Genomic DNA, 230,686 nt, shown 5'->3' on the forward strand with positions numbered 1-230,686 from the left:
ACAAATATTGTTGGTGTAAATGCAGTTGTATATCATGCAGGCGTCACTGGCGGAAGTGATATATATTGTTACCCCGAATAATGGCAAGCAGGCAGATGACTTGCAATCACGCGTTACTAGAGCGAAACAAAATATTGTGAGAATGAATGCAGTTGTATTTCATATAATGCATCTGTCTCATTTTGATTTAAGCCAAGTTGGACTATGGTGACTTAATGTTTTAATTAAAGTAGATAATTATTTACGCATTTTTTTAGTCATATAATGACTGAGAAATAATTCCAAAAAGCCGATGAGGCTCTTTGTTTTTTCCGGTTTTTTTAACTTAAGACGCATCATAAGCTGTGTGAAAATAAATTGGACTAGTTTAAGACGAAAGTAATTTAAAAGTAATCGATAAAACATTAAAATTCCTAGTGTAGAACAACTATTGTAATTATAGTCTATTTAAAGTGGAGCGGATGTCGAAAACGCTCCCTTTCTTTAAGATGAGCAATATCAGCAACGAGTATCGTAGCTTGAGTTGCTTGTGAGTAGGATTTTCTAGAATACGCATCTCAATAAGTTCTGGCTGCAAGCACATTTTTAAGGGGCCCAAAAACCCTCAGACCAGCTATTCAAAATAGTTTGAGTTCAACTAAGTATATGACCAGAGAATAAAGTACACAAATGACCAAAAATACGATGAATAAAGTCATTAAGATAGATTTAATATTAATGCAAATTTTTGGTCTTAGGAAAAAGGAATATGCACCAAAGAAACCGCAAGTGGCACCGAGCAGGGCACCTCCTATTACATCAGTTAGCCAATGCACTTCCAGGATTAAACGGGCAATTGCTTCGAGTATAATTAGAAGACATGCACAGATTATCACAAGCCAACGATAAGATATTTGTGGAATAATAAGTGCAGACAGAAAAGTAACATAGGCTGAGCATAAAGTTACATGCCTACTAGGGAATGCATAGCTTGGTAACGTACTCGTTGATATTTCGGGTCTGGGATAATCTATAGCATTTTTTAGAACGTGTGCTAGCAGGGCTGCAATTAAAACGACACCAATTAAATGTAAAGCAAGCCACTGCTCCTTTTTTCCAAAAAGCATAACACTTGTAATGACAAAAGTAGGTATAACAATATGTTTATCGCCAAATAATGAGAAAAAAATACTTATCCAATATAAATAATCATTTTGTAATTTTTTGATTAATAAATATAAGTCAATGTTAATAGATAAATAGGGGCTTTGAAGAAAAAGTGCCCTCACGAGTAAAAAAAATAAAAAAATGCATATGAAGGCGCTGATTAATAAATAGAATTTATTATTTTTTATTTTATCTAATTCCATTTTTTTTCCTAAAAAAGGTGCGTATTTTGTAATTTCCTTTTACTTTAATATTCAGAGACGTTTTTACCAGCAGGAAGTATTTAATTTTTTATCTGGTTTTTCCCGCTTTTAAAAAGTATAGCTAAAGAAATTCCCTAAAAAATCTGATAGATATAAAATTGATAATTAATTTAATTGCTGAGCCAAGCGTTTTGAATCATACAGGTTGATTGTTGTTTGGAAATGGGGATTATTCTAAAGAAGCCACATGCAGGATTTTAAGGTTAGGTAATCAAATGGTGAAATCAGACAGGCAGCCCGTCTGCAAGCAAACAGGCTGCGTTTTCCATTGAGGTGAAAGCTTAAGGCTTTTGCCAAATTGGAGCGCCGGTATGTCTGTTAAGACAGGTAATATAAGTTTTTGTCCCTTTACGGTCTTTAGAAAAAATAAAAACAAAATCACCTGCAATTTGCCATGATAATATTTTCGCATGGAAGGGGGCATTCCATAAACGAACTCCAGCATAGGTGTAGGCAGTGACGTGATCCTCACTATCAAAAGTTGAAATAGCCATTACCGAATCAGGAGTGAGCTTCATTCGTTCTTGTTGGAAATCATAATCCTCTATCGGAGCAGCCGCTGCGTGAGTGATTAGCGTGGTGGAAAATAACAAGCCAAGGAACATCATTCGAAACAATTTCATATTAAAAACCTCTTGGGTGTGAATGAAAATAAGCCCTCTACGGTCAACTTTCCCACAGGGCGTATAGGACAATTCGATTCAATTCGAGTATCGTAAGAATCCCAGCGGACAATACAATTATTCTGCATTTTTGTAAACAGCTTGAGATTGCTGATAATTCAGTTGCTTGCAAAAAGAATGGATCTGATAAATTTTGAAATGTTTTGCTTCTAGGTATAGGGTTGCTTTGAACTACGGTTTGAGCTAATTGACGTTTGTATCAATTTATAATAGCGTATTCAAGTTGTATGACCTAAGGGATCAGATAGTTACGAATAATTACGCGCTCACCTAAAATATTCTTTATTAGTTTTGCATTCCCAGGTGTTTATTCTGCAGGAGCCAGGCAGGGGTAATGTAGGTCCTTCTTTAGCTATTCAATACCTTAATCATTTAACTACAATTAATGCAGGGGTTTGGGTTCGCGGTACCAATCAAGTTTATTCCCAATGGGAATCACTAGCAGGACCAAACTGGTCAGTGGCAAATATTCAGAATACCTATGTTGAATTAGAACGTTATATGGGGCTAACGCCGAATCCTGCTGCCCGAGGATTTAGCGGGCCACTCCCGATTCGCCAAGAAACTGCTCCTACACAAGTATCACTTAAATTGTCACAAGCAATCATGAATGCTACCCATGTGGGATTTGTTCCGGATTATAATGATCCCAATGCCCCTATAGGGGTTTCTCCTCAATTGCAATACACACAAATGGATCCCGATGGTGTTTTTCGAGCAAGTAGCGCGATTGTTTTTTTAAACAATAATGTCATGGATCATAATGGCAATGGAGCTAATGGGCGTAAATTGCGCGTCCTATTTAATGCTACTGCAGATAAGGTGATTTGGAGCGGTAATAAGGCAGTAGGCGTGAATTATTTCCAAAACGGTACTGCCAAAAAACTTTATGCAGCCAAAGGAATTATTGTAAGCGCCGGGATTAAAAGCAGTGCATTTTTAATGCGTTCTGGAGTAGGAGCAGCGCCTTTATTACAGGCACTCAACATCCCTGTAGTCTATAATAACCCTAATGTAGGTCAGGGATTGGCTGATCAACCGCATGTCATACTGATTTATACTTCTAATCCCAATGATACGCCTTCATCGCTCGTGCTGCAGATTGCAGGCAATATTATCTCTGCTTTAGCAAATACTCCTATTGGTCAACAATTTATTAAATATATTGGTACTCATGTGAATGCGCCAAATGGCTTATTTTCGCAAATTGCAATGTTGCCGGATCCGAGTGGAGCGAATCCTGGGGTACGTGCTGTGCGATTTGCCTCAATTAATCCGATTTCAGGCATCACTGTTGTCTTATTAGATTTGGTACAACCTGCGAGTGCTGGTTTTATTATGATTAAAAGCAGTGATCCTTTTGTAGAACCCAATATGGATTTGGGCGAGTTTAAACAGCAATCTGATCTAACGCTTTATATCAATACACTGCAAATTTACATTAAGAATATCAATACCCAATTACAAGCTATTGATCCGAGCTATCAGATGATTTTTCCTGACCCATCAGTACTTGATGATGTGTCACAACTTACTGATTTTATAAAGCAAGAAGTGGGTAGTAACATGGTTTTTCAAAGCCATTGCCGTATGGCGCCCTTAAATCAAGGGGGTGTTGTGGATGGTACAGGGCATGTATATGGAGTACAGCATCTCATTGTAGCGGATGCATCTATTGCTCCTGTGCCAATGGATGGTACTCCTATGGCCACGGCTTATTTGATTGGAGCAAAGATAGCGGATATTTTGCAGGAACAATAAGATTGGAGACGAAAAATACAGGTCGGGCCTTGGCCCGACAATTCGGTGGTTAAATAAAAAATTTGTTTTCGATAATTATACGCATTCAATTAAAATTCGCTTTTGGGACCTTTAAAATCTTCTTCCGCCCTATGTTCTTCCATAATCATACCTAATGCTTTTTTATGTTCAACAAAGTTCTCTTTAAATGTTTTTAGCTCAGTATTAGTTGCTGCTAAGGTATTATCGGTTTTTTTTATCATCTCCGCTTTGTAATTTTTAAAGAAATTTTTCACCCAAGCGATAAAGCCTAACTCGAGTAAACCGGGGCGGTTATTTTCAATGGCTTTAATATTATTTTCTAAATAGGCTAGTGTCTCGTCTGGTGTCCTTAAATTAGAAGTTGTAACCGCGATAAGCATATTTTCAGCAGCAATTTTACGAGCCTCATAAGCTTTTAACAATATTGAATGTTTATGAGGACGGTTGTTTTCTAAAAAGTCTAAATAGGATGTAATTTGTTGATGTATACTTTGAAAAGATTCTTCAACAGGTACTCCTTCTAAAGCAGTTTTTACTGATTGTGCTGAAATTTGCCCATGCGTTTCCGGGCGGCTTAAAAGCGAAAGTTGATCTTCTACCTCAAGTTTACGATTCCAGATCTCCCTTCTTGATTTTTCTAATTCCTTTATGCGGGCTTGCCTTTCACCTCCTGGCTCCAGTTGCTCAGCTTCTAATCGTTTTGTCTCCTGATCAATAGCTTTTATATCAGCCTCTATACTATCGAGGTAATCACTAAGTAGTTTGCCCATGTCACGTATTTGTTCAACATTTCTTTTTATTAAATGATCCACAGCATAAGCAAATACCTTCTGGCAAGACTTTTCTTTTTCAATCAAAATTTCCATTTCTGGGCTCTTATCTATTATAGTTGTTCTGGCAACCTCTTTGGCTGCTTCTTTTTTTGGATTTACAGGCCTTGCAATTGCTTGAGCAATCTCATCCCTTACCATTTGGCGAATTTCTTGTGGTGATTTACCTTGATTACCTTCTTGCTGCATTAACCATGCTTCATGGCTTAATAGCGTTGAGACGGCAGACATAATTTGAGTCAAATAATATTGCTGTTCCGCAGTTTCATGTGCATTTAAGGAAAAGATTCCATGCTGAATCTTTACGATGTCATTAAAAGTAAGGTCCGTTTCTGCAAGTAAACTTGCCATTAAAGGAGTAACGTCGTCACCTCCCAAGATCTCGTCATTATTTAAAGGCATATACCTGTCATAGACTAACTGCCCTAAACCTAAGGCCAATAAGTATTTGCCCTTTCTTATGGCATCAATATAATCTTGTGGTTTTGGCATATCTGATCTCCAAAAAGACACATGATCTAATTATAGAGCACTCCAATAGATTGGTGTGTTGTGATGCTGGAATTGCTAAAGTTTAAAGGACACGAATGGTAAGGCAGGTAGGTTGGGGCATTTTGCCCAACCATTTAAACACAATCACCATATTAAATCAGAGGTATCGATGAATTGGATGTGTAAATGAGATTTTAAAATTATCGACTCATAATTACTCAATCCTATGCTTGCTATATTGAACTTAATTTCATTGATTCTAAAGTGGGTTCTTTCAATTTCACTTCTTCTTTCTTTAAATTTGAGAGTTGCTTTCTTAATTCATCTTGTTCCACTTTATTTTTCCAAATTAGGAGATGAGTTTTTTTAGATATTTCTGTTGTAATAGTATTAATTTGTTTCGGAGTAAGTTCTTGCGTATGATTATAGTAAGCATAAAGTTGAGCACATATCTCCTCAATTTTTTTCTCTTCACTTAGGTCCTCACTCTCAGGCTTTAAGTGAAAATCAATCACACAACATAATGTGGTGCGTACATTATTCATATGGAACCAGGACAAAAATGCACGATAATAAGCACTATTGCGAACAAATACAGGAATGATTGGATTTTGTAAACTCCAGAAACCATCAAGCCTAAGAACATGAATGGGTGTTTTATTCATCAATGCAAGCTTGGCTACCCCGGTGTAGACTCTAGGAGGTTCTTGATCTAATCGTGCAAAATTACCTTGAGGGAATAGTGCGACACAGCCATGTTCACTCAGTGCTTTACTCGCTTGTTCTAACGCGCCAGCATTAGCAGAGCGCCCATTACCACTTTTAGTTGCAGTTGCTTCGACCGGTATCGTTTTAAACATCTTCAGAAAAGAGGAAACACCAGGTATAGAATTAAAAGCAGTTGTGGCGAAAAATTGAGGGGGCGTGCCCTTCATTTTTGAGGCAACGACAATTGCTTCCCAGCCCGTTCGATGCGGGCCTACTGCAATGAGTTTATTTTCTGTTGGTGCGTTAGTAATCTCTAAATCACCACTTTTTGTGTGCATTATTCGGGTCATAAGCAACAAAAGACCGGCTATTATACGGGCAAAACGATTTTCATAGTTAAGTTGATTGTTAGACTCAGCGAATCGTGCAATGGCATACGTCGCTACAGCAAGACCGGCTAGTAGGAACAATATATTATAAGCACTCGCTATAGACTCATCGTAATTATTATGTGGCTCTATATGGGAATACATGTGAATTACTCCTTGTAAAGACTAGAGATATTAAGAGCTAGCCATCCAAAATCTGTTATAGTACCTTTAAAATTGATGTTGTCAATTAAATGCCCAAAAAATAAAGCTGGGTTTTAGGTTGAGTCATCTTGACCCAACACTATTTATATCCCTATCCTGTTGTCAACATACCACAAGAAATGCCTGTGACAGTTTTCCTTAAAAGAGGTAAATCCTTCCTTTTCATGGCCTCAATCTGTATGAGATTCAAAGGATGAATTAGGGTTGATCTTAATTGAATACTTTCCCCAAGCCAGGGTTGATGAAAACAAAAATTTTTCTCACCTGTTATTTGATAGAAGAATAGGATGGTTGACTCGAGTTCTGCTTGAAAAGGCTCGAGAGACTCCTTGGAGCCAGTCAACTGGTACAAGTACTGTTCCCAGATGGGGAGGTATACTTTAGAAAGGGTTACGCCTAATTGTTTTACGAAGGACGCAAAAAGAGCATTTTCCTTGTAGAGACCTTGAAGCCTATTTTTTCCAAGATCATCCAGCTCTAACCAAGTGGAACCAACCCCCCACCAAGTGGGGAAAAGAAGTCGTGTTTGCGTCCAGCATAGGATCCATGGGATGGCCCGCAGCTTTCTTTGATCTGACCCTGATTTTCGTTTGGTCGGACGAGAGCCAATCTTCAGCTCTGTTAAAAAATGATAGGGCGAAGCTTGTTCAATTGTGGACCAAAACCATTCGCTTTGAATAAGCGTCTTATATTTCTGGCTGACCTTTGTAGAAAATAATAGCAGTTCCTCAGGATAATCATCGTCTGTGTTTTTATCTTTTTGTGAGTAGATATCAAGGAGTTTGTCAATCTGGCTTTTGAGTATGGAGCTTGAACCAAAGAGTCTTGCGACCATTTCTCCCTGGACAGTCACTTTATAATTAGCCATCATTTCCTTGGACCAGGAAGCGATTTGTTCTTTGATATCCCCACCCCCTCGCTCAATACTGCCGCCTGATCCATGAAAAAAGATGGGCCTAAGGTTCTTATTTTCGAGCGTAGATTGAATACTTCTTAAGCTTTTCGCAATCATGAGTCGAGAAGGTAATACGCCATTTTCTTTAGACGAGTCGGAATAGCCTAACATGACTTCATAGTTCCCATCCCATTGGTGAAGATGCTTTTGTCTAATGTCTTCTGTGATTGAATTATTTAAAATAGTATCAGCACTGGTAAGAGCACGTTGATTTTCAAACAAGGGCACAACAGGTAGGGCATAGCTTCTAAAAACTTGTTTCACAAGGTTAATTCCATTTTTTATATCCTCAGCAGATTCAACCATGCTGAGGATAAAACCTCGTATATAGTTTTTGGGATCAGTCCCATGGGTTATAGAATAGACGCGCTCAAGCATTCTGATGATGGTTGTTTTTTTGATGCTGGTTAGACTCTCTTTTACAACAGCTGAATCTTCCCGGAGCTCTAGAGGTATGACTAGAGCGGGATAGAGCTGAAAAATGGTGGCAATTATGGCAAATTGTTCGGGTCTGAATTTTAAAAACTTTAGGACATTTGTTTGTAGCCCGGTTAATTCTTTTTGGAATGCAGAGATTCTTTCATGATCCCTTGGTTGTATTTTCTTAAGATCGTGCCCTTTTTTAATAAGCTGTTTGATCTGATTTGCCAATGCTTTGTTTTTATTTAATGCGGTTGAGAGTTTGATAATTTCTAGTACTTCTTTTAGGTATTCCTGGATATAGGCAATAAAAAAGGATCGAGAAAGCTCAAGACTTTTAATCATAATTTTTTCATTAACACCAGAGTGCCCGTCTTTATCGCCTCCTACCCAAGTACGTAATTGAATGGGAATGCCTTTGCTTAAAAGGGAATGATAAAGTTTGATGTTGAGTGGATCGAGTGCATATTGATAGATGTAGTGAGCTTCATCTTCTACACTTGGTTTTTTTTGATAGGAAATATTAATCTGCAGCGAGATTTTAAGCATTTGATCAAGATGAGATTCATTCAGCAGATAGGGGGATTTTAGAGTCTCGACAAGATAGTCACGAATTGTTTTAAACAGCGTTAAAAATTCATTGGTACGAGCTTCTGTTGGATGCGCTGTTAAGACATAATGAATTCCCTGAGGCCTGTCAGAGTAGACTTTTTCTTCTCTTTGGTTGATACGAAAAATACGGTAGGCACTTTCACAGGCATTAATGAGTTCCATGATGAGAGAAAACCCATGGGCAATTTGATAAAGTTGATTTCTATCAAGCTTGGAAAGCTCAACGTGCAGACTAAGAAGCGCATTTTTCAGTACAGACGGTTCACTCCCAATTGTGTCTTGCATGGATAGCCGAATTTGCTCAATTCGTTCATATGTTTCTTTTCCATAGACTTCTGCAATGGCTTTCCCTAAACGAGTAAGGGACCAGGAAACCATACGGCTGAGTTCTCTTGGCAGATGGGAGACATTTTGTTTCATCAAAACTCCGATTTCTAAAGGGGTGTCCGTAAGGCCCGTTCCTGCGGCGCGCCTTACGCTTGTGATCTAAACCCCGATTGAATAGACTTTTCTATACGAACTTCTCAACTTATTCTCAAACGATTTTGGTGCAATGAAACCAATTGCAGAATGCCTTTGCACCTGTTTTTAATAATACTTATACTGGAAAATACGGAGTTTTGCTAATTCTCTTGTTTTAATTATTTTCCTTAATAAAGGATGTCGCAATATTCATGTTAAAATGTTTTTAATTTAGCCCTTTTAAAATTGTATAGACCTGTATGATTGCTTTGTAAATCATGGACATGGCAGTTTAAAAACGGATAGTGTGCCCCTTCATAAAAGACTCCGAAAATATCCGATTTGATTTTAGTTATTCTTTTTAGCGAGGCCATGCCTAGGGAATTACGCGTCATTATGGCTGGTTTTACTGGGGATTCTGATTTAGGTAACGAAACAGAAGCGAATCAAATCATACAAGAAAATTTTAGTTGTTCAACTTAAAATTGCAGATGGTTTTACCCTTTTTCTTGGGATTCTTCTGACGTAAAATAAGCCTGCATAGCAACTGTCTTGAAATAAAATTCAAGACGGTTGAATCGGTTCAAACGTCCAGCATTGTTTTTTCTTAATCATGGCATTCATTATGATGAGTAATTTGCGCATACAAGCAATTAAAGCGGCCATTTTAGCTTTTCCTGCCTCACATAATCGTTGATAGAACGCTCGTAATTGAGGATTGTGCTTAATAGCAACAAGAGTAGGCATATAAAGAGCAATTCGCACGGAAGCTCTACCTCCCCAAATAGTTCGCTTTCCTTTTAATGTGCCACTATCACGATTAAAAGGAGCTAATTCTGCTAAAGACGCGACTTGCTTCGTGTTTAATGCACCTAACTCTGGAAGTTCGCATAGCATAGCCATTGCGGTTACTTCACCTATTCCTTTAATACTGGTTAATATTTTTTTCTTTTCCTTCAAGGTTTCATCGTGACAAACAAATTGTTTTTGAATCGCCTCAATGCGTTCTAATTCTTTTTCTAAAACTTCCACGATACGTTGAATAGACTCTGCTTGTTCAGAAGTGGCTTTATCTAACCGGTTTTTCTCAGCAATAATCATATCGATCAATTGTCTTCTACGCGCATTATTTGCAGCCATAGCCTGTTGTTTTTCGTTATAAATAACATTGGGTTCAGGCTCCATCTTACTGGCAAATAGTGCAATTATTTCTGCATCAACTTTATCTGTCTTGGCTAATCGTCCAGATGCTTTCGCAAAATCCCTTATTTGTCGTGGATTAATAACGCACACATTAAGATTCACTTTGCTAAGTGCATTGCTCACTGAAACTTCATATCCTCCTGTAGACTCCAAAACAATCAGTGTATTGGGGAATAACTTTACTTTAGCAAGTAGCTTTTGAATACCTGCCATTGCTAAATTGCATGTATTTTCTTTTTGGAAGTATAAATACATCCAGATGTGCTTTTGATACATCAATCCCAATATAGATTTTTTCTTCTTGAAACATGATAATAAAGATCCTTTAATCACTCTGCCTTGTAGGTACGGGATCCGTGATCCCTGGCAACTGTTCGAGTTTGTTTAAGGGAATGAAGCGGCGATCAAGCTACGCTTCGGGTTCGTAACCCATGGCTGGGACGACCTGCCGCTTCTCTTTTTTATTACCGTACGACGATAATAAGACTTTATTAAATCATATTTTCAAGACACAAGGCTGGGCTAAATCGCGCGACTTATGCTAGCTATACTGCACTGCCCTTAATCAAATCCTGTGCTTAAACTGGATAGTGGGGGAGGCATTTGATTTTCCTTATCATCATGAGTCTTAAAAAAAGATGTTTTAGTTCTTTTTAGATTTCTTATCTCTTTATCTTTTATCCCTTCAGGGAGCATAAATGAATTATTCTTTTTAAGAACAGGTCTATTCTGCTCCACTAATTTTTTCCCAAAGAATCGTTCGAATAGACTGGATGTTTTTTCTTTGCTTGGTGTTTGCTCCATTGTATGTCGAGGAGTTAGACGCGGGGAATGAGTTGGGCTGTATGTTGGTTCTGAAATAGTCTCAGTTCGATCACGCCCTATATTATAAGAAAGAGGGCGTTCGTCCTCTTCAGATTTATCATATAATTTTACTTTGTCCTTTTGGGTAGCGCATACAGTTAATAAGTCTTTACACATTTTCTTGATATTTTTATCTTCTATAGTATTTAACAAGTGTATGGTACTTAAATATTCTGGGAAATTAACCACATCAAGGGGGCGCATAAGATTATTTTTGATATCCTCTAATATTCCTCTTGCTGCACTTTCAATTACCGACTTACCTTTCTTCGAAGTATCAGCCATTAGTTTAATAACAAAAACCCGCAGTGCATTTTGAAGTTTTCCTTCATTCACTTCTTCACCAAGATTACGGTATCCTTTTCCTTGTCTTGCACTATGAATAGCGGCAGCTAATTTACTTATTGCCTCTTCTTTTTCTTTGGATCCTTTTTTCATTTGTCCTATTTGGGAACTTCGTATTTCTAAGCTAGTTGCCAAGGTTCTCATTTCATCATTAAAATCAAAATAGATAGTTCCCTTTTCGGGGTTACTCTCCGAACCTAAAAAATGTTCTAGAGTATTCCAGGCATTATTAATTACCGTAGCAAACACCGCTACTTTAGTAGTCAAGAGGTTCCTTCTTACTAATAGTTCAGCACGTACAGATTCAGTGTCTGTCTGGGTGAATTCATTGGTAATTCTATTGTTTTGTATGTTAAGCCAACTTTGTTGTATTCTATAAATAATGGCACTGGCGATTTGATCGTGTACTTTTTGGATTTCTTTGCTTACATCTTCTTCTGTGGCCGCACCATTTTCAGACATAACCCGCTTTACTATTAATTGAACTTGTTTTTCCCAAAAGCTATTCCATGCTTCACTCTGTTTCATAGGCTCGAAAAAAAATTTATAAAATGTTGCTTTGGTATAACTTAGATTCGCTTCATTCACTCGAGGTTTCCATTGATCGAAGAGTTTACCAAATGATTCGAGTACTTTGTCCTCACATAATATTTCTAATAATTCCGTGGGTTCTTTTATCTGAACATTTCCCAGAGACGGTGTAAAAAATAATCTTCCATTTAATTTATTTAACAGTTCACCTACATCTTTATCGTCTACTGGTGTATTTTTCAGAGCATCGGATACATACTCTAAATATTCGACTAGCATCTCAGCAGCATTTTTCATTGCAAGATCCCCACTTTTAGTTCATGTTGTTTTATAGTTGGCGCCATAGTAGCATTTTATTTCAGCAAAAGGCAGCCATCGCCCATACAATCAGATAAAGCGCTTCCAATATGAATAAAATGCATTGAGGAGTGAGTAGGTTGAGTCATTCGATCCAACAATTTAAAGTACTTCTACTATATTTAAATTAGAGGCGTGTAAAAATCATCAATGTAATAAGTGATCGTGAATGTCCGGACTTTTGTAGGGGGAGCGGGGAAAAGGATGGGGGAACTACAGCGAGGGCAGTGTAATATTCGTCCCATAATTCAGAATTAAAAGGGCCTATCCAAGCACAGGCATTCATAGTAGAAGCCAAACAGGAAGATCCGATGGAAATTCAGCACATAAAAAAAGAAGTAAAACAATTTTTACTTAATTCTTTTAGAATTAAGGATATTGGCTATTCGGATAATATTTTTGATACAGGTGCCATGCATTCTTTATTTTTCATTCAATTATTAGTTTTTATCGAGAAGAAATATAAAATTGATCTTGAGGTCGGTGAGTTTGAGCCAAATCAGTTAACGAGTATTGATGCCATTGCTGGTTTTATTTCGAGTAAACTATAATTCAATATGGATAACCGAGATAAAGTTTTGGCTGTATAATGCATGCGGAATGGACACGACATGAAACAAAAAAAACTGACTCTTCTTGGCGCAGGAACAATGGGTTCAGGTATTGCACAACTTTTTGCGCAATGCGGATTTTATGTCACCTTAATTGATAATCGCCAATCGCAATTAGATAAAGCAAGAAACACAATAGCTAAAAATTTGCACTATCTGGCATTAACCCAGAATTTACCATCAAACCATTCTATTGAAACAATATTGGCATCCATTTCTTTTACAACAAAACTAGATGAACTCCAGCACTCTGAATACATTATTGAAAATATCCCTGAAAATTGGGAACAGAAGAAAGCGTTATACCAAGTATTCAATGAACAATGCAGTTCAACCTGTATTTTCGGGGTAAATACTTCTTCCATATCCATTACGAAAATAGCATCGCTTGTTGAGTATCCTCAACGTGTTATAGGGGTACACTTTATGAACCCGGCACCAATGATGCCTATGGTAGAAGTGATAAAGGGATATCACACGGATGAATTGACAATAGAAAGCACCAGGGTGCTACTTGAGCAAGTGCATAAAAAAATGATTGTTGTAAAGGACTCTGCTGGCTTTGTAAGTAATCGGGCAATGATGATTTTTATTAATGAAGCCATTTTTATGGTACAGGAAAACATTGCATCAATTGAAGACATTGATATTCTATTTAAACAATGTTTTGGGCATAAAATGGGGCCGCTGCATACAGCAGATTTAATTGGATTGGATACGGTTCTCTATTCTTTAGAATCCATATATTCAGCGCTAAACGATCCAAAGTACCGGCCATGCTGGTTATTAAAAAATATGGTTGATGCAGGGCTTCTTGGACAGAAAACGAAAAAAGGATTTTATCAATATGAATAGGGTTTGTTTGCACGCCATTCCTACTTCCCGCGGCTTGTCCGCGGGATCCACAGATTCAGGCACAGAGCGAAATTTCTGGCTCCCGCGGATAAGCCGCGGGAAGTAGGGGAGCGAGTTGGCCAAGATAGTAAAATGGTACAAACTCTAAGGAGAGGAATTTTGCCAAATTATCAACCTCGATATGTGAAGCAACAGCGATTTTTTAATCAATTCATCGAAAATTGTCTTCACACGCAAGCGCCAACTTTTGATAAAGAACAAAATATCCCGCGCGATTTTTTTTATACGTTAGCCCAAAATGGTTTTTTAGGCGCTTGCATTCCTAAACAATTTGGCGGGCAGCAATGGGATGAATTGACCATTGGGATCATGCATGAATCGTTTGCTAAAGAGCTTTGTTCCTTGGCAAATATTTTAACTGTATTGGGCATGGTGAATAAGTCACTCATACAGTTTGGTTCAAAAGTGCAGAAGCAAACCTGGTTACCCCAGATTGCATCAGGGAAAATTTTAGCTGCATTCGCATTCACTGAATCTAATATTGGTAGTGATTTGGAACACGTTGAAACTCAGTTGTTGGATAAAGGTGATGAATTGATTCTAAAAGGGAGTAAAAAATACATCACTTTAGGACAAATAGCGGATTTGTTTCTAGTTTTAGCAAACTGTCAAGGACAGCCTACTGTGATTTTAGTTGAAAAGGACACGCCAGGCGTAACTATTTCACCAATGTCTAATTTTTTAGGTTTACGTTCTAATATGTTGGCAGAAATTTTTTTTGATAATTGCCGCATCCCTAAAACAAATCTATTGGGGAGTATTGGTATGGGTTTAGCCTATGTGGCCCAAACTGCTTTAGATGAAGGACGCTATACAACAGCGTGTGGATGTGTTGGTTTAGGACAAGCATGCCTGGATGCGGCTCGTGGCTATGCCCAAGAAAGAAGACAATTCGATCGTCCATTAGATGAGCATCAGTTAATTCAAAAAATGATAGCTGAAATGGTGGTGCAAGTTAAAGCTGCCCGAGAATTGTGTTTTTATGCAGGAGAACTGAGACAACAAAAAAATCCGGCATACATTGCTGAAACCTTAGTAGCAAAATATGTTGCCTCTAAAATGGTTGTTTTTGTATCGAATCATGCAGTGCAAATATTTGGTGCAGCGGGTTTTGATGACGCTTATCCTGTTGAACGATATTATAGAGATGCCAAGGTAATGGAGATTATCGAGGGGACCTCACAAATGCACGAGATTCTCATTTCGAAGCTTTGCATCAATTAAAAAGGGTATTTTTATACAATGAGATCCTCTGAACAGTACCCAACAATTTGCTCCTTATTCGAAGAGCAAGTAAAGAAAAAACCGGAAAATACGGCAATTTATCTGGAAGATCGGCACATTTCGTATGATGCATTTAATAAACAAGTCAATCAATATGCACGATATCTGCAAAGAAAAGGGCTGCCATTAAATGGAATTGTTGGCATTCAACTCATGCGTTCTTTTGAAATGCTCGTGGCAATTTTTGCAGTATTAAAGGCAGGAGGAGCCTATTTACCAATAGATCCCCTGGCTCCTGTAATGAGAAATCAAACCATACTTGAAGACAGTCAAATCAAATTTCTCATCGTTGATGAGAGTTTATTATTGGCAGAAAAATCCGGATTATTAGATGATAAGGATAATCTGCACGTATTAAGTATTCGTGACAATGTGAGCCATGAAGAATGCCATAATTTAAACTTGCGCCGAGGAAAACACGATTTAGCTTATGTGATGTATACTTCAGGTACTACAGGCAAACCCAAAGGGGTCATGATTTCACATCAAGCCCTCGTTAATCGAATTCTATGGATGCAAAATACCTTTCCCTTACAACGCCATGACGTAGTATTTCATAAAACACATATTTGTTTTGACGTCTCTGTGTGGGAGACCTGTTGGTGGGCTATTGCGGGTGCTGGAGTAGCTCTCTTGCCGCCCCAAAAAGAACATGATATTAAGTTATTTATTCATATGATTGAGCAATATCAGCTCAGCGTCATTCATTTTGTACCCTCCATATTACGTATCTTTTTAAGTTATATTAAAGAAGATTTTTCGATAACTCGCTTAAGCTCGTTAAAGTATGTCTTTTCAAGTGGAGAGGTGCTTGATGCGCGAAGTGTTAATCTATTTAATAAGCTGTTTCAAGATCAAAAAACATTATTAGTCAATTTATATGGACCTACAGAGGCCACAATAGATGTTTCTTATTTTATTTGTGAAAAGCACAAATGTTATCGGACTATTCCAATTGGAAAGCCCATCCAGAATATTCAATTTTTTGTGTTAGATGAGCGACTTGATTCAACCGGTTTCGAACCCGGAGAACTGTTCATTTCCGGAATTGGATTAGCTCAAGGTTATTTAAATAATCCAGCGCTTACTCAGGCATCGTTCATAGACAATCCTTACTTGCCTGGAGAAAAAATGTATTGTACTGGAGATATAGTACGTTGGAATAAAGAGCATGAATTATTATTTTTGGGCCGTAAGGATGATCAAGTAAAATTACATGGTATCCGTATTGAATTAGGAGAAATACACTATCATTTATTAGCGCATCCCAACATTCAGGATGCAGTTGTAGTCTGCGAGAAAGTGGATTTTCTTGATCATCGAATGGTTGTGTTCTTAATTGCTAATAACCAACAAATAAAACCTAGTAATGCTGAGCTTAAATTGTTTTTAAAAAACAGGCTCCCAGAGTACATGGTGCCGGAGCATTATATATGGTTAAGCGCATTGCCAATAAAAGAAAATGGAAAAATAGATAAAGAGAAACTATTGAGTTTCATTTAGCCTAAATAACATCATGAAATAAAAATACTCAATTGGGTTGTTATTTAATTCAAATAAAAAAAATAACCTATATTTAAAATATACCAAAGAGTAAAGCAGGGTCCTTTTAATTATGAATGTAAATAACCACTCAAACAAAGTTGCTATTGTGGGTATGGCTGTAAAATTGCCTGGAGCCAATGATCTTGAGGAATATTGGGATCTCTTAAGGTTTGGTAACGAAGCGGTTAGTAAATTTTCTGCAGAGCAATTACAGCGGTCGGGCATTTCAGAGCAGTTAATCGATGCCCCTTATTATAAACCATATAGGGGAATATTAGATGACTTAGAATCGTTTGATACTCCTCCGTTTGCAAGTACCACCAAAAATTTTGAATTATTAGGCGTTCAAGGCAAAGTGATGTCCCATCTAACTTATCGTGCTTTGAGTACCATGAGAAGTCAGGCAAACAACTCAAATAACTTCATCAAAAATACGTCTGTTTATATTGGGGCAAATAATCAACCCGCCTCTCATTTCTTGGGCGCAGCCTATTACCAAGCGATTGATACCCAAAAAGCGATAGAAAGGTATTATTCAAAAGTAATCGCCCCCTATATTTCTTATCAATTTGGATTTCAAGGAAGCTCCATTGATTTATATACCGCGTGCTCGTCTTCTTTAACTGCTGTGATTCAAAGTTGTCGCGAGTTAAATGGTCATTTATGTGATATGGCAATTGCAGGTGCGTGCTTAATCGATTTACCTCAAGAAATTGGATATATTTATGAAGAGAATGGCTTATTTTCCTCTGACGGTCATTGTCATTCTTTTGATGCTTCAGCATGCGGCACTTTATACTCCAGTGGTGCTGGGTTGGTTGTTTTAAAACGGCTTGAAGATGCAATTGCAGATAATGATCAAATCCATGCGGTTATTATCGGAGCCGCTATGAATAATGATGGTAATTCTTCAAAAGAAGGATTTATGGCACCAGGGATTCATGGCCAATATACTTGCTTGCAGTCGGCTTGGAAAAATGCTGGGATTGAGCCAGGTGATCTTGATTATATTGCAGCCCATGGCGCTTCAACCAAATTAGGCGATGCAACAGAAATATATGCCCTAAAAAAAGCGTTCAAAGATGTTACAAAAACTCATCGTTGTCCACTAAGCTCGGTAATAAGTAATCTGGGCCATACGGGTATAGTATCCGGTATGGCTTCAATCATTAAAACGGTACTTATGCTCCAAAATAAAGCTATTGTTCCTTCAATTAATTTCGAAACTCCGAATCCAGATTTTATGTTGGACGATTCGCCCCTATATATTGCCACTGAATTTCAAGATTTTCCCACAATTAAAAAACACTATTTAGCTGGAGTTTCTAGCTATGGCGCGGGAGGAAGTAATACACACCTGGTTATGCATAGCTATGATGAATAAGTGGTCACTCCGTATCAAGCGGCAGGGTGTAGGTGAGGGAGTTTTTTTCTTAACTTAGCCTGATGATTCAATACCCGAATTCGACTTCAAGGGGATAAAACGATTCAGCTTACCTGAATACAAATAGATAATTTCAGGCACCTCAAGAATCGTTACTTTGGCATCAGGAAAACCTACGTTGCTTAACCGTAAGCGTATCTTCTCTTGCAATTGGCGTTTGTTTACAAAACCATTGGTTACAATCTTAATGTTAGCTCCATCTATTGTTTGTTCGACCTGATATTCCTGAATATTTTTTTCTGGCAAAAGCGCTCCTAAAAAAAGCGAATGATGCACAAAAATATTGCCAGGATAAGTAAAGTCACATCCAGGTCGGCCTTTAGGTGCTTTTATAAGCTGATAATGGATGCCGCAATCACAGGTTTTATTTAAAAATAAAATTTCGTCCGAGTTTTCATAGCGGATTAGCGGCAAAGTATAATTATATAAATTAGTGATATACACTTTGGTTGCCATAATTCCTTTATCAACAGGGCGATTTTGTTCGTCCAGAGGCTCAATAATACATTGATCATCATTCAAGTGCATCTCATCCGTATTCGCCCGGCAATTTAAGCCGGCCATCCCCTCGGTACAGCCAAATATATTAAAAATATCCACTTTAGGCCAAGTTTCTTTGATTAAGGCTAAGGTTTGTTCAAAAAGGGGTTCTCCGCCAAGAAAAAGAATCTTAGGTTCGATTTTTATTTGTCCTTTTTGAACTAATTGACATACTTTGTGAATGTATGAAGGAGCGGCGGTTATGACTTCAGGAAGAATTTGATTGAGACGAGTAATAACTACGTTTAAAGGGGTTACAGCCATAGGCAGAAAATACGTATTTTCATTATGCAGCCAAAAAGTTTTTGCTAAAGAGTAGGCGGCAATAGCCGTATTTGTTACAAACAGGCTTACCGTTTTTGAATTTGCATTTAGTTTTGTCGTTACAATGTGTGTGCGTTCATTATTGTAGAGTGGGAAGCGGATGAATGCAGTGTGAAAGGTAATCCATTCATCCCAATCATAAATAAATATACCCCGTTTCCCACTGCTTCCTCCAGTTGCCACGACATGATAATTGGAGAATAGATACAATGTGTCAAGTCGATCATTTTTTTGTCTCATATGCTTTTCAACTAAGGCTAATGAAAGCTTAGGATTGGTGACAATTGCATCCCAATTTTCCATTAGGATGGTTTTATTTATAGTAGGAAGCTCATCTAATCGCTCTTTGGTGAAGTTCTCTACATTGATTTTTGCGAGTGTTTTTTTATACCAAGGAGATTTTGATTTGGCATGAAGTAATAATGCTCTCAGCCTTTTATTGATCAGGTCTTGCAGTATTTCTTTGGAATAGCGGATTGCTTCTCGATTTTTTTGAAATTGCTCTTCGAAATCTCGAATATGATGTAATGTTAATTCACGTGGAGTTATTGACCTATAATTCTTCTCAGAGGTTCGATTAACCAAATGATTGAGCCTGTTTAAGAAGCGAAAAAACGACATATAATTACCTTTCTTATACCCATTCGCATGTTTTTAATCCTTTGATTGTAGTATAGATTGTTTTTTACCTTTGTTTGATGTATCAGTGGGATTTGGCTAAATCTTGAATAGGTGATTTGCCAAAATAACGACTATATTCGCGACTGAATTGAGATACACTCGAATACCCTACATGAAAGCTGGTATTGGTTACATCCATGATTCTAGCAACTAAAAGGTTGCGCGCTTCCTCTAATCGTAAAGTTTTCTGATATTGAAGAGGACTCATTAGTGTTAGTTTCTTAAAATAGGTATGAAAGGGAGACAGGCTCATACCGGCGATTTTTGCCAGATCTTCTATTTTTGCAGCTTGATTGTAATGGCTCTTAAGCCAAGAAATTGCTTTTGAAACTTTATAGGTATTAGAGTCTAATATACCAATTTGCGCAATTGATGCTCCAATTGGACTGCGTAATAATCGGATCAGAATTTCATCGATTACCAATGGAACGAGTAGATCTACATCCTCTTGATTAAGAATGATTTCCATTAAACGAATGGCTGATTTCACAATATTTGGGTTACTCTTCCCAACATAAATTGGACGAACATCCGATTTTTTGGGGACACCATGAGGGAAAATTTTTAAAATCAGTTCAGCCATTTTATGCGGGTCAATTGGAATGACTAAGCAAAGATAGGGTTTTTCTTTGCTGGCCTCAACAACTTTTACGTTGAGAGGAACCTCAGCAGCATACACTACCATGTTGGAATGGTCATAATTAAAATAATTATTAGTCAGCGAAACGGATTTTGTTCCTTGAGCAACAATGCACATTCCCGGTTGAGCCAGGCTATAGGTTTTTTCATGTGTTGTTTTTGAGGCCCTAAAAACATGCAGTCCTTCAACGTTTAAATCAAATCGATCATCATGAGGGGCATATTTTTCTAAAAGTTTTGCAAGTTTATATAAATCCTCTTCGTCGGGAAAATCATCCTGATTTCCCGCAGTGGGGAACTTTGTAACATTGTTTACTTTTGACATACTATTTACCTCAAATATCATGATAAACGATTCAGATCGTTTGTCCACCATCAACTACTATAGCAGCTCCAACAGTAAATGCCCCGGCATCCGAGCATAACCAGATAACCGTTTCAGCTATCTCCTCGGGTTTTCCCATTCGTCCAACAGGTTCCTGAGCGATAACTCGTTGTCTTCCCTCATTTGTACCTTCGGTAAAGCGATCCATCATAGGCGTTTCAATAATGCCAGGGCAGACGGCATTAATGCGAATATTTGCATCGGCGTAATCGAGTGCTGCTGATTTAGTTAGGCCAATCAAACCGTGTTTGGTTGCTGCATAGGCAGCTTGTCCCCGAAATCCTTTGACTCCGGCACCTGATGATGTATTGACAATAACGCCGCCACCTTGTTTTAACAGCAGCGGAATTTGATGTTTCATACAGAGAAATACACCTTTTAGATTGACAGCTAGTAGTTGGTCCCACTCTTTAAGTGTAATATCAATCACTGGTTTTAGGGGCTGTTCAATGCCTGCATTATTAAAGGCAAAGTCCAATCGCCCAAATGTTTTAATTGTTTGATCAAGGGCACTTATGATCTCCTCCTCATTGGTAACATCGCAATTGATTGGAAGTGCTGTGCCTCCCGATTTTTTAACAAGATTTGCTGTTTCCTGCACGTTTTTATCAGATAGTCCAGTTGCGATAACTTTAGCGCCTTCGCGGGCGAATGCAAGGGCTGCTGCTCGGCCTATGCCTGTACCTGCTCCGGTAATAAAAGCCACTTTTTCACTAAATTTAGTCATAATCATCACCTTTTCTTCCTATCCCATGCATCCTCGTGTCTTTTTAACCGTTAAGTGCGCGGGGATTATTCGAGTTGAAGTGTTGCCATATCGATGACAATTCGATGGGGCACTTCGCCTTTTTCCAAACGTTCAAAAGCATCATTAATCTCATTCATTCGAATAATTTCGCACTCGGGGTGAATATTGTGTTCAGCACAGAAATTTAGAACCTCCTGTGTTTGCCTAATCCCGCCAATTAAAGACCCCGCTACGCTACGATTACCAAAAATCATTGGCATGGTATTTGGTTCTTCTAGAGGGCCAACCTGTCCTACGATGACAAGAGTACCTTTGACATCGAGAAGTGGTATATAAGGGGTAATATCATGCTTGACGGGGATGGTGTTGATGATGACATCGAGCGAATTCTCTGCTTGAGTCATTGCCTCATCATTGCTTGAAATCAAGACATGATCAGCCCCTAATGAAAGCGCTGATGTCTGTTTTGCTGCCGAATGGGTAAGTACGGTTACCGATGCACCCATGGCTTTTGCAAGTTTTACCGCCATATGCCCCAAACCACCCAGGCCGATAACACCAACGCGACTATTGGGGCCGACGTTATAATTGCGTAAAGGAGAAAAGGTAGTAATTCCTGCACAAAGAATCGGTGCGGCACGGCTGATATCCAGCATATCAGGCACAGAAAGTACGAAATTTTCATGAGCAACAATATGTTTTGAGTAACCACCATACGTTATATTGCCTGAAATTCTATCCGGGACGTTGTAGGTTTGAACGCTTCCTTCCCGGCAAAATTGTTCTTCACCTTTTTGACATTGGTTGCATTTATGGCAACTATCGACCATACAACCGATTGCAACATTATCCCCAACTTTGTATTTAGTAACATTTGGACCAATCTCAATAACTTTGCCAACAATTTCATGACCAGGTACCATTGGGTACTGGCTGAATCCCCAATCATTCTTAACCTGATGAAGATCCGAGTGGCAAATTCCACAGTAAAGAATTTCAATTGCCACATCATTAGGGCGAAGATCACGTCTTTCAAAATGGAAAGGTACTAGCTTAGATTCTGATGAGTGTGCGGCATAACCAATCGTTTTCATTAAGAACTCCTGTTTTTTCAAGTCCTAATATTCGTCTATTAGAATAGTCAATTTCTAAGTTAATTGTAGGAGGAAGGAAGTTAAAATTATTGACTGATTATTTTTAATGTTTGCCTATTCCTTCTAATTAAAAGAACAAGAATTAAAAAAATAGGAGCACAACGGTTTAGCAAGGTCGGGCCATGTCGAAGCCCTATTTGGGACATGCCACTTTATGGAACCAAATAGCTCTTCGCGAATAGGTTGGTTCGCTTGCCCCACCAACTTGCTTCGTCATTTTCAGGTATTTTTTTAGGGGCGTTGAAAATGCTGTTTCTCGATTTACTCACGGTAAGTGTTGTAGCTAATTCTGCTTGGGAGCTGTTTAGTGTAGTTAAAATTTTAACGGCCTGAGTTTCTGTGAATTTTTTAAACAATTGAGTATTAATAAAGATAAGAGCCCTTTTCTCAATGGTGGGATATTCTTTCTTAAATTCGACAGCCCCCCGGAGCATTAGGGTTAGAGTTTCTCTTTTATAAATATTAAAATAAATATTTTTTATTGTATTGTGGTGCTCATGGATCTGGGCACATGCATTATTAAAATCAACAATAGCTTTTGGAATTTTATTATTTCTTCTAAGCCTTTTATATTGTCTTTTTGTGGGCACAATACCTTGTTCTGCTAGTATTTTCAAAGAATAGGCATAATTGCTTTTTGCATTACTTGAGTATTTTGCAGGGGATGGGTTTTGCTGATTTCTTGGGCGAAGTAATAATTTTCGAAGTTGTTTTTCCAGTGTATGCAAAGTGGGCCTATGTTCTGGCTTGGGGGCTAGACATAGTTGAATCAGACGATTGATATCCGAAGATGGCTTTAATACAGATTGCATCATAGAGCCTAGAGCGTAAACATCCATGCTTTTTTGGGCAGATATCGGCGTTTTCGACCAGCATTCGGGTGCAATTTGCGTATATTTCTTTTTTTTTGACATCCGATCTTCATTAGAGTCTACAGCAAAGATATCAGGATCGAGTAGCTCATCTTTCTTTACGGAAATACCACCATCAAGTAAATAACTTTTACCAGAGTTTATGTCATAATGGATATTATCTGCTTTTAAATCCAGAACAATATATCCCTTATTATGACAATCTTTTAATGCTTCAATTGCAGAAATAAAAAGTTTTATCTGTTGCATTTGATTAGTAAAATGCAACTTCTCATAGGGTATGCCAACAATATAAGGAAGCACCAGGCGATAAGTATTCTCTTGTTCTATTAATTCAATATTTTGTGTAGGGTAAAGAGTCTTGAAAAATTGATATTTATTATAAACTTCTTTAAAACCAATATCATCTTGATCCCTAGGCTTAAGTACTGCACATGATCTTTGACCATCAGCGGATTGAAATTTTCTTGCTTTGGCGTATGTTCCTGAACCAATGTTTTTTTCTGGATAATATTCTGTTTCTCCTTCACTTTCGTAACACGATTCCTCAGAATTATCATCATCATGGAATTTATAGTTTTTTGGCATATCCTTTGCCCTTCTCATACTGAATTCCCTAAATCAATTCTGCTTATTTTATAAGGAAAAGTCCATTGAGTGATAAAAAAATACTCTGATTTTTTTCAACGAATGAATTTGTTGGGTCGAACGACCCAACTTGCTCTAAGTATAAAATAGAAAAGAGCAATTAAAATTCAAAGCCAGGAGTTTGATTTTGTTGTTCAGCAAACATATTGGTGTATGCTGCATAAAATGCAGTCATGGCAGCCACTCCAAAAGCCACAGTAACTGCAGCCTTTATTGCTTTTCTTTTAAAAAATGCATATTGCTCCATTTTATTCTCCAAAAAATCGATGATAGTATAAATGATTGAGCTTTTAGTCAAATATTCGACCTATTTTTGCAGTAAAGAGCAAGTAGGAGGTAATCTTGACCAACAACCAATCTATCGAAAACTCCTATAATATTGAGTCGAACGATCCAATCTATCTTGCAGAAGTTCTTCCGTAGAACTCTTTTTTAATATCTTGGAGCGATCGCGAGCAGTACAAGGACTCAAACATAAAGAAATTCAACTATCGTAAAAATAATCACAAAAGCCTTAAATTTTTATATTATGAGTAAACTCCGGATGCTCCTGTTTAAATTCGTCAATAGCACTAGCAAGAGTTCTATTAGGGATAATTACATCCTCAGGTCGCTGATTAGGTTTCAATTCTTTGCGATTCATTGGTGCATTTCTTTCTTTCTGTAACCATTTTAAAACCGCAGATTTTTCATAAGTTTGTTCATCCAGCAATAAGATTACAGGTTCATTCATCAATTCCCCAGTGATTGGGCATTCAAAACTTCTAGGGATACTTACTTCTTTAGTTTGAGGTAAAGAATTTCCAAATATCCCTATTTTTGCTGGTAATGAACTATTATTTATACCCTCACTCTTTTCTAATTGCGACAATTTTTCTTTTGTTGATTTTATCTTTTTAAATTTTTCGATGGCTCCATCAACTTTACTACTAAATTCAGATGTTAAATTAATCATATCCAATATATTGCTAACAGTTGCAGCAGGATCCTGAGCTGCATCATCCAGTTCTTTTATTTTAAGTTGAGCATCGTTAGCCCACATCTTTAAGTTGGTATCATTTTGACGAGAACTGTCTGATTGGCATCGGTCGAGTTGTGAAGATATATTTCGTTTAAGTGATTCGATTATTTCTAGTTTGTGGCTTAAAATAGCCTTTTTTAGCGCATCATTTATTAAGTCCTCATTGCCCAAAATAGAAGCTTTATTCAGATAAACAATGTCATTACGCATAGCGAATGTCATAAATTCCTCACACCAATATATATAGGGCTTTAATGCACTATTTATCGCTTTATTTAAACAGGGTGGAAAAAATAACTCAAAGTAAGGTTCATCATCTTTAGGTAAGAGGCTTTTCACACCTAAGGAAAAATTTCCCTTACCATTTAAGTCTTTTAACAAGACATCATATGCTACCGTCCTATTTTCTTGATTTTTAAATAAGATGGAACGAACATCTACTAAAATCTCTTTAAATCTATTGCTTTGTTTTTCATCAAGATTTTTGTTAGTTAAAATACTCTCGATGCTTAATACCAAATTGTTCAACGAGGATGGATTTTGTTTTTCTAATTCATTTTTTCTGGCAATGCTAGTTAATTTCCAAAGCTCTGCGCGGAACCTCATTCTATCTTCGGAAGAAGTTAATGTTTCATACTGATTATCTATCAATCGCATAATGGACTCTATTATTTATATATTTATAATTTGTAAGAATTCGATTTTCATCCTAAAAAAATCCAATTAATTATTTTGTAAAGACTTATTTTAAGAAGTTTTATAAAAAAAAACACTGTCATTCCTAACAGTGAAAAAAAGCTGCTTGATTCCCCACAGCCAAAAACAATGGGACTAAGGCTTCCATCGCAAGAAAGGGCATAAGCTAGTAGGTTAAAAGTAATTGCAAGGACAATCCAAAAGCTCAACGAACACAGCCAAGTTATGAATGTGCAATGTGCCACTGACCATTAAGGAAAAAGGGTTGCGTCCACTGTATTTGTAACTGTTCGTTTTTATCCTTAAGTGATTTCGTTAATTGATTTGCCCGCACGGTAACTGAATGATTCGAATTATCAATCTTTTTAATGGAAATTAAATTGCTTTGTTGATAGTTAATAAATTGCGGCAATAAGATGTCAACGTTTGCGTCTTTTGCATCAACATCGATAACACAATCATCAAGATTAGCGACATACTGGCTGTTTTCACTACTGTGAATCGTCCTGTGCTTGCAATGATTTGCTGATGATACCAGCAGCTCATTTGCATTATATTTTTTAGCTTGGGCGAGGCGATTCAAAAACTCCGCAAGATCGCCACTATAGCCACATAAGTTAATGCGAATGAAGGCATCTGTAGCACCCATCGCGTTACCATTATCCACTGCAACATTAAGATCTTTCAGCAGAACCTCCTCGCCAGTCATTTTTGCAATGTCTGGGCTATTGAGCTTTGCAAAAAAAGTAGGACTGCCTGGAATGCTTATGACTTCTGTTCCAGGATAACGCTTAAGTATCTCTGTTTTGACCATGTTATGCCGCTTTACAATAGTATGAAAGGCATCGGTGCGAAGGGCTTGTCCTGCATCAGGAAGTGCGACCAGAGCAGACATAAGATTCAACGCGTCAGCAACACCGGGTGTGCTTTCTCCTGTTGTTAACTTCCAGGTATAGGAAAAGAAATTATGAAAAATACTGGCAGCATATGAATCACTCATAGGAAACCACATATAACCAAGGCGATATCCCGGTTTTCCAAGTGCTTTGGAAACAGAATTAAACGCCAGAACATGTTTGCCCTCATTCCTTGCTTTAGTAAGCCAAGCAATATTGTCTTTAATATATCCCGTACCATCACTACCATAGGATGGTGAAGAAAAGACTAAATCAGCAATGATGATGTCTGCTTGCGTATAGGGCTTGCGAAATGTGCCGTCAGGATTATTGGGTGAGGTTACAAATTCAACCACGGTTTCATCAGGTTTTGGCTTCACTTCACTCGGATCGTTAAAGCCTTGAAATCGTGCATTTGGATAGGGTCGAAAAGTCACTGCGTGCTCATGGAATGAATAAAAAGGGATCTTTTCAACAAAAAGGAAGCGTTTTTGTGGTTCTGTTGCAGCGATAGCATAAACTAGGGCAAAAATAATTTGCAGTGATCCATTCGATGGACAAAAGGCATAGTTTGTTTCACGCGGATCAAAAAACAATTCCTTATTACCAATGCGTGCATGATAAGCGCGAAGCGTTTGATCTATTTCATTAAAAAAAGCTACGCTTGAAGGGATGAGTAGGCTTTTTTCACCAGGTTGCCCCAGATAAACAGCACTGTCAAAAACATGTACCGCTGGAGGGTTGAGTAGGCCATAACGTTGGTACAATTCAGTGAACATCGGCGTTTCGTTTGGTCGCATGTAAATTAGAGGCTCAGAGGCATTGGCAGAGGCAGTAACAAATACAAACAGTAAAAAAATCCTAGACTGAAATACTGCCTTCAAAGAATTCATTCTAAGCATCAACCAATCTCCTATAAATCAGCTCCTTTTTACACATAGTTACAATAAGATTACAAAGGGTCAAGCTTTTTATTTATTAGCTCCAATGAAGCAACACGCTATTTTGGGATATTGAGTTTAATAAGCTTATCAGCTTAAGATAACTATTTAGTAGTTGATCAACATCTGGATTTACAATGCAATCAGAAGAAATATCAAATGAAGAGAAGCCAGTCCTTTCTGATGAAGAACTACATGTTCAAGCGAATCAGTATATAAGTGAATTTAATCAACTGATTTTTCAGAATCTTCCCTCTGTAATATCACAGATCATTGAGCGGGAAGTTTGGAAAAAAAGAAATAACCCCTATAAAAATTTTGGGGAATATGCCCTTGATAAATCATCAGACGGCTTGGGTATTACTAACAATGAAATGCTGTGGTTATTGCGGTCTGCTATGGATATAAATACGCAGCATGTAGCTCATTGGGGTGATGTGCTTAGTATGGTGGATAACTGTGTCAGAGTGTATGCAAAGGAAAATAAAATTTCTATTAAAAATTTGAATAATGATCTTAGGGAGCAAGATAATACGAATCCTAATTTGTATCAGGAAAACACTATTACATATTTACCCTCTCGTTCGAGATCTGTTGATGGCCAACTTTTGAAGCTAAAAAAGAAAGATCCCCTCGCCTATGAAAACGTGATACAAGGAAAAATAAATATAAACGACGCTTGGGTCAAAGTTCCTAGAAAACAACAACAGCCTATTGAAACAATTAAAAATAAATTTTTTAACTTGTCTAAATCAGATCGTGAAGCTTTTTTGGAGTGGCTTGAACAAGAAAAAGATAAGCTTCAAAATTAAAATTCGCACAAGGCTAGTACTGCAATTTTGGGAATGATGCATTTACGAATATACCTATGATGTATTTGTACTATGATTCTCATGTTAATGATCTTTATACAGCACTGTTGGCATTGCATCTGCTGATATTTCGAAACCAATAGCGAATATCAGCGTAATTTTATCAAAGACTTTTCTGTGGTACTATTTTTCTTACATAAGGAGAGCTCATAAAAAGGAGAGGGCATGCCAAAAACACTTATTAAAGTAGATCTCAATAAAAAACCTCATGAGCAACCATATCCACTTCATAATCGATGGCATCCTGATATTCCTGCCGTAGCAACTGTAAAACCTGGAGATGTTTTTCGTGTAGAATGTCTTGATTGGACAGGAGGACAAATAAAAAATAATGATGATGCAGATGATATTAAATATGTTGATTTAGCCCAAGTGCATTATTTAAGTGGTCCTATAGCAGTTCAAGGAGCACAACCTGGTGATATTTTAGTAGTGGAAATTCTCGACATAGGTGCACTTGAAGGAGCGGAATGGGGGTTTACTGGAATTTTTGCTCATGAAAATGGAGGGGGTTTTTTAACTGACCACTTTCCTCATGCCGCAAAAGCTATTTGGGATTTTGAAGGTGCATTTACCTCCTCTCGGCACATTCCAGGTGTTCGCTTCCCAGGGATACTTCACCCCGGCCTAATTGGCTGTGCTCCTTCTCATGAACTTTTAGCTCAATGGAACCAACGCGAAGAGGAGCTTAACGCGAAAGATCCTAAACGGATTCCTCCTTATGCTGAATTACCGCAGAAAAAAGGAGCATTATTAGGAAGATGTTCACATAATGATTATGAAAAAATTGCTCATCAAGCGGCTCGTACTATTCCTCCGCGAGAAAATGGTGGAAATTGTGATATTAAAAATCTAACAAAAGGGTCGCGTATTTTCTTTCCTGTATTTATAGAAGGCGCTCATCTTTCAGTAGGCGATATTCATTTTTCTCAAGGAGATGGTGAAATTAGTTTTTGCGGTGGAATTGAAATGGCAGGATGGATCATCTTAAAAGTAGATCTTATCCCTCAAGGATGCAAAAAATATTCACTTAAAAATCCACTTTTTTATACCCCTGCTTTAGAACCACATTATTCTCGCTATTTTATATTTGAGGGAATATCGGTTGATGAAAAAGGAAAACAACATTATTTAGATGCTACTATTGCGTATAAACAAGCGTGCTTGAATGCAATTGAATATTTAAAAACCAAAATGGGCTTCAGTGGAGAACAAGCATATCTTTTATTAAGTGCAGCTCCTATCGAAGGACGCATCAGTGGAATTGTAGACATACCCAATGCGTGTTGTACTCTTGCTTTACCGCTTGATATTTTTACGAGCGATATTATGCTTCGTTAATTTAAATAAATTGAGCGCTTTACTGCACGCGGTAATTCAGGTGTACGTTGAATTTCGTCTATGATTGCTTTATTGATTCGATTAACAAAACCAACAGGATCTTGTTTTGCAACGTTGGATTTTCTATTTTCGAAATAACCTTAAGCAAAGCCCCGCCAATGTTCTATAATTTAACATATCATGATTTAACCTTATACTATGACTACTCAAGAAAGCATTGTTCCAAGAATTAATGAATATCTGAAAGCACAAAATATTCCGTTGAAATTTGATGAACAGGGAGTATGTAATGGCTTGGCCTCGTTATATGCAAAATATGTACTTGAAGGACGTGCTGATGAATTCCAAGACTTATTGAAACGAGCGTCAAATGTAACCGCATATGATGAGGAAGTAAATACCTTTATAAACCAAGTGTTACTTACCATGGAACCAGAGTTGTTCAACAAAAATTTAAACCAAAATAACAGTTATCAGGCATTAAGCGTCAATCAAAAAGAAGGTGATAAGGTTACCTCAAAGAGTATGAAAGCATGTTTTGATATATCCTTGGTAGGTAGAAAAAAAACTATGGCTAATCTTATCAAAAATATAAAGCTTCAGGAAAATGAAGTAATGCTTATTTCCACACCAGACCATGCTATGGGGATCAGAAAAAAAGGCGATAAATATTATTTGTATGATCCTAGCTCGATAAGAAAAGAAATTAAATGTGATGATGAAGCTGCTATAGTTAATTACTTGTCATTTTGGTACGGTAGTAGTGATGGACTCGCACTGAACATTCGGGTGATAAATAATCCTCATATCAGCCCAAGAAATGATTTTCCTTCTCTGGACATATTCGCTGAGGATCCTAAGTGTACTATTAAAGTAGCTGGGCAACATTATAATAATTTATCTTTTTTTGCAGAAAATAGTAATAGTGCAGAGGTGATGGGACAAATTATCGAAGTCGGGAATTGGTCCATTTCAGAATACTCCGATGCCGCGTCCAAGGCTGTTATAAATAATAATCATGAGTCGCTAAAGGCGCTTTTGCCTGCTTTAAATGAAAGTGATTTGCCAAACCTCATTTTTCAAGCATTAGTATATGGTAGACGCCAAAGTTATCAAACCTTACGTAACTGGCTGCCTTTTTCAGAGAAATTTAAGGATGTTTTTAAAGATGAAACCATGACTAATTCTTTACTGGCAGCTGCAGCTAATGGAGGAAACCCTGAACTGTTGAGTGATTTTTTCAATGAGTTAACCGAATTCGAACCTCAGAATATAATCACCAAGAAATTATATTTTGATGGCACGGAAGATATGATACAGCATGCTATTAAAAGTGATAATCCGGATTGTGTGCGAATAATGTTGAGCAAAATTTCATCCATTGAAGTTCCACTCGATACGAAATTGAGCTATTTAATCGATGCCATCAAGAGAAACAATCCATCCATAGCCAACGTATTAATTAAAGAGTTGAATATACCTAGAGAGTCTTTAAGTAGACTTAATATTCCCATGGCAAATTTTGAAAAAACAGATACCTACCTTTTGCAAATACTGAAAGATAATGGTATGCAATTTTCAGAATATCAAGAAAGAATATTTGAATATAAAACCCAGCATAAACCAATGGGAGTGACACTTGCTATTGGCATAGTGCTGCAAAAATTTACCGATTATTTTCAAGGTAAAACACTGTCCGTTGAACAAGAGGAGATGCGAATTGATCTTTCCTCAGAAAATCGGACACTATCCTAAGCTTGTTTTGTGCGTGGTGATTTTTCAAAGCCGAAATGTTTATAAAAAGATTCTGCTATATCGTCAATGGGGTGAGTAATATAGCTCTTACACCGACCTCATTTGCGACCTATGTTCTTACCCTGATAATCTTTTCTAACTGCAATTCTTGCTCATCGTCAAAAACGACATAGGTCTTCGCTGAACCACTTTCATTAGCTTGCTTTATAAACCATGAATCTAAGTTTTGATTACAACTATCAAAATCACTAAGATCAAATATTATTATTAATAGGGACTGGCTTTTTTAGCATTATTCATCCCATGGTGGAGATTTGGAAAATAATTTTTTTAATCTTTCATTATCCATGGGAGGTCTGTCCAGAAGCTTTGAAAACTTTTCAAAATAAATTTTCTCTTAGAAATCCACTACAAATGCTTGACGATGTATAACTGTGTCGTACTCAAATACACAAATTCTCCCCAAATCTTCGCTATATACTCTCACAGCAAATGGCTAGCATTTAATGCACTCATTTGAATTGAGTATTCGAAGTATGTTAAATCACTCATACTTTAATGACCATGTACTCCAATGCCAGAGTATTGCCTTGGCCGCCTTCAATACAACATTTATAGCATGGAGGATGTCAAAACTGTTTTTCTCTCTAAAGTAGGGCTACCACTGGACTCTTCATTCAAGCATGCATCAAAAAATCTTAGCCCAGCTCGGCTACTTTTAGGATTATTAGGTTTGATAGATTTTTCTGCTGTTGGTAATGGCGTATTATTTTGCAGTGCATCTGGAGTATGACTTTGACTTATTTTTTCTCTCAATGGCTTCTCCATCTGTGAAGGATCTTGAGTCGATTTTTTGTTATGAAAAACGGTAGGCCAAGTAAAAGCTATCGATACGAATACCAAAATGACTGGAGACAGTATTGCCATGGTAACGGTTAATGCAAGTTTTGCTCCTATTGCTTCTCCCAATGTTTCACCAACATGAATTCCACTGCGGATTCCACCGGCAACAGAATAAGCAAGAGAATCACCTATCAAAGCAAATAATTTGAGCATATTGATGGCTCCATGCTTTATCTTTTGTACTTTTGTCTGGTTTTCTTCTGGTGGTTGATATATTGATTCAAATTTTTCTTTTAGATCGACATAGGTTTTCGGGTTAAAGACTTTATATACTTGTGAAAAAGTGTTAACCACCATGGTTGTTGAAGTACATATCATAGCAATAACATGTGCTAAAAGGGTATCGGGAGTCGCACCTAAGGAATTGAAAAGCTTATTAACCCCTGAGACAGTAGTAAACCAAGTTAGCGTCGCATAAACAGCTAAAAAGACCGTACTTACGGCTCCTAATAAGACACATCGCAAAAGACCATAGGGTTTTTTATAATCTTCAATAAAAAGATTTTTAAATTTTGTATAATTTTCACGTATGCCTGCAGCTTGAAACGAATAAAAAGAGATAGCTGCAATCACAGATAACCCAATCGTAACTGCCAAAACTAGAGGGTTAGAGGCGAGCATACCCGCCCCCAAAAAAGTGAGAAGTCCTACGAGACCAGCATATCCAGAAATGCCCGCAGAAATACATGCCAACAATGTCACCACACCAAAAAATAATTTCTGACCTCTATCGAGTATCGTTTTTTCTTTTATATTTTCTTCAAAGGTCTTAAACGTTTTTTGTTTTTGAGGCTGAAAGCCAGCACTATCAAGCATGGCTTGTCCACGACTTAATAAACACACTATTCCATTACAACAGGAAAGTACTATTGCTAAGCCGAGGCTAACGCCAAAGGGTGCCCCTAAAGTACTTAATAATCCCAGGCAAAATACCATACAAAGCGCCATGGAGGTAACGACTTTGCCAATGACTAATGGCACTCCTTTTAGCAGCCTATTTCTATTTTGAATGGGGGTTCTTGCAAATTCTTGGCTATTGCTAGAGTAGGTAGCAATTTGTAAGACCTCTTGTTTGGATAATTTTTTTCCACCCGAAAGTATCTCTCCCCACTTAAAGGTAAGGAAACTCCAAAAATAGTGGGTAAACGGACGTTTTAGAAGATCTGTTATTCGAAGATCCCCATTTAGGATCGCCTGTTGGACTTTTTGTGATTCTTTTTCAGTAAATTGATATTGGTTGAAAGAAGCTATAATCCAATCTTTTTGAGTACGAAATTTTCTTCTTAAAACCATTATGACTTCAGGACGTTTATAATTAGCAAAATCGATTTGCTCTTGTTCTAATAAACTAACTATTTCTTTCATTACGACAAATCCCTTTTAATGCAAATCATGTAGCTTATTTATAATTTCACAAGAATTCCATTTAAATTTTTAATTAATTATTAAGAGGTATGATCCGGCTATTATTTTTATTAGAAAGAATTGACATACTTTACGAGTTACATTCTAATCTTATTTTTTTCATGATGATGGACAATCGTGGCATTTTTGACTTTTCTAAAACCTGCTCCTTATCTTAATGAAATTCAGGATAAAACTGTTGTTAAACAGCAATATCGTTATTGGCGTATTCGCACTTTTTATGCAATGTATATAGGCTATGCTTTATTTTATTTCACGCGAAAAAGTTTTACCTTCGCGATGCCTGCATTACAAAGCGCCTTAGGGATGAGCAAAACCGAACTGGGAATGATTGCGAGCATTTTGAGCTTAAGTTATGGCATCAGCAAATTTTTGAGTGGAATTCTTGGCGATAAGTCAAATCCTCGTTATTTAATGGCGATTGGGCTAATTTTGACAGGTATTGCTAATATTTTGTTTGGATTGTCTTCCACCTGGTGGTTGTTTGCTATTTTTTGGGGATTGAATGGTTGGTTTCAAGGGTGGGGATGGCCAGGATGTACTAAATTATTAACACATTGGTATTCTCAATCCGAACGTGGTCGTTGGTGGAGTGTTTGGAATACATCACATAACGTTGGTGGTGCATTAATTCCATTGATTGTTGCTATGTGCGCGCAGTATTTCGGCTGGCGTTCAGCCATGTTTGTGCCGGGGGTTATCTGCATTTTAGGAGGTATTTTTTTAATCAATCGTTTAAGAGATACTCCGCAGTCGCTGGGTTTACCTGCGATAGAGCAATATCGAGGAGATTTTTCTGGTTTATCCAATCACCACCATGAAAAAACAGAACTCTCAATCAAAGAAATTCTTTGGAATTATGTGTTAAGCAACCCATATATTTGGATACTGTCCATTTCTTATTTGTTTATTTACATTGTCCGAACGGCCCTTAATGATTGGAGCATGCTGTACTTAACTGAGGTGAAGGATTATTCCTTAATCACAGCAGGTAGTTGTGTCATATGGTTTGAGGTGGGTGGTTTTTTTGGAAGTCTGGTTGCCGGATGGCTTTCTGATAAAATATTTCAAGGTAAACGCAACCCAATCAATGTTCTCTTTACTGGAGGTGTATTTGTCACTTTGTTGCTCTTTACGTTGACTAGGGGATATACACCATTCCTCGATTCATTGTTTCTTTTTTTCTTTGGTTTTTTTATCTTTGGGCCACAAATGATGATTGGTATGGCGTGTGCGGAGTTATCACATAAAAAAGCAGCGGCGACAGCAACTGGCTTTGCCGGATTTTTTGCTTATTGTTTAGGTGCTGTTCTGGCTGGTGCTCCTTTGGGTGCAATTATCAAAAATTACGGCTGGGATAATTTTTTCCTCACCTTGTTTATTTGCTGCCTGATTCCATTATTTATGATGCTGCCCCTCTGGCATGTGAAAGTCCATCCAGGGTATCGTAAAGCAGAATTTTCAGGCAAATCTGAGTTTGCTTAGCTAGCGCAGTCCCGTATTAGCGAAAGCGTAATACGGGACTTTCTCCATATCCTCATCTCTTATCAATTATTCCCTGCAAATCATTTTCATCTCTAATTCGATACCCTCAAAATCGATTTTGCCAAAGAGTACAATATTCTCGTGAGCAAGTGTAGCCCGTAAGAAGCGAAGCGGATTATGGGATTATTCCCCAAAGTCCAATGAATGAAAATGCATCTGCGCATTTCCCCAATGGGGATGAACCGGATAAGCCAAATGTTTGGGATTTAAGATGCCTAAGGAAGTGTTTATACAGCAGTATAAAGGTAGTTTCAGTCTCTAAGTGCGAATTTCTGTTTTAGAAACAGTTATAAATAACGTTATGCTTAACAGTTATTTTGACACTACAAACAGGAATGTGTATGGGAAAACATTATCGTCATTTAACAGCTCAAGACCGTATTCAGCTGTATGAAGGTTTATTTTCAGGTCAGTCGATAGCGGCAATAGCTAGTCATTTAGGATTTCATAAATCTACTATTTATCGAGAACTAGAGCGTAATAGTAGTCGGCCTGGTTATCGAGCAGATTGGGCTTCTCAACAGTATTTATCAAGAAAATTTCATCATGGATTTAAGCGAAACAAATTTCCTGAGCTTAAGAAAGTTATTATTGCTCGCTTGAAAGAAGGCTGGTCTCCTCAACAAATTTCAGGTCGGCTTAAAAGGTCAGCAGGACAATGTATTATCTCTCATGAAACATTTATGCTTATATCTATAGTCCAGCAGGTAAAGCAGAGAAGCTTTACCAATTATTGCATAAAAAGAGACGTTTTCGTTATCCGTGCGTTCAACGCAAACGACAAAAATCGACATCGGAAACCGAAAAAATAGGTATCGCACAACGTAGTAAGGAAATAAATCAGCGCCAACTATTTGGTCATTGGGAAGGTGATTTACTAATGTTCACAAAACATAATCCGCATTTAATTACCTTGCGTGAACGGAAAAGCCGTTATTTAGTAGCAATTAAAAGTAACAGCCGAACACCTCAGAAAACAGCTTATACATTAGTTAAATATATGAAGAAAAACTGGAGTAATATCGTACACTCTTTAACATTAGACAATGATATTGCATTTGCTCATCATGTAACAATAGCCGATGCTTTTGCCGCTCCTGTTTACTTTTGTGAACCATACAAATCCTATCAAAAAGGAGCTATTGAAAATGGAAATCGTTTATTGCGAAGGTATCTACCTAAAAAATCTAGTATTGAAAAACATACTCAAAAAGACATTGAAATGATTGTCAGTAAATTGAATAATCAACCTATGCGATGTTTAGAATATCGTACGCCAAAAGAGGTTTTTTATGAGTACAAAGAGCGCTTAAATCCGCAAGGGGAAATTCGCACTTGAAAACTGAACGTGCCAAAAATAATTGTCGCACTTGGAGCTAGAATGCGCCTTCTACAACTACACGTAACTACTTGATTTTATTGGTGGGCCCACTAGGACTTGAACCTAGGACCAACGGATTATGAGCCCCCAGCTTCATTTTTAAGCACTTGATTTTATTATAAATTTTGCCGCGGGTTTTTACTACAAATGGCGTACTGTGTCGTACGGTGTCGTACCCAAATACGACGATCTCCCGAAGGGGGTTTTTTGCATTATATTGTGTTATTTTTAATGTGTTGTATTTTTTATGTTCTATTTCGAATAGTTTATTTTGCAAAAGTCTCAGGTGCTGTATTAGAAAATGCCTCAATTTCGAGTATATTTCCAGTTGATCACACAACAATGTTGATTTTGTAAATATATTAACTCCGATCCCAAATTAGGTTTAAGTCAAGATCTACACTATTACTCAGTGAATTGAGGTGTTCTGGCATGCAGATATCCCAAATAATATGCGTGCAAATCAGAAGAATAGTATGTGTTAGCGTTTTGTTGTTTAGCATAATTCTCGCTGGTTACATAAATGTTCATTCCCGTTCCATTGGTATCTATAATTATGTCGCCTCCCTGATTATTAGTGATCAGCTTTAAACCTCTCCTGCTCCAAGCTCCGTAACCTAGATGTTCAGAAGGTGCATTACCGAATAGAGTAAGTTTTGGTCTGACAACATCTAAGAAATCATAGGAACGGTCTGAATCACGACCATGATGAGGTGCAATTAGAACATCTATATCTGCAATATCATTGTGATGATTGGCTAAGAGATGCGCCCATGTTTTATCATGAGAATCCCCCGTGAATAATATCCGTCCGGCATTTGAACGGTATAGAATGACGTAGGAAGCATCATTGTAATCGTCGCTTACATTTGCATGATTAACTAGTTCTTGCGTAGGAGCTAAAACGTATAATCCATCGGCTCCGTTCTTTCCATTTTGATCTTGGTTAAAAAACTGGCCTTGAGCACCGGCATATAGATTCAATCGTTTGATTGAGGAGTTAGTATTTCCATCACGGAGTGAACAATAAAATTGCCAATCTTCCTCCCTGTATGGACCATTGCTCCAATTAGATTTTACGCTCTTGTTTTTGATATCCCAGAAATTAGTTGGGTGAAATTCATCAAAAAAATCTTTGATGCCATCCATGTGATCCATATCAGGATGCGTCAAAATGAAACGAAAAATTTCTTTGATACCATGCTGTTTAATATAAGTGATAGGGTTGGTTGGGTTGGATTTCTGATGACTTGTAGCATTTTTATTTAAGTTTGTAATTAACTCTGAGATATTTATGTGCTTGTCTTTATGTTTACGAGCATTGCAAACATCAATTACTGTGACATGTCCTGACGGATGCTGAATAATTGAGCAATCCCCATTTTTAACATTTAGAAAATGTACAATACCCATAGAAATCCACTTATTTTTCGGCCGATTTAATGGCCATAACTGTTGTTACAAAACGCTGTCCATGGTTACGAGCTGCATTATTAGTGAGGCAGACCTGTATTATTAGAAAAGCGATGTAAATCCACTTGGTTTTGATCGGCACAATCAAGAACCATCCTACAATCCCAAAAAAGAAGAGGAATACCAATGAGAGAAAAGCATAATCACGATTAAATAGAAACTCACCATGTGCATAAATTACAGACACATCACCACTCACAGATTTATATAAGCGATACCATAAAGCATTTTGTTCCTTAGGGTCTGTAGGCAATGGCCCATAGTTTTGTTGTAGTAATTGAAGACTGATTCGTTGATCGTTCATTGCATATCGAGAAAATGCTTGAGAGCCTGGCAATGGGTTTTTCCAGCGCCAGAACACCAATCTAGCTTTCATTTCTGATTTAATTTGAGCATTAATTATTCCTGAAAAAATGATGGCAATAGATCCGGGCAACACCCATAACCCAATTTTTATGGCACTCCAGTCACCTTTTAAAATATTATCTACTTGGAGAATAGTAAGGAATATTGCAATATTTCCAATTATCACAGTACGTAAATGTTTTTTGTTTTTGTCTTGTAGTGAGGCCAAGAGTTTATTTTCCGAGCAAATAAATGAATGACAGGAATATGGGGGAAGATTTAAGAATTTCAATATATTAAGTTATAAAAAACTATGAAAAATAAACATTTACTCAATGAATAGCTTATGAATTACAGGTTGAGTGTTAAAGTTGAGCATTGCGTTCTATTTAATTTTTCTATGCAAATAAATAACACTTGCAATAATTTTACAGACTATCTGATTGTCGACATGAAGATTTGCCCAATCTTCGTTTATTGCAATTAACTCGTAGACTTGTTCTGTTGTAGAAATAGACAATTGCTTATATTTTCGAATAACAACTCCTTCCTCACTTCCAATTTGAGCAGCGACATAATCTCCTGGATTCAATTTAGCATTGGGATTTAATATTACAATATCATTCACTCTAAATTCAGGTTCCATGCTGTTGTCATTAATTTGTAATGCAAAAGCATTTTCATCTATCTGATTTGCTATGTCAGGGCCGACAGGTACAAAATTTATTTTTTCGGGGTGAAGTTCTTCTTTAATTCTTTGGATATAAAAGTCCGGATCACAAGCTTGTTTGTAATCTAATAATGGTATTAATGTTCCAATTCCAGAGTTTCTGCTAAATTCACTGTCTCGTTCATCGGATAGCCCCATCAGAAAAGCTGGGGATACTTCCAAAGCTTTTGCTAACTGAGTAATTTCTTCTGGGCCAGGAGTTCTTTCTCCACGTTCATAATTGTTGATTCGGGAAACATTTAAATTTTCAGTCAACTCAGCCAATGCTTTCCTTGTCAGCCCTTTGGTAGTGCGTTCGTGTTTTATCCGTTGTCCAATTTTTTCTTTGACATTCATATTTTGCCGAGCCTTCCAGTTACTAAGAAATAAACGATTAGCAAGTATTGACATTGTCTCAAAACGTGCTAATTTATACTCTTTATGAGTTAAATTGCTCGAAAAGAGTATTTAAATGTAATCCATCGTTTAAAAGATAACACAATAAGAACTTTATGACGATAGGAGGAAGGAGCAAAGTGAGTAAATGGATTTCAAAATTAATCATCAGGAGTTAGATGCGTTAAGTGGCTTGCCACATATCCAGCGCCTGGCTTATCTAATGGGAATTAGGCCTTATATGGATGGTAAAACTGGATTAGTCGGGATTAAACGACGGATTAGTCACCAATCAATATCAGAACAATTATATGTTGAGCCTCATCAAGGGATCAAAAGTCAGAATTTTTCAAGAGATCAGGTTCGACGAGCGCTATATGGTTTAGTCCGTGCGGGTATTATTACTATTCAGTCAGAAGGAATGCAGTTAATTTTAAAATGTGAATTAGCAACAATGCATTATTCTGTCCAAAATAAAGCCGCCATAAACCCGCCACAGAAAGCCACCATAAACCCGCACAATGAAAGTCTTGTAGAGACTGGGCTATCTCACGTTGAGCCACAAATAGCCGACATAGCCGAATCATCAAAAGCCGCCATACCTCTAAAAGAAGATTATTATATTTATTTATTATCGCGATTCGAACAATTTTGGTCGCTTTACCCAGAGAAAAAATCTAAACCCAAAGCACAAGCAGCATTTTTAAAACTTAATCCAAGTGCTTTGTTATTTAAGCAAATCATGAGCGCATTACAAGCCCAAATCCATCATGTTGAAACCATGAAAGTCAATGGTGGATGGGTCGCGGAATGGAAATATCCTGCCAATTGGTTGGCACATCGCTGTTGGGAAGACGAAATCACTGAAATGAAGCAGGAGAGTCATCATGAAACACATTGGAAGCCTCATCAACATGAATCCACAAGAGACCCATTTTGGAACCCCAGTGAAGAAGACCATGAACCCGAAAGAACCAACATCGTCCATTTCCCGAGAGGTTAATCCCAAAAGCAAAATGATTGAAACCTTGTTTTCAAAGTTTGCAGCTTTTTATGGCCACATTTGGCGAAGCCAGTTTAAGAGTGAAGGATTTTTGGAGTATGCCAAAAAAGAATGGCAGGATGGTTTGAATGGGTTTAGCGAAAACACGATTAATAAAGCCATCATCCAATGTCGGGATTTTTATGAGTTGCCGCCTTCTTTACCACAAATGATTGCGTGCTGTCGTGAGATTAAAAAGCGTACTCAGTTTTATGTGGTTAAGAAGAGTCATGTGCCTGCAAAACAAGAGGTTGTTGTCACTCATTTAAACAAGTGTAAAGAAATTTTAACCAAAAAATAAAGGAAGAACATCATGGTGGTATTAAGCAGAAAAATTGGAGAAAAAGTGTTGGTTGATGATGGGGAAATCGAGGTTAAGGTTTTGTGCTCTAAAGGAAATAAGATCTTATTGGGATTCAAGGTACCAGCGAATATGGGGGTTGAACGAGAGGAAGACTATCTAAGAAAAATATTACAAGTTCCGGAGTTTCTAAAAGTTAATCAAGCTTAATCAATGAGCCATAAGGAGAGTGAAATGCACAAACAAAATACCTTCATGAAGACCATTAAAGGAGGAATCAGTTCTATATGTGTTTTTCTTTTTTCATCAAGTCTATGGGCTAACGATCTGTTATCCAAAGCATTGGAGGGTGATGTTAAAGATTCATTAGGAAGCGGTTCAATGTTTTGGAAAGTGTTTATTTTGGTGGACATTATTTTAGCTACTGCGATGGCTGTTAAAAGTAAGAATCCAATGGTTTTTGTTGGTGTTACTGCAGTGGCTTTTATACCAGCATTTTTATTGAAAACATTCGTGTTTTAAGGAGAAAGCAAACGATGAGTAACATGAATTATCAATTTTTAAGCCACATTGAGGCACCCAAGAGAATACTGACGTTAACTTTGGATGAGCTTGTGGTCGCAGGATTAGGTTTTATGTTGCTCATCATTAGTAATCAAAAGATTTTGGTCTCACTGTTTGGGCTGGGGTTATTAAGTGGTTTGCGTTATTTGAAAAAAGGGGAGGGTCCCAAAGCGCTTCTTGTGTTGGCTTATTGGCATCTCCCAAGCGGGCTGACTCAGTTCTTTTTACCCCAATTACCACTGTCACATCATCGTGTGTATGTGGCTTAAGGAGATCTAAATGGACTTTAAAACGCACCAAAGCCGATTAAGCCAATTATCCGCACGATTTAATTTGATGGTGTGCCTTGTGTTTGGTTTATTGGTATCTAACGTGCTGTTGTCTTGCTTTGTATATTCAGCGTTCAAACATCATACCGTAGAGATTACCCCTTTTTCAGGGAATCCTGGTTATTTAAAAAGTGCTTCATTTGTTGACAGTCATTACTTAAGTTTAATGACGGAGAATTTTATCAATGAGCGCCTCAATGTTAGTCCTGAAACCGTTGATGCGAATCATAAGCGTCTGCTTTCCTTTGTGAGTCATCAACAGTACCCCTATTTTTTAAAGCTGTTTGCCCAGGAAGCCAGGGTTATTAAAAACAAAAAAATGTCATCTACCTTTGACATCACTGAAATCAAAGTAAACCCCAATGAACTTAATGCTGTGGTGAATGGAAAGTTAAAGCGCTATGTGGGAATTCAAGCACTTTCTGACACACAAACAACATACAAGTTGGTATTTCAATATATGGATGGTCGTTTATCAATCGTCCAATTTGCACCAAAGAAGGAGAGTAACGATGCATAAAGGACTTGGTGTCATTTTGGCACTGGTATCAATGAGTGTGATTGGGAGTAACAGTATCCCTTTTAAAGATAATAGTGAAATCGCATTAACTTTAAGCCAGGGAAATTACAACCGCATTTTTGTGAAAAATGACAAAATCGTGGAAGCGGTTTTTCCGGAAAAGGCGATGGCGATTAAACGTGATGAACAGGATGGATCTGTTTACATTATGTTGGCAGCAGCCAACCCATTTACCTTATTCCTTACTACTGAAGCAGGTCATCATTTTTCGGTGACGTTAAATAGCGAAGAGTCATTAGGTAAAACAATTGAACTCATTCCACAACAGCCACTACCTGTAAAAGTAACACCTCGTCAAACGAAAACCAGTCAGGTAGCTGGGACTCATGAAGCTATTCCAGAAGCAATTCTTGCAATGCTTACCCATATGGAGAATAAAAAACCATTTACTGATGTGGTTGTAACGCGTCAATTTGGCAAAGCCCAGCGTTGGGGAAGAGGTTTAACCCTGTTACCTAAAGAGTCTTGGGATGGGCGGCTTCTTAAAGGAGAAACCATTGAGCTCTATAACGGGGGTAAAGAGCCTTTAGAGTTATCTCAAGAATGGTTTGCAAAGAAGGATACTCTAGCGATTAAATTTTCTAAGCCCACAATTAATCCTCGTGAGCGTGCCATGCTTTACCGTGTTGCAGGAGTGGATCATGGCTAATTGGCAACTCAATACAATGGTTAAAAGCCGCCAACTCCGTACATTAATCATGGTGGGAATTGGAGTTTTGCTTATTCTCGCTATCATGATTGTATTGTTTGTAGATGGTCGTCCTAAAAAAACTTTAGTTCAACAAAAACCAGTAGATATAACTGGAATTGTGGATGAATCGTTTACCGAAGCAGCAGCTGATAATGCATTAGCAGCCCAACAAACTGAGCTTGAATCACTTAAAAAGCAACTCAATGCTTTGACTTCCAATTTGAAAAAGATGAGTAAGGAACATGAGAAGCAACTAAGCGCTCAGAAAGAAGAATTGACGTCTCAAATCACCTCGATTCTCGCAAATCAGGAAAAAACAACCATTTCCGAGCAACCGCAGAACACATCCAATGAGTTAAAAGGAGTACACAATCCAGAGTTGTGGCATCAGCCCAATGCCTATGCCATGAATGCAGGTAGCAACTCTAACCCCATGGTATTGACGGATAGTACGCCCCGTATTCATACAGTTTCTTTTCGACCCAAACGCCGTAGTACGAAAATTCATCATAATAGCTATTTGAACCCTGCTCATTACGTCCCCTCAAACACTTCGGTTAGAGCAGTTGTTTTGGGTGGTGCTGATGCGGATGCATCCGTTAATGGTCAATCTAAAAATAACGGCGTAATGCTCTTTAAGTTCCTAGAGGATGGAACACTCCCTAATGGAGCGCGCTCACGTCTTCGGGGATGTCGCGTGAGTGCGAATTCCTATGGAGATATTTCCAGTGAACGTGCTTTTGCAACCTTATATCGTCTCTCTTGTGCTCATCCAGGCCAACCCATTATTGATAAAGAAGTGACGGGTTGGGTGTTTTTCAATGGCAAAGTGGGGATTAAAGGCAAGCCATTGATGAGGGATAACAAAGTGATGACTTGGGCAGGAGTTAGTGGTGCGTTATCTGGAATTGCCCAAGCCGCACAATATGCTCAAAGCGTACAAGCGATTGGCCCTTATGGTGCAACTTCTGTAGTTCCATCAAGCCAAATTGCACCTTTTGCAGCTTATGGAGGTGCTTCCAAAGCAGCAGATACGTTATCTGCGTATTACGTTAAACGCGCAGAACAATACCATCCTGTCATTCAAGTCGGTTCTGGCAATGTGGTCACGGTGGTTTTTAAAGATGGATTTTATTTAGAGCCTGATGAAGACAAAAGCCAACATGCCATGAACCAAGTCAAAGCAGAGGAAGAAGCACAAAGATTAATTACTGCTAACCATGAAGGGAATTCGATTGACATGAATTTTACGGTGCCGCCTGAGGTATTAGGGAAAATTGACCATGCGAACAGCTTGAGCGGAAATGAGACAGGGGTATTACGATGAAAATAATTAAAAAGAGTCTGATCCTTTTAATTTATATGGGATTAGCAGGATGTGGACCAATCAGTTCCAATTTCAGTTGTAATGCCACGGCCGGGGATAGTTGTTTGACCATCGAGCAGGTCGATGCCATGACTCGATTTTCAGATGATGTAAAACCCTATAGTTCCAGAAAGAACATGATGAAGGCTGAAAGCAAACATCTTTTAAATCAAGGAAAAATAGTCAAACAAGATAATGGACAAGCTCTATGGCTAGCAAAAACAGTTAAGGAGCAATCGTGGGCTTAAGGCTAAATCAATGGCGAGATAAAGCACGCGATATGATGCATCGTGCGAGTCATAAAATGGGAGAAACAGCAGGGATTAAACCAGAGTCACTGCAAAATCATCTAAAAGTAAGTGAATCGTGCACTTTAGATTTACCTTCTCTAAAAAGTCTTCTGCCTTATGAAACGGTAAGTGATGAGGGATTTTTTGTAAACCGAAACTCTGCGGGGTTTGGTCTTTTATTGATGCCTATGGCAGGGGCTGACGAGTCTTTGATGAAATCCTTAGCAGAAACTTTTAAAAACAAGCTAACTGAAGGGACGGATTGTACGGTGTTATTGTATAAGCACGCTTGGCTTGCGCAAAATATGTATCAAAATTACGTACCCATTTTAAAGCAAGATGGAATTTATGCAGAACTAGCACGTCAAAGTCTCAAATACCATCTTAGTGCCATTGCCAAGGGCTATAAAAATGGACGTAATGTTCCAGCCACACTCTCGGATTACCGATGTTATCTTTTTATTTCAAGACCAACAGAGCTTAGAGTTGAAGGCAAGCTTCAGGGACTGCGAGATGACTTTGAATCCGAACTCAAAGTTGCAGGGTTTAGTTTTATGCGGTGTGAGGCGCACGATTTTAAAGTATTGATGCGGGCTCTTGTTTCACCAAATTTCGATGAATGTTCCTGGCCAAAAATTGAGGATTCACAACCTTTTATTAGTGCATCCATTCCCAATCCGACTACAGTATATGAAATTGGTGATGAGAACATTGATATCTCCATTGCAGATGATGAAGGTGCTATTCAGCGCTCAAGGGTGGTGAATTGTGAGCTCACGAGTTTTCCTAAGGCTCCATTTGCCTTATGGCAAACGCCAGACTTATTTGCCAATCTTTTAAAACCTGAACAAGGCATTCAATGTCCATTTCTTCTTTCATTTACTGTGCGTGGTGTCAATCAGGAAAAGATGAAGGCACAAGCGAAAAAAAGAGCTAAATCTTTAAGTGCTAATAACAATGCCATTCAATCCTTTATTAATCCTAGTATTAAAGAGGAGGCTTCCGAATGGCAATTTGTTCATGAGTACGCATCCAAAGGCGAACTGTACCTGCTGCCTACGTTTTACAATCTAGTATTGTACACCACCGTTGAAAAAGAACGGGAGCATGTGGCAAAAGCAATCGCAAGTTTTAGGCAAATGGGATTTACACTGATCCAAAGCCGTTGCAAACAGTGGCTTCGATTTTTGGGAAGCTTCCCTTTTATGTTGACCGAAGGGCTTTTTTCAAGCCTTGAACTCTTAGGCCTAACCAAAAAACTAAGTCATACGAATGTGGCCAATCTTTTGCCTGTGGTTGCTGATTTTAAAGGAGCACGGCAGGGGCTTATTCTACCCACATACCGCCATCAATTGTTTTATTTAGATACCTTTGATGACCGAGTTTTACCTATTACCAATTTTAATCGTTTAACCATTGCAAGCCCAGGCTCTGGTAAATCCTTTTTTGAACAAGCACAAATTCTTGATGGTTTATCACGTGGGCAGCAAATTTTTGTTATTGATTTAGGAGGTTCTTACAAGCATTTATGTGAATTAGTCGGTGGAAGCTACATTGATGCATCTACATTGACGCTTAATCCTTTTACGTTATTTGATTTTGATGGGGTTACCGAGATTAATGGCGAGAAGGTGAATGACTATATTCAAATCAGAGACTTGTTAGCCATTATGGCAAGCCCCAATGAAGCATTGGGTGAGGTACAAAAAGCATGGCTTTTGGATGCGGTTCTTACCTGTTGGAAAGGGAGAGGAAGGCTCGCCAAAATGGATGATGTATTGGCAGCACTGAGAGAGCTTCTTCAAAAACCAGAATCCAGAAATGACCGAAGATTAAAAGATTTGCTGATTTTGTTGGATAAATATGGAAGCCAAGGAATCTACGGCAAGATGTTTAACAGCGATACCCCTCTTTTGAATAACTCTAATTTTGTGGTTCTGGAAATGGGGAAACTTGAAAGTAATCCAGAACTACTTACCATTGTCATGTTCGTCATGATTGTGATTATTCAGGGTCAATTTTATCACTCAGACCGCCGAACCCAAAAGCGTTGCATCATTGATGAAGCTTGGCGTTTTCTAGTCGTGGGATCTAATCCTATTTCAGCAGGATTTATTGAGCAGGGATTTCGTACGGCAAGAAAACACACTGGTGGTTTTGCGGTGATTACTCAAAATCTTGCCGATACTATGAATACGCTCCAGGGGCAAGCTATTGCTGCAGCAGCCGATACTAAAATCATCATGCGCCAAGGAGCATTTAGGGACTATATAGAGAAACATCCCGACCATTTTAACCCCCTAGAAGTTTCCATGATCGAATCCTTTGGTGAGGCAAAAACACAAGGATTTTCTAATTTGATGATTCAATTTGGTAATGTCACAACATTTCATCGTTATTTTTGCGATCCATTTTCAAGGGTTTTGTTTTCTACCTCAGGTGATGAGTTTGGGGAAATTGAATCCCTAATGAACCAGGGGGTACCACTCACCGATGCTGTGCACCGTGTGGCACAACAATACTATGGAGATGAATTATGCGATTAGTTCATCAAGTTTCACTGAGTGTGGTTGCATTAATTCTTATTGGATTGGAACTTGTTTGGACTTCGCAAAACACTCAGGTGGTCCTTTTTGATACTGAAGTCATTCAGGCGCAATTGGTTCGTCAACTCGCCGAGCATCAAGCAAATGAGGAGCAAGTGAGCCATACAACACGTCAATTTAAAAATAAACTTCAAAATCTATTAACCCAGTATGCAAAGCAGCATCACGTCATCATTTTAGATCATCGTAAGGTTCTTGCCGGTGGTGAGGACATTACCTATGAGATTGTTAACAAATTGGGACAAGCAATGAGGAACAAGTCATGAAAAGAGTAATTTTTGTGTCTCTTATGTTAGCGAATTGTTGGAATGCTCATGCTAAATCATTCGATGTTGTAGGCGGGGTTTTCCCCGTTGCAGAAAAAAGCTTTGTAGTGCTGATTGAAGAACGTTTACGCATATTAACTGCCAGTGGTGAGTTGGAGACATTAAACCGGAAATGGATTGATACAGTGGTCAACCATACTAACAGACCTACCGCATTAGGTTTGGGGCGAACCAACCAAACAATCAGACATTACTACATATCAGAAATCACTTTAAGTCAGGATATCGCGGATGGTAAAGGCAATGTTCTCTACCCCAAAGGAACTCATGTTAATTCTTTGGGGTATATGCCTACATATAGACCCTGTTGGTTGTTTTTTAATGCAGATGATGAGGCGCAGATGCGTTGGGCGGAGAAGCAAAATAATCAATGTTCTAATCCAAAATTTATTTTGACGAGTGGGACAATTGATAGCACTGAAAAAAGACTCAACGCAGTAATTTATTTTGATCAGGAAGGACGCATTACAAGAAAGCTTAATATTGAACATGTGCCAGCGCGAGTAACACGCAAAGAAAATCAGCTTCTTATTGTTGAAATGGCAATTAAGGAGAATGGCAATGTTGTTTAGAACTCTATTTTTAATGGTTTTATTTATTTTTTCTTGCAGTGGTTTTAGCAAGCAGTGTACAGGAAATTTTGTTAATCCGATTACTGATGTATGTTGGCGATGTTTATTTCCTTTATCGATTGGAAACATCAAGGTAGTGAACTCATCTCTTCCCGATACTGACAATGCAGCAAGTCCTGTAGGTGTATGCCCAAGCCCTATGGGTTTACGTGTGGGGTTGAATATTGGTTTTTGGGAGCCTGTGGCGCTGACGGATGTGACTGACACACCGTATTGTCTGGTGAATTTAGGCGGCACCCAGCTCAATCTTGGCCTAAAGCAGTCAAGAGGTGGTCGTCATGTGGTGGGCAATGGCCAGCAACGCGCGTTTTTCCACGTCCATTGGTACAAATACCCGCTTATTAGCTGGCTTAATCTCATCACCTCACTCGGATGCATGCAAGGTGGAGACTTTGATATTGCCTACCTGACCGAACTTGACCCTACGTGGCAAGACTCAGAAATGAGTTTTGTATTAAGTCCTGAGTCGGTGTTATTTGGTAATCCCATAGCAGCTTCTGCATGTGCCGCGGACGCTCTTTCTTCGACATTGACCAAGAAACCCATAGACAGCCTTTTTTGGTGTGCGGGAAGCCAAGGGACTCATTATCCTCTGACAGGTCATGTGCATGCACCTTTATCTCCCGTGCAAACCGCGCTGCTATTGACCGAGCGCATGAATTACAAAATGCATCGTGAATTTTTAATCGCTGATTCAAGTCCTGTGTCAGGTGCGATTTGCAAAGAACATCATTATTCAGTAACCCCTAAATCCCGCTACCGCTATGAAATGGTCAATCAGGTGGCCGATGGCAAACATTGCTATCCAGGTGGGTTAAGCACTTTGGCTTGGGAGTTCGGAAAAATTAAACCGCATACTCCAGACCAATATGGGTTTTTAGTGTGGCGAAAACGCAACTGTACCTTCCTTTAGATGGAGTTTGACATGCTAAAAAAAGGAATTATTTTTTTACTGGGATGTTTTGCGAATACGGTACTTTTTGCCTCTACAGTCTCCGTGTTTATCAGCTTTTCCATGCCGGATGCGCTTTTGGAGCAGACCCTGAAAGAAAGCAGCAGGTTACACATTCCTGCATATTTAAATGGGTTGTATCACGATTCAATGAGGGATACTGCACTCAAGGTCATGGAGTTAAGCAAGCAAATCCCCAATTTGAATCTAGCCATTGACCCCACCTTATTTGAGCGTTTTGAGATTCAGCAAGTCCCTGCCCTGGTTGTTGAAGAAGGGAACTCCTTTGATGTGATTTACGGCCATTTAACCCTAAAAGAAGGATTGTTACGAATTGCAGGTCATGGAGATGCCCAATTGTCCATGCAGGATGCTCGGAGGATAAGCGGTGAGTAAGTTCATCTTGATTTTATGTTCTTCTCTATTTATTACCGCGGGATTGGCGCAAACTCCAGCGGATGCATTAAAGGCGCGCGAACAAGCGATGCACGCTTTAAACGGTTTTAGTCCTGCAAGCGTATTGAATGGATACACACAAAATCCTAAGGAGACGAGCCATCTCCCGCAAGAAGGAACGAACACTTTGCCTTCTGCAGGCTTAAACGCACTGTCCCACAATCCGGAGGCTTTAGAGGTTTACCAACACGCAGGAACTCGCACTAAAGGACGCTACAATCCGAATAGCCCTGAGATGCGTTATGCCGAACAATTGCTTGAAAATCCAGAGAGTGCGGTAGATGGTGTTTGCTATAAAGAACCAGGATTCTGTGAATCGACCCAAGAGAGCAAAACCTGCGAAGAAACCGTGGGCTACAAAAATATCTCCTGTGGTGAAGCGCTTAAGGTAACGCTAAAACCACTCACACAAAATTTTACGCGCGAGGTCATGTTCCCTCAAGGAAGTGCAACGTTTCATTTAGCCCAATGTGGCAAACACAACAAAAAATGCAGCAAAGCAAATCTTGCCGAAATAAGCCCTGCGTGTGAAGCATTAAATCTGGTGGTGATGTATCACAATAAAGTGCTGCAAATCATAAAAAATCCTACCTGCAAAGACCCCACAGTGACGGTGTCCTTAGGAAAAATAATTAAGGCACCGATACCGCTTAGGATGACATTGACGCAACAGGTAAGTGAAGAGTCTTGGGTCACGCAAGCCTGCGACAAAAACACCTCAGATACCTGTGTTTTAACGAACACCAATTCATGTCTTGAACCGAATGCCACAAAAATCATGGAGGGCATTGCCATTACCAGACCGTGCTGGGGTCATGCTTCGAATTATCAATGCTCTTACTTAGAAAACAGTTATTGCATGCCTTTGCTTCAGGCCGGCTGTTCGCAAGTGAGTTCCCGGTGTCTTAATGCGTCCAATGGATTATGCACTCGCTTCTTACAAACATTTTCCTGTATGAATCAGGTGTGTTTTCCAGAAAAAACCATTTGTCCTGACAAAATACCCTGCAGCGATGGATCCTGTGACTTGTCTTTTGAGGAAGAAAGTGATGATGCGGCTGAAGGCTTGTCACGCCTAGGGGCTCTTGCTGGTGTGGCATCTGATGTCGCAACCAAGCAAGTTCGCAGTGGGGTGCCTGCGATTTTCACTGGAACAAATTCAACCTGTCGCAAAGTGGTTGCCAATACACGTAATTGTTGTCATGGCAGCTACCAAATGACTCATTGCAGTGACGATGAGAAGCGGCTTGCCAAAGCTAAGGAAGAGGGCAGAGCATACAAAGTAGGAACTTTTTGTGCTTTAAAAAAGCTAGGACTTTGCCTGGAGGAAAAAGAATCATGGTGTGTTTTCCCAACAAAATTGGCTTCCATCCTGCAAATTCAAGGACGTTTTTATCAGTTAGGCATTCACTTTGGTTGGGCAAAAGATGAGGATAATAAAGCCAATTGTCGTGGTATTACTCCAGAAGAACTCGAACGCATTAATTTTTCTGCCTTAGATTTATCTCCTATTACCCAAGAACTCATGAATCGTAAAGTACTGCCAAATGATGGGCAAGTATCTGCGGTCAATCAGTCGCATATCGAGCGTTTAAAACAGATGGGGCGTGCACATGATTAAATGGGGCATTTTACTTTTGATATTCCTTAATTCGCTTAGTGTGCTCGCCGAGAAACCGGTCGGTTTTCTTTGGTACAGCATCGAAAAGGAACAGAAAAAGACAAGACAACCAGTGCCTGGAGGCACTCCCTTTAACCGGCTTAGTTTTACTGAACGCGATGCGGTACTTCGTTTCTATACCATGGAAGCCTTGCATAAAGCACGGTACACCAAAAAGATTGAAGACATGCGTGTTTTTCTGAGCCTTCAAGATTACTGGCTCAATGAGTCAACGCGTTTTAAAACCTTATTTCAAAAAACGATGCTTGCTCATCCCCAATACGATTATACAGTGACTCATCCTACATCGAACATGGGTACTAAAATCACCGATGAAGTACGTGAGTCGCATCGTATAGAAGTAATCACAACTCTCGCCAAATCCCATGGATTATTGTTTTTCTATCGTGGCAAAAGTCCTTATGACCTCAAGCAAATTCCCATTCTTGCTGATTTTTGTCATCGGTTTCGTTTGACTTTAATGGCCATTAGTGTGGATGGGGTGATTTCACCTGAATTCCCTCACTCAAAAATTGACTCAGGGCAAGCAAATCATCTTGGCGTGCATTATTTTCCTGCACTCCTTTTGGTAAACCCACTATCCCGTAAAACAGAGTCCGTGGCGTATGGTTTAACCACGCAGGATGTATTAATGGAGCGACTCGTACAGGTAGCCACTCAGTTTCAAGGAGAACAAGGATGAAAGGACGCTTGATTATTACCGTACTTATTCTGACTATAAGCACATTTACTGTGCACGCAGAAAGTTCCGCATGGTTTACGAAGATTATTGCTTCCAAGGAAGAGGGCTCGCTACAACATACAGTCAAAAAAGAACCCAAAACACAACAGCACGGCTTTTTTAGAGAACATGGACTCATTCTCTTTTATGCAAGCACATGTCCTCATTGCCACCAATTTGCACCCATTCTTAAATCATGGGTTGTGCAGAATGAAGTTGAGGTGCTTCCCTTAGCATTTGACAATCTACCCTTGCCTGAATTTCCAAACTTTTTACCTGCTACTACTGAATGGATTAACGCAGCTTTCCAAGGACAACCCATTAACTATCCTGCATTGTTTGTTGTGAATCCCAAAACAAAGATGCTGTTTCCTGTTGGATTTGGGTCTATGACCCAAGACGAATTAAATTATCGTATGGAGCGCCTCATTCCCAAAATTACATCTTATGAACGCAGGGGAGTGATGCTATGAACAAATTGATAGTAAGCTTTGTGCTGTTGAGTGTGGTTTCATTGACACAGGCTAGTGTTAGCACCGATTTAGATAATTTCTTTAATGGCATTGGCTATGCATCGAATGTAACCTCTCCTGCTGCTTTTGAATCGCAAGCAGCAGGATTTTTTGGTGGAGGCTCTCTTTATGCGCGCAATCAAGTGCGTCAATATCAGCTGGTACAATTGGACTTACCCAGTTACCGTGCAGGATGTGGGGGGATCGATTTATTTACCGGCAGTATGAGTTTTTTAAGCGAACAAAAGCTTGTGGATTTAGGCAAATCAGTGATGACCAATGCCGGCGCTTATGCCGTAGATGTAATGCTGGCATCAACTGTTCCTGAGCTGAAACAAGTTCGAGATTACTTGCAGCAATTGGAACAAATGGCCAATCAAGCGAGCATCAATTCCTGTCAGTTGTCCCAAAATATGGTGGGTGGTGTCTGGCCAAAAACTGCAGAAAGCCAGCAAAAAATCTGTAAAGACCAAGCAGCCATGGGCAAAGAAGGATTATTCAGTGATTACGTCAAAGCACGTATGGTCTGTTCTGGAACTGGTTTTGATAGTGTGATGAGTAAAGCATCGAGCGATCCCGAACGTAAAAAACAGGTAGTGTTAAATAAAAACCTTGTGTGGTCTATTTTACAATCGAAATCGTTTTTAAGTGCTGACCGCGAACTGTCTGAAATGGTGATGAGCCTTACCGGAACGCTGATTATCGATGGCCAAGGTAAAGTAACCAATGTGCCCTCACTTGTGGGCAATGCTGGTTTAATCAACGCACTTATTGGGACTGCCGGTACCCACCAGGCCAAAATATGGCGCTGCAAAGATGCAGAAAGCACCAATGCCTGCTTGCAAGTAAGTCTTCAAGATATTTCCATACCCGAAACCGCAACATTAACCTATAAAGTTCGTGACATTATTCGCACCATCAATACCAAGCTGCTTAATGATGAGAAACCAGGCAATCGTGAATTGAATTTCTTAAGTATGACTTCACTTCCCGTGATGAAATTTTTATCCGTATTAAACAGCATGCGCTATGCAGGCACCACCGTAGATATTGAGGAGTATTCAATGCTGATTGCTCAAGATTTACTGACCAATTACCTCACCGAGCTACTTACGGAAGTCAGTCAAGCTACAGCAGGCTCTGAATTAAACGCTGATTTAGTGAAAGAAATACAAAAACGAATTAATCGAGCTACTACAGTTGTGAGCTCACTCGATCCTAAAGTAGGTCATAAGCTGCAACAAAAATTGGCACTGGTTGAGCGCATGGCACAGATTGAAAAGCAGGTGGCTGCCAGCATGAACAGTGCAGGAGCATAAGAAGATGATAACCATTCATGTGCTTGCAGGTGGCGAACTCGTCCAACATGTGCTTAATGCAGTAACTTCGTTTATGAAACAGGACAGTTTTTTAGGATTACTGCGTATTACTGCACTTATAGGTATCGTTATGGCCACCGTTGGTTATTTAAAAACGAGAAATCCGATGAGCTTTGCCCATTGGTTCTTAGGTTATGTGTTGTTTGTAAATCTCATCCTTTTGCCTAAAACCTCGGTCTTAATCGATGATATTTCTGCCCAAAACCCTAAATTAGTTGATAACGTCCCTGTTGTCTTTGCGTTAAGTGCAAGTCTTGTGACCACCATCGGTTATGGATTAGCGCAAAGTTATGATGCCTTACTTACTATGCCTGATGATTTACAGTACACCCAAACAGGAGCTTTGTTTGGCTCACGCCTTATTCAAGCGGCAACCAGTTTTCGCATCATCGACCCGGTACTTAAAGAAGAGATGAATGAATATTTTCGCGTGTGTGTGGTAGGGGATATTCGCATGAATCGCAAATACTCCGTGGGTGATTTGGCACATTCCACCAATCTCTGGGATTTAATCAGTGCTAAAGCCTCACCCCTTCGCATGCTCGCGGTGAATGGAAACCTTGTCACCTGTGCTGAAGCCTCCAAACCCGACGGACAAACTAGTCTTCGCAAAAAACTGGATAGCGAAATTAAAAAGGCCTATACCTTTTTTGGTGTCAATTTATTTGGCAAACCCAAGGATACAACCTATGAAGCATTGTTCAGTACCCATCTGAAATCTGCTTTTGATTATTATCAGGGGCTTACCGATTCCGCGAGTAATGTCTTTTTACAAAGTATGATGATTAATGCCATGAAAGAAGGCATAGGACAATATCAAGCCTTTACCGATGCTACGGCAGGTGTCGTCAATCAACAGTTCACCAAGTCCCAAGTGCAGCATCGCTGGAGTTGGGAGGTGCTCGGGCAAAAAGCACTTTGGATTTTACCGATTACCCATACGTGTTTGACGCTTTTATTATTTGGAGTGTTCCCTTTAATTATTGCTTTAACTACACTTCCTGGTGGGGTACGAATTTTGTATGGCTATTTGCAATTTTTTATGTCCTTGCAGTTTTGGCCAGTGCTCTTTGCCATTCTCAATGCAGGCATGACCATTTATGGCGCTTCATCCTCAGGCGAATACGGGCAATTTACCATGGTTAATCTCAATCAAATTGATGAGTTGCACGCGGATATTTCTGGTGCCTGCGGTTATTTGATGATGCTCATTCCCTTTTTATCACATGGCTTAGTTTCCAATTTGGGCGGGGCATTTAGCAATCTCGCAACCTCTATGATGAGCCACATGCAAGGCTCGAGCATGTCGGTGGCAGGAGAAGCTGCCGGCGGCTCTTTTGCCCTAGGTCAAACAAGTTTCTATAACACCACGGCCAATAATTTCTCTGCTAACAAACACGATTCCAATTGGAGCCATCTACATGGAATGCAGACCGAGCAATTAGGAAGTGGGGTATTAAAAACCATTTCCGGTAATGGTGAGCGTATTTTTGATGTAAGTCCAGGCATGACCCGAAGTGCAGTTTCCATAAACACTGCCGAAGGTTTAAGTGCCTCACTGAACCAAGCCTATGAAAAATCATCTCAAGCAGCCCTTAATGAAACCAATCATTATCAATCGGCATTATCACGTTTTGCTCATCGTGCAGTGCAACTGTCTCAACTCCAAGGACATGATATGCGCCTAGGTCAAGGAGTTTCTGAAAGTGAATCAAGCCAATACTCCAAAGCGCTCTCAACCTTAAGTCACATAGCCGAAGATGTGGCGCAACGTATGGGAGTAAGCAAGGAAGATGCATTAACTCACTTAACCAGTGGTGGTTGGGGAGCCCATTCAGGCATCAATACCAATCGCAGCATTTTTGGTAAATTAGCTCAATGGGGAACGGGGTTGCATGCAGGAGGGGATGCACATCTTAAATTTGACCGTTCTTCAAGTAGCAGCAATCGTTATCATCAAGGCATGGATGGGAGCTTGTCTTCACGCGAAGCCCAAGATTTTAATAAGGCACTTAATTACGTGCAGCATTTTTCCCAAACCCATCATTTGGATGACAGTCATTCTGAAGCCGCATCACTCTCGAAGCAAATGGGCACTGATTTACGCGAAGCAGAATCAGCAAGCCATAATGTTGATGCCAACCGCTTGGAAGCGGCGCGAATTTCCAAAGCGAAAAGTTTCATTGAGTCGCATTCAGCCCAAGTGAATACGGATTTAAATCAGGCATTTCCTGCCTATGTAACTCAGCGAATTGGAGAAGCGGCTCGCGATGAGCTCTTTGCACGTCCCGGGGATATGCAGGCACTCAATCAACTTCAAAAACTGGGGCATGAGTTTATTGCAGTCAGGCGTGATGAATTAATTGCAGAGTTCGGCACTAAAGAGCAACAAAAAAATGTGGATTCCTTTTATCATCAAGCAAAACAGGGTCTTGAGAGTCGAGAAAACCAGTTAGGTGTAATGTATCGAAAAAACACACACGAACTCGAACACGATGCACATCAACTTAAGCTCGGCATTGATGCAAACAACATGCACACACTACCCAATAACGTGCAGCAAAAAATTAAAGAAGCGCCACAGCATCTTAACCAACAGGAACAGTTGATTCGTAAGGAGCAGCATGATCTAATGGAGAACGAGGTTCAAACAGTACACGAAGGAAAGGTGGACGCACAAAAAAATGTGATTTTAACGGAAAAGCTCCCAAGAACTTGGGGACTGCATACGAAAGGAGAGTAAAATGAACCCAATAGAATTGAAACTCGCACTGGATGAGGATGTCCAACTCATCAATAGTTTAAATCCCGATATTATTCCTGCCCGCTTTTATTATGGAACTTTTTTGAAATTATTTGCCAGTGGGTTTTGGAAAATTTGGCTCATTATCACAGCCACACTGACTTATGCAGGAGTTCATAACCCGTCCAATGAGGCGATTGCGCATGAGGCTGTATCGCAAATTGTCGAAGAGTCCGTGCTTATGGCATTTTTTATGAGTTTAGGCTCCATGCTATTACTCACTCAAGCCTTAAATTTCCGCATTCTTGTGCGTTTTTATTTGGAAGACCGATTAAAAACAGGCCGAATACTGACTCAAAAATTAAAGCACATCGCCTATCTGTTCTTCGGTAGTTTTGCTGTGTTCTGCGCGATGTTTGCAAGTTATGGAGAGTCTGCTGCCATTTTTTTCTTGGTGGGCATAGCATTTTTTGGAAGTCTTGTGATTACCTATTTCGTGGTGAACATGGAAATGAACCGAATTGGGTTAATTCTCATTTTTTCAGTCATACATGAGTTTTTTCAAAAAGGGAAAAAAGGGTACTTAAATTCTTCGATGACCCAATAAAAAACAAAATAACCAATTAACAACCAGAACAACATGCAGTGGTAGCCACTGCTTTGCCTGAAAAAAGGTAGAGGAAGAAACATCATGCAAAATGAGCCTAATTTTAAACACTATACGCGGGGTGGGCAAATCAGTTTCCATAACTTAAGGATGTGGGATCAAATCACTAAATCCTTGGTATTGATTTGTCTGTTTTTATGGGTGGTACTCACGGGGCTTATTATTTGGAGTGTGACCTCTTTTGAAAAACTACACCATGTGTATGCTTATTATTGGGCGCAATTTTTAAATGGTGTGGGTCAAAGTCATGTTTTTCATCTTTCTTTTCATGGCAAAACCTATTTACAAAACGTCCAGCAAATTCTCAATTACCCCTATTACAAAGAAAATGCTTATGAAATAACCCGGCTCATGGGGCAATCCGCATTAGGAGCTTTTGCTGTTGCATTTTTGCTGGGGATAGTGCTTGGTATTTATTTTATTCGCCGAGGTAAGGAACAAAGCAAGCATCAATTCATTCGTGGAAGCAGGATGGATACAACTGAGCAAGTCAGAGCACTCATTTTAAAGGATGGTGTTCATTCAGACATTCACATTGATGGCTTTCCTTTAATCTATGGCAGTGAAGTACAGCATCTATTAGTGCATGGCACAGTAGGTACTGGAAAAAGTCAGCTCATCATGAAGATATTGGATGTCTTACGTGCACGCGGAGATAGAGTTATTATTTATGATAAGGGATGCTCTTTTATCTCCCATTATTTTCAAGAAGAATGCGATGTAGTTTTAAATCCCTTTGATGTACGCTGCCCTAATTGGGATATGTGGGCTGAAGCACCTCGCGATTCTGATTTTGAAAATATGGCAGAAAGCCTTATTCCCATGCATGGGGAATCTGACCCGTTTTGGGTGAATGCAGCGCGAACGGTCTTTGCATCGGTTGCAGCGACCATGCGTCATGACTCCGAACGCTCACTGGACAAACTCTTGCGACTTTTATTAACGGGTGAATTTGCTACTTTGGAAGCTTATGTAGCAGGTACGGCGGCAGCGACTTTAGTCAGTGGGAAAATAGAAAAAACGGCGATTTCCATTCGTTCAGTTATCACCACTTATCTGAAATCCCTGCAGTCTCTATTAGGGCTTGAGCATGAGAATAAGCCTTCATTTTCTATTCGGGATTACATTTTAGATGATCAACGTCAAGGATGGTTTTTTATTTCGTCTAATGGGGAGCAACATAAAACCTTAAAACCGCTGATGTCTATGTGGCTTGCCATGGCATCTCTAACACTTTTAAGTTTAACTCCCGACAGAAATCGACGCATTTGGTTTGTCTGCGATGAGTTACCCAGTTTGCATAAACTGCCTTTATTGGGTGAGACCATAGCTGAGGTACGCAAATTTGGTGGCTGCTTTCTTTTAGGGATGCAAAGCTTTGCTCAGCTCACCAAAGTATATGGACAAAGCGGGGCGCGCGAGCTTTTTGATTTGCTCAATACGCGTTTTTTCTTTCGCAGTCCAAGCAGTGATATGGCGCGTCTTGTCGCTCAGGAACTCGGCGAAGAAGAAATCGAGGAGTCACGGGAAAATTATTCCTATGGCGCGAACAGTATTCGTGATGGGATTTCTTTAGGAAGCCAGCGAGTAACGCGTCCCATTGTTGCTTATTCAGAGCTTATGGAGCTTCAGGATTTGCATTGTTTCGTACGGCTTCCTGGTCCTTATCCGGTCACCCAGTTATCCCTTAAGCTCAATCAACGTCCGAAACACTGTTCTGGTTATATCGAGCGCACGATTCCTGAAGCGTTGAACAGAGAAGAAACAGTAGAAACTAACCCCAAGTTGATAAACCAAAAGGGTGAAGAACTCGTTCAAAAGAACAAAAAATCTCATTTAATTGAATACATGGATTAAGCCTATGCTCAGTGTACAACCCTTAAAATCAGCTCAAGGAGCCGCAGACTATTATACTGCAGCATTTAACTATTACACTGGTGATGCCACAGCCATGCAGTGGCTGGGAAAAGCAGCCGAACATTTAAAGTTAAGCGGCATGGTTGAAAAAGAAGAGATGCTAGCACTTTTAGAAGGAGCCTTACCTAATGGCCAAAAACTGCAAAATCGCCAAGGGGTACATCGCCCAGGTTTTGATATGACCTTTTCAGCCCCTAAAAGCGTTTCACTGCTGGTGGGACTTGGAGTAGCACCAGAGCTGATTTCTTTTCATGACCAAGCAGTTCAGTATGCCATTTCGCAAATTGAGAAAGAGTTTTCCCAAACACGAAGTGTTCGTGATGAAGCGATTATTTTTGAGAAGACGGATAATTTATGTGTTGCTGCGTTTAGGCAACCCAGTTCGCGTGCCAACGACCCGGCACTACACACTCATTGTGTCACGATGAATCTTACCTTTCACAATGGAAAATTTAAGTCCTTAGCAAGTGACCCCTCAAGAAACAAAGGAGTGCTCGAGCAAATCCAAAATAATGCACATTATTGTGGTTTAATTTATCGACAGCACTTAGCTAATTCCTTAAAAGAAGCCGGATTTTCTCTTCGTTTGAGCGGAGATGGGTTATTTGAAATTGATGGGATTCCAGAGGATGTGTTACGCGCGTTTTCCAGAAGAAGGGGGGAGATTGAAGCGCATTTAAGCGAGAAGGGCTGGTCAGGGGCTAAAAGTGCTTCGGCAGCTAATTTGCTTACTCGCCAGAATAAGGAAGAGCAGGATATTCATGTACTGAAGCAAGAATGGCAGGAACGAGCTCATACATTGGGGTTTGATGCACATGAATTTTTAAAAAATCGGAATCAACAACTTGAGACAAACAGTTTCTTTTCTGCACTTAAAGAAAAAGTACATAACCTAATCAATCACTTTAAAAAACAAAATACCTCAGAACTTGATGCTGCACGTGCCTGTGTGCATGTTGCTGTTGAAAGGCTAAGCCAACGCACTGCTTTTTTTAGTGAGCGCCAACTCCTGACAGAATCCATGAAACACAGCTTAATTGCACCTCAATCGATTACACAAAAGGAGCTTCTTGCAGCCATTGAGCAGGAAAACAAAGCACAAACACTTTATGAAGCCAAATGTCCGGAAACCCAACAAACGGTGTATACCACCCCGTGGCTTTTAACCCTTGAGGCAGAAACAATTGCGCGGATTGAACACAATAAAGGAGTGGTTCCTGCAATTGCTTCACGCCAACACATAAAGTCTTTTCAACAAAAACGGGCAAGCTATTTAATCTATCCTATGACCCAGTCACAAAAACAGTCGATGATTGCGTTACTTACTTCCCAAGACCGTTTTAGCGCCATTCAAGGTTTTGCAGGAGTTGCAAAAACCTCGATGCTTGCAGAAGCCAAGACTTTAATTGAAGAGAAAGGCTATATGCTACGAGGAATTACCGTTGCAAGCTCTGCAGCGCACGAATTACAGACTAAAGCAGGTATTCGTACCGATGTTTTTCCAATTGTACATCAAGAATTAAAAGAAGCTCCGACGGGTTCTTTATTTAAAACGCTCTTTATAGTCGATGAAGCCTCCATGCTTTCTTCTCACCAAGGTCATGAGCTGTTGAAGCAAATTGAACGCACCGGTGCGCGTCTTATATTGGTAGGGGATAAAGCGCAACTCCCCAGTGTGAACACAGGGCGTATTTTTAGCCTTGCCCAAGACTATGGCATTGAAACATCGGTAATGGATGAAATTGTACGGCAGCAAAATCAAAAAGCTAAAGAAGCAGTGATTTGTGCTACGAAAGGGGATGTTCAAGGTGCAATAGAAAGGCTTAATGTGCAAATACTACCTACATATGAAAAGCGAATCCAATGGATTGCAGAGCATTGGCTGTCTTTATCACCAAAGCAACGCGATGAAACACTTTTATTTGCACCAACCCATGCTAATAGGAAAGCCATTACTCAAATTCTTCGAGGAGGTTTAAAACAAGAAAGCAGTTTAAACGGAGATGCTCTTATTCAAAAAGTTTTGCATCCCAAATCCATTGAAGCGGTACAGCAACGATTTGTTTCTTACTACCAGAAAGGAGATGTTGTACGTTTTAATCAAAACTTTAACAAGGGTATTAAGCAGGGAGCTTATTTTACTGTAGGGCAAATGACCAAAAAGCATTATAGGGATAATGTACTTCTTTTGATTAATACGGAGGGAAAATCTTTCAACTTTCCTCTTAAAAATCTTCCTGCTTATAAAACCCATAGCGGTCCTTTTGAGCGCATTATTGAATTGTATCAAGCCAAGGAATTGGAGCTTCTTAAAGGCGATAAAGTGATGTGGACGCGCAATTTTAAAGAATTAGATCTTCGCAATGGGCAATGCGCCAAAGTGCATGAAATCAAAGAACATGACATTGTGTTTAAAAATCAAGAAGGAGCAATTTTTAGTATTCAAAAAGCGCATCCAGCCTTAAACCATCTTGATTACAGTTATGTTCTTACTAATTACAAAGTTCAAGGAAAAGACGCGCCTTATGGAATTGGCCTTATGGAATCCTATCACCGCTTTAGTGCGACCATGAAAAATTTTTATGTACAAATTTCCAGGGCTATTCATGGAATGACTTTGGTGACGGACAATAAAGAGCAATTGGTTCAGGCGATTCAAAAAAACTCAGATGAAAAGCGTGCTTCACTGGATGTGATTTCTAGTCACAAATTAAATCAACATGTATCGCGTTTTACACATAATCATCAATTTTCCATTAAGCCGGCTATTGATAAAAAGATTCAATTTGAATTGCAAAATGAACGAATAAACTCATTGAGACAATTAAATAAAATTGAGGAGCTCTCTTTCACTAAAGATGAGAGTGGCAAAGTATTTATTGAAAAAACCAAAAATTTTATCAAAGAATTAGAGCTATAAATTGGAGAAAGCCATGTCACGATTAACGATTTCATTGTCTGATAATCTACACAACCGTATTTCATCACTAGCGGCGCAGTATGATGATTCCATGTCGAGTATAATTAATCAATTAATTCATATTGGTATGCAACATTGGAATGAGAGGCAGCAAGGCCCCAATTTAATTGAACAACATTGCCAACAATTAATTATTCAGATGAATGCATTAATTAAAAATATGTCTGTAGAACTACTTAAGTTTACTCAAGATGATTTTGAACAGTTACAAAAGGCAGCTATGGGAAAATTTACTGAATTAAAAGAAGGCTAACAAAATGTCTTTCCAATTCAAGGAGTTTGAGTTGGAAAATTATCCTTAAAGCGTAGCAAAAGATTTAAAAAGTCAATTTCTTGAAACCTGGTCATTTCATTTTTTATGGACTATGGAAATAGTTCTTTAATAGGTATTACATAGAGCTACTAAAGTCTTTGAGTTTAAAATGACTATAAATAGACATCCTAACTTATTAATTATTTTGACAAAAGGGTATTAGGCTAATCATGCATGGGTATTGTATGGAAATATTTTCTATAAAGTGAGAGAAATATTCCGTTGTCTTGAATTTTTGTTATTGCAGTGTTTACACCATTTATTCGGGGCAAAGAGCCAAGTTTTGCCATAATTCCATAGCCTATCCCAATTGCAAAGGGTTTACCAATTCCTTTAAAGGAAGACGGATTATTGCTCACCCAATAATCAGTGGAAAAATCATCCATTAAGATGCTGTCCACATGTTTTTGATTTAACGCACTTAATAATTGTTCGGTAGTTGGGTATTCTTTGATAATAGCTTGGGGTAAGTATTGATTTATCCAATGTCTAAAGACTGCGCCCGTAGTGATTCCTATCGTTTTATTTGCCAATTGCTTTATTGTCTTTATTTTACTGTTCTTTCGTATGATAAAACTTCCTTGACTGCTTAAGTAGGGGAGGCTAAAAAGAAATTGGTGTTGTCTTTCATTGGTAATGGTAATGGCTGCAATAGCTAGATCAATATTTCCCTTGTTGATTTCGCTAAAAAGTGCATTGAAGACCATTGGCTTAAATTGGCACTCTACGTTCATTTCTTGGCAGATAGAACTCATCAGCTCAATATCAAATCCAAAATAATGACTCGTGCTGGCCTGCAAGGCAAACGGTGGATCATTATTAACTATGCCGATGATTAACGGCTGGGCCTTAACTGGAAGTGTGAGTAATAAAAAAAGAAGGGATAAAAAACGAGTCATATAAGTTTAATTATAATTATTCATGGGAAATGAGCCAAATTTTGGCTACTTTCTCCCTGCGATATCAGTTATTATGATTAAAGTAGCATGCTGCAAACGTACAGGGCAAATAAAAATTAATAATCCATGGTGTACAATAAGTTAAATGGGGATGAGAGAAGGAAGGGAATGCGTTTTTTCATTAAATTATCAATGACACTGTTGCTAGGCTTTATGTTTGCGGAAGTGCAGGCAACACCCTTGACTTTTCGAGAGGCATTGGAAATTGCCAGTCGCAATAATCCTGAGTTACAAGCAGAAATGGATAAAGCACAAGCCATGCGTGGTGCCTTTATTCAAAGTGGCTTGTATCCTAATCCCCAGCTAACCTTAACTGCGGAAAATTTTGGCGGGTCTGGAAGTTATTCAAGTTATGAGGCCGCAGAAACGACCGCATCTATAACACAACCCATTCCTTTAGGCGGTCGTCTTAAGTATCTGAAAAAAGCAACCTATGCAGATTATTTAGCATCTCTAGCTCAAATAAATGTTCAGAAAGCATCATTGTATATGGCTGTAGGAGGTGCTTATGTCGATGCATTTTATGCAGTTCAATGGCATCAGGTGACCCAAAAACTTGTTCGCTTGAATCAGGATATTGTGACTGCCATCGATAAACGAGTTAAAGCCGGGGTAGGTGCGGAGCTTGATTTGCGCTTAGCGCAAATTCGCTTGGGGGACGCACGTATTCAAGAGCAAAAAGCAGGGCGTGATGCGCTCTTCTTACGGGCAAAATTGGCACGGTTACTGGGTAATGGCTTACGTGTGGACAGACCTTTGGTTGACAAAGGCTTGCCCGATGTGGAGTTAAACTGGTCTGAGTTGTTGAAAAAAGTACCGCAAAGCCCGCAAATGCTGCAAATGCAGCTGCAATTGCAAGCTAAGCGCGCCGCCATTACTGCGGCTAAAAAATCAGTATGGCCTGATTTAAACATTCAATTGGGTGGTCGGCATTTTGAGGATGACGACAGTAATGCTGCGGTAATGTCCGTCTTTGCAGATGCACCTGTTTATAACCGCAATCAGGGGAAGATTTTGACTGCGGAAGCACAATACTCCCAAACAACCTATGAGTTTCAAGGGACGCGTCTTGAGGTACGTCAAAATGCATACAATGCCTTTTTACAGGCGCAGCAAGCTAAGTTTGAGGCACAATTGGTGACAAAATCTCTGCTGCCTTTAGCGCGCAAATCAATTAAGCTCGCCCAAGATGGTTATCAAATGGGGCGATATACCTATATTGAATTATCCACTTCGTTAAATAATTTATACGAAGAAGAGCGTCATTACCAGCAAGCTCATGCCGATTTTCATAAAGCGCTCATTCAATTGACTGGTCTTTTAGGGTTACATCCGACAAAGGAAAGTAAATGAAACTTATAAAAAAATTCGTCACCTTGTTCTTCTTAATTATCTTTTTATCAACAATAGTTACTCCCATGGTGTTTGGGTCAGAAGATGATAACCAACAGAGCGAGGCTCAAGAAGAGTTTGAAAAAGGTCCACAAGGAGGTCGTCTTTTTAAAAAAGACAGTATAACCCTTGAGTTGCTCCTCTTTGAACGCGGGATGCCACCCCATTTTCGTGCCTATCTTTATCAAGAAGGAAAAACAATTTCTCCTAATTCATCGCAACTTACTGCAGAATTAACCCGATTTAATGGAAAGAAGGAGGTTATTACATTTAGGCCGGTTGAGAATTTTTTACAAAGCAATCAGATGATTAAAGAGCCTCATTCATTTGATGTGTCCCTTCAATTACGGATTTCAGAAAAATCCTACAATTGGCAATATAACACTTATGAGGGACGGCTTAAATTAGTTCCTGCCATACTTCAAGCCGCAAATATACAAACCGAAAAAGCAGAAAGCCAAACCATTAAAACTCAATTAAAAGTAGTGGGAAAAATTGCGCCTAATCGCGATACTATGGCCCCCATCTATGCTCGCTATGCAGGCATTATTAAACTGATGAATAAAAACTTAGGCGATGAAGTGATTAAAGGCGATTTATTGGCGACAATTGAAAGCAATGAAAGCTTACAAAATTACAACATAAATGCACCTATCACAGGAACTATAGTACAAAAATATGCAACCAATGGCGAACTAGCGCAAAATAATAAACCCATTTATGATGTGGCGAATTTAACCAACGTATGGGCTGACTTTACCTTATATCGCAAAGAAACTCCGCTAGTAAAAAAGGGAATGACTATTGATGTAATTGGTGATGAAGGAAAACCAAAAACGACAAGTTATATCTCCTACATCGCACCTCTTGGGATAGAAGACAGTCAAACCACTTTGGCACGTGCAGTCTTACCCAATGAGCAGCGCTTGTGGATTCCCGGCATGTATGTCAACGGTTATATTATTATTAAAGAAAAAACCGTGCCGGTAGCGGTGCTTCTTACGGCATTGCAACGCATGGGCGACCAAGACGTAGTATTTGTCCAACAAGGCGATTATTTCGAAGCGACACCTGTAGAACTTGGCCAACGAGACAAACAATGGGTTGAGGTTCTATCCGGGCTTGATGCAGGCCAGCATTATGTAACTAAAAACAGCTTTTATCTAAAGGCGGAGCTGGGTAAGGAAGGCGCAAGCCATGAGCACTAAGGATTAGAGATGCTGGAAAAAATAATACGTTTTTCTTTAAAACATCGTTGGTTTATTCTGTTGTTTACAGTGATTATTGCTTCGTTTGGTGTTTATAATTATCAAAAGCTTCCTATTGATGCCGTACCTGACATTACCAATGTTCAGGTGCAAATTAATACAGCAGCCTCTGGATACTCGCCTTTTGAGGTAGAACAGCGAATCACTTTTCCTATTGAATTAGCTCTTAGCGGCCTTCCCAATCTCGATTATACCCGGTCTTTATCTAGGTATGGATTGTCTCAAGTGACTGTGGTTTTTAAAGACGGAACTAATATTTATTTTGCAAGACAGCTTATTAATGAGCGCTTACAAGAAGTTAAAGATAAATTGCCGCCAGAGTCTGAAACTACATTAGGACCTATTTCTACAGGTCTTGGTGAAATTTTTATGTATACGGTGACGAATAAACCTAATGTGCCTAAAAGTCAACGCTATAACCCCACGGGACTTCGCACCATTCAAGATTGGATTATTAAGCCGCAATTGCGCAATGTAGAAGGGGTTGCGGAGGTCAATACGATTGGCGGTTATGCAAAACAATTCCATATTACGCCCGTTCCCTCAAAGCTTGTGCGTTACAACCTGAGTTTAAACGATGTGCTTGAAGCACTCCAGCGGAATAATGCCAACGTTGGTGCAGGCTATATAGAGCGCAATGGAGAACAAAATCTGATTCGTGTTCCTGGACAAGTAAAAGACATTCCTGATATTGAAAACATTGTGATTGCCAACTTTGAAGGAACTCCAATCCGCATGAGGGATGTAGCGAAAGTTGTCTTCGGCAAAGAACTACGTACAGGGGCTGCTACAGAAAATGGCCAGGAAGTGGTTTTGGGTACCGTGTTCATGTTGATGGGCGAAAACAGTAGAACGGTTTCTGAGCGGGTTGCTGAGAAGATGAAAGAAATCAACAAGTCACTTCCTGAAGGCGTTGAGGCCGTTATTGTTTATAATCGCACTTTGCTGGTTAATGCAACGATCAACACGGTTAAAAACAATTTACTTGAAGGTGCACTGCTCGTTTGCATTATTCTTTTTTTATTTTTAGGGAATATTCGTGCTGCATTGATTACTGCTATGGTCATCCCCTTATCCATGTTAATGACCATCACGGGCATGGTGACTAATAAAATCAGTGCGAACCTTATGAGTTTAGGTGCGCTGGATTTTGGATTGATAGTAGATGGTGCGGTGATTATCGTAGAAAACTGCATCAAGCATTTAGGGGAAAAGCAACATAATGCACAACGACTATTAACGCTTGAAGAGCGTTTAAAAGTGATTTCTTATGCCACCACCGAAGTCATTCGGCCCAGTATTTTTGGGGTTTTTATTATTACCGTTGTGTATCTTCCTATTCTGACATTAACGGGTGTGGAGGGCAAAATGTTTTTGCCTATGGCAGAAACCGTGATTATTGCCCTCATGTCCTCGATGTTATTCGCACTTACTTTTGTACCAGCAGCAATTGCAATTTTTTTGCGAGGACGTGTTCAGGAAAAAGAAAATTGGCTGGTGCATTATCTTTCAATTGGCTATGCACGTGTTTTGCGGCGATCTTTTCATGCGCGGCGTTGGGTTATAGGGGCTGCCGTTGTCTTAGTTGTATTGAGTTTGTTTATTGCATCGCGTATGGGCGGCGAATTTATTCCAAGCCTTGATGAAGGTGATATTGCCATGCATGCCATGCGTATTCCTGGGACAAGTTTGACTCAAGCCATCGCCATGCAGGATTTGGTTGAACAGAGGGTGAAACAATTTCCAGAGGTCAAAGCGGTATTTGCAAAATTAGGAACCGCAGAGGTAGCCACCGATCCGATGCCACCTAATGTTGCCGATACCTTTATTATTCTAAAAAAGCGAAAAGATTGGGCTAATCCCAAAAAGCCCAAGCAGGAACTGGTACAGGAAATTGAAAATGCAGTGAGGCAAATTCCAGGAAATAATTATGAATTTACTCAACCCATTCAAATGCGTTTTAATGAACTGATCTCGGGGGTTCGTAGTGATGTCGCGGTCAAAGTATTTGGAGATGATATGAATACTTTATTGGAGATCGCAGAAAACATCAGTACACAACTTAAAAAAGTACCCGGAGCGGCAGATGTCAAAATCGAACAAGTGAGTGGATTACCTCTTTGGACGGTGGTAATTAATCGCGATACTTTGGCGCGTTACGGTTTGCAAGTTGGCGCTGTGCAAGATGCCATTGTGATTGCTACCGGCGGGAAAAAGGGTGGTGAGCTTTTTGAAGGGGATAAGCGTTTTGATATCGTGGTACGATTACCTGAGTCTTTCCGCAATGATCCTGATGTATTGCGTGAAGTTTTTGTACCACTTCCTCCATCTAAAGACAGTGAGCGGCATTTTATTCCCTTAAGTGAAGTCGCGAAAATGGTACGAAGTGAAGGACCCAATCAAATTAGTCGTGAAATGGGCAAACGTAGAGTGGTGGTTAGTGCCAATGTTCGAGGTAGTGATTTAAGTACCTTTGTGAATAATGCAAAACTGCGCATTGAACAGAACGTTAAAATACCTAGTGGTTATTGGATAGACTGGGGTGGACAGTTTGAGCAATTGCAATCTGCCTCACAACGATTACAGATTGTAGTACCCGTGACGCTACTTGGCATTTTCTTATTACTATTTATGAGTTTTGGCAGGGCAAGAGATGCATTGCTTGTGTTTACAGGCATTCCTTTGGCTTTAACTGGCGGTGTTTTTGCTTTGTGGATCCGGGATATCCCATTATCTATTTCGGCAGGTGTCGGGTTTATTGCCTTATCAGGGGTGGCGGTGCTCAACGGCCTTGTGATGATTACATTTATCAATAAGCTTCATGAACAGCAAAAATTTTATTTAAAAGATGCTGTATTGCAAGGGTCACTGGCTCGACTCAGACCGGTCCTTATGACGGCATTAGTGGCCTCTTTGGGATTTGTGCCAATGGCACTGGCAACAGGCACTGGCTCTGAAGTGCAACGACCTTTGGCGACGGTGGTGATTGGGGGAATTATTTCATCGACTTTTCTGACGCTTTTAGTATTGCCCGGTTTGTATTATGTGTTTCATGAGCGGCGAAAAAAGGGATAATCCCACAGGGAGGCGAAGACTAAACCGCCTTTGACTCAGTTCACCTCAGCCTGGGAAAATAAGCGAGATAAAGAATAATGATAATTGCTATTAAGCCGAAAAAGGACAAGAGAAAACCAACAGTTCCTAATATATAGGTTTTTCTTTGCATGTGTTGATGGTGCGTCAACACCAGTAAACAGATTCCTAAAAGAAAGACAAAGCTTGCGATGAGCAAAGGCATATGGACGAATAGAACATTCATTGTTACTCCCCGAAGTAGGTGATTTTTAATTAGTGTAAGTTAATTTTCTTACGAGTACAAAAAAACGCTCTCTGTCCGTGATTTGACAAAATGAAAGGCTCGGCTATATTTATAGTTAAATACTTATTTAACTGTTGAACTCAATATGCTAACCCACGATCAACTGATTACTTTAAGCGATACATTGCATTTAATGGGCGAGCCCAATCGCTTGCGACTTCTACTCACATGTCTTAAAGAAGGGCCTAAATCCGTGTCTGAATTAGCAGAACAATTGAAGCTTTCCGTTCCCTTAGCAAGCCATCATTTAAGTTTGTTACGTTCTGCACGGTTACTGAGTGCCAATCGTGAGGGAAAACATATTTATTACAGTATTTTTGATACGCATGTACGTTGTATTTTGGACGACATGTTGCGCCATTTTGCTGAAGATGATGAGGAGAATTAACATGAACCTTTTAAAACGCTTTCTGGGTAACTACTTGAATGGGCATCATGGGCAAAATCGTAGTTCTCATCAAAATGGATACGGTAATTTCCATCATAAGCAAAAAAATCATAACAACAACTACATGTCTCAAAATGAATCACAGGGAGTTATATGTACACGGTGTCAAAGTCGCAATGAGCCAGGAGCTCGATTTTGTGGACAATGTGGTCAGGCAATCCAAAATACAGTGTGCCGTTGTGGTGCATCCATTCCTGCTGGAGCTAAATTTTGTGGCCAATGTGGGAGCTCCTTATGACAACACCATTAACAGCAACCACCTTTTTTGTGGCTGGGCTTGATTGTCCTGCAGAAGAGCAGCTCATTAGAAAACAGTTACAAGATGTTTCTGAAATTGAGCATATGGAATTTAATTTTATTGCGGAAGAGGTCACGATTCATCATCGTCTCCCTGTCATTGATGCATTGCAGCAGCGCATTGAATCATTAGGCATGAGTGTTCGCAGCCAAGGTACACGACGTTTAGCTAAAGAAGGCGAAAAAGCAGTCTCTGATTTTTCTTGGAAAATCATTCTACTAGCGGGTATTTTGGCGTTGTTTTCAGAAATTATGGCCTATTATCTGAATACGGAATTTTCAGTCTGGATTATTGCTCCTGCTTTATTGGCGATTGGCTTAAGCGGTCCTCCGACCTTTAAAAAAGGGTGGTTGGCGTTGCGTACCAAGGCAATGAATATTAACAGTTTAATGTTGATTGCCATTATTGGAGCGATATTTATTGGTGCATGGCCTGAAGCGGCGATGGTGACGGTATTGTTTGCCTTGGCTGAACGTATTGAGCGCTATTCTTTAGATAAAGCTCGTCTTGCTATTCGCAGTTTAATGCAAATCGCACCGGAAATTGCACGAGTAAAACAGGATAATGGGCAATGGCAAACGACTCCTATTGAGCAAGTGCACTTAGATGCTGTTTTTAAAGTAAAGCCTGGAGAGCGTATTCCTTTAGATGGAGTGGTTGTTTTAGGTAAAAGCACGGTTAATCAAGCGCCGATTACGGGCGAGTCCATGCCGGTGAGTAAAGAGATAGATGATACGGTTTTTGCAGGTACGCTTAATGAGTATGGGGTACTTGAGGTCAAAGTCACTAAGGCATCGGGAGATACCCTTCTTGCCAAAATTGGTAAGGCCATTGAACAGGCGCAAGCAGAGCGCGCGCCGACACAACGTTTTGTCGATGTATTTGCTCAATATTATACGCCAATTATGGTGATAATTGCAGTTCTTATCGCATTAATCCCACCTTTGGCTTTTGGTTATCCTTTTTATGACTGGATCTATAAAGCGCTCACTTTATTAGTGATTGCATGCCCTTGTGCGTTGGTTATTTCGACCCCGGTAACAGTGGTGAGCGGATTAGCCTCTGCCGCCAAGCATGGGCTTTTGATTAAAGGTGGAAGTTATTTAGAAACTGGGCATCAGTTAAAGTTAATTGCCTTAGATAAAACGGGCACCTTAACCGAAGGCAAACCTGTGGTTACGGACTTTATTGTTCATGACTCGAGTAGAACAAAAGAAGAGTTACTGCTTATTGCAGCAAGTCTTGATAGCCATTCGGAGCATCCTGTAGCACATGCTCTAGTGACTTACTGGCAGCAAGAGCAGTCTGACACTGCTTTATTAGAGATTGATGAGTTTAAGGCGCTCCCTGGCCGTGGCGTGAAGGGGTTGGTGCAAAAGGAACTGTTTTATGTAGGGAATCACCAACTGGCTGAAGACAATCACGTATGCAATCCTGAAATAGAAAAAGAGCTGAAACGATTGGAGGAAGAAGGAAAAACCACGGTCATTTTAAGCAATAACAATACGGTTCTTGCTCTGTTTGCGGTGGCTGATACGTTGCGTCAGTCCAGTCAGTGGGCTATTTCAAGGCTTCATGAGCAAGGGATAAAAACAGCAATGCTGACTGGTGATAATGCAGTAACGGCCCATGCCATTGCGAAACAAGTGGGTATTGATGAAGTGAAGGCAAATGTATTACCTACCGATAAACTGCAAGCAATTAATCAACTCTTGGCGCAGTATCAAACGGTAGGCATGGTAGGCGATGGTATTAATGATGCACCTGCTTTAGCCAAAGCCAGCATTAGTTTTGCAATGGGCAAAGGGACGGATACGGCATTGGAAACGGCCGATGTAGCGTTAATGAATGATAATTTGGCCATGCTGCCTTTATATATTGATTTGAGCCGCAACACAGCAAGAATTCTTCGACAAAACATTAGTTTATCCATCGCTATTAAAGGAGTATTTTTTATTTTAGCACTTGGAGGTATTGCCACTCTTTGGATGGCTGTTTTTGCGGATATGGGGGCTAGTTTAATTGTTGTAGCAAATGGATTGCGACTCTTGAATTCTCATAAAGGACATGCAGACATTCAAGAGGCATAGGAATAACGAAAGAGGGATAACTCGATGGTGCAAGGGAGTGATATGAGGTGTCTTATGGTCGATACTTTACTTTTTTTAGTAATCGATGATTCATTAGGTGAACGCATTCTCTTGCGTGCACAATTGCAAAATTTGAATCATAAGGTGGATATGGCCTGTGATGGGAACTCAGGTTTGGAACTTGCTTTAATGAGACGTTATGATGCAATTTTAATTGATAAAAATTTAACACAAGGATTTAACTACCAAGAACTCATTGTACGTATTCAAAAGGATTCGGAGCTGAATCAAGTCACACCAATCATAATCATGACTCAACACAATGACATGCATAAAATGCAAGAAGCAATGCAGTGTGTGAAGCCTTTTACGAAACAAGATACTTTAAAACTAATTGATTCAGTAAACCGGTTGAAACGAAATATATAAAGTGGCTATTTGTGTTGTTATCGAGGGAGGGTTGTAGCATGCATCTATTTTTAAGGAATGACCTGAAAACAGGAACTATATTGGGTTTGAGACTTTTTTTAAGAATGAGCATTATTTTTTTTGGAGTGGGGTTAGTGTCTTGTGCTTCGACTCAATCAACTGTTAAGGAGATGCATTCTGAAAGTCAGTATGTTGGGGATTTTGGCGGTAATGGGGAGCATGTGCATGAATTACATTATAAGAATAAGAAAGTTCAGGAACACTAAGGATGGAAATGAATTTTTGGATTTGGGTACTGCTAGGGTTGTTGAGTATTGTGCTTGTGGGTGTTTTGGTTTTTCTCAAAAAACATAAGAAAACCATCCACTTTTATTCTTTTTTAATCATACTCCTAATCTTGGCAGCTATTTTTTTTCATGGAGTATCGTTTCAATTGCATTGATATGATTTCTGAATGAGCAAATTTCTCTTCTTTGTCATGTCAATGAATTAATGATGTCCATGTCCATGTCCATGAGGATGATATCCAATGAACGATTTATTAACGGATGTATTATTTTTGGGGTCATTCTTAGAGACATAATGTTCACAGGAGCATAATAAAGTGACAGAAATTAAAAGACAGCATCTCCAATTTTTTAATAAGATATGTTTTGTCATATATATTTTCTTTCTGTATGAGCTTATTACACATTATAGACAATGAGGTATGGAATATTAAAGAAATCGATTCCGATTTTTAAATTAATTGAACATGCTGACTTAAGCAAAATACAGGTCATTTTGTATGATTTTTGGAATAGCTACCTGAAAAATTCTATTAAAGAATTTAGTGAGGCGATAATGTGCAGAGGGATTTTAAGATCTCGTGCTGAATAGGAGGCGGTAATGAACACTGATGCAATCCCACGACGTTTTGTGATTCCATTGGGCACTCGATTGTTTATTGGATTTATGACTCTTGGATTACCTTTATTAATATTGATTATGCTTTTAGTGCCTAAAGTAAACTATATAATCCACTTGAATCATAAAATTCAAAATGAGAATTTACCTCCTATTCTTGATGCCCAAATTTATCAATCCCAAGACATCTTGGAGCATTGGGCAATGACAGGAGACCCAAAAGATAAGACTTATTTTGATAATACATGGAATGAAATTCATCAAGTTAGAGTCCAGGGTGATAAAGTAATCGAAGTGTTAGATAATCAAGAAATACAGCATAAATGGAAAAAGCTTCAACAGCTTTATAAATCGTTGTATCAAGCTCAAGTATCAATAATAAATGCGCCAAGGGATCCTAATAATCCCGATAATGTAGAAAATATCAGGAACAAAACACGAGCCATTCAAAAATCAATGATAGATCTCATTGATGGTCCTTATTCGGAGATAACCGGTAAAAGAGAAGGGGGGCTATTTAGAGACTTATCCAAAGAAATTGAATCCCATATAAATGAAATAGATAAGAATTTAATTTCTTTAAAAGATTCCGCTTTGTGGCTGTTGATTTTAGCAATTGTTTTAACAGTGATTGTCCCTTATATCACACAGCGAGCATTATCCATTCCACTAGATAATGCAATAAATGCTGCTGAGCGAATTGCAGCAGGAGAGCGAAACGTAACAATAGAAATCATGTCATCAGATAAATTAGGGAAGCTGCTTTTATCCCTAAACAGCATGCAAGATGCAATAAAAAAGAATGAAGAAATGCTTCGTCATAAAGAGGAGGAGACTCGAGTGTTATTGGAAACACTGATTAATTCTTCGAAAAAATTTAGTCTACATAGCAGTAAAGTTGCTTCCGGTGATCTTCGTCATCGTCTTGAAATAGAAAATGAAGGCATATTACAAGATCTGGGGCGAGATTTAAATTCCATGACGGATAGGCTTTCATCGATGACAAAAAAAATTACACAAGCCAGCAGTGATATCGTTACAATGGTTGGAACGGTGCTCACTTCTGCTAATAAACAAGCAAAAGAAATTAGTTCCCAAGCATCTGCGATTAATCAAATCAGTGCTTCATTGGAAGAAATAGACAATAGCTCCAAAAAAACTATGGCTAAAGCTCAAGTTTTACGAGAAGTGGCTCAAAATACCTATGAACAGGGAAAACGAGGGGCGCACTCAGTAGAACAAAGCATTCTGGGCATTAGGGCTTCAGAAGAAAAGATGAAGCTTATTGCGCAAACTATTCTTGATTTAAGTAACCACATGAAACAAATCGGTGAAATTACTGTAGTAGTAAATACGCTTGCCCAACAATCCAAGATGTTAGCATTGAATGCCTCAATTGAAGCATCAAAAGCAGGAGAATCTGGTAAAGGTTTTGCCGCAGTGGCAACTGAAGTAAGAAATCTTGCAGAGCAATCAGAACAGTCCACGGTACAGGTGCAAAAAATTCTTGAGGACATACGACGTAGCACTGAAAAAGCGGTCATCGTTACCGAGGAAGGAGCTAACACTCTTGATTCAGGAATTAAGCTCATTGAGAAAGCAGGCGACGTTATTCATGCGTTAAGTAAAATGATTAATGAAGCATCGATTTCAAGCCAACACATTGAGGTGTCTATTAGGCAAGAAGCAGTTGGAATTGAGCAAATCGTTGAGAGTATGAATGAAATTAATCGTGTTACCGCAGCTTTTTCTAGTGGCATAGAAGAGATGATGAAATTTATTCATCATTTAGATGATATTGTTAAACACCTAAAAGAGGATATTAGTCTTTATAAAGTTTAGACGGTTTCATTTCATTAATTCTTGGCAGTTCGTTATTTTTAACTACAGATGCTTTTTAGCATCGACTATATTAATAAGTGAATTTCATATGCTCAAGCCTCATTTATCATCCGCTACATTATCAGCTCTTGGAGCTGCTCTTTTATTTGGAGGGAGTACCCCATTTGCTAAGCAATTAGTTGGTAATATTTCACCTTTGCTCCTAGCAGGTTTTCTCTATTTGGGTAGTGGAATGGGGTTGGGATTTGTGCGCCTAATAAAAGATCGAGGTTGGAATGGTTCAGGTTTATTAAAAGGTGAATGGGCCTGGTTAATGGCAGCTATCGCCTTTGGCGGTATGATTGCTCCAACTTTATTAATGGTCGGCCTTTCTCATACAAGTGCAGCCACATCTTCTCTGCTCCTTAATCTCGAAGCAGTATTAACGGCTGTTCTAGCATGGATATTCTTTAAGGAAAGCACCGATCGACGTATTATTTTAGGCATGCTACTTATCGTAGCCGGCGGAGTTCTATTATCTTGGCCACAAAAAATAGCCCCGCAAAATTGGCTAGGTACTGTAAGTATTGCCGGTGCTTGCTTATGCTGGGCAATTGATAACAATCTCACCCGCAAAATATCATCTTCGGATGCATTCTTTATTGCAGGAAGTAAGGGGTTGGTCGCTGGGGTAGTAAACATTAGTTTGGCATTCTTTATAGGATTAACATTTCCCGCGTGGACTAATATTAGCTATACCATGTTGCTAGGTTTTTTTGGCTATGGCATCAGTCTTGTCCTATTCGTTCTTGCTTTACGCGGACTTGGAACAGCAAGAACAGGAGCTTATTTTTCTACAGCACCGTTCATCGGCGCTGGTATCGCCATACTATTTTTTCATGAATCGCCATCGGGATTATTTTGGGCAGCTGCTGCTTTAATGGGTACAGGGGTTTGGATACATCTCACTGAGAGCCATAGTCATATCCATACGCATGAATCTTTATATCATAATCATTCACATTGTCATGATGAGCATCATCAACATACTCACGACTTTCCTTGGGATGGTAAAGAGCCACACACACATCCTCATCAGCATGAAGAGTTGACTCATTCTCACCATCATTATCCTGATATTCACCATAGACATAGGCATAAAGAATAAAATTGTTTCGCTTTTTAAAGTATGTTTAGTGTCTAAAGATAGGGTTTTATCTAGCTAAGTAATCCAATGAAATGGTATAAAATTTCATATGCACTTGAGAGTGGGATCCACTACACTTAGAGCCAAGTTATAAGTGCTAAATCAATATAACCTTCAAAAATTCAATTAATTCTAAAAGTATACTTTAAGCAAAAAACTGGCCTCCAAATAAACAAATATTTGAAAAACAAATTTATTTAGCCTCATAAGTGGCAATGTTCGCAAAACCCCCATTTTTGTCTCTACTATGAGTAATATACCCCCTACATTAATATGATTATTTTTTGATAATAATAATTTGGTGATTAATTGGTGAATTAATGGTGAAAAGATAGCTAAAACCCGATTAAATAGAAGAGTTATTTTAACCAGATAATTCATCATGTATTCACCGCTATTTTTTGCTTTAAAATTACAAGAACAATTAAAAATTCATTATTTATCAGATAGATATAATGCATTTTTATGTCATGCGAAAGGTGTGTTTTGTACTGAAAATTTAACAAAATTTATTCATTCATTTTTATTACCTACGGTTCTCTTTTCTTTTAAATTTTAAAGTGCAATTCTGAAGTTGCACGTTTGTGACATCTATATATATATGGATTAAAGAAATTGAGAAAATCAATGACAGTATTTGAATTTTCGAGAAAACCAATTTAATAAGAGTAGTCTAAAATAAACATATATTAATGCAATTAATAAATTAAGTTGTGCTTACGTAAAAAAATTTTTCGCAATAATTTGCTATATATGGAAGTTAATTAAAATTGAACATTTTTATTACTGCAGAGGTAAAAAATGCGAAAATTAAAAATGCATACTCCTGACTTAGTTTCTGAAAATATTGATAAATTACTGGAGTTATTCCCTAGTTGCATGACTGAAATGCGTCGAGATGGTCAAGTTAAACAGGCAATTGATTTCGATAGATTGAGACAAGAACTGTCAACATCAATAATAGATGGTCAAGATGAGCGTTACCAACTTAATTGGCCAGGTAAACGGGAAGCATTGATCACAGCTAATAAACCTATAGCTAAGACTTTACGTCCCTATCGTGATGAAAGTGTTTATTTTGATACTACTAAAAATTTATTTGTTGAAGGGGATAATCTAGAAGCTCTTAAATTGTTGCAGGAAACATATCTTAATAAAATCAAAGTGATTTATATTGATCCACCCTACAATACGGGAAATGATTTTATATACAAAGATAATTTTAGTCAGGATATTGAGTCTTATCTTTTAAAATCAAATCAGAAAGATGAAAACTCTAATCGTTTAGTTACTAATAGTGAATCTAATGGACGTTTCCATTCTGATTGGTTAAGCATGATGTATCCTAGGCTTAAGTTTGCACGTAACTTACTTAAAGATGATGGAATTATTTTCATTAGCATCGATGATCATGAGTTTGATAATTTAAAAAAAATTTGTAATGAAATTTTTGGCGAAGAAAATTTTGTCGGAAATATAGTAAGAGCTACTGGTCAAACAACGGGACAAGATGGTGGAGGGTTAGGCTCATCATTCGACTATATTTTAGCATATACGAAAATCCCCGATTTAAGTTTAACAGGTTTACCCCTTACACCTCATGATTTAAAAAGATTTGAAAACGAGGATGAGCGTGGAAAATATGCGTACGATCAATTAAGAAAAACAGGAAGCAACGATCAACGTGTAGATCGGCCTAATATGTTTTATCCAATTAAAAATCCTGATGGAGAAGATTTGTATCCAACTGGACCTGGGGGCTATGAATCATGTTGGCGTGTGGAGAGAAAAAAATATGAAGAATTAGTAAATGATAATTATATACTGTGGAAAAAAACTGAAAAAGACGGCAAAAAAATATGGTGGCCTTATATTAAATATTATTTGGAAGGAAGAACAAAAAGACCATCACCTTTATGGGATGATTTAGATGGAAACAAAAAGGCCACTAGAGATTTACGGAATTTATTCGATGGTAAAAAAATTTTTGATCACCCAAAACCACTGGCTGTTATTAAAAGATTAATTCAAATTGCACCTAACTCGACATCAAATGATTTGATATTGGATTTTTTTGCCGGTTCAGGCACAACAGCACATGCAGTTATGGAACTTAACGCCGAAGATAACGGAACTCGCCGCTTTATAATGGTTCAAGTACCTGAAATTTGTGATGAACAAAGTGAAGCTTTTAAAGCCGGATATAAGACTATTGCTGAAATTTGTAAAGAACGTATTCGTCGAGCAGGAAATAAAATAAAAAGTGAAAACATAAATAAAAAAATTGATAATTTAGATATAGGTTTTCGAGTTTTAAGAATCGATAAATCTAATATGAAAGACATATATTATGAACCTGATATCCTTGAGCAAAGTAATCTTATTTCACATATTAATAATATTCGCGAAGACCGTAATTCTGAAGACTTGTTATTTCAAATACTTTTGGATTGGGGAATAGATTTATCTTTGCCAATTTATCGAAAGAATTTCTCTGGAAAAATATTATTTTTTATAGATCATAATCAATTAGTTGCTTGTTTTGATGAAAAAATAAACGAAGAGTTTGTTAAAAAACTGGCAGCTTATAAACCCTTGAGGGTTGTTTTTCGTGACTCAAGTTTTGATAGTGATAGTGTAAAAATCAATATTGAGCAAATTTTTAAACATGTTTCGCCAGGTACTGAAATAAAGACTATTTAATATCAGATGATAGAAGGAACTTTCTTTATGAAGTTGAAATTTAAAAAGCAACCCTATCAAACTCAGGCAGTTGAAGGTGTTATAGATTGTTTTGCTGGTCAGCCTAATATTAGTTACGCATCATATCGCAGTAACCCTGGACGAGTGCAACCTACAATACAAAATGACTCTGAGTTTAAAAATCATGATATTGTGCTTACCTCAACTCAGTTATTAAATAATATTCAAAATGTTCAATCTCAACAAAACCTACCAATCTCCAAAAATCTGAACCATGATAAAAAAACAGGATTTGTAATTAATCTAGATATAGAAATGGAAACAGGTACTGGGAAAACCTATTGCTACATTAAAACAATGTTTGAGTTAAACCGTCAATTTGGTTGGAGTAAATTTATTGTCGTTGTACCTAGTATAGCTATCCGTGAGGGAGTTTCAAAATCCCTTGAGATCACAGCAGATCACTTTTTAGAAGAGTATGGTAAACGAGCGAGATTCTTTATTTATAACTCTAAGCAGTTATACAATTTGGAAGGATTTTCATCTGATTCAGGAATTAATGTGATGGTTATCAATGTACAGGCATTCAATGCGGCTGGCAAAGATGCTCGTCGAATTGATCAAGAGTTAGACAATTTCCAATCACGACGACCAATTGATGTCATTAAAAACAATCACCCCATCTTAATTCTCGATGAACCGCAAAAAATGGAAGGTATAAAGACAATTGAATCATTTAAAAAATTTAACCCGTTATTCATTTTACGTTACTCTGCGACACATAAGACCGAATACAATAAGATTTATCGATTAGATGCATTGGACGCTTATCAGCAAAAATTGGTAAAGAAAATTGCTGTGCGTGGAATTTCTTTGAAAAGTTTAAACGGTACTAATACTTATCTATATCTGGAATCTCTTGAAATTACTGCACATAAACCGCCAATTGCTCTTATGGAAATTGAAGTTAAGCAAAAAAATAAAACTACCCCTATAAAACGAATGATTCGTAAATTTAAGAAAAACGATAATTTGTTTCATATTTCAGGATTAGATCAATACAAAGGATTTGTAATCGCTGATATTAAGGCAAGTACACAAACACATACAGTGAGCTTCACTAATGGTGTTGTACTACATACAGGAGAAGTAATTGGTGATGTTAATGAATCAATTTTACGTAGGATTCAAATTCGTGAAACTATTAAAGCACATTTTGAAAAAGAACAGGCCTTGTTTCATCAAGGTATCAAAGTTCTCTCATTATTTTTTATTGACTCAGTAGCTAAGTATCGTAGTTATAATTCAGATGGGCAGCTTAATGGTGAATATGCTGAGCTTTTTGAAAAAGAATATAACATCCAATTAGAAAAACTATTAATTAAAGCGGATCCTATATACAGGCAATATCTTAAACAGATTGATGCATGTAAGACTCACAATGGTTATTTCTCTATAGATAAGAAAAGCAGACATCTTATTGATCCTATTTTGAATAAAAAATCCAACGAAACAGATGACGTGGATGCGTATGATTTAATCTTAAAAGACAAAGAGCGTTTATTATCGCTGGATGAACCTATTCGTTTTATATTTTCACATTCAGCTCTTCGTGAGGGGTGGGATAACCCTAATGTGTTTGTCATTTGTACACTAAAACATAGTGATAACACTATATATCGACGCCAGGAGGTTGGACGTGGTATGCGAATAGCGGTTAATCAGTTAGGTGATAGAATGGATGATTCAGCTACTGTTCATGAGATAAATGTATTAACTGTGGTAGCGAACGAAAGCTACAAAGATTTTGTAACTGCGCTCCAGCAAGATATTAGTGATTCACTTTCTGCTCGACCGCGTATAGCAGATGCATCGTATTTTCAGGATAAAATCATCAAAACTGCATGTGGCGACTTGATAATTACGAAACAGATGGCCAATCTAATTTATTCTTATTTGATAAGTAATAAATATGTCAATGATCATGACTTCTTAACATCAGTTTATTTAAATGATAAAAATTTGCAAAACGTTGCTGAGTTTCCGGAAGAGCTAAAAGATTATACTAATCCCATATTACAACTGATAGACAATGTATTTACTGGGCATAATTTACCCGATTTTGAGGATGACAGAAAAGTAAAATTCAATCCATTGAATGCAAATTTTGAAAAAAAAGAATTCAAAGAACTTTGGAAGCGAATTAATAAGAAAGCGATTTACATGGTTAGCTTCAACAGTAAAGAGTTAATTAAAAAGTGCGTGATAAATTTGAATAATGATTTACACATTACTCAAATGGAATATGTAATTCAACGTGGAGAACAAATTAATGAACCAACCGTTGATGATTTGCATCAGGGTAGGAGTTTTAGACTTAGTGAAACATCCATAGTGAATCATGTTAAAAGTATTCATTCCTCAGTGAAGTATGACCTAATTGGTAAATTGGCGGAAGAAACTCAATTAACTCGTACTACAATTGGAGAAATTTTACAAAGCATAAAGCCTAAAGTTTTTGAACAATATAAATCGAATCCAGAGGATTTTATTACAAAATCGGCAAGGATTATCAATGAACAAAAGGCAACCGTAGTCGTTGAACATCTTACATACAATACACTATCTGAAACTTATGATTTTGAAATTTTCACTAGAGAAAAAACAAAACAAGATTTTAGTCGAGCTGGTGAGCCTATGAAAAATCATATTTATGATTATGTTTTTACAGATTCTAAAAATGAACGTCAGTTTGTTGAAGAGCTTGATACAAGTGAAGAAGTAGTTGTTTATGCAAAATTACCAAAAGGTTTTTTTATTCCAACACCAGTTGGTAATTATAATCCTGATTGGGCTATTTCATTCAAAGAGGGTAGCGTAAGGCATATTTATTTCATCGCTGAAACAAAAGGCTCTATGTCCTCAATGGAGTTACGAAAAATTGAGGAGTATAAAATCGATTGTGCTCGAAAATATTTTAGGAAAATAACCTCAAATCAAGTTAAATATGATGTAATAGATAGTTATACAAAGTTAATGGAGTTAGTGAGGTGACTCCATATTTTAGATATCCTTCTTCATTTAAAGAAGCAAGACCCTGCGTCGCATTAATATTGAGCAATGGGAGGGATAATTAGAGTTAACCATTTATAAAAATAAAAAACCAATCGACTAATTTTTGGAAGGTGTTTATATCAAGATGCTCTTTTCCATTTGCAACATGATTAAGAATTAGTGGGTTAACTTCCAGAATTTCTGCAAATGATATTAAATCTAAGGAAGTATGATGTAAGATAGTTTTAATTAAGTTCTTTTGCGATTCATTTTTAAATATATATCTTTTCTCTTTTTGTGCTAAAACAACAGATAAACACTCCATGTCCTCTCCATCTATAACAAAATTGATTATTCCGTACATGAATAAGAGTAAGCGGTTATGCGTATTAAAAAAATTAGAATGTTTACCCCGAAAATGTTATAGGAAAAATGCATAATTAATTAACTAATGATCAACATGTAAAATTACCAATTAAATAAGGCTTAAACTTGGACAGTTGATTCATTTACAACTTCTGTTGATAGTTCGTCAATAAGATTTTTTATCTTTCCTGATATAAGGTACAAGAAAATCCCACCTGCTAATGCCCATAGTCCCAATTGGTAAAATACATGAAGGTAATCTGGGTTTGTGGTTAGAGGATCAGTTGCTTGTGTTTGTACCATTGCATTAGAAAAGTATTGCGATAATGATGCAGAAACTCCTGAAACCATCATCCAGGTCCCCATTAAAATACCTTGCAACTTAAGAGGTGCTATGCGCCCAATCATTGCATATCCTACGGGTCCTATTAGTAACTCTGCGATGGCTTGAGCCACAAAATGAAGTACGATCCAGAATATGCTACTAAAACCTTGATTGTCAGGGAATATTACCGCACAAGCTAAGAAAAAGAATGAAAAACTTAAAATAATAAATGCACTTGCAAACTGCAATGTGGTAGAAAAGTTGTATCCTTTGTTCTTTAATTTGTTAATCACAATGGCTACAACTGGTGCACCTAAAATAATTACAATTGCATTAAGATTTAAAATCCATTGGGTAGCAACTTCGAAATTGAGAATATGTCTGTCAACATTATTCTTAATAAAAAGAGTAATGCCCATCGGCCCAGTATAATAGATCATCCAAAATATAATTGATGTTACAGTTAAAATTATGTAGACCAGAATTTTTTGTTTATCTGTTTGATTTTTTTGTTGATAGCCTAAAGTAAGAATTACAAAGAGCATGGCAATACTTGTAATAATAACAAGACTATTGCTTAGGTAAGAAGAATGAAAACATAGAATTAACGCGGGAATTAATATGACAATTCCTAGTATGCTAATCATGTTGTTAGCGAACCTATTTCTATTGTTTTTAGGGAGCAGGGATAAATCATTGTCACCCAGATTGCGCCAACTAAAAATCATAAATAGTAATGTTAAAACATTAGCTAATACACCAATATAAAAAAGCTGTTGATAATCATTTGAATAGTCATAAAATCCACTACTGATATAGCCAGCAAAAAATCCTACATTCATTGCAGCATAACTTAAAAAAAACGCTTTATCCCTCCGATCATCATCTGGTTGAAAGCGTTGAGATAGAATGGTGTTATAACATGTAGTATTCAAACCGCAACCAATTAAAAATAAGCTTAATCCTATATATAGTAATGAGACTTTAGATATTGCCAGCACTATAAGTCCGAATGTTTGAATTAGAGTTGTAATAAAAAATAAAGTGCGATTGCTGATATATCGACCTCCCATCAATCCACCAAACAAATGTAAAACATAGTTAAAGGCCAAAAATAAGCCCACAACACTGTTGGAGACAGTTGGAGATAACCCAAGCTGTTTGCTTATGTAAAGTGAGAGGGAAGAGTAAAGTATTGCAAAAGAAAATGTTGAACAGGCTTGAATAAAGTAAAGTGATGTAACTCCATTTGGCATTCGTTGTATTGAATTAGACATTTTTTCCTTTCACATCCATTGAAATGGGTGACTCTACCATTAAAATTGGCTAGTATTAAGTCCTTTTTGCAATTATCTAAGTTTTAAGATAAGGATATTTTGTAATACTGTATATTTACAGGCGTTTAGGTATGAACCGAATCGAAAAAGTTTCATGGAATGAAATTAAAAATAAAATTAATGCAGTAAATCCTTCCATTTACCAAGTTTTAGACGAGCTTTTATCAGATACTCAAATCCCTTTTTTTCTAGCTCATTATCGCTTTGGTGAGCATTTTGGTATTAAAAATCACGCATACTTGCCTGGGAAGTCAGGAAAACTAGAAAGAATAGATAGTTTCAACACGGATAATGAGTTATTTCAACATTTAGGTTATGGAAAGAACAGCTTACCTTTAGGTATTATTTTGGACAAATATTGTGAATGGCACTATTTTGGGGAAGAAGAAAGGATCTTTCCTGATTGCGTCCAAGGACCAGGTGCTATTTTTAATATGCAAATTGTATTTGATGAAGATCAGACAGTTGATAACAATGTTTTATCAGTTTCATCTGGCGCTCTGTCTTCTTTTTTGTTACCTAATATAGGATGCCAAAGAAAACATACACGAGTACAAAAATATTTTAATGTCTCTCATCCTCCACCAAAATCACCTTATGAACACTATCGTATATTTAAAGAAGTCCTACAGGACGGCTTCACATCTACAAATTGGCATAGCCAGATTCTTTATTTTTCTGAACAATTTATTGATGAAGTGAAGAGGAATGATAAGTGGTTAAAGTTAAAACTATATTTTTCTGAGGCATTACGGAAAAAGCTAACTAAAAACACTTATGATTCTTCATGTAACGATCTATTTTTAAGTGCAAGGAAAGTAAATCGTTTTAGGCCTACTCCATTTATCATGGATACGGCAAAATACATTTTCAATATTTGTATGGGATCGGGTATTGGGGTAAAGCCTGCTATTGATGAGCAGTATTTGCCTGTTAGTGATGTTCAAAGAATTTACAACACGTGTTATGGTCTTGAATATACACCTACAGTAATGGTTCCTTCTTCTTTAGAAGAGAAAAATGACAGTGTTTATTATCCATTGCAATGCCCGTTTGCAAAAATTAATACCTTTAAGACTAATCAAAGTAATAGCACGTTAACGGAGCTTGAAACCTTAAAAAATGTATTACTAGCATATCAAGAAGAGTTTACAGAAGAGAAAGGTGATGCATTTGGTAGTTCTTTGTATAAGGTAAGTAAAGAAACTCAATTTACTTTTTATCATTATAAATCGGATGGTCAAAATTTGATTAAAAATCCTAATGTGTTATTAGAAGAGGATTCTCGTTTTTTATTTTCTTATTGTAATAATGCGACGACTTTTTCTAGTGATGCGAAGCTATTTCGTGGGTGTGTCCGACTTTCAAGATAATTTATAATCTTGGAGATTGATTTCTAGAAGATTAAGATATTTTTCACTTAATTTTTTTTGATTTGCTGGTGTTATATATAAAGTTGTTGTCGAATTGATTTTTGAATCTACTAAATCCTTTAATGTAATTTTCTCAATTCTAGGTTTTTGCATAGGGATTTGTGCTGCCTCATATAGGTAAGCAATATGATCATGATGGTAGAACTTAGCTAGGTATTCGGATAAAACCTGCATCTTACTAGTCTGATTAATATTATGCATTCCAATGTTTGCAACTTGCCATAAAATGACGTGTGCATTTATGTCGATATCTCTTTCATAAAGTAATAGTTCAGTAGCATCAATAGTGAAACATCCTTTATTACCAGGATCTATTTCTAAATCACTAAATAGACAATCCAGAGTTGAAATTCCTGGGAGTATTGTGGCATTTCCGTTAAGTGCTTTTATTATTTTTACTGCATTTAAAGCTGATTCAGCAAATACTGTCGGGTGACCATAAAATAGAACACAAAGCATTTTACCTTTATTATATTCGCTAACAATGTAGTTTGTGATTTTTCTATAAGCATCTATTCGTTTATCACTACTAAAATAAAGATCCTCTAAACTCTCAGCTTCTTTGGATTCACGCTGAATCCAAGATTTGAGATTCTGCTCATTGACTAAATATAGAACTTTATCAGAATTTTTAATTATATATTTAGTTTCTTCGGTAAAGTGAGAGATGGATTTTATTCCGGATCCACAAACTATCAGCTTTGACATCAACTATAAGATTTCCACTATTTTATTTGAATGGGGCTGTTGTTCTGAATTGATCATTTCCTGAACGTTAAACAACAATTCTACATGCTCATTTGTATTTATAAATTCGCTGCCAACTGCATGTTCGATTTGGTCTAATAAATCCATTTTTTTCTCCATGAATCAACTTTCGGTTATTGTATAAACAAAAGGGTCAAAGGTATAGCTAATTTATAATATCTCATTAAATTTTCATATATACGATGTATTGCAGGAATGTACTCAATATGATTAAATAAATGCTCGATATGAGTATTAAAATGTTCGTTAAGAGTTTTAAGGAAGTATGAAAACATCACCTTTTCAATGGATCAAATGTAATTAATATTCTTGTGTGATTTTATTTTTATAAAGTTAATTAAGGAAAATCATGAGCACTTATCACATTCTACCAAGATTAATACGTCTTAGAGATGCACCTGCTTATGTGGGCATGGATAGGCATCGTTTTAATGAAGAAGTACGTCCTAGCTTGATGGAAATTCCCATTGGTTCACAGGGTGTGGCATTTGATCGACTTGATTTAGATGCTTGGGTAGACGATTATATACAGTGTAGTGATCGACCCGCGGCATCCAAGCGAAGGAGTTTGGAAATATGGGACGAAAACGAATACCAGGGATCTACAAAAAAGGTAGTCACTGGCAAATTGACAAAAAAATATTTGGATACCGACTTTGCGAAAGCACTGGTACTGGCGACCTCGAAGAAGCCGAAAAATATCTAGCAAGACGGATTGATGAAATCCGTCAAGCCACGGTATATGGTGTCAGACCCAAGCGAAGTTTTATGGAGGCCGCGACTAAATTTCTGATGGAAAACCAGCATAAACGCAGCATTGATGATGATGCAGGGCGTTTACGCGAAGTGGTAAAGTACATTGGTGATTTATCGTTGGAATCTATTCACATAGGCTCGTTGCAACCATTCATTGAAGGTAGGAGAAAGGATGAGGTATCTACGAGAACCATTAATCATGGTTTAATGGTAGTGCGTCGAATTATGAATCTAGCAGCAAGCGAATGGATGGACGAGTTTGGCTTAACTTGGTTGGCTAACGCGCCCAAAATTAAACTCTTACCGGAGAATGATCTGCGCAAGCCTTATCCGCTGAACTGGGATGAACAACACAGACTCTTTGGTGAGTTGCCGCCACATCTGGAAAGAATGGGTTTATTTGCCGTCAATACTGGATGTCGGGATAGTGAGATATGTGAATTGCGTTGGGAATGGGAAATTAAAATTCCTGAAATGCCTCATATCATGGTGTTTATCATACCAGCTGAGTTGGTAAAAAATGGTGAGGAACGATTGGTTGTCTGTAACGAGACAGCTAGATCGGTTGTGAGTAGTGAGCGTGGAAAGCATCCGACACATGTATTTAGTTATAAAGGCAGGCCTTTAGCTCGGATATTATCAACGGGTTGGCGGAACGCTAGAGTAAAAGCAGGATTACCACATGTGAGGGTGCATGATTTAAAACATACTTTTGGTCGTCGTTTACGTGCGGCTGGAGTCAGTTTTGAAGATAGGCAAGATTTGCTAGGACATTGTTCTGGTCGAATTACCACTCATTATTCATCAGCCGAGTTGCAAAATCTTTTTGAGGCGGCCAACAGGGTTTGTGAAAAGCAAAAGAGCGGGGTAGTTCTTACTCTGCTGCGGAACAAAAATTTTAAATCCAAGAAAGCAGTAAATAAGGATAATAGTGCGATTTCGCTTTAGATTTTGCACGTAGGTCCCGAAGAAGTCCCGAAGTGGGTTTCTATGGGTGCAGGGCGTCAAGTGTAACTTATTGAATTTAAATGATTTTGTTGGTGGGCCCACTAGGACTTGAACCTAGGACCAACGGATTATGAGTCCGCTGCTCTGACCAACTGAGCTATGGGCCCGGAGAGGGAGTCATTTTAAACTTAATTTGCTTAATGTTCTAGTTTTTTTTGTGATTTTTTTGGAGTTTTCCTCTCCTGTTAGGGAGAGGAGTAGGGAAGAGTAAAGAGGTCACAAATCCTTTTTATCCTTCCTCTTTATTTGAATCATTAGCCTTCATCACCTTCGAGGAAGCTTCTCAGTTTCTCTGAACGAGATGGATGGCGCAGTTTGCGAAGCGCTTTGGCTTCGATTTGACGAATTCGTTCACGAGTAACGTCAAATTGTTTGCCCACTTCTTCCAGAGTATGGTCGGTATTCATTTCGATACCAAAACGCATACGGAGTACTTTGGCTTCTCTTGGGGTTAGCGTTTCCAAGATTTCCAGAGTAGCTTCGCGCAGACCTTCAGCAGTTGCCATGTCGATTGGTGATTCAATGTTATTGTCTTCAATAAAGTCACCTAAGTGTGAATCATCATCATCCCCCACTGGGGTTTCCATGGAAATCGGTTCTTTAGCAATTTTTAAGACCTTGCGAATCTTGTCTTCGCTCAATTCCATTTTTTCAGCCAATTCTTCGGGTGTGGCTTCACGGCCAGTTTCCTGAAGTATTTGTCTGGAAATGCGGTTGAGCTTGTTAATCGTTTCGATCATGTGTACCGGGATACGGATGGTACGCGCTTGATCGGCGATAGAACGGGTAATTGCCTGTCGAATCCACCAGGTTGCATAGGTAGAGAACTTATAACCGCGACGGTATTCAAATTTATCTACTGCTTTCATCAAACCGATGTTGCCTTCCTGAATTAAATCAAGGAATTGCAAGCCACGGTTGGTGTATTTTTTCGCGATGGAAATAACCAAACGTAAGTTGGCCTCAACCATTTCTTTTTTGGCGCGACGTGCTTTCGCTTCGCCAATGGACATTTTACGGTTGATGTCTTTAATTTCACCGATCGTCAAACCGTACTCGGCTTCGAATGCGACCAATCGTGATTGGATACGTAAAATCTCCTCGGTATGTTCCTGGATACGGTCCATATCGAGCTTTTTACCGTGTTTGCTAATAATGGAATTGAGCCATTCCATGTCTGTTTCTTGGCCTGGGAATGTATCAATAAACAGTTTTCGCGGAATACGCGCTTTTTCAATGCAAAGGCGCATAATGCCACGCTCGAACTCTCTGATGTGGTTACGTAGCTGACGGAAATGACGTGTTAAACGATCAACCTGTCTGGAAGTAAGCTTGAGCTTTAAGAACGACTCAGACATCGCTTCCAACGCTTTCAGCGCTTTGGCATGGTCTCTGCCAAGCTCTTTTAATATAGCTAGTGCTTCTTCATAGGTAACACGTAAGTCATCAAAATAAACTTTGGCTTGTTCTGGGTTTGGACCATCATCGACTTCACCCATACCTCCTTCGCCGTCTTCATCTTCTTCATCATCAGAAAGAAGCAGATCATCATCTTGCCGATCTTCATCAAGCATAGAGCCGATGCTTGCAGCAGGAGCTACTTCATCTTCAACATCAGAAAAACCGCTAATAATTTCATTCAGACGAATTTCTTGGGCATTGAAACGATCATAATCATCAAGCACCAACTGGACAGTTTCTGGATAATGAGCCAAAGATTTGAGTACTTGGTAAATGCCCTCTTCAATGCGTTTCGCGATGCGGATCTCACCTTCACGGGTCAACAGCTCTACTGTACCCATTTCACGCATGTACATACGAACTGGATCGGTTGTACGGCCAGTTTCTTTGTCTACAGAGGCCAGTACCATTGCGGCTTCCTCGATATCTGGAACTTCTTCTGTATTGAGCAGAAGTGCCAGTTCATCATCACCTGGCGGCAATTCAAATACTTTGATGTTCATGCCTTCCAGCATGCTGATAATGACATCAAAATGTTCTGTATCGACTATATTAGGCAGCAAGTCATTGATCTGACTGTAAGTCAGGTAACCTTGCTCCTTGCCTAGGCTAATGACTTTGGTTATCTGTGAGCTTTGCTGTTCTTGATCATTTATGGTCATAGGCACTTCTCTAGGGACAATTGGACATTATCCTAAAAAACAATGGAATCTACAGCATCATATAGCACTAATTGGATTGCTTGCTTCTTTAGGATTACAAAATCTTATAATTATAAACCGGGAGGCTGCAACATACCAGTAGTTTTTCATTGCTTTTTTCTGGACATCTTCTTTACAAGAGTCTAGCACATGATGAAACACCGTATGAGTTAGGGTTAATACTAATTGCATTGTCTAAACGCGTAGCTCTGATGTTTTGCTAAGTACTAAGTCACACATGGCGTTCTTTTAGCATGTCTTGTAACTTTATTTTTTCCTCTTCATTTAAGCCGTATTGGCGTGATTTATTAATTAATTCACGTATGGTTAATTCACGATTTTGTTTTTGTAAAAACGCCATAATATCAATAAATTCCTTAACTAATTCTTGTTCAGGAACCAAATGATCCCAGGCAGCAAGCCTGTTCATGGAATCAAAATAAGGATGATCGCGCCATGATTCAATAAGTGTTGCTGTAGTGGCTTGTGGATTTGCTGCCAGTTGCTGTAACAGTTGCACTAAAATTTCATGTTCTTTGGCATCCAGAAGCTCGGGATTAATGTGCTGTTTGATTTGTGCATAAATTTCTGGATGTTGTAAGAGCAAGGCCACCGCAACGCGCATGGGTGTACGCGCTATAGTCATCATTTGTTCCTGTGGGGCTGGACGAGATGCCTCGCTAACTAGCTGGCTTAAGCGATGCGTTTCTATATGAGTTAAACGAGCAAGATCTTCGATAAGTAATTGTTTGTACGAGCCCTCATTCATTTTTTGTAAAAAAGGTTTGGCCAAATTAATTAATTGAGTTTTTCCTGCAGGACGAAGCAAATTGAGGTCTTTGGCTAAGTTGTCAAAGAGAAATCGATGCAGTGGCGTGGCTTGTTTTAGCTGATTTAAAAAATTGTCTTTGCCTTCCTTGCGGACTAAACTGTCCGGATCATGTCCATCAGGTAAAAACATAAAGCTGGCATCGAGCCCCAGATTCAAATGTGGCAAGCTGCTTTCTAGTGCGCGCCATGCAGCTTGTCTTCCAGCGTTATCTCCATCAAAACAAAAAATCAGCGATTTAGTATATTTCGCAAGAAGTTGAATATGATATGTACTGGTTGTAGTACCTAAGGTGGCTACTGCATTCATAATTCCATGCTGGGCTAATGCAATCACATCCATATAGCCTTCAACTACAATAATGTAATCTATTGTTTTTTGCTGGCTTAGAATTTGGTGTAAACCATATAATTCCCTGCTTTTTTGGAAAATGACTGTTTCAGGTGAATTAAGGTATTTAGGTTTTTGTTCAGCCTCTAGGACGCGTCCGCCAAAGCCTATAATACGTCCATGGCGGTCATGAATAGGGAACATGACTCGGTTTCGATACCGGTCATAAATTTTCCCCTCTTCATTTTTAATTAACATCCCGGTTGCGAGCAACTCACGTTGGTTACGAGGAAATGCTTTTTCAAGATGATGCCATCCTTCATTTGCATAACCTAATTGATACAGTTTCGCGATTTCTCCACTTAAGCCTCTGCCACGCAAGTAATCGATGGCAGGTTGTCCTTCATATTTTAATTTTTTTTGATAGTAAAGGCTTACGGCAGACAAAAGTTTATAAAGATCCTGCGATGGATTATTTTTTTCAGTTTGTTTGTCACGAGGAATTGTTAAACCCAGACGAGTAGCCAGCGTTTCAACCGCATCAACAAATCCCTGATTGAGGTAATTCATGACAAAGCTGATCGCATTGCCTGAAGCGCCACAGCCAAAGCAGTGATAAAACTGCTTTTTGGCAACGACATTAAATGAAGGAGATTTTTCGTTATGAAAGGGACAGCAAGCAATATGACTGTTCCCTCTTTTTTTCAAGGGAACATAGCTGTCAATTAATTCAACCAGATCTGTTCGGTGGAGAAGATCATCAATGAATGGCTGCGGGATTAAGCCAGACATGGTGATCCTTAACTTAACTTAGCCTTTATCATGGCGCTAACTTGAGCCATATCAGCACGTCCTTGCAAGTTGGGTTTTAAGAGTGCCATCACTTTACCCATGTCCGCCATTTTTTCAGCACCAGTTGCAGCAATAGCTTCTTGAATCATTTTTTCTATTTCTGCAGCAGATAAAGGCTCAGGCAAGTATTTTTTCAGAACATCCAGCTCATATTGTTCCTGAGCGACCAGATCTTCTCGATTGGCTTTTTCGTATTGGGCTATGGATTCTTTACGTTGTTTGCTCATTTTATCCAAAATCACCAACATGCGTTCATCATCCACTTCGATACGCTCATCGACTTCGACTTGTTTTACTGCAGCAGTGATTAAACGAAGCGTGGATAAAAGTTCTTTATCCTTGGCACGCATTGCATCTTTGACATCATTATTGAGGCGTTCTTTAATTGTCATTTTTATTCCTTAAACCTAATGAGCTCGGCCCTAAATGGATTTTGAAAAGCAAAAGGCCACTAAATACGACACCATAATCACTGTGACTATGCGAAGTACATGTGGCCTTGGTAAAAAATACAGGACGGACAAATCCTATTTACGTCGGCGTTTTCCGCCTTGTTGTTTTGCTGTCATATCACGAGAAATTTTCTTCAGATGACGTTTTACTGCAGCAGCTTGTTTGCGCTTACGCTCAGCAGTTGGTTTTTCGTAAAATTCACGACGGCGTAATTCGGTTAAAATACCGGCTTTTTCACAAGAGCGCTTAAAACGGCGCAGTGCGTATTCTGGGTTTTCGCCTTCTTTGACGCGAACGGTAGGCATTAACTAGTCCTCAAGTTATTTGATCTTAATAGGTGGGCAATTCTAGTGCTAGTTGAAGCAGTCGTCAAGTTTTAAACTATAAATTTTTATGAATTCCTTGTGGACTTTATATTTCTGTATACCACAATTGTGCGATAAGCGATCAAATTATTTGTTGATTTGTTTTTTTGAAACCACAATATACAATAGGAATCAGCTAATCCGATTAATGTGTTACAATTCTGGCTTTGATAATACTCTTAGACTAGGTTTTTTATGTTGATTTTAGGCATTGAATCTTCTTGTGATGAAACCGGAATAGCAATTTACGATTCAGATGCTGGTTTGTTGGCGCATGCCTTACATTCGCAAATTGATACGCACCGTGTGCATGGTGGCGTGGTCCCTGAGCTTGCTTCACGTGATCACATTAATTATTTAATTCCTTTGCTTGATAAGGTATTGCAACAAACAGGAATAGATAAAAAAGCGTTAGATGGTATTGCCTATACAGCCGGTCCAGGTTTGATTGGTGCATTACTGGTAGGTGCTTGTTTTGCAAAAAGCTTGGCGTACGCATTACAAATTCCCGCTTTGGCGATTCATCATTTGGAAGCGCACCTTTTAGCGGCAAAAATGGAAACCCCATCACTCGAATTCCCCTTTATCGCACTTTTGGTATCTGGTGGTCATTGCCAATTAGTCGAAGTCAATGATTTAGGAAAATACCGTATCCTTGGCGATACTCTGGATGATGCAGTAGGCGAAGCTTTTGATAAAACCGCCAAACTTATGGGCATACCTTATCCCGGAGGTCCGGTGCTTGCATCTCTTGCCGATCAATGTGAATCAACCCCTTATCGGTTTCCCCGTCCCATGACCGATAGACCCGGTCTGGATTTTAGTTTCAGTGGTTTAAAAACCTTTGCATTAAATACTTGGAATCAAAGCACAAAAGATGAGCGTGCACGTGCTGAAATTGCCAAGGCGTTTCAAGAGGCAGTGGTTGAAACCCTAATGATTAAATGCAAGCGAGCAGTGCAAGAGTCGGGATGTAAACAATTGGTTGTTGCGGGTGGAGTAGGGGCAAATAAAGCACTACGGTTAGGCTTACGCGAATGGATACAGGGTATTGGCGGAACAATTTATTTCCCCGCTTTAGAATATTGTACTGATAATGGGGCGATGATTGCTTATGCCGGATGTTTACGGATGTTAAGGGGCGAAAAGGATTTAAGTAGCGGGGTAGAAGTTAAGGCAAGATGGCCTTTGGCTTGATTTTTTTTCAATCCCTGAAAAATTTTTGTGAGAATGGATTTTCAGGGATTTCTAGATTTTAGACTCTATGCTTGTTTGGTTATTTCTCTTCAGGTTTTTTGGTTTTCGCTTTAGGTGCAGCGGTTTTTTTAGCTTTGGTCTTTTTTGCAGATTCCTCGGTTTTTTTACTGGTTTTTTTCGCGGTTTTAGCTGTTTTCGTTGCTTCAGGCTCAGCCACTACAGTTTCAGTGATAATCACTTCTTCTATCTCGATTACTGTCTCTTTGGGCATTGCCTCAGGTTTTTTGGGGGAAACAACGTGGTGCTCCGCTTTGCCCTCCATCATGGCATCAAGGACATCTTCCTTTAATTTAATGTGTGGTTCTTTTTTATCAATAAGGCGCACAATATTGTCTTTATGTTTGTAGACGATTAATAAGGCCATAATGAATATAGGCAGGAAAATATCCAGGCGCTGGATCAGTAATAGTGAGTAAAATGGAGCAAAACCAATAGCAGTTATGGAGGCTAAAGAGGCATAACGTGAAAATTTGGCGACGATTAACCAGGTTGCTGCAACCAGAATGCCAACAATGAAATGAAAACCCAAGAGCGCTCCAATTGCTGTAGCAACTCCTTTTCCGCCTTTGAAGTCAAAAAAAACAGGGTACATATGGCCGATAACTGCAGCCAAAGCAGTAAACCCTACGGTCGCAGGCCCTGCACCCAAGATTTTGGCAATGAGTACGGGAATAGTACCTTTCAGCAGATCGGCAGCCATAACCAATGCCGCATATTGTTTTCCTGCAATGCGCAAGACATTGGTAGCACCAGGATTTTTTGAACCCTCTATACGTGGATCGGGCAAAGAGCAAGCCTTGCAGACAATGACTGCAGAGCAGATAGATCCCATTAAATAAGCAAGAACTACCAAGAATATAAATAATATCACCGATTGCTCCTTTTCCGGAAAGTAACTTATTATCAATTAATCTTTATTTGCAAGCAAGAGGCCGGAAATTTAAGGATAATCGCACCGCTCACATACGATGAGATGCGATTGTAATCAACCCCTCTTTCTACGTCCTGCGGCTTGTCCGCAGGATCCAGATTTAGCGAGCATTCATGGGTTTCGTGCATAAAGCGTGGAATGTGATTTTTTGATTTTGAGTTTATAAATATAAGGCTTGTAAGTCGTTGGTGTAACGTCTGCCCAAAGCAGTTACTTGCCAGTATGTATCGGTGAGGGTAATCAGTTTTTTATGTTCTGCTGTTTTGAGTTTAGGGAGTAAGTAATTCAATGGCAAGCCAGTAGTTTGTGAGAAGAGTTCTAACGGGATGGCTTGCTCCAATCGCGTGGTGTTGAGCATAAATTCAAAAAGAAGATCTTGGGACTCTACTGTTTCTATACTTGCCAGAAAAGGTTTGTTTGGGTCAAGATATTCTTTAGGCTGACGTTGTTTGCGTGTTCTTAGTATTCCATTTTGAGTAGTGATTTTACCATGAGCACCTGCCCCTATGCCGAGGTAATCACCAAATAACCAGTAATTTAAATTATGCTGGGCTTGTCGCGCAGGTTTGGCAAAAGCGGAAATTTCGTACCGTTCAAAACCTGATTCTTTAAGTAAAGCGAATCCTTCTTCTTCCAGAAGCCAGGCTTCATCTTCAGAAGGTAATGGAGGTTTTTCTTTGTAAAATACTGTATTGGGTTCTATGGTTAATTGATACCAGGACAAATGTTCTGGTTGGTGCGCAATTGCAGTACGCAAATCCCCGAGTCCTTGCGCTACGCTTTGCTTGGGCAAACTATGCATGATATCCAGATTTAAGTTGTTGAAACCGGCATTACGCGCTGAGTCGATGGCGCGATGAGCCTGTTGGGCGTCATGGATGCGACCCAGAGTATGAAGATGCTCCGGATTAAAGCTTTGGATGCCCAGGGAAAGCCGATTAATACCGAGTTGTCGATATTCAGTAAAACGTTGCTGTTCTACAGTGCCTGGATTTGCTTCCATAGTAATTTCAATATCTTGGGCAAAGGACAAAAGATGCTTTAGTTCAGTGAATAAGGTATCGTAAGCTTGAGCAGAAAAAAGGCTAGGGGTGCCTCCGCCAATAAAAATAGAGCAAATTTCACGAGCTTCAACGTGCTGCAAATCGTTTTTTAAATCAGCAACTAGTGCCTGGACATAATTTTGTTCTGGTAAAATCTCAGGACTTTTATGGGAATTAAAATCACAGTAAGGGCATTTACGGATGCACCATGGAATGTGAATGTACAACGATAAAGGAATCATTACTCTTTTTAGACTGGCTTGTTTGAAAATGCAATAGTATCATGTTGCGAGTTTTCTAACAAAAAATGTAATCATTTATGTTGTGTTCTTCCCGCTTAGCGAGAGAGAATTTTCGATGATTACCTGAAAAACAAGAGGAAATCACATGGCAAATAAACGAGTTAGAGTTGCTGTTACTGGAGCAGCGGGACAAATTGGTTATGCATTATTGTTTCGGATCGCTTCGGGACAAATGTTTGGTGCAAATACTGAAGTGGAATTAAATTTACTTGAGCTTGAAGCGGCGCTTCCTTCTCTAGAAGGGGTTGCTATGGAGCTTGACGATTGCGCCTTCCCCTTATTGAAACGTGTCGTTTGTACTTCAGATATGAATAAGGCAATGGATGGAATAAACTGGGCGTTATTGGTGGGCTCTGTACCTCGCAAGCAAGGTATGGAACGTTCTGATTTATTGCAAATTAATGGTGGAATATTCACCAAGCAAGGTCAGGCGATTAATGATTATGCAAGCGATGATGTACGCGTATTTGTAGTCGGTAATCCATGTAATACAAATTGCTTAATCGCTATGAATAATGCTAAAGACGTACCTAATGATCGTTTTTATGCAATGACTACGTTGGATGAATTAAGATCGCGTACTCAATTGGCTAAAAAAGCAGGAGTTGATATTACTGCAGTCACGCAAATGACCATTTGGGGAAATCATTCTTCAACTCAATACCCTGATTTTTATAATGCGAAAATCAATGGAGTTTCTGCAGCTAAGGTTATTGATGAGTCTTGGTTAAAAGACACATTTGTTTCGACTGTACAACAACGTGGTGCTGCAGTAATTAAAGCGCGTGGTTCTTCTTCTGCTGCGTCAGCTGCCAATGCCGTTATCACCGGTGTCAATCATTTAGTTACTGATACTCCTGCTGGAGAGTCATTCTCTATGTGCCGTAGTTCAAAAGGTGAGTATGGTGTGGATGAAGGTTTAATATTCTCCTTCCCTTGTCGACGTGAACACGGTGAATTAAAAGTAGTTGAAGGCTTGCCTTTTAATGATTATGGCAGTGAAATGTTTGACAGAACTTTAGATGAGCTAAGACAAGAGCGGGATACAGTGAAGTCTTTAGGCTTGTTGGACTAAGGATAATTTTTCTATGTGACCCAGGGGAAGTGTCAGCGGAACCTGGGTTTCCGGCTACCCATCCATTAAATTTGTGGCTTCGAATATTCATCTTCTACAAATGAAGGATATTCTTGGCGATTTTTATATTCTTCACTTTGGTATATTTGAAAAAATTCAGAACCATCTAAAATCGCTTTAGCTTCAGAATTACGTAAAAGCGTAGAAATTGAGCGCCCATTCGATAATATTCCATTTAGTCTATCTATGAGCTGTTCTACTTGGGCGAATGGATTTGGATGTTCTTGCAGCAACTCAGGCAAATATTGAATTATTGCTTGGGCTATTTGCACATCAGTTAAATAAAAAATTAAGCGCGTGCCTGAAATCTGGGTAAAATTTTCTTTGGACTCCATGATTAAACGGAATAAAAACTCCGGATCTTTTTTCAAATGTGAGATAAGCCTTTGACTAAATCCCAGTTGTTCTCGATGAGCGATTAACTGCGAATGTAAACTCAGTTCTTGCTCAGTAGAGATTTTTTCTGACAGGGTATTTAACCAGAGAACAAAGTCGACGTCTTGATGAGGATTATGAAATGGGAGTCTTGATGAAGTTTTAGGACTGAGATAGGTGTCCCAATTAACAGGAGGCATCTGATGTTGCGCAGCCAAAAAATTCATTGCATTTTTTATGGGCTCAAAATTAATACCCCACTTTAAAAAGAGAGGCAAAGCGGCACCTAATGTATTTACCAATTCCTTGAACGTAGCTATTTCAGCGGGCTGATAATTTTCCAGCGCCTCTTTTAGCTTCTGGACCTCAGAATAGGTATATTTGCCACTTACTCTTGGTTTTACCCTATGAAAAACGGTTTTAACAGCCTCTATTAGAGAAGAAAAAGGGTCGTCCATAGATTCGTCCTCAACAGGAGTAGGCCCTTCTTTAAAAGTAGATTATAAAAAAAGAAAACGCCAAGTTTTTTACACATTGCCTCTAATGAAATTGCATTTTGCAAAAAAAGCGCTTTAAATCCGGGGGTTTTTAGGTGCAATGCAACATAAATTTTAAATTAATTTCCGAAAATCTATTGAGTTAGTGGTATTCTGGTGTCAGTGATTGTTTCGAGCAATTCTGATACAATAGACTTCTTCGGAAACTCTACTACAGAGGGGTATTTGCTTCGTCGATGCGATGTGCGAGCCTCATGTGACTTTGGGTATACTCGGTTCTGCGCTCCGCTTCCCCTCACATTTCTCTCAGTAGCGAGTTTCTAAAAAAGTCTAATAAGTTTGCAATTTTTCTTTATGTGGTGGGGATATGCCGTCTTTCAAAGTGAGCTGTGTGGTTACTATTGCCATCGTGTTATGGGCTTCAGCATTCGTTGGAATACGCATTGGATTAGCTGCCTATTCCCCAGGAGCACTTGCCCTTTTACGCTTTATGGTTGCTTCACTGTGTATGTTGATCATTTATTATTGCCTAGGCATTAAAAAACGGGTGGCTTGGAAAGATCGGCTTCAATTACTTCTTACTGGCATGGCTGGCATAGGAATTTATAATATTTGCCTGAATTATGGCGAACTGAGTGTTTCTGCCGGCATAGCCAGTTTTATTCTAGGGTTAATGCCGGTGTTAACGGTTATTTTATCGTTGATTTTTTTACAGGAGAAGCTGGCGCGCGGTGTTTGGGTTGGTATCATCATCAGTATTTTGGGACTGGCTTTATTAGCAATTGACAACAACGCGGAGCCTGGAATGCAACAGGGAATTTTGGCGATTTTAGTTTCTGCCTTAATGGGGGCGATTTTAACGATTATTCAAAAGCAATTCGTGAGAGTTTATCATCCTGTTGCGATTATCGCTTGGGTGATGTGGGGTGGAACTCTGTTGTTATCCATATTTCTGCCTGATATGTTGCAGCAAATTCAAATTGCGGATTTTCAAACTACCGCAGCTGTTATTTATATGGGTATTTTCCCCGCAGCACTTGCTTATTTGGCATGGGCTTATGCGTTGAAATATTTATCTGCTTCTAATGCGTCCATCATGCTCTATGCCCTCCCTATTGTATCGACATTAATGGGATTTCTTTTGCTAGATGAACAACCCTCATTGCTTTCTCTAATTGGATGCAGCATTACTCTGGTAGGGGCCTTTATTGCCAATCGCTTTCAAATGCGTTTTTCTTTTGCTCAAGAAAAGCAACTGTCTAATTGAATAGAATAGTCTGGATACAGCGAGCTGTACCCAGAAAACAACTCCCCCATGTCCCGTCCCCACGACTTGTTCGCGGGGTTGCCCGCGGGATCCAGAAAGATCTTTGCAAAACACTAAACCCTGCGGATAAGCCATGGGGCATAGGCATAGATGTGTACAAGAGACAGTTCGCTACAACCAGGTTAAAGTTTCTTCCTTATTCTCTGTGAAAAGAGAGAAACAGGGTTTATACTTTTGATTTTGATGTCATTTGTGAGAGTACTCATGGAATTGAGAATTGATAATACCCCGTTTAAAGCGTTATTTCAGCCTTTAGATTTAGGCTTCACTCAATTAAAAAATCGATTGTTAATGGGATCTATGCATACTGGCCTTGAAGAAGATAAGGACAGCCTAAATCGTTTGGCACAATTTTATCGAGAAAGAGCGCTTGGGGGAGTAGGATTAATCACAACAGGTGGTTTTGCACCCGATCGAGCGGGACGTTTGGCACCTTTTGCTGCCAAATTGACAAACAGTAAAGAGCAACACAAACATGAATTAATCACTCACACAGTACATGAAGCGGGTGGCAAAATTATTTTGCAAGCATTGCATGCCGGTCGTTATGGCTATCATCCGTTTATTGTTGCGCCCAGCGGCATTAAATCACCTATTAGTCCTTTTAAACCCTGGGTAATGAGTCAATATCGCATTAAAAAAACCATTAAACATTTTGCCCGGTGTGCTCGCCTTGCCCAATTAGCTGGCTATGATGGAGTCGAAATCATGGGCAGTGAAGGGTATTTAATTAACCAATTTATCGTGACGCATACCAATCAGCGCCAGGATGAATGGGGCGGCAGTTATACGAATCGTATTCGCTTTCCTATTGAGGTCGTTCGCAGTGTCCGTGAAGCAGTAGGTGAAAAATTTATTATCATTTTCCGCTTGTCGATGCTTGATTTGATTGCAGAAGGCAGCAATTGGGAAGAAGTGGTAATTCTGGCTAAAGCAATTGAAGAGGCCGGTGCGACATTGATTAATACGGGTATTGGTTGGCATGAAGCACGAATTCCAACGATTGCCACCATGGTTCCTGCCGCAGCATTTACTCATATAACCCAACATATGAAGCCCGAAGTCAAAATTCCGGTAATTACTTCAAATCGCATTAATACACCTGAATTGGCGAATCAATTAATTGAGTCAGGAGTTGCAGATATGGTCTCCATGGCGAGACCCTTTTTAGCAGATCCCTTATTTGCTGAAAAAGCCAAAAAAGGAGAAAGTGAAGCGATTAATGTGTGTATTGCCTGCAATCAGGCGTGTCTCGATCGAGTCTTCGTGAATAAAACAGCTTCCTGTTTAGTGAATCCGCGTGCATGCAACGAAACGGAACTGATTTATGAGGTGACACCGAAACCCAAATCTATTGCTGTAGTGGGCTCAGGGCCTGCCGGACTTGCTTTTGCTACAGTGGCGGCGGAACGTGGGCATAAAGTGACTTTATTTGAAAAAAGTGCTCAGCTCGGTGGACAGTTTAATCTGGCAAAAAGAATTCCAGGTAAGGAGATTTTTCAACATACTCTGGATTATTTTAATTACCAATTGCAGAAATTTAAGGTAACCATTCTTTTAAATACTGAAGCAACGCTAGAACAACTACAAGACTTCGATGAAATTGTTTTAGCCAGTGGAATTAAACCGCGCATTCCCAACATCAATGGCATCGATCACCCTAAAGTGGCGAGTTACATCGATGTGATTACTGGAAAAAAAGAAGTCGGTCAACGAGTAGCTATTATAGGTGCGGGTGGAATTGGTTTTGATGTGGCCGAATTTTTAACGCATGAGCATCCGGTTCCCAAGGAGCAGTTTTATAATGAGTGGGGGATTGATATCTATGGAAAATATCGTGGTGGCATTAAACCTCCTGAAATTACCCCTAGCCCTCGTGAGGTCTATTTATTACAACGTAAAAAAGAAAAAATGGGCAAACGTTTGGGTAAAACAACAGGATGGATTCATCGTTCAAGTTTGAAACATAAACAGGTTAAGATGATTTCCGGAGTGAATTATGATGCGATCGATGATGAAGGATTGCATGTACAAATCAATGAAAAAGCACAGGTGTTACCCGTAGATACAGTAGTGATTTGTGCAGGACAAATTGAATTGGCTGAATTGTTCACACCGTTGAAAGAAGCGGGAAAGAGTGTGCATTTAGTGGGTGGTGCATATAAAGCGCTGGAGCTTGATGCACGTCACGCAATTGATCAGGCATGTCGTTTGGCGGCTTTGATTTGAAATGCAGCTTCGATGTACCGAAGTAAAAATGTGGAGTCTGGCGGCAAGCAGCCGGGCTTCGGTTCTTTGCCACGTTCCGGATCCAGGGGCATTAACTTAATGGCAATGAGGTGAGAGACTGTAACCCAGAAAAAATCGTGTTATAATCATTGAATTCAATTATCGCTTTGGCTCTTAGAGCTTATACCTCAGTTAATGACTTCCCCTAATCATTTCATAAATATAGTGCATTATTCTGTTTATTTTGTTATTATACTGTTCAATTTTATATCACTTGGCCTTTTGTAGGTTATTTTTTAATCGATTAGGATTTTTATGTCTCAAGAAATCACAAGCTTTTCGTCCTTTAATTTTTCAGATGCTTTAAACAAAGCGCTAGAGGACATGAAGTTTACCACTCCTTCTCCCATCCAAGTTCAGACGATTCCTTTACTTCTGGAGGGGCGGGATGCAATTGCTCTAGCACAAACAGGAACAGGAAAAACGGCTGCTTTTGCTTTGCCTATATTGCAAAATTTATCCCCTAATGTGCAGAATACTCAAGCTTTAATTTTAGCCCCTACTCGTGAATTAGCAATTCAAGTTGCAGAGCAGTTTGAATTATTAAGCGCCAATCAACGTGGAACCACTGTTGCTGTTCTATGCGGCGGGCAAGATTACGGCCGTCAATTAAAACAATTAAGAGCAGGCGCTCAGGTAGTGGTGGGAACTCCAGGTCGTATTTTAGATCATATCGATAGACGTACTTTGCAATTAGATAATTTGCGTACATTCATTCTGGATGAAGCAGATGAAATGTTACGTATGGGCTTCATTGAAGATATTGAAACCATCATGGCCAAATTGCCAGAGAAGAAACAAATAGGTCTCTTTTCAGCAACCATGCCTCATCGTATACGCCAAATTGCCAATACATATCTGCATAATCCTGTTTCTATCGAAATACGTGCAGAAACAGCTACAGTAAAAAGTATTGAGCAACGCTTTTTATTTGCTTCGGGACATCAAAAGCCTGATGCATTATTACGTTTGTTGGCAGTAGAAGAATATCAGGGCGTTATCGTATTTGTGCGCACTAAAAGCAGCACGGAAGAAGTTGCAGAAGTATTGCAACAACAAGGACTGCGCGCTATGGCCATTCATGGCGATATCACCCAGGCATTACGTGAACGTATTATTGCCCAATTCAGACAAGGAGCAATTGATATCCTGGTCGCTACAGACGTTGCTGCGCGGGGCTTAGATGTGGAGCGGGTAACTCATGTAATTAACTATGATTTACCACATGATAATGAAACTTATGTGCATCGCATCGGTAGAACAGGTAGAGCAGGGCGCTCTGGAATAGCTATTTTATTTGTAACTCCTAAAGAAGCACGCTTGATTAGCAGCATTGAGCGACATACTCGTCAGCGTATTACCAAAGTACCTGTACCTAATGACCATATGATTCAAGTTGCACGACAACAACGTTTTGTGGCAAACATCACTGCACGTTTAGAACATGAAAACCTGCCTTCTTACAGAAGAATTATTGAAGAATACATTAAAGAAAATGACGTTTCTGCTTTGGATGTTGCTGCAACGCTTGCTTTATTATTAAATAAAGACTTACCTTGGCAAAAAGAGCAGGCTTTACCTAAATCACCACGCCCAACTAAAGAAGGCCGTGTTGAGCGTGGCGGCAAATTTGAGCGTTCTCGCGATGAGCGAAAGGGTTTTGCTGCAGACAAGAAAGGTTTCCGAGAAGGACGTAAAAAATTTAATGATGAATTTTCAGGACAAGATTTATTCCGCATCGATGTGGGTAAAATTCATGGAGTAAAACCAGGTAATATTGTCGGCGCCATTGCTAATGAAGCCGGTTTGCAAAGCAAATACATTACTGGTCTTAAAATTCATGAAGATCATTCAACGGTTCGCTTGCCGAAAGATATGCCTAAAGAAGTAATGAATGATTTAACTAAAGCATGGGTTTGTGGGCGTCAGTTAAAAATAACCTTGATTGGTAGCGCAGGGTAAGAAACTTGGGTAGGTTCTGTATAGTAGCCTGGGGGCAGCGCAGCGGAACCCGGGTTCCGCTGCGCCTGACGGCTATTAAAAATCTCTCCGTGACCTGTTCGGTTTCTACGCTTTGTAAGACAATAATGCTATTGTTGTAGCGGCTGCAGCCATTACAACCAGACCTGCTGTAACTGGAGTAAAAAACGCGTAGGGGTTTTCACTGTTTTCCATTTTGTTTTTAAGATCTGTTTTAATTCGTTTGATATTTTCTTTTACTGAATCAATTCTGATATTGGGGTTGGTATTTTCAGTGATTATGGATAGGTATTGATCCAGAAATGCTGTATTGGCAGCATTTATTTCCTGAGCCCGCTTATCACTTTCCGAATAAAATGATAAAGAGCTACGCGCAATTGCTTCAAATACGGAAGCACTCAAGCGGAGCTTGTCTTGTTCATTCCATTGTGCTGAGTCAGTTATTTTAGTATTGAGCTGATAGCGTGAATTAGGGGCCTTATTTTCAGTGTAATGCTGTATTGCTTCTTCTAACTCCAGATCATCGGAAAGAATTTCTTCTATGCATTCAAGACATTTGAGGATGAAATTTCGTTCAAAAGTCATTGCTTGAGCCTCCATGGCAAAAAAATACTAATATAAATATCTTTTAATTAAGGAGCAATCGAAAAAACTCACAAGCTGTTTTTTTGTCTATGAAATAAGCATAATTTTGACTTAGAGGGCTATTTTTATGGAGTTTGATTTTATTTAACTCATTGATAAATATATAAAAAAAATAAAAAATGGGTTTATGCAAAAAAATTGCTTATGAATGATCTTTCATACTATAATGCAAAGTGACTTTGTTTTTAAAATAACCAGATACACTCTTCAAAAATTCAGTGCAGTAGTCATTCGTGATAAGATGTCACTGCTTTTTTTAGGATTAGAACTTAAGGGTATTCATGAAACTGTTAGCAACTATAGGGGCATTTTTATTTTCTGGAATTGTTTGGGCTACACCTCTTCATAATATAGTTGTATTTGGTGATAGTTTGTCTGATAACGGTAATTTGTATAAATTTATGAAATACCAATTACCTCCATCTCCTCCTTACTTCGAAGGTCGCTTTTCAAATGGACCCGTGTGGATAGAACATGTAATTGCTTCTTACTTTCCTGAAAATCCTGATGTGCATTTATTAGATTATGCTTATGGCGGTGCTGGTGTGTCTGAGGAGGAAGGAGCTGATGATGTATTGTTTACTTTGAGGAGAGAAGTGAACAGCTATTTATTAGAGCATAATGACAAAGCGAGTGAAGACAGTCTTTTTGTTATATGGATAGGCTCAAATAACTATCTCGCATTTCCTGCAGAAATTGAACAAACACTTCACGATGTGCATGCAGGTATTGTGCATAGTATTGAGCGTTTGGTAGAAAAAGGTGCAAAACATATTTTAGTGGTCAACTTACCTGACTTAGGACGTACTCCTGCTGCAATTGAATTTGATTCAGTTGATACAATGACCTATTTTGCGAAGGAACATAACAATTTATTAAGTAAATCGATTGATGATTTTCGACAAGAACACCCGGATGTGGAATGGCTCTATTATGATCTGCACCAAGCTTTTGAAGAGGTCATGACGCACCCTGAAGATTATGGTTTTACCAATATAACAGGTACCTGCGTTAATTCTGTAGTTGAGGATGTAACAAAAACATCGGTCTTAAAAATGGTGACATCAGTTGAACCTAAAATAAACGCAGATGGATGTACCGGATATTTGTTTTTTGATTTAGTGCATCCAACGGCATTGGCGCATCAGATCCTCGGGAAAAGAGCCAAAGAAATGTTGGATCAAGCAGGTGTAGAACTGACGGATTAGAAGCACTATCCTTCAATGTAGCCTGGGTGCAGCGTAGCGGAACCCGGGACAGAGATGGTTAAATTTCCCGGGTTCCGCTACGCTGCACCCAGGCTACAGTTCATTTTTAATCAATTCAGGATCGTTTATTAGGATGATATGAAATATATTATAAGGACCGTTCTAATCTTTTTTTTCATATGCTCAGCTGCATTTGCAGACAAACTGGCGATCAAAGTTGATGGTAAAAACATCGACTTATCTTATTGGCCTGCGAAAAAAGAAAAATACGGAGCAGTTCTCTTAGTCAATGGTGGTGCACAAGTACAATCTTTTATATTGTTGGATAGTCTGGCAAATGAATTAGCTCAAAATGGATGGCAGGTTGTCTTGCTCAACAATGACAGCAGTACTACTGTACCCTGGATCAAACAATTTCCTGAGGTACTTGCCGTTTTACGCAAGCAAAAAAATATACGCGTGGTAATGGTGCATTATGGAGAGCAATTAAAACAAACATTTGATTATTTGGGAAATCCTCCTGTACCTGAAATTGAAGGCCTGATTCTCTTATCTGCTTACAATACTCCTCCGACTGCAGATAAAAAACTTGAATTACATATGCCTGTTTTTGATATTGTTGGTCAGTTTGATTATGATCTAATCAAGCAAGAAATGGCAGCAAGAAAAAAAGAATTTGGAACAAATAAAAACAATTACTTAGCTATAGAAATACCCGGTGCCCATCATGATTATGAATACAGCAGACAACTTCTTTTTTCATTTATCCATGGTTGGATGGTAAAACTCCCTAAACTTCAACCTAAATCGCCGCCGAGAATGTACTCTTATTTAGTTCCAATCGCTGCTTTTTTCCAAAATCAAGTGGCAGAAAACAAGAAGTCTGATGGGAGCGGTTATCTTGAGCAAGCTCCTGAACTTACTTAAGCCTCCTGGGTTCTACTGCCATGAATGGATTCCTGCCTTTGCAGGAATGGCAACATTTGCTTTTCTGCTTAGTGTGACGGCTATGGGATCTACTGCATCCGTGACCTTTTTGAAGTTTACCAGCCTTTACTGGTACAAATTAATTCATATGCTTTTACAATTTTCTGGGTTTTTTCATTTGCCATTTTAATCATCTCTTGAGGTAAGCCTTGGGCGATTAATTTATCTGGATGATTACGGCTCAACAAACGTCTATAGGCTTTTTTCACTTCTTGTTTGCTAGCATCTGATGTTACTTCCAAAAGCGCATAAGCATAGTCCAAGTTTGTTTTTGTGGGTTGATAATTGTATCTACTATAGGATGAATACGAGTGAGAGGACGAATAGGATTGTTCTGATTGTTGCTTGGCATCATTTTGTGGTTCTGATGAGTAATCTACGCCAAAATCTTCATAAAAGCGATATTGTTTGTGAAGTGGTGCGAAGTCCAGCTTGGAAAAGATTTTATCCAGTACTTTGATTTTTTTTGTATCCAGCCCATCAGCCTGGGCTGCTCGATATTGAATATCAATAAATAGCCTTAACAAATCGCGGTTATCTTCGCAGATTTTTTTTAAATTTTCGAGCGCACTATCTAAGTTAAACTGCGGTTGCTTGCCCTCATTAAAGAAATGTTTTGCCAATGTCTTTTGTTCGCTGCTTAAACGCATTTCATCCATGAATAAACGTGCCATATTCAGTTCTTGTTCACTGACGCGACCATCGGCTTTAGCTAAATGTCCCATAATGGAAAAGGTAGCTTCAAAAAAAGCTTTTTGGATTGCTTTACGTTTTTCAGCGTAATATATCCAATGAGGATTAGAAAAATAAGTATATAAACCACGATCAAAAAAATTACCTACTAAGAGGCCAAAAATTGCCCCGATAGGACCATCGATTAAATAACCAAAGAATGCGCCAATAATCTTTCCCCACCAAGTGGATACAATGAAGAATTCCCGAAAAGACATTACAAAGGATCCCTTAAATTAAGTCATTAAATTTGATTTTATCGCTTATACCACATTTTAAGTATATACTGTCGTTTTTTGGGTTTGGTTTTATATGCGATTTTTTTACTCTTTTTTAATGTATTTGCTGGCTCCTTTTTTACTTATTCGTTTGTGGTGGAAAGGCAGAAGCTTACCTGCATATAGGGAGCGCATATCCGAACGTTTTTTTCTTGGTAAACATGAGTATAAACCTTTTGACGTATGGATTCACGCTGTATCTTTAGGCGAGGTGATTGCGGCTATCCCGCTCATTGATGCCATGTTGGAAAAAAACTGGTCTTTATTGGTTACTACCATGACTCCAACGGGTTCTGAGCGAGTGCAAGCGCGTTTTGGTAACAAAGTGGCTCATCAATACCTTCCCTATGACCTTCCCGGCATACTTAAACGCTTCTTTAAACAAATTCGGCCGCGTGTGGGTATCATCATGGAAACTGAATTATGGCCGAATTTAATTTATCAGGCCAGGGCGGCAAAAGTCCCTTTATTGCTCGCCAATGCACGGATCTCTGATGATTCTTTGAATGGGTATAAAAAGATTAAATTTTTAATGAAACCGATTCTGAATCAATTTTCTGCTATTTTAGCGCAGGGAGAAGAAGACGCGCGACGTTATATCACCTTAGGGGCAAGAAAAGAGATAGTACATGTTTTAGGGAATATAAAATTTGATTTGCAGACTAATACTATAGACAGCAAGCGTTTTAGTGATTTAAAAAGCCATTGGGGAAGCGAACGTGTAGCAGTTATTGCAGCAAGCACTCATGAGAATGAGGAGGCACAGATTTTATCTCATTTAAAACGGTTGCAACAAGCGATTCCTGGCGTTGTCTTATTAATTGCCCCCCGCCATCCTGAACGATTCCAAGCGGTTTATCAATTATGTATGCAATCAGGATTTAAGACCGGATTACGCTCTAATTTAAATACCTTAAACCCTGAAAATGAGATTGTGGTATTAGACAGTCTGGGTGAGCTCTTAGGGTTATATCAGATTAGTGATTATGCTTTTGTAGGAGGGAGCTTGGTTCCAGTAGGTGGACATAATGTCTTAGAGCCAATTGCAATGAATGTTCCCGTGTTAAGTGGAAGCCTGGTTCATAATTTTAAAGCCATTTGCAATGATTTACAGGCCGCTCAGGGTATTTTATTGGTACGCCAGGCAAATGAACTAATCGATGGAATTATTAAATTGCACTCTGACTCGAAGTTTCGTCAGCAGATGATTCAAAATGCTGCTGCTGTTTTTGAAAAAAATAAAGGGTCTGTTGTGCGCCATTTACAACAAATTGAAGCGGTGATTTAGGATATTTATACCACCGCCACTTTATATTACTTCTACTATTTACCGCCCTTTATGTTGTGCGGTGCTCCCATATTCTGTCATCCCTGCGTAGGCAGGGCTCTATTTACAATATATATCTAAGCTAGCCAGGATATTCCATTGATCCAATGTCGCCATGCTTGCTTTATCGCGTATGGAAAAGCAAATAAAAAATGAAAACAATGGAAAGTTAACTTAACTTAATTGAATCAAATAATCTTAGTTTGAACTATGGATTATTTTGAGAGATGGATCCCTGCCTACGCAGGGATGATAGCCTTTTAGATATTACTAAAATTTTTACTAGGAACCTTGATTTTGTTTTTCTTTAATCTCGGACAAAGTCTTACAATCAATACACAAAGTTGCAGTAGGTCTTGCTTCCAAACGCTTAAGGCCGATTTCGATACCACAAGCTTCGCAATAGCCGAAATCTTCGTTACGCAAACGTTCTAAAGCATCCTCAATTTTCTTAATGAGTTTCCTCTCACGATCACGAGTACGTAATTCAATACTGAATTCTTCCTCTTGACTGGCTCTATCTGAGGGATCAGGAAAATTAGCCGCTTCATCTTTCATGTGCGTCACAGTTCGGTCGACTTCTTCCATCAATGATTGACGCCAAGCTAGCAATATTTTTTCAATATGTGCTAACTGCTTTTCATTCATATATTCTTCCCCTGGGGCTTCCTTGTAAGGGGTAATTCCCATGCTACCTATTGCGTCGTTTTTCACGTTGTGTCGTCTCTCATTGGTTTTATCGATTAATTGTTCGGTCATTTTAGCCTCCGTTCCCAACTCGTGTACAACCTGGGTTTACAGAAAGCGGTTAGGTATACCAAAAAACTATTGTATCATCAATAAAATTATCGCCAACCCCCACTTACTCTGTCATTTCCCTGAATGTCTTGCCAACATTGTACGTTTTTATACTGTAACTTATTAAGTATAGTCTGTACTTTTAATTTTTGATCATAACCATGTTCTAGCAAGAGCAGGCCACCAGGTAGAAGGTACTCATGACCTTGTTTAATAATACATTGTAGATCAGCTAAGCCGTCTTGACTACTCACTAAAGCATTTCGTGGTTCAAAACGCAAGTCACCTTGTTGTAAATGAGGATCATATTCTGCAATGTAAGGCGGATTAGCAATAAGAGCATGGTATTGCTGCTGAGGAATGTTATTAAACCAATTGGATTGATAAAAGCTTACATTCTTTATCATATGATTTTGCGCGTTTTCCTGGGCAATATCTAAGGCTTCTTGGCTGATATCCCCAGCAATAATGTGCCACTGCGGTCTTTCTTTAGCAAGCGCTAAGGCGATGGCTCCGCTTCCTGTGCCTAATTCCAGTATGTACCTGTCCGGTTGATTGGGGATAAGTTCCAGGGCTAACTCAACGATTCGTTCTGTTTCATGGCGTGGAATTAAAGTATGCTCATTGACTTTTAAATTGAGTGACCAGAATTCACGCTCACCGATGAGGTAGGCAATTGGGATCCCTTGGGCTCTTCGCGACATTAAATTTTGAAAGGTTTCCCATTGTTTTGAAGTTAATAACGCTTCAGGATGGGCGAAGAGATAAGCCCTTGTTTTGTTTAAAATGTGGCAGAGTAAAATTTCTGTTTCCAGATCTGGTTTTTTTCCCAAAGCGTTACGAATACTAATCATGTCGTCCTAGCTCTGCGAGCAGCTCTGCATGGTATTCACGTTTTAAGGGTTCAATGACCAAGGCCAAATTGCCTTCCATCACATCACTAAGTTGATAGATCGTCAAATTAATCCGATGATCTGTTAGTCGCCCTTGCGGGTAGTTATAAGTACGAATTCGCTCAGAGCGATCACCAGAACCTACCAACGACTTACGCGTTTGAGCTTGTTCTTTTTTCTGTTTGCTCTGTTCTGCATCCAGCAAGCGTGTTTTAAGTAACGACATGGCTTTGGCGCGGTTTTTATGTTGTGAACGTTCATCTTGGCATTCTACTACAACACCAGTTGGAATATGCGTGATGCGTATGGCTGAATCTGTTTTATTAACATGCTGCCCTCCAGCGCCTGAAGAACGGTAGGTATCGATTCGCAAATCATCTGGATTAATTTGAATGTCATCAATTTCATCCACTTCAGGCATAATTGCTACGGTACATGCAGAGGTATGGACACGTCCTTGGGATTCAGTCTCAGGAACACGTTGTACACGATGGGCACCGGATTCGAATTTAAGTTGTGAATAGACCGCGTTACCGCTAATACGCACGATAATTTCTTTATAACCGCCATGTTCACCATGGCTTGCACTAATTAACTCTTGTTGCCAACCTTGATCTTCTGCATATCGACTGTACATGCGATATAGATCTCCGGCAAAAATTGCGGCTTCATCACCACCGGTTCCTGCTCTGACTTCGAGGTAAACATTACGTTCATCATCCGGATCTTTGGGAATTAAATGCCATTGTAATTGCTCATCGAGTTCTTCCACTTGTTTTTGAGCACTTTCCAATTCCTCTGCAGCCATTGATGCCAACTCTTCATCCTCACCTTCGAGTAATTCTTGCAGAGAAGAGAAATTGTTTTTGGCCTCAATGTAGGTTTCATAACATGTTGCAACAGGTTCCAGTTGTGCATATTCTTTGGAAAGTGTTTTAAACTGGTTTTGATCTGCAATAATTGATGCTTCAGATAACAAGCGGCCTACTTCCTGATATCGCTCAAGCATTTGCTGCAATTTGAGTTCAAGAGATTTCTTCATAAGATGATTGATGTGTTGTTGTATTAAAAAGATATTGTGCCAAGGTAAATAAATCTTCTCGGCCATCTTTAGCTATTTGCCTTAAACCAGCGGTGGGATTATGTGTGAGTTTATTAACCAGGCGTTCACTAAATTCATTTAAAACGATTTGCTGACATTGTCCAGCAGAAAGTTTTTTCAAGGCACGTTGCAATTCTTTTTGTGCCAAGTCTTGCATTTGGCTGCGGTAATCGCAAATGACTTTCTTCGCTTTAAGCGAGCGATGCTTGCGAATGTATTTATTCAGTTCCTCATCGATTAATTGTTCTGCATGTAATGCGGCATGGCGTCTTTCTTCCATCCCTTTATCGATCATGGTTTGCAAATCATCAATGTTATAAAGATATATTTCTCCCAGTTCCTTGATGTTTTCTTCTACATCTCGAGGAACAGATAAATCCAAAAAGAACATTGGCTTATACTGTCTTTGATTTAATGCCTGTTCGACCAGACTTTTATTAATAAAATGGACAGGACAATTTGTAGCAGAAACGATGACGTCTGCTTGCGGTAAATATTCAGCAATGTCTGTAATTGGAATGGTTTGCCCATTGAATGAATTGGCAAGCTTTTCTGCATTTTCTAGTGTTCTGCTTGCTATCATAAAACGTTCAACACCTTGCTGGTGCAAATATTTTGCAACTAAAGAAGCGGTTTCACCAGAACCAATCAGAAAAACATTTAACGATTTATAGTCTGTAAAAAGTTGGCCTATTAATTGGGCTGCTGCATAGGCAACGGAAACGGGATTCGTACCGACACCACTTTGAGTGCGTATCCGCTTTGACGCACTAAAAACATATTCAAAAATTGGACGTAGTTCTGTTTTTATTGCACCAAGGTTGCACGCATGTTGGTACGCTTGTTTCATTTGCCCAAGAATTTGAGGCTCGCCAATCATCATGGAATCTAAACCGCTGGCAACACGTAAAAGATGTTTGATTCCCTGGTTTCCTTTATGCACGTAAAAAAATGGGGATAAGGAATCCAATGGGAGTTGATGTTCTTTAGTAAGCCAATGTGCGATGACCTGAGCATCTTGAGTATCACAGTAAATTTCTGTGCGATTACAGGTAGATAATATAGCAGCTTCATTCACTTCCGGTAGATTTAACAGGCTATGGAGCAAGGAATCTTGGGTAGCCGGAGATAAGGCGACTTTTTCACGCACGTTTATTGGAGCAGTTTTATGATTTAATCCGCAAGCAACAAACACCATAAAATATATATTATTTGAATATGAATTATTGAGTTAATCGTGGGATTGTAAACGATTAGTCATTAAATTTGTAGTGTAAGCAGTTTTATTTCTTTATTCTGATTCAAGAAAAATGATTCTGTAATCTATATGAGGGCGCAATGGAATCTAAGTTTATCACGGTGCAACACCCCAGACTGCAAAAAAACAATTGTAAAATTAAAGTACATTTTTATTTGGCCGCTAACAATAGTAGAGGGTTTTATACAAAAATCCCAAGTTATGGGGAGATCATCATGGATATCATCCTGCAAGGTGAGCATAGTGGCGAAGAAGCAGCACAAAGTTTGGCGCGTGTATTGGAATTATTTAAAGAACGGTATCATATCGCTGGATTTCGAGAAATTCATTTAACCGTGACGTTAATTGACGAACAAGGCGATGATGTCGAGTTAGTTGATAGTGAATCGAATCAGGCATATCGTGTTTTTGAGGTTTATCGTCAAGGTTATGAGTTAAATGGCAAAAAAGGAACGCCCGTACTACAATTAATTGTTGATAACACACGCCCGCGGTGAAGGAGTAGCTTATGTTTTTGGCAATTATCGCCATAATCCTTACATTAATTTTGGTAGTAGGAATCCATGAAGGTGGGCATGCAATTGCAGCGCGCATTTTTGCAGTAAAAATCAAAAAAGTTTCTATAGGTTTTGGCAAACCGCTGTTGCGCTGGCAAAGCCGAAGCGGTTGTGAATGGGTATGGGCATTTTTTCCTTTGGGAGGGTATGTCCAACTAGAAAATACACGAATTAGTCCAGTAAAGCCTGCACAACAGTCCGGATGTTTTGATAAAAAACCTGTCTGGCAGCGCATTTTAATTTTATTAGCCGGAGCTGCCGCAAATCTGATTACCGCTTGGTTTGCTTTGGTTCTTGTATATTGCGTAGGACTGACTTATACATTACCCGAAATTAAAGAGGTGCTTCCTAATAGTGCTGCATCCCAAGCAGGAATGCATCCTGGTGATCAATTCAAGTCTATTGATAATTCTACCACTTCGACTTGGAGCGATGTGGGAATGCGCTTAGTTATTCTTTGGGGGAAGAAGGATATTCCAGTGACGCTTATTCAAGCGGATGGCAAAGAGTCAAAAGCAACGCTTGATTTAAGCCATGAGCAATTTCATGGGGTAAGAGGATCTTTATTAACACAACTGGGAATTAAACCCAATACAGCTGCAGCAAAAAGCGTATTGCAAGCTTCATCTTTTATGGATGCAATCCAGAAAACGAATGAATTTATGGTCAACATGGTTTATTTTTTTCTGATGATATTGAAACAATTATTTACTGGGGTAATCCCTTTTTCAGTATTGTTAGGTCCTATAGGTATTTTTGCGGCCTCCGTGGCTTCGCTGACACAAGGAGTGGTTGTTTTTCTATTTTTTATAGCCACCTTAAGCCTGGCCGTTGCCGTGATTAACCTGTTTCCCATTCCTGGATTGGATGGAGGTTCCATTGTTTATGCAATTATTGAAAAAGTCCGCGGCAAAGCAGTATCTGTACCCATGGAGCTTTTGTTGCATCGACTGGTCGTTATTGCATTTTGCGTGTTATTAGTCCACTTATTAATGAATGATTTGCAACGAATCTAGGGGCCTGTTTCTATTTCTACTATCTTGGCCAAACTGTCCTGATTTTCTGCGTTCCGATGCTCACATACTCTTGTATGCTGCGCTTCGATACTCAAAAATCAGGCCATTTTAGCTCAAGCTAGCGAAATAGAAACAGGCGCAGTGTCTAGGTGCAGAGCAGGTTACAATTTAGTTACAGCTCGTGCACAACACCATACATCCACCTTTTTCACTCCCGATTTTTTTAAAGTAAATGCCAGCTCATTGGCTGTGCTGCCGGTAGTTAAGAGATCATCAACAATTGCTACATGGTGCCAGGGAATTTTTTTGACCTTAAATGCACGACGTAAATTTTTTTGTCTTTGTTCGCCGTCAAGACTTGCTTGGGGCTCAGTATTAATGATTTTTTTGCAACTGGTTAAGTCACAAGGCAATTGTAATTTTTTAGCTAACAAACGAGCTAAAACTGCTGCTTGATTAAATCCGCGTAATTTAATTCGTTGCGGATGCATAGGAACGGGAATTAAACATTGAGGCATGTTTTCATTTTTTGGTAGTGAGTGACTCATTAATTCACTTAAAAAGGAGCCTAGATAAAGGCCATTGTGGTATTTAAATTGATGCAAAAGACCACGTAAAGGCTCTTCAAAGACGTAATGAATAAGTGCCCGATCGAAATAAGGTGTTTTTTTAATACAGCGTCCGCAGCTCAATAGATAAGTATCGGGTAAGGGATATGCGCAGTAGCGGCATGCAGGACCTAAACGAGTCATGAACTCAATACATGGGGTGCATATTGCCATTTTGCCGTTATGAAACTGATTACATAAAACACATATTGAGTACAAGCGTAAACTTTGTGTTAAACTCCATATTTTCTGGCGCACGAGTGTTGGATTCCTTTAATTTTTCCTGGTTTTATAATGGCTGTTATCTACGAAATTAGCAAGGCATTTAATCAACATGCCACTGAATATGAACTTGCTGCCAAAGTACAACAAGAAATTGGGGTGCGGTTATTAGATCGATTGCAGTATTTGAGCATTAAGCCACAACGTATTCTTGATCTTGGGTGCGGGCCAGGTTTTTTTTCTTATGAGTTAACGCAGGTGTATCCAAAGGCACAAGTTGTTGGTTTGGATTTGGCGCAGTTCATGTTGATTCAGGCACAAAAAAAGCAAAGCTGGCGACGGAAGTGGCCTTTAGTGGCTGCAGATATGCGGCAAATGCCTTTTGCTACAGGTACGTTTGATTTAATTTTTGCCAATCAAGTGATTCATTGGGGTGGTCCTTTAACGCCAGTTTTTCGTGAGTTGAATCGTGTCATGAACACAAATGGTTGTTTGATGTTTACTACTTTGGGCCCTGATACCTTTAAAGAATTAAAGCATGCGTGGTCCGGGGTAAATCATTATGCTCATGTGAACGAATTTGCTGACATGCATGATATTGGTGATTGCTTGATGTCAGAGCATTTTTTAGAGCCAGTAATGGATATGGAATTGTTGGCCGTGCATTATGAAACGCTACCTAAGTTATTACATGCTTTAAAAGCCCAAGGCGTAAAAAATATTAATCCGCAAAGAAACCAAGGCTTAACTGGGAAAATGGCTTGGCGACAATTTGAACAAAACTACTCTGTTCTGCAAACCGAGAAGGGGAAATATCCGTTGACGTATGAAGTCGTTTATGGGCATGCATGGAAAGGTGAGCAACGAAAAACAGCGCTGGGGATAGAAACCATGATTCCCGTTTCACAGATAGTCCGGCGCTAACTCGCAAATAATCACAGAGTCACTTACTCCGTATATTGTAGCCTGGGTGCAGCGCAGCGAAACCCGGGTTCCACTACGCTGCACCCAGGCTACAATGTTGTCTTGAATTTATTTCACGACAGTTGCTATAGCTCGCTTTAAAAAAAGAATCAATGCATTACTTTCTAAGGCTGCAAGAGTTCTAGTGTTTTTTAATAGTCACTGACTTTTGATTTGCATCTAGGTCCTCTAACTGATCATAAAATTTTGAATGTGTAACTGGTCCAAAACCCCTACCTCGATGTTCATTCATAATTTTCATAAAATCGCCATATTCTTCTCGTGTGTATTTTTCCTCCGGAGTTTTTTCTACATTAATGTCTAATCGGTTTTTAATCGCTCCAATCATGGAAGACCAAGTTTTCGTTTCACCATGAGTGTGAAAATGCCATCGAGATCGTTCTTCTCTTAGATATTTAAAATTATCAGATTCTTTTTCGTCGATTAGTTTCACTAATTTAATTACTTCGTGATTATCTGTCATTTTCCCTAAGATCAAATTAAAACAATGTGTTGCTGTAGTTTTTCTAGCAAGAATACCCTCATCTCTTTTTCCTATCGCTGTAAGTAATTTTAATAAAATATCCGCTCCATCTTTATTCCAATTTATTTGCGGATTCTTGATAAAATCATCGATTTGTTTATTAGTCCATTTTTCCGTAGGATAAACTAGGTGAGGAGGTGTTACAGGTTTTCTCTCGTTATGTACAGAATCTTCGAGGGGATCTGATTGGAGAAGATCCCCATGCGTAGAATCTTCTAATTGAACCTGGAGAGGAGGTATTACAGATTTACTAGAAGATAAAGTTTTATCATGTGTAGAGTGACCGGAATCTTCGAGAGACGTAGTGTCATCCTCTTCCCTTTTTTGTCCGCTAACTTCTTCAGAAACAACATTTTCCTGACTCTGATTGATTGAGCTTGATGGTAAGGACGTATCTGTTCTAGGGTGCGTTACCAACGAATCAGAGACGTGATGTTCAGAAGATAATGAAGTGTCATCGACTTGCTTTTCTACTTTAAGCTGCCCATCTTTTTCAGATTCGCGAATCACACTTCCATCATGCTCTTCGATATGAATAGAATCTTTGGCAGGTTTTTTAAGTACTTGTTTCGGCTCAGACTCTAATTGATCACTACTTTCTGTTAAAGTAACCGTTTCAATGGGAGGCAAACTTCCTCCAATAGAACTCTCATCGATATGTTTTTGGGATTGAATGACGGAGCTTGGAACGGGTTCTTCTATAGAGCTTGGGTTCATGGAAGGGCCAAGATCAACAAAAGAATCCATGATTAAACTATCAGTCAGTTCATTAGGAATAGTAAGAGGTGAATCGACCTGGGTATTTGGTGTTAATGCTTTTTTTATCGCATTATTGAAATCAGCTTCTAGAAACGATGCTTTTTCTCTTAACTCTTCTAGCACACTACTCAGTTGGGTTTCATTTAATTGAAAAATTTTAGATAAATTATCTCCCCATAATGCCGTTGGTACGTAGACATTGGTAAAAGGAATTTTATTTTGCGTAAGAAGCTCTAGTAGGCCAATAACCTTGTTAAGATGCTCTGTGTTAACCTCAGGATGAGCTTTTATATTTTTAACCAATGATTGAATTATATTTTCATCGAGTTTTATTGGTTCTACTGATTGATTGAGCTTGTTTGTAATGAAGTAAAAAATCTCTAATTCCTGAAGATTTAAGTCCATAATTAATGGGCTTACTGTCACTAAAGAAATATCTTTGTGTTTTTTTAACTCTTCTAAAATGGGTTCAATGAGATCCACTTTTTCATGCAGTGTGCTGGCATGACTTAGAATATAATCGGCAATTTGGTTGCCAATATCTTGGCCAAACCAGCGACAAAGCTTTTCAATATTCTCTATTTCCTTTGTTTTAAGTTTAAATACAGGAGCAAGCTTATTACCAAAAGCTTGTCTCTGGAGATCGTTTTGTCCTATAGTTACATTCGCTTCAAGCAAAAAGTTAATGAGTTGCCCCATCGCCTGTCGATAGTCAGGTTCGCTCAATTTTTCATTGTCTTTTATATTATCAAGGATGGTTTTAACTGCATTGGCATCCAATCTTTCATTTGTATTGTTTATTAAAGTAAAGAAAGTGTTCACAAAACCAAGTTGACTTTGAGTAAGGCTCATTATCGGTTGACGCACTCCACGCAACAAAATGCCTTTATCTTCCATCAATTGAAAAACTGCTATTATGTCTTTAGCCTTATCTTTAAGATTCCCGCCATTTTTTAAAATGAAGTCTACTGTGTCTTCATCGAGAACATTTTTTGTGGAAAGATAGCCTAATAAAGCGTGAGCAGATTTTAATTGATCCTCATTGAGGAGTAATAAGGCAGAAGGATTAAAGCGTAGATTTTGTTCTTTTATCTTTGTTTCTTTTAAGAGAATAAAGGTGTTTGCTAATTCATCTCTGTAACTCGCTTTGGTAAATTCACTAGGATTAGTTTTTATTCGATTAATTAGCGCATCCGCTTCGGCAGCGCTCATCTTTAAATGTTTTGCTTCAATTTGTTGTAAAATCGAATCAAGATGGTCTAGCTGATTATTATCCAGTTCCATAACCGATTGTTTAAGGCCATCCAAAGGAGTGCCAAGGTTCTCCATTCGATGGAATATTACTAAAATAGCGTCGATTTTCTTCTGTAAGGATGCGCCGTTGGCGAAAATAAAATTTCCTATTTTGTCATCAAGAATATACTGGGCAGCTAAGTAGTCGAAAAGTTTAGTGACTTCTTTTAGCTGATTGACATCAAGGGCAAACAAGAGAGTGAGATTTGCACTGTATGGCAAAGAATAAGTAAAAGAAACTTTGTGTCGGGTCATATAATTGAGTATTTTAATTATATTGTCTCTATACTCGTCATTCGTATTAATTAACTGTTGCTTTGTCTTTATCTCGCTAATGAGTAGTTGTGTGGCTGCTTTACTCAGTGGAGCATCTAATGGTTGAGGCTCCATGTTAGATAAAATACTTTTTAATGCATCTAATGCATTTTCATCAAGAGCTCTAATGGCTTGACGCGATCCTATAATAGGAATCCTCTTGTTTCCCATTTCCTCAAAAATAAGAGTAACTTTCTGCGATACCTTTTTAGGCAGGGTCTTCTTTAAAGTTGCCGTTACTTGTCGATCATCTAACGCACCACTCTTTGATAACTCTGTAAGTATGCGATAAGCCCCTTCCAATTCTTCAGAGCTTAATTGAAATATAGTTTTCAAATTTGGGGCTAATGTAAGTTTTTTATCGTTTATTAAATTAATAATTTTGCATACAGACTCGAAATAATCCTTACCCTTTGCAACGTCTTTTATTTTTTCTTTATTGGATATTACTTGAGCAATCAAAGTTTTGGCTGTAGCTTTATCCATCGTAATATTAAAATGATCAATTTTCCTCAAGAAAGCAGACAACACGGCCCTATCATCTGAACTTAAGTTCATCACTGGTTGTCTGATACCTATAATAGCTATATTTTTCCCTTCAATTAATCTAAATAAGTCTATATATTCCTGGATGATTCCTTGTAATTGGACACCATGAGTTAAAACATAATTTACTGTGTGCTCACCAAGTGGTGGTCTATCTGCAAAAAACTTTAAAAGTACATTCACTTCTTTTAGTTGAGTTGGAGACAATGCAAATAGAGCTTGAAGGTTAGGTGTCCAAATTAGCCTTGCAGTATTTGTTAAAGAGATCTTATGAGTTAATAGTAAATCGATGGTTTTACTGATTTCAGTTAAATGCTCTAATGAATTAAGTTGAGTCGTATTAGTATTACCTACTTGCGCAACTAAAGCATTAAACCCATTTGGATCAATGGGGATAGTCGAGGTAATCTTTTCTAGAATCGTATTGAGCGTAATGATTTTTCCTTTTTCTAAGGCCATCACTGATTCGACTGTACCTTCAAAAGAAATTTGTTTCTCACGCATTAATTTAAATGTTTGTTGGATTTCTTTCGTTTTATTCGGTAAAGATGAGGCATTATTTAAGATATAGTCACTACTAGAGGGAGTTAAGGCTTTATAAGATTCTAATTCGGTAAGTAATTCATTTACTTGAGCTAATTGCGGGGCCTCTAAGTCAAATAATACATTAAGTTTATTGCCTCTAAAATAAGAAGTTACCCCAGTTTGAGATAAGCTCATTTCTTTTTTTAACAGAAAATTGATTATACCGGTGATTTGCTTAAAGTACTCCTCGTCCTTTAGCAGTGCATTATGTTTGCGTTTGATATTCTCAATGAGTGGTTTAAATGATTCCTTTCCTAATTCTCGTTCAAGCCTATCAATTTTTGATAAAAAAAGATTTAAAGCGAGCAATTCATTTTGATTGAGATTCATGACCGGTTGCCGAACACCCCTTAAAGGAATATTTTTTTTAGCCATCTCCTCAAATATGCCAATTATATCTTGAGTTTTATCCTGCAAATTTGTCGCATTGTATAAAACATAATAAACAGTGTTATCATCAAGTGCTTTCTTTTCAGATAGATGCTGCAATAGTACATGGGTTTTTTGTAATTGCTTGTTATCTAATTTGGTAAGCAGAGTTAAGTTATCATAATAAATATAATCGCCCCAACTCCAAACGCCTGTTTTCGTTAACGTGATGTTGTTTTTTAACAGGATATTAAGACAACTGCTAAATAAACCAATACCTCCTTCAGGATCCATTATTCCCTCAGGATTAATTTTACTTGCTGATACTAAATTAGGAAGTTCTTTTTTAATAAGTTCAAACGCCTTATTATCGAGGGTTTTCCCAGCAGGAATGTTTTTTAGCAGATTGATATAAGCTTTTTTAGGTGTATTCTCTTGCACTGGCATCGCAATAAGAGAGCGCAGCGCTTCGTCGCTCACTTTACCAACAAGAGCTTGGTATTCCTCAGGAATCTCTTGCTTTTCTATGCTTGGTTTCACGTCTGATGTTGGAGAAGGTTGCTTATTTAAATTTGCGGGATTCAAGTATAAATTATAGGCAAGATTTAAAGCATAAAATGCCGCAGCCTCTGTTGAATCTGAGTTTCCTAATTCACGAATCCACGAGTCCATTTCTAGAGCAATGTCCTCAGGTATTTCTATTCCTTGTACAGCAGGTTTTACTATTTGATTGATGAAATCCAGGTAATTGTCAGGCTCAAGATTGCGGCTCTTAACTGCATCTGTATAGATTGCAGCGGCAGCAAGGATTAGGTTTTTTTTGTTTTCGCTATTTTTAGGATCTTTTAAATAATTTAATAAGTGAGCTCTAAATTGTTGGCTGCTAAGAAACTCGGGTATTTTATTAACCAATAATTGGATCGGTTTGGATGTTGATGCTGTTGCTTCAGTAAAAAAGGTGCCGTCTGGAGAAAAAGAAGAAGGGGCCTTCAGAAAAGCCTCTCGATTTTTTAAATAGTTCTCATATTGTGCTGAATAATGTTTTAGGAGCTCGCTTGATTCAGGAGTAGCTTTTAACAGGTAATGAGCTCCTTTTTCTTTTATAACCAATTCAAACTGGGGAGACGGTTTATCACAAACTACTTGAGCGTCATTTTGTCCATAAATGGCGTAATTGACCAATCGAGTAAGAATAGGATCAATATCAGCATAAGTTACTTTGACGCCCGGTATGCTTAAAAATTCGCAATATTTTTTAAAACCGGTTGTATTCCAATACTCTTGAATCTTCTCCATGTCCATTGTTAAAAGGGCATCGTTAAAAAACTCTTTGTTTGCGAGATAAATGGAATTTTCTATAGTTTGTTCTTCAAAAGCTGTGAGAAAGTATTGTTCTTTTGCCAAGTCATATTGAAGTGTTTTTTCGATTTCATTTAATATAGGATCTGATTTTTCCTTATTCAATTCTTGAAGTTTTTCTTGAACGGTTTTAATGATCTTTTGTGCTTCGCTAAGGGTTTGATCAGAAGGTTTTGCTTCAAGTTCTTTCATGTCCTCAATGGACTTTAAAATCAATTGCTCCAATCCTGAGTCCACTTTACCTTGAGCTTTCTCTACTACAGTTTCCAACAAAATTCGTGCTCTATGAGCAGGGGCTTTTGCATTATTCGCTATAGCCTCTTTGTAGTCTGTAACAATTTGCAGGAATGTTGTGCGGCGAATATCATGATCATTAAGCTCCCCTCTCGCTTGAAAAAAAACATCGGGGTTACTTTGGGCTAATTGTGTGCAGAACCAGCTACGAAATAAAACACCTAATATTAATGTCTTTTCAAACAAATAAGCAGGTGATTCAGCCGAAGTAAGTTCTTGTTGGAGGGCTTTGTCCTTTAATAATACTTTTAATTTAGCGAGATTTTCATCGTTGTCGAATTCATTTGAATCAAATAAATCTTTCGGAAATTCACCGTGGGTACTTAAAAGATATAAGGCATAAGCATGGAAAAAACAATTACCAAGTGCTCCTGAAACATCAACTGCTTCTTTCGTTATCGTTTCTTTATCTGACGAGTCTTTTGCAAACATACAATATCTCAAAAAAAATACATATATGACAAAAATAGCACAAAAAACTTATCTAAATATTAAGTAGAATGGCCTGAACCCTTTATCAGACGAGATATCAGCAGTCCTTATCAAAAAGGCGCCTATTTTGGAGCAATGGCCTCAGTATATTTTTGTCGTTCAGCAACAGTTTCTATTAAGACATCAGAGCTTGGTTGTTGTACTGGAAGTGTATAAAAAATAAATTAATGTATCACCAGAAGATATGATTTTTCTTGCGAAGTTGTATCTAAATAACGCAGTAAATCAGAGTGATAATCGAGTCACTGCACTCACTACCTTTCTAACTTACTACGTTCGTGTAGTTTCTTGGTTAAGTCAATTAATGCAAGTGCTTTTTGATCAAATATTTTTAATGCATCAAGAGCTGTTTGATAATGCGTGCTGATCTCTTCTTCCAATTTTTTTTGGGAAAATAGAGTGGCAAACGTTATTTTTTCGTTGGCCAAATCAGAGGAACGACCTTTACCCAAGAACTCGGCAGGAGCATAACGATCCAAATAATCATCTTGCATTTGAAAAACCAGGCCTAAATGGCTGGCATAGGCTCGTAAAGCTGCTTTATATGCTTCGGGCGCTGAGTGAGCATTCAGAACCATTTCGATACACGCTAAAATAAGACGTCCGGTTTTAAGGTAGTGAATTTCTCTTAGCTGCTCTTCACCAGTAGATGATTTTGCCAATTCAGATAAGTCCAGACTCTGTCCACTCACCATGCCACTAATGCCGCTTGCTTTAACCAGTTCAAGAGTGATCGCAATGACTTGTTGGGGTGGAAGCAGAGGAGAAAGATGAGTTAATAGTACTTCGATGGCTAAGGCCTGCATGCCATCCCCCACTAAAATCGCTGTTGCCTCATCAAACGCTTTATGACAACTGGGTTTACCACGGCGTAGATCATCATTATCCATAGCCGGGAGGTCATCATGAATTAAAGAATAACAATGCGTTAATTCGATTGCTGCAGCAATAACATCCAGAATTTTGAGATCAAGATCAAGTATATTCCCAGTTAAATAGACCAAAATAGGCCTGATTCTCTTTCCTCCAGGGAATAGAGAATAATTGATTGCGGAACATATCGTTGTCGCGGGTACAGAAGAGTCATTAATAATTTGCCTGAGAAATTCTTCGTGCCGTTTTATATAGTTACTTATCACTTAATTGTTCATCCGATCTAGGTTCTGCAGAGGTTAAAGTTTCTATTTTTTGCTCTGCTTTTTGTAATACATCCTGACATTGCCTGGCCAGACTAATTCCTTTTTCAAATTGTTTCAGAGAGTCTTCTAAGGAGAGTTCCCCTTTTTCCAGTTGTCTGACAATTTCTTCTAGTTCCGTGATTGACTGTTCAAAATGCATACCTTGGCTCATAGATTTTGTCCTGATTGTGCAAAATGTACTGATTATACTGAGTTGCTCTCAGGATTCAATGTAAGTAAATTAATTTTTAATAAAATGAAGCCTGAATAATCGGGCAAAGGATTTCTTGGTTTCGTCTTCGCTGTATCCAGGCGTATATCCTGAGGTATGGTCAGTTTCCAGTATTCTTTATCCCTACGTCCTGGCCCTCGCGAGCAAGTCCTGAGAGAACCACGCGAAATTTGAATGTCACTGTATGTTTTTAAAAGAAATATGCTCAACGTTCTACGTATCGCGCATAAAGCGCAGTACGTAGGGGATTAAATTTCGCGTGGATCTCTCAGAAACAAGTCATGGGGCCATCATGATTCGCTAGGATAAATCGTGTATATTAGAGCTCTTGCAAAATCCCTATGAAACTGAATCGGATGGAACACGAATGAAAACAAAGACCCAATTTGTCTGTAATCAATGTGCCGCAATTTTTAAGCAATGGGCTGGACAATGCACCCATTGTGGCGCATGGAATTCGATTGCAGAAGAAGGTATGCCAGTAAATCGTAACTCGCGCAGCGGCTCATGGGCGAATCAACGTTCAGTAATCACTGCCGTAGAAGATGTAGTGATGGATAATGAACTACGGATGGATTGTGGCTTATCTGAACTTAATAGAGTACTTGGCGGTGGTTTGGTGTATGGTTCTGTGGTTCTTATTGGAGGAGATCCGGGCATTGGTAAGTCCACGTTATTATTGCAGACGCTAGCTAATCTTTCTATGCAGGAGACTGTTTTATATGTAACGGGTGAGGAATCCTTGCAGCAAGTAGCGATGCGCGCCAAACGCTTGGGTTTGCCTTTGGCAGGTTTAAGACTTTTAGCGGAGACACAGGTTGAATCAATTATTGCTCAAGCACAAAAGGAAAACCCTAAAGTGATTGTGATTGATTCGATTCAAACTATTTTCACGGAAACCATAAGTTCTGCTCCGGGTGGAGTAAGTCAAGTGCGTGAATCAGCAGCACAATTAGTTCGTTTTGCCAAACTGACCCAGACAGCGGTATTTCTGGTGGGACATGTAACGAAAGAGGGTGCCTTAGCTGGGCCGCGGGTTTTAGAGCACATGGTGGATAGTGTTTTATATTTTGAAGGTCAAAGTGACAGCCGGTTTAGAGTGATTCGTGCTATTAAAAATCGTTTTGGCGCAGTCAACGAATTGGGTGTATTTGCCATGACCGATAAAGGCTTAAAAGAAGTGGCAAACCCTTCAGCGATTTTTTTATCGCGTCAACCTGAGCCTACTTCGGGTAGTGCAGTTATGGTAACTTGGGAAGGATCACGTCCTATGCTGGTTGAAGTCCAAGCGCTAGTTGATGAGGCGCACGGACAACAATCCAAACGCGTTACTGTTGGTCTTGAGTCCAATCGGTTGGCTATTTTACTTGCTGTCTTACATCGACACGGAGGAATTGCGACCTATGACCAAGATATTTTCATTAATGTAGTGGGTGGCGTCAAGGTAACAGAAACGGGTTCCGATTTAGCATTATTAGCTGCTGTAGTATCCAGTTTACGTAACCGGATTTTTGACCGGGAAACCATTATTTTTGGTGAGGTCGGTCTTGCTGGTGAAATTAGACCGGTACAAAGCGGGCAAGAACGATTAAAAGAAGCAGCAAAACACGGGTTTAAGCGTGCTATAGTGCCTTTTGCCAATGCCCCCAAGCAACATAATGCTTCAATGGTTATCGAACCTGTTAAATATTTGCATGAAGTTCTGGAAAAAATGTAGTTCTTGATTGTAGCCTGGGTGCAGCGCAGCGGAACCCGGGATCGGTAATATTGCATTCCCGGGTTCCGCTGCGCTGCACCCAGGCTACAAGGAGTATTGTTGTAACGCTTCAAAAATTGATGCATGATAAAAATACAAAGTCTTTACCTTTTTGCTGTTTAATCAACAATAGGAGCAATGATGACTTTTCCAGCCAAGCTAAAATTTGCATTTATGGATATGCTAACCCGCAACAAAATTTCGTACACTCAGGGTTGGTCGAATTTTATGGGAAACGTACGTAATCCCTCTGCTGTGGTTGTTGATGTAGAAAATGAAGATCAGGTCCAATTGATCATGAAAGAAGTAAAACGAATGAATGAGAATCGGACTTCAAAAGATAAAATTACCTTAAGAGCTACTGCCGGTTGGGAAAATAAAGAGAAATCTGAAGGCTGTTGCTTATTTCCCTGGTCTAAAGTTCAGGATGACAAATACGGTAAAGGGAGCTTTTCTTTTTCAGAAGTAGTAGGTGGCAGAGCCTCGCCTCAAGGTGAAGGTACAGACATTATTATTCGCTTCAAAAAGAAATATCATAAGGCGAAAGTTCTTGGGCCTCTTAATACCAAACCAACATGGTTTAATCCCAATAATCCAATACATCAGCTTCCTGCATCACTGGTCGAAGTAAACGCAGGAATGCAAATAGACGATTACTCAGAATTTTTGCGGAAACATAATCTCTCTTCAACAACGCTCAGTATGCTCAGTTGGGCGAGCCTGGTGGGATTAGTAGGCACTGGTGGTCATGGCACCGGCCGTGATGAACCGGCTGTTAGTGGTTTGATTGAGTCAATAAAAGTGTGTGATATGGATGGAACTATTCGTGAATTAACTCCTGATCATCCTGATTTTCAAACGTTACGCGCAGCACACAGTGGCTTTTTAGGGGTTGTTCTTAGTGTGAAAATGCGTGCAGTGAAAGCATACAACTTACGCGAGACAATTACATTATTTCACAACACTGAAGAAATGAAAGGCAAACTGGGAGATATATTAAAGAATAATCACTATGTCAGTATTATGGGAATGCCAAGTTCTTCCAAGTCTGAGCTGAGTGAAAACATTCACCAATGGCAAGTGCGTATGTGGAATTTCACTACCGAGAAACCAACTCAAAATAGCAAAGCTACTTATCTGCCATCAATTACTTCGTTACTCCAGGAACTGGGAGTAAAATTAGGTGAGGATTTGATGGATTTTCTTGTTAATTCGGACTTAAAAGTTTTGTTGCCGGAATTTATGTTAATTGCTGCTGCTCAATCCATTGAAGCGCGTGGGACAAAACCTATAGTTGATTTTGAAAACCATATTACGCATCCGCAAGTTGCTTTCCCCGAAGAACTCCGTGATGTCGATTATTTTATCCCTGTAAAAGATGACAAGGCAGGGGAGCATTTGGAAAATATTTTGCAACAAATTGAACTGCAGGTAAACAAGGCGGCAAAACGTGGGGAATATCCGATTACTTATGCAGTGTACGTTCGCTATTTGAAAGGAACTAATGGTGGGTTGTCTACAACCAGTACGAGTGCTCAAGATGAGCATGTTATTGCTTTGGATGTTGTGACTCATCCTCAAGCACAAGGCATTGCTCGTTTTGAAAAAGAATTTTTAGCGTTTTTAAAAGAACAAAAATTAGAAGTAAGAAATCATTTAGGTAAAAATTTTCCAGCTGGCGTGGTTCATTATGCTCAATTTTTGGACTCTAAAAACATGAAGCAATTTATAGAAGCGGCAGAACGCTGGAATGCAACACCCAACAAGGATGATGGCGCAGAACGTTTGGCTATGGCTCCTTATTACACAAATTATTTCCAGGAAATGCTTGATTTGAGTCCAAGTTTGGAAAGCGAGCTGGAGAAGAAGAGTATCGTAGGGGAAAATCTTGCACCAAAAACAGAACCAATAGAATATACTAAAGAGGAATATGTAACATTTTTAACTCGTTTATGTGACGTAGTTGACTTAATGCCAATACAGGGTGAGGCAGCAAAAAATGCCAAGGCGACTTTTTTAAAGACGTGCCAGCATGAATTGGAAAATCGAAGGCTACGTGATTTGGTTATTGCTTAAATTTGGAAGATGGTATTCCTGCGAAACAGGAATCTATTGGTTGAGCATTGTCAATATAAAAATGGATCCCCGCCTGCGCGGGGATGACCGATTTGAGTAAAGTTAAATACTAAATACTCTTCGCTTGGCGACTATGGGACATAGAGGCAAGGTTAAATCGGCGAAGTACAGAGCAAGGCATGCAGACTTTTGATTAGGCTTTGTTAAAATTATATCGGGATGGAGCAATTTCCAAGGAAAATGCAATTAAATATGCTGATTCAAAAAATAATGTTGGTCTGCAAATTCGTTTAAATAGCGCAGACTTTGATTTACAAGCTGATAATCTGACTATAGAAGGTGATTGATTTTTTTGATCTCTGTGTTAAAATTTAGCGCAATTTGATTTCGATTATGATCTATGATTCATGCCTGAATTTTTCCAACTTGAAGACATTGAGCTAGGTCCTGCTTCACATGCAACGGGTCATGAAACGTATCTACATGCGATATATACTCCTCCCAATAAAAAAAGACCTCCTTATCGAGTCATTTGTAAGAAAAATAAATATGGTCGCGCTGAACTTTCTCGTTTGGAAGTGATGTTTGGTCAATTAGCTCGTCTGCTTTTATTATCTAATTTGACGCCTCCCAGCAATTTGGTGGTAGATGCCCACAATAATATTAAGGGTTTGGCAGTGGAGCATCTTGGCTATACCATCGCAAACAAGGAAGGCTCAGGTACCTTTTTTTATGCTTTTAAGGACAAAGAAACAGGATGTGACTATGTCCCTCCAGCACAATGCGATGATCCTACCCAAATACCCATTTATTTTATGGATAAAGTGCCTCAGGGGTTTTATGCACGTTTAGTCGAAGCGGAGATAGATGATAAGTTAACCATTGATTATGAGTCCTTAGCCAGTATTCTCGCTACTTCCTATGCCTTGGAAGAGGATGATTTACATAAGGGAAATTATGGTTTTTATCTGGTAGATCGAGGAGGAAAACCCCAGGTAGTATTCTTCAAAATTGATCATGATTTGATGTTTGTAGACAGCATCATGGGGTTTCATACCCGTCGTCCTTTCCATTTATTGCATGGCGCTCATGCTTTTGACATCACAAAAAGTGATCTCAAATCTCTGGTGTGCTTAACCAATTCATCTAATTCCTATTGGCCCACAAAATTTGGTTATATTTCTAATCCTTTTGACAATAAAGAATGTCATAATTATGCCGATATTAATGCTTTTTCCCGGTTACTCAATAATCCTCAATTTATTCAAGCGAAATGGAAGTCTTTTTTTAAGCATATTTTAATTCCGAATGAGCTCATAGTGCAGACATTAGAGGAATGTGCTGATACGACGAAAGCCCAAGATCGGGCAGAGGTTGCTTTAATGACTCAAACTGCCATGGCACGGCTTGCACGTTTGCGGGCAGCACTGTTTTCGATAAAAGAATTCCGTACGTATGTGTGCGGATTAGATCAAAAACAATTCGATGCTTTATTGAAAGAAATCATTCCGCCAAATTTGACTGAGACGCTTGGGAAAGAAGTTCAGAAGTCTTTTACTCAATATCGAGATTTATGTAAAGAACCCCATGGATTTGAAAAGGGGGATACGCCGCTACATACAGCAATTAAGCTGGGTGAATATCGTTACGAAGAAACTTTAAGCATGTTTAGCGAGTTTATCAATGTAAAAAACAAAGCAGGTAAAACTCCTTTGGATATTGCATTGGAACGGGTGAGAGCTGGAAACACTGAGGAACATGATGTACGCAAAAATGCAAAGCTAATCAGTAAGCATTTAATAGAAAATGGAGCGGACACCACGAAATATCCCAGTCTTATTCCAATAATTCGCTCTTATTCTTTTAAAAATCCTTATCTGGAAGGAATTAATGCAAGCATGCACTATAGAGACTTTAAAGATATTTTAACCCGGATAGGTGAGGATCATCGATTTTGTCTCAAATTTAAAAAGAATTTGGCACGCGAATGCATTGAGCAGTTTATCAAAGTAAACGAGGGGCGCCCTGACTTTGAAAGCCGATTGGAGCGATTAAGAGACGATATAAATGGGTATTCATCCGAAGAAGAATCTGCAGGCGTAAAATATATACGTCAGTTACGCAGCCGGTTCTGGATTATTCGCCAGCTGCGAGGGTTGTATGGCTGGACTTCAACTCAATGGGAAATTCATACCATGATAAACAAAGCGCTGCTAGAGAAAAAAGTCAAGGAACCCAGTTCTTTTTCATTCTTTTCTTGCAGTAATGAAATGGAAAACCCCATTACTCCTGACTCGCAGAGTCCATGTTTCGCAATGTAATGTAAACAGTGTAAAATGTAGCCTGGGTGAAGGCAAAGCCGTAACCCGGGGTTTCGGTTTCGGACTAGGAATAACTCTCAAAACCCGAGTTCCGCTGCGCTGCACCCGGGCTACATTACCTCACCAAAGCTTCCTTCAAAAGATGTTCCTCCCCAATTTTTGTCAATAATCCCTTTACTAATAAATCGATGAATGCTGGAATATGGCCATTGAGTAGGTACCTCCACCAATCCATGTTTTACTGGATTATAATGAATGTACTCAATATGCTTTTGATAATCTATTTCATTCCTTATTCGATGCTCCCAAAATCTTCTTTGCCATAAGTTGTATTCGCCTCTTTGATTAGGAAGCAGGGGTAATCCAGATTTTACTAAGGAACGAGTAAAATGAGCTTTTATTAAAAGCCAGCGTCGAGAGTAATCAAAATCGTTATAGGGTAATTGCCATATTACATGCAAATGTTCCGGTAATATAACAAAAGCAGGCATCTCAAAATGTGCATTTTTACGAACCTCTCTAAATGAATTGCCTAAATCTCGGATGTGCGATGTGAGTAAACTTGAGTATCTGTCACGTAATGTTAGAGTAAAAAAGTACGTACCGCCTGCGGTAAGGTCACGTCGATAATGAACCATATTTGTTGAAAAAGGTTGGATTTTCCATGTGTTCAGAATATCAAAAAGGTAGGAAAATAAGAAGCAATGCCTAGGCTACACGTTGATGTTCGTAATGTAATGTAGCCCGTGCAGCGCAGCGGAACCCGGGTTTTGAGAGTTATTCCTAGTCCGAAACCCCGGGTTACGGCTTTGCCTTCACCCAGGCTACATTAAATCGGGGCTAATGAGTTTGCATTTGTCCCAAGCGGAAGGGATAATCATGCCGGCAACGGGCGTATGCGGCGCCAATCTTCGTCGGATTGGGATAAAATGCATAGTGGGTGGCTTTATACGCACAGCAGGGGACTGCACTGACAAAACAACCTCTTTTCGCGTTCCAGCGATAATGGCCATCTTCTGCAAGCTGCAATGTTCTGCCATCAAAACAGACATAACGAGGTTGTGAAGGAATCTCGCCAATAACACAACCTTGAGCATAAGCAAAATGTGTTAATGTTAAGAAAAAGCCAAATAGTATGATTTTCATCACTTAATCCTTTAATCTTGCTATACTAATGTTATAACGTTAGTTCATCTTACTGCCTTTATTCAAGCGGGATGTACTTTTTACGATGAAAATTTAAGGTTTATTTAATAAAATAAGTTTAAAATAGATACATAATAGTTTGTGGAGTATGTAATTATGGCTACAAAAAATGCTCAGCTTTTACTCGCACTAAAAAATTCTACTGAATTAGGAAAACAAAAACCACTAGATAGAAATAAGGCATTAGACGAGATACTGGCGGTTGAACTTGGTACTCCAATTACACCTGAGCAGGCAGAAAAATTTAAAACTGCAGTAATAAAACATCTAGATTTTTGGATAGCAGTTGACGCACGAGTAAAACCAGATGGTTTTTCTGTCTGGGCTAACTGGGCTCCGAAAGTTCTTGGTGGAAAGAGTTCAACGGACAACCATAAAACAAATGATTTTCTAGATACAAATGATTTATTGGATACTTTTCTACAAATGAAACAAGCTGCTGCCGAAGAGCGCGTAAAGTTCGGCTTATCAAGTGCAGATGAGAACGTTTTAATTGATATTTTAAAACATAATGGACAACAATGCAGAGAGTACTTGGCAGAAAAATTACGTTCAGAAGTTAAACTCAATGAAATACCTGGATGGGATCCGTCTAATGAAAATGTTCTCTCTACAGCTGCATTAATGAATATTAAAACAGAAGCGGCAAATGATTTATTATTAAAGTTACTTGATAAACCTGATCTGAAAGAATCTAAGATATTTAAAAAATTAATAGATGCGCATACTTCAGGTGTTACTGCGAATGTTCAAGCAGCTGCAAGAGAGCTTGCTAAAGAAGCAGGAATAGTAGATCCAACTGCACTCGATGCTTTCGCGAAAGCTTTAACTAAAGATTTAACTAAAGCGATAACTGATAAGGCTGACGCTCGCCACAAGGCATTGGAAAAGGCTGAGCATTTAGCGGAATTTAAACAACAACTTAAAGATTATGAATCTAAGCTTACGCCTGATGTTCTGGTGGGTAAAGGAGCTCTCTTAAATAGGAATGATGGAGCTTTCCTAACTGAGCTTTGCTCTGTGCATGAATTACCTGCTGGTCCTTATAACAATGGACTTATTCAGGCGGAGCCTGAGATTCAAAATCTTGTAAAAGAAATGCATAAGCGTTTATGTGCAAAATATGTGGAAGAAAAATTAAAAAGAGTTGCGGCGCCTATAAATGTAGTTCATATGGCAGATGCAATTAAAGAAAACAGAGGGGGGGGGCATTTAAAAACTGCGTTACAACAGTTTATTCCTGGTGAAGGTGAAATACATGATAGAGCTGTATTGGAGTCTTCAGCAAAATTTAAAGCGGCTTTAGTAAAAAGGTATGTAAAGGAATTGACGGGTACGCCTAACAAAGCACTTCTTGAAAAGCTTGCCAAACCAGAAACAGATATTAAGGAAATTAGAAGAGAGTTAGCAGCAAAAATAGCTAATGGTGTTACCCATGAGCATTTAGAGTGCCTGCAAGACGTTGATCTAAAGGAGATAAAAGAACATGCTCGTCTTGAAGCGTTTAAGTTGTTAGTTGGCGAAGGAAATCATTCTAAATTAATCGCCGCATTTAGTTCGTTACCTGATAAGAAGCAACAGGAACTCCTTAACCTTAAGCCTGAGAACTTACGTTTTATATTGAACGCACAGACTAAAGAACAACTCAAGCATTATTTGGGAAAGGATGTTAACGGCAAAGATGATTACCTTGATGGGATAGTTACAGAAAATAAAAACAATGCCTTTTTTAAACAAATAAATAATACTGAAATAGCAAAAATTTTGGCGAGTTTTGATAAACCACCTATCACGGATATGAACGATGCCAAAGTTAAAAAGATTAATGATTTTTTATTTAGTAAGCGTGGTGATGATTTAGCCCAGCATGCTGATTATAGCGCGGTGATTAATAAGCTTTTTAAAAAATCAGGAATAGCAGATAATGTTGCTAACCGAAAAGCTTTTTATAACGCATTTAATTTAAATGATAATGGGACCGCTTTTACTACTCCACCAGGAGTCTCTGCTACCAATACAGTTACCGATAGAATCAAAAGAGACCATGGTTACAACCAGCTCTTGCACACTAAGTTGAATGCAGTTAGAACGACACCTCCTCTCCAGCCTGGTTATGAAAAATTATTGGATGTCTTATTAAGGGTAGAAAAAACAGCCCAATTTAATCCTGATCACACAAATTCAGATGATGTACGCGATAAATTTTATAATAGTCCGACTTTAGAGGCGTTTCTTGCCGAGCCTGAGGTGGCAACAATAAGGGATAAGCTCAAAGAGACGCTTTCTTCTGATGAATTTAATGCAATACGAAAAGAACTCAAGGCCAATAAAGCTGCAAGTAACGATCATAATGCTACTGCTCAATTAGAGAAAGATATCAAGGAAGGACAAAAAGCACATAAGCAGATTTCTGAAAAGACGCTAGCACTTTTCGAGCGTATGCAGAAGATAAGGGTTATTCGTGGAATTAGTGCTGAGCTAGGTGTCAATGGTGCCAAGGCTCCTGAATTCGTAGGGCTATCCCAGGAAAAACTTAGGGGCTTTGATAATAACTATAAGAAATTACAAAAAGAGTGCTTGGATAGCATTGCATACTTAGAACAAGCTCAAAAAGAGCTTGAGGCGCTTAAACCTACAATCCCTGTTAGGCTAACTCCTCCTCCTCCCGCTACGGCAAAACAAATAAAAGAGCGTGACGAGGTAATTAAGAATGCAAGAGCTTTAGAAAAAGATATTGATCAAAGACTTAATATAATTCAAGTCCGATTAGATGATTATAGAAAGGTCTATAAGGTAACAACCGAAGAGATATTACCTGCTCTTGAAAAAGCATCTAGAAGCTCTGAGAGAGTAACATATCAAGCTCCAGATCTTACTATCGGTCGTCGGAGCCGTCAAAATGCTTTGGATATGGGGCATAAATATACACTACATGATCCAAACATCATCGCCGAGCCAAAACCTCGGAACACTGGGGTTACGACTAATACGGATCCAACGTCACTTTTTCAAGCAACAGGAAAACCAGATCCTGGCGAGGTGATTTGCTTTGATACAAAAAAACCAGCAACAATCGTGGTTCAAGGATCACGTGGTACTATGACGACTGAAAACGTCGATATTGAAGGACGTTTTACTTATGATCCATCACCCCAAGGCGGTATTTCTGGAACGATGAAGGGAACTGATGTTACCCGTGCTATGCCAGGAAGATATGAAGTCGTACAGTCTCCAAGGCCTACGAATGATCCCGATGGTAAGAAGAAAGCGCAGGAAATTACAGATGAACAAGTCAATTTTTATATGAAAATGGCTACACAGATCCTTTCTAATGTCAAACTACCGCTTGAGAAAAAAATAGTACTAGAGGGGGTTCGTGGCAAGGAGGACGAAGTAAAATATTTATATACTTCATTACTTCTTGTTGGTGAAAAGATGGGTCTTAAGCCCAGTGACTTAAAGGTCATTGGCGATGCTAACTTTAACCCGCAAGCAGAAAGAAAGAAGACAGCTGGCATAGACAGAGGATTTTCTGACACCTCTTTTTATAATGCGATATTCAAAAGCCGAAAAGATGATGGTATTGTCAGGGATCATATTGACAAGTTCAATGAACAACGCGAGCAAAAGAAAGAGCAAGCCAAGACCACCGCAAAGGTAAGCAGCAGCTTACAGAGTACTATGAAGGAAGAGTTCAGTGTGGGTAGGGAGATTGAGAAAGAGGCTAAGGAGAGACAAAAGCAAGAAGGCATATCGCCGGAGGTTGCACGAGCAATAGCTAATAATGGTTAATGTTATACACTAATAACTACTAATGAATAACAATAAGGGGTTATACAATTGAACTCAAACCAATTGGCAATTGGTGTATTTGACTCAGGGATGGGCGGTTTGACGGTTTTGCGTGCGTTGCGAGAGGGGTTGCCGCACGAATCATTTATCTATTTGGGGGATACTGCTCGACTTCCTTATGGCACTAAAAGTCCGGATACAGTAAAACAATATGCCATGCAAATGGCAAAATTGCTGGTAGAACGACGAATTAAGGCGTTGGTGATTGCTTGTAATACCGCAACGACAGCTGCATTGCCCTATTTGCAAGAAATGTTACCTGATATGCTTGTGCTTGGGGTGGTGGCTCCAGGTGCTGCGGCAGCAGTTGCAGCAACTGAAAACAATCGCATTATTGTTTTGGCGACTGAAACGACCATTGCATCGAATGCATACCAGCAGCTCATTACCCAACACTTGCCGCAAGCAATCATTAATACTCGGGCGTGCAGTGTATTAGTTGCTTTAGCAGAAGAAGGAATGGTGACCAATCAAGTAGCTCGCGAGGCATTAAAGCATTATTTGGATGGCTTTACTAACGAAGATACGGTTCTATTAGGATGTACGCACTTCCCGGTATTTAAGCCTTTGTTACACAAGTTACTCCCTCAAGGCGTTACTATAGTTGATTCAGCACATGCAACCGCACTGGCGCTGCGTCAGTTGCTCGAAAAACAGGGTTTGTTGAATGATATTCCTTCATTAAGTAGTAAAGTAAACTATTTAGTAACGGATTCAATCAAACGTTTCCAGATTGTAGGGGAGATATTTTTGGGCGAGCGATTAGCGTTAGATAGTATCGAACTTGTGGATGTGAAGTCCTAAATAAAACTTCCATGAGTCACAGGGGGTGGTCCTGAGAGGCGTTATTCTTTTCATTATTCTTTATTCCTACGTCCCACGGCTTGTCCGCGGAATCCTATTGCAAGCATTTCTAGATCCCGCGGACAAGCCGCGGGATGTAGGAATCTAGTGATGTATTTATTAAATAACGGCAATACACCGAAAGGCTTCAATTACCTCAGTGCTTCCTTCATACTATATTTTCGTAATATGGAGTTATTCTTCCTTGGGTGGACGGCTCATTAGATTTTGAACTACCTGTTTGGGACTAATTTTTCCTTGTAACAGTGCATTAATTTGTTCACAAATAGGCATTTCAACATGATGTTGTTTGGCGATAAAGCAAACTTGTGATGCGTTATATTTTCCTTCTACCACTTGGCCAATTTGCTTTTCTGCTTCAATGATACTGATATTTTTTCCCAGAAGTAAACCAAAGCGGCGGTTTCGTGATTGATCATCAGTACAGGTTAAGACTAAATCACCTACACCCGCCAAGCCAAGGAACGTCTCTGCGCGTGCCCCTAAAGCAAGCCCCAGGCGCTCCATTTCTGCTAACCCACGCGTGATTAATGCGGCTTTGGCATTCGCTCCATAACCCAAGCCGTCACTAATACCACAGCCAATCGCCAAGACATTTTTAATCGCACCACAAATTTGCACACCAATCAGGTCATCAGTCAAGTAAACACGAAGATTATTGTGGTGAAGCAATTCACGAATTTCTTTTTGATATTCTGAATCATTAGAGGCTAAAGTCACCGCTGTAGGTAAAAAATGTGCTACTTCTTTGGCGAATGATGGTCCTGAAATAATTGCCTGTGGGAACGTGGAACCAAAAGTTTGACTTACTAAATCGCTGAGTAATTGATGGCTTTGTGGATCAATTCCTTTGGTCAGCCAGGTTAAGCCACGGGGTGCTTTTTTTATTTTAGTAATAATTGTTGCAAATGCATGGGAGGGTACGGCAATAATGATGTAATCAGCTTCTGTATATTGTTCAAAATGAGCTGTGGGTTCCAGTGTTTTAGGAAAATCAATATCAGGTAAATAGCGTGCGTTTGTTTTTTTTTCTGTCATAAGAGCAACATGCTGCGGATCATGTCCCCATAACGAAACACGATGTCCTGCTTGCGCTAGATGAATTGCAACTGCAGTGCCCCAAGAGCCGGCACCTAATATAGCAATATTTTTTTTGTTCATTTTATGCTCTTAAACAGAGGTTAAATAGAGTTTGGGTGCAATGTCATTAAGTTAAAGGATTTTATTTCACTTTAACGACAAGGCTTTGTCCTGAGGAATTCCCAAATTTTGCCCTACGTACCGCGCTTTATGCGCGGTATCCAGAACGATGCTTTTAGGATATTGCTGAATTTTTTAAAGCAAAATCCCTGGATACCGCGCATAAAGCGCGGTACGTAGGGGGTTTATAAAAATTAATTATTTAATTAAGCTTGTATCCTATCTCTTAGGTTTGTCTGCACACTGTTTTTTTAGTGTGGGTCCTTATATTTCCTAAGCTTGACCTTCTTTTTGTTTTTCTGCAACCTGTTGCATGTATAAGGCATCGAAATTAATGGGGGCCAATACCAGTTGCGGGAAACTGCCGCGGATTACTTGCGAAGTAATCGCTTCACGAGCATAAGGGAACAATATATTGGGGCAGAAGCTATTTAATAAATGATCTAATTGGTTTTCTGGAGCACCTTGAATGGTAAAAATACCTGCTTGTTTTACTTCCACCAGAAAAGCCGTAGTTTTTTTGTTGGTTACTGTAGTAGTCACTGTCAATACAACTTCATAAACGCCTGCTTCCAGTTTTGTGTTGCTGGTGTTGATTTCAAGATTCAGTTCAGGTTCCCATTGTTGCTGAAATACAGCGGGTGTATTCGGTGTTTCAAACGATAAGTCTTTAGTATAAATTCTTTGAATCATGAATTGAGTTTCATTCTGATTTTGTTGTGTTTGGTTTGCTTGTTCACTCATGATATTGTTATCCTCTTAGTAATTGGTCAAGTTTTCCCTGAGCATCCAGGGCATATAAATCATCGCAGCCACCAATATGTTGGCCATTAATGAAAATTTGCGGTACAGTACATCTGCCGCTTTTGGTTATCATTTCATCACGTAATTCCGGCTGTAGATCAATACGAATGTCCGTAAATGAAGTGTGCTTTTGTTGCAACAATTCCTTGGCTTTAACACAGTAGGGACAATAGGCAGTACTGTAGATAATCACTTCAGCCATAATTTTATTTTCCTTTAACCAAAGGTAGCTCAGCATTTTGCCAGGAAGTAATTCCACCACTAAGAATATGAGCTTGGTACCCTTGAGCGCGAATTTTGCTGGCAAAAGTTTGAGCTTCAAAAGCTCGTGCAGAGATCAAAATGATCGGTACATTCTTATATTTATCCATTTTTTGTTGTGCAAAATCTTCGCTTTTGACATTGATTGAATCAATAATATGTCCTTGCTTAAAGGCTTCTTTGTCCCGCAAGTCAATGACTACAGCATTTTCATTATTAATCAAATCAACAGCGGCTTGGGGAGTCAGTTCTTTTGCTTTCTTTTTTTGGGTGACTAACTCGTTGATAAAGATGAGGAGTAAAATCACAATGAGGGCGAGCCATAGCTGCCAGTGATTCATGATAAATTGACCTAAATGTTCCATGTTCTCTCTTGATGTTTTATTAATATAATGTAGCGAATTATCCTCAGAATGAGGTCTTAACGCAAGTAAAGGAATTATTTAAATGTAGCCTGGGTGCAGCGTCTGACTTTTCCCCAAGATTTTTAACTGGTGACTAAGAGACGTACTTTTTTATTCCCGGGTTTCGCTACGCTGCACCCAGGCTACGACTCCGGAGATTTATCTTTTTTTCTTTTAAGTAGTACATATACTGCGCCGCTTCCGCCATCTTTAGGTAACGCGCTATGAAATGCCAAGATTTTATCTAACTGTGGTAACCAGCGATTCAATAAATTCTTAATCACAGGAGGTGCACCAAGGTAACCGCCTTTACCATGAATAATGAGTAAGCATTTTTTGCTGCTTTCTGCCTGAGTTTGTATAAACTGACATAAGATATCACGAGCTTTTTCACTTTTTAAACCATGTAAATCCAAGCGGGCTTCCCATGGGATTTTTCCCTGTTTTAATGCTTTAAATTGCTGGTTGGAAAGACTTGGGTGGGCATAGGACAGAATTGTTTCAGAAAAAACGGTGTCCACAATCATATCCGATAAGTAATATTCTTTCTTTTCTTGGATTTCCAGGGATTTATTTTTTTTAGATTGGATGGAAGGCTTGGGTGCTTCAACTTTGACCCGTTTTGTTTTTTCATTTAATGGTTTTACCGAACGCATGGATTCGCGAAATAGGGCTTTGTCCTCATCGGATAGAAAATCATCAGCCATGTTTACTTGAAATAATTAAGTGATAATTGAAGTATAACTCAGATTGTTGGGCTGCTTGAATAAGCAAAGCCTTCTTTGGAAACGCGCTACAGAGGAGGAATTGTTTCGTCGATACCGTGCCCTCATATGGCTTTGTGTGCGCCCATAGCCGTCAAGCGAAGCAGAAAACGTATGTTGTCATTCCTGTGCAGGCAAGAATCCATCCATGATGGAGCACCGTGCCACTGTAAAATGGATCCCCGCCTGCGCGGAGACGGCGGGTTTGAGTAAAGTTAAATACTCTTAGCTTGATGAGCTATGGGTTCTGCGCTCTGTGTTTCCTCGCTCATCTCCTCTGTAGCGAGTTCTGAAGAAGTTTAAAGAAATTTAAGTTACACGCTACTTCACCACGATTACTACTTTTGTTGATCAACATAGGGTACAATTTGTACTTTTTCTGAATGAGAATTAACATCCAATGAGCAATTACATACTTAAGGAAACGGAAGAATTAGTCACCATTTTGGATTTTTTACGTTTTAGCGTGTCCTGTGCAATTAATGCGAATTTGTATTATGGTCATGGCACCGATAATGCTTGGGATGATATGCATTCATTGATTCTGAGAAGCTTGTCTTTGCCTTATGATTTAGAGCCAAACTGGCTTAATGCACGTTTAACTGCAAGTGAAAAAAAACATTTATACCAGCAACTGGAAAAGCGCATTAATCAACGAGTACCCGTCCCATATTTGATAAAAGAAGCCTATTTTTGTGATATTCCATTTTATGTAGATGAGCGTGTTCTTATTCCTCGCTCGCCTATAGCTGAACTTATCAAAAGTGAATTTTCCCCCTGGATTGATGAGGATAAAGTACATCGTGTTTTGGATTTGTGTACTGGCAGCGGATGTATTGCTATATCTTGTTGCTATGCTTTTCCTGAAGCAAAGGTTGATGCGGTTGATATTTCCAGCGAGGCACTTGCTGTTGCTGCAATTAATCGCGAACAGTTAGGTGTTGAGGACCAACTTACTTTAATTGAATCAGATTGTTTCTCGAAAGTGCCTCAAGTAGGTTATGATTTAATTGTCAGCAATCCTCCTTATGTAGGGAAGGAAGAGATGCAAACGTTACCTGATGAATTTCGTCATGAGCCTGTTTTGGCTTTGGAAACAAGTAATAATGGGCTGGCTATTGTTGAAACAATTCTCCATAATGCCCATAATTATTTAAACGAACACGGTATTTTGATTGTAGAAGTTGGGAATAGTGAAACCGCTTTATGTGACGCTTATCCCCATGTCCCTTTCACCTGGCTTGAAATGAGTTATGGTGGGCATGGTGTCTTTTTATTAACAAAGCAACAACTAGAAGAGCACTTTAATGTCCGGTAATACATTTGGAACTTTATTTGCTGTAACCACTTTTGGTGAAAGCCACGGCCTGGCCATTGGTTGCGTGGTTGATGGCTGTCCTCCTGGGCTGCAGCTGCGAGAAGAAGACATTCAACCTTTTCTAGACAAACGCAAACCTGGACAATCCAAATACACAACACAACGCAGAGAGGAAGATAAGGTACAAATTCTTTCTGGTGTTTTTGAAGGTAAAACTACAGGTGCACCTATTGCCTTGTTAATTCATAATACCGATCAACGGTCCCGGGATTATGAAGAAATCAAAAATTTATTTCGTCCGGGACATGCAGATTTTACCTATCATCATAAATACGGTCATCGAGATTATCGTGGAGGAGGGCGCTCTTCCGCCCGAGAAACCGCAGCGCGTGTAGCAGCTGGAGCAATTGCTCGTTTGTATTTACAACATCATCTTAACCTGGAAATAGTGGGTTACTTACAGCAAATGGGTGATTTGGTTTTGCACTTTGCAGATGAGGCAGAAATTAATAATAATCCTTTTTTCTGCCCCAACGCGACTCAAATCCAGGATCTTGCCGATGCAATTGAACGTTTAAGAAGACAAGGAGATTCGGCAGGTGCTCGAGTGAAGGTAATCGCTAAAAATGTACCTGTAGGATTGGGGGATCCTGTGTTCGATAAACTGGATGCCACATTAGCTTATGCTATGATGTCTATTAATGCAGTTAAAGGTGTTGAGATAGGGACAGGGTTTTCGGCAGTAAATCAATTGGGCTCAATACATCGCGATCAAATGTCACGCCAGGGCTTTCTTAGTAATCATGCTGGTGGAATTCTAGGGGGCATTTCTACAGGACAAAATATAGAGGTGAGTATTGCATTAAAACCTACTTCAAGTATCACTACCCCAGGAAAAACGATCGATGTTTTTGGGGATGAAGTAACTGTAGTCACTAAAGGTCGGCATGATCCTTGTGTGGGAATTAGAGCTGTGCCAATAGCCGAAGCAATGATGGCTTTAGTGTTGATGGATCATTATTTGCGGCATAATGCATTAACTAATAAGTAATTTTTTTCAAAATGCCCATACGGTGCTTTATGCTGACTCTTGAGCACATTTCTGCCTACGCCCCGCGACTTGTTCGCGTGGTCCAGTGTTTGGCGCAGATTCTCTGGATACCGCGCATAAAGCGCGATACGTAGGATTGGTTTGGAGTACGTAGGATTAATTATAATTTGTAAGGATCTCTCAGGGGCAATCCTGCGAGCAAGTCGAGAGAGAAAGACCTGGTCAAACACACTTAATGACAGTCAGGATTTATCGCTCTCTCCTAATTAGGGCTACATCTCTGCCTACGCCCCGCGGTTTGTCCGCGGGAGCCAATGTTTAGGGCAGATCTTTAGCTCCAGCTGGCAACTCCGTGAACAAGTCGTGGGGGTGGGACGTTGAGCTGGACTGGTTTTTCAGCGATATGTGGAAGATTCAGCCTAATAGGGAGAGGCGCACTTAATAATACAGAAGAGGTTAAGAATGAGCAGAGAATTAAATGTAGCCATAGTTGGTGCCACTGGTGCAGTTGGCGAAACTTTTTTAACTGTATTGGAAGAGCGGGATTTTCCTATAAAGACTCTTTATCCATTGGCTAGTTCTTGTTCTGTAGGAAAAACGGTAGCGTTTAAAAAGGAACAATTGGACGTTTTAGACCTCGCTGAATTTGATTTTAGCAAGGCTGATATTGCTCTATTCTCAGCGGGTGGTTCTGTCTCTAAAGAATATGCGCCTAAGGCTGCTGCAAGCGGATGTGTGGTTGTCGATAATAGCTCTTGTTTTCGTTATGAAGAGGATATTCCTCTGGTTGTTCCAGAAGTTAATCCACATCGTATTGCTGAATATAAAAACAGAGGTATTATTGCTAACCCAAATTGCTCTACGATCCAAATGGTAGTTGCTCTGAAGCCTTTGTATGATGCCGCAGGAATTACTCGTATCAATGTTGCGACGTATCAATCTGTTTCAGGTACTGGAAAAAAAGCCATTAGCGAGTTGGTTTCACAAGTAGGAGATCTGTTGAATGGCCGGCCTGCCAATGTCAGTGTTTATCCCCAACAAATTGCGTTTAACGCAATCCCGCATATTGATCAATTTGAAGAGAACGGTTATACCCGTGAAGAAATGAAGATGGTGTGGGAAACACGTAAAATTATGGAAGATGACAGTATTATGGTTAATCCTACAGCGGTTAGGGTACCAGTTATTTATGGACACTCCGAAGCCATTCATTTGGAACTAAAAAAACCTTTAACTGCTGAAGAGGCGCGTCAAATTCTTTCTAAAGCTCCAGGCATTAAAGTAGTGGATAATGTGAGTAAAGCAAGTTATCCAACTGCATTAAAAAATGCGATAGGCCATGATGAAGTATTTGTTGGACGAATCCGGCAAGATATTTCACATCCAAATGGATTAAATTTGTGGGTCGTTGCAGATAATATTCGCAAAGGTGCTGCGTCTAATGCTGTGCAGATTGCTGAAATTCTTCAACGAGAATATTTATAGTTTCAGTGGCAACCGGCCTATTTAAAATTCGCTAGATTGTCGCGAGGCCTTGTTTCGAACACCGAAGATCAGCATACATAAAAATATGTGAGCATCGGAGCATAGAAAAGCAATGTCTCGCGCCCAAGAGAGTAGAATTATAAAGAGGTCTTAAAAAAATCCTCCTACTTTTTATAACGTACGTTATACTTTGATTAACACGATTGGATTTTTGAAAATATGCTAAATGAATATTATTTAACCGATGATATCGAAGAGCCGGTTCTTGCGAGTAGTATTTTATCTTATGCCACTCACAATATTTCTGCTAAACGATATCATGAATTAAAAACAGGATATATTCCCTGGGAAGCAAAACTGGACCTTTCTGGCTTACAGCCAGAGAGTGCCCGTAATTCCTTGTTGGAATTTATTCGAAAGCAGGTGAAAAATAATAAACAATGCGTACTCATTATTCATGGTGTAGAAGGCCCTAAAAATACTCTTCCTCTGCTAAAGAATTTAATCAATCACTGGTTGCCGCAAATCCTAGAGGTTGCAGCTTTTCACAGTGCGCAACCTAAAGATGGTGGCATTGGGGCAGTGTATGTTTTGCTTAAAACAACACAGGATCTTCCAAAACCAACTCGCATCGAAAAAAATACCTCTTTTTTAGTTGTTGAAACTAAGGCTATGGAACGACAGAGACGTTTGGCCGAACAGCAAGGGGAGCGAAGGATCGCATTAGTGAAAGCTCGAGAACACTCTGACTATGAGGCTCAGCCCGGTCCTGAAGGGGAATTGCAAAATAATATTTTGCAACATCCAGCATTAGACAGCCAGCGTTTTGACGGCGTTGACTCTCCTTTAAACCCTGAGCCTCCATTGAACACTGATGCGCGGCGAGAATACGATAATGAACGACGCAATCAGGAACAAGAAAAACAACTGCGTTTAGGTCATATGCCAAAATTCACTAATACACCTAAACCTAGAGGTCCCTATTAATGACAATAGCAAGTGACATAATCAGTCATCGAATGCCTGATTTTGAAGCTTACCTTCGAGCAGGAGAATCATTAGATGACATTGATGAATACGGTTTTACGCCTTTAATTGAATGTGCGATTACGCGTCAAATTGAAATTGCTGAGCAATTAATTGCGCGCAAAGTTGATGTCAATAAAGCGGATGTGACGGGACGTACCCCTTTGCATTGGGCTGTGGATAATAATGATGTCGCGATGGCGCAATTATTATTAAATAATGGAGCAGATCCCAATGCCTATACGCGCAATGGACTATCTATTTTGGTTTATCCTGTATTACGCAATCAAGAAACACTCAAACATTTACTCTATCAAAATGGCGCGAAGCTCGATTTTGCCCTTGATTTTATTAATGCCAAATTGATAGGACATCGTTTTGAGTTACAAGGAGATGTAGATATAGTCAATGCCAAGGGTGAATTTATTGAATTGGATTATGAAGGATTTATCCTTGAATTTACTGTTGCAGTAATAAGAGATGCCTTAAGGCGCTTTATCAGTAGTTATTCAACGCGTCATTTACGTGAGTATTTTCCCTTAGCTCATGTCATTATGGATGCATTTTTACTTGCAGAAGAGCTGTTGCAATATCAACATTTGCCTTTTCTGGATAAACAGCATATGCAGCGACTGAATGACTTATTAAAAGCGCCTATGTTAATTCTTCCGGCAGCAAGTCGTGGCCATGCCATGGGTTTTATTCGTTTTGGTCACTGGTGGGCTAAAATTGATCGAGGTGAAAATAGCCTGCAGGAAGGAAGCGTTAATATCTATAAAATTACTTCTCCGGAAGCATTCAATGTGCGTTTTTTACAAAATTTTCTTTATAAAAAACAACCAAGACGTTATTTTCACCAGCAGATCAATCAGCAATTAGGTTTGGTTCCGGTGACAAAAATGCCGATTAGTTCACAAATCAGCGGTAATTGTTCTTGGGCTAATATACAAGCGATTGTGGCAGTTGCCTATGCGATTCAAGGATTGGAACAAAGCAGTTTTTTTAATTCAGACTCTGCTATGGCCTTTTATAATGAATGGGTTGCGTGGGATAAAGAACGGGCTATAGATGAATGCATCCAACGTTTTTATTTGGCTAATCCTGTGCGCAAAGCAAGTATTGCGGCAATGCTAGGGGGCGTTTTATTTCAAGCATGTAATTACGCGAACAGGCGTCATGTAGAGATGGCGGAGAAAATACTTAAAATTTTAACGCTCCCTGATTATGAGTACATTTTGAGAAGTTATCTTGAAGAATATTGCATTAAACGATTAACAAAAAAAGGGAATAATTTACTTAAAATTCTCGATGATTGCGGTATTAATCCTAATATTGGTGTTAATCCTATTGCCACAGATTTATGATTTTGCGGCTGTAACGAACTTAATCTAATCACATTGCTAAAAAACAGCTCAGGGTTACTCCTACGTCCCGCGCCTTCTCCGGCGTTGTTACAAGTCGATACATGGAGCCTGAGTGAAGCGAAGTGTAACCCGGGTTATGGTAGCGTGATGTTTATCCATAAACCCGGGTTACGGCTTTGCCTGCACCCAGGCTACGAAGTCAATTACGTTTATTTTTTCAGCTATAATCAAAAGGTAAGAATTCTCTTATTTTAGATAAGGAGATCATTATGTTAAAGTGGGCGCTGATCTTTTTAGTTATCGCCATTGTTGCAGGTTTATTTGGTTTTCGTGGGATTGCGTCTACGGCTACCAGTATTGCCAAAGTGCTCTTCTTTTTGTTTATTATTATTTTCCTGGCATTTTTAATTTTGAGTTTATTTGGAACCGCAACACTTACTGCTGTGCCGTAATTTGGATCATGCAAAACAAAGCGGGTTTGCCATTATCAGATCCTGGGTATGGTATGCACTAACCCAGGATCTCAATTCAAAGTCTCTTGAGAGCAGTTGCCAATGGAATTATGATAGAGAAGTGATATCCATAACAAAACGATAGCGAACATCACAATTCTCTCAACTTTATTCTTTTATCGCAGGTTCTCTTTTTTTATTGTTTTCTCCTTTGGCAGCGGAGGATTTGACATTTCCTTGCTGCTGGCCTCCTTTTCTACGATTTTGACCTGAAGCTTGTTGATTCGTACTCGCACTGGGTCGTTGCTGTTGATTACCACTGGGCCGACGTCGTCGGTTTTGTGATCTTCTGTCCCCAGAGCCCTTGGAGGTTTTTGTTTGAGGTTGATTGCGGCCATGCATTCGTTTAGATTGGCTTTGTGGTGCCGTACTTAAAGAATCTGTATGCCCGCTACCAAATAAACTTGACCATAAACGTTTGATAAAGCTGGTTTGGGCACTTTTTACAGGTGTATGTTCTGTAAATGATTTGACCGCAGGTTCATCGCGTAAAGAAGCGTCTGCCTCATTACTGGCAACTTGTAATTCAGGTTGTTGGATTAAGGTATAACTGGGCTTTTTAGATTTACCCACATTATCTTCTTTTAGACGCGTGATTGAATACTGAGGCAAGTGCATGTAGGGATTGGCAATAATCATCACTGAGACGCCATGTCTTTTTTCAATGTCTCTAACGAAATTGCGTTTTTCATTGATGATGAAGGTTGCCATTTCCGCAGGAAGTTGTACTTGTATTTCAGCAGTCTTTTCCTTTAATGCTTCTTCTTCAATAAGACGCGTAATAGCCAGCCCATGCGACTGAATGTTACGTACAGTACCACGCCCCTCACAACGTGGACAAACTTCTTGAGCACTCTCACCCAATGATAATCTGAGACGTTGGCGCGACATTTCCAAAAGACCAAAACGTGAGATACGCCCAATCTGGATGCGTGCTCTATCTGCCTGTAATGCTTCTTTCAAGCGATTTTCTACATCACGTTGATTTTTACTGGAACTCATATCGATAAAATCGATAACGACCAACCCACCCAAATCACGTAGACGTAACTGACGTGCAATTTCATCCGCTGCTTCGATATTCGTATTGAAGGCTGTTGCTTCAATATCTGCTCCGCCTGTGGCTTTCGCTGAGTTAACATCAATTGACACCAATGCTTCGGTTCTGTCGATCACCAAAGCGCCTCCAGAAGGCAACATCACTTGTCGCTGATATGCAGTCTCTATTTGGCTTTCAATTTGATAAAAGTTAAACAAGGGGATGCTGCTGTTATAGAGCTTCAGGTTCGGTAAAAATTCAGGTTTTACTCGCTCAATATATTGTTTGGCTTTGATGTAAGAAATCTGATCGTCAATGATGATTTCGCTGATTGACTTGCGTAAGTTATCGCGAATAGAGCGAATGATGACATCACCTTCTTGATGAATCAAACAAGGAGCAAGCTCTGTATTATAAGCTTGTTTGATTGATTGCCATTGATTGCACAGCATGTCCAGGTCATCTTGCAATTCTTCTTGGCTTTTACCTACACCGGCTGTGCGGATAATAAGTCCCATATCTTCGGGTAAAGTCAGTGCATTAAGTGTTTCACGCAGCTCATCACGCTCATCCCCTTCAATACGTCGTGATATCCCACCAGAACGAGGATTATTAGGCATCAGAACCAGATAGCAACCTGCTAAGGTAATGTAGGTAGTCAGTGCAGCACCTTTGCTGCCACGTTCTTCTTTGTCTACCTGGACCAGTAATTCCTGGCCTTCACGGATTAACGAAGTAATTGGTGGTTTTTCATCGCCAAACTCTTCAGGATTTTTGCTTAGATATTCAGGTGCGATTTCTTTAAGGGGCAAGAAGCCTTGACGTTTAGAACCATACTCTACAAAAACAGCATCGAGGCTTGGTTCTCGTCTGGTAACTGTTGCCTTATATATATTCCCCTTTTTTTTCACTTCACCAGGACATTCAATATCCAGGTCAAATAAATAACGGTCTTTCACAAGTGCAACACGAACCTCTTCCGTTTGTATTGCATTGATTAACATTTTTTCCATCTATTACCCCATAATTGGGCGCAATCATTTAAGCTGAGATAGTATAAGGCTCAAAATACCTTAGAGGTTCAATTGAACCTGTTACAACTCTACTATCTTGAGTCGGAATGCATTGATTTTCTGTGCTCCGATGCTCACATACTTTGATGTATGCTGCGCTTTTAGTGCTCGAAAATCAATGCCTTGCGACTCAATCTAGCGAATTGTAAACAGGTCCTAAGATTTACTGACATTTCTACGCTTTTGGCTGATGTCGGGATTTTCCGTGCTTCGTTGCATACCTCAGTATACTTTGTTGCAATGTTTGGAGCCCCGGGTTTTTCACCGCAAGTAGGTAATAGGTCAGTAGAATCTGGAATCGAACAATAAGCGATGTGATCTTTAGGCGAACCCATGGCCGTGTAAACAGACTTTACGCATGTTCCCTGCTTAACCGAGCTTTTTTGAAAAGTAGAGGATAACTGCGGTGTGGGTACGTTGCGCGAATCCCCATGTACCGATGCGTACATTCCGGGTCTGTGCTCCGCTCCTTCTGGCATTTGTCTCTCTGCAGCGAGTTTCAAAAGAGGTCTAATTAGAGGTGCATACTGTGAAATATACTGGTTACAAATCAAACGGGTTGAAATATGAAGCCAAAGGCGTGCGAAAACCCTGAAGTAATTCGTAATCGGTATAAAGCATGTCTGGCATGCGTAGGTTTCTGTCAAAAATATGCTCAATTTATCTCTGGCATTGGGTCGCTTCCTTATATCTTTAAGCTTAAATGGAAGCGCTATTTTTTATTTAACAATATTTAACACGTAATTATTCATTTAGGTTGGGTTAAACCCCCATTTCCTCAATGACTAGCATATACTTTAAAGTAAATAGTCACGCTTTTTATTTAAATGCGTTATAATTCGGTTGCATGGAAATTTTCCCACGCTATAGGCGATCATATCAAAAAAATCACGCCCAGAAAACAGGTTTATTGACAATGAATGAAGTAAGTTACAAAGAAATCAGTAGTGAAGAAGAAGGGCAACGTCTGGATAATTATTTGATTCGTATTTTAAAAGGTGTTCCCAAAAGCCATATTTATAGGATTATACGTGGCGGAGAAGTTCGGGTTAATAAAAAAAGAGCGCAAATCAATTCAAGATTGCACGCTGGAGACAGCGTACGTATCCCTCCAATTCGTCTGTCAGAATCAAAAGAGGTATTTGTCGGTGATGCCTTGGCAAAACGGTTGAAAGAAAGCATCATCTTTGAAGACTCCTGTTTCTTGGTAATTAACAAGCCAGCAGGTATCGCCGTTCATGGTGGTAGCGGTTTGAGCCTTGGTGTAATTGAAGCGTTGAGAAAAACCAGGAATGATTTGCATTATTTGGAATTAATTCATCGGCTTGATAAGGAAACTTCAGGATGCCTTTTGTTAGCCAAAAAAAGAAGTATTCTCAGGGCAGTGCATGCGTTGCTTGAGGCACGTGAGGTGCAAAAAACTTATTGGGCATTACTGACACATCGTTGGGAAAATAAAAAACAAGTGATTGTTCGCGCTGCGCTTGAAAAAAACACTTTAAAATCAGGGGAGCGTATTGTATCGGTTAAGGAAGAAGGAAAAGCTTCTGAAACAAAATTTAGGCTTCTTGAAAATTATCAACAGGCATGTTGGGTTGAAGCCAGTCCCAAAACGGGGCGCACGCACCAAATTCGTGTACACAGTGCTCATTTAGGACATGTTATTGTCGGAGATAAAAAATATGGAGCACTTGCAGGAGAAATCGAAGGGATAGATAATCAGCATCATCGTCTTTTTTTACATGCACGATCCATTCAATTTGAATTGAATGGTACAAAGCATTTGTTTCAAGCTGATGCAGATAACCATTTTTCTACCGCACTAAAACAATTACGTGCGAGGAGCGTAGTGAGCAATGAGCAAGCCATATGATTTGGTAGTATTTGACTGGGAAGGTACTATTGCGGATACTTTAGGGATAATTTTACATGTAGTTGCTACAGAAGCGAATTTGCTGGGATTTGGTGATTTTGATTCCCACCAGGCGAGAAAATATGTTGATTTGGGTTTAGTACAGGCATTGAGGAAAACATATCCTCATTTAACAGCAATGCAACATCAACAATTATTACAGGCTGTGCAGTTGGGCTTGAACTCTCGTTCATCTGATGCATGTTTGATGCCTGGCGTGCGAGAACTGATTTATCAATTACACGAGGCTAAGATAAACCTGGCAATTGCAACCAACAAAGGACATCAATCCTTGTTACGCGCCTTGCAGGCTACCGGTCTTGATACACTGTTTAAAGTAACTCGTTCTGCGGGACAGGCTCCTGCAAAACCTTGTCCGCAAATGTTGGAAGAAATTATTGAAGAACACGGGGGAACTGCTGCTACAACTTTAATGATAGGCGATTCATTGACCGATATGGAAATGGCAAAAAGTGCACAAGTTACTGCTGTAGGGATAGATATTTATCATCAACAAGAAGAGGCTGCCCTTAAGGCGGCTGGTGCAATTGTAGTATTTGATGATTATAAACAAATAGCAGATTTTTTAAATTTATCGAAGAGTAGTTAACCGCTTACGTAGCCTTTCCGTAGTTTGAGGTGCAGATGAATCTGTGCAACCATTAAGTGAAAAAAGTGTTCCTTTCTCAGCAAATAGGGGATAGAGGCACTGTTAAGGAACTTTATTATTCCCGCGTAGCGGGAAGCCATTTTCTAAATTGTCTTTGGCCTTCGATTTAGAGTTTGGACTCCCGCCTGCGCGGGATGACAATTAAATACACTTAACTTGATGGCAGTAGACTCTGTTTCGCTCATTCAGGCTAGGTTTAATTTTTGGGCTGCTCATAGGATGGGGGTTGCGTTATTTAGTCATATGTATAGGGAGTATCAAGCGTTGAGCACATTAACCAGTTTGCCAAATTTATTAACATTACTGCGGATCATGCTGATTCCAGTGTTTGTTATTGTTTTTTATTTGCCGTTTGCATTTGCGCATATGTTGGCAGCAAGTATTTTTGCTGCAGCAAGTTTTACTGATTGGTTAGATGGCTATCTGGCACGTAAACTCAAGATGATGTCTCCTTTTGGCGCTTTTCTTGATCCTGTTGCAGATAAGTTATTGGTTTCCACCAGTTTACTGTTATTAGTAGGAGCTAAGGAAATCAATTACATTACGATTCCTGCTATTGTCATTGTTGGACGTGAAATTGTTATTTCAGCATTACGGGAGTGGATGGCTGAAATTGGCAGAAGAGCAAGTGTTACCGTAGGATATGTGGGTAAAATAAAAACGTTTTTACAAATGATCGCTTTGTTTTTATTGCTTGCTTTTAATCCGACGGATACATGGGGTGGTATTTTTGGTTTTGTCTTACTGTATGTGGCAGCAATTTTAACGATTTGGTCGATGATTATTTACTTGGCAATTGCTTGGCCAGAATTAACGAAAAAAAATTAATTTTATTATTGACAGGGTGTTAAATTTCGGTAGAATCACACCCCGTAGAGACGCGGGAATAGCTCAGTTGGTAGAGCACAACCTTGCCAAGGTTGGGGTCGCGAGTTCGAGTCTCGTTTCCCGCTCCAAATTAAAGCGACAAAAAGTCGCTTTTTTTTTTTAGAGCTGTGAAGATATAGAAGTATTAATTGAGGCTGTGTGGCAGAGTGGTCATGCAGCGGCCTGCAAAGCCGTGTACGCCGGTTCGATTCCGGCCTCAGCCTCCATAATCGATTGCCCAGGTGGCGAAACAGGTAGACGCAAGGGACTTAAAATCCCTCGGTGGTAACACCATGCCGGTTCGATTCCGGCCCTGGGCACCAATCATCAGTTATTCTGGGGTCTTTCCCAATTACGGGGGCACTCACCAGTTAACAACACAGCACCCTAACACGGGTTCTATAATTTTCAAAGTTACGAAAGCCATAAGCTCTTCTTTGTATCAACTTCATCTTTCTATGAAACCCTTCTGTAATGCCATTAGACTTCCTAAAACGCCACATACGTACTATCTCTTCTTTCCATTGGCCGAATGTTTTTCCGAGAGCTGCCAAAGCCTTAAATGGACTACTTTTCAGGTCATCAAGCATATTTAAAAACTGCGGAATCATTTTTTTACACCAATCTTTATTCATGGACTTGTGTAGGAGTAAAGAATGAACTTGTTGCTGGAACTGATATATAGCGTTTATAGCTGGATTGTCTTCAAGAAATGCATCACGCTTAATCCTTCTTTGAGGAGTCAATCTATCAGGTCGTGTACGCAGTAAAGCTAATATACCCCGATTACTTTTTACTTCGCTCGATAGCTCGCGGTAAGTCATCATACATTGATGTTGAAGCAAGCGAATGACATGAAATCGATCTGCTACTACTTTTGCATTAGGAAAATGTTTTTTAACAATGGAGCGGTACGTACTACTTAAATCCATACAGACTACTTTGACTCGTTCTTTTCCGACCAAGGAAGCCAGGTAACTGGAAAGGTCTGTTTCACTTCGCCCTTTAACAATATCAAAAATTTTATGTTTTTTGAGGTCACAGAGCGTTGTTGCAAATCCCTGTTTTCGGCTAAAGAAATGTTCATCAATACCAAGCACCACTGGGCATGGTGTATTCATGAGTTCTCTTGCTTGCTCCTGATAATGGCGATGATACCAACGCTCAATGGTGGCTTTTCCTTTATTAAATTGCTGGGCAAGGTCTTTTTGAGAAATACCACGAGTATGATCATGAAACACAGCGGCTTGTAAACGCCATGTCGAACGCTGATGTTTATTAATACCCGGGAATTGTTGATTACCGTATCGTTTGCACATATTGCAATAGAGTTTATACGCTTTAAAACGCAATAAAGTGCGACGATTACCAATTAACTCATGAGCTACCGTGCGTATATATGAGGACTTCTTACGAACCATTTTACTATGGCAATGCGCACAACGAGGTAACCGATGATAAGAAATGTCCAATATAAGTGGTTGATAACCACTCACTTTTTCTATGGTAAAACCAGGTAAATTTAAGATAAGATTATGCTTGGGCACTTTAATCTCCAATTTGATCGCGAAATCAATTAGTTAGTCTAGACTAACTTGATTAAAGTGCCCCCTTATTTGGGGTAGAGCCTTATTCTGTAGCAAATAAAATCAACGCAAGAATTGCAAAGATCATCCCCAATCCATGTTTGAATGTTAGCCCTTGTTTAAGAAAGACGACGCATAACAAGAGAGTAATCATAGGATACATCGATGTGACGAGTACTACGGGCATTGTAGGTCCGTTACGAAGCGCGACAATGAAAAAAATACAGGCAATGCCACTTGCTAAGCCGTTCAATAGTCCGTATGTACTCCCTTTAGGGCAAAGATCCAGTTTGAAATCAAGTAATACTAAAGCGATGATGCCAGAAATCAATACACCTATGCTTGAATAAAAAGTGATGGACAGGGGATTAATAAAACTGGATGCTCTTGTGCCCCAATAGCCCCAGGCACCATAAAGACATAAAGCGATGAGTGAAGGATAATACCAAGAGCTAGGATTCATACAAATTACCTTACCTGATAGCAGGTTTTACATAGTGGCTATATACCTTATAGGATAACCGCTAGTTTATTAAAAAAATACGGTACCGAGTATCCTTTCTTGATCCCCGGCTACAATTTTTATTGCATCAGCTTGGAACTACTCTTTGTTCAGCTGTTAGAGAACTGGATTGATAATCCAGTTCTCTTTGTTTCCCTAACCATTCAACTAATCGGGTACGAAACGTTTTAAAAAATAAGAAGAAACGATTGGATGAGCGAATTTGAGCTATTTCATCATTGTGATACAAATCCATCACCTCTTTTGAGGTAGTTAATTTTAAATTTAAGGCAATTTTGTCTGCATGAAAAGCAATGTCAGTCAAAGCACAATTTTTTAATTTGAAGAAATCGTCAACAATTTCCCGACCTTCTATTTTAAAATCAGTAAGCGTAAATTGATGCTTTACGAAGTAGGCACAGTTTTTACCATTTGTTGCTTTTAATTCTTCATTGGCACCTGCTTCAATAAGTTCCATACTTAAATCATCAAAATGATAAAATCTTGCCCAATGAAGTGCGGTCATCCCATGATGGTCAGTTTGATTTACATTACATTTTAACTCGCGCATTTTTTCCAAAATATGCTTTGCAGCTTCTTTATCAGCCAGTTTGCAGGCTAAGAGCAAGGCTGTATTGTCATAAGAGGTTGCCAAGAGAAGTTTCGAGTTTGCCAAGCTCAATGCATGTTCCAGATTAAAAAGATTACGTTCAATAATGGCTTGATGCAACGGAGTATTGGTTGACACTACATCATCATAACTTCCCTTCTCAGGCAGAGAAAGCTGGCAAAATGGAGTGAGTTTCCTTAATGTTTCTTGGCATGAGCCGACAGATTTCAGTTCTTGCAGGTAGGCATTGAAAAAAATTTTAAGCGCGTCTAAATGATGTAATAAAGGCAGGGTATGCTTTAAAATGGTGGGGTGTAGAAAATCATTACTTTGTAAATAGCCCAGGAATGTTTGAAGTTTTTCTATACTGTTTTTATATCTTAATTGGGGAAGCATTGCTTCTATTATATCGTTCCGTAAAAGATCGAGTCTTTCTACGAATTTAAGAAATTTTTCAAGCGTTCGAAAATCTTCCACAGAGGGATTCGTTGTGGTTAATAATTCTGCTATTAAAGGAATTAATTCAGAAGGCAGACTTTTACTGAGTCCAAACAGATCAAAAATTAAATACCAATCACTACATTCTTCCGTATATTCCAACTCACCTTCGCCCGTGGTAAAACGTAGCGGAGTAACATGGGTTATTTGTGTATACCGGGTAAGTGTATCTTTTTTGGCTAAAAAACAGATGAGCTCATAAATTTTATCATCGCGTGCAGGGGCCATCCCAATTGCTTTAATCAGAGCCTTGCGCGTTTCCTGGCTTGTATTTTCATTGATAAACACCTGCAAGGCCAAGACAGGATTAGAAAAACGTCTTGCTTTAATGAAGGAAACGAGATGAATGAAATCAGTTAACTGATCAAGTGCTTTGCCACCTGGAACTACCGTAAGCTCTTCGCCTACCAATGTCTCTATTTCATCAAAATGAACATCAGGTTTATTGACTAAGGCGATCATCTTATCACTTAAGAGGATTTTTTTTACTTCTACTTGTGATGAGGCCATAATCGTCCTTCTGTTAAGTCAATGGTTTGATTGGTAAAACATCTTACTTTAAATAAATTAAATTCACAATTTGTAAAATTAGTGATTTTTATAGAAAATTAATATATGAAAAAAGACAATCGGCCTACGATAAAACGAAATATCCACAAATTCTGTGGATAAGCATGTGGGTTATCTGATGAAGAAAATAATAAATAAGCCGAACTCAGTATAAGGTATATCTCTTGGGTGATTTTTTCTCTACAATAAGACTTTAACCAAAAATCAAAGCAAATATGTATAAACCATTAGCCCTTTTTATGGGGTTGCGCTATACGCGTTCCAGAAAGAAAAATCATTTTGTTTCTTTTATTTCGTTAAGCTCAATGCTTGGTATTGGCTTAGGAGTGATGGTTCTTATTACGGTCTTATCGGTAATGAATGGATTTGACCAGCAAATCCATAATCGGTTTTTCGGGATGGCTCCCGAAATTACGGTTTCTGGACCTAATGAACGACTTAGTGATTGGCCTGAAGTGGCTAAAAAAATCCAAACGATTCCTGAAATTAAAGCATTGGCCCCCTATGTTGGCGGACAAGGATTAATGGTTCATGACGGACAGGTTTTACCTGTTGTCCTGACGGGAGTTTTACCCGAAAAAGAACAACAGATGAGTCGCTTACAAGATAAATTGCTTGCTGGGAGCTTAAGTAATTTAAAAGATTTTGGCATTATCTTGGGTAGAGGACTGGCAGACAGTATGGGAACAATGATTGGAGACAAGGTTACCGTCATGATTCCCCAAGCAACAGTTACCCCTGCTGGAATGATTCCTCGTTTTAAGCGATTTACTGTGGTTGGGGTTTTCTCAGCTGGAACCGGGTTTAATTTTGATACCAAATTGGCATTTATCAATATGGGAGATGCGCAAAAATTATTGCAAATGGGTGATGAGGTAACTGGAATCAAGATGAAAATAGGTAATGTTTACCAAGCACCTGAATTGTCTTATCGATTATCTCATTTATTAGGCGACGACTATCAGGTAGGTAATTGGACGCAGCAATATGGCGCATTTTTCCAAGCAGTTAAAATGGAAAAAACAATGATGTTTCTGATCTTGTTACTAATTATCGCAGTGGCTGCATTTAATCTAGTATCTTCCCTGGTGATGGTTGTTAATGATAAACAAGCAGAGATCGCAATTTTAAGAACTATTGGTGCGACTCCTTCTACCATATTATGGACGTTTATTGTGCAAGGAATGATGGTAGGAATTGTAGGTACCTTTTTTGGTTTGCTTGGTGGATTAGTATTGGCAAAAAATGCAACCACAATTGTGAATCATCTGCAAACCTGGTTTCATTTTAAAGTTTTATCATCCAGTATTTATTTTGTTGATTATTTGCCTTCTGAGATTCTGTTTAGCGATCTATGGAAAGTTTGTGTTATGGCGTTATTAATGAGTTTTCTTGCAACAATTTATCCTGCCTGGCGGGCCTCAAAAACAGTAATTGCGGAGGCTTTGCATTATGAGTGATGTTATTTTAAATGCGGAAAAACTATGCAAGTCATACAATGACGGTACTTCCAAAGTCGAAGTATTGCGAGGGATTGATTTGTCCATAGCTCAAGGGGAGCGTTTGGCAATTATTGGGCCTTCAGGATCTGGAAAAAGCACTTTATTGCATTTGTTGGGTGGATTGGATAAACCAACAAGCGGAGATGTATGCATTAAGGATGTAAATTGGCAAAAGATAAACGAAAAACAACGATGTAAACTACGCAATCAAGGTTTGGGATTTATCTATCAGTTTCATCACTTGTTACCTGAGTTTACCGCCCTTGAAAATGTTTGCATGCCTTTATTATTGGCAAATATCTCAGTGAAGGATGCAGAGGCTGAAGCAAGCAAAATGTTGGATGATGTTGGTCTTAAAGAAAGAAAAACTCATAAACCTGCACAGCTTTCAGGCGGAGAGCGACAACGGGTTGCCATAGCTCGAGCTTTGGTGCATCAACCCTATTGTGTATTGGCAGATGAACCTACGGGAAACCTGGATCAGACAACTGCAACAAAAGTATTTGATTTAATGCTGGAGTTGAATAGAAAAATGAATACTGCTTTGGTTATTGTGACTCATGATCAGCAATTAGCCAATCAAATGGATAGAGTTTTAGTGCTAGGAGAAGGCACTTTATCTGACTTTAAGTAGCTCTGACTATTAGCTAAGTCCAACCGGAATTGTTTCGAATTATAAAACAGGAAATAATAAGATGTTTAAAAAAACTGAAAAGATTGGTAAAAAGCGATCCTCCGATGATTTGCCTCGAGATATCCCCTTGAGTAACTCACCAGGAAGTTTAATAGATAAGATCAAAGCAGACAAAAAACAATATGAGCTTACAGATGTTGGACTTCCATTAACTTCTCATGGTTTTTTGTCTTCTAAAAGAAGCCGTAACACCTTAAAAGAAAAGGATTTTCAATCGCATCATCGTGCAGGATTAGAAACAATACTCGAAGAGTCAAGCGAAGAAGAGACTAAAAGTGAATTTATTCCACTCTAGCCTATTAGTCTTGTAACATTTTATGAATTGAAGCAGAATCTGTATGGAGTTCTGCTTCATATCCAAGAAGATAGATTTATTCTTAATAATCAGCATGTCCTGGTGTGCGTGGAAAAGGAATGACATCGCGTACATTGGCTAAACCGGTAACATAGCTTACCAATCGTTCGAAACCTAAACCAAAGCCTGCATGGGGTACTGTGCCGTAACGACGCAGATCCCTATACCATTGATAACTTTCTTTATTTAGATTGCATTCCTCGATGCGCTTATCCAGAATATCCAGACGTTCTTCGCGCTGACTGCCGCCGATGATTTCACCGATCCCGGGTGCTAAAACATCCATAGCAGCAACCGTTTTTCCATCATCGTTGAGGCGCATATAAAAACCTTTAATTTCTTGAGGATAATTGGTCAGTATGACGGGTTTTTTGCAGTGAACCTCTGCTAAATAGCGCTCATGTTCAGATTGTAAATCCAATCCCCAACTCACTGGAAATTCGAATGATTGCTCTGCTTTTTCCAAAATTTTAATGGCATCAGTGTACGTCATGATTTCAAAATCTGAATTAACAATATGTTCCAGGCGTTCAATACATCCGGGGGCAACGAATTGATTGAAAAAGTCCATATCATCCGCACGCTCGTTCAGAACAGCTTTGCATAAATAGCGCAGCATCGTTTGGCTTAAATCACAAATATCGTACAAAGTAGCAAAAGCAACTTCAGGCTCAATCATCCAGAATTCCGCCAGATGACGGCTTGTATTTGAGTTTTCAGCGCGAAAAGTTGGCCCAAAAGTATATACTTTGGACATAGCCATACAATAGGCTTCTAGGTTTAACTGGCCTGAAACGGTAAGAAAAGTCTCTTTAGCAAAAAAGTCTTTGCTAAAGTCAGTTTGGCCGTATTCATTTTTAGGCACATTTAAAAGATCTAAAGTGGATACGCGAAACATTTCACCTGCACCTTCACAATCACTTGAGGTGATAATGGGGGTATGCACCCAAAAAAAGCCTTGTTCATGGAAAAAACGATGGATGGCTTGTGACAGACAATGGCGGATTCGCGTCACCGCACTAATTGTATTCGTACGAGGCCGTAGATGGGCTACTTCACGTAGAAATTCCAGTGTATGACGTTTCGCTTGAATAGGATAGGTATCCGGATTTTCTACCCAACCTACGACTTTAATCGAGTCAGCCTGAATTTCAAAAGCTTGGCCTTTTCCTTGTGATGCAACTAATTTTCCTGAGGCAATCAGTGAGCATCCAGCAGTAAGTTTGCTGACTTCATCATGATAATTAGATAAACCATCTGTAGCTACGATTTGAATAGGAGCAAAACAGGAGCCATCATGCAGGCTAATAAAAGATAAGCCCATTTTGGAATCACGTCGGGTCTTTACCCAACCTCTAACAGTAACGTGTTCATCAATGCGGATTTCACCATCTAAACACTGTTTTATGGTAAAAGCTTTGGTCATTTTTTACTCCTCATTCTATATATATTTTGCGCGGTCACAAAGCATTTTTAGTGTTTATTTCCATTACGAAAATCAGACTATTTAGGCGCAAGCTAGCGAAATGCAAACAAGCCTTAGTACTTTTTTAAATTCTATCAGTCTGATATACATTTTCGATTGAAGAATTCATTAGGTTAGCGAGACTGGATATGCCAAAAAAATCGCAATTTGTGACCTCATGAAGTATAGATACCTTCAACTAAAAATGAGATGATACACTGGGGTTATCCGCATTTCTACTATCTTGGTACTAAAAGGCATGGATTTTCTGCTCTAGTGCGGTACTCCTAAAATAAAACTTTTAAATTACATATCAGTAAAAATGAAAGTGCTTAATTGGGATCTGTCTGCAATTCCCGAGATTTAAGTCGCAATGAGTTGATTTTGCAAGCACTGAGCAGCGTACATAAAAGTATGGCGGCATCGGAATACAGAAAATCAAGGCTTTGCGCGAAGATAACAGAATTATAAGCAGGCCCTAGATCATTGAGGAAATATTATGTTGCGAATAGTACTCTGTATTTTATTGTTTTTTGGTTCTTGTATGGCCACAGCAAATGATACGATATTAAAATTATACAGACCTTATGGGGATGCGACAGAACAGGTAACTCCTCAAGTGAAAAAGATACTCAAGGGAGAGTGCTATTCTCAATCACAACTCATCATCCGCGAAGATGCCTGGCGTTGTAGTGCACATGGCAAAACTTATGATCCTTGTTTTGTTAAATCAGGTCCAAACAGGACAGAGGCTTTATGTCCTCAATCTCCCTGGATTGGCGATAGTGTACAAATTAATGTGAGGCAGCCTTTGAATAATGAGCTCAATGAAACTTTGGATATGTATCGCGCTTATCCTTGGGGAGTCGAGTTAACCACTGGAGAGCGTTGTAAAGCAATTCATTCAGAAAAAACTTATGATCAAATGCCGATACGTTACAAATGCAACAATAAAAATTACTTAGTAGGTCATTTACAACGATGTAAAACAGTATGGAGTATACTGGAAAAAACGCCCCAAGGTGTTGTGACAGTAGAGCTAAGCAAAGCGTGGTTCTGAACAGAATATGAGAAAAATCATTTGCCGCTTTAAATTAATTATTTGATTTTAAATAATTTTTATTGATTATGTTGTAAAAAAATTAGAAAATCCACTCGCTTTTTAAAAGCTATTTATATTTTTTAATCATAATTAATTTTAAAGTCTAGGATTAGCAAATGCAAAATAAACAAGAAAAACTCTTTGAAAATGCTCGCTTTCTTAATAATGAAAAAGAAATCGACCGTTTGCAAAATTCAAATGAATATAATCCATATAAAATTATTTTCTTATGCCAGGAAAATTTAAATTTTATACAGCCTCTAATAGCCGATCCTAAAGGGGAAGAACTTCCTGAAGCTTTTTATGATGAAGCTCTTCAACTGGAATTATTAAATAAACTGGGTAACTATTATTTATCTCTATATAAAGCATTAAGTTCTATTAAAAATCCAACAGAAGGTGACGAATTAGATCAGGTGAAATATAGGAAGCTCGCTGAAGAATACAATTTTGAAGCAGTGAAGCAAATGGATATAGAGTTGGAAAGAGTTCAATTTGATGAAAATTATGCAATGGCACTGTATTTAAATGATTTGGAAGAAAATGAGGCTTCCCCAATATATTCAGGGCAACGATTCTTTAAATTAGAACCCAAAGATGATGATTCTAATATTCATCTGGAACAACAGAATAAGGAAGAAGATAGTCCATCGAAAAAAAGAAGATTATCCATGTAGTTTGTTGATGTACATGATCACAATGGTGTCAACTTAAGAAAGTCCAAGCATATATGCTGCCTTTCAGCCCGATAGCCGTCAACCCTAGTATAAAGCGGATATTGTCATTCCTGCGCAGGAAGGAATCCATCCATGATGGAGCACACTGCCAATATAAAAATGGATCCCCGCCTGCGCGAGGATGACAAATTTATTTGCGAATTGAGCAAGATAGCAACTGTCTTGAATTTTATTTCAAGACAGCAAACGTAGGTCGGGCCTTGGCTCGACAAATCGATGTTACTCTCCAAACCAATTTCTCCAGAAGCTATTTTTATGAATGAATTTTTTATTAATTGAAAATTGTCGGGCCAAGGCCCGATCTTGTATCTACGCTTGCTTTTCAGCCCAGTCTTTTGGATGCCAGAATATTTTTCTTAAGTTGTCGCCGCAAAGAAGACATGATGAAATAACTCAGTTTGAGTGAGGTAGACCTCTTGGATCTCTACGAAGAAGCCTCCGGAGCTGCTTTTTTGAAGGGTTCCAGGGTCAAACAATGACTATTGATTTCATTGATAAGAGGATAGTTATCCATTGGAAAATGAAACCGGTTTGCATTGTAGATCTGAGGAATAAGGCAGAGATCTGCTAAAGTAAGCGCATTCCCAAAGCAAAAAGATTGACTGCGTTTAATAGGCTGCAATTTCGCTTCAAAAGCATCAAATCCGGCTTTAAGCCAATGGTGATACCATTCTGTAACTTGTGCTTCATTCACTTGAAATTGCTCTTTTAACCGATTTAATACTCTTAAATTATTCAAAGGATGCATATCACAAGCAACGATTAAGGCAAGCGATCTTACTGTGGCCCTATCCAGTGGATTTTGAGGTAATAAAGCAGGTGTTGGGTAAGTCTCATCCAGATAGTCGATAATGGCAAGTGATTGATTAATCACTTTTCCATTGACTTCCAAGCTGGGAACTAATTCTTGAGGATTTATCTTTCGATATTCAGGGCTATGTTGCTCTCCGCCATGATTCACTAAATGAATATCAATTTTTTCATAAGTGATATTTTTCAGGTTCAGAGCAATACGAACACGATAACAGGCTGTCGAACGAAAATAGTCATAAAGTTTCATTACTTATATCCGCTCAACGACTTGATCGATCGCACCAAACAGGCTTGTGCCCCGTTTATCGAGCATTTCAATACGGATACGATCCCCAAAGCGCATAAAAGATGTTTTAGCTTGACCATTTTCTATGAGTTCTAGCATTCTTTTTTCAGCAATACATGAAGAACCTTTGCTGCGATCAAGATTCGAAACAGTACCTGAACCAATAATTGTTCCTGCACTGAGGACTCTGGTTTTTGCTGCGTGTTGAATTAACTCTGGGAAAGAAAAGGTCATGTCGATTCCCGCGTTGGGTTGACCAAATAATTGTCCATTTAGATGGCTCAATAAAGGCAGATGCACTCGCTGACCGTCCCAATCAGTACCTAATTCATCGGGAGTAATGGCTACAGGAGAAAAACTGCTGGAGGGTTTGGAATGGAAAAAACCAAAACCTTTTGCCAGCTCATCTGGAATTAAATTACGTAAAGAGACATCATTAACCAGCATCAATAATTTAATATGTTGACCTGCATCTTTAGCACTTATGCCCATAGGAACATCACCCGTTACCACAGCAACTTCTGCTTCAAAATCAATGCCGTATGCCTCATCAGCAACTAAAATGGGATCTCTGGGGCCAAGGAAGGAATCAGAACCTCCTTGGTACATCAAAGGATCAGTCCAAAAATTTGCTGGCAGTTCAGCCCCACGGGCTTTGCGTACAAGCTCAACATGATTAACGTAAGCACTTCCATCAGCCCATTGATAAGCTCGGGGTAAGGGAGATGTGCAATGTTGCGGATCAAAGCTGATGGTATTTTCCAAATGTCCTTCATTGAGTTGTTGATAGACCTTTTGCAGCTTTTCTTTTACTGTGTCCCAATGTTCTAGAGCATATTGCAAATTGGCTGCAATCTGGGGTACACGTAGTGCAAGAGTCAATGCTTGATTGACTACGCATAATTCTCCATCTCGTGATGTTGATTTTAAACTGGCAAGTTTCATACGATCCTCATTAGTCGTTATGGTCTTGGTTCTGCTGTGCTTTACCCGAATCTTCTACACATTCTTTGAAAAATCAGCCTAGCTCTATTCCAACGTCCCGCAGCGTGTCTGCTGGATCCAGAAGATCTATCCTAAAACACTGGACCCTGCGGACAAGCCGCGGGGTGTTGGCAGAGATATGATTAAGAGACAGGTGCTTCATCCAGATTATAGTACCTAGTCACCAAATTTTTTAAGCAGATGTTTCTTTCAAAGTACCACGTCTTATCTGATCTCGTTCAATGGCTTCGAATAATGCCTGAAAGTTACCTTCACCAAATCCCTGATTTCCTTTGCGTTGAATAATTTCAAAAAACACAGGGCCAAAGATATTTTCCGTAAAGATTTGCAGTAATAAACCATGTTTCGGATCAGCCTCGCCATCAATCAGAATTTTCTCTTCTTGAAGTTGATTGACTGGCTCTTGATGCCAGGGAAGGCGCTCATGCAACATTTCATAATAAGTATCTGGAACATCAAGGAATTTAACGCCTTGTTCTCTTAATGTATGCACCGTATGATAAATATTGTTGGTGGTTAATGCGATATGTTGAATGCCTTCCCCTTTGTATTGATGAAGAAATTCTTCAATTTGTGACAAATCATCTTTGGATTCATTTAAGGGGATTTTGATTTTCCCACAAGGACTACCCAGCGCACGGCTTAATAATCCAGTCATTTTTCCTTTAATATTAAAATAACGAATTTCCTGGAAGTTAAAAATGGATTCGTAAAACTGAGCCCACTTATCCATATTGCCGCGAAATACGTTATGGGTTAAATGATCAATCATGATTAAACCATTTCCTTCTACTTTTTTATTGGGTTGATGTTCCCAATCAGCAGAGAAAGGTTGATGTTGATCATCAACAAAATAAATAACACTTCCGCCTATAGCCTGGATACCAAGTAAGCCATGATGAGCATGGGTGCAATCTTCAAAAGCAGTTGCTCCGTGTTTGATTGCATATTCAAAGGCTGCTTTGGCATTTTTGACTTTAAATCCCATAGCACAGGCACCTGCTCCGTGAGTTTTGGCATGATCTTCAGCTTGGCAATTGGTTGCTGCATTGACTATAAATTGAATTTCACCTTGTTGAAATAAGGTGATGTCTTGGTTTTTATGATGTGCAACAGCTTGGAAACCCATGTCAGTGAATTGTTGATGCAGACGTTTTTTTTCTGGGCCTGAAAATTCTAGAAAAGCAAAACCATCTAATCCACAGGGGTTGTTGTTTGTTGGCATTGTCTATTTACTCCTTTAAAATTATTCGGTACTTAATAACAATTCCTTCTTCTAAGGATGGAAAAAACAAAGATACTGTAGCCTGGGTTATATTATTTCTTAAGATGGCTGTACTAAAAATAATCCATCTGCTATCGGCAATAAACTAATAAACACACGCTGATCATTTTTAATCAATTCATTCAGTTTCCTGATTTCTCTGGTCTGGCTACCTGTTTCATTCTCGTCGATTACTTTACCATCCCAGAATATATTATCTATAGCGATTAGCCCTTGAGGTTGAATGAGCTTCAATGCCAATTCATAGTAATTCACATAGTTGGTTTTGTCGGCATCGATAAAAATAAAATCAAATTTTTGTTCCCAACCTTCAGCGATTAATGCATGTAAAGTATCTAACGCACGGCCAAGTCGTAATTCAATTTTATGGTCTTGTTTTGCTTCTTTCCAGAAAGGATGTGCCTTACTTGTCCATTCCGCATTGATGTCACAGGTAATGAGCTTACCATCATCAGGCAGCATCAAAGACATTGCCAAAGCACTATAGCCGGTAAATGTACCTAACTCTAGAACATTTTTTGCCTGAATCAAACGCAAGAGCAATTGCATAAATTGTGCTTGCTCCGGCGCGACTTGCATGTTTGCCAACTCCATAGTAGAGGTTACTTTGCGCAGACCAGTCAGAGACGGGTGTTCCCGCAAAGACTTATCCAGCATGTATTCATAAAGGTTTGGAGTTAGGCTTAAATGCTTCATAGTATCCTTTTAGGAGTTGTTGACAATTCTACTATCTTGTTGGCCACAATGGCCGAGTTTTATGTGCCTCTGAAACACCCATACTTCATTAGTATGTGCTGTGCTTCGATATTCTAAAATCATCTCATTTTGGCTCAATCTAGCGAATTGTCAAACCCTTAAGATAATTTTTCTTTTGCCAAATTATCCGCAATTTCACTAGTAGGTAAATCTTCTTTAACAGACAGGGCAAAAATTTCAGTTAAATGGCCATAAATTGCATCGATCTGTTCATTAATTTTTTCTTCTGGAGTATGAAGATATTTAGAGGCTGCAAAAATTAATCCCCCGGCATTAATAACATAGTCTACAGCAAATAAAATACCTTTATCATGTAATTTTTTACCATGATAGGTATGAGCCAGCTGGTTATTTGCGGCTCCGGCAATAATTGTAGTTTGCAGTTGAGAAATAGTGATGTCATTGATAATTGCACCTAAGGCGCAAGGTGCGAAAACGTCACAGGGAACCTTATGAATTTGATCGGTACTAACTGCTTTTGCGCCAAATTCAACAACAGCACGATCTACTGCAGTTGGAGAAATATCAGCAACAGTTAGTGTAGCTCCTAATTCATGCAAATGTCTGGCGAGCAAAAATCCAACATGCCCCAAGCCTTGAATGGCTACATGAATACCGTTGAGGTTTCCTTTGCCTAGTTTGAAAGCGACAGCTGCTTGAATGCCTCGTAGTATCCCTCTGGCGGTAGACGGTGAAGGATCGCCATGGTACTTGGACAAGCTGGCTACATAGGGAGTATGTTCCCCAATGATATCCATATCTGGCAATTCAGTTCCACTGTCAAGAGCAGTGATATAACGTCCATTCAATTCATTAACAAATCGACCAAATTGATGCATGTATTGGGCGCGATCAAATGGGCCATTAGGTTTGATAATAACTGATTTACCGCCTCCCAAAGGCAAGTTGACTGATGCCGCTTTGAAGCTCATTCCCCGTGCAAGGCGCATGGCATCTTGGATTGCTGCATAAGTACTCGGATATTCAATAAAACGACAGCCACCTAAAGCAGGACCTAATTTGGTATTGTGAATGGCGATTATTGCTTTCATTCCAGTTGCAGGATCCACTTTAAAATGTAAGTCACCAAAACCATGAGAGAGGGCGTAATCGAGGAAATCATCTTCAGCTATTATTGGGTTACTATTTGATATATTGTCCACTGACATCATTGTTTATGCTCCTCTTGCAAATATTTTGCAGAAGTTATATTCCTATTTTTTGATTAAATCAATGGTAAGGTTAATAATTTGGTGTCTTAAGGTATGCTGATATACACTTAATTTCATTATTCATCAAGTTGGAGAGTGTCATGCGCCAAGTAGTTGTCAGAATGTTGGCTTTAATGTTAGTCACACCGTTTGCTTTTGCTGAAAATGCCTTACCGCCTCCTGTTTTTCCTCCTCAGTTAGTCCTTGATAAAATTGATTTTCAAGTTTCAGCAAAACAATGGGTTACAACTCAAACGGCTTTATTGGGCGTCAATATTAATGTGACTTTAACCAGTGCTGATTTAGTGAAGGCACGTGCTGATATTATGGAGCGATTAAACAAAATCGCAAAAGGAGAATGGCATTTGCTCGAATTCGATCGTTCACAGGATAGTTCTGGCCTTGAAAAGTTGTATGTGCAAGCACAAGCACGAGTAAATCAAGAAGCATTAACTGATATTTATAAAAATGCCAAAGATGTGAGTTTGCCTGGTGCTAAATATGAGATATCCAGTGTTGATTTCAAACCAAGTTTTGATGAAACTCAAGCTGTTTTAGGGCAAATTCGCCAACGCTTGTATCAACAAGTGAATGATGAACTTGCTCGTATTAATAAAGCATACCCAGGACAAAATTACAGTGTCAGTAATTTGGTTTTTGTTGAAGGAACTAATCCGCCTCAGCCAAGACCTTATCAAGCGAAGACGATGAATACCATGATGGTAGGAGAAGCAGCAGCTGCGGCTCCGGCTTTGACAGTCAGTAATGAATTAATATTAACCGCAATTGTTGAGGTTGCTTCGAATCGTAAGCAATAAAATAGCAGGATGCTGTCATTGAATTAAAGTATCTGCGACGTCCTACCCTATGACTGGTTCATGGGGCGTGTCTCTGAGAGATAGACGTAAACTTAAATTAGTTTATTGTTAACTAATTTTATAAGCTCTCTACGCGCGCTTTATGCGCGGTATGTAGAATAAAAATTTATGAGGATCTTCATAAAGAATTGTCTACTGACTCCTGTAATGAAACTGCTTTATGGATTCCGTGTAGGCAAGCTGCGAGATATAGAGTAGGGATGTGAGTAATTAATGGCAAGCTTGGTACAAAAACCACTATTTATACAAGGGGAATCAATTTGTTGGTTGTTGAAAAAATTATTGGGCATCGAGGTGCGTCTGCATATGCTCCTGAGAATACGTTAGCTGCTTTTGACAAGGCTTTGGCTTTAGGATGTCATTTTGTTGAGTTTGATGTGATGTGTAGTGCTGATGGAGAACCTTTTGTAATTCATGACGACAATTTAAAAAGAACAACAAATGGGCGCGGTAATGTAGGCATGGTTGAGTCCGGATATTTGCGCTCTTTGGATGCAGGCTCTTGGTTTTCACGACAATTTAAAGGCGAACATATTCCGCATTTTAAAGAAGTACTGAAGTGGTTATCTTTTTCAGGCGTTCAGGCAAATGTGGAAATTAAACCTTATCCTGGTACTGAAGAGCAAACTGCGGTAGCGGTAATGAGCCACATTCAACGTTATTGGCCACAAGATAAAGAGTTGCCTTTGGTTTCCAGTTTTTCTTGGGATGCTTTAGTTTTATGTCGCAGTATCGCTCCTGAAATGCCATTAGGTTTATTACTGCATGTTTGGGATGGGCAATGGTTACAAAAAGCAAAACAGTTAGAGTGTTTTTCCATTCATCTTAATCGCAGGGTTTTAACAGAGGAGCGGGTTAAGGCAATTAAAGCAGCGGGTTATGTACTTTGTGCTTATACGGTGAATCGCAGACGTTTGGCTAATAAGTTATTTGGCTGGGGGGTTGATGCGGTTTTTAGTGATTATCCTGATTTACTGGCATGAAAAAATTATTACTTTTTTTATTCATTCTCTTTTCTACTTTGTCTGTCCAGGCAAAACGAGTTGAACTGGTGCTTTGGCATGGAATGGCAGGACATCTTGGTGATGAAGTCAGGCTGCTTGCTGATGACTTTAATCAAAGCCAAAGTGAATATTTCATTAAACCTGTTTATAAGGGAAATTATGTAGAGACATTAACAAGTTTTGCTGCTGCATTCAAAGCACATCATCCTCCTGCAATCGTGCAAATTTTTGAGGTAGGCACTTCCATTATGCAGTCACCAAAGGGGGTAATCAAGCCAGTAGATGAGTTGATGCAAGAACAAGGGATGGGCCTGCCTCAAGAAGACTTTATTCAATCGGTTCGTGAATTTTATAGCAATAAAGGGCAATTAATGGCTTTGCCTTTTAATCTCTCAGTTGCAACGTTATATTACAATCTAGATATACTTGCCAAAGTAGGTTATTCACAAGCCAATTTTCCTCGTACTTGGTCTGAGATGGAGGTATTGGCAGAAAAGTTAAAAAAAGCAGGTTATGATTGCACCTATACCACAGCTTATCCTGGATGGGTGCTTTTTGAATCGTTTTTGGCGATTCATGGATTACCGTTAACCCAGAATAATCCTGCACGTGCTGTTTATGCAACACCGCAATTACTCCGTCATTTTGAGCGTTTGAAACGGTGGCATTCATTGCATTATTTTCGATATGCAGGCCGGGTTGATGATGCTACCATTTTATTTACCAGCAGTGTTTGTCCTTTATTTAGTCAATCCTCTGGAGCTTATAACAGTTTATCAGCTTTGGTTCCCTTTCGTTTAGGCATTGCCAGTATGCCTTTGGATACTGAAGCAAGTAAACTAAGGCATGCGAATGTTGCTGGGGGAGCTGCATTATGGGCAGTGGCTGGACAAACGAAGGAAGAATATAAAGGGATAGCCCAATTCTTTGCGTTTATTGCCAAACCCGAGACACAAAAACGTTGGCATGAGCATACAGGCTATCTTCCCATAGGGTTACAAGGTATTTATGAAGATATTTTGCGCAGCAGTCGCCATCCTACCTTATTGATGGCGCGTACTGATTTAGCAGGTGAGTTACAAGAAAAACCGTTACAACGTTTTGGTCCACAAAATCAGATTCGCAGCATCAATGACGAGGTTTTGGAGGCGATGTTTGCTGGTTTTCTAAGTCCAAGTAAGGCCATACATGAATCTGCAGCGCGAACCGATCATATATTATTGCGTTTTGTAAGAAATACTACGGGACAATAATGATAAGAACATCAAAAATACTATGTATTCTAGCAATTGCTTTTTACTGTTTTCTGGATGTTTTCGGGAATGTTTCTGATTATTATGTCAATTTTGCTGCGGTCGAACGCACGCTGATGATGAACGATATATTTCCGGATTCTTTAATTGGTTATCGAGCCATTACCAATCCCATACTGCATCATGCAATGTATCTGGTTATCACTGGTTTAGAATTGTTAACTACGATAATTTGCGGTGTAGGGGCATGGAAGTTATTTAAAGTGCGGCATGCAAACGCTTTCGTATTTAATGGTGCTAAGAATTGGGTTGTAGCAGGGCTTACTTTGGGATTTTTAACTTGGCAAATGATATTTATGTCTATAGCTGGTGAGTGGTTTGGCATATGGATGTCATCCTCGCTAAGAGGGGCTATAACAACTGCATTCCAAGTATTTATTACTTTTTTAGTTCTTCTGATCTACTTAATTATTAAAGATGAGTAAAGGTTAGCTTGAGGATCCCATTCCCACTACCTAATAAAAACCCTCCGCAAGCGGAGGGTTTAATGAAGTACGAAGAGTATTTATTCCATTATTATACAGAAAATTGCCTACTGGCTTCTTCAATTTGTTTAAGCATACGCTCTTCTTGGGCTCTCAGTTTCTCCAGTTCTAAACTTCCTTCTTTGTACGTAACTTGGATTTCTTTGATAGAGTCTTCCAGTTTTTCTATCTCATGATCTATTTGCTCAAGAGTGGAGCGTACTTCTTCCGTTGCAGCATTCAGGGTTGCTTTCTTAAGAGTTATTTTTACCCACATTAAATAAAGTGATGCATTTCGAGCATACTCAGATGGAAGTCTGGTTTCTGGGGCCTTATCTTTTCTTCCAGGGATAATTTCTAACTCTTTCGCAAGAGCTGTTATATCTCCTTCGAGCTCTTCTCTCCTAGACTCATATTGCTTTTCAGTTCTATCTCTTGTTAACCGGTAAGTAGCCACGCTCTTCTCTTGATCTCTTAAAAGATTATCGAGAACGTCCAATTTTTTAACAAGTCCCTCAATTCTATCATGTAACGGCACACATTGTTGAAACAAGGTAAATGCATCGAAACCTTTTAACTCAGTCTTCAGGAGACGAACAACAGCTGCTTCTTTCTTAGCTTGTTTCTCCCTGTTTTCCAAAACTTCTCTTGCTTTCACTGCCGAGTTTTTAACATCAATAACGTCATGTACAGTAAGAATTAGACCTTTGCCTTCATATCGTTGATCAATGTATTGTTGAACACGCGCTTCAGTGTCTTTATTTCTTACGCAACGGCCTGTTGCCTGGGGTCCTGACAAGATTCCATTAATTACATTGATATCTGATTCAATAACAGGCGAATTAGTATTGATAATTTGCACGTTCAAGATATCTCTAATACTCACCCCTGTTGCAATTACCTGATCCGCTACGATATGGGTTCTCAATCCTACTTCGATTTGAGCAAGTTGCTCATCTTTTGTAGTTTGAGTCGTACTCATATCAATTGCACCAGAATAATTCTCAGTTGCTTGCAAAGCGACTAAATTAGGCTGCGGCGCCCCAGTTATCACTTCAGATATGGGTTCAGATCCTTTGATCTTGGTTACTATTGCTTCTGCTCTATCCAATATCAATTTGGTAATGGCTTCTCTTTGCGCCTCTGGCAAATTGGAAATAGGTACGCCTAACTTTTCTAAGGCTTCCTTAAGGTCTTCCCTGCTTTTTACTTCAGCCGTTTTAAGTTTGGTAGCATAGGGTTCAGGTAACACCTCCTTTTTATATTTCACAATATGCTGATCGTATTCAGTTAAATAGTTATCAAATTTGTGAGTTCTGTCTTTTTCCGCGATATCTGGTTGCTTTTCATTGAAGACAAGAGCAAGAGCAAAGCTATTGATGGCTCTTTGAATATCTTTTTGTTGTTCTTTATCGATATCTTGCTTTAAATTTACTACCGGTAGTGCTACAGTTTTTCGGAATTCTACTTCATCTACGGCGCCAAACTTCCGAGCTAATTTCAATCGTGCGTCACATTCAGATTTTTGTCTAAGTTTTGCAACGTCACCTTGATATTTTTCAATAGTTTCTCTATCTCCATTGGCGATTTTTTGATAGATTTCAGCTAATTCCTCACGAGTTTCTTTATCGTCGGAAAAACTCATGTTACGTTGGCAACGGATGCGGTTCAATGCTAAAGCCTGATTAATGGCTCTTTCTTGTGCTACAGAGTCTTCGATTCCTGTTTCCGCTTTTATGATCTGTTTCTTTAATTCAAGAGGATCAACATAACCAATCATCCCTTCTTCGAGATAATAATCATCAAAGTAGTGAACCACGGCTTGGTCAACCAAATCTCCTTCTTCCAAATAAGCCAATTCAGGTTTAATTGGTCGAATAGTTCCGAGTTCAATTGCAGCACCCAGACTTAAGTCATCTAAAGGATCACCTTTAAAGAGCTCATATAATTCAGAAGTTGGAGTGGCTGTTAATGCCAGGACTGAATTACGTTCTTTTATTCCTTTCAAAATTTCTGCATCTTCTGGTTTAAAAGTATGTTTATGGCTTTCATCAATTAAGACCATAGAATCGTTTATTTCACTTGCAATAATCTTGAATAAGGGATGCTCAGCTTGTAAAATAACTTGATCAAAAGGCTCAGTACCTGCAATTACTTTGCGAAAATATACTTTGATTTTTTGTATATCTTCTTCCTCTATATCACTTAAATCCTTCTCCAAAGCGTCCCAAAGAACGTCCACTTTACCTTTAATAGAATCCAAAGTGAATATTCGTGGAGCTACTTTAACCCCATGGACCACTCCGGCGCTAAGCAGGTCGGTTGTTTCTTTTATTTGCTGCTTTACCAATGTTTCATCAGGAACAATCATGACTGTGCGCCCAACGGCTTGAGCAATACCGGCCATAACAATACTTTTACCGGAACCGGTACCCATAACTGCGAGTCGTTGTTCTTGCCCTGCTTTTAAACTGTCATGAAATTTAGCTAAAATTTCATTTTGATATGCGTATGGAACAAACGATTTGGTATCAACAGCTAACCCTTTATGAGTTACTGCACGAAGATCACCTTCTTTATCATAGGTGAGTTTCACAATAGCTGTATGGCCATGATCGAAGAATAATTTTCCTCTGCTCACTTCAGAATTTAACTTACTGGTAATATTTACCGTATAATTTTGCGTCGTATCTACAACAGAATCATATCCATCGAACACCAAGTCAATTGTATAAACTGCGCCACCAATCGTAATAGCAGCTTCAAGATGTTGCTTTTCGTCATCTTTTTTGACCCATTTAGTGCTTTCTCCAGGATTACCTGCACTTTGTAAAATCGCTTTTACGACATTTCCAATCTTTGGATCTTTTTCCTTATTTTCTATAGCAATAATTTCTTGAGCTCGGCCTATTGTAACTACTGCTCCACTAGTTACCACCTCTTTTAATAAATGGACCGCAGCAACAGTATCTGTATAATTTTTAAGATCTTCAATCTGCTTGCGGACTATATCTTTACTAGCGCCCATCTTTAGTTTCCCCTCGAATATTTTTTAAACATTTGTTTTTAAGTTAGGTCATTGTGAGATTTATCTATATAGTTGGGTCACAATTTACCTAATGCGGGAATTATACAAAAAGAATATTAAGTGACTATTAAGTGATTTTATTGAAAATTATTTGATCATATAAATAAAGTTTTTAGAGGATGATGAGGTGGTAAATGACCTGTCTTAAAAGCAATCAAATAATGATGACAAAACTTGAGAAAATCCGGAAAATGCTAATATTTTTGCGAAAAATATTTTTCTAACAATTGAATTCGCGATATTAAAACTCGATATCACTTCGTAAGCTAAGAAGTTTGAATTGGTATTTGAGTTCGGAACCTGATCATAAAAAAACCCTCCGCAGAGGCGGAGGGTTTGATGAAGTACAAAGAATATTTAATCCATGATTATACAGCAGTAAATTGCTTGCTGACTTCTTCCATTTGTTTAAGCATACGCTCTTCTTCCGCTCTCAGTTTCTCCAGTTCCAAACTTCCCTCTCTGAACGTAGCTTGGATTTCTTTGATAGCCTCTTCCAGTTTTTCTACTTCAGCTTCTATTTCCTTAATAGTCTGACGTACTTCTTTTGTTTCAGCTTCAAGTGTTGCTTTCTTAAGAGTTATTTTCACCCACACTAAATAAAGAGATGCATTTCGAGCATACTCAGGTGGAAGCGGGGTTGCTCCGTCTTTTCCTTTTCTTCCAGGTACAATGTATAACTCTTTTTCAAGAGCATCGATTTCTTCAACAAGAGATTTCTTCTTAGCCGAATGTAGCTCTTCAACCTTAACCTGTTTTAGCTGTTGGGAAAGCAGGCTCTTCTCTTTGTCTTTTAATAGATTATCGAGTGTTTCCAATTTTTTAACGAGCCCCTCAATTTTTTCATGTAAAGGTACGCATCGTTGAAACAAGGTAAACGCTTCAAAACCTTTTAGCTCAGTCTTCAGAAGACGAAGAACAGCCGCTTCTTTCTTGGCTTGTTTTTCCCTGTTTTCCATAACTTCTCTTGTTTTTGCTGCTGAGTTTTTCGGATCAATGACCGCATCTACGGTAAGAATTAGACCTTTGCCTTCATATCGTTGATCAATGTATTGTTGAACACGAGCTTCAGTATCTTTATTTCTTACGCAACGACCAGCTGCCTGGGGCCCTGAGAGGATTCCGTTAATCACATTGATATCTGATTCAATAACAGGCGAATTAGTATTGATAATTTGCACGTTCAAGATATCTCTGATACTCACCCCTGTTGCAATCACCTGATCTGCTACGATATGGGTTCTCAAACCTATTTCGATTTGAGCAAGTTGCTCATCAATTGTAGATTGTGGCGTACTCATATCAATCGCACTAGAATAATTCGCAGTTGCTTGCAAAGCGACTAAATTAGGCTGCGGTGCTCCAGTTATCACTTCAGATATGGGTTCAGATCCTTTGACCTTAGTTACCATTGCTTCTGCTCTATCCAATATCAATTTGGTAATGGCTTCCTTTTGTGCTGTAGGCAATTTGGAAATAGGTGCGCCTAACTTTTCTAGAGCTTCTTTTAGTGTTTCTCTGCTTTTTGTTTCACATGATTCAAGCTTGGTAAGAAATGGTTTAGGTATCTCATCATTTTTCGTTTTATATTTCGCAATATGCTGATCCCATTCTTTCAAATAGTCGTCAAGTTTGTGAGTTCTGTCCTTTTCCGCGATATCTGTATGCTTTTCATTGAAGACAAGAGCAAGAGCATAGCTATTGATTGCTCTTTGAATATCTTTTTGTTGTTCTGTAGCGATATCTTGCTTTAGATTTACTACCGGTAGCGCTACAGTTTTTCGGAATTCTACTTCATCTACGGCGCCAAATTTCTGAGCCAATTTCAATCGTGCGTCACACTCAGATTTTTGTCTAAGTTTTGCAACTTCACCTTGATATTTTTCAATAGTTTCTCTATCTCCATTGGCGATTTTTTGATAGATTCCAGCTAATTCTTTACGAGTTTCTTTATCGTCAGAAAAACCCATATTACGTTGGCAACGGATGCGGTTCAATGCTAAAGCCTGATTAATGGCTCTTTCTTGTGCTACAGAGTCTTCAATTCCTGTTTCCGCTTTTATGATCTGTTTCTTTAATTCAAGAGGATCAACATAACCAATCATCCCTTCTTCAAGATAATAATCATCAAAGTAGTGAACTACGGCTTGGTCAATCAAATCACCTTCTTCCAAATAAGCCATTTCAGGTTTAATCGGTCGAATAGTTCCGAGTTCAATTGCAGCACCCAGACTTAAGTCATCTAAAGGATCACCTTTAAAGAGCTCATATAATTCAGAAGTTGGAGTGGCTGTTAATGCCAGGACTGAATTACGTTCTTTTATTCCTTTCAAAATTTCTGCATCTTCTGGTTTAAAAGTATGTTTATGGCTTTCATCAATTAAGACCATAGAATCTTTTATTTCACTTGCAATAATCTTGAATAAGGGATGCTCAGCTTGTAAAACAATTTGATCAAAAGGCTCAGTACCTGCAATTACTTTGCGAAAATATACTTTGATTTTTTGTATATCTTCTTCCTCTATATCACTTAAATCCTTCTCCAAAGCCTCCCAAAGAACGTCAACTTTACCTTTAAGAGTATCCAAAGTGAAAACTCGTGGAACTGCTTTAACCCCATGGACCACTCCGGCACCAAGCAGGTCAGTTGTTTCTTTTGATTGTTGGTTTACCAATGTTTGATCAGGAACAATCATGACTGTGCGCCCAACGGCTTGAGCAATACCGGCCATAACAATACTTTTTCCGGAACCGGTACCCATAACTGCGAGTCGTTGTTCTTGTCCTGCTTTTAAACTGTCATGAAATTTAGCTAAAATTTCATTTTGATATGCGTATGGAACAAACGATTTGGTATCAACGGATAGTCCTTTTTTAGTTACCGCACGAAGATCACCATCTTTGTCATAGGTTAATTTAACAGTAGCTGTATGATCGTGATCGAAGAATAGTTTTCCTCTGCTCACTTCAGAATTTAACTTACTGGTAATATTTACCGTATAATTTTGTGTAGTACTTACAGTATGATCATTGCCTTCATAGACCAAGTCAATTGTATAAACTGCGCCACCAATCGTAATAGCAGCTTCAAGATGTGGTTTTCCATCGCCTTTATCTTCCCATTTAGTGCTTTCCCCAGGCTTACCTGCTTTTGCTAAAATCGCTTTTACGACATTTCCGATCTTAGGATCTTTTTTATTGTTTTCTATATCAATACTTTCCTTTGCTGTTCCTATTGTTACTACCGCACCATTTGTTACCACTTCTTTTAACAAATGGACCGCAGCAACGGTATCTGTATAATCTTTTAGATCTTTAATTTGTTGTTCAACAACTTCTCGACTTGCGCCCATCTTAAATTTCCCCTTAAATATATTTTTTAGACATTAATTTTTAAGTTAGGTCATTGTGGGTCTTATTTTGATATGTAGGCCACAATTTACCTAATGGTTGCCATTATATAAAATTAATCTTAAGTGACCATTAAGTGATTTCATTGAAAATAAAATGTTCATTATTGAGGGGTTAAAATAGAGAGGAAAGAGGATGTATTTTTATTATTTACTATATTTAAAATATATTTTCTTTGTTACTATCTTGAGCTCAATGACTTTTTTTTGGTGGTACACGCCAAATAATAAATAAAAATTCATTGATATTTATTTGAGATACAAAGAGAAAATGGCACAGGACAGTGAGGCGGTAATGACATATCTTAAGATTAATCAAATAACTGCGGCAGAAGGTAAGACTATGACTCTCTTAAAAAAATTGGGTTTGGATCCTGATGAACGGATGTTGAAAACTCTTGAGGATAATCCTGAGTATGTTAATCGGCTTGCCTCCTTATTCAAGCGCTTAAAAACATGTAACATTAAGCTGAATGATACACTTCATAATATCATTGCCAGCAATGTTTCTTATGCAGGTAGTTTGAGCAATTTATTAGATTTTATGCACAATGAAAAAATTGATGTAACTCTTTTTCCTCTAGAGCGTTTATTTGCTGGTGCACAATCAGATACAGCCCTAATACAGGGAATACAGCTGCTCAAAACGCGTGCCTCCCTTGATTTAGCCACTTTAAATCTTTTGTTTGCCTATCCTGCGCACTCTTTATTGCTTGCTGATTTAATCATTAATTTTCAACAGCACGCTTATCCTACAGAGAAAATAGTCGAAAAGCTCCATAAGTTTTCTGCAAAAAATATGGATACGGCAATAAGAGTACTTAACCTTCTTTTAAATAAAAATCTCTATTACTTTGAATGTTTCGATGTTCTTTTAAAGCATCAGGAATATATCGATAAAATTTATGAGGGCACGGCAAAACTTACTGCAAAAAATAAACTCGCAGCAAGTTACTTCGGTGTCATTGAGAATAATCCACAGAATGCCAATGTCCTTGCTAATCTTATTTTGTTATTACATAAAGAGTCACTCATTGATTATAGAAAAACAGAAGATTTATCAACGATAAGCAAATTGGGGATTGGAGCATTTCATTTCTTGTCTCATCTGCAGCAAGCAGGCATATTAAATTCTGAAAATTATAAAAAAGTCTGTCAAGATACTTCAATTCTCATGCAAAAGGAGGTCATTGAGTTGTTTAGTAATCTTCCTTTATTTGAAGAATTCGATAAATCAGAATTAGCACAAATGCTTGGTTTAATTTCTGAACCGAGTTCTGAAACCAATTTAGATGAATTTATTGAAATAATTGAAAAGCATCAATTAATTAAAAACCCAAGCTTGAAACAATGAAATTTGCTTTAAGATGGCCATTTGTGTTATATTTTAGTCCTTTGAGGGCAATTTAGGGACAGTTATGGCTGGACATAATAATACTGAAAACATAGAGACAACAAGCATGAGTACTCAAACGATTATCCAAAGTTTAAAGCCTGAAGTTGTCCGAGGATTAATGCAATCTTCTTCTTCTCCTGGAGCTGGCGGAGGAGATGATAAAGAAGAAAAAACAACAATCATAAGTAGTGTTTTTCTTAACCGTTTGAATAAATTAGGTCTAGGATTTGAGCGGCGAATGATCAATCTCATTGCAGCACACCCGGAGAGTGGTAACCGTTTAATTTCCGTATTTAAGGCATTGAAAGAACTTAAAATTGAGCTGACTGATCATTTGGAACATGTTATTGGACAAAATATTGCCAATGTTGGAGGGGCAGTCAATTTATTGGGAGTGATGAAAGATTTAGATATCGAACCTAATTTTGTGCCAATGGAACTTTTGTTTCAGGCTGCCAGGAGCGATTCAACTGTGGCGCAGTCCGCACGAGATCTACACGAGAGAGATTTGCTTGACAAATCGAGTTTTAATTTAATCCTTGCTTATCCTGAGGAATCACTCAATATTTCTCAATTCCTTATTGAGCTTCAGGATCATGCATACAATCCTGCATCTTTAGTAGATAAACTTCGCGCAAGTTTAATTTCACCTGCCCACATGAATACAATGCTTAATCTGCTTGATTTATTATTAACAAAAGACATTTATGATCTGGGTATCGTTGATATTCTTGTAAGACAAGGAAAATTCATCGATAGAATTTATGAAGGTGCTAGAAAACTGTTAGCAGTGCCCGAATTGTTAAATAACTATTTTGTATTACTTGAGAGAAATCCCGAGAATGCTAATATTTTTGCCAAAAATCTTTTGTTATTACACAGTACATCACTTATTAATCACTGTTCATCAAAGGAAGATTTTTTAAAGGTAAGTCAATTGGGTGTCGGGACATTTCATTTTATGAATTACTTGCAGCAAGCAGGCATGTTGAATGCTGCAAATTATCAAAAAATTTGTGAAAATAATAGCATTTTAGAAAGGCCAGACGTCGTTACAACATTAACTAATCTTCCTTTAATGACCAAATTTACGCATGAAGAATTAGTAAAAATGATGACGTTAGTGACTAAGCCAGCAATTTTCGTTACCCTGAGAGATGCTAATGAATTCAATGAAGTCTTAGAGGAGCATCAATTTCGTATGGGTAAAGCTCCGGGGCCGCGTATGGGGCCAGGTCGTTAGTCAGTAAGCAAGCAATTAAATGCTTGCTTTTTTCATATAAGTTATTTTTCTATACTGAAAAATGCATTATATTTTTTACAAGCTTGGTAGCGCATTAAACTGTTGTATAATTACTTGCTGTTGAGCTGCCTCTTTTTGCTGTTGGGCTGCTGCAATCGAATCATTCATTGCATTAATCGCATTTTCTTGCTCGACAACGGCTTCACTGTCTATAGATGTATTTGCATCTACTGGCACATCTGGATAAGCTACTTGCTGTGGATTATACCCAGGAGCATAAGTGTAATGGATTGGTTCATATGTTGTACCCACTACATAAGCTGATGGTGTACCACATCCTGTTAGTAGAAGTATCATTCCCAAGCTAATAAAACAGGTAACTTTTATCATAAAAATCGCCTTTAGGCATACAGGAAATTCAATGTATTGCCTTTTCAGTTAATTTGTCTAATTATAGAACAAAAAGATAATTATTTGATCTATTTCTTGGGGAAATACAGCTTGGCTCTTACAGTTGAATCTTATACACATCGCTGAAAAACTAGTCCAGATATTACGGCTTGTCCACTGGATCCAGGAGATCTGCCCTAAAACATTGGACCCCGCGGACAAATTCTGAGCGATCCACGCAAAACTTGAACGTAACTTTATGTTTTTAAATGAAATATACTCAACGTTCTACGTACTGCGCTTTATGCGCGGGTATGCAGGGGGTAAATTTCGCGTGGATCGCTCAGGAACAAGTCGCGGGGTGTAGGGCCGGGATGTGATCTAAGAGGCAGCAGCTTACAGCTGGATCCATTGGAGTACATTCTAATAAAACCCTGGTTGCAAGCGTCCAGGATATAAATCTATAGTGGCTCCAGAAAATTTTCTAGATTGGGCTTTTGACCCAAACGGTATTGATAAACCATATAGAAAGCCATAATGTTTTTTAAGTAGTTACGTGTTTCTTGCCAGGGAAGGGTCTCTATCCATACATCAATTTCTTTAGGGGGGTGCGTTTTTAACCAATAAACTACCTGTTTTGGTCCTGCATTGTATGCTGCAGCGATAAGTATGGGATGATTATCGAATCGTTTTGCAAGTTGTTTTAAATAAGCAACTCCGATATTGATGTTCTTTTGCGACAAGAACAATTGCTTTTGATCATTATAAGGAATCTTATCGGTTTGTGAGACTACTCTTGCTGTATAAGGCATGACTTGCATTAAACCTCGAGCTCCCACAGAAGAAGTTGCGTCGTCTCTGAATCCGCTTTCCTGACGAATGATGGCGTAAATAAATTCTGGAGCAACCGCATATTTTTTAGAATAAAGCGAGACGCTGTCTTTATATGCCAAGGGAAATCTTAATGAAAGTTGATTATTTAGAGTCTCATTATTGCTTAAATAAACTGATTTACCATGCCATTGTAATTTCTGATCTATCCAATAGACCAAAGCACTTGCCTCGTCTTTAGGCAATTCACTGATGAAATCATTGAGCAGCCGTGAGGCTTGCAGCGTTTGCTTGGTCATGTAAAGTGTTTGGATTTGATCAATGAAAGCCTGATAGGGTTTCAATACATCCAGATTTGTTGTAGGAGTTTCATTGGCAAAACTGGGCTTTTTATTGAGATGAAGGCTTGCAAGAAACCCATAATACTGTCTATTTTTTGCCAGAGATTCATAAAGTGCTTGTGCGTCTGCTTTATTCCCTTGCGCTTCTAAAGAACGTGCTAACCAATATTGCCAACAGGGTTCATCTTTATGTTTTGAATCATTAATTAATGCGGTGACTTGTGCCCAGTTTTTTCGTTTTAAAGCAAAGCGTATTTGCCAATCCAATAACACATCATTGTAGTATTGTGACTTTACTTTGGTGAACCACTCTAACGCATCTTCATGATTGCGCATGGCTTTATAAAGAGCTACATGAGCTAAAAAAGCTTGCTGTTGTGCTTGGCTCAGTATTTTGGTGGTTTTGCTTTGCTGCCATAACTTAAGCGCTTTATCCATATTAATTGAAACCATACGCTTCAGGCCGTAAAGATAGATGTCATCGTTTAATTCACCCGGGTTTAGCTTGCTGATATTCCCAGGATTTTGATAAACAGCATTTAAAGCATTCAGCTCTAATGGATGAGGTTTTTTGTATTTCGTCAACAAATAGCGGGCTAATTGAATATTGCGTCGCTCTAAAGCAAGGGCGATTCGTTGAGTAATTAAGTTTTGATCAAAATTATTATCTTTCAAAAGCAAGTCAAACAAACTGTTGCAGGAGGGGGGTCTTGAATCACCACTTAGCCATAGTGGAATGGATGCTTTTAATGCTTCTTGTTGCTTTCCTGTATTGTAATTTGCAATTTGCTCATAACACACGAGATTGAGATCATTAGAAGATTGATAATATTGGCTAAAACGAGTCCAATCCTTGCTTTTTGCTAATTCATACAGCCATTTTTCGCGTAATTTGGTCGATAAAGGAGTGGTTCCGCTAATGAACTCCAAGAATGGTGGACTGGGTGTCGCAGTAGGTAAGTTTTGACTAAAAGACAAATAGTTATTAAAACGTTCCATATATTGTTCTCCCGAAAGGGCGAAGCAAGTCTGGAAATTAATAAATGCACATAAGAAGAAAATAAATTTTTTCATAACTTTTCTTAATTAATGTTCTTTGATGGTTGCTAATTGTCTCCGCATGGCATCAATTGTTTCTTTGTAATTTTTACTATTGAATACGGCAGCACCAGCCACAAATTGGTTTGCACCAGCACGTGCCAAAGTAGCAATATTATCTATGGTCACACCACCATCGACACAAAGGTCGAGTTGGGGATAGAGTTTGCGGACTTGGGGTATTTTATCAATAATTTCAGTGATAATTTTTTGTCCTCCAAATCCGGGATTTACAGTCATGATTAGGACAAAGTCGAGTTTATGAGCACACCAGGTTAATACTTCAATTGGTGTGGCCGGATTTAATACAAGACCCGCTTCACACCCTAAATCTTTGATGAGTTTTAAACTGCGGTCCACATGTATGGTGGCATCGGGATGAATACTAATTCGCTTTGCTCCTGCTTTTGCGAATGCTTCAATCAGTGTATCAACTGGATTGATCATGAGATGAACATCAATAGGGAGCTTCGGAAAACGTTTGCGTAAGGCCTCACAGAAAGCAGGGCCAAACGTTAAATTGGGTACATAATGATTATCCATAACATCAAAATGAATATAATCTGCTCCTGCATTCATAACGGATTCTACTTCATCACCTAGACAAGTAAGATCTGCAGATAAAATTGAGGGTAAAATATGATAAGTCATACAGTAATTTTTAAATTTGGATAAGTAGGTATATCATATGCTGTCTTGAAAAAACATTCTACGATGTTAAGCAAAGAGTATGGTATTTAATTGTTTTTAACACGCTGAAGCGGATGTCTCGCTGGGTTCTTGCATCTTGAGAATTTGGTCAAAATATGAGACAATATGTTTCTATTTCTGCTCTTGTAATTTTGAAACTTATCTCAAGATAATGGGGATTGTTTACCTCTGCTAGCTTAAGCTAAAATGGTCTGATTTCGAGAACCGACGCATAGCATACACGTAGTATGTGAGCATAGCAGCACAGAAAATTAGGCCAGTTTGGCCAAGATAGTGGCAATGGAAACAGATCCGGAGAAATTACAGAGACCTGCTTTGTAGGGAGAATAATATGAGTCAAAACTGGCCTACCAGAGACAAAGATTTACAAACCGCCCGTGTGATTATGGAAGAATACGCTAGTGAGCGTGAGAGTGATACGTTAGGTCTTTTTGAAATTGTTGTCGATCAAGCGGAAAAAAAAATGAGTTTCCGTTTATCTGGATGGGTTGTCATTTTAGCAAAACATTTTAATTCAACGTATGGCGTGAGCCAGGGTGATTTTATAACAAGGCAAGTCATTACACGTTGCCTGACCCAAGGACACACATTACATTAAATCTTGATCTCAAATGTAATCACTTAAGTCCTCTATAGTAATATTTATTCGAACGATTTGATTTTTTGCTTGTTGTGAGAAAATTTTCTCACAACAAGCGCTAAATACAGTGCACTGTATTTAACCTCCCTGATTTTGTTCTTTCCTTATACACGCTTAGAATTGATACAGATATTTATTATAATTTTGTTTGAACTCATCGGAATTTTGATATTGGATCAGGGCTTGGTTTAGCTTTGTTAATAAGTCAGCATTAGCAGGGCTAACAGCTATCCCATAACCATAACCATACATATAGCGTGGGCCGATTAATCTAAATGTGTTTGCTGAATTGGATGCCCAGTAAGTCGCTGTTGGGTTATCCAGTAGAATAATATCTACATTTCCTCCACTTAAAGCTGCAAGTTGCTCTTGAATGCCGGCATAGTACTTAACATTAGGATTCTTTACTCCCATCTCTCTAAGCTGGTCAAAAAATACGGTGCCTTCTTCCAATCCTATTTTTTTAGTATTTAAGAGGTCCAGACTAAACGGTTCTTTTGTATTAGATGCTCTTTCTAAAAATCGGGAGAAGCTTTGCAGATAGGGTAGGCTGAAATTGACTATTTTTGTGCGTTCGCTAGTAATGGTTATCGAGCTGACTGCAACATCTATTTTTTGGTTAACAACTGCATCGAGTAATTGATTGAAGCGCATCACATGAAAGGTACAGGTTCTATTTAGGATTTTGCATAAACTGTTCATCATATCAACATCAAAACCAAAGACCTGATTATGATTTCCTTGCATGACGAACGGAGGATCAAAACTTTCGATCCCTACATTTAAGGGTTCACCTTGAGCGAAAAGTGAAGAAGTGAAACAAATAAATGCAGTCAGAATTAATCGGATCATTTTATATTTATGCAATTGTTATTGATTTTTATAGATCATATTATAACGAGAGTATTCATTTTGGAATGAAAAAAAGAAAATTTATGCAAATCGAAATCCCTGAGTTATTGCAATCAAAAGCCTGGTTTATTGAAAAGCATTTGTCCGATTTGCAGCATCCCTTGCATGAAAGTGTTATCAAATTACTCCTTATTAGTGATTATGCATGCAGGCAGATTCAATTATTAAAAGCATTGCTCATGGAAGATCACTGCTGTTCTTTGATGGCACGAGAAGATTATTTTCGTATTTTGAAAAATGTGTCATTTATTTTGCCGCAAGCAGCTTATTGGCGTGCGTTACGTCATTTTCGCAATACGCATTTTTTGCGGTTATTGCTTCTTGAAATAGCAGGCATTGCCAATACGGAGCAGATCCTGCGTGCATGGTCTGATTGTGCTGATGCGCTGATTTTGCATGCACTTGCTTATTGTAAACAAGGATTGTCCTCACGTTATGGTATTCCGCGTGATGCAGAGGGAAATGAGGTAGAGTTATTTACTCTGGCCATGGGAAAACTAGGAGGCCGAGAGTTGAATTACTCTTCCGATATTGATCTTATTTTTGCTTACACCGTTGTAGGAGAAACTGACGGCGAAGAACGCATCGATAATCAGCACTATTTCAGTAGATTAGTGCAGCAATTTGTGCAGACCCTACAAAATATAACCCTGGACGGGTTTGTATTTCGCGTAGATTTACGATTGCGACCTAATGGTGACAGTGGTCCGCTGGTTTCAAGCTTGGCAGCCATGGAAACTTATTACCAGGAACAAGGTCGTGATTGGGAACGCTATGCTATGGTTAAGGCTCGGGTCATTGCGGAAAAGGTGGATGAGATACAGCTATGGTTTCAGCAATTGATTGTACCTTTTGTATATCGACGTTATGTCGATTTTAGTGTCATTGAATCGCTGCGTAGCATGAAGGCCATGATAGAGCGCGAGGTGCAAATAAATCCCCGTTTGGATGATATCAAGCGAGGTAAAGGCGGAATCAGGGAAGTGGAATTTGTCATTCAGAATTTTCAGTTAATTCGTGGGGGACGTTTGCCGCAATTACAAGAGCAAAATGCCTTGTCTGCCCTTGCTGTTTTAAAACATGAAAAATTATTACCGCATACTGATGCTTTAAAACAGGCTTATCTTTTTTTACGCAAATTCGAAAACACACTCCAGAGTTTAAATGATCAGCAGACTCACTCTTTGCCAGAAGATCCTGTGAAGCAGGAACAAATTATTTTGGCTATGGGGTATTTTTCCTGGGATGATTTAATTAACAGATTGCATAAATATCAACGGATTATCAGTTATGCTTTTCACTCTGTGCTTGGCAAAGTCAAAGATTACGAAGATGAGAAAAGATTACTCACGAATCAGTTAGCTAGCCTTTGGCAAGGACATGTTGAAACCACGATGGCAATTAATTTGTTGGCCAGCTTAGGTTTTGCGAATGCTCCTCATTGCTATCAGATGATTCATTCCTTTCGCCATAGTCCGCGTTGTCGACGTTTAACACAAGGCGCACGAATGCGTTTGGACCGATTCATGGTGATGTTGCTTGCTGAGCTGACTCACGTTGAAAAAACGGATGAAGTTTTATTACATGTGATGCATTTGCTCGAAAATATTGTGGGGCGTAGTGCTTATCTTGCTTTATTAACTGAGAATCCGCAGGTTTTAACTGAATTATTATTTTGGTTCGCTCAAAGCCCATTTATTACTTCTTTGCTGGTAAACCAACCCTTTTTATTGGAAGTATTGCTGGATCAGGGGCAGGAATGGCGACCTCAGTCGCTGCATCAATTACAAAGACTATTGATGGAAAAATTAGCGCATCACCATGATGTTGAAGTGCAAGAGGAAATATTACGTCAATTTAAGCTAACCAACTGGTTAATGGCTGCTCGTGCAGAACTTTATGGATTCTGCAATGCGGTGCGTATTGGACAATTTTTGTCGGATGTGGCTCAAGTCATTGTAAGCCAGGTTTTAATCATTGCCAGCGAACAATTATGTTCGCGGTATCCAGAAATGGAACAAGTCAAATCACACTTTGCAATCATTGCTTATGGAAAGTTGGGTAGCCGCGAAATGAATTACGCTTCTGATTTGGATTTGGTGTTCTTACATTCGGCAAAAATATCAGAAGAAGCATTAATTACTCGTTTAACTCAAAAAATTTTGCATATGCTGACTACTCGTTCCCAATCTGGAGTGCTTTATACGGTAGATACCCGTCTTAGACCTTCGGGAGCAGCGGGATTATTGGTGAGTCATGTTGATGCTTTTGTTGAATATCAGAAAAATCAGGCATGGACGTGGGAGCATCAGGCTTTGTTGAAAGCACGTATTTTGACGGGAAATGCAAGAATTAGGCATGCTTTTTTGCAATTGAAAAAATCGGTAGTGTTATTGGGACGAGATAAACCCACCTTGTTGCAGGAAGTATTGGCGATGCGAGCCAAAATGGAACAACATCAAGATCGAAATCCCATTTCTGGTGGTTTGTTAGATTTGGAATTTTTAGTACAGTATTTAATACTTCATTTAGGGGACCCCTCCTTAGCTCGATATACAAATACATTAAGCCAACTCCATCATTTGTTTTTAGCAGGGGTTTTAAATAAAGAATATTACTCTTTTTTAAAGAAAGCATACAAAAAACACCATCAGTTATTGCATCAAAATTTATTGCGCCCAGGTATTGTGAATAATAGAAGCATGCAGGAGGAGATAGTGAAGGTGTGCAAAGAACTATTTAATAAAACTTTTGCATAACCATGTTTCTGGTTTTCATACACGAGCGATTGGATGCTGTGCATAAGCACGGCAAGTAGGAAAAAAAGAGTTTTTTATGTTCAAAAATTAGATGCAGTTCCCTAAGAAAGATAGATACTTAATTTAGTTGTATACTTTATAAATAAATTAATCACGGATGGAGCTCGATCATGAACAGAATAGGAGTCTGTGCATTTTTACTCAGCGTACATTACAGTGCATTTGCAGGTTTTGCCGATGTAGTTCCAACGAAACCGTCTAATTATGGACCTGGTAAAATCCAATCCAGTGAAGCAAAAAATTATGCTAATCAATTGGTTGTCGCTTGCGGACGGGCAAGTAATCCAATAAACAGACTTAATGGAATAAACATCGGCGAGCCAGGCCTTGATGGTATGGTGGGTGCTGATCTTATAATGATTCTTCCCCAAAGCATTCCAAGTTCAAACTACTATGGCAAACTGTTGTGTGTATCAGGGGTCGTCAAAATGATGCCCGTGAATAATTCACCTCCTGTCCCTACAATTACCGTTGGCTCTGAGAAAGATATCGATATCTTACCTAATCAAGAACCGACTTGGTAAGAGATGGACAAAGAGATGGTTCTTTTACCTTAGAATAAAATGGAACGATTACGAGTTTCGCCTGTCATTTATTTGGTAACTGTTCAGAGAGTATGTTTGAATCTTGGGGAACGGTTGGATTTAAGCGCAGGTTGCGCCAAATGCAGTCGTTCGGTGAATGGGGCGTGAACGCTCAATGGCATCAACTTAAGGTAGCCTGGGTGAAGGTCCGAAGGACCGAAACCCGGGTTTCACTTCGTTTCACCCAGGCTACAGTATATCCGTGAGAGTTAGGTATGCTTAAGTTGACGCCATTACGTGAACGCTTACTTTATTTGAATTCAGCATACAGATCGTAATCATCACTATCTGTAATCATGACTTTTGCAAAAGATCCCACTTTAACTCCAGGAGTTGGCGGTAAAATAACGAGACCATCAATTTCTGGAGCATCACTTTGACTGCGTGCGATGATTTGTTCCTGATTTACTTCATCAATTAATACACTTTGTACGCTGCCAATTTTGTTTTCTAGCTTATCACGGCTAATTTCTGCTTGTAATTGCATGAAGCGATGATAACGTTCTTCTTTGACTTCTTCCGGTACCGGGTCGCTTAAATCATTTGCTTTTGCTCCTTCAACTGGAGAGTATTTGAAACAACCTACCCGATCTAATTGTGCTTCTTCGAGGAAGTCGAGCAGCTCTTCAAATTCTTCTTCTGTTTCTCCGGGAAAACCAACAATAAAAGTCGAACGCAGAGTAATATCCGGACAAATTTCGCGCCAAGAAGCGATGCGCAATAAGGTATTTTCACTGCTTGCGGGGCGTTTCATTGCTTTGAGCACGCGTGAATTGGCATGTTGTAATGGAATATCCAAATACGGGAGGATAAGACCATCTCGCATTAAAGGGATAATTTCGTCTACATGGGGATAGGGATAAACATAATGCAGACGTATCCAAATGCCGAGCTCTCCTAGTTGCTCGCATAAGTCATAAAAACGTGTGTTAATGGTTTTTCCTTTCCAGCTTACCGGTTGGTAGCGTGTATCCACACCATAGGCGCTGGTATCCTGAGAAATCACTAAAATTTCCTTCACACCCGCATCTTTTAACTTTTGGGCTTCAGTCAAGACTTGGGCCATTGGGTAACTTTGTAATTTGCCACGCATGGTAGGAATAATGCAAAAAGTACATTTTTGATTGCATCCCTCAGATATTTTCAAGTAGGCATAATGGCGTGGGGTTAATTTAATTCCTTGAGGGGGAATAAGTTGGGTAAAAGGATCTGCTGGTGGAGGTAAATGCTGATGGACTGCATTGACTACTTCTTCATAGGCATGTGCGCCACTAATATGTAGCACATCTGGGCATACTTCTTTAATGATCTCTGCTTTGGCACCTAGGCAACCTGTGACAATAACACGCCCGTTTTCTGCCATTGCTTCTTTTATTGTATCCAGCGATTCTTTAACGGCACTATCAATAAATCCACAGGTATTGATGACTACTACACCTGCATCTTGATAACTGGACACTAATTCATATCCCTGAGCACGCAATTGGGTGATAATGCGTTCTGAATCCACCAGAGCTTTGGGACAACCCAGACTAACAAATCCTACTTTATGATTCATAAAACTCTAACTGTAAAAAAAGTGAACGAATTATACCTCTTAACAAGCCTTATTGTCGACAGGATTATGGTGATTTAAGTTATTTTAATTTTGCATTTTTTACTGTACTTATAGGTTCTTTGATAATTCATCTTGAGGTGCTTACTTCCAAAGCTTTATGCCTGAAATTTATTAAATCAACTCTTATTAAATGTTCGATGGACAAGAAGGATTAAATCAGCATTTTCTGGATCTTCATCGATACGTTTTCTATTTTCGTTCGTTAAGATATCTTCTTGAGTAAGCTGCACTAAAGCCTCAGAAATTTTTTCAGCATGTTGGGGATGTTTTTCAATAAGATCTCTATTCTCATCCGTTAAAATATCTGCTTTAGCAAGCTTCACTAAAGCATTAGAAATTTTTCCAGCATGTTCAGGATGTTTTGCAAGAAGATCTCTATTCTCATTGTTTAAAATATCTGTTTCAGCAAGTTTCACAAGAGCATTGGATAGAATGCTAGCGTATTGAGGATGTTCAGCAATAAGATCTCTATTCTCGTTTGTTAAGATTTTTTTTTGAGAAAGAAACATTAATGCATTAGAAACAACTTCAGCACATTGATAATTTTTTACAATAATGTCTCTATTCTCTTTCTCCAAAATTTTTTCTTGGGCAAGACGTGCTAAGGCATTAGAAATAACTATAGCATATGGGTAATATTCACAAATAAGCGCTTTATTTTCGTCAGTTAATATCTCGTTTTTTGCAAGGATAATAAACGCCTTACTTACTCTCTCAGCATAGGGTGCGTTGTCCACAATAAACCGCCCATTTATGCTCGTTAAGATATTTTCTTGAGCAAGAAGAATTAATGCATTGGAAACGATGTCAGCATACTCAGGATGTTTTGTAATAAACTCTCTATTTTCGTTCGTTAAGATATTTCCCTTTGCTAGGGTAATAAGAGCATTAGTAATTTTCTTCGCATGTTTCGCATTATCTGCAATAACCTGCTTATTTTCATTTGTTAAAATATTATTCTGCGCTAATTTTTCCAGGAGTTTCATCCAGTCACTTTCTATCTTAAGATGAAATCTCAGTCGATTGTCATTAGTATCATCTGGAATAAGAGGAGACTCTTGAAGTCTTTCTAAGCCGGTTATATCCAGCTGTTTACCGATACTATCCATAATTTTTTGAAATACTGGTAAAGGAAGCTCTCGACGCAGCGCAAGTGAATGAGCACTACCGTGACCAGCAGTTAAACTGTTATTAAAAAATACGGTATAGATTGGATCATAAGCACATGAAAACATATTTTGACTGGAGGAGCGATTTTTAAGAAATTTTATAGCTTTATTTTCTTTACCTAGATCACTATCGCGGAGAACCTGCTCAACTTCTCTTCTTTCTTCATAATTTAATTGTTCTGGCTTTTTTGTATTGGGTAATTTATTAATTGCCTCTATTAAACCTGGTATAGTTTCCATAGAAATAATTTCAGTTTCTCTCTTCTGATTAACATACATAAGTTGCCAGGTTTGATCATTATTATTTTTAACAAGTAAATATTCATTTGGGATAAGTCTAAGACTACTTTCCGGCATCTCAGATAAAAATTTAACTCCAATCCCACCTTTCCATAACCCAAAACCCATCAGCAAACCATTCGCTCCAGCTTTATCTCCTAGTTGCAATATAGAAGCGCTTTGCATATGGAGATCTCCAGTGTTGCCACCCAATTGTTGAATACTCTGCAACCATTGCGTAAAACGTTTTCCATTTTTATCAACGTGTACCAGACCATCATTTTTATTGAAAGCTGGGACTAAATGAATTTGGCAATTTTTTAAATCAACTAAACCAATATAACCTTGACCGTCACTACCCAGTTCAAATAGTTCCTTCGATTTATCTGTGAGTATTAATTCGCGAGAGAAAAAGTCCTCACATTTCGGAACAGAATGAAAACTTACAAATGATTCTGACTCTGATTGTGCAAACATTTCATACCTCTTATTTTTGCTTACTAATTTATCTTTCTGTCTTTAAAGAATAGCTCATTTTTAAATAAATAGTTTTTGCCCTACTTGTCCCACCATGAAAAAGTAATTTATAACCCATTGAAAATTAATGATAAAAATATTTTCTAGAGGCGAAATCGAATCAACGACATAAGGATTTTCAGTCTTAAATAATGCTCTTTTTAATACGCTTTAATAAATTTTATAATCCTTTAATATCTCTTTGAAAATCAAATAGTAGATGGGATCTAGTCGATTTTACACAATGAATCGTATCCAGCGATCTGACACAAAAATGCATACACGTTGGCCATAGTTTCATTCCATGAAGGATAATTTTGGTAAGCAGAAAGCGAAGAAAAACTCATCTCTTGTAGCAATTCTCGATTTTTAATTAATTTTATAATGAGCTCTCTAAGCGTTGTACAATCGCCAGGAGTAATCAAGAATCCATTAATCGCATCCGTTACAATTTCTGGCACGCCTCCAGTATTGCTTGCAATGACTGGAATACCAGCTCCCATTGCTTCTGTATAAACAATTCCATAGCTTTCAAAATACGAAGGAACAACCAACAGATGGTGTGAAAGAAGTTCTTTTTTTAAACATTCAATATCGAGTGCCCCATGAATTTTTATATTTTCTTCCAGCTTTAAATAGGTAATCATCTTGAATATTTTTCGGGTATATTTCAAATCAAAATGAAGGCTACCCACAATGGATAATTCCCAGGATTTGTAATCTATTTGTGATAAAGCCTGGAGCAGTATATGTAGCCCCTTGTTATACAATAGGTTGCCAATAAAAATAATCATGAATTTATTTTTTTTGCATTTAAACCGAATGTTATCCTTTGGAGCATCCAGTTGCAGACGATCTTTGCCAGGATAGGCAATCAATGAATTATTATTTTTTCCAATAATTTTTGTAATGCATTTCTCTGTGGAAAGGCTATTAAAGATAAAACCATCGACGGATTTAAGGTATAAACTTTCTATTTTTTTAGTGAACCATTTAACCAAAAAATTGTGCAATGCATTTGCCTGTAAAAGATGAACAATACTTATAATTGGAAAATTTCCCATTGCTTTTAGTCTCTTATTTAGAATAAATAATGAATTAAAATTCATCTCATCTTGTAAAAGGACATCAGGAGAAAATTCAATAATTTCATTGATTAGTTTTTTTGAAAAATTATTTCTGATTAATCCCCAGAAATTCTTTTTCTCTTGTGAAAAAATTTTAACAACTACACCATGCGCACGTAAGTATTCGACTAACTTATAATCATAAATGTATCCACCGGTAGTTGTAGTGAGAGAGCCATACAGAATTAATCCTACACGCATTTGGTTTCTCGATAACTGGCTTGAGCAATATCATCCTCCCATAATCTAACCGTGATTTGACTGTCAACCGGGAGCTCAATGTGATTATTAAATTTTTGCCAGAGAATCTTAGAAAACAGTTCGAGGCTTGGATTTTGGTTTTTAAACTCAGGAAGTTCATTTAATATCTTATCCTGAAAATAGGATATTAATTGATCGATGTGTGCTCTGACTTCTACAATATCAATCAGAAAATTAAACGGGTCAAGCTTTGTATTTTCAATTTCCAATTCAAAACTATAGTGGTGGGAGTGCCGTAAATTTTCTGCGCCAAAATCTTTGCCAATCAAGAAGTGTTGTGCAATGAAATTTTTTCTTAACATTAAATGATGCATCATTTACTCCCCATAGGTTAACGTGATAAATAAAGTATCATGTGGATTAGAATCCAATAATTGATAGGCTTTATTTGCATCAGTAATATGAAATTTATGAGAAATGAATCGTGCCGGATTTATTTTCTCCAACATTTTAAAAACAACTTCAAATCGTCGAGCTTTTGTCCATCTTCCTTGCAGCTCAGAGGCAATCGTGCTGACTTGACTTGCAATGACTTTAATTCGGTTTCGATGAAAACGGCCTCCTAAATCAATAGCACATGGTTTTCTTCCATACCAAGATCCCAGAATGATGCGCCCTTCATAAGCAGCAAATGAAATAGCGCTATTGAGTGCATCAGGATTGCCTGTCAATTCATAAATCAGATCAATAGGGTTTGATTTTACATTTTTAAAGTAATTGGTCACTTGCAAATGAAGATCAGATTGTGAGGCATCAAAAGTATGTTCGGCTCCTAACTCCATACATAGATTTCTTCTTTTAGCATGTAAATCAATGCCAAGAAGACTGGCTAACGGAAATTGTTGCAATAAAGCCGTAGTGAGAAGGCCTACAATTCCAAGTCCAAAAATAAGTACATTTTCTCCGATTAAAGGAGAACCATCTAATACCAGGTTTATTGCGGTTTCCATATTGGGTATAAATAGTGCGTCATAAGGAGATATGCGCTCCGGTAACACAATAATTTGTGTTTCCTTGGCGCAAAAATAACTTTCATGTGGATTAAATACAAAGACCCATTGATTTAATAAATGGTTTAATTTTCTATTACCTGTTTCAATTACTTTCCCAATAGAACAATAACCATATTTGAATGGATAATTTTGTTTCTGTTTGAGCGCAAGAATTGTTTCATCCAGACATAGCTCGGTTGGCATTAGGCCGCGATAAAAAAGCATTTCTGTACCTGAACTTATCCCTGAAATAATGTTTTGAATCAACACTTCATCCGTTTTGGGTTTGGGAATTGATTCTTCCAGGATGGAAACTTGCTTTGGTTGATTAAAATAAAGCACATGATTTTTCAAGATAGATTCCTTTCTATATCTGCCATGATGATAATATCTCTGCCTAATTTATATTGAAGTACATTTTTTAATTGAGGAAAACCAAGATTTTCCTTTATTTCTTTTGATAAAACAGAAACGCCACCAACGAAAATTGGTGCTACGGTGATAATTACTTTATCCACATGATTTTCATTAAGAAAGCTCGTGATAATGGCTCTTCCTCCTTCGACCATCACTGTTTTAATACCAAAGACAAATAATTTCTCTAAAGCTTGGCTTAAATCAGTACGACCATCAGGAGTTGAATCAACTAACACAATCTTTGCGTTCATTTCGGCAAGCAATTTTTGTTTTTCAGGATCAGCCTGGTTTGTTGTAAAAATTATAGGAGGTTTTGAGTTTTTTAAAACGCGTGCGGTTAAAGGAATGCGAAGTTTACTGTCTAAAATGACTACCTGTGGATTTTTCCCTTTATAGTGCCGCACCGTTAATTGAGGATTATCTGCAATAACTGTACCTACTCCAACCAATATTGCATCGTTTTCAGAACGTAATTTATGCGTCATTACCAGAGATTCTTGGGAACTGAGCAGAAGCCTTTTTTTCCGATGAAATGAAATGGAGCCATCCAGGCTTTGCGCATAAGCTAAGGTCACTACAGGTTTTCTCTTTTTTAAGAAAGAGGAGCATTTTTCATATAACTCTTTAAGATCTTCTTCTTCGAAAAAATGATGCATTTTTTGTTTTTTAGTCAACAAATAAAAAGCATTATGAGGATGAATAGAGCCTTTTATAGGAACTCTTGAGGTCACGTTTAAATTATGCTGATTGAGTGCTTCTATTTTTTGAGGGTTATTAGTAAGCAATCGCAACGATTTAACCTGTAACTCTTTTAAAATATGAGCAGCCACTTCATAAGAACGCTCATCTTCTTCGTGGCCTAGCGCAAGATTGGCATCGACTGTGTCTTTTCCCTGATCCTGCAAATTGTAGGTATGCAATTTGTTAATTAAGCCAATTCCTCTTCCTTCTTGTCGGAGGTAAATAATAATGCCGCGGCCTTCAATAGCAATTTGACTCATACTCATTTGCAGTTGTTCACCGCAATCGCAACGTAACGAGCCTAGAATATCCCCAGTCATGCATTCTGAATGAATTCGCACTAAAATATTATCTGCATTGTGCACTGCTCCAAATGTGAGTAAAAGATGCTCTTTATCATCTTGATTTGTAGTAAATAACGAAAGTTCAAAAGAACCATATTTTGAAGGAATTGCAGCAGAAACTTCTTTTTTAACAATGAGCTGATTATCCATAATCTAATCCTTAGACGGAATCTCCGACTCTTATGTTTCTCATGCCTTTATAACTATAGTTCATAAAAAAAATGGATCAAATTTTATTCACAAAATTTATAAAATAGCCATAAACACCTGAAGAAAAGTTGAGAGAGGACAAAAAATTAGGATCTTGCAACTCATTAATTTCTTTTTAAAGTTTCGGGCATGAGCGATAAAAAGAGAATGAAGCCAATCATTGCAAAGAATGCCAAAGTATAAAAGCCCATATTATAATTATATGATTTTACAATATATCCACTGGCAAAATTGCTAATTGCATAGGCTACGCCTTGGCAAAGAACCATCAATCCAAGCATAAAATTAAACCGTCCGGAATATGCCGCAAGTTCTGCAATCATTACGATGCCAATCACGCCAAAAATGCCGCCGCTTACCCCATCTAAAACTTGTAATGCAATAATAAAATAGGGATTTTGGGAAAAGGTAAATAAAATTGCTCGTATGAAAATAAATAAAAATGCAAGTAAAAATAAAGGCTTACGCGGTATATTTTTAATGAAGTACACTAAGAGAATTGAAACGAACATCATAATTATATGGGATACTATGACACTATTTGCCATAAAAATGGAGCATGCTTTTGTACTGACTTGAACAAAAATCAAACCAATTAGTGTCAATTGTGCTGCACTCGAAAAATGAAATAAAAAAACAGCAATTAAGAAAATAATATTGGTGCGAGAGAGTAAGATTTTCTTAAGAGGGACAATTCCCTTTTTTCCAGTATCGAAACCCACAGGGGCTAATTGGCGTGCAATATCATGATCAATATCTGTTTCTCTAATCAGAAAAATTGGCAAAATTCCTAAAAGGGAAAAAATGCCATACGAGTATATAATCCAAATATTTCCACTAAAATAAGAACATACACCGATAATTAGAGCGAGAATTATATTGCCAGCATGACCTAATGTTTCATTAATGCTTTCTCTTCGGGGAAATTCCTTGGTTCCGACTAAACCCAGTGTTATGGCTACGATTGCTTTTGGCATAATTGCCGTTGCCAATCCAATCAATATTTGTGCACTTATTATTGCTAAAAAATAAGGAAATTTCGTGATGAGATAACAACTTATTGCAAAGATGAAACAGCTTCCTACCAATAAGAGTCGTTTTATTTTGTATGCATCAATAAGTAGCCCACTGGGAATTTGATTGAGCATATTTGCAAAATTCATTATTCCTAGCGCAATACCAATCTGAGCAGGATCCCATTGCAACTCTGCTTTTAAATAAATTGTTAGAAAAGGACTAATGTCAGATTGGAGGCCGGCAAGTAAAAGGATGACCCAATTTAAAGCAAAATAACTTTGAAATGATGCGCGCATTTTTTCCCATTTTATAGGTAATTCATATTAACAAGAGTAATAAAATATTTCTTATAATTTTGGTGTCTGTGGCAGTTCATTTCTCTACGTACCGCGCTTCATGTCGCTTCATGCGTGGTATCCAGCGATTTTGCTTTAAAAAGAACCCGGGAGTACGCAAAGGCATCATTCTGGATCCCGCGCATGAAGCGTGGTACGTAGGCTCTAAGGCGAATTGTGAAAGACTCTTAATGGTGATTATCAGACAAATATGAATCCAAAATTAATGTTAGTCTATCTTTTTTAAAATTTTTAAAAATTTATTGGCAGAAATTTCACCAACCAGTTTGAGCTCGTTGAGTTCATTGCCTTGAGCATCCAAAAAGATAAAAGTGGGAGGGGCTACAACATGGAAATAATTGAGTAACGCTTTATTGTCGGCATTATTTTTTGTGACATCAATTGTAATCACGCTAAAACGCGTCAAAGCCTTTTGTACACGAGGATCTTTAAATGTCGTTGCTTCCATCATCTTACAGGATGTACACCAGTCAGCGTAAAAATCAAGCATTACTGGCGTGCCGCGAGCATCAACTATGGCTTGTTTTATAGTGCGTAAATTCTGCTCTTGCTGTGTTTTGGCAGGGGCTGCGTTTGCTGATTGGATTGTTAAGGGTTGCAGGGGATTTGTTGCTCCCATGCTGGCGCCCACCAAAATCAAGAAACCGTAGACGAGTAAAATGAGTCCCACCCCTTGGTTAAATTTTTCGCGATGTGTTGCAGAATACGTAAGAGCACCACTGTAAATCCCTGAAAAAATGAGCAAGCATGCCCATAAGATCATGCTGACTAATGGGGAGGCTATTCGAGAAATAAGCTCAATGGCAACGGCAATAAAAAAAATGCCGAATAGTGCCTTGATAGTATTCATCCAGCTGCCTGTCTCTGGCAACCATCTACCTGCGGAAGTACCGATGAGAAGTAAGGGGGTGCCCATCCCCAGACCTAAAACGAACAAAGTCAGACATCCTAAAAGAACATTTCCACTTTGGGCAATGTAGGTTAATACGCCAATTAATGGGGCAGTAACACAAGGTGAAAGAATCAAAGTAGAGAGACAACCCATGATTGCAGCCCCAAGATAGTGGCCGCCTCGTTGATTGCTGGAACCGTGTATTTTTGCCTGCCAGGAATGCGGTAATTTGAATTCATAAAATCCAAACATGGATAAGGCTAATAGAATAAAAATCAGGCTAAACACGCCAATGGACCAAGGGGATTGCATACTAATTTGCAGATTGGCTCCAAGCAAGGCAACTACTGCACCGATGATTGAGTAGGTAATCGACATGCTCAGCACATAACTTAATGAGAGAAAAAAGGCTTTGCTGGTCGTAATTTCTTTACCATGGCCAACAATAATCCCGGATAAAACAGGAACCATTGGTAAAATGCAGGGGGTGAATGATAAAAGCAAACCAAAACCATAAAAAGTAAACAGAATCAGAAACCAATTGTGGCTTAAAAAGATTTTAGCGACGCTGTCATTTTGTGATTCTTCAGTGTCTGTGGTCTGGGTATTTTGAGGTTGCACCAGGCTTACTTGCGCTAAAGCCAAACTATCATCTATGGAGAGCTGAATTGTTTTCGTTTCTGGGGCATAACAAAAACCATCATCAGAACACCCCTGATAATGCAAATCAATTAACGCTTTTCCTGGTTTATTCCCTAAAATTCCTACAGGAATGGAAACTTGATTACGATAAACAGTATATTTATGCCCCTGTTTGTCAATTTTTTGTTCTGTAGGTGGGAAACGCAAAGGGCCTAAGTGAATTGTATCATTCGTATTTGTTGTTAATTTAATACGATCACTATAAAGAAAGTAATGAGGCTTTACCTGGAAGTTGATGGCAAAAGTATTGGGATCAACTTTGCTTACATTAACATGGAATACTTCTGCAGCAGGAAGCGGGTTTGCATATAGAGCAAATGTAGTTATATAGCAGAATAACAGTAAAAACCATTTTCTCATTCTGAAAACCTTTATAATACCGGGGAGTAAATACATATATGTAACTATATCAGAACATCATGGAGTGTGAATAAAATTAAAACTAAAATTTTTTTTATTTTTACCCTTGAAACTTTTTACCTTGTCCCCATATGGCAGTCAGTAACATTGCAAATTGACTTTAAAGTTTAATTAATCAGGAGATAAAAGTATGAAAATTCGTCCTTTACACGATCGAGTTGTTGTTCGTCGTATGGAAGAAGAGCGTACCACAGCGGGTGGTATTGTTATTCCAGATAGCGCTACTGAAAAACCAATGCGCGGTGAAATCATTGCTGTTGGTGCTGGTAAGATATTAGACAACGGTGACGTTCGCGCTTTAGCAGTAAAAGTGGGAGATATCGTCCTGTTTGGTAAATATTCAGGTACCGAAGTGAAAATCGACGGTAAAGAACTGGTTGTGATGCGTGAAGACGACATCATGGGTGTAATCGAGAAGTAATCGTTTCATTAGGAGAGAGATAATGGCTAAAGAATTACGTTTTGGTGACGATGCGCGTCTACAAATGTTAGCTGGTGTTAATGCATTAGCGGATGCAGTACAAGTGACTATGGGTCCACGCGGTCGTAATGTTGTATTAGAGAAAGCTTATGGTGCGCCTACTGTAACTAAAGACGGTGTGTCTGTTGCTAAAGAAATCGAATTTGACCAACGCTTCATGAATATGGGCGCTCAAATGGTTAAAGAAGTTGCTTCCAAGACTTCTGATACTGCTGGAGATGGTACTACTACAGCTACTGTATTGGCTCGTGCGATTGTAGTTGAAGGCTACAAAGCAATTGCTGCCGGCATGAATCCTATGGATCTGAAACGCGGCATTGATAAGGCAGTTACTGCAATCACTAAAAAATTACAAGCAATGTCTAAGCCTTGTAAAGACAATAAAGCAATTGCCCAAGTAGGTACTATTTCTGCTAACTCCGATGAAGCAATTGGTTCTATTATTGCCAGTGCTATGGATAAAGTAGGTAAAGAAGGCGTTATTACTGTTGAAGACGGTAATGGTCTTGAAAATGAATTATCTGTTGTTGAAGGGATGCAGTTTGATCGTGGTTATATTTCTCCATACTTCATCAACAATCAACAAAGCATGACTTGTGAGCTTGAGCATCCATTTATTCTGTTAGTTGACAAGAAAATTTCCAGCATTCGTGACATGTTGTCTGTACTGGAAGGTGTTGCAAAATCAGGCCGTCCATTATTGATTATTGCTGAAGATGTTGAAGGTGAAGCTTTGGCAACTTTGGTTGTTAACAACATGCGTGGTATTGTTAAAGTATGTGCTGTTAAAGCTCCTGGCTTTGGTGATCGTCGTAAAGCAATGTTGCAAGACATCGCAATTCTGACTCGTGGCGAAGTGATTTCTGAAGAAATTGGCAAGAGCTTAGAGCAAGCTACTTTAGAAGATTTGGGTTCTGCAAAACGTATCGTAGTAACCAAAGAAAACACTACGATTATTGATGGCGAAGGTAAAGCTACCGACATCAATGGCCGTATTGCTCAGATTCGTGCTCAAATCGAAGAAACTACTTCTGATTACGATCGTGAGAAGTTACAAGAGCGTGTTGCTAAACTTTCTGGCGGTGTTGCCGTGATCAAAGTTGGTGCTGCTACTGAAGTAGAAATGAAAGAGAAAAAAGCTCGTGTTGAAGATGCATTACATGCTACTCGTGCTGCTGTAGAAGAAGGTATTGTAGCAGGTGGTGGTGTTGCTTTAATTCGTGCACAAAAAGCTCTGGATTCTTTGAAAGGCGACAATGACGACCAAAACATGGGTATCAACATTCTACGTCGTGCTATTGAAGCGCCAATGCGTCAGATCGTATCAAACGCTGGTTATGAAGCTTCTGTCATTGTAAACAAAGTATCTGAAAACAAAGACAACTATGGTTTCAACGCTGCGACTGGTGATTTTGGCGACATGGTTGACATGGGTATTTTGGATCCAACTAAAGTAACTCGTATGGCATTACAAAATGCTGCTTCTGTAGCAAGTTTGATGCTGACAACTGAGTGCATGGTTGCTGATTTACCAAAGAAAGACGAAGCTGCTGGTGATATGGGCGGCATGGGCGGAATGGGTGGTATGGGAGGCATGGGCGGCATGATGTAAGCCTCTCTCTCCTATTCCTTTAAAAACCCGCCTTTATGGCGGGTTTTTTATTACTGTATTTAATTATCAAAGGCCATGAATGGTTTATTAAGATATATGGGATATAAGCAGCTTAGATTACGAGCTATTAGTAGCAATTAATCTAAACACGATAATTCAGTCCAAAGCTCAATTGATTACTGTAGACTTGCAAAAACCTGGTGGGGGCGCCGCTGGCCGGGACACCGTTCGAGGCTATCGTATCATATTGGCCACTATTGCTAGTTTGACCTATGGCTAGGTAACTGTAGCTGATATCGATGTCGAAGTGCTCAGTCACACGGTAAAGGCTGCCTGCACCGACTTGCCAGGCGAAGTGGGTGGTAGTAAGTCCTGATTCATGTTGGACCGCTAGAGGCCAATAAATGGTATTAGTTTTTGAGGTTGCTGCACCTAGACCGCCACCGAGATAAGGTTCTATGCGTTGATTCATAGGCAGAGGATAAGAAAAATAGCCATTGATCATATAAGTGTAGGTGTTAACATGTCCGTGAGCTGTTTCATTTCCATCATCTGTAACTGAGAAAGGAATGTCTGGTAGCCCTTGCACTCGAAAATCTGTTCTGAAAAAAGGATTGAAACGATAACCAACTCCTAACGAGTATCCCCAATTATCGCCTATAGAAGCCGCTGGTGCAGTAATTGCATTTGGAGAAAAAAAAGAAGCAGTCTCTGCTCGGTTAAAATTAAATGCATTGTAGGTGGCAAGTCCCACTACATAAAACCCCTGCTCCTTTTTATAAGTTACAGGCCCCATATCACCTGCGTACGCAGGGAGTATTGCTACTGAAAACAAAAAAATCGCGACTTTTTTTAACCTAAGATGCATACCAGACACTCCATTGTGAGATAAAATTCATTAGTTAAATGCAAACGGGCTCAAGCAAATGCTACGTTCAAGAACCTCAAACTTTATAGTTACAAAAAATAACTTTTAACACAATAAGCAATATCGTTATGAATTATGACTGTTCAGGCAATAGGGGTAGCGTGTTGCATCTCATAAGTAATTACGAATAAAAAAAGATAATTATAAACTCTAGTTCGCTGATGCAAAATTCAATTGACTTTAGCGGAAATGGAAACAAACCCTGGAATTTTTGCAATGTATCGTCCACAATGATGGGGAATTTTATAAAGTCAGGAGTAATGATGGAAGCAATAATTAAAAAGCTGGAAGTGGTTTTAGCTGATACCTACGCCTTATATCTTAAAACACAAAATTATCACTGGCATGTTAAGGGAGCTCAGTTTAAAAGCTTGCATGAATTGTTTGAAATGCAATATAGAGCATTGGCAGAAGCGGTGGATGAAATTGCAGAACGAATTTTAATTTTGGGTCATAATGCACCTGCTACTTTTACTGTATTGAACCAATTAAAAACAATTCAAGACGGCAACTCCAATATTAATGCGAATCAGATGGTGAGTGAGTTGGCTCAGGACAATGGGATTCTGGTTAAAGATCTCAACAAAGCAGTTAAACTCGCTCAGGAACATGATGATGAAGGAACGGTGGCTTTACTCAGTGAGCGTATTGCTGCGCATGAAAAAGCACGATGGATGCTGAACGCATCTACTGTCTAAGACTTGTTACAAAGCCATTATCATACACGTCTGGCTGCTTGCCCTCATGACTTGTTCGCGGGGTTGTCCGCAGGGTTCAGTGTTTTAACGCAGATCGTCTGGCTCCCGCAGACAACCCGCGGGATGTAGATAGAGAGGTACTGTTATTTACTCTTCATTACTTCTTTTTCAGCGCCTTTTTTAATGACGATAATGCTAATTCGTCGGTTTTCAGGGCTGAAAGGATCTTTAGTATTGAGAAGCAAAGTTGATCCGAAACCGGATACACGCATCACTTTATCGGGATCCAAACCTGCCTTAACCAAAGCACGGCGGGCAGCATTGGCTCTTTGGGTGGAGAGTTCCCAGTTAGTATATTCTAATTCATCTGGATTATGGTAAGGATGGGCATCGGTATGTCCTTCAATGGTAATTTTATTGGGGACTGTCTTAAGCAGTTTAGCGATCTGCGCAAAAATCGGTTCCATCCCCGGGTTAAGTTTATCTGATCCCACGTCAAACATAGGCTTTTTCTGATTATCGATTAATTGAATGCGTAATCCATTTTTTACCACTTCCATGATTAATTGATTTTTTAAGCCAGAAAGAGAAGGATCTTGTTGAATACTTAAATTAATTTTTGATTTTAATTCTTCGAGTTTTTGTGTCTCATTTTCAGTGGATTGAATTACTTGCATGTCTTGGGGTTTTTTATTTGGTGCAGATGACAGCTCCGTTTTAGAAACTTGCCCATTGGTATCTTTGAGATTAGGTCCTCCCCCTTTAAGGTTAATTTGCTGATTGCCTACGTTTTCCCCGCCAAAAAAAGTGATTTTCATTGGCTGTTTAAAATACTCGGAAATACCATCTTTTTGTGCTTTATTCAGTGAAGCAATCAACCACATTAACAAAAAAAAGGCCATCATTGCTGTAACAAAATCAGCAAAGGCAATTTTCCATGAGCCCCCATGTAGTTTGTGTTTATTCTTTTTTATTTTTCGAATTATAGGGGTTGGACCAGTCTTTCCTTTACTACCGTTTTCGCTCATACTGTAACCTCATTAGCCCGGTGTAGCTTCCGTAGCGGAATTTTCTTCAGAACTCGATGATGATGCCGCTGGTTTGGAATTTTTAATTTCTTCATTGAGCTGGGTAAAGGAAGGGCGTTGTGCAGAAAACAAAACTTTACGTCCAAATTCAACAGCAATAACAGGTGGATTATTGTGCAGACTAGCTAATATTGTGGCTTTTATACACTGCAGTATCAATTGAGTCTGATTGGCCTGATGTTCCATTGCTGAAGCTACAGGACCCACAAATCCATAGCCAATTAAAATACCTAAAAAGGTTCCTACAAGAGCATGAGCAATGAGTACTCCTAGTTCCGGGGGCGGTAAATTGATCGATTCCATCGTATGGACCACGCCAAGAACGGCAGCAACAATACCGAAAGCAGGCATGGCATCAGCGAGTTTTGCTAAGGCATTTGCCGGGATCATTTCTTCTTCATGATGGGTTTCAATTTCCATATCAATTAACGCTTCAAGCTGAAAAGGCTGTATGTTCGAAGTAATGATCAATCTTAAGTAATCGCAAATGAACTCAATGATATGATGTTTTTTCATGAGCGAAGGATAAGCATTAAAAATAGGACTTTCTTCAGGGTTTTCAATATCTGTTTCTAATGACATCAGTCCTTGTTGTCGCGACTTGTTCAACAGATTGTATAATAGGCCTAATAGATCACTGGAATTTTCCTTAACTGATTTTTCACCTCGAAAAACTTTAGGCAATGCTTTTAACAGGGATTTTAATACCGTAACACTGTTCGCTACAATAAGCGATCCTACCGCTGCTCCAGCAATGATAAGCAATTCTATGGGTTGAAAAACCGCCGCAAGATGACCACCGGCTAGAGCAAATCCTCCAAAAACACAGAATAATATAACTAAATAGCCTATTATTATTAACATTTATATTTGATCTCCAAGTCCTTTTTAAATTGCTCAAATCCTTTATTTAAGATAATCGTGCACAACACGACCATAAGGCAAAGTGAGATCCGTTAATAAATGTACACCACTTACTATACGTCGTACGGGCAGGTTAGCTACTGGAGCTAATGCATGGTGTGCTAATTGCAACTGAGCTGGCCCTTGCCATGCCCCTTTGATGTCAACATGTTCAAGATAATATTCAACAAGTTCACAAATTCGAACGCTGCCATCCACATGAGGAATTATCTTAAGTAAATAATTGGGGGTGTTTAGTGATTCAGCTACCTTTTTCACGTCCATTGTTTCGTATTTATAACCCATGGTCGCTGTAGCAATACGATAAGGGCCATACTCTAGAGTGCCTAATAGCGTTTCATGAACCACTTCTAGTTTAGGTTGGGCCAGTTTCTTGGGAAATCCCCAAATTTCACGACCACCTGCTATAGGCGGGAGATCATCCAAAAACATGGCATGTGTGTAACCGCCCATTTTACCTTTATAACGTACCGGTATCACTTGGCCTGATTCCGTATAGTCCCCAAATCCTGTGGAGTCAGGCATGCGAATGAATTCAAACTTGACCAAAGGGTCTACTACTTCTAAGGGGGCGGGAACTATTTCGCGGAGCAGATCGATATCCGTTTCATAGGTAATGATTAAGAATTCCCTATTGATAAAGCGGTAAGGGCCACGAGGATAAGATGGGCTGATGAGCGGCATGGCAAAAGCGTTTTTTATTACTTCTGCTTCATTCATTTTCAGACTCCTCTTTTAAATGTTTATTGGGAGACATATCGTATACAGCAATACCTGTTGTTTGTGATACGGGCTGGTCCCAGGGGGATTTTTTTATGGCTTTTCGTCCATCAAGATAGCCATGTTTTATGCGTTCTGAAATACTTTTTCTGGAAAACTCATAATCTTTTGAAGAAAACTCAGTTTCATCGTGTTCATATAAAAAGCGAACTAAAGAAATCGTAGATTGATGCCCACGGGCAATACAAAGTTTTAACTCTGGGTTATCCCTTTCCTCTTTAGGAACATAACGCGAAAGAATATGAATCGTATTTTTTAACGCATGAATCTGTTGATACATTTCAACTGCTTGGGCAAAACGGCTTGAATACTCTATATCTTTTTTGCGCTTCATTACTGCATCCAATGAATTAGGGTACAAGCCATAAGAGTCAAATAAATGAATCGCAAAACACAGTAAATTTTTGGGGCATCGATTTACTGATAATACATAAGTCGCAGGGGAGTTACAGGAAATCCCACCATCCCAATAATATTCTCCATCAATTTCAACAGCTGGAAAACCAGGAGGCAATGCACCACTTGCCATAATATGCTCAGGCCTAATTTTTGTGTCTTGTGAATCAAAATACATCATTTCACCCGAACAGATTTCAACTGCGCCAATACTTATGCGGGTTTCTTTTGAGTTGAGGCGATCAAAATCGATAAATTGTTCTAAAGTAGATTTTAAATTTCTAGTATCGTAAAAACTTAAGCTATCGGGTGCATCATAATACCCCATAAGAAGAGGGGGAAAACGAGGTGCAAAAAAACCTGGCTGGCCAAAAAGTAGCGAAGATTGGGCAGAGAAGAAGTGTTCGATTTTTCGGCTCTCGTCATCATTGGGAAGAAAGCTGCCCTCTATAAAAGAAGGTGTGGCAATGGTCTCCCAAAATTGATACATTTTTTCAACACGCTCTTTAGGTGGATTGCCTGCTGCAATTGCAGCATTGATCGCACCTATTGAGGTGCCAGCAAACCAATTTGGATCATAGCCTGCTTCATCAAGAGCATGTAAAACACCTACTTGGTAGGCGCCTAAAGCGCCTCCGCCTTGAAAACAGCAGGCAATATGATGATGCTGCTGTTTTTGGGTTTTACCTTTATTCGTCCGAGCCATAGGGGCTTACTCCATGAACCATCCATGACTCACTATCAATGATTGGCCTGTCAGAGCGTTTGATTCAAAGGAAGCAAAAAATAATGCAGTTTGCGCTACGTCGTCCGTGGTAGTGAATTCCCCGTCAACTGTATCCTTAAGCATGACATTCTTAATGACTTGTTCTTCAGTGATTCCTAATTCTTTAGCTTGCTCAGGAATTTGTTTATCTACTAGAGGAGTACGTACGAAACCTGGGCAAATGACGTTGGCGCGCACATTATGGGCTGCCCCTTCTTTGGCAACTACTTTACACAAACCAATCAAACCATGCTTTGCAGTAACATAGGGTGCTTTCAGTTTAGAGGCCTCTTTGGAGTGAACTGATCCCATATAAATAATACTTCCTCCTTTACCGGAGGCATACATGTGTTTTAATGCGGCGCGTGTCGTTAAAAAAGCTCCATCCAACTGAATGGATATTAATTTTTTCCAATCAGAAAAAGCCAATTGTTCTACAGGGCTAATAATTTGTATTCCTGCATTGCTGACCATAACGTCAACACCGCCAAAATATTTAGCAACATCATCGATACCCTTATCAACTTCGTTTTCATCGGTGACATTCATGGCAACTGCCATAGCTTCTCCACCTTTAGATTTTATTTCTTCGGCTGCACTCTTGGCTTGCTCCAGATTGAGATCTGCAATAGCTACTTTAGCCCCTTCTTTTGCATACACTAAGGCGATTTCTTTACCTATTCCACTGGCAGCCCCGGTGATTATTGCTACTTTATTTTTTAAGCGCATGATTAACAGTCCTTGTATTATTTTGAGTGAATGATCAATCGCTTACGATTAATCTAAAAATTCTTTTAAAAGTATAGCAATGGAAATTTGATATTGCCTACATTCACTAAGATTTTTTATTTATTTAAAACGCCTACTTTTACAACATGAAATATACTTGGCTTAACTGTTAAAATTTAAAACCCTTAACCTCTTTTGGAGATTAAGGGCATATTTATTGGTATTGATATTAGATATTAGTAATAGTAATAAGGACGATAGTAACCACGACTATAATAATATCGTCTATCTTGGTCTCGGCCGATTGCATTTCCTACCAATGCGCCCGCCCCTGCACCAATTACTGTTCCTACAGCACTACCTCCAGTCGCAGCATAACCTATGCCTGCCCCTGCAGCACCGCCCGCAGCAGTGCCAATTTCAGTATTAGTGCAACCCCCAAGCATAAAAGCTGATAAACCAGCAAAAAATAAGGGAGCGATAATTTTTTTCATAGTGAACTCCTTTTTATAGTTTTCAGGATTCCTGCATTGGTAAAGCAGACATTCATGACAAGAAAATCCTGGTTGCTTCATCTTCACTATGATTTTAGTACAAAAAAAATATTTAATGTAAAATAAATGATCATAATTTGTTTTGCCGATCATTTTTTTAAATATCAGATTTTACTCTGACCTACATTTTCCAGTAGTATTAATATAAGAATTATAAAAATAGGGGACTTTATGTTTAAAGGAAGCATTGTAGCTTTATTAACTCCCATGAAAAATGATCAAGTTGATGTGCCGCGCTTACGGGAGTTGGTTGAGTTTCATATTGAAATGGGCAGCCATGCTTTGGTTGCGGCAGGTTCTACCGGTGAATCAGGTACTTTATCTCATGAAGAAAAACTGTTGGTTATAAAAACAGTAGTAGACCAAGCTAAAGAGCGAATTCCTGTTATTGCAGGTACCGCCATGAATGCAACACGGGATTGTATTCAACTAACGCAGGAAGCGATGGAATGTGGAGCGCATGCTGCTCTAATTATGACTCCAGCTTACATCAGACCTACTCAAGAAGGCTTGTATCAGCATTACAGTCAAATAGCCGAAGCAGTTGCCATGCCGATTATTCTTTATAACGTGCCAACACGAACAGCTTGTGATATGTTGCCTGAAACAGTAGCCAGACTTGCCAAGATTTCCAATATTGTGGGAATAAAAGACGCTACGGGGCAGATGACTCGGTTACAACAAATTTTACGTCTTTCAGAAGGCAGTATTGATGTATTTAGTGGTGATGATTTTACTGCAGCATCCTGGATGTTGTCTGGAGCTAAGGGAAATATTTCCGCCGCAGCGAATGTGGTCGCCAAATTAATGGCTAAATTATGTGACTCAGCTCTAGATGGTGATCATGCTGTATGTTTGCGTTTAAACGAACAGCTGATGCCTCTATATGAATTATTGTTTATTGAGACAAATCCAATTGCAATAAAATGGGCAGCAAGCAGAATGGGGTTAATGGAGAATGAATTAAGGATGCCGTTAACTCGTTTATCTAAAGAACATCATGAACCATTGGAAAAAGTAATGAAGAGTTTGGAGTTGATTTAAGTGAAAAAATTGGGTTTTATTGTTTTTTTTGTGCTTTTGCTCTCTGGGTGTAGTCGTTATGCCAGTAATGGGGAGCATCTTTATCTGAGTAGCCGTAATGGTCCCTCATTAGAAGTTCCACCACCATTAACGAGAGCAAATATTAGTAATTTTTATGATTTGCCTCAACAGAGTCAGGATGCACAGGTAAGTATCGCCCCACCTGTATCATAAGGGATTTATTATGACACCATCAGAATCAGCTGAGTTGCATATTGTACAGGAATTATCGCAGCGTATTGTGGAAGCGCAACGCAAGATCAGGATTCTTGATAGTATTAAATGGGATGAGACGATAAAAAAGGAATTTTTTAAGAATAAAGGCAAAAAGCTTCCCGCTGTAGATAAAGAATATTACGACAAAAAGCCTTTGCCTTTTGATGTTCATGACAAACAAGAAGAGTTTCGTATCATTTTGCGTGATACTCAAAATCAACTTGGACAATATTCTACCTTAACTCGTTTAATACGTCGTCAGTGTGAAGAATACAGTCGAGCCACGCAAATGCTCGCGGTGCGAGGTACTCCGGCATTTTCTGAATTAGCAATGGAATTGTATGGTAGTCCCAATGATGTATTTTACGCGGGTGGGCCACGCATGTCTGAAATGGGGACTTTACTCTTTGATGTGTTATCGGGTCTTAGTGTTCAATTGCAATCTGAAGCTGATGTAAAACGTTATACACCACAACAGGCTCAAGAAATTTTGCAAGCGCGTTTAGGACAGTTTTTTGATAAACATCCTGGCAAGGTAACCGTGATGATCAGTGACGATATGATTGCGGATGCTTCTGCTGGAGCGGACAGCATTAAACTAAGCCAACAAGCTATGTTCAGTGAGCGTGATCTTCGTTATCTGGAAGTCCATGAAGGTTGGGTGCACGTCGGAACAACCTTGAATGGCTCTATGCAGCCTAATTGTTTTTTCCTTTCCAAGGGCTCGCCTTCCAGCAGCGTTATTCAAGAAGGTTTGGCAGTAATTACGGAAGTTGTTACGTTTTCTTCATATCCCAGTCGCATGTTAAAGATTACCAATCGCGTGATTGCTCTAGACATGGTCACCCAAGGGGCAAACTTTCTCGATATTTATAATTATTTTATGGAGTGTGGTTTAAGCGAAGAAGACAGTTATAATCAAACAGTACGCGTTTTCAGGGGAAGTACGCCAACCGGAGGACCGTTTACCAAAGATTTATCTTATGCTAAAGGTTTTGTATTAATTTACAATTACATCCGTTTTGCGATCAGTCGAAAGCATGTTGATTCTATTCCCTTATTATTTACCGGGAAATTAGTTCTCGATGATTTGCCTTTACTCACTGAATTAAAAGAGCGTGGGGTCTTAACCAATCCTGTTTATCTTCCACCCCCATTTCAAGATTTAGCGGCATTAAGTGCTTGGATGAGTTTTTCTTTATATTTGAATCAGTTTGATTTGAATGAGATTCAAAAGAATTTTCGCTTTTTGATTGTTTGAAAAAATACGTATTTTACAGTCTGCAATTATGCCTAAAAAGACTGCCATCCCTGCGTAGGTTTGAATCTTCTAGACATTGCTAAAAAAACAGTCCAGCTCTATTCTGACGTCCCTTGGCTTGTCCGCGGGATCCAGAGGATCTGGCACTAAAACACTGGACTCGCAGACACCCCCGCGAACGAGTCGTGGGGGTGGGGTAGGCAGAGATCCAATTTTGAATAGAAAATTAAATAAAAATCTACTGTTACCTGGGTTGCATTGTTTCACCCAGGCTACGGTTTTTTAAATTTAAATGTACGATAATCAGCCTTTGCACGCTACAGTTTGCATAAGCTCAAGTGATTCTTCTTTTTCTTGTTGCGGTGTAAAGAAGCGATGAGCGAGACTGTAACTTAAATTTGGCTTCGTTTGTTCTTGTAATGCCCTTGTTAATTGAGGATATTCATCCACGAGTAATTTCGCCTGTTCTTTGATGTATGAATCATCAGACTTATTAATCATAGTTACATAATGCGCTGCTTTTTTCAGATCGCCAGGTTCTGTTGATTTTCCCAATATTTGACACATAACCAACATTGCATTAGTACATCCCAAATTAGCAGCTTGGCGCATTGTTTGTTTGTACTGAGAAGATGTTGGTGGATAAATATGGGCTAAATGATATAAGGCCATAGGGTTCTCTTGAGCTAAAGCCATCATTTTAGGTAAATGTTGGACTACGGCTTGTTTTAAAACAGGATCATTAGGTGATCTGTGTAATTGATTTACCAATACAGCAAATTCATTACTTGAAGACATATCCTACCCCTAACTTAAACTCATTCCCTTGTAGGATAAAAGATCAAGGTTAAGACAAGATTAAGGAGGATAGGCTTTACGTTTTTTTTACATTGTCAAATACTGCCCATCCTAAATGGAACAGCATATGTGCCAAGATTGCTACAATAAGTCCATATTGCCAAAATAGATACCCGAAAAGTAATGATTGGTAAAGGCTAAGTAAAATTAGAGAATAAATGAAACGTCGAGTCGAGGTACAGCCCGCGGCAAGGTAAGCCGGGAGTTGGCTTACTGCAAATACTAATCCACTAATAACAATTGAAATCCAAATAATTAAGACAGGATATTGTTTCGTAAAGAGCAGTGCGAAAAAGGTGGCAAGATTCATTAATCCCCATCGAGCAATAACTTCTTCTACTACACCGCCATAAAGAACACAGCCATCAAGACCAAGAGCCAGGCGAATATTAGTCATAATTTCCATGTTTTTTTTATCTATGATGCGTGCAATGACACCATAATAAAGAACCAGAAACACCAGCAATCCAAAAAAAGCATACAAAACAGTAGGTAATAAAATAGGAAGTAACGCATTTATTCCTACAGTACCCTGTAGAAGTTCTTCAAGTATTGTGGCATGTAAGCCAGTAGTATTAGATAATACAGCACCTGCAATGCACAGGACCAAAACCATAAATAAGGTTTGCAAGATGGCAAAACGACTCACCCGTTTTTGCAGCTCTTCGGAATTATCTGGTAATAAAAAATAAATTAAACGTTTTATTGCAATGACAACACCTGGGATGGATAAGCAGAACAAAACGATAATTAACGGCCAATTGATTGTCATTTATTATCCTTAAATAGAAGCGCTCAGCCCATATCAGTGAACCGCTGTATTCGGTGCATCTCGCGCGAGAAATGTTCCTAATCAATGCTCACATACCAATGTATGCTGCGCTTGCTTAGAAAAATTTTCTCACAACCTCCACGCAAATCCAACTGTTCAAGTTAATATGGGAACGAGTTATTACTCTTAAATAGTACGGCATAGAAAAATCCATCCATACCTTGTTCCCCGGGTAAAATCTGTAAGCCATGCTTTGTTGCATGTCCACTGATCCCGTATTCTTTTATTATCGTACAGTCTGGATGGGTTGCAACAAAATTTGCAATTTGTTGCTCATTTTCAGCGGGCATCACTGAACAAGTGGCATAAACCAGTAAGCCGCCTTTTGCGAGCAAAGGCCATAAGCAATCGAGCATGTTCTGCTGGATTTTAGTTATAGTAACAATTTCTTCATTGTTACGTAGTAATTTTATATCTGAATGGCGTCGAATGACACCTGTTGCAGAACAAGGAGCATCTAATAAAATACGATCAAAAAGTTGGCCATCCCACCATTGGGTAGGAGTTAAAGCATCGCCCTCCATTAATGTTGCATGCAAATTAAGGCGGTCTAAGTTTTCTCGCACGCGTTTCAATCGTTTGGGATCAACATCTAAAGCAATACACGCCGACAGATTAGGTTCTTTTTCTAGAATATGGCAGGTTTTTCCTCCGGGAGCACAACAGGCATCGAGAAGACGTAACCCTGGTTTTAAGGACAATAAAGAGGCAGCCAATTGTGCTGCGCCATCTTGAACGGAAATACATCCTTCTGCAAAACCAGGGAGCTGGCGCACATCACAAGGCGTTATTAAATTAATTCCTTCGGGTGCTACAGGATGGAGTTCAGCAGCAATGCCTTCTCGTTTTAAAATCTGTAAATATTCGGCAACAGAATTTTTTTGTACATTAACTCTTAAGGTCATGGGGGGATGCATGTCATTTGCTTGAGCGATGGATTGCCAGTCATCAGGCCAATCTGTTTGTAAACGATCCAATAACCATAGGGGCTGGCCATGAATGAATAAAGGATCAGTGTTAAGACGTGCCAAAATTTCTTTTTGCTGACGGCAAAAATTGCGTAAAACGGCGTTCACCAAGCCTTTTGCCCATGGTTTTTTGATTTTTTCAAGTAAGGCAACTGTTTCCTTGACTACGGCATAATCAGGCAGCTGCATATAGTGTAATTGATAAAGACCGATAAGCAACGCTACCCAGATTTCCAATTCTTTAGGTTTTTTTTGCAGTAAACATTCTGCTAAGGCCTGTAAACGAAAATAATGACGACAAAAGCCAAAGCAAATCTCTTTGGTCATCGGGCTGACTTCGGTTGTTGCAGGCATAAGCTGGGATAACGATGATTTTCCAGTTAATAAGTGAGTTAAAATTTTTAAGGCATGCAGTCGTTCATTCTTGTTCATGAAAACACAAATCCTGCATGTACCTGTGATTTGGAGGAATTTAACCAATCTGCTATGGAAATTACTTTAGCACCTGGAAACTGAATTCGCTGCACGAGCACGCCTTGCTCTCCGGTTGCCACCAACATCCCTTTTTTATCGATGTTGACTACAGTACCCGGTGGTTGGGAAAAGGGTAGTGCCACAACTTGGGCTTGATGGATTCGCAAAATTTCTTCATTTAAGTGTGTGTAAGTGATTGGCCAGGGATTGAATGCGCGAATTTTTCGATCGATTTCTACTGCAGTTTGTTGCCAGTTAATGTGCGCATCTTCTTTATTAATTTTGCTGGCATAGGTAGCTAATTCATTATTTTGAATTTCAGGTTTTGCGCTTTGGGAAGCTAATTCATCTAAGGTTTGGAGTAAAGGTTGCGCGGAAATTTTTGCCAGACTGTCATGCAAGCTTTGTGCTGTTTCTGTGGTACTTATCGGACAGGTGATTTTACGCAGTATAGCACCTGTATCCATGCCGGCATCCATTTGCATAATTGTTACCCCAGACTCTGTATCGCCATGAAGAATGGCGGATTGAATGGGAGAGGCGCCACGCCAACGAGGTAACAAGGAAGCATGTACATTAATACAGCCTAAGCGGGGAATTTCCAGCACTGCTTTAGGCAAGATTAAACCATAAGCGATGACGACCATGACATCAGGTTTTAATGCTGCAAGCTCTGCGATTGTTTCAGGATTTTTGAAATTCAGCGGTTGATAGACTGGAATTTGATGGTTTAATGCCCATTCTTTCACTGCAGATGCTTGTAGTTTTCGGCCGCGTCCTGCAGGACGGTCTGGTTGAGTATAAATTGCTTGAATATGATGTGTGGAATGCAGCAGTGCATTAAGACAAGGCAACCCAAATTCTGGGGTTCCTGCGAAAACGATGTTCAATCGACTCATGATAATTACTCACCTCGATCAAGGAGCGTTTTTAAGAGACGCATCTTGAATGAAAAAACTGTGAAAAAAATGCAGCGCATTATCTTTGAGAAATCCCCTACAAATTCTCTTATCCTACGTACCGCGCTTTATGCGCGGTATCCAGAGATCTTTCTTTAAAAAAGAGTCGGGAGGTACCCCCAAGGTATCGTTCTGGATACCGCGCATAAAGCGCGGTATGTAGGGAAGCGCCTGTAAAATCTATTATTTTACAATAAACTGCTTTTTTAATTTTTGCGTCTACCACTCAGGGTATTATTTACGTGCTTGTTGACGTTTAAATTTATCTAATTTTTTACGAGCCATGGCTTTTTTCAATGGGGAAAGCAGATCAATAAACAGTTTACCATTCATGTGATCAATTTCATGTTGCAAACATTCAGCGAGCAAGCCTTCGGCTTTAATTTCATAAGGGGTACCATTTCTATCTAAGGCTTTTACTGTAACTTTTTCTGCACGGATAACCGTATCATAAGCACCGGGAACAGAAAGACAACCTTCTTCAAATTTTTTTTCGCCTTCTGATGCAATGATTTCAGGATTGATAATAACCATTTGCTCCTGTTTTTCGCCTGTAATATCAATTACGGACAAACGCAGACTAATACCAATTTGAGGCGCAGCAAGGCCAACGCCGCGAGCGTTGTACATTGTCTCAAACATGTCGTCAATTAGAGTTTGCAATTTGTCATCAAAATCAATAACAGGTTTTGCAACCGCTCTTAATCGAGCGTCAGGCAAATATAAAATCGGATGAATAGCCATTGTTTATCTGGTTCTCTACACAAAAATCATGCTAATATTATCCTTCATATATTGTAAGGCTGCAAGATATTCCAACAAAGGATTGCCTCGAATGAGATTTATTCTCTTTATACCCTTCTTTTTTTTCACCACTTTGAATTATGCTTTAAGCTTGAAAGCAGACGCTCCTGAGCAGTATGTAGTTCAACATGGTGATACTTTATGGAGTATAGCAGGTCGCTATTTAGACAATCCCTGGGAATGGAAGGAACTTTGGCTGGCCAATCCAAAGATAAAAAATCCCAATCGTTTATATCCAGGAGCAGTTCTGGCTTTAGCCTATTCTGGAAACAGACCCTATATCAAAGTACTATCGAATGGCACAATAAAATTATCACCTAATGTCCGTCCCTTATCTTTAGATGACCCCATCCCTGCAATTCTTTTAAATGAGATTAAACCTTTTTTAAACGAGTCGCTTATATTGGATCAAGATGTTATTAATCGGGCTCCTTACATCGTCTCTCTAATAGGAGAGCGCATGTTGGCTGGCCAAGGAGATAAAGCTTATGTTAAAGGATTACATCCTTCACGAGTACTGCCTGCAATAGGGGTCCCTGCTTATTCTGTTTTTAGGGGTGGAAAAGATTATGTGCACCCTATAACCAAAGAGTTTTTGGGATATCGAGCGAATTTGGTAGGTAATGCAGAGTTGCTTGCAGGGGGGGAACCTGCAACTATTTTATTAACTGACATTAATGAAGGTGTTAAAGTACAAGATAGTGTCCTGATTAATAATAGCCCTGGATTTAATTTGAATTTTGTGCCCAAAGCGCCTTTGTTCCTTGTAAAGGGATTTATTATCGACATGCCTAATGGCATGCCTGATGGGAATGTCGAAGAAGCTGTTGGCGGCGTGGTCGTGGTTAGTTTGGGTGCCCGAGACGGGCTTGAAGCAGGGGATGTCCTGGCTATCTATAGAAAATCACGTCTCGTCAATGATCCCCAAAATAGGCTGTTCCCTGTCCGATTGCCTCCTGAACGTATTGGTGAGGCTATGGTTTTCCGCGTGTTTACGAAAACCAGTTTTGCTTTAATCGTTCGTTCATCCCGCGCTGTTTATTTATTAAATTTAGTGACCAATCCATGAATAATTTATCCTATTATCTCGCATTAAACCGAATGGAGCGAGTGGGGCCGCGTACAGTAGACAAACTACAAAAACGTTGGCCTGATTTACAACAAATGTTCCAGCTCTCAGCAGTTGAACTGGAGCAAGCGGGTTTACCCTTTGCTTTGGCACAAACTATAGCGGGTTTTGATTTGAACTTGGTTCAAGAAGATCTTAGTTGGTTGGCGGCTGCAGACGATCATCATATACTCACTTGGGATTCGCCTGAATATCCCGCTTTATTGAAGGAAATTACGGATCCTCCTATCGTTTTGTATGCAAAAGGACAGCTCTCCTGTTTCAATCAACCTGCATTAGCTGTAGTAGGTAGCCGCAATCCTACGGTAACTGGAAGTGAAAATGCACGGCAATTTGCAAAAGCAATCGCATCCCATGGCGTTACTATCGTAAGTGGTTTGGCACTTGGTATTGACGCTCAGGCTCATTTGGGATGTTTGGAGGCAGGAGGACAAACAATTGCAGTTTTAGGCACTGGAATTGATCGAATATATCCTCACCGGCACACGATATTGTCACAACAAATTGCGCAAGATGGCTTATTAGTGAGCGAATTTTGCTTAAAAAGTCCACCAAGCTCTGGACATTTCCCTAGAAGAAATCGTATAATAAGTGGTTTATCATTGTGCACTTTGGTTGTTGAGTCGGCAATCAAGAGTGGTTCGTTAATCACAGCACGAATGGCTTTGGAACAAAACCGAGATGTTTTAGCGATCCCTGGTTCCATTCATAATCCTCTGGCTCGAGGGTGTCATTACCTGTTGCAGCAAGGAGCCAAATTAGTTACTTCAGTGGTTGATGTTCTTGAGGAGTTACAGATTGAAGCAGAACAACAAACAGCTGATAAAGCTATTTTACCTCTTGCCAGCGGGAATAAAAACCTAGTAAAGTTCATTGGCTTTGAAATGACAACTGTTGATCAGATCATTTCACGTAGTGGATGCACCGTTGAGCAAGTCACGAGTGAGCTTGCAGAATTAGAATTAAATGGGGCTGTTGTATCTGTGCCCGGTGGCTATATGAGGTGTTAGTATATGAAAGATAACTTATTTGAAATGTTATTGAGTTTATTTGAAAAAAGTCTTACCCAGCTGCAAAAAAGCCATAAAACTGCTGATCAGGATGCATCAGAACAACTTAATGAAGAAGATATTGGGGCTTCAGAGGAACAAGTTTTGCATTTGAAGTTGCAACAACACACTTCCACACGAGTTTTTACTTATGACGAGCAAATGAAACTGACTAAGGCCAGTTATCAATTTCTCATGCGTATGAAATTATGGAAAGTTCTTAATCCAGAATCGTTTGAAATGATTATGAACCAATTACAATTTTCTGAATCTCGTATCGTAACGCTTCAAGAGACTAAATGGACCATAAGAAATGCCTTGGCGAGTTCGTTAAATGAAGAACAGCTTGCTTTTCTTGATTTAGTCCTTTATCAATCAGAAGATGAATTGACATTACATTAAAAGCTCATCTATACCCATGAAACTTCGAAATGCTCGTTTTAGACGATTTGATTTTTTGTTCTGGACGATAAAAGCAATAGGTTAAAATCTGGCATTTTGGAGTTTCTTGGGTATATTACCTATATTACTAGAAGTTGGTGATATTTCATTTTCAGTGCCAATGCTTCGTACTTGTCCTCAAGTCGGGCATTCCTGGTGCTTAGGGATGAAGTGAAAAGGATAAGGTTGACGTTACTATGAGTAAACATTTGGTGATCGTTGAGTCACCTGCCAAAGCGAAGACAATTCAAAAATATTTGGGTAATGACTATGAGGTGGTTGCCTCTTATGGACATGTTCGTGATTTGCCGGCACGTAAGGGCTCGGTTAATCCCGATAAGCATTTTGCAATGACCTATGTGCCTATTGAAAAAAACTCACGCCATATCGAAACCATTGCGAAAATGCTCAAAAAATCAGACTCCTTACTGCTCGCAACGGACCCTGATCGCGAAGGCGAAGCTATTTCCTGGCATATTTATGAATTAATGAAGGAAAAAAATCTAACAAAAGATAAGCCCATTCACCGGATTTTTTTCAATGAAATTACCAAATCAGCAATTCAGGATGCAATAAATCATCCACGTTCTATTTCTATGGATTTAGTGAATGCCCAACAAGCACGACGGGCATTGGATTATTTAGTGGGATTTAATTTATCTCCTTTGTTATGGAAAAAGGTTAGAAGAGGACTTTCTGCAGGGCGAGTACAAAGCCCGGCTTTACGACTTATTGTCGAACGAGAAGAGGAAATTGAGCGTTTTGTAGCTCAAGAATATTGGAAGATTTTAGCTCAATGCATGCATGCAAAGGTATCCTTTGAAGCGCGTTTGACGCATTATAAAAATGAAAAATTACAGCAGTTTACGGTAACCAAAGAAGAGCAGGCGCAACAAATCAAAGAGCATTTGATTCGTCAGGCGCAAGGTCATTTACTGGTTACCCAAATTGAGAAAAAGCAACGCAAGCGTAAGCCTGCACCGCCATTTATTACTTCAACGTTACAACAGGAAGCCGCACGAAAATTAGGCTTTACTGCCCGAAAGTCAATGATGGTCGCCCAGCAATTGTATGAAGGGATAGATATTGGGACAGGGACAGTCGGTCTTATTACCTATATGCGTACGGATTCGGTTAATTTATCTGCAGAGGCAATAGAAGAAACGCGACAGTTTATTACTCAGCGTTATGGCGCCGACAATTGTCCTGCAAGCCCAAGAATTTACAAAACCAAATCGAAAAATGCCCAAGAAGCACATGAAGCGATTCGTCCAACATCCATTAAACGTTCACCAGAAATGGTGCAATCATCACTAACTGCAGATCAATACAAACTCTACAGTTTGATCTGGAAGCGTACGGTTGCCTGCCAAATGGCCGATGCGATACTGGATACGGTTGCAGTGGATTTAAGCTGCGGCGAGGGCTCTATTTTCCGCGCTAATGGTTCTACAGTTACTTTTTCCGGATTCCTTTCCGTATATGAAGAAGGTCGTGATGATACCAAAGATGATGACAATGAAGGTTCATTATTACCCCCATTGGTCGTCGGTGAAAAAGTCAAAGTAGATGACATCTTAGCCAATCAACATTTTACTGAGCCGCCACCAAGATACTCGGAAGCAACGCTGGTGAAGGCACTGGAAGAATATGATATTGGCCGTCCTTCAACTTATGCGTCCATTATTCATACCTTACAACAGCGCGAATATGTTGTTGTCGAGAAGAAAAGATTCTTTCCAACAGATGTTGGCCGTATCGTGAATCGCTTTTTGACGGGTTATTTTACGCGTTATGTAGATTATAAATTTACCGCGGAACTTGAAGATACTTTGGATGCTATTTCGCGCGGTGAAAAAGAATGGATTCCCGTTTTAGAAGAATTTTGGCAGCCATTTGTACAACAAATTGAAACCACAGATCAACAAGTGCAGCGTAAAGATGTAACCTCTGAAGTTCTGGATGAACAGTGTCCAAAATGTGGCAAGCCATTGTCAATAAGATTAGGTAAACGTGGGCGTTTCATTGGTTGTACTGGCTACCCTGAATGTGATTACACTCAAGACATCGCGGGTCAGGACAACGAAAAAAATGAACCAGAAGTTGTTGAGGGGAGAGTCTGTCCGGCATGCTCCAGTCCCTTACATGTGAAAACAGGACGTTATGGACGTTTTATAGGTTGCAGTAATTATCCACAATGCAAACATATGGAGCCTATCGAAAAACCAGCTGATACGGGTGTGGAGTGTCCCAAGTGCCATGAAGCAAAAATTTTGCAACGTAAATCAAGGAAGGGAAAAATTTTCTATTCCTGCGGCAATTATCCTAAATGCGATTATGCCTTATGGAATGAACCGATTAATCAGCCATGTCCGAAATGTAATTGGCCAATTTTAACGGTAAAAGAAAGCAAAAAATTTGGTCGCCAAATTCTTTGCCCACAGGAGGGATGTGGTTACTCTTCCAAGGAAGATGCTGATTAGGATGCAATTGGAACGCCATATTTGGCTCATCTTGAACGAAAAAATATGCTGATAAATGCTCACATACTGATGTATGCTGCGCTTTTTCAGCATATTTTTTCGTTCAAGATGAGCTCAAATCTGATATTCCACTAAGATTCAAATATACCCTTGAACAGTTTGCAATTCTATTTTACATGCGTTGCGCTCGGCGCTCTACAAATCATACCATTTTGAGCTTAATCTAGCGAATTAGCAACAACCTAATGAATAGGAAGAAAGATTTTGTGAGACGCTGGGTTACAGCTTAGCCGTCACCCAGGCTGCATTTTTTAATTAATAAAAATCAATCGTTGTTGTTGTCACATCTAGAGGTCCTACTGGGTAAGAATAAACTGTTACAGGTTGCACAACAGGTGTTACAACACGTGTAACTACCGGTCTATAAGTAACTACTGGTTTGTAGGTAACTGTGCGGGCATAAACCGGTGTATAGGCTGGTGTGAAGTAGGTAACACCACTGGTACAACAACATCCAGCCATCAAAACAACACTTCCTAACAGAATAATCCATTTCATTATGAAGTCCCCTTTAATGGATGCTTTCAAAAGAAAGTGTAGATTATTTGTTCATTTATCTCAAGATTTGATCATTTCAGTGTGTTGTTGCCTGGATGAGCGAAGCGGATCGGGAGATTATCACGAGTTCAATCATTCTCGGGTTCCATGCGCTACAAATATGAAAATCATAGAGAGCAACAGACCTTTTAACTGATGATACAAACTCATTCTTCCTGTTCATTTTGAATCAGTATATACTCATCATCTCTTCATAAAAAATACTCAACAGGATGTAGTGATGTTAGACAGGGCTATTGTAGTTGATGAGCAATTTTTAAAGCGAGTAGAGCAAGCGGACTTTCCAAAACCCAAGAGCACAATGAGTCCGGATACCGCGGAATTGGATAAAAAAACTGCTATAGAGCTTTTTGATTCGCAAATTAAATCACGTCTTCTTGATTTGATTGCCAGACAGCTTAAGGAAAAGGGTTTGTCTTTTTATACTATAGGTAGTAGTGGACACGAAGGTAATGCGGTTTGGGGACAGGTTTTTCGTCCAGACGATATGGCATTTTTGCACTATCGAAGCGGCGCTTTTTATTTACAACGCGCCAAGAAAATACAAGGTGTAGACGGTGTTAGAGATATCTTATTTTCTTTAGTTGCTGCGGCAACTGATCCGATTTCAGGAGGACGCCATAAAGTATTTGGTAGTGTTCCTTTAAATATCCCGCCGCAAACATCAACAATTGCCTCCCATTTACCCAAAGCTTTGGGTGCTGCATTATCCATTACTCGTGCAAAAGAATTAAATATTCATGGCAACTTAAATCCAGATTCAGTCATCATTTGCTCCTTTGGTGATGCATCAACAAATCATGCTTCAGCGCAAGCCACTTTGAATTCTTGCTCATGGATTGCACAGCAAAATTATCCTCTACCAATTGTGTTTATTTGTGAGGACAATGGAATTGGAATTTCTGTACCTACACCTTCGGATTGGATAGAGCGTTCTGTTCGAGCTCGACCTGGATTGCATTATATTGCTTGTGATGGTTTGAACATTGCTGATGCGTATGCGAGTGCACAAGAAGCAGAATATTTGGCGCGTGTAAAAAAACAACCTGTTTTTTTGCATATGCGTTGTGTGCGCTTGTTGGGTCATGCCGGTTCTGATATTGAGTCACAATATTGTACAACGGCTGAAATCGAAGCAAGAGAAGCCCAAGATCCTCTATTGCATTCGGCCGGTCTTCTTTATCGCGAAGGTTGGATGACGGTGCAAGACATGCTGAGTCTTTATCGTAATAATAAAGATTTAATTGAAGCAAAAGCAGTAGATGCAATACGACAACCTAAACTTTCCAGTGCTGAAGCCGTCATGTCTTCGTTAATTCCTAGTGTGTCTAAAAAACAAGCATTTCCTCTGCCTAGTGAAGAAAGACGGGCAGCAGCCTTTGCTAATACATTCTCACAATTGGCCCAAAAACGAAATTTATGTCAGCAGATCAATTTTGCTTTGACTGATTTAATGCTGCAATACCCCAATATGGTGGTATTTGGTGAAGATGTGGGCAAAAAGGGTGGTGTTTATCGTGTGACTGCTGATCTGCAGGCTCGTTTTGGAAAACGTCGGGTATTTGATACTCTTTTGGATGAAACGACAATTATAGGCACTGCAATTGGCATGGCGCACAATGGCTTTATTCCCGTTCCGGAAATTCAGTTTTTGGCTTATTTGCATAATGCAGAAGACCAGTTACGTGGTGAAGCATCCACATTATCCTTTTTTTCCAGCGGCCAATATCAAAACCCTATGGTCCTTCGCATCGCCTCATTGGCTTATCAAAAAGGATTTGGCGGCCATTTCCATAATGATAACTCGATTGCTGTATTACGTGATTTGCCAGGAGTGATTGTCGCATGCCCTTCAAATGGACCGGATGCAGCAAAAATGTTGCGTGCGTGCATGCGTTTGGCTTATGAAGAAGGAAGGGTGGTTGTCTTTTTAGAGCCTATTGCTTTATACATGACGAAAGACTTGCATGTGCCTGGCGATAACGGATGGCTTTTTAATTATCCAGCACCAGATGCCACGATTGCACCGGGTGAAGTAGGTGTTTTCGGCGACGGTGCAACGGTTATTTTAACCTATGCCAATGGGTATTATTTATCACGGCAAGCAGCTGCAGTACTGCAAGAAGAACACAACATTTCCGTGAAAATAGTGGATTTGCGTTGGCTTAGCCCCTTACCGGTTAAAGCGATTTTGAAAGAAGTAGCCAAAGCAAAACAGGTATTAATTGTGGATGAAGGCAGGCAAAGTGGTTCAATTAGCGAAGGCTTGATGACCTTGTTGTTAGAAGAAGCTTCATCCAGGTTGAAAATCAAACGAATTACCGGTAAAGATTGCTTCATTCCCTTGGGTAATGCTTGGCAATATTTGTTACCCAGTAAAGAAAGTATTATTGAAGCGGTAATTGCGTTACAGTCTGATAAAAGGGAGAAAGAAAGTGGACGACTTGTTGTTTCTTGATGAGCAGTTAAATGGTGATGAACGCATGATACGCGATAGTGTAGCGCGTTTCGTGAGCAACGATGTAACGCCTTTGATGGCTGAGTCTTTTGAACATGCTCAATTTCCACGCGAGCTTATTAGAAAATCCGCAGAATTAGGTTTATTAGGTTTGACTTTACCTGCAGAATACGGCGGTGCCGAGGCATCTTATGTAGCGTATGGCTTAGTTTGCCAGGAACTCGAGCGCGGTGATAGCGGATTACGCAGCTTTGTTTCGGTACAAAGTTCCTTATGCATGTATCCTATTTTTCGTTTTGGTTCTGAAGAGCAACGCGTGCGTTTTTTACCAGGAATGGCTACAGGCGAGATCATTGGTTGCTTTGGTTTGACTGAACCTGATTTTGGCTCAGATCCAGCGGGCATGAGGACTACCGCGAAGAAAGTTAAGGGTGGCTGGAATTTGAATGGCGCAAAAATGTGGATAACCAATTCACCAATCGCCGATATCGCTATTGTTTGGGCAAAAACCGATGAAGGCATTCGTGGTTTTATTGTGGAAACAAATTCTCAAGGATTAAGCCGTCCTGAAATCAAATTAAAAATGTCATTACGTGCGTCCATTACTGGGGAATTGGTTTTTGATAATGTTTTTGTCCCTGATGAAAATTATCTTCCTGGCAGTGAAAAAGGTTTAGGCGCCCCTTTAAGTTGCTTAAGTCAGGCGCGATACGGAATTGCCTGGGGGGCTCTGGGTGCTGCGATGGCATGCTTTGATATTACCCGCGACTATCTGTTAGAGCGTAAACAGTTTAACAAGCCATTAGCTTCTTTCCAGCTTATTCAAAAAGACCTGGCAGAAATGTATACTGAAATTATTAAGGCACAATGTCTTAATTTACAGATAGGCCGAATAAAAGATAACCATCGTGAGAATCCAGTGATGATTTCTCTTGCTAAGGGCAATGCCTGCCGCGAGGCATTGAACATTGCGCGAAAATGCAGGAATCTATTAGGAGCAAACGGAATCAGCCTTGAATATCATGTGATTCGTCACATGCTTAATTTAGAATCAGTCTTTACGTACGAGGGTACGGATAACGTGCATACTCTGGTACTAGGAAAACATATTACAGGCATTAATGCTTTTGCTTAATTAAGGACAAACGGTTAAGCACTAAGATCAATGACTTTAATAGTAACCCGGAACTCAAGCCGGGTTACATTTCGTTTCACCAAAGCTTCAACGTCATTGGCATCAGTAGCGTTTAAATAGGGAGGTTTCTTTTTCTCAAAGTAGAACTTATTTTTCATGCATAGGATTGTGTGAAATAAAACAGGCTTATTGAGCAACTTACAGGAGTATCTATGATTAAAATAATTTCAAAAAGAGCGTTAATATTCAGTTTACTTGTATTCAGTATGAATGTGCAGGCTGGGCCGAGCAAAGAATTTTTGGCCAACCAATGCTACGAGTTGTCTCGGGTAATCACCTCTTTGGCAGATAATCAGGAAAAAAATGTCTGCTCTAATAAACTCCATATGGCTTCAGTACAAACGAGCACCACCGCTTTTTTAATTATGGAAGATTCTCCTGATCTGGCAAAAGAGATATTGAATAATGCAGTAGCTGCCTTGCAATATGCAGAATTATTGAGTTGCAAACACTACATTCAAATTTCACACTCTAAATTTGAAGCTCAGAAGATTAAAACATTATTGTAATCATGATACTCTTCAAGTGTCTTGCAGAAGCCTTGAAGAGTTGCGGGGAGTTTTTAAGCGTATTCCTAATTTTTGCATCCACTAATTCATGTGGTTTTGGAAAGAATCTGAAGAACCAATGACTGAAGAGCTGCATTTTTGCCTTCTGCCTAAAATTGTCAAAGAACATCAATACAATCCTGAAGCATTCCAGGTAGAAAAATTACACTGGCAAATGGATTATCAGGGATGGGAAGCACCGGATAGAGTCGGTTTTATGCAGACACTGATTAATGAGAATGATAACTTGGTTTGTTATTATCGCTGGCCAAATCCAAAAGATAAAGGAACCTATGTATGGATGACCATTCACTTATCGCCCTCAGTAAATCAGTTAGTGAAGCCCTATGGTTCCTACTGGACAATACAAAAAGAAGAAAAGCAGGCTTTATGCAGATCAGAAATTAACACATGCAGCTTTATTCTTTCAGAAAGCTCTAAAAGAATTATCCCGCAAAATAAATGTAGCCGGGTGCAGCGCAGCGGAACCCGGGTTTCTGAATTAAATGAGCCTCTTGATCCCGGGTTCCGCTGCGCTGCACCCAGGCTACAAATATCCCATCGGGCCAATAACCCCTTGTTATTTCTTCCAGACTTAGTTATCATTTGCCACCAAGTCGGGGCGTAGCGCAGCCTGGTAGCGTACTAGCATGGGGTGCTAGTGGTCGAAGGTTCAAATCCTTCCGTCCCGACCAACAAATCCGGGTCTTTCCCAATTACGGGGGCACTCACCAGTTAACAACACAGCACCCTAACACGGGTTCTATAATTTTCAAAGTTACGAAAGCCATAAGCTCTTCTTTGTATCAACTTCATCTTTCTATGAAACCCTTCTGTAATGCCATTAGACTTCCTAAAACGCCACATACGTACTATCTCTTCTTTCCATTGGCCGAATGTTTTTCCGAGAGCTGCCAAAGCCTTAAATGGACTACTTTTCAGGTCATCAAGCATATTTAAAAACTGCGGAATCATTTTTTTACACCAATCTTTATTCATGGACTTGTGTAGGAGTAAAGAATGAACTTGTTGCTGGAACTGATATATAGCGTTTATAGCTGGATTGTCTTCAAGAAATGCATCACGCTTAATCCTTCTTTGAGGAGTCAATCTATCAGGTCGTGTACGCAGTAAAGCTAATATACCCCGATTACTTTTTACTTCGCTCGATAGCTCGCGGTAAGTCATCATACATTGATGTTGAAGCAAGCGAATGACATGAAATCGATCTGCTACTATTTTTGCATTAGGAAAATGTTTTTTAACAATGGAGCGGTACGTACTACTTAAATCCATACAGACTACTTTGACTCGTTCTTTTCCGACCAAGGAAGCCAGGTAACTGGAAAGGTCTGTTTCACTTCGCCCTTTAACAATATCAAAAATTTTATGTTTTTTGAGGTCACAGAGCGTTGTTGCAAATCCCTGTTTTCGGCTAAAGAAATGTTCATCAATACCAAGCACCACTGGGCATGGTGTATTCATGAGTTCTCTTGCTTGCTCCTGATAATGGCGATGATACCAACGCTCAATGGTGGCTTTTCCTTTATTAAATTGCTGGGCAAGGTCTTTTTGAGAAATACCACGAGTATGATCATGAAACACAGCGGCTTGTAAACGCCATGTCGAACGCTGATGTTTATTAATACCCGGGAATTGTTGATTACCGTATCGTTTGCACATATTGCAATAGAGTTTATACGCTTTAAAACGCAATAAAGTGCGACGATTACCAATTAACTCATGAGCTACCGTGCGTATATATGAGGACTTCTTACGAACCATTTTACTATGGCAATGCGCACAACGAGGTAACCGATGATAAGAAATGTCCAATATAAGTGGTTGATAACCACTCACTTTTTCTATGGTAAAACCAGGTAAATTTAAGATAAGATTATGCTTGGGCACTTTAATCTCCAATTTGATCGCGAAATCAATTAGTTAGTCTAGACTAACTTGATTAAAGTGCCCCCTTATTTGGGGTAGAGCCGCTCTTCGCTGAATGAGTTTCATTTTGCGATGAAACCCTTCGGTTATTCCATTAGATTTACTAAACCGCCACATTCTGGCGACCTCATCTTTCCAAGCACTAAGAGTTTTTCCTAGCGAAGCTAACGCTTTAAACGCGCTCTGCTTCAATTCAACAAGCATATCCAAGAATGTAGGAATTACTTTACGGCAGGCACGTTGAGTTAAAGCTCTTTTCATTAACAGAGAATGAAGTTCTTGCTGAAATTGATAGATGGCTTCAATAGCAGGATTTTGAGTTAAAAATACATCTCTTTTTTACTTTCATCTCTTCACTGAGGTTATCAGACCTGGTTCTCAATAGGGCCAGGATGCCCCTATTCCTTTTAATTTCACGGGACAGTTCTCGATAAGTCATCATACATTGATGTTGAATTAAACGGATTACATGAAATCTATCGGTAACTATCATCGCATTAGGAAAGTATTTTTTTACCATAGACCGATAGGTACTACTTAAATCCATACAAATCACTTTGACTCGTTCTTTCCCTGGTAACTGCTGCAGGTAGGTTTTCAAATCCTCTTCACTTCGTCCTTTCACTACATCAAATACTTTATGCTTTCTTAGGTCACAAAAGGTTGTAGCAAATCCTTCTTTCTTACTAAAGAAATGTTCATCAATACCCAATACTATCGGACAGGGTTTATTGGGTATTATCTCTTGTTAATCTACTATCTGCAACAGTCTCTAGTGTAGGAAATTCTCTTTCATTACTTATCCAACTTACAACAATCGTCATAGTGTTTCCCAAACACGGATCTTTAGGGCATTTTGCAAGAAATATTCTATACCTAAACTGTTGCATCAAGTGATTTACTTCTTAATAATAGGCGTGATCCATCTAAATATCAGAATTTTTTATATGGCTAGTGATAATGAATACAACGAATACAGTTCTGGTTATGAGCTTAAACTCTATTGCCTTAGAGTGCTTAGAGAAGCGTACAATAGAGGCGGCCCAAATGAATTACGTTTATTAAACAGGGGAAAGAAAAACCGTTATTTAAACGACGAGCTGAAGAAAATTAAAGAAGAGCTGTTGCCGCTTGCTTATTTTCTTGAAAAAGAGATTCCTATCCCGGGTGTTTCAAAAATTCTAATCCCTATAAATATTAGCAATCAGGGGTTTGATGCTCGTATATGCACGCAGGGAGAAGATGATATTTTCATTGAAGTTACGTCTACTCTTGATGGAAAAAGATCAAGCTCAATATTTTCAATCAACAAAAAACTCAAGCGAACCCCAGGTAAGATTAATAACTACAAGCCCAGAAGACGAAATCGAACGTATCAAAAACATTATCTCTCAAAAAGCAAAGAAAGACCTATATGCACGATACAAACCAATATTGCTCGTTAATCTTGCCAATCATCCTATGATCTTTTTATATGATCATGAGCTTGAATGCTTACAAAAGGAGATTAAGGATTTTGTTATTAAGAACAATATATTAGAAATATTCACGCAAGTAGTATTAATAAATATTATCCATACCAGAGATTATGTAGATACGTTTTATAAAGGAATTATAAATAACTCTCGGAGTAGTGAGGAGGAAAGAATCATTTTATTGTACTTGGCTCATGAATCATCCGTTTTAACCTAACAAAAAAGGCATTAATTGGATGGAAGGCACAAACAAAACCATTATAATTCGCATAACCATTCAAATAAAAATACAAATAATTTTAATTAAAGCCTAAATTGGCAATATATTGAATTACATCTGAAATACAAGTTTTCTCAGTCTTCCACAGGCTCCAAGATAACTATCCCGTAAAATATACCATTAATGAAACCTAGAAAAATTAACCAGATTAGTTAACTTTAAAATATCGTGTTTGACAGGATTTTAGAAATTGGGTTTTGATAAGATAGGACGAGTAAGCCTATTCCCATTTTATATACATGCCAAA

Annotated in this window: 192 protein-coding genes, 5 tRNA genes and 3 pseudogenes (1 of these 200 cut by a window edge); 109 read left to right on the forward strand and 91 right to left on the reverse strand. The window is 38.9% G+C overall.

All coding sequences use genetic code 11. The annotated features are described in order from the left end of the window. Window positions 1-81, forward strand: the end of a protein-coding gene (locus tag DY223_RS02510; RefSeq protein WP_058457893.1) for a hypothetical protein. The gene continues 213 nt to the left of window position 1, outside the view; 81 of the gene's 294 nt are visible here — the last part of the coding sequence; its start codon lies off the left edge, out of view; the stop codon is at window positions 79-81. A gap of 156 nt (window positions 82-237) precedes the next feature. Here the strand turns inward: DY223_RS02510 and DY223_RS19025 are convergent, their stop codons facing one another. The 3 genes from DY223_RS19025 to DY223_RS02520 form a co-directional block, all read right to left on the reverse strand. After that, complete coding sequence (locus tag DY223_RS19025) at window positions 238-405, reverse strand: hypothetical protein (RefSeq protein ID WP_160116264.1); 168 nt, start codon at window positions 403-405, stop codon at window positions 238-240. Between the two features lie 212 nt (window positions 406-617). Beyond that, window positions 618-1,349, reverse strand: a complete 732-nt coding sequence (locus DY223_RS02515) for a phosphatase PAP2 family protein (protein ID WP_058457894.1) — start codon at window positions 1,347-1,349, stop codon at window positions 618-620. A gap of 341 nt (window positions 1,350-1,690) precedes the next feature. Beyond that, a complete protein-coding gene (locus DY223_RS02520) occupies window positions 1,691-2,032 on the reverse strand; it encodes a hypothetical protein (RefSeq protein ID WP_058457895.1) in 342 nt (113 codons plus the stop codon). 363 nt (window positions 2,033-2,395) lie between these two features. Between DY223_RS02520 and DY223_RS02525 the strand changes: the two genes are divergently transcribed. Beyond that, window positions 2,396-3,853 carry a GMC oxidoreductase gene (locus DY223_RS02525; RefSeq protein ID WP_058457896.1) on the forward strand — a complete coding sequence of 486 codons (1,458 nt, stop codon included), beginning with the start codon at window positions 2,396-2,398 and terminating at the stop codon, window positions 3,851-3,853. A gap of 89 nt (window positions 3,854-3,942) precedes the next feature. Here the strand turns inward: DY223_RS02525 and DY223_RS02530 are convergent, their stop codons facing one another. The 5 genes and pseudogenes from DY223_RS02530 to DY223_RS02550 form a co-directional block, all read right to left on the reverse strand. Further along, the gene (locus DY223_RS02530; RefSeq protein ID WP_058457897.1) at window positions 3,943-5,196 is read right to left on the reverse strand and encodes a hypothetical protein; all 1,254 of its coding nucleotides are present in this window, start codon (window positions 5,194-5,196) and stop codon (window positions 3,943-3,945) included. Window positions 5,197-5,429: 233 nt separating this feature from the next. Further along, on the reverse strand, window positions 5,430-6,437 hold the full coding sequence (locus DY223_RS02535; protein ID WP_058457898.1) for a lysophospholipid acyltransferase family protein: 1,008 nt from the start codon (window positions 6,435-6,437) through the stop codon (window positions 5,430-5,432). Between the two features lie 151 nt (window positions 6,438-6,588). After that, complete coding sequence (locus DY223_RS02540) at window positions 6,589-8,904, reverse strand: phosphoenolpyruvate carboxylase (RefSeq protein ID WP_058457899.1); 2,316 nt, start codon at window positions 8,902-8,904, stop codon at window positions 6,589-6,591. Window positions 8,905-9,510: 606 nt separating this feature from the next. Continuing rightward, window positions 9,511-10,459, reverse strand: a pseudogene (locus tag DY223_RS02545) (IS110 family RNA-guided transposase). Window positions 10,460-10,710: 251 nt separating this feature from the next. Next, the gene (locus tag DY223_RS02550; protein ID WP_058457901.1) at window positions 10,711-12,186 is read right to left on the reverse strand and encodes a hypothetical protein; all 1,476 of its coding nucleotides are present in this window, start codon (window positions 12,184-12,186) and stop codon (window positions 10,711-10,713) included. Window positions 12,187-12,557: 371 nt separating this feature from the next. Here DY223_RS02550 and DY223_RS02555 point away from each other — a divergent pair, with 371 nt between their 5' ends. The 5 genes from DY223_RS02555 to DY223_RS02575 all read left to right on the forward strand — a co-directional run bounded on the left by DY223_RS02555 (window position 12,558) and on the right by DY223_RS02575 (window position 17,985). Then, a complete protein-coding gene (locus DY223_RS02555) occupies window positions 12,558-12,797 on the forward strand; it encodes an acyl carrier protein (protein WP_058457902.1) in 240 nt (79 codons plus the stop codon). 60 nt (window positions 12,798-12,857) lie between these two features. Beyond that, entirely contained in the window at window positions 12,858-13,712 is an 855-nt protein-coding gene (locus tag DY223_RS02560) for a 3-hydroxyacyl-CoA dehydrogenase family protein (RefSeq protein WP_058457903.1), read from the forward strand. A gap of 159 nt (window positions 13,713-13,871) precedes the next feature. Further along, window positions 13,872-14,996, forward strand: a complete 1,125-nt coding sequence (locus tag DY223_RS02565; protein WP_058457904.1) for an acyl-CoA dehydrogenase family protein — start codon at window positions 13,872-13,874, stop codon at window positions 14,994-14,996. An 18-nt stretch (window positions 14,997-15,014) separates the two neighbouring features. Next, window positions 15,015-16,559, forward strand: a complete 1,545-nt coding sequence (locus DY223_RS02570) for an amino acid adenylation domain-containing protein (protein ID WP_058457905.1) — start codon at window positions 15,015-15,017, stop codon at window positions 16,557-16,559. A 112-nt stretch (window positions 16,560-16,671) separates the two neighbouring features. After that, window positions 16,672-17,985: a beta-ketoacyl synthase N-terminal-like domain-containing protein gene (locus DY223_RS02575; protein WP_058457906.1), complete on the forward strand. Its 1,314-nt coding sequence runs from the start codon at window positions 16,672-16,674 to the stop codon at window positions 17,983-17,985. Window positions 17,986-18,039: 54 nt separating this feature from the next. Here the strand turns inward: DY223_RS02575 and DY223_RS02580 are convergent, their stop codons facing one another. The 8 genes from DY223_RS02580 to DY223_RS02610 form a co-directional block, all read right to left on the reverse strand. After that, window positions 18,040-19,530 (reverse strand): phenylacetate--CoA ligase family protein, encoded by a 1,491-nt coding sequence (locus DY223_RS02580; protein ID WP_058457907.1) that lies wholly within the window; start codon window positions 19,528-19,530, stop codon window positions 18,040-18,042. An 82-nt stretch (window positions 19,531-19,612) separates the two neighbouring features. After that, window positions 19,613-20,554 carry an AraC family transcriptional regulator gene (locus DY223_RS02585; protein WP_058458094.1) on the reverse strand — a complete coding sequence of 314 codons (942 nt, stop codon included), beginning with the start codon at window positions 20,552-20,554 and terminating at the stop codon, window positions 19,613-19,615. A 31-nt stretch (window positions 20,555-20,585) separates the two neighbouring features. Beyond that, window positions 20,586-21,341: an SDR family oxidoreductase gene (locus DY223_RS02590; protein ID WP_058457908.1), complete on the reverse strand. Its 756-nt coding sequence runs from the start codon at window positions 21,339-21,341 to the stop codon at window positions 20,586-20,588. Window positions 21,342-21,406: 65 nt separating this feature from the next. Further along, window positions 21,407-22,456: an NAD(P)-dependent alcohol dehydrogenase gene (locus DY223_RS02595; RefSeq protein ID WP_058457909.1), complete on the reverse strand. Its 1,050-nt coding sequence runs from the start codon at window positions 22,454-22,456 to the stop codon at window positions 21,407-21,409. Between the two features lie 212 nt (window positions 22,457-22,668). Further along, window positions 22,669-23,976, reverse strand: a complete 1,308-nt coding sequence (locus tag DY223_RS02600) for a protein kinase domain-containing protein (RefSeq protein WP_160116267.1) — start codon at window positions 23,974-23,976, stop codon at window positions 22,669-22,671. 160 nt (window positions 23,977-24,136) lie between these two features. Continuing rightward, window positions 24,137-24,283, reverse strand: coding sequence for a hypothetical protein (locus DY223_RS19035; protein ID WP_154669251.1), 147 nt, complete (start codon window positions 24,281-24,283; stop codon window positions 24,137-24,139). A gap of 267 nt (window positions 24,284-24,550) precedes the next feature. After that, the gene (locus DY223_RS02605) at window positions 24,551-25,714 is read right to left on the reverse strand and encodes a U-box domain-containing protein (RefSeq protein ID WP_058457911.1); all 1,164 of its coding nucleotides are present in this window, start codon (window positions 25,712-25,714) and stop codon (window positions 24,551-24,553) included. Window positions 25,715-25,976: 262 nt separating this feature from the next. Then, complete coding sequence (locus DY223_RS02610) at window positions 25,977-27,428, reverse strand: aminotransferase class I/II-fold pyridoxal phosphate-dependent enzyme (protein WP_160116268.1); 1,452 nt, start codon at window positions 27,426-27,428, stop codon at window positions 25,977-25,979. A gap of 299 nt (window positions 27,429-27,727) precedes the next feature. Here DY223_RS02610 and DY223_RS02615 point away from each other — a divergent pair, with 299 nt between their 5' ends. The 3 genes from DY223_RS02615 to DY223_RS02625 all read left to right on the forward strand — a co-directional run bounded on the left by DY223_RS02615 (window position 27,728) and on the right by DY223_RS02625 (window position 31,558). Next, window positions 27,728-28,402 (forward strand): hypothetical protein, encoded by a 675-nt coding sequence (locus tag DY223_RS02615; RefSeq protein WP_058457913.1) that lies wholly within the window; start codon window positions 27,728-27,730, stop codon window positions 28,400-28,402. Window positions 28,403-28,627: 225 nt separating this feature from the next. Then, entirely contained in the window at window positions 28,628-29,803 is a 1,176-nt protein-coding gene (gene fmdA / locus DY223_RS02620) for a formamidase (RefSeq protein WP_058457914.1), read from the forward strand. Between the two features lie 198 nt (window positions 29,804-30,001). Beyond that, window positions 30,002-31,558, forward strand: coding sequence for a hypothetical protein (locus tag DY223_RS02625; RefSeq protein WP_058457915.1), 1,557 nt, complete (start codon window positions 30,002-30,004; stop codon window positions 31,556-31,558). 612 nt (window positions 31,559-32,170) lie between these two features. On the opposite strand, the gene DY223_RS02630 is transcribed toward DY223_RS02625, so the two are convergent. Further along, window positions 32,171-33,826, reverse strand: a complete 1,656-nt coding sequence (locus DY223_RS02630) for a hypothetical protein (RefSeq protein ID WP_058457916.1) — start codon at window positions 33,824-33,826, stop codon at window positions 32,171-32,173. A gap of 177 nt (window positions 33,827-34,003) precedes the next feature. Between DY223_RS02630 and pgtP the strand changes: the two genes are divergently transcribed. From pgtP to DY223_RS02645, 3 genes are all read left to right on the forward strand, one after another. Continuing rightward, the gene (pgtP, locus tag DY223_RS02635) at window positions 34,004-35,371 is read left to right on the forward strand and encodes an MFS transporter (protein ID WP_058457917.1); all 1,368 of its coding nucleotides are present in this window, start codon (window positions 34,004-34,006) and stop codon (window positions 35,369-35,371) included. 401 nt (window positions 35,372-35,772) lie between these two features. After that, complete coding sequence (locus tag DY223_RS02640; protein ID WP_058457918.1) at window positions 35,773-36,243, forward strand: helix-turn-helix domain-containing protein; 471 nt, start codon at window positions 35,773-35,775, stop codon at window positions 36,241-36,243. Then, the gene (locus tag DY223_RS02645; RefSeq protein WP_235810453.1) at window positions 36,165-36,770 is read left to right on the forward strand and encodes an IS30 family transposase; all 606 of its coding nucleotides are present in this window, start codon (window positions 36,165-36,167) and stop codon (window positions 36,768-36,770) included. The genes DY223_RS02640 and DY223_RS02645 overlap by 79 nt, the downstream gene beginning before the upstream one ends. Window positions 36,771-37,217: 447 nt before the next feature. Here DY223_RS02645 and DY223_RS02650 read toward each other — a convergent pair whose 3' ends face one another. The 3 genes from DY223_RS02650 to DY223_RS02660 form a co-directional block, all read right to left on the reverse strand. Beyond that, complete coding sequence (locus tag DY223_RS02650) at window positions 37,218-38,225, reverse strand: ComEC/Rec2 family competence protein (protein WP_058461011.1); 1,008 nt, start codon at window positions 38,223-38,225, stop codon at window positions 37,218-37,220. 10 nt (window positions 38,226-38,235) lie between these two features. Then, window positions 38,236-38,859 carry a hypothetical protein gene (locus DY223_RS02655; RefSeq protein WP_058461012.1) on the reverse strand — a complete coding sequence of 208 codons (624 nt, stop codon included), beginning with the start codon at window positions 38,857-38,859 and terminating at the stop codon, window positions 38,236-38,238. 156 nt (window positions 38,860-39,015) lie between these two features. Then, entirely contained in the window at window positions 39,016-39,696 is a 681-nt protein-coding gene (locus DY223_RS02660; protein ID WP_058461045.1) for a helix-turn-helix domain-containing protein, read from the reverse strand. Window positions 39,697-39,883: 187 nt separating this feature from the next. On the opposite strand from DY223_RS02660, the gene DY223_RS02665 reads away from it, so the two are divergent. The 23 genes from DY223_RS02665 (at window position 39,884) to DY223_RS19195 (ending at window position 62,723) form a co-directional block, all read left to right on the forward strand. Beyond that, window positions 39,884-40,738: a hypothetical protein gene (locus tag DY223_RS02665; RefSeq protein ID WP_058461013.1), complete on the forward strand. Its 855-nt coding sequence runs from the start codon at window positions 39,884-39,886 to the stop codon at window positions 40,736-40,738. Next, window positions 40,695-41,078: a hypothetical protein gene (locus DY223_RS02670; RefSeq protein ID WP_058461014.1), complete on the forward strand. Its 384-nt coding sequence runs from the start codon at window positions 40,695-40,697 to the stop codon at window positions 41,076-41,078. Before DY223_RS02665 ends, DY223_RS02670 begins: the two co-directional genes overlap by 44 nt. A gap of 12 nt (window positions 41,079-41,090) precedes the next feature. After that, window positions 41,091-41,288, forward strand: a complete 198-nt coding sequence (locus tag DY223_RS02675; protein ID WP_058461015.1) for a carbon storage regulator — start codon at window positions 41,091-41,093, stop codon at window positions 41,286-41,288. A 24-nt stretch (window positions 41,289-41,312) separates the two neighbouring features. Continuing rightward, window positions 41,313-41,600, forward strand: coding sequence for a hypothetical protein (locus DY223_RS02680; RefSeq protein ID WP_058461016.1), 288 nt, complete (start codon window positions 41,313-41,315; stop codon window positions 41,598-41,600). A gap of 14 nt (window positions 41,601-41,614) precedes the next feature. Beyond that, on the forward strand, window positions 41,615-41,911 hold the full coding sequence (gene traL / locus DY223_RS02685) for a type IV conjugative transfer system protein TraL (RefSeq protein ID WP_058461017.1): 297 nt from the start codon (window positions 41,615-41,617) through the stop codon (window positions 41,909-41,911). A gap of 10 nt (window positions 41,912-41,921) precedes the next feature. Then, a complete protein-coding gene (gene traE / locus DY223_RS02690; protein WP_058461018.1) occupies window positions 41,922-42,491 on the forward strand; it encodes a type IV conjugative transfer system protein TraE in 570 nt (189 codons plus the stop codon). After that, the gene (gene traK, locus DY223_RS02695; protein WP_058461019.1) at window positions 42,484-43,200 is read left to right on the forward strand and encodes a type-F conjugative transfer system secretin TraK; all 717 of its coding nucleotides are present in this window, start codon (window positions 42,484-42,486) and stop codon (window positions 43,198-43,200) included. Before traE ends, traK begins: the two co-directional genes overlap by 8 nt. After that, entirely contained in the window at window positions 43,193-44,569 is a 1,377-nt protein-coding gene (locus DY223_RS02700; RefSeq protein WP_058461020.1) for a TrbI/VirB10 family protein, read from the forward strand. The genes traK and DY223_RS02700 overlap by 8 nt, the downstream gene beginning before the upstream one ends. Continuing rightward, entirely contained in the window at window positions 44,566-44,856 is a 291-nt protein-coding gene (locus tag DY223_RS02705; RefSeq protein ID WP_058461021.1) for a TraV family lipoprotein, read from the forward strand. Before DY223_RS02700 ends, DY223_RS02705 begins: the two co-directional genes overlap by 4 nt. Continuing rightward, window positions 44,847-47,444, forward strand: a complete 2,598-nt coding sequence (gene traC / locus DY223_RS02710; RefSeq protein WP_058461022.1) for a type IV secretion system protein TraC — start codon at window positions 44,847-44,849, stop codon at window positions 47,442-47,444. Before DY223_RS02705 ends, traC begins: the two co-directional genes overlap by 10 nt. Then, entirely contained in the window at window positions 47,435-47,770 is a 336-nt protein-coding gene (locus DY223_RS02715; protein WP_058461023.1) for a TrbI F-type domain-containing protein, read from the forward strand. Before traC ends, DY223_RS02715 begins: the two co-directional genes overlap by 10 nt. Then, a complete protein-coding gene (traW, locus tag DY223_RS02720; protein ID WP_058461024.1) occupies window positions 47,767-48,402 on the forward strand; it encodes a type-F conjugative transfer system protein TraW in 636 nt (211 codons plus the stop codon). Before DY223_RS02715 ends, traW begins: the two co-directional genes overlap by 4 nt. After that, entirely contained in the window at window positions 48,392-49,375 is a 984-nt protein-coding gene (gene traU / locus DY223_RS02725) for a conjugal transfer pilus assembly protein TraU (protein ID WP_058461025.1), read from the forward strand. The genes traW and traU overlap by 11 nt, the downstream gene beginning before the upstream one ends. Before the next feature lie 12 nt (window positions 49,376-49,387). After that, complete coding sequence (trbC, locus tag DY223_RS02730) at window positions 49,388-49,810, forward strand: type-F conjugative transfer system pilin assembly protein TrbC (protein ID WP_058461026.1); 423 nt, start codon at window positions 49,388-49,390, stop codon at window positions 49,808-49,810. Next, window positions 49,803-51,491, forward strand: a complete 1,689-nt coding sequence (traN, locus tag DY223_RS02735; protein ID WP_058461027.1) for a conjugal transfer protein TraN — start codon at window positions 49,803-49,805, stop codon at window positions 51,489-51,491. Before trbC ends, traN begins: the two co-directional genes overlap by 8 nt. Then, window positions 51,484-52,233, forward strand: coding sequence for a type-F conjugative transfer system pilin assembly protein TraF (gene traF / locus DY223_RS02740; RefSeq protein ID WP_058461028.1), 750 nt, complete (start codon window positions 51,484-51,486; stop codon window positions 52,231-52,233). The genes traN and traF overlap by 8 nt, the downstream gene beginning before the upstream one ends. Then, window positions 52,230-52,745, forward strand: coding sequence for a type-F conjugative transfer system pilin assembly thiol-disulfide isomerase TrbB (gene trbB / locus DY223_RS02745; protein ID WP_058461029.1), 516 nt, complete (start codon window positions 52,230-52,232; stop codon window positions 52,743-52,745). The genes traF and trbB overlap by 4 nt, the downstream gene beginning before the upstream one ends. Next, window positions 52,742-54,103, forward strand: a complete 1,362-nt coding sequence (locus DY223_RS02750) for a conjugal transfer protein TraH (protein ID WP_058461030.1) — start codon at window positions 52,742-52,744, stop codon at window positions 54,101-54,103. The genes trbB and DY223_RS02750 overlap by 4 nt, the downstream gene beginning before the upstream one ends. A 4-nt stretch (window positions 54,104-54,107) precedes the next feature. Then, complete coding sequence (traG, locus tag DY223_RS02755) at window positions 54,108-56,906, forward strand: conjugal transfer mating-pair stabilization protein TraG (protein WP_058461031.1); 2,799 nt, start codon at window positions 54,108-54,110, stop codon at window positions 56,904-56,906. 1 nt (window position 56,907) lies between these two features. Continuing rightward, window positions 56,908-57,513, forward strand: coding sequence for a hypothetical protein (locus DY223_RS02760; protein ID WP_058461032.1), 606 nt, complete (start codon window positions 56,908-56,910; stop codon window positions 57,511-57,513). 84 nt (window positions 57,514-57,597) lie between these two features. Further along, window positions 57,598-59,430, forward strand: a complete 1,833-nt coding sequence (traD, locus tag DY223_RS02765) for a type IV conjugative transfer system coupling protein TraD (protein ID WP_058461033.1) — start codon at window positions 57,598-57,600, stop codon at window positions 59,428-59,430. A gap of 4 nt (window positions 59,431-59,434) precedes the next feature. Further along, window positions 59,435-62,410 carry a MobF family relaxase gene (gene mobF, locus DY223_RS02770; protein WP_058461034.1) on the forward strand — a complete coding sequence of 992 codons (2,976 nt, stop codon included), beginning with the start codon at window positions 59,435-59,437 and terminating at the stop codon, window positions 62,408-62,410. Between the two features lie 13 nt (window positions 62,411-62,423). Continuing rightward, entirely contained in the window at window positions 62,424-62,723 is a 300-nt protein-coding gene (locus DY223_RS19195; RefSeq protein WP_058461035.1) for a hypothetical protein, read from the forward strand. 224 nt (window positions 62,724-62,947) lie between these two features. Here DY223_RS19195 and DY223_RS02780 read toward each other — a convergent pair whose 3' ends face one another. Beyond that, entirely contained in the window at window positions 62,948-63,682 is a 735-nt protein-coding gene (locus DY223_RS02780; RefSeq protein ID WP_082642511.1) for a transporter substrate-binding domain-containing protein, read from the reverse strand. Window positions 63,683-63,874: 192 nt separating this feature from the next. Here DY223_RS02780 and DY223_RS02785 point away from each other — a divergent pair, with 192 nt between their 5' ends. The 3 genes from DY223_RS02785 to DY223_RS02795 are packed head-to-tail and all read left to right on the forward strand — an operon-like array spanning window position 63,875 to window position 69,477. Next, window positions 63,875-65,095 (forward strand): TolC family protein, encoded by a 1,221-nt coding sequence (locus tag DY223_RS02785; protein WP_409365740.1) that lies wholly within the window; start codon window positions 63,875-63,877, stop codon window positions 65,093-65,095. After that, complete coding sequence (locus tag DY223_RS02790) at window positions 65,092-66,342, forward strand: efflux RND transporter periplasmic adaptor subunit (protein ID WP_115684269.1); 1,251 nt, start codon at window positions 65,092-65,094, stop codon at window positions 66,340-66,342. The genes DY223_RS02785 and DY223_RS02790 overlap by 4 nt, the downstream gene beginning before the upstream one ends. Window positions 66,343-66,351: 9 nt before the next feature. Continuing rightward, on the forward strand, window positions 66,352-69,477 hold the full coding sequence (locus tag DY223_RS02795; RefSeq protein WP_115684270.1) for a CusA/CzcA family heavy metal efflux RND transporter: 3,126 nt from the start codon (window positions 66,352-66,354) through the stop codon (window positions 69,475-69,477). Between the two features lie 40 nt (window positions 69,478-69,517). Here the strand turns inward: DY223_RS02795 and DY223_RS02800 are convergent, their stop codons facing one another. Then, entirely contained in the window at window positions 69,518-69,721 is a 204-nt protein-coding gene (locus DY223_RS02800; RefSeq protein ID WP_082642512.1) for a hypothetical protein, read from the reverse strand. 145 nt (window positions 69,722-69,866) lie between these two features. Here DY223_RS02800 and DY223_RS02805 point away from each other — a divergent pair, with 145 nt between their 5' ends. The 9 genes from DY223_RS02805 to DY223_RS02850 all read left to right on the forward strand — a co-directional run bounded on the left by DY223_RS02805 (window position 69,867) and on the right by DY223_RS02850 (window position 82,737). Beyond that, entirely contained in the window at window positions 69,867-70,169 is a 303-nt protein-coding gene (locus tag DY223_RS02805) for an ArsR/SmtB family transcription factor (protein WP_058461042.1), read from the forward strand. A 1-nt stretch (window position 70,170) separates the two neighbouring features. Continuing rightward, on the forward strand, window positions 70,171-70,467 hold the full coding sequence (locus DY223_RS02810; RefSeq protein WP_058461043.1) for a zinc ribbon domain-containing protein: 297 nt from the start codon (window positions 70,171-70,173) through the stop codon (window positions 70,465-70,467). Then, window positions 70,464-72,617, forward strand: coding sequence for a heavy metal translocating P-type ATPase (locus DY223_RS02815; protein WP_115684271.1), 2,154 nt, complete (start codon window positions 70,464-70,466; stop codon window positions 72,615-72,617). The genes DY223_RS02810 and DY223_RS02815 overlap by 4 nt, the downstream gene beginning before the upstream one ends. Before the next feature lie 54 nt (window positions 72,618-72,671). Continuing rightward, window positions 72,672-73,046 carry a response regulator gene (locus DY223_RS02820; protein WP_058460875.1) on the forward strand — a complete coding sequence of 125 codons (375 nt, stop codon included), beginning with the start codon at window positions 72,672-72,674 and terminating at the stop codon, window positions 73,044-73,046. A 38-nt stretch (window positions 73,047-73,084) separates the two neighbouring features. Then, a complete protein-coding gene (locus DY223_RS02825; RefSeq protein ID WP_235810591.1) occupies window positions 73,085-73,312 on the forward strand; it encodes a hypothetical protein in 228 nt (75 codons plus the stop codon). Window positions 73,313-73,934: 622 nt separating this feature from the next. Then, window positions 73,935-75,794: a methyl-accepting chemotaxis protein gene (locus DY223_RS02830; protein ID WP_115684272.1), complete on the forward strand. Its 1,860-nt coding sequence runs from the start codon at window positions 73,935-73,937 to the stop codon at window positions 75,792-75,794. Between the two features lie 88 nt (window positions 75,795-75,882). After that, window positions 75,883-76,941 (forward strand): DMT family transporter, encoded by a 1,059-nt coding sequence (locus tag DY223_RS02835; protein WP_058460870.1) that lies wholly within the window; start codon window positions 75,883-75,885, stop codon window positions 76,939-76,941. An 840-nt stretch (window positions 76,942-77,781) separates the two neighbouring features. Next, window positions 77,782-79,683 carry a site-specific DNA-methyltransferase gene (locus DY223_RS02845; RefSeq protein ID WP_058460868.1) on the forward strand — a complete coding sequence of 634 codons (1,902 nt, stop codon included), beginning with the start codon at window positions 77,782-77,784 and terminating at the stop codon, window positions 79,681-79,683. A gap of 27 nt (window positions 79,684-79,710) precedes the next feature. Further along, complete coding sequence (locus DY223_RS02850; RefSeq protein WP_058460867.1) at window positions 79,711-82,737, forward strand: type III restriction-modification system endonuclease; 3,027 nt, start codon at window positions 79,711-79,713, stop codon at window positions 82,735-82,737. A gap of 85 nt (window positions 82,738-82,822) precedes the next feature. Here the strand turns inward: DY223_RS02850 and DY223_RS02855 are convergent, their stop codons facing one another. Next, window positions 82,823-83,062, reverse strand: coding sequence for a hypothetical protein (locus DY223_RS02855; RefSeq protein ID WP_058460866.1), 240 nt, complete (start codon window positions 83,060-83,062; stop codon window positions 82,823-82,825). A 161-nt stretch (window positions 83,063-83,223) separates the two neighbouring features. After that, complete coding sequence (locus tag DY223_RS02860) at window positions 83,224-84,705, reverse strand: peptide MFS transporter (protein ID WP_058460865.1); 1,482 nt, start codon at window positions 84,703-84,705, stop codon at window positions 83,224-83,226. Between the two features lie 131 nt (window positions 84,706-84,836). Here DY223_RS02860 and DY223_RS02865 point away from each other — a divergent pair, with 131 nt between their 5' ends. Beyond that, window positions 84,837-86,138 carry a hypothetical protein gene (locus DY223_RS02865; protein WP_058460864.1) on the forward strand — a complete coding sequence of 434 codons (1,302 nt, stop codon included), beginning with the start codon at window positions 84,837-84,839 and terminating at the stop codon, window positions 86,136-86,138. Here DY223_RS02865 and DY223_RS02870 read toward each other — a convergent pair. Then, window positions 86,130-86,906, reverse strand: coding sequence for an SAM-dependent methyltransferase (locus DY223_RS02870; RefSeq protein WP_058460863.1), 777 nt, complete (start codon window positions 86,904-86,906; stop codon window positions 86,130-86,132). The two genes, DY223_RS02865 and DY223_RS02870, sit on opposite strands and share 9 nt — an antisense overlap. 3 nt (window positions 86,907-86,909) lie before the next feature. Next, window positions 86,910-87,053 (reverse strand): hypothetical protein, encoded by a 144-nt coding sequence (locus tag DY223_RS19040; RefSeq protein WP_154669245.1) that lies wholly within the window; start codon window positions 87,051-87,053, stop codon window positions 86,910-86,912. Between the two features lie 489 nt (window positions 87,054-87,542). Here DY223_RS19040 and DY223_RS02880 point away from each other — a divergent pair, with 489 nt between their 5' ends. Beyond that, complete coding sequence (locus tag DY223_RS02880) at window positions 87,543-88,670, forward strand: tyrosine-type recombinase/integrase (RefSeq protein WP_174223897.1); 1,128 nt, start codon at window positions 87,543-87,545, stop codon at window positions 88,668-88,670. A gap of 90 nt (window positions 88,671-88,760) precedes the next feature. On the opposite strand, the gene DY223_RS02885 is transcribed toward DY223_RS02880, so the two are convergent. From DY223_RS02885 to rpsU, 5 genes are all read right to left on the reverse strand, one after another. Beyond that, window positions 88,761-88,837, reverse strand: a tRNA-Ile gene (locus tag DY223_RS02885). A gap of 147 nt (window positions 88,838-88,984) precedes the next feature. Further along, entirely contained in the window at window positions 88,985-90,853 is a 1,869-nt protein-coding gene (gene rpoD / locus DY223_RS02890; RefSeq protein WP_058460860.1) for an RNA polymerase sigma factor RpoD, read from the reverse strand. Window positions 90,854-91,124: 271 nt separating this feature from the next. Continuing rightward, window positions 91,125-92,843, reverse strand: a complete 1,719-nt coding sequence (gene dnaG, locus DY223_RS02895; RefSeq protein WP_058460859.1) for a DNA primase — start codon at window positions 92,841-92,843, stop codon at window positions 91,125-91,127. A gap of 8 nt (window positions 92,844-92,851) precedes the next feature. Beyond that, window positions 92,852-93,295: a GatB/YqeY domain-containing protein gene (locus DY223_RS02900; protein WP_058460858.1), complete on the reverse strand. Its 444-nt coding sequence runs from the start codon at window positions 93,293-93,295 to the stop codon at window positions 92,852-92,854. A gap of 135 nt (window positions 93,296-93,430) precedes the next feature. Then, complete coding sequence (gene rpsU, locus DY223_RS02905) at window positions 93,431-93,661, reverse strand: 30S ribosomal protein S21 (protein ID WP_010652681.1); 231 nt, start codon at window positions 93,659-93,661, stop codon at window positions 93,431-93,433. A gap of 255 nt (window positions 93,662-93,916) precedes the next feature. Between rpsU and tsaD the strand changes: the two genes are divergently transcribed. After that, the gene (tsaD, locus tag DY223_RS02910; protein WP_058460857.1) at window positions 93,917-94,918 is read left to right on the forward strand and encodes a tRNA (adenosine(37)-N6)-threonylcarbamoyltransferase complex transferase subunit TsaD; all 1,002 of its coding nucleotides are present in this window, start codon (window positions 93,917-93,919) and stop codon (window positions 94,916-94,918) included. A 79-nt stretch (window positions 94,919-94,997) separates the two neighbouring features. Here the strand turns inward: tsaD and plsY are convergent, their stop codons facing one another. Then, window positions 94,998-95,849: a glycerol-3-phosphate 1-O-acyltransferase PlsY gene (gene plsY, locus DY223_RS02915; protein WP_058460856.1), complete on the reverse strand. Its 852-nt coding sequence runs from the start codon at window positions 95,847-95,849 to the stop codon at window positions 94,998-95,000. 220 nt (window positions 95,850-96,069) lie between these two features. Next, window positions 96,070-97,194 (reverse strand): radical SAM family heme chaperone HemW, encoded by a 1,125-nt coding sequence (hemW, locus tag DY223_RS02920; protein ID WP_058460855.1) that lies wholly within the window; start codon window positions 97,192-97,194, stop codon window positions 96,070-96,072. Between the two features lie 145 nt (window positions 97,195-97,339). Here hemW and DY223_RS02925 point away from each other — a divergent pair, with 145 nt between their 5' ends. Then, window positions 97,340-98,329, forward strand: a complete 990-nt coding sequence (locus DY223_RS02925) for a malate dehydrogenase (RefSeq protein ID WP_058460854.1) — start codon at window positions 97,340-97,342, stop codon at window positions 98,327-98,329. Between the two features lie 65 nt (window positions 98,330-98,394). On the opposite strand, the gene DY223_RS02930 is transcribed toward DY223_RS02925, so the two are convergent. After that, window positions 98,395-99,222 (reverse strand): hypothetical protein, encoded by an 828-nt coding sequence (locus DY223_RS02930; protein ID WP_058460853.1) that lies wholly within the window; start codon window positions 99,220-99,222, stop codon window positions 98,395-98,397. 406 nt (window positions 99,223-99,628) lie between these two features. Between DY223_RS02930 and DY223_RS02935 the strand changes: the two genes are divergently transcribed. From DY223_RS02935 to DY223_RS02945, 3 genes are all read left to right on the forward strand, one after another. Next, entirely contained in the window at window positions 99,629-100,528 is a 900-nt protein-coding gene (locus DY223_RS02935; RefSeq protein ID WP_058460852.1) for a DMT family transporter, read from the forward strand. Between the two features lie 264 nt (window positions 100,529-100,792). Further along, entirely contained in the window at window positions 100,793-102,817 is a 2,025-nt protein-coding gene (locus DY223_RS02940) for an NADPH-dependent 2,4-dienoyl-CoA reductase (protein WP_058460851.1), read from the forward strand. 315 nt (window positions 102,818-103,132) lie between these two features. After that, entirely contained in the window at window positions 103,133-104,839 is a 1,707-nt protein-coding gene (locus tag DY223_RS02945; RefSeq protein ID WP_058460850.1) for a DEAD/DEAH box helicase, read from the forward strand. 105 nt (window positions 104,840-104,944) lie between these two features. On the opposite strand, the gene DY223_RS02950 is transcribed toward DY223_RS02945, so the two are convergent. Continuing rightward, the gene (locus DY223_RS02950; RefSeq protein ID WP_058460849.1) at window positions 104,945-105,442 is read right to left on the reverse strand and encodes a hypothetical protein; all 498 of its coding nucleotides are present in this window, start codon (window positions 105,440-105,442) and stop codon (window positions 104,945-104,947) included. 341 nt (window positions 105,443-105,783) lie between these two features. Between DY223_RS02950 and plaA the strand changes: the two genes are divergently transcribed. Beyond that, window positions 105,784-106,710, forward strand: coding sequence for a GDSL family lysophospholipase PlaA (gene plaA / locus DY223_RS02955; RefSeq protein ID WP_058460848.1), 927 nt, complete (start codon window positions 105,784-105,786; stop codon window positions 106,708-106,710). 138 nt (window positions 106,711-106,848) lie between these two features. Then, window positions 106,849-107,637, forward strand: a complete 789-nt coding sequence (locus tag DY223_RS02960) for an alpha/beta fold hydrolase (protein WP_058460847.1) — start codon at window positions 106,849-106,851, stop codon at window positions 107,635-107,637. A gap of 116 nt (window positions 107,638-107,753) precedes the next feature. On the opposite strand, the gene djlA is transcribed toward DY223_RS02960, so the two are convergent. Continuing rightward, window positions 107,754-108,647, reverse strand: coding sequence for a co-chaperone DjlA (djlA, locus tag DY223_RS02965; protein WP_058460846.1), 894 nt, complete (start codon window positions 108,645-108,647; stop codon window positions 107,754-107,756). Window positions 108,648-108,741: 94 nt separating this feature from the next. Between djlA and waaA the strand changes: the two genes are divergently transcribed. Then, window positions 108,742-109,995: a lipid IV(A) 3-deoxy-D-manno-octulosonic acid transferase gene (gene waaA / locus DY223_RS02970; RefSeq protein WP_058460845.1), complete on the forward strand. Its 1,254-nt coding sequence runs from the start codon at window positions 108,742-108,744 to the stop codon at window positions 109,993-109,995. Window positions 109,996-110,316: 321 nt separating this feature from the next. Here waaA and dksA read toward each other — a convergent pair whose 3' ends face one another. The 4 genes from dksA to hemA form a co-directional block, all read right to left on the reverse strand. Next, window positions 110,317-110,793, reverse strand: coding sequence for an RNA polymerase-binding protein DksA (gene dksA / locus DY223_RS02975; RefSeq protein WP_031562609.1), 477 nt, complete (start codon window positions 110,791-110,793; stop codon window positions 110,317-110,319). 86 nt (window positions 110,794-110,879) lie between these two features. Next, window positions 110,880-111,686 (reverse strand): peptide chain release factor N(5)-glutamine methyltransferase, encoded by an 807-nt coding sequence (prmC, locus tag DY223_RS02980; protein ID WP_058460844.1) that lies wholly within the window; start codon window positions 111,684-111,686, stop codon window positions 110,880-110,882. Next, window positions 111,679-112,767, reverse strand: coding sequence for a peptide chain release factor 1 (gene prfA, locus DY223_RS02985; RefSeq protein ID WP_058460873.1), 1,089 nt, complete (start codon window positions 112,765-112,767; stop codon window positions 111,679-111,681). Before prfA ends, prmC begins: the two co-directional genes overlap by 8 nt. Further along, complete coding sequence (gene hemA, locus DY223_RS02990) at window positions 112,751-114,025, reverse strand: glutamyl-tRNA reductase (RefSeq protein WP_058460843.1); 1,275 nt, start codon at window positions 114,023-114,025, stop codon at window positions 112,751-112,753. The genes prfA and hemA overlap by 17 nt, the downstream gene beginning before the upstream one ends. 275 nt (window positions 114,026-114,300) lie before the next feature. On the opposite strand from hemA, the gene DY223_RS02995 reads away from it, so the two are divergent. Both DY223_RS02995 and DY223_RS03000 read left to right on the forward strand, forming a co-directional pair. Further along, window positions 114,301-114,582 (forward strand): hypothetical protein, encoded by a 282-nt coding sequence (locus tag DY223_RS02995; RefSeq protein ID WP_058460872.1) that lies wholly within the window; start codon window positions 114,301-114,303, stop codon window positions 114,580-114,582. A gap of 11 nt (window positions 114,583-114,593) precedes the next feature. Beyond that, window positions 114,594-115,658 (forward strand): M50 family metallopeptidase, encoded by a 1,065-nt coding sequence (locus DY223_RS03000; RefSeq protein WP_058460842.1) that lies wholly within the window; start codon window positions 114,594-114,596, stop codon window positions 115,656-115,658. A 161-nt stretch (window positions 115,659-115,819) separates the two neighbouring features. Here DY223_RS03000 and DY223_RS03005 read toward each other — a convergent pair whose 3' ends face one another. After that, window positions 115,820-116,410 (reverse strand): ComF family protein, encoded by a 591-nt coding sequence (locus tag DY223_RS03005; protein WP_058460841.1) that lies wholly within the window; start codon window positions 116,408-116,410, stop codon window positions 115,820-115,822. A gap of 150 nt (window positions 116,411-116,560) precedes the next feature. Here DY223_RS03005 and bioC point away from each other — a divergent pair, with 150 nt between their 5' ends. After that, a complete protein-coding gene (gene bioC / locus DY223_RS03010) occupies window positions 116,561-117,412 on the forward strand; it encodes a malonyl-ACP O-methyltransferase BioC (RefSeq protein ID WP_058460840.1) in 852 nt (283 codons plus the stop codon). 181 nt (window positions 117,413-117,593) lie between these two features. On the opposite strand, the gene DY223_RS03015 is transcribed toward bioC, so the two are convergent. The 3 genes from DY223_RS03015 to DY223_RS03025 form a co-directional block, all read right to left on the reverse strand. After that, a complete protein-coding gene (locus DY223_RS03015; protein ID WP_058460839.1) occupies window positions 117,594-123,947 on the reverse strand; it encodes a hypothetical protein in 6,354 nt (2,117 codons plus the stop codon). Window positions 123,948-124,261: 314 nt separating this feature from the next. After that, on the reverse strand, window positions 124,262-125,146 hold the full coding sequence (locus DY223_RS03020; protein WP_058460838.1) for a polyprenyl synthetase family protein: 885 nt from the start codon (window positions 125,144-125,146) through the stop codon (window positions 124,262-124,264). Next, on the reverse strand, window positions 125,136-125,357 hold the full coding sequence (locus DY223_RS03025; RefSeq protein WP_058460837.1) for an exodeoxyribonuclease VII small subunit: 222 nt from the start codon (window positions 125,355-125,357) through the stop codon (window positions 125,136-125,138). The genes DY223_RS03020 and DY223_RS03025 overlap by 11 nt, the downstream gene beginning before the upstream one ends. Window positions 125,358-125,784: 427 nt before the next feature. On the opposite strand from DY223_RS03025, the gene radA reads away from it, so the two are divergent. The 4 genes and pseudogenes from radA to ankK all read left to right on the forward strand — a co-directional run bounded on the left by radA (window position 125,785) and on the right by ankK (window position 131,570). Further along, entirely contained in the window at window positions 125,785-127,134 is a 1,350-nt protein-coding gene (radA, locus tag DY223_RS03030) for a DNA repair protein RadA (RefSeq protein ID WP_058460836.1), read from the forward strand. Window positions 127,135-127,314: 180 nt separating this feature from the next. Continuing rightward, window positions 127,315-129,249 (forward strand): FAD-binding protein, encoded by a 1,935-nt coding sequence (locus tag DY223_RS03035; RefSeq protein WP_058460835.1) that lies wholly within the window; start codon window positions 127,315-127,317, stop codon window positions 129,247-129,249. 161 nt (window positions 129,250-129,410) lie between these two features. After that, window positions 129,411-129,596 (forward strand): annotated as a pseudogene (locus tag DY223_RS03040) (type IV pili twitching motility protein PilT); the annotation flags it as partial. Between the two features lie 60 nt (window positions 129,597-129,656). Further along, entirely contained in the window at window positions 129,657-131,570 is a 1,914-nt protein-coding gene (gene ankK, locus DY223_RS03045; protein ID WP_058460834.1) for a Dot/Icm T4SS effector AnkK/LegA5, read from the forward strand. Window positions 131,571-131,680: 110 nt separating this feature from the next. Here ankK and DY223_RS03050 read toward each other — a convergent pair whose 3' ends face one another. Continuing rightward, the gene (locus DY223_RS03050) at window positions 131,681-132,208 is read right to left on the reverse strand and encodes an REP-associated tyrosine transposase (protein WP_058460833.1); all 528 of its coding nucleotides are present in this window, start codon (window positions 132,206-132,208) and stop codon (window positions 131,681-131,683) included. Window positions 132,209-132,410: 202 nt separating this feature from the next. Beyond that, window positions 132,411-132,716 (reverse strand): hypothetical protein, encoded by a 306-nt coding sequence (locus DY223_RS03055; RefSeq protein WP_115684273.1) that lies wholly within the window; start codon window positions 132,714-132,716, stop codon window positions 132,411-132,413. 156 nt (window positions 132,717-132,872) lie between these two features. Between DY223_RS03055 and DY223_RS03060 the strand changes: the two genes are divergently transcribed. Next, a complete protein-coding gene (locus tag DY223_RS03060; protein ID WP_058460831.1) occupies window positions 132,873-136,568 on the forward strand; it encodes a hypothetical protein in 3,696 nt (1,231 codons plus the stop codon). A gap of 48 nt (window positions 136,569-136,616) precedes the next feature. Next, window positions 136,617-137,432, forward strand: a complete 816-nt coding sequence (gene murI, locus DY223_RS03065) for a glutamate racemase (RefSeq protein ID WP_058460830.1) — start codon at window positions 136,617-136,619, stop codon at window positions 137,430-137,432. Between the two features lie 234 nt (window positions 137,433-137,666). Here the strand turns inward: murI and DY223_RS03070 are convergent, their stop codons facing one another. The 5 genes from DY223_RS03070 to DY223_RS03090 all read right to left on the reverse strand — a co-directional run bounded on the left by DY223_RS03070 (window position 137,667) and on the right by DY223_RS03090 (window position 140,868). Beyond that, window positions 137,667-138,653: an NAD(P)H-dependent glycerol-3-phosphate dehydrogenase gene (locus tag DY223_RS03070; protein WP_058460829.1), complete on the reverse strand. Its 987-nt coding sequence runs from the start codon at window positions 138,651-138,653 to the stop codon at window positions 137,667-137,669. A gap of 312 nt (window positions 138,654-138,965) precedes the next feature. Beyond that, complete coding sequence (gene secB / locus DY223_RS03075) at window positions 138,966-139,436, reverse strand: protein-export chaperone SecB (protein ID WP_058460828.1); 471 nt, start codon at window positions 139,434-139,436, stop codon at window positions 138,966-138,968. A 7-nt stretch (window positions 139,437-139,443) separates the two neighbouring features. Beyond that, complete coding sequence (gene grxC / locus DY223_RS03080) at window positions 139,444-139,698, reverse strand: glutaredoxin 3 (protein ID WP_058460827.1); 255 nt, start codon at window positions 139,696-139,698, stop codon at window positions 139,444-139,446. 4 nt (window positions 139,699-139,702) lie between these two features. Then, a complete protein-coding gene (locus tag DY223_RS03085) occupies window positions 139,703-140,122 on the reverse strand; it encodes a rhodanese-like domain-containing protein (RefSeq protein ID WP_058460826.1) in 420 nt (139 codons plus the stop codon). A gap of 182 nt (window positions 140,123-140,304) precedes the next feature. Next, window positions 140,305-140,868 (reverse strand): Smr/MutS family protein, encoded by a 564-nt coding sequence (locus DY223_RS03090; RefSeq protein WP_058460825.1) that lies wholly within the window; start codon window positions 140,866-140,868, stop codon window positions 140,305-140,307. A gap of 457 nt (window positions 140,869-141,325) precedes the next feature. Here DY223_RS03090 and prmB point away from each other — a divergent pair, with 457 nt between their 5' ends. From prmB to DY223_RS03120, 6 genes are all read left to right on the forward strand, one after another. Further along, complete coding sequence (gene prmB / locus DY223_RS03095) at window positions 141,326-142,243, forward strand: 50S ribosomal protein L3 N(5)-glutamine methyltransferase (protein WP_058460824.1); 918 nt, start codon at window positions 141,326-141,328, stop codon at window positions 142,241-142,243. Continuing rightward, window positions 142,233-143,294, forward strand: a complete 1,062-nt coding sequence (gene aroC, locus DY223_RS03100) for a chorismate synthase (RefSeq protein ID WP_058460823.1) — start codon at window positions 142,233-142,235, stop codon at window positions 143,292-143,294. The genes prmB and aroC overlap by 11 nt, the downstream gene beginning before the upstream one ends. 462 nt (window positions 143,295-143,756) lie before the next feature. Continuing rightward, window positions 143,757-144,779 carry an aspartate-semialdehyde dehydrogenase gene (locus tag DY223_RS03105; protein ID WP_058460822.1) on the forward strand — a complete coding sequence of 341 codons (1,023 nt, stop codon included), beginning with the start codon at window positions 143,757-143,759 and terminating at the stop codon, window positions 144,777-144,779. Window positions 144,780-144,998: 219 nt separating this feature from the next. Further along, window positions 144,999-145,766, forward strand: coding sequence for a Smr/MutS family protein (locus DY223_RS03110; RefSeq protein WP_058460821.1), 768 nt, complete (start codon window positions 144,999-145,001; stop codon window positions 145,764-145,766). After that, window positions 145,766-147,169, forward strand: coding sequence for a Dot/Icm T4SS effector AnkH/LegA3 (gene ankH / locus DY223_RS03115; RefSeq protein WP_058460820.1), 1,404 nt, complete (start codon window positions 145,766-145,768; stop codon window positions 147,167-147,169). Before DY223_RS03110 ends, ankH begins: the two co-directional genes overlap by 1 nt. Before the next feature lie 269 nt (window positions 147,170-147,438). After that, on the forward strand, window positions 147,439-147,621 hold the full coding sequence (locus DY223_RS03120) for a DUF1328 domain-containing protein (RefSeq protein ID WP_058460819.1): 183 nt from the start codon (window positions 147,439-147,441) through the stop codon (window positions 147,619-147,621). Window positions 147,622-147,789: 168 nt separating this feature from the next. Here DY223_RS03120 and DY223_RS03125 read toward each other — a convergent pair whose 3' ends face one another. After that, on the reverse strand, window positions 147,790-149,733 hold the full coding sequence (locus DY223_RS03125; RefSeq protein ID WP_058460818.1) for an Rne/Rng family ribonuclease: 1,944 nt from the start codon (window positions 149,731-149,733) through the stop codon (window positions 147,790-147,792). Window positions 149,734-150,709: 976 nt separating this feature from the next. Between DY223_RS03125 and DY223_RS03140 the strand changes: the two genes are divergently transcribed. The 6 genes from DY223_RS03140 to DY223_RS03165 all read left to right on the forward strand — a co-directional run bounded on the left by DY223_RS03140 (window position 150,710) and on the right by DY223_RS03165 (window position 153,565). Continuing rightward, a complete protein-coding gene (locus DY223_RS03140) occupies window positions 150,710-151,666 on the forward strand; it encodes an RluA family pseudouridine synthase (protein WP_058460816.1) in 957 nt (318 codons plus the stop codon). Next, window positions 151,650-152,315: an HAD family hydrolase gene (locus tag DY223_RS03145; RefSeq protein ID WP_058460815.1), complete on the forward strand. Its 666-nt coding sequence runs from the start codon at window positions 151,650-151,652 to the stop codon at window positions 152,313-152,315. Before DY223_RS03140 ends, DY223_RS03145 begins: the two co-directional genes overlap by 17 nt. Window positions 152,316-152,639: 324 nt before the next feature. Continuing rightward, window positions 152,640-153,203 carry a CDP-diacylglycerol--glycerol-3-phosphate 3-phosphatidyltransferase gene (gene pgsA, locus DY223_RS03150; RefSeq protein ID WP_058460871.1) on the forward strand — a complete coding sequence of 188 codons (564 nt, stop codon included), beginning with the start codon at window positions 152,640-152,642 and terminating at the stop codon, window positions 153,201-153,203. 52 nt (window positions 153,204-153,255) lie between these two features. Further along, window positions 153,256-153,331: transfer RNA gene (locus DY223_RS03155), tRNA-Gly, on the forward strand. Between the two features lie 64 nt (window positions 153,332-153,395). Further along, window positions 153,396-153,469: transfer RNA gene (locus tag DY223_RS03160), tRNA-Cys, on the forward strand. 9 nt (window positions 153,470-153,478) lie between these two features. Beyond that, window positions 153,479-153,565, forward strand: a tRNA-Leu gene (locus tag DY223_RS03165). A gap of 48 nt (window positions 153,566-153,613) precedes the next feature. On the opposite strand, the gene DY223_RS03170 is transcribed toward DY223_RS03165, so the two are convergent. The 3 genes from DY223_RS03170 to ankQ all read right to left on the reverse strand — a co-directional run bounded on the left by DY223_RS03170 (window position 153,614) and on the right by ankQ (window position 156,948). After that, entirely contained in the window at window positions 153,614-154,789 is a 1,176-nt protein-coding gene (locus DY223_RS03170) for an ISL3 family transposase (RefSeq protein WP_115684274.1), read from the reverse strand. An 82-nt stretch (window positions 154,790-154,871) separates the two neighbouring features. Beyond that, window positions 154,872-155,291 carry an EamA family transporter gene (locus DY223_RS03175; RefSeq protein ID WP_058459722.1) on the reverse strand — a complete coding sequence of 140 codons (420 nt, stop codon included), beginning with the start codon at window positions 155,289-155,291 and terminating at the stop codon, window positions 154,872-154,874. Between the two features lie 127 nt (window positions 155,292-155,418). Beyond that, the gene (ankQ, locus tag DY223_RS03180) at window positions 155,419-156,948 is read right to left on the reverse strand and encodes a Dot/Icm T4SS effector AnkQ/LegA10 (RefSeq protein ID WP_058459721.1); all 1,530 of its coding nucleotides are present in this window, start codon (window positions 156,946-156,948) and stop codon (window positions 155,419-155,421) included. Between the two features lie 275 nt (window positions 156,949-157,223). On the opposite strand from ankQ, the gene DY223_RS03185 reads away from it, so the two are divergent. From DY223_RS03185 to DY223_RS03195, 3 genes are all read left to right on the forward strand, one after another. After that, entirely contained in the window at window positions 157,224-158,468 is a 1,245-nt protein-coding gene (locus DY223_RS03185) for a lipoprotein-releasing ABC transporter permease subunit (protein WP_058459720.1), read from the forward strand. Next, window positions 158,461-159,144, forward strand: coding sequence for a lipoprotein-releasing ABC transporter ATP-binding protein LolD (lolD, locus tag DY223_RS03190; RefSeq protein ID WP_058459719.1), 684 nt, complete (start codon window positions 158,461-158,463; stop codon window positions 159,142-159,144). Before DY223_RS03185 ends, lolD begins: the two co-directional genes overlap by 8 nt. A 61-nt stretch (window positions 159,145-159,205) precedes the next feature. Continuing rightward, entirely contained in the window at window positions 159,206-159,499 is a 294-nt protein-coding gene (locus tag DY223_RS03195; RefSeq protein WP_058459718.1) for a hypothetical protein, read from the forward strand. An 82-nt stretch (window positions 159,500-159,581) separates the two neighbouring features. On the opposite strand, the gene asnS is transcribed toward DY223_RS03195, so the two are convergent. Continuing rightward, complete coding sequence (gene asnS / locus DY223_RS03200; protein WP_058459717.1) at window positions 159,582-160,985, reverse strand: asparagine--tRNA ligase; 1,404 nt, start codon at window positions 160,983-160,985, stop codon at window positions 159,582-159,584. Between the two features lie 538 nt (window positions 160,986-161,523). Between asnS and DY223_RS03205 the strand changes: the two genes are divergently transcribed. Continuing rightward, complete coding sequence (locus DY223_RS03205) at window positions 161,524-162,084, forward strand: hypothetical protein (protein ID WP_058459716.1); 561 nt, start codon at window positions 161,524-161,526, stop codon at window positions 162,082-162,084. Between the two features lie 158 nt (window positions 162,085-162,242). Further along, window positions 162,243-162,803, forward strand: coding sequence for a hypothetical protein (locus DY223_RS03210; RefSeq protein ID WP_058459715.1), 561 nt, complete (start codon window positions 162,243-162,245; stop codon window positions 162,801-162,803). A 484-nt stretch (window positions 162,804-163,287) separates the two neighbouring features. Here DY223_RS03210 and maiA read toward each other — a convergent pair whose 3' ends face one another. The 5 genes from maiA to DY223_RS03235 form a co-directional block, all read right to left on the reverse strand. Continuing rightward, a complete protein-coding gene (gene maiA / locus DY223_RS03215) occupies window positions 163,288-163,923 on the reverse strand; it encodes a maleylacetoacetate isomerase (RefSeq protein ID WP_058459714.1) in 636 nt (211 codons plus the stop codon). Window positions 163,924-163,926: 3 nt separating this feature from the next. Further along, window positions 163,927-164,907: a fumarylacetoacetate hydrolase family protein gene (locus tag DY223_RS03220; protein WP_058459713.1), complete on the reverse strand. Its 981-nt coding sequence runs from the start codon at window positions 164,905-164,907 to the stop codon at window positions 163,927-163,929. A 232-nt stretch (window positions 164,908-165,139) separates the two neighbouring features. Continuing rightward, complete coding sequence (hppD, locus tag DY223_RS03225) at window positions 165,140-166,192, reverse strand: 4-hydroxyphenylpyruvate dioxygenase (RefSeq protein WP_058459712.1); 1,053 nt, start codon at window positions 166,190-166,192, stop codon at window positions 165,140-165,142. A 99-nt stretch (window positions 166,193-166,291) separates the two neighbouring features. Then, window positions 166,292-166,948: a class I SAM-dependent methyltransferase gene (locus DY223_RS03230; RefSeq protein ID WP_058459711.1), complete on the reverse strand. Its 657-nt coding sequence runs from the start codon at window positions 166,946-166,948 to the stop codon at window positions 166,292-166,294. A 158-nt stretch (window positions 166,949-167,106) separates the two neighbouring features. Then, window positions 167,107-168,180, reverse strand: a complete 1,074-nt coding sequence (locus DY223_RS03235; RefSeq protein WP_058459710.1) for a Leu/Phe/Val dehydrogenase — start codon at window positions 168,178-168,180, stop codon at window positions 167,107-167,109. 140 nt (window positions 168,181-168,320) lie between these two features. Here DY223_RS03235 and DY223_RS03240 point away from each other — a divergent pair, with 140 nt between their 5' ends. From DY223_RS03240 to DY223_RS03255, 4 genes are all read left to right on the forward strand, one after another. Then, on the forward strand, window positions 168,321-169,037 hold the full coding sequence (locus DY223_RS03240) for a hypothetical protein (RefSeq protein WP_058459709.1): 717 nt from the start codon (window positions 168,321-168,323) through the stop codon (window positions 169,035-169,037). Window positions 169,038-169,360: 323 nt separating this feature from the next. Then, window positions 169,361-170,080 carry a glycerophosphodiester phosphodiesterase gene (ugpQ, locus tag DY223_RS03245; protein ID WP_115684347.1) on the forward strand — a complete coding sequence of 240 codons (720 nt, stop codon included), beginning with the start codon at window positions 169,361-169,363 and terminating at the stop codon, window positions 170,078-170,080. Beyond that, a complete protein-coding gene (locus DY223_RS03250) occupies window positions 170,077-171,354 on the forward strand; it encodes an extracellular solute-binding protein (RefSeq protein WP_058459707.1) in 1,278 nt (425 codons plus the stop codon). The genes ugpQ and DY223_RS03250 overlap by 4 nt, the downstream gene beginning before the upstream one ends. Beyond that, window positions 171,354-171,839 carry a DUF2165 family protein gene (locus DY223_RS03255; protein WP_115684275.1) on the forward strand — a complete coding sequence of 162 codons (486 nt, stop codon included), beginning with the start codon at window positions 171,354-171,356 and terminating at the stop codon, window positions 171,837-171,839. The genes DY223_RS03250 and DY223_RS03255 overlap by 1 nt, the downstream gene beginning before the upstream one ends. Before the next feature lie 91 nt (window positions 171,840-171,930). Here the strand turns inward: DY223_RS03255 and DY223_RS03260 are convergent, their stop codons facing one another. Together DY223_RS03260 and DY223_RS03265 are read right to left on the reverse strand one after the other, a co-directional pair. Continuing rightward, window positions 171,931-174,906, reverse strand: a complete 2,976-nt coding sequence (locus DY223_RS03260; RefSeq protein ID WP_064115102.1) for a DEAD/DEAH box helicase family protein — start codon at window positions 174,904-174,906, stop codon at window positions 171,931-171,933. Between the two features lie 428 nt (window positions 174,907-175,334). Next, window positions 175,335-178,319 (reverse strand): DEAD/DEAH box helicase family protein, encoded by a 2,985-nt coding sequence (locus DY223_RS03265; RefSeq protein ID WP_064115103.1) that lies wholly within the window; start codon window positions 178,317-178,319, stop codon window positions 175,335-175,337. A 352-nt stretch (window positions 178,320-178,671) separates the two neighbouring features. Between DY223_RS03265 and DY223_RS03270 the strand changes: the two genes are divergently transcribed. Both DY223_RS03270 and DY223_RS03275 read left to right on the forward strand, forming a co-directional pair. Next, on the forward strand, window positions 178,672-179,730 hold the full coding sequence (locus DY223_RS03270) for a hypothetical protein (protein ID WP_058459980.1): 1,059 nt from the start codon (window positions 178,672-178,674) through the stop codon (window positions 179,728-179,730). 64 nt (window positions 179,731-179,794) lie between these two features. Continuing rightward, window positions 179,795-181,015, forward strand: a complete 1,221-nt coding sequence (locus tag DY223_RS03275) for a hypothetical protein (RefSeq protein ID WP_058459704.1) — start codon at window positions 179,795-179,797, stop codon at window positions 181,013-181,015. Window positions 181,016-181,090: 75 nt separating this feature from the next. Here DY223_RS03275 and DY223_RS03280 read toward each other — a convergent pair whose 3' ends face one another. From DY223_RS03280 to rpe, 3 genes are all read right to left on the reverse strand, one after another. Next, window positions 181,091-181,405, reverse strand: a complete 315-nt coding sequence (locus DY223_RS03280; protein ID WP_058459703.1) for a hypothetical protein — start codon at window positions 181,403-181,405, stop codon at window positions 181,091-181,093. Window positions 181,406-181,866: 461 nt separating this feature from the next. Beyond that, on the reverse strand, window positions 181,867-183,651 hold the full coding sequence (locus tag DY223_RS03285) for a transglycosylase SLT domain-containing protein (protein WP_058459702.1): 1,785 nt from the start codon (window positions 183,649-183,651) through the stop codon (window positions 181,867-181,869). A 12-nt stretch (window positions 183,652-183,663) separates the two neighbouring features. After that, window positions 183,664-184,326 carry a ribulose-phosphate 3-epimerase gene (gene rpe, locus DY223_RS03290; protein WP_058459701.1) on the reverse strand — a complete coding sequence of 221 codons (663 nt, stop codon included), beginning with the start codon at window positions 184,324-184,326 and terminating at the stop codon, window positions 183,664-183,666. Between the two features lie 391 nt (window positions 184,327-184,717). Between rpe and DY223_RS03295 the strand changes: the two genes are divergently transcribed. After that, on the forward strand, window positions 184,718-184,984 hold the full coding sequence (locus DY223_RS03295; RefSeq protein WP_058388603.1) for a hypothetical protein: 267 nt from the start codon (window positions 184,718-184,720) through the stop codon (window positions 184,982-184,984). Window positions 184,985-185,140: 156 nt separating this feature from the next. Here DY223_RS03295 and DY223_RS03300 read toward each other — a convergent pair whose 3' ends face one another. Further along, on the reverse strand, window positions 185,141-185,878 hold the full coding sequence (locus DY223_RS03300) for a transporter substrate-binding domain-containing protein (RefSeq protein ID WP_058459700.1): 738 nt from the start codon (window positions 185,876-185,878) through the stop codon (window positions 185,141-185,143). Between the two features lie 65 nt (window positions 185,879-185,943). Between DY223_RS03300 and glnE the strand changes: the two genes are divergently transcribed. Continuing rightward, window positions 185,944-188,697 carry a bifunctional [glutamate--ammonia ligase]-adenylyl-L-tyrosine phosphorylase/[glutamate--ammonia-ligase] adenylyltransferase gene (gene glnE / locus DY223_RS03305; RefSeq protein ID WP_058459979.1) on the forward strand — a complete coding sequence of 918 codons (2,754 nt, stop codon included), beginning with the start codon at window positions 185,944-185,946 and terminating at the stop codon, window positions 188,695-188,697. Window positions 188,698-188,867: 170 nt separating this feature from the next. Next, window positions 188,868-189,281: a hypothetical protein gene (locus DY223_RS03310; protein WP_058459699.1), complete on the forward strand. Its 414-nt coding sequence runs from the start codon at window positions 188,868-188,870 to the stop codon at window positions 189,279-189,281. A 310-nt stretch (window positions 189,282-189,591) separates the two neighbouring features. Here DY223_RS03310 and rimO read toward each other — a convergent pair whose 3' ends face one another. The 8 genes from rimO to dsbD all read right to left on the reverse strand — a co-directional run bounded on the left by rimO (window position 189,592) and on the right by dsbD (window position 200,342). After that, the gene (gene rimO / locus DY223_RS03315) at window positions 189,592-190,899 is read right to left on the reverse strand and encodes a 30S ribosomal protein S12 methylthiotransferase RimO (RefSeq protein ID WP_058459698.1); all 1,308 of its coding nucleotides are present in this window, start codon (window positions 190,897-190,899) and stop codon (window positions 189,592-189,594) included. A gap of 176 nt (window positions 190,900-191,075) precedes the next feature. After that, a complete protein-coding gene (locus DY223_RS03320; RefSeq protein ID WP_058459697.1) occupies window positions 191,076-192,884 on the reverse strand; it encodes a hypothetical protein in 1,809 nt (602 codons plus the stop codon). Window positions 192,885-193,150: 266 nt separating this feature from the next. Further along, window positions 193,151-194,251 (reverse strand): glycosyltransferase family 4 protein, encoded by a 1,101-nt coding sequence (locus DY223_RS03325; RefSeq protein WP_058459696.1) that lies wholly within the window; start codon window positions 194,249-194,251, stop codon window positions 193,151-193,153. Continuing rightward, window positions 194,242-194,628 (reverse strand): 6-pyruvoyl trahydropterin synthase family protein, encoded by a 387-nt coding sequence (locus tag DY223_RS03330; protein ID WP_235810528.1) that lies wholly within the window; start codon window positions 194,626-194,628, stop codon window positions 194,242-194,244. Before DY223_RS03330 ends, DY223_RS03325 begins: the two co-directional genes overlap by 10 nt. After that, window positions 194,629-195,657: a zinc-dependent alcohol dehydrogenase gene (locus tag DY223_RS03335; RefSeq protein WP_058459695.1), complete on the reverse strand. Its 1,029-nt coding sequence runs from the start codon at window positions 195,655-195,657 to the stop codon at window positions 194,629-194,631. Then, a complete protein-coding gene (gene ribA / locus DY223_RS03340) occupies window positions 195,654-196,955 on the reverse strand; it encodes a GTP cyclohydrolase II (protein WP_058459694.1) in 1,302 nt (433 codons plus the stop codon). The genes DY223_RS03335 and ribA overlap by 4 nt, the downstream gene beginning before the upstream one ends. A gap of 164 nt (window positions 196,956-197,119) precedes the next feature. Continuing rightward, on the reverse strand, window positions 197,120-198,328 hold the full coding sequence (locus tag DY223_RS03345; RefSeq protein ID WP_058459693.1) for an MFS transporter: 1,209 nt from the start codon (window positions 198,326-198,328) through the stop codon (window positions 197,120-197,122). Window positions 198,329-198,596: 268 nt separating this feature from the next. Then, window positions 198,597-200,342: a protein-disulfide reductase DsbD gene (gene dsbD / locus DY223_RS03350; protein ID WP_058459692.1), complete on the reverse strand. Its 1,746-nt coding sequence runs from the start codon at window positions 200,340-200,342 to the stop codon at window positions 198,597-198,599. 190 nt (window positions 200,343-200,532) lie between these two features. On the opposite strand from dsbD, the gene groES reads away from it, so the two are divergent. After that, complete coding sequence (groES, locus tag DY223_RS03355) at window positions 200,533-200,823, forward strand: co-chaperone GroES (RefSeq protein ID WP_058459691.1); 291 nt, start codon at window positions 200,533-200,535, stop codon at window positions 200,821-200,823. Between the two features lie 22 nt (window positions 200,824-200,845). Next, window positions 200,846-202,495: a chaperonin GroEL gene (gene groL, locus DY223_RS03360; RefSeq protein ID WP_058459690.1), complete on the forward strand. Its 1,650-nt coding sequence runs from the start codon at window positions 200,846-200,848 to the stop codon at window positions 202,493-202,495. Between the two features lie 142 nt (window positions 202,496-202,637). On the opposite strand, the gene DY223_RS03365 is transcribed toward groL, so the two are convergent. Beyond that, window positions 202,638-203,363: an outer membrane protein gene (locus tag DY223_RS03365; protein ID WP_082642449.1), complete on the reverse strand. Its 726-nt coding sequence runs from the start codon at window positions 203,361-203,363 to the stop codon at window positions 202,638-202,640. Window positions 203,364-203,686: 323 nt separating this feature from the next. On the opposite strand from DY223_RS03365, the gene DY223_RS03370 reads away from it, so the two are divergent. After that, a complete protein-coding gene (locus tag DY223_RS03370) occupies window positions 203,687-204,121 on the forward strand; it encodes a Dps family protein (RefSeq protein ID WP_058459689.1) in 435 nt (144 codons plus the stop codon). A 143-nt stretch (window positions 204,122-204,264) separates the two neighbouring features. Here DY223_RS03370 and motB read toward each other — a convergent pair whose 3' ends face one another. The 6 genes from motB to DY223_RS03400 all read right to left on the reverse strand — a co-directional run bounded on the left by motB (window position 204,265) and on the right by DY223_RS03400 (window position 209,298). Next, window positions 204,265-205,149, reverse strand: a complete 885-nt coding sequence (motB, locus tag DY223_RS03375; protein ID WP_058459688.1) for a flagellar motor protein MotB — start codon at window positions 205,147-205,149, stop codon at window positions 204,265-204,267. 12 nt (window positions 205,150-205,161) lie between these two features. Further along, window positions 205,162-206,073, reverse strand: a complete 912-nt coding sequence (gene motA / locus DY223_RS03380) for a flagellar motor stator protein MotA (protein ID WP_058459687.1) — start codon at window positions 206,071-206,073, stop codon at window positions 205,162-205,164. 42 nt (window positions 206,074-206,115) lie between these two features. After that, on the reverse strand, window positions 206,116-206,853 hold the full coding sequence (locus tag DY223_RS03385; protein ID WP_058459686.1) for an acetoacetate decarboxylase: 738 nt from the start codon (window positions 206,851-206,853) through the stop codon (window positions 206,116-206,118). Next, on the reverse strand, window positions 206,846-208,015 hold the full coding sequence (locus tag DY223_RS03390; protein ID WP_058459685.1) for a patatin-like phospholipase family protein: 1,170 nt from the start codon (window positions 208,013-208,015) through the stop codon (window positions 206,846-206,848). Before DY223_RS03390 ends, DY223_RS03385 begins: the two co-directional genes overlap by 8 nt. 6 nt (window positions 208,016-208,021) lie before the next feature. Beyond that, window positions 208,022-208,804, reverse strand: coding sequence for a 3-hydroxybutyrate dehydrogenase (locus DY223_RS03395; RefSeq protein WP_058459684.1), 783 nt, complete (start codon window positions 208,802-208,804; stop codon window positions 208,022-208,024). A gap of 236 nt (window positions 208,805-209,040) precedes the next feature. Further along, a complete protein-coding gene (locus DY223_RS03400) occupies window positions 209,041-209,298 on the reverse strand; it encodes a glycine zipper domain-containing protein (protein ID WP_058459683.1) in 258 nt (85 codons plus the stop codon). Window positions 209,299-209,529: 231 nt separating this feature from the next. Between DY223_RS03400 and dapA the strand changes: the two genes are divergently transcribed. From dapA to DY223_RS03415, 3 genes are read left to right on the forward strand one after another with little or no spacing between them, the layout of a single operon-like run. Beyond that, entirely contained in the window at window positions 209,530-210,402 is an 873-nt protein-coding gene (gene dapA / locus DY223_RS03405) for a 4-hydroxy-tetrahydrodipicolinate synthase (protein WP_058459682.1), read from the forward strand. Beyond that, window positions 210,403-210,615: a hypothetical protein gene (locus tag DY223_RS03410; protein WP_058459681.1), complete on the forward strand. Its 213-nt coding sequence runs from the start codon at window positions 210,403-210,405 to the stop codon at window positions 210,613-210,615. A 10-nt stretch (window positions 210,616-210,625) separates the two neighbouring features. Next, window positions 210,626-211,918, forward strand: a complete 1,293-nt coding sequence (locus DY223_RS03415; RefSeq protein ID WP_058459680.1) for a flavohemoglobin expression-modulating QEGLA motif protein — start codon at window positions 210,626-210,628, stop codon at window positions 211,916-211,918. Between the two features lie 303 nt (window positions 211,919-212,221). Here the strand turns inward: DY223_RS03415 and DY223_RS03420 are convergent, their stop codons facing one another. From DY223_RS03420 to def, 5 genes are all read right to left on the reverse strand, one after another. Then, window positions 212,222-212,716, reverse strand: coding sequence for a hypothetical protein (locus tag DY223_RS03420; RefSeq protein ID WP_058459679.1), 495 nt, complete (start codon window positions 212,714-212,716; stop codon window positions 212,222-212,224). A gap of 76 nt (window positions 212,717-212,792) precedes the next feature. After that, window positions 212,793-213,548: a CPBP family intramembrane metalloprotease gene (locus DY223_RS03425; RefSeq protein WP_058459678.1), complete on the reverse strand. Its 756-nt coding sequence runs from the start codon at window positions 213,546-213,548 to the stop codon at window positions 212,793-212,795. A gap of 161 nt (window positions 213,549-213,709) precedes the next feature. Further along, window positions 213,710-215,008, reverse strand: a complete 1,299-nt coding sequence (gene rsmB / locus DY223_RS03430) for a 16S rRNA (cytosine(967)-C(5))-methyltransferase RsmB (RefSeq protein WP_058459677.1) — start codon at window positions 215,006-215,008, stop codon at window positions 213,710-213,712. Continuing rightward, a complete protein-coding gene (gene fmt / locus DY223_RS03435; RefSeq protein WP_058459676.1) occupies window positions 215,005-215,949 on the reverse strand; it encodes a methionyl-tRNA formyltransferase in 945 nt (314 codons plus the stop codon). The genes rsmB and fmt overlap by 4 nt, the downstream gene beginning before the upstream one ends. Before the next feature lie 294 nt (window positions 215,950-216,243). Further along, complete coding sequence (def, locus tag DY223_RS03440) at window positions 216,244-216,753, reverse strand: peptide deformylase (protein WP_058459675.1); 510 nt, start codon at window positions 216,751-216,753, stop codon at window positions 216,244-216,246. A gap of 91 nt (window positions 216,754-216,844) precedes the next feature. Here def and DY223_RS03445 point away from each other — a divergent pair, with 91 nt between their 5' ends. The 4 genes from DY223_RS03445 to topA all read left to right on the forward strand — a co-directional run bounded on the left by DY223_RS03445 (window position 216,845) and on the right by topA (window position 221,915). Beyond that, complete coding sequence (locus tag DY223_RS03445) at window positions 216,845-217,882, forward strand: LysM peptidoglycan-binding domain-containing protein (protein WP_058459674.1); 1,038 nt, start codon at window positions 216,845-216,847, stop codon at window positions 217,880-217,882. Beyond that, window positions 217,879-218,952, forward strand: a complete 1,074-nt coding sequence (gene dprA / locus DY223_RS03450) for a DNA-processing protein DprA (protein ID WP_058459673.1) — start codon at window positions 217,879-217,881, stop codon at window positions 218,950-218,952. The genes DY223_RS03445 and dprA overlap by 4 nt, the downstream gene beginning before the upstream one ends. Window positions 218,953-218,955: 3 nt before the next feature. After that, a complete protein-coding gene (locus tag DY223_RS03455) occupies window positions 218,956-219,393 on the forward strand; it encodes a DUF494 family protein (protein ID WP_058459672.1) in 438 nt (145 codons plus the stop codon). A 236-nt stretch (window positions 219,394-219,629) separates the two neighbouring features. After that, window positions 219,630-221,915: a type I DNA topoisomerase gene (topA, locus tag DY223_RS03460; protein WP_058459671.1), complete on the forward strand. Its 2,286-nt coding sequence runs from the start codon at window positions 219,630-219,632 to the stop codon at window positions 221,913-221,915. A gap of 315 nt (window positions 221,916-222,230) precedes the next feature. On the opposite strand, the gene DY223_RS03465 is transcribed toward topA, so the two are convergent. After that, the gene (locus DY223_RS03465) at window positions 222,231-222,473 is read right to left on the reverse strand and encodes a hypothetical protein (protein WP_058459670.1); all 243 of its coding nucleotides are present in this window, start codon (window positions 222,471-222,473) and stop codon (window positions 222,231-222,233) included. 280 nt (window positions 222,474-222,753) lie between these two features. Here DY223_RS03465 and DY223_RS03470 point away from each other — a divergent pair, with 280 nt between their 5' ends. Further along, on the forward strand, window positions 222,754-224,991 hold the full coding sequence (locus DY223_RS03470) for a dehydrogenase E1 component subunit alpha/beta (protein WP_058459669.1): 2,238 nt from the start codon (window positions 222,754-222,756) through the stop codon (window positions 224,989-224,991). Continuing rightward, a complete protein-coding gene (locus DY223_RS03475) occupies window positions 224,969-226,126 on the forward strand; it encodes an acyl-CoA dehydrogenase family protein (RefSeq protein ID WP_058459668.1) in 1,158 nt (385 codons plus the stop codon). Before DY223_RS03470 ends, DY223_RS03475 begins: the two co-directional genes overlap by 23 nt. Before the next feature lie 14 nt (window positions 226,127-226,140). Here the strand turns inward: DY223_RS03475 and DY223_RS19045 are convergent, their stop codons facing one another. Further along, window positions 226,141-226,284: a hypothetical protein gene (locus DY223_RS19045; protein WP_160116269.1), complete on the reverse strand. Its 144-nt coding sequence runs from the start codon at window positions 226,282-226,284 to the stop codon at window positions 226,141-226,143. Window positions 226,285-226,338: 54 nt separating this feature from the next. Between DY223_RS19045 and DY223_RS03480 the strand changes: the two genes are divergently transcribed. From DY223_RS03480 to DY223_RS03490, 3 genes are all read left to right on the forward strand, one after another. Beyond that, a complete protein-coding gene (locus DY223_RS03480) occupies window positions 226,339-226,695 on the forward strand; it encodes a hypothetical protein (protein ID WP_058459667.1) in 357 nt (118 codons plus the stop codon). Window positions 226,696-226,783: 88 nt separating this feature from the next. Then, window positions 226,784-227,362, forward strand: coding sequence for a hypothetical protein (locus DY223_RS03485; protein WP_064115104.1), 579 nt, complete (start codon window positions 226,784-226,786; stop codon window positions 227,360-227,362). Beyond that, window positions 227,353-227,429: transfer RNA gene (locus DY223_RS03490), tRNA-Pro, on the forward strand. Before DY223_RS03485 ends, DY223_RS03490 begins: the two co-directional genes overlap by 10 nt. 40 nt (window positions 227,430-227,469) lie before the next feature. On the opposite strand, the gene DY223_RS03495 is transcribed toward DY223_RS03490, so the two are convergent. After that, on the reverse strand, window positions 227,470-228,645 hold the full coding sequence (locus tag DY223_RS03495) for an ISL3 family transposase (RefSeq protein WP_115684276.1): 1,176 nt from the start codon (window positions 228,643-228,645) through the stop codon (window positions 227,470-227,472). A 33-nt stretch (window positions 228,646-228,678) separates the two neighbouring features. Beyond that, window positions 228,679-229,417, reverse strand: a pseudogene (locus tag DY223_RS19775) (ISL3 family transposase); the annotation flags it as partial. Window positions 229,418-229,631: 214 nt separating this feature from the next. On the opposite strand from DY223_RS19775, the gene DY223_RS19005 reads away from it, so the two are divergent. Beyond that, window positions 229,632-230,129 carry a hypothetical protein gene (locus DY223_RS19005; RefSeq protein ID WP_131744488.1) on the forward strand — a complete coding sequence of 166 codons (498 nt, stop codon included), beginning with the start codon at window positions 229,632-229,634 and terminating at the stop codon, window positions 230,127-230,129. Window positions 230,130-230,686 lie beyond the last annotated feature (557 nt).

The sequence above is a fragment of the Legionella bozemanae genome (assembly GCF_900450575.1).
GTDB classification, from domain to species: domain Bacteria; phylum Pseudomonadota; class Gammaproteobacteria; order Legionellales; family Legionellaceae; genus Legionella; species Legionella bozemanae.

Bases quoted from the DNA above. Each gene is read 5' to 3' on its own strand.
- DY223_RS19025 (WP_160116264.1), bottom strand. From the start codon at position 405: ATGTTTTATCGATTACTTTTAAATTACTTTCGTCTTAAACTAGTCCAA.
- DY223_RS02515 (WP_058457894.1), bottom strand. From the start codon at position 1,349: ATGGAATTAGATAAAATAAAAAATAATAAATTCTATTTATTAATCAGC.
- DY223_RS02520 (WP_058457895.1), bottom strand. From the start codon at position 2,032: ATGAAATTGTTTCGAATGATGTTCCTTGGCTTGTTATTTTCCACCACG.
- DY223_RS02530 (WP_058457897.1), bottom strand. From the start codon at position 5,196: ATGCCAAAACCACAAGATTATATTGATGCCATAAGAAAGGGCAAATAC.
- DY223_RS02535 (WP_058457898.1), bottom strand. From the start codon at position 6,437: ATGTATTCCCATATAGAGCCACATAATAATTACGATGAGTCTATAGCG.
- DY223_RS02540 (WP_058457899.1), bottom strand. From the start codon at position 8,904: ATGAAACAAAATGTCTCCCATCTGCCAAGAGAACTCAGCCGTATGGTT.
- DY223_RS02550 (WP_058457901.1), bottom strand. From the start codon at position 12,186: ATGAAAAATGCTGCTGAGATGCTAGTCGAATATTTAGAGTATGTATCC.
- DY223_RS02555 (WP_058457902.1), top strand. From the start codon at position 12,558: ATGGAAATTCAGCACATAAAAAAAGAAGTAAAACAATTTTTACTTAAT.
- DY223_RS02560 (WP_058457903.1), top strand. From the start codon at position 12,858: ATGAAACAAAAAAAACTGACTCTTCTTGGCGCAGGAACAATGGGTTCA.
- DY223_RS02570 (WP_058457905.1), top strand. From the start codon at position 15,015: ATGAGATCCTCTGAACAGTACCCAACAATTTGCTCCTTATTCGAAGAG.
- DY223_RS02575 (WP_058457906.1), top strand. From the start codon at position 16,672: ATGAATGTAAATAACCACTCAAACAAAGTTGCTATTGTGGGTATGGCT.
- DY223_RS02580 (WP_058457907.1), bottom strand. From the start codon at position 19,530: ATGTCGTTTTTTCGCTTCTTAAACAGGCTCAATCATTTGGTTAATCGA.
- DY223_RS02585 (WP_058458094.1), bottom strand. From the start codon at position 20,554: ATGTCAAAAGTAAACAATGTTACAAAGTTCCCCACTGCGGGAAATCAG.
- DY223_RS02590 (WP_058457908.1), bottom strand. From the start codon at position 21,341: ATGACTAAATTTAGTGAAAAAGTGGCTTTTATTACCGGAGCAGGTACA.
- DY223_RS02595 (WP_058457909.1), bottom strand. From the start codon at position 22,456: ATGAAAACGATTGGTTATGCCGCACACTCATCAGAATCTAAGCTAGTA.
- DY223_RS02600 (WP_160116267.1), bottom strand. From the start codon at position 23,976: ATGCCAAAAAACTATAAATTCCATGATGATGATAATTCTGAGGAATCG.
- DY223_RS19035 (WP_154669251.1), bottom strand. From the start codon at position 24,283: ATGGAGCAATATGCATTTTTTAAAAGAAAAGCAATAAAGGCTGCAGTT.
- DY223_RS02605 (WP_058457911.1), bottom strand. From the start codon at position 25,714: ATGCGATTGATAGATAATCAGTATGAAACATTAACTTCTTCCGAAGAT.
- DY223_RS02610 (WP_160116268.1), bottom strand. From the start codon at position 27,428: ATGTTCACTGAATTGTACCAACGTTATGGCCTACTCAACCCTCCAGCG.
- DY223_RS02615 (WP_058457913.1), top strand. From the start codon at position 27,728: ATGCAATCAGAAGAAATATCAAATGAAGAGAAGCCAGTCCTTTCTGAT.
- fmdA (WP_058457914.1), top strand. From the start codon at position 28,628: ATGCCAAAAACACTTATTAAAGTAGATCTCAATAAAAAACCTCATGAG.
- DY223_RS02625 (WP_058457915.1), top strand. From the start codon at position 30,002: ATGACTACTCAAGAAAGCATTGTTCCAAGAATTAATGAATATCTGAAA.
- DY223_RS02630 (WP_058457916.1), bottom strand. From the start codon at position 33,826: ATGAAAGAAATAGTTAGTTTATTAGAACAAGAGCAAATCGATTTTGCT.
- DY223_RS02640 (WP_058457918.1), top strand. From the start codon at position 35,773: ATGGGAAAACATTATCGTCATTTAACAGCTCAAGACCGTATTCAGCTG.
- DY223_RS02650 (WP_058461011.1), bottom strand. From the start codon at position 38,225: ATGGGTATTGTACATTTTCTAAATGTTAAAAATGGGGATTGCTCAATT.
- DY223_RS02660 (WP_058461045.1), bottom strand. From the start codon at position 39,696: ATGAATGTCAAAGAAAAAATTGGACAACGGATAAAACACGAACGCACT.
- DY223_RS02665 (WP_058461013.1), top strand. From the start codon at position 39,884: ATGGATTTCAAAATTAATCATCAGGAGTTAGATGCGTTAAGTGGCTTG.
- DY223_RS02670 (WP_058461014.1), top strand. From the start codon at position 40,695: ATGAACCCGAAAGAACCAACATCGTCCATTTCCCGAGAGGTTAATCCC.
- DY223_RS02675 (WP_058461015.1), top strand. From the start codon at position 41,091: ATGGTGGTATTAAGCAGAAAAATTGGAGAAAAAGTGTTGGTTGATGAT.
- DY223_RS02680 (WP_058461016.1), top strand. From the start codon at position 41,313: ATGCACAAACAAAATACCTTCATGAAGACCATTAAAGGAGGAATCAGT.
- traL (WP_058461017.1), top strand. From the start codon at position 41,615: ATGAGTAACATGAATTATCAATTTTTAAGCCACATTGAGGCACCCAAG.
- traE (WP_058461018.1), top strand. From the start codon at position 41,922: ATGGACTTTAAAACGCACCAAAGCCGATTAAGCCAATTATCCGCACGA.
- traK (WP_058461019.1), top strand. From the start codon at position 42,484: ATGCATAAAGGACTTGGTGTCATTTTGGCACTGGTATCAATGAGTGTG.
- DY223_RS02700 (WP_058461020.1), top strand. From the start codon at position 43,193: ATGGCTAATTGGCAACTCAATACAATGGTTAAAAGCCGCCAACTCCGT.
- DY223_RS02705 (WP_058461021.1), top strand. From the start codon at position 44,566: ATGAAAATAATTAAAAAGAGTCTGATCCTTTTAATTTATATGGGATTA.
- DY223_RS02715 (WP_058461023.1), top strand. From the start codon at position 47,435: ATGCGATTAGTTCATCAAGTTTCACTGAGTGTGGTTGCATTAATTCTT.
- traW (WP_058461024.1), top strand. From the start codon at position 47,767: ATGAAAAGAGTAATTTTTGTGTCTCTTATGTTAGCGAATTGTTGGAAT.
- traU (WP_058461025.1), top strand. From the start codon at position 48,392: ATGTTGTTTAGAACTCTATTTTTAATGGTTTTATTTATTTTTTCTTGC.
- trbC (WP_058461026.1), top strand. From the start codon at position 49,388: ATGCTAAAAAAAGGAATTATTTTTTTACTGGGATGTTTTGCGAATACG.
- traF (WP_058461028.1), top strand. From the start codon at position 51,484: ATGATTAAATGGGGCATTTTACTTTTGATATTCCTTAATTCGCTTAGT.
- trbB (WP_058461029.1), top strand. From the start codon at position 52,230: ATGAAAGGACGCTTGATTATTACCGTACTTATTCTGACTATAAGCACA.
- DY223_RS02750 (WP_058461030.1), top strand. From the start codon at position 52,742: ATGAACAAATTGATAGTAAGCTTTGTGCTGTTGAGTGTGGTTTCATTG.
- traG (WP_058461031.1), top strand. From the start codon at position 54,108: ATGATAACCATTCATGTGCTTGCAGGTGGCGAACTCGTCCAACATGTG.
- DY223_RS02760 (WP_058461032.1), top strand. From the start codon at position 56,908: ATGAACCCAATAGAATTGAAACTCGCACTGGATGAGGATGTCCAACTC.
- traD (WP_058461033.1), top strand. From the start codon at position 57,598: ATGCAAAATGAGCCTAATTTTAAACACTATACGCGGGGTGGGCAAATC.
- mobF (WP_058461034.1), top strand. From the start codon at position 59,435: ATGCTCAGTGTACAACCCTTAAAATCAGCTCAAGGAGCCGCAGACTAT.
- DY223_RS19195 (WP_058461035.1), top strand. From the start codon at position 62,424: ATGTCACGATTAACGATTTCATTGTCTGATAATCTACACAACCGTATT.
- DY223_RS02780 (WP_082642511.1), bottom strand. From the start codon at position 63,682: ATGACTCGTTTTTTATCCCTTCTTTTTTTATTACTCACACTTCCAGTT.
- DY223_RS02785 (WP_409365740.1), top strand. From the start codon at position 63,875: ATGACACTGTTGCTAGGCTTTATGTTTGCGGAAGTGCAGGCAACACCC.
- DY223_RS02790 (WP_115684269.1), top strand. From the start codon at position 65,092: ATGAAACTTATAAAAAAATTCGTCACCTTGTTCTTCTTAATTATCTTT.
- DY223_RS02795 (WP_115684270.1), top strand. From the start codon at position 66,352: ATGCTGGAAAAAATAATACGTTTTTCTTTAAAACATCGTTGGTTTATT.
- DY223_RS02800 (WP_082642512.1), bottom strand. From the start codon at position 69,721: ATGAATGTTCTATTCGTCCATATGCCTTTGCTCATCGCAAGCTTTGTC.
- DY223_RS02805 (WP_058461042.1), top strand. From the start codon at position 69,867: ATGCTAACCCACGATCAACTGATTACTTTAAGCGATACATTGCATTTA.
- DY223_RS02810 (WP_058461043.1), top strand. From the start codon at position 70,171: ATGAACCTTTTAAAACGCTTTCTGGGTAACTACTTGAATGGGCATCAT.
- DY223_RS02815 (WP_115684271.1), top strand. From the start codon at position 70,464: ATGACAACACCATTAACAGCAACCACCTTTTTTGTGGCTGGGCTTGAT.
- DY223_RS02820 (WP_058460875.1), top strand. From the start codon at position 72,672: ATGGTCGATACTTTACTTTTTTTAGTAATCGATGATTCATTAGGTGAA.
- DY223_RS02825 (WP_235810591.1), top strand. From the start codon at position 73,085: ATGCATCTATTTTTAAGGAATGACCTGAAAACAGGAACTATATTGGGT.
- DY223_RS02830 (WP_115684272.1), top strand. From the start codon at position 73,935: ATGAACACTGATGCAATCCCACGACGTTTTGTGATTCCATTGGGCACT.
- DY223_RS02835 (WP_058460870.1), top strand. From the start codon at position 75,883: ATGCTCAAGCCTCATTTATCATCCGCTACATTATCAGCTCTTGGAGCT.
- DY223_RS02845 (WP_058460868.1), top strand. From the start codon at position 77,782: ATGCGAAAATTAAAAATGCATACTCCTGACTTAGTTTCTGAAAATATT.
- DY223_RS02850 (WP_058460867.1), top strand. From the start codon at position 79,711: ATGAAGTTGAAATTTAAAAAGCAACCCTATCAAACTCAGGCAGTTGAA.
- DY223_RS02855 (WP_058460866.1), bottom strand. From the start codon at position 83,062: ATGGAGTGTTTATCTGTTGTTTTAGCACAAAAAGAGAAAAGATATATA.
- DY223_RS02860 (WP_058460865.1), bottom strand. From the start codon at position 84,705: ATGTCTAATTCAATACAACGAATGCCAAATGGAGTTACATCACTTTAC.
- DY223_RS02865 (WP_058460864.1), top strand. From the start codon at position 84,837: ATGAACCGAATCGAAAAAGTTTCATGGAATGAAATTAAAAATAAAATT.
- DY223_RS02870 (WP_058460863.1), bottom strand. From the start codon at position 86,906: ATGTCAAAGCTGATAGTTTGTGGATCCGGAATAAAATCCATCTCTCAC.
- DY223_RS19040 (WP_154669245.1), bottom strand. From the start codon at position 87,053: ATGGATTTATTAGACCAAATCGAACATGCAGTTGGCAGCGAATTTATA.
- DY223_RS02880 (WP_174223897.1), top strand. From the start codon at position 87,543: ATGGGACGAAAACGAATACCAGGGATCTACAAAAAAGGTAGTCACTGG.
- rpoD (WP_058460860.1), bottom strand. From the start codon at position 90,853: ATGACCATAAATGATCAAGAACAGCAAAGCTCACAGATAACCAAAGTC.
- dnaG (WP_058460859.1), bottom strand. From the start codon at position 92,843: ATGTCTGGCTTAATCCCGCAGCCATTCATTGATGATCTTCTCCACCGA.
- DY223_RS02900 (WP_058460858.1), bottom strand. From the start codon at position 93,295: ATGACAATTAAAGAACGCCTCAATAATGATGTCAAAGATGCAATGCGT.
- rpsU (WP_010652681.1), bottom strand. From the start codon at position 93,661: ATGCCTACCGTTCGCGTCAAAGAAGGCGAAAACCCAGAATACGCACTG.
- tsaD (WP_058460857.1), top strand. From the start codon at position 93,917: ATGTTGATTTTAGGCATTGAATCTTCTTGTGATGAAACCGGAATAGCA.
- hemW (WP_058460855.1), bottom strand. From the start codon at position 97,194: ATGATTCCTTTATCGTTGTACATTCACATTCCATGGTGCATCCGTAAA.
- DY223_RS02925 (WP_058460854.1), top strand. From the start codon at position 97,340: ATGGCAAATAAACGAGTTAGAGTTGCTGTTACTGGAGCAGCGGGACAA.
- DY223_RS02930 (WP_058460853.1), bottom strand. From the start codon at position 99,222: ATGGACGACCCTTTTTCTTCTCTAATAGAGGCTGTTAAAACCGTTTTT.
- DY223_RS02935 (WP_058460852.1), top strand. From the start codon at position 99,629: ATGCCGTCTTTCAAAGTGAGCTGTGTGGTTACTATTGCCATCGTGTTA.
- DY223_RS02940 (WP_058460851.1), top strand. From the start codon at position 100,793: ATGGAATTGAGAATTGATAATACCCCGTTTAAAGCGTTATTTCAGCCT.
- DY223_RS02945 (WP_058460850.1), top strand. From the start codon at position 103,133: ATGTCTCAAGAAATCACAAGCTTTTCGTCCTTTAATTTTTCAGATGCT.
- DY223_RS02950 (WP_058460849.1), bottom strand. From the start codon at position 105,442: ATGACTTTTGAACGAAATTTCATCCTCAAATGTCTTGAATGCATAGAA.
- plaA (WP_058460848.1), top strand. From the start codon at position 105,784: ATGAAACTGTTAGCAACTATAGGGGCATTTTTATTTTCTGGAATTGTT.
- DY223_RS02960 (WP_058460847.1), top strand. From the start codon at position 106,849: ATGAAATATATTATAAGGACCGTTCTAATCTTTTTTTTCATATGCTCA.
- djlA (WP_058460846.1), bottom strand. From the start codon at position 108,647: ATGTCTTTTCGGGAATTCTTCATTGTATCCACTTGGTGGGGAAAGATT.
- waaA (WP_058460845.1), top strand. From the start codon at position 108,742: ATGCGATTTTTTTACTCTTTTTTAATGTATTTGCTGGCTCCTTTTTTA.
- dksA (WP_031562609.1), bottom strand. From the start codon at position 110,793: ATGACCGAACAATTAATCGATAAAACCAATGAGAGACGACACAACGTG.
- prmC (WP_058460844.1), bottom strand. From the start codon at position 111,686: ATGATTAGTATTCGTAACGCTTTGGGAAAAAAACCAGATCTGGAAACA.
- prfA (WP_058460873.1), bottom strand. From the start codon at position 112,767: ATGAAGAAATCTCTTGAACTCAAATTGCAGCAAATGCTTGAGCGATAT.
- hemA (WP_058460843.1), bottom strand. From the start codon at position 114,025: ATGGTGTTTGTTGCTTGCGGATTAAATCATAAAACTGCTCCAATAAAC.
- DY223_RS02995 (WP_058460872.1), top strand. From the start codon at position 114,301: ATGGATATCATCCTGCAAGGTGAGCATAGTGGCGAAGAAGCAGCACAA.
- DY223_RS03000 (WP_058460842.1), top strand. From the start codon at position 114,594: ATGTTTTTGGCAATTATCGCCATAATCCTTACATTAATTTTGGTAGTA.
- DY223_RS03005 (WP_058460841.1), bottom strand. From the start codon at position 116,410: ATGACTCGTTTAGGTCCTGCATGCCGCTACTGCGCATATCCCTTACCC.
- bioC (WP_058460840.1), top strand. From the start codon at position 116,561: ATGGCTGTTATCTACGAAATTAGCAAGGCATTTAATCAACATGCCACT.
- DY223_RS03015 (WP_058460839.1), bottom strand. From the start codon at position 123,947: ATGTTTGCAAAAGACTCGTCAGATAAAGAAACGATAACGAAAGAAGCA.
- DY223_RS03025 (WP_058460837.1), bottom strand. From the start codon at position 125,357: ATGAGCCAAGGTATGCATTTTGAACAGTCAATCACGGAACTAGAAGAA.
- radA (WP_058460836.1), top strand. From the start codon at position 125,785: ATGAAAACAAAGACCCAATTTGTCTGTAATCAATGTGCCGCAATTTTT.
- DY223_RS03035 (WP_058460835.1), top strand. From the start codon at position 127,315: ATGACTTTTCCAGCCAAGCTAAAATTTGCATTTATGGATATGCTAACC.
- ankK (WP_058460834.1), top strand. From the start codon at position 129,657: ATGCCTGAATTTTTCCAACTTGAAGACATTGAGCTAGGTCCTGCTTCA.
- DY223_RS03050 (WP_058460833.1), bottom strand. From the start codon at position 132,208: ATGGTTCATTATCGACGTGACCTTACCGCAGGCGGTACGTACTTTTTT.
- DY223_RS03055 (WP_115684273.1), bottom strand. From the start codon at position 132,716: ATGAAAATCATACTATTTGGCTTTTTCTTAACATTAACACATTTTGCT.
- DY223_RS03060 (WP_058460831.1), top strand. From the start codon at position 132,873: ATGGCTACAAAAAATGCTCAGCTTTTACTCGCACTAAAAAATTCTACT.
- DY223_RS03070 (WP_058460829.1), bottom strand. From the start codon at position 138,653: ATGAACAAAAAAAATATTGCTATATTAGGTGCCGGCTCTTGGGGCACT.
- secB (WP_058460828.1), bottom strand. From the start codon at position 139,436: ATGAGTGAACAAGCAAACCAAACACAACAAAATCAGAATGAAACTCAA.
- grxC (WP_058460827.1), bottom strand. From the start codon at position 139,698: ATGGCTGAAGTGATTATCTACAGTACTGCCTATTGTCCCTACTGTGTT.
- DY223_RS03085 (WP_058460826.1), bottom strand. From the start codon at position 140,122: ATGGAACATTTAGGTCAATTTATCATGAATCACTGGCAGCTATGGCTC.
- DY223_RS03090 (WP_058460825.1), bottom strand. From the start codon at position 140,868: ATGGCTGATGATTTTCTATCCGATGAGGACAAAGCCCTATTTCGCGAA.
- prmB (WP_058460824.1), top strand. From the start codon at position 141,326: ATGAGCAATTACATACTTAAGGAAACGGAAGAATTAGTCACCATTTTG.
- aroC (WP_058460823.1), top strand. From the start codon at position 142,233: ATGTCCGGTAATACATTTGGAACTTTATTTGCTGTAACCACTTTTGGT.
- DY223_RS03105 (WP_058460822.1), top strand. From the start codon at position 143,757: ATGAGCAGAGAATTAAATGTAGCCATAGTTGGTGCCACTGGTGCAGTT.
- DY223_RS03110 (WP_058460821.1), top strand. From the start codon at position 144,999: ATGCTAAATGAATATTATTTAACCGATGATATCGAAGAGCCGGTTCTT.
- ankH (WP_058460820.1), top strand. From the start codon at position 145,766: ATGACAATAGCAAGTGACATAATCAGTCATCGAATGCCTGATTTTGAA.
- DY223_RS03120 (WP_058460819.1), top strand. From the start codon at position 147,439: ATGTTAAAGTGGGCGCTGATCTTTTTAGTTATCGCCATTGTTGCAGGT.
- DY223_RS03125 (WP_058460818.1), bottom strand. From the start codon at position 149,733: ATGGAAAAAATGTTAATCAATGCAATACAAACGGAAGAGGTTCGTGTT.
- DY223_RS03140 (WP_058460816.1), top strand. From the start codon at position 150,710: ATGAATGAAGTAAGTTACAAAGAAATCAGTAGTGAAGAAGAAGGGCAA.
- DY223_RS03145 (WP_058460815.1), top strand. From the start codon at position 151,650: ATGAGCAAGCCATATGATTTGGTAGTATTTGACTGGGAAGGTACTATT.
- DY223_RS03175 (WP_058459722.1), bottom strand. From the start codon at position 155,291: ATGAATCCTAGCTCTTGGTATTATCCTTCACTCATCGCTTTATGTCTT.
- ankQ (WP_058459721.1), bottom strand. From the start codon at position 156,948: ATGGCCTCATCACAAGTAGAAGTAAAAAAAATCCTCTTAAGTGATAAG.
- DY223_RS03185 (WP_058459720.1), top strand. From the start codon at position 157,224: ATGTATAAACCATTAGCCCTTTTTATGGGGTTGCGCTATACGCGTTCC.
- lolD (WP_058459719.1), top strand. From the start codon at position 158,461: ATGAGTGATGTTATTTTAAATGCGGAAAAACTATGCAAGTCATACAAT.
- DY223_RS03195 (WP_058459718.1), top strand. From the start codon at position 159,206: ATGTTTAAAAAAACTGAAAAGATTGGTAAAAAGCGATCCTCCGATGAT.
- asnS (WP_058459717.1), bottom strand. From the start codon at position 160,985: ATGACCAAAGCTTTTACCATAAAACAGTGTTTAGATGGTGAAATCCGC.
- DY223_RS03205 (WP_058459716.1), top strand. From the start codon at position 161,524: ATGTTGCGAATAGTACTCTGTATTTTATTGTTTTTTGGTTCTTGTATG.
- DY223_RS03210 (WP_058459715.1), top strand. From the start codon at position 162,243: ATGCAAAATAAACAAGAAAAACTCTTTGAAAATGCTCGCTTTCTTAAT.
- maiA (WP_058459714.1), bottom strand. From the start codon at position 163,923: ATGAAACTTTATGACTATTTTCGTTCGACAGCCTGTTATCGTGTTCGT.
- DY223_RS03220 (WP_058459713.1), bottom strand. From the start codon at position 164,907: ATGAAACTTGCCAGTTTAAAATCAACATCACGAGATGGAGAATTATGC.
- hppD (WP_058459712.1), bottom strand. From the start codon at position 166,192: ATGCCAACAAACAACAACCCCTGTGGATTAGATGGTTTTGCTTTTCTA.
- DY223_RS03230 (WP_058459711.1), bottom strand. From the start codon at position 166,948: ATGAAGCATTTAAGCCTAACTCCAAACCTTTATGAATACATGCTGGAT.
- DY223_RS03235 (WP_058459710.1), bottom strand. From the start codon at position 168,180: ATGATGTCAGTGGACAATATATCAAATAGTAACCCAATAATAGCTGAA.
- DY223_RS03240 (WP_058459709.1), top strand. From the start codon at position 168,321: ATGCGCCAAGTAGTTGTCAGAATGTTGGCTTTAATGTTAGTCACACCG.
- DY223_RS03250 (WP_058459707.1), top strand. From the start codon at position 170,077: ATGAAAAAATTATTACTTTTTTTATTCATTCTCTTTTCTACTTTGTCT.
- DY223_RS03255 (WP_115684275.1), top strand. From the start codon at position 171,354: ATGATAAGAACATCAAAAATACTATGTATTCTAGCAATTGCTTTTTAC.
- DY223_RS03260 (WP_064115102.1), bottom strand. From the start codon at position 174,906: ATGGGCGCTAGTAAAGATATAGTCCGCAAGCAGATTGAAGATCTTAAA.
- DY223_RS03265 (WP_064115103.1), bottom strand. From the start codon at position 178,319: ATGGGCGCAAGTCGAGAAGTTGTTGAACAACAAATTAAAGATCTAAAA.
- DY223_RS03270 (WP_058459980.1), top strand. From the start codon at position 178,672: ATGACATATCTTAAGATTAATCAAATAACTGCGGCAGAAGGTAAGACT.
- DY223_RS03275 (WP_058459704.1), top strand. From the start codon at position 179,795: ATGGCTGGACATAATAATACTGAAAACATAGAGACAACAAGCATGAGT.
- DY223_RS03280 (WP_058459703.1), bottom strand. From the start codon at position 181,405: ATGATAAAAGTTACCTGTTTTATTAGCTTGGGAATGATACTTCTACTA.
- DY223_RS03285 (WP_058459702.1), bottom strand. From the start codon at position 183,651: ATGAAAAAATTTATTTTCTTCTTATGTGCATTTATTAATTTCCAGACT.
- rpe (WP_058459701.1), bottom strand. From the start codon at position 184,326: ATGACTTATCATATTTTACCCTCAATTTTATCTGCAGATCTTACTTGT.
- DY223_RS03295 (WP_058388603.1), top strand. From the start codon at position 184,718: ATGAGTCAAAACTGGCCTACCAGAGACAAAGATTTACAAACCGCCCGT.
- DY223_RS03300 (WP_058459700.1), bottom strand. From the start codon at position 185,878: ATGATCCGATTAATTCTGACTGCATTTATTTGTTTCACTTCTTCACTT.
- glnE (WP_058459979.1), top strand. From the start codon at position 185,944: ATGAAAAAAAGAAAATTTATGCAAATCGAAATCCCTGAGTTATTGCAA.
- DY223_RS03310 (WP_058459699.1), top strand. From the start codon at position 188,868: ATGAACAGAATAGGAGTCTGTGCATTTTTACTCAGCGTACATTACAGT.
- rimO (WP_058459698.1), bottom strand. From the start codon at position 190,899: ATGAATCATAAAGTAGGATTTGTTAGTCTGGGTTGTCCCAAAGCTCTG.
- DY223_RS03320 (WP_058459697.1), bottom strand. From the start codon at position 192,884: ATGTTTGCACAATCAGAGTCAGAATCATTTGTAAGTTTTCATTCTGTT.
- DY223_RS03325 (WP_058459696.1), bottom strand. From the start codon at position 194,251: ATGCGTGTAGGATTAATTCTGTATGGCTCTCTCACTACAACTACCGGT.
- DY223_RS03330 (WP_235810528.1), bottom strand. From the start codon at position 194,628: ATGATGCATCATTTAATGTTAAGAAAAAATTTCATTGCACAACACTTC.
- ribA (WP_058459694.1), bottom strand. From the start codon at position 196,955: ATGGATAATCAGCTCATTGTTAAAAAAGAAGTTTCTGCTGCAATTCCT.
- DY223_RS03345 (WP_058459693.1), bottom strand. From the start codon at position 198,328: ATGCGCGCATCATTTCAAAGTTATTTTGCTTTAAATTGGGTCATCCTT.
- dsbD (WP_058459692.1), bottom strand. From the start codon at position 200,342: ATGAGAAAATGGTTTTTACTGTTATTCTGCTATATAACTACATTTGCT.
- groES (WP_058459691.1), top strand. From the start codon at position 200,533: ATGAAAATTCGTCCTTTACACGATCGAGTTGTTGTTCGTCGTATGGAA.
- groL (WP_058459690.1), top strand. From the start codon at position 200,846: ATGGCTAAAGAATTACGTTTTGGTGACGATGCGCGTCTACAAATGTTA.
- DY223_RS03365 (WP_082642449.1), bottom strand. From the start codon at position 203,363: ATGCATCTTAGGTTAAAAAAAGTCGCGATTTTTTTGTTTTCAGTAGCA.
- DY223_RS03370 (WP_058459689.1), top strand. From the start codon at position 203,687: ATGGAAGCAATAATTAAAAAGCTGGAAGTGGTTTTAGCTGATACCTAC.
- motB (WP_058459688.1), bottom strand. From the start codon at position 205,149: ATGAGCGAAAACGGTAGTAAAGGAAAGACTGGTCCAACCCCTATAATT.
- motA (WP_058459687.1), bottom strand. From the start codon at position 206,073: ATGTTAATAATAATAGGCTATTTAGTTATATTATTCTGTGTTTTTGGA.
- DY223_RS03385 (WP_058459686.1), bottom strand. From the start codon at position 206,853: ATGAATGAAGCAGAAGTAATAAAAAACGCTTTTGCCATGCCGCTCATC.
- DY223_RS03390 (WP_058459685.1), bottom strand. From the start codon at position 208,015: ATGGCTCGGACGAATAAAGGTAAAACCCAAAAACAGCAGCATCATCAT.
- DY223_RS03395 (WP_058459684.1), bottom strand. From the start codon at position 208,804: ATGCGCTTAAAAAATAAAGTAGCAATAATCACCGGGGCTGCCAGTGGA.
- DY223_RS03400 (WP_058459683.1), bottom strand. From the start codon at position 209,298: ATGAAAAAAATTATCGCTCCCTTATTTTTTGCTGGTTTATCAGCTTTT.
- dapA (WP_058459682.1), top strand. From the start codon at position 209,530: ATGTTTAAAGGAAGCATTGTAGCTTTATTAACTCCCATGAAAAATGAT.
- DY223_RS03415 (WP_058459680.1), top strand. From the start codon at position 210,626: ATGACACCATCAGAATCAGCTGAGTTGCATATTGTACAGGAATTATCG.
- DY223_RS03420 (WP_058459679.1), bottom strand. From the start codon at position 212,716: ATGTCTTCAAGTAATGAATTTGCTGTATTGGTAAATCAATTACACAGA.
- DY223_RS03425 (WP_058459678.1), bottom strand. From the start codon at position 213,548: ATGACAATCAATTGGCCGTTAATTATCGTTTTGTTCTGCTTATCCATC.
- rsmB (WP_058459677.1), bottom strand. From the start codon at position 215,008: ATGAACAAGAATGAACGACTGCATGCCTTAAAAATTTTAACTCACTTA.
- fmt (WP_058459676.1), bottom strand. From the start codon at position 215,949: ATGAGTCGATTGAACATCGTTTTCGCAGGAACCCCAGAATTTGGGTTG.
- def (WP_058459675.1), bottom strand. From the start codon at position 216,753: ATGGCTATTCATCCGATTTTATATTTGCCTGACGCTCGATTAAGAGCG.
- DY223_RS03445 (WP_058459674.1), top strand. From the start codon at position 216,845: ATGAGATTTATTCTCTTTATACCCTTCTTTTTTTTCACCACTTTGAAT.
- dprA (WP_058459673.1), top strand. From the start codon at position 217,879: ATGAATAATTTATCCTATTATCTCGCATTAAACCGAATGGAGCGAGTG.
- DY223_RS03455 (WP_058459672.1), top strand. From the start codon at position 218,956: ATGAAAGATAACTTATTTGAAATGTTATTGAGTTTATTTGAAAAAAGT.
- topA (WP_058459671.1), top strand. From the start codon at position 219,630: ATGAGTAAACATTTGGTGATCGTTGAGTCACCTGCCAAAGCGAAGACA.
- DY223_RS03465 (WP_058459670.1), bottom strand. From the start codon at position 222,473: ATGAAATGGATTATTCTGTTAGGAAGTGTTGTTTTGATGGCTGGATGT.
- DY223_RS03470 (WP_058459669.1), top strand. From the start codon at position 222,754: ATGTTAGACAGGGCTATTGTAGTTGATGAGCAATTTTTAAAGCGAGTA.
- DY223_RS19045 (WP_160116269.1), bottom strand. From the start codon at position 226,284: ATGAAAAATAAGTTCTACTTTGAGAAAAAGAAACCTCCCTATTTAAAC.
- DY223_RS03480 (WP_058459667.1), top strand. From the start codon at position 226,339: ATGATTAAAATAATTTCAAAAAGAGCGTTAATATTCAGTTTACTTGTA.
- DY223_RS03485 (WP_064115104.1), top strand. From the start codon at position 226,784: ATGTGGTTTTGGAAAGAATCTGAAGAACCAATGACTGAAGAGCTGCAT.
- DY223_RS19005 (WP_131744488.1), top strand. From the start codon at position 229,632: ATGGCTAGTGATAATGAATACAACGAATACAGTTCTGGTTATGAGCTT.